Source organism: Stenotrophomonas sp. YJH_SMC_119, assembly GCF_059368315.1.
The window spans coordinates 1-223,665 of the sequence record NZ_JCAFRP010000003.1; the positions used below are offsets into that span (position 1 = coordinate 1).

216 protein-coding genes and 1 pseudogene (1 of these 217 only partly in view) are annotated in these 223,665 nt (G+C 66.4%); 113 read left to right on the top strand and 104 right to left on the bottom strand.

Annotated elements, in window-relative coordinates; translation table 11 throughout:
• Positions 1-204: 204 nt before the first annotated feature.
• The 3 genes from AC5P6S_RS05960 to gspH are packed head-to-tail and all read right to left on the bottom strand — an operon-like array spanning position 205 to position 1,621.
• Entirely contained in the window at positions 205-819 is a 615-nt protein-coding gene (locus AC5P6S_RS05960) for a prepilin-type N-terminal cleavage/methylation domain-containing protein (protein ID WP_012480441.1), read from the bottom strand.
• Positions 816-1,166, bottom strand: a complete 351-nt coding sequence (gene gspI / locus AC5P6S_RS05965; RefSeq protein ID WP_171956704.1) for a type II secretion system minor pseudopilin GspI — start codon at positions 1,164-1,166, stop codon at positions 816-818. Before gspI ends, AC5P6S_RS05960 begins: the two co-directional genes overlap by 4 nt.
• A gap of 8 nt (positions 1,167-1,174) precedes the next feature.
• A complete protein-coding gene (gene gspH / locus AC5P6S_RS05970) occupies positions 1,175-1,621 on the bottom strand; it encodes a type II secretion system minor pseudopilin GspH (protein ID WP_049396082.1) in 447 nt (148 codons plus the stop codon).
• A gap of 103 nt (positions 1,622-1,724) precedes the next feature.
• Between gspH and AC5P6S_RS05975 the strand changes: the two genes are divergently transcribed.
• A complete protein-coding gene (locus AC5P6S_RS05975; RefSeq protein ID WP_183153471.1) occupies positions 1,725-2,186 on the top strand; it encodes a general secretion pathway protein in 462 nt (153 codons plus the stop codon).
• Positions 2,187-2,316: 130 nt separating this feature from the next.
• Here AC5P6S_RS05975 and AC5P6S_RS05980 read toward each other — a convergent pair whose 3' ends face one another.
• Positions 2,317-2,652 carry a hypothetical protein gene (locus AC5P6S_RS05980; protein ID WP_049396083.1) on the bottom strand — a complete coding sequence of 112 codons (336 nt, stop codon included), beginning with the start codon at positions 2,650-2,652 and terminating at the stop codon, positions 2,317-2,319.
• Between the two features lie 201 nt (positions 2,653-2,853).
• Here AC5P6S_RS05980 and AC5P6S_RS05985 point away from each other — a divergent pair, with 201 nt between their 5' ends.
• The 6 genes from AC5P6S_RS05985 (at position 2,854) to AC5P6S_RS06010 (ending at position 9,637) form a co-directional block, all read left to right on the top strand.
• A complete protein-coding gene (locus tag AC5P6S_RS05985) occupies positions 2,854-4,470 on the top strand; it encodes a ShlB/FhaC/HecB family hemolysin secretion/activation protein (protein ID WP_049470199.1) in 1,617 nt (538 codons plus the stop codon).
• 38 nt (positions 4,471-4,508) lie between these two features.
• A complete protein-coding gene (locus AC5P6S_RS05990; RefSeq protein WP_065183965.1) occupies positions 4,509-6,293 on the top strand; it encodes a DUF2341 domain-containing protein in 1,785 nt (594 codons plus the stop codon).
• A 10-nt stretch (positions 6,294-6,303) separates the two neighbouring features.
• On the top strand, positions 6,304-6,717 hold the full coding sequence (locus tag AC5P6S_RS05995) for an ExbD/TolR family protein (protein WP_005409874.1): 414 nt from the start codon (positions 6,304-6,306) through the stop codon (positions 6,715-6,717).
• 39 nt (positions 6,718-6,756) lie between these two features.
• Complete coding sequence (locus AC5P6S_RS06000; RefSeq protein WP_065183964.1) at positions 6,757-7,422, top strand: TonB family protein; 666 nt, start codon at positions 6,757-6,759, stop codon at positions 7,420-7,422.
• A gap of 42 nt (positions 7,423-7,464) precedes the next feature.
• Entirely contained in the window at positions 7,465-9,210 is a 1,746-nt protein-coding gene (locus AC5P6S_RS06005) for a putative porin (RefSeq protein WP_099561438.1), read from the top strand.
• A 97-nt stretch (positions 9,211-9,307) separates the two neighbouring features.
• Positions 9,308-9,637 carry a hypothetical protein gene (locus AC5P6S_RS06010; RefSeq protein ID WP_005409871.1) on the top strand — a complete coding sequence of 110 codons (330 nt, stop codon included), beginning with the start codon at positions 9,308-9,310 and terminating at the stop codon, positions 9,635-9,637.
• Between the two features lie 42 nt (positions 9,638-9,679).
• Here the strand turns inward: AC5P6S_RS06010 and AC5P6S_RS06015 are convergent, their stop codons facing one another.
• The 4 genes from AC5P6S_RS06015 to AC5P6S_RS06030 form a co-directional block, all read right to left on the bottom strand.
• On the bottom strand, positions 9,680-10,078 hold the full coding sequence (locus AC5P6S_RS06015; protein WP_005413631.1) for an OsmC family protein: 399 nt from the start codon (positions 10,076-10,078) through the stop codon (positions 9,680-9,682).
• Positions 10,079-10,162: 84 nt separating this feature from the next.
• Entirely contained in the window at positions 10,163-10,804 is a 642-nt protein-coding gene (locus AC5P6S_RS06020; RefSeq protein ID WP_005409869.1) for a hydrolase, read from the bottom strand.
• A 53-nt stretch (positions 10,805-10,857) separates the two neighbouring features.
• Entirely contained in the window at positions 10,858-11,538 is a 681-nt protein-coding gene (locus AC5P6S_RS06025) for a hydrolase (RefSeq protein WP_005409868.1), read from the bottom strand.
• A 72-nt stretch (positions 11,539-11,610) separates the two neighbouring features.
• Positions 11,611-12,477, bottom strand: a complete 867-nt coding sequence (locus tag AC5P6S_RS06030) for a pirin family protein (RefSeq protein WP_495204518.1) — start codon at positions 12,475-12,477, stop codon at positions 11,611-11,613.
• 151 nt (positions 12,478-12,628) lie between these two features.
• Between AC5P6S_RS06030 and AC5P6S_RS06035 the strand changes: the two genes are divergently transcribed.
• The 11 genes from AC5P6S_RS06035 (at position 12,629) to AC5P6S_RS06085 (ending at position 24,859) form a co-directional block, all read left to right on the top strand.
• Complete coding sequence (locus AC5P6S_RS06035; protein ID WP_044570309.1) at positions 12,629-13,555, top strand: LysR family transcriptional regulator; 927 nt, start codon at positions 12,629-12,631, stop codon at positions 13,553-13,555.
• 185 nt (positions 13,556-13,740) lie between these two features.
• The gene (locus AC5P6S_RS06040; protein ID WP_044570308.1) at positions 13,741-14,244 is read left to right on the top strand and encodes an RNA polymerase sigma factor; all 504 of its coding nucleotides are present in this window, start codon (positions 13,741-13,743) and stop codon (positions 14,242-14,244) included.
• Positions 14,245-14,326: 82 nt separating this feature from the next.
• Entirely contained in the window at positions 14,327-15,283 is a 957-nt protein-coding gene (locus tag AC5P6S_RS06045) for a FecR family protein (RefSeq protein ID WP_044570307.1), read from the top strand.
• A gap of 182 nt (positions 15,284-15,465) precedes the next feature.
• The gene (locus AC5P6S_RS06050) at positions 15,466-18,588 is read left to right on the top strand and encodes a TonB-dependent receptor (protein ID WP_495204519.1); all 3,123 of its coding nucleotides are present in this window, start codon (positions 15,466-15,468) and stop codon (positions 18,586-18,588) included.
• 53 nt (positions 18,589-18,641) lie between these two features.
• Positions 18,642-19,406 carry a Slam-dependent surface lipoprotein gene (locus tag AC5P6S_RS06055; protein ID WP_024956511.1) on the top strand — a complete coding sequence of 255 codons (765 nt, stop codon included), beginning with the start codon at positions 18,642-18,644 and terminating at the stop codon, positions 19,404-19,406.
• A 90-nt stretch (positions 19,407-19,496) separates the two neighbouring features.
• Positions 19,497-20,951: a surface lipoprotein assembly modifier gene (locus AC5P6S_RS06060; RefSeq protein ID WP_495204520.1), complete on the top strand. Its 1,455-nt coding sequence runs from the start codon at positions 19,497-19,499 to the stop codon at positions 20,949-20,951.
• A gap of 136 nt (positions 20,952-21,087) precedes the next feature.
• A complete protein-coding gene (locus AC5P6S_RS06065) occupies positions 21,088-21,492 on the top strand; it encodes a response regulator (RefSeq protein ID WP_005413624.1) in 405 nt (134 codons plus the stop codon).
• A 9-nt stretch (positions 21,493-21,501) separates the two neighbouring features.
• The gene (locus AC5P6S_RS06070; protein WP_005409859.1) at positions 21,502-23,097 is read left to right on the top strand and encodes a sensor histidine kinase; all 1,596 of its coding nucleotides are present in this window, start codon (positions 21,502-21,504) and stop codon (positions 23,095-23,097) included.
• A 70-nt stretch (positions 23,098-23,167) separates the two neighbouring features.
• Complete coding sequence (locus AC5P6S_RS06075; RefSeq protein ID WP_005413623.1) at positions 23,168-23,509, top strand: type II toxin-antitoxin system prevent-host-death family antitoxin; 342 nt, start codon at positions 23,168-23,170, stop codon at positions 23,507-23,509.
• A 3-nt stretch (positions 23,510-23,512) separates the two neighbouring features.
• Complete coding sequence (locus AC5P6S_RS06080) at positions 23,513-24,139, top strand: ATPase (protein ID WP_033835046.1); 627 nt, start codon at positions 23,513-23,515, stop codon at positions 24,137-24,139.
• A 105-nt stretch (positions 24,140-24,244) separates the two neighbouring features.
• The gene (locus tag AC5P6S_RS06085) at positions 24,245-24,859 is read left to right on the top strand and encodes a hypothetical protein (RefSeq protein ID WP_495204521.1); all 615 of its coding nucleotides are present in this window, start codon (positions 24,245-24,247) and stop codon (positions 24,857-24,859) included.
• A gap of 84 nt (positions 24,860-24,943) precedes the next feature.
• Here AC5P6S_RS06085 and proP read toward each other — a convergent pair whose 3' ends face one another.
• Positions 24,944-26,431, bottom strand: coding sequence for a glycine betaine/L-proline transporter ProP (gene proP / locus AC5P6S_RS06090; protein ID WP_044570299.1), 1,488 nt, complete (start codon positions 26,429-26,431; stop codon positions 24,944-24,946).
• Between the two features lie 480 nt (positions 26,432-26,911).
• Between proP and AC5P6S_RS06095 the strand changes: the two genes are divergently transcribed.
• The 3 genes from AC5P6S_RS06095 to AC5P6S_RS06105 all read left to right on the top strand — a co-directional run bounded on the left by AC5P6S_RS06095 (position 26,912) and on the right by AC5P6S_RS06105 (position 30,105).
• Entirely contained in the window at positions 26,912-27,328 is a 417-nt protein-coding gene (locus tag AC5P6S_RS06095; RefSeq protein ID WP_005409854.1) for a host attachment family protein, read from the top strand.
• A gap of 5 nt (positions 27,329-27,333) precedes the next feature.
• Positions 27,334-27,657: a thioredoxin family protein gene (locus AC5P6S_RS06100; RefSeq protein ID WP_012480421.1), complete on the top strand. Its 324-nt coding sequence runs from the start codon at positions 27,334-27,336 to the stop codon at positions 27,655-27,657.
• 96 nt (positions 27,658-27,753) lie between these two features.
• A complete protein-coding gene (locus AC5P6S_RS06105) occupies positions 27,754-30,105 on the top strand; it encodes a GH92 family glycosyl hydrolase (protein ID WP_012480420.1) in 2,352 nt (783 codons plus the stop codon).
• A 75-nt stretch (positions 30,106-30,180) separates the two neighbouring features.
• Here AC5P6S_RS06105 and AC5P6S_RS06110 read toward each other — a convergent pair whose 3' ends face one another.
• A complete protein-coding gene (locus tag AC5P6S_RS06110; RefSeq protein WP_099561434.1) occupies positions 30,181-31,563 on the bottom strand; it encodes a sensor histidine kinase in 1,383 nt (460 codons plus the stop codon).
• Positions 31,556-32,230, bottom strand: a complete 675-nt coding sequence (locus AC5P6S_RS06115; protein WP_005413615.1) for a response regulator — start codon at positions 32,228-32,230, stop codon at positions 31,556-31,558. The genes AC5P6S_RS06110 and AC5P6S_RS06115 overlap by 8 nt, the downstream gene beginning before the upstream one ends.
• 62 nt (positions 32,231-32,292) lie before the next feature.
• On the opposite strand from AC5P6S_RS06115, the gene AC5P6S_RS06120 reads away from it, so the two are divergent.
• Genes AC5P6S_RS06120 through AC5P6S_RS06130 form a run of 3 tightly spaced genes read left to right on the top strand, consistent with a single transcriptional unit; the run spans position 32,293 to position 37,783 of the window.
• On the top strand, positions 32,293-33,540 hold the full coding sequence (locus AC5P6S_RS06120; RefSeq protein ID WP_495204522.1) for a TolC family protein: 1,248 nt from the start codon (positions 32,293-32,295) through the stop codon (positions 33,538-33,540).
• The gene (locus tag AC5P6S_RS06125) at positions 33,537-34,709 is read left to right on the top strand and encodes an efflux RND transporter periplasmic adaptor subunit (RefSeq protein ID WP_060380258.1); all 1,173 of its coding nucleotides are present in this window, start codon (positions 33,537-33,539) and stop codon (positions 34,707-34,709) included. Before AC5P6S_RS06120 ends, AC5P6S_RS06125 begins: the two co-directional genes overlap by 4 nt.
• Positions 34,706-37,783, top strand: coding sequence for an efflux RND transporter permease subunit (locus tag AC5P6S_RS06130; protein ID WP_495204523.1), 3,078 nt, complete (start codon positions 34,706-34,708; stop codon positions 37,781-37,783). Before AC5P6S_RS06125 ends, AC5P6S_RS06130 begins: the two co-directional genes overlap by 4 nt.
• A 100-nt stretch (positions 37,784-37,883) precedes the next feature.
• Here the strand turns inward: AC5P6S_RS06130 and AC5P6S_RS06135 are convergent, their stop codons facing one another.
• The gene (locus AC5P6S_RS06135) at positions 37,884-38,627 is read right to left on the bottom strand and encodes an SDR family oxidoreductase (RefSeq protein WP_076740055.1); all 744 of its coding nucleotides are present in this window, start codon (positions 38,625-38,627) and stop codon (positions 37,884-37,886) included.
• Positions 38,628-38,732: 105 nt separating this feature from the next.
• Here AC5P6S_RS06135 and AC5P6S_RS06140 point away from each other — a divergent pair, with 105 nt between their 5' ends.
• Positions 38,733-39,686 carry a LysR family transcriptional regulator gene (locus AC5P6S_RS06140; protein WP_495204524.1) on the top strand — a complete coding sequence of 318 codons (954 nt, stop codon included), beginning with the start codon at positions 38,733-38,735 and terminating at the stop codon, positions 39,684-39,686.
• Between the two features lie 19 nt (positions 39,687-39,705).
• Here AC5P6S_RS06140 and AC5P6S_RS06145 read toward each other — a convergent pair whose 3' ends face one another.
• The 4 genes from AC5P6S_RS06145 to dkgB are packed head-to-tail and all read right to left on the bottom strand — an operon-like array spanning position 39,706 to position 42,746.
• Positions 39,706-40,029: a MoaF-related domain-containing protein gene (locus AC5P6S_RS06145; RefSeq protein WP_012480409.1), complete on the bottom strand. Its 324-nt coding sequence runs from the start codon at positions 40,027-40,029 to the stop codon at positions 39,706-39,708.
• Positions 40,026-40,964 carry a cyclase family protein gene (locus tag AC5P6S_RS06150; protein WP_005413604.1) on the bottom strand — a complete coding sequence of 313 codons (939 nt, stop codon included), beginning with the start codon at positions 40,962-40,964 and terminating at the stop codon, positions 40,026-40,028. Before AC5P6S_RS06150 ends, AC5P6S_RS06145 begins: the two co-directional genes overlap by 4 nt.
• A gap of 19 nt (positions 40,965-40,983) precedes the next feature.
• Positions 40,984-41,931: a TIGR03571 family LLM class oxidoreductase gene (locus tag AC5P6S_RS06155; RefSeq protein WP_062607185.1), complete on the bottom strand. Its 948-nt coding sequence runs from the start codon at positions 41,929-41,931 to the stop codon at positions 40,984-40,986.
• A gap of 11 nt (positions 41,932-41,942) precedes the next feature.
• The gene (gene dkgB / locus AC5P6S_RS06160; RefSeq protein ID WP_099561431.1) at positions 41,943-42,746 is read right to left on the bottom strand and encodes a 2,5-didehydrogluconate reductase DkgB; all 804 of its coding nucleotides are present in this window, start codon (positions 42,744-42,746) and stop codon (positions 41,943-41,945) included.
• Positions 42,747-42,864: 118 nt separating this feature from the next.
• Here dkgB and AC5P6S_RS06165 point away from each other — a divergent pair, with 118 nt between their 5' ends.
• On the top strand, positions 42,865-43,767 hold the full coding sequence (locus AC5P6S_RS06165; protein WP_005413602.1) for a LysR family transcriptional regulator: 903 nt from the start codon (positions 42,865-42,867) through the stop codon (positions 43,765-43,767).
• Positions 43,768-44,046: 279 nt separating this feature from the next.
• On the opposite strand, the gene AC5P6S_RS06170 is transcribed toward AC5P6S_RS06165, so the two are convergent.
• A complete protein-coding gene (locus tag AC5P6S_RS06170; protein ID WP_044570295.1) occupies positions 44,047-44,520 on the bottom strand; it encodes a MerC domain-containing protein in 474 nt (157 codons plus the stop codon).
• Positions 44,521-44,552: 32 nt separating this feature from the next.
• Between AC5P6S_RS06170 and AC5P6S_RS06175 the strand changes: the two genes are divergently transcribed.
• The 8 genes and pseudogenes from AC5P6S_RS06175 to AC5P6S_RS06210 all read left to right on the top strand — a co-directional run bounded on the left by AC5P6S_RS06175 (position 44,553) and on the right by AC5P6S_RS06210 (position 51,183).
• Positions 44,553-45,086: a ZrgA family zinc uptake protein gene (locus AC5P6S_RS06175; protein WP_049396100.1), complete on the top strand. Its 534-nt coding sequence runs from the start codon at positions 44,553-44,555 to the stop codon at positions 45,084-45,086.
• A complete protein-coding gene (locus tag AC5P6S_RS06180; RefSeq protein ID WP_012480404.1) occupies positions 45,083-45,778 on the top strand; it encodes an ATP-binding cassette domain-containing protein in 696 nt (231 codons plus the stop codon). The genes AC5P6S_RS06175 and AC5P6S_RS06180 overlap by 4 nt, the downstream gene beginning before the upstream one ends.
• Positions 45,771-47,024 carry an ABC transporter permease gene (locus tag AC5P6S_RS06185; protein ID WP_049396101.1) on the top strand — a complete coding sequence of 418 codons (1,254 nt, stop codon included), beginning with the start codon at positions 45,771-45,773 and terminating at the stop codon, positions 47,022-47,024. The genes AC5P6S_RS06180 and AC5P6S_RS06185 overlap by 8 nt, the downstream gene beginning before the upstream one ends.
• A gap of 2 nt (positions 47,025-47,026) precedes the next feature.
• Positions 47,027-47,578, top strand: coding sequence for a DUF3299 domain-containing protein (locus tag AC5P6S_RS06190; RefSeq protein WP_044570292.1), 552 nt, complete (start codon positions 47,027-47,029; stop codon positions 47,576-47,578).
• Entirely contained in the window at positions 47,568-48,188 is a 621-nt protein-coding gene (locus AC5P6S_RS06195) for a DUF3299 domain-containing protein (protein ID WP_065183953.1), read from the top strand. Before AC5P6S_RS06190 ends, AC5P6S_RS06195 begins: the two co-directional genes overlap by 11 nt.
• Positions 48,188-48,934 carry a hypothetical protein gene (locus AC5P6S_RS06200; protein ID WP_414498347.1) on the top strand — a complete coding sequence of 249 codons (747 nt, stop codon included), beginning with the start codon at positions 48,188-48,190 and terminating at the stop codon, positions 48,932-48,934. Before AC5P6S_RS06195 ends, AC5P6S_RS06200 begins: the two co-directional genes overlap by 1 nt.
• Positions 48,935-49,086: 152 nt before the next feature.
• Positions 49,087-50,618: pseudogene (locus AC5P6S_RS06205) on the top strand (MFS transporter).
• A 4-nt stretch (positions 50,619-50,622) separates the two neighbouring features.
• A complete protein-coding gene (locus AC5P6S_RS06210; RefSeq protein ID WP_099523638.1) occupies positions 50,623-51,183 on the top strand; it encodes a TetR/AcrR family transcriptional regulator in 561 nt (186 codons plus the stop codon).
• A 158-nt stretch (positions 51,184-51,341) separates the two neighbouring features.
• Here AC5P6S_RS06210 and AC5P6S_RS06215 read toward each other — a convergent pair whose 3' ends face one another.
• Entirely contained in the window at positions 51,342-52,238 is an 897-nt protein-coding gene (locus tag AC5P6S_RS06215; RefSeq protein ID WP_138969964.1) for an AraC family transcriptional regulator, read from the bottom strand.
• Positions 52,239-52,344: 106 nt separating this feature from the next.
• On the opposite strand from AC5P6S_RS06215, the gene AC5P6S_RS06220 reads away from it, so the two are divergent.
• Positions 52,345-52,881, top strand: a complete 537-nt coding sequence (locus tag AC5P6S_RS06220; RefSeq protein WP_088429952.1) for a carboxymuconolactone decarboxylase family protein — start codon at positions 52,345-52,347, stop codon at positions 52,879-52,881.
• A gap of 172 nt (positions 52,882-53,053) precedes the next feature.
• On the opposite strand, the gene fdhD is transcribed toward AC5P6S_RS06220, so the two are convergent.
• Positions 53,054-53,893 (bottom strand): formate dehydrogenase accessory sulfurtransferase FdhD, encoded by an 840-nt coding sequence (fdhD, locus tag AC5P6S_RS06225; protein WP_099530389.1) that lies wholly within the window; start codon positions 53,891-53,893, stop codon positions 53,054-53,056.
• A gap of 244 nt (positions 53,894-54,137) precedes the next feature.
• Between fdhD and AC5P6S_RS06230 the strand changes: the two genes are divergently transcribed.
• Positions 54,138-56,420, top strand: coding sequence for an FdhF/YdeP family oxidoreductase (locus tag AC5P6S_RS06230; protein WP_483723652.1), 2,283 nt, complete (start codon positions 54,138-54,140; stop codon positions 56,418-56,420).
• Positions 56,421-56,438: 18 nt separating this feature from the next.
• Here the strand turns inward: AC5P6S_RS06230 and AC5P6S_RS06235 are convergent, their stop codons facing one another.
• Positions 56,439-57,440, bottom strand: coding sequence for a DUF4034 domain-containing protein (locus tag AC5P6S_RS06235; protein ID WP_227859986.1), 1,002 nt, complete (start codon positions 57,438-57,440; stop codon positions 56,439-56,441).
• Positions 57,441-58,092: 652 nt separating this feature from the next.
• On the opposite strand from AC5P6S_RS06235, the gene AC5P6S_RS06240 reads away from it, so the two are divergent.
• The gene (locus tag AC5P6S_RS06240) at positions 58,093-58,629 is read left to right on the top strand and encodes a DUF411 domain-containing protein (protein WP_080334748.1); all 537 of its coding nucleotides are present in this window, start codon (positions 58,093-58,095) and stop codon (positions 58,627-58,629) included.
• Between the two features lie 122 nt (positions 58,630-58,751).
• Here the strand turns inward: AC5P6S_RS06240 and blaL1 are convergent, their stop codons facing one another.
• The 4 genes from blaL1 to AC5P6S_RS06260 form a co-directional block, all read right to left on the bottom strand.
• Positions 58,752-59,624, bottom strand: coding sequence for a L1 family subclass B3 metallo-beta-lactamase (blaL1, locus tag AC5P6S_RS06245; RefSeq protein ID WP_043033597.1), 873 nt, complete (start codon positions 59,622-59,624; stop codon positions 58,752-58,754).
• A gap of 95 nt (positions 59,625-59,719) precedes the next feature.
• Positions 59,720-62,149 carry a TonB-dependent receptor gene (locus AC5P6S_RS06250; RefSeq protein WP_049417713.1) on the bottom strand — a complete coding sequence of 810 codons (2,430 nt, stop codon included), beginning with the start codon at positions 62,147-62,149 and terminating at the stop codon, positions 59,720-59,722.
• A 71-nt stretch (positions 62,150-62,220) separates the two neighbouring features.
• Complete coding sequence (locus AC5P6S_RS06255; protein ID WP_049395957.1) at positions 62,221-63,072, bottom strand: FecR family protein; 852 nt, start codon at positions 63,070-63,072, stop codon at positions 62,221-62,223.
• Positions 63,069-63,593, bottom strand: coding sequence for an RNA polymerase sigma factor (locus AC5P6S_RS06260; protein WP_012480387.1), 525 nt, complete (start codon positions 63,591-63,593; stop codon positions 63,069-63,071). Before AC5P6S_RS06260 ends, AC5P6S_RS06255 begins: the two co-directional genes overlap by 4 nt.
• 204 nt (positions 63,594-63,797) lie before the next feature.
• Between AC5P6S_RS06260 and AC5P6S_RS06265 the strand changes: the two genes are divergently transcribed.
• The 4 genes from AC5P6S_RS06265 to AC5P6S_RS06280 all read left to right on the top strand — a co-directional run bounded on the left by AC5P6S_RS06265 (position 63,798) and on the right by AC5P6S_RS06280 (position 66,194).
• Positions 63,798-64,064, top strand: coding sequence for a hypothetical protein (locus tag AC5P6S_RS06265; RefSeq protein WP_005409816.1), 267 nt, complete (start codon positions 63,798-63,800; stop codon positions 64,062-64,064).
• Positions 64,065-64,073: 9 nt separating this feature from the next.
• The gene (locus AC5P6S_RS06270; protein WP_005409815.1) at positions 64,074-65,246 is read left to right on the top strand and encodes a low temperature requirement protein A; all 1,173 of its coding nucleotides are present in this window, start codon (positions 64,074-64,076) and stop codon (positions 65,244-65,246) included.
• Positions 65,247-65,333: 87 nt separating this feature from the next.
• The gene (locus AC5P6S_RS06275) at positions 65,334-65,768 is read left to right on the top strand and encodes an EamA family transporter (protein ID WP_012480385.1); all 435 of its coding nucleotides are present in this window, start codon (positions 65,334-65,336) and stop codon (positions 65,766-65,768) included.
• Between the two features lie 33 nt (positions 65,769-65,801).
• A complete protein-coding gene (locus tag AC5P6S_RS06280) occupies positions 65,802-66,194 on the top strand; it encodes a DUF3224 domain-containing protein (protein WP_005409813.1) in 393 nt (130 codons plus the stop codon).
• Here AC5P6S_RS06280 and AC5P6S_RS06285 read toward each other — a convergent pair.
• The 7 genes from AC5P6S_RS06285 to pip form a co-directional block, all read right to left on the bottom strand.
• Entirely contained in the window at positions 66,191-66,706 is a 516-nt protein-coding gene (locus AC5P6S_RS06285; protein WP_012480383.1) for a DUF1697 domain-containing protein, read from the bottom strand. The genes AC5P6S_RS06280 and AC5P6S_RS06285 overlap by 4 nt on opposite strands.
• The gene (locus AC5P6S_RS06290) at positions 66,703-67,344 is read right to left on the bottom strand and encodes a response regulator transcription factor (protein WP_495204525.1); all 642 of its coding nucleotides are present in this window, start codon (positions 67,342-67,344) and stop codon (positions 66,703-66,705) included. The genes AC5P6S_RS06285 and AC5P6S_RS06290 overlap by 4 nt, the downstream gene beginning before the upstream one ends.
• On the bottom strand, positions 67,337-68,392 hold the full coding sequence (locus AC5P6S_RS06295) for a sensor histidine kinase (protein WP_100438718.1): 1,056 nt from the start codon (positions 68,390-68,392) through the stop codon (positions 67,337-67,339). The genes AC5P6S_RS06290 and AC5P6S_RS06295 overlap by 8 nt, the downstream gene beginning before the upstream one ends.
• 311 nt (positions 68,393-68,703) lie before the next feature.
• A complete protein-coding gene (locus AC5P6S_RS06300) occupies positions 68,704-69,441 on the bottom strand; it encodes an MgtC/SapB family protein (protein ID WP_012480380.1) in 738 nt (245 codons plus the stop codon).
• A 31-nt stretch (positions 69,442-69,472) separates the two neighbouring features.
• Positions 69,473-72,232, bottom strand: coding sequence for a magnesium-translocating P-type ATPase (gene mgtA / locus AC5P6S_RS06305; protein WP_495204526.1), 2,760 nt, complete (start codon positions 72,230-72,232; stop codon positions 69,473-69,475).
• A 63-nt stretch (positions 72,233-72,295) separates the two neighbouring features.
• Complete coding sequence (locus AC5P6S_RS06310) at positions 72,296-72,595, bottom strand: hypothetical protein (protein ID WP_005409807.1); 300 nt, start codon at positions 72,593-72,595, stop codon at positions 72,296-72,298.
• Between the two features lie 424 nt (positions 72,596-73,019).
• The gene (gene pip, locus AC5P6S_RS06315) at positions 73,020-73,967 is read right to left on the bottom strand and encodes a prolyl aminopeptidase (protein ID WP_495204527.1); all 948 of its coding nucleotides are present in this window, start codon (positions 73,965-73,967) and stop codon (positions 73,020-73,022) included.
• Between the two features lie 113 nt (positions 73,968-74,080).
• On the opposite strand from pip, the gene AC5P6S_RS06320 reads away from it, so the two are divergent.
• Positions 74,081-74,746: a TraX family protein gene (locus AC5P6S_RS06320; RefSeq protein ID WP_005409805.1), complete on the top strand. Its 666-nt coding sequence runs from the start codon at positions 74,081-74,083 to the stop codon at positions 74,744-74,746.
• Positions 74,747-74,903: 157 nt separating this feature from the next.
• On the opposite strand, the gene AC5P6S_RS06325 is transcribed toward AC5P6S_RS06320, so the two are convergent.
• Positions 74,904-77,096 carry a TonB-dependent receptor gene (locus AC5P6S_RS06325; protein WP_100443350.1) on the bottom strand — a complete coding sequence of 731 codons (2,193 nt, stop codon included), beginning with the start codon at positions 77,094-77,096 and terminating at the stop codon, positions 74,904-74,906.
• A gap of 259 nt (positions 77,097-77,355) precedes the next feature.
• On the opposite strand from AC5P6S_RS06325, the gene AC5P6S_RS06330 reads away from it, so the two are divergent.
• Together AC5P6S_RS06330 and AC5P6S_RS06335 are read left to right on the top strand one after the other, a co-directional pair.
• The gene (locus AC5P6S_RS06330; protein ID WP_100443349.1) at positions 77,356-77,940 is read left to right on the top strand and encodes a TetR/AcrR family transcriptional regulator; all 585 of its coding nucleotides are present in this window, start codon (positions 77,356-77,358) and stop codon (positions 77,938-77,940) included.
• A gap of 76 nt (positions 77,941-78,016) precedes the next feature.
• Positions 78,017-79,105 (top strand): DNA glycosylase AlkZ-like family protein, encoded by a 1,089-nt coding sequence (locus AC5P6S_RS06335; protein WP_012480375.1) that lies wholly within the window; start codon positions 78,017-78,019, stop codon positions 79,103-79,105.
• Between the two features lie 96 nt (positions 79,106-79,201).
• On the opposite strand, the gene AC5P6S_RS06340 is transcribed toward AC5P6S_RS06335, so the two are convergent.
• From AC5P6S_RS06340 to AC5P6S_RS06355, 4 genes are all read right to left on the bottom strand, one after another.
• On the bottom strand, positions 79,202-80,128 hold the full coding sequence (locus AC5P6S_RS06340) for an ABC transporter six-transmembrane domain-containing protein (RefSeq protein ID WP_012480374.1): 927 nt from the start codon (positions 80,126-80,128) through the stop codon (positions 79,202-79,204).
• A gap of 155 nt (positions 80,129-80,283) precedes the next feature.
• On the bottom strand, positions 80,284-81,360 hold the full coding sequence (locus AC5P6S_RS06345; protein WP_005413562.1) for an ATP-binding protein: 1,077 nt from the start codon (positions 81,358-81,360) through the stop codon (positions 80,284-80,286).
• A gap of 4 nt (positions 81,361-81,364) precedes the next feature.
• Positions 81,365-82,081 (bottom strand): response regulator, encoded by a 717-nt coding sequence (locus AC5P6S_RS06350; RefSeq protein WP_032963270.1) that lies wholly within the window; start codon positions 82,079-82,081, stop codon positions 81,365-81,367.
• A gap of 47 nt (positions 82,082-82,128) precedes the next feature.
• Positions 82,129-82,593: a hypothetical protein gene (locus AC5P6S_RS06355; RefSeq protein WP_049395962.1), complete on the bottom strand. Its 465-nt coding sequence runs from the start codon at positions 82,591-82,593 to the stop codon at positions 82,129-82,131.
• 329 nt (positions 82,594-82,922) lie between these two features.
• On the opposite strand from AC5P6S_RS06355, the gene AC5P6S_RS06360 reads away from it, so the two are divergent.
• Both AC5P6S_RS06360 and AC5P6S_RS06365 read left to right on the top strand, forming a co-directional pair.
• Positions 82,923-84,104: an efflux RND transporter periplasmic adaptor subunit gene (locus AC5P6S_RS06360; protein WP_043033373.1), complete on the top strand. Its 1,182-nt coding sequence runs from the start codon at positions 82,923-82,925 to the stop codon at positions 84,102-84,104.
• A gap of 2 nt (positions 84,105-84,106) precedes the next feature.
• A complete protein-coding gene (locus AC5P6S_RS06365) occupies positions 84,107-86,050 on the top strand; it encodes a MacB family efflux pump subunit (protein WP_414498192.1) in 1,944 nt (647 codons plus the stop codon).
• Between the two features lie 117 nt (positions 86,051-86,167).
• On the opposite strand, the gene AC5P6S_RS06370 is transcribed toward AC5P6S_RS06365, so the two are convergent.
• From AC5P6S_RS06370 to AC5P6S_RS06380, 3 genes are all read right to left on the bottom strand, one after another.
• Positions 86,168-86,761: a mechanosensitive ion channel domain-containing protein gene (locus tag AC5P6S_RS06370; RefSeq protein ID WP_414498193.1), complete on the bottom strand. Its 594-nt coding sequence runs from the start codon at positions 86,759-86,761 to the stop codon at positions 86,168-86,170.
• 5 nt (positions 86,762-86,766) lie between these two features.
• Positions 86,767-87,633, bottom strand: a complete 867-nt coding sequence (locus tag AC5P6S_RS06375; RefSeq protein WP_012480369.1) for a glucose 1-dehydrogenase — start codon at positions 87,631-87,633, stop codon at positions 86,767-86,769.
• A 100-nt stretch (positions 87,634-87,733) separates the two neighbouring features.
• Positions 87,734-88,117 carry a sensory rhodopsin transducer gene (locus AC5P6S_RS06380; RefSeq protein WP_005409793.1) on the bottom strand — a complete coding sequence of 128 codons (384 nt, stop codon included), beginning with the start codon at positions 88,115-88,117 and terminating at the stop codon, positions 87,734-87,736.
• Positions 88,118-88,176: 59 nt separating this feature from the next.
• Here AC5P6S_RS06380 and AC5P6S_RS06385 point away from each other — a divergent pair, with 59 nt between their 5' ends.
• The gene (locus AC5P6S_RS06385) at positions 88,177-89,163 is read left to right on the top strand and encodes a TIGR03885 family FMN-dependent LLM class oxidoreductase (RefSeq protein ID WP_414489432.1); all 987 of its coding nucleotides are present in this window, start codon (positions 88,177-88,179) and stop codon (positions 89,161-89,163) included.
• On the opposite strand, the gene AC5P6S_RS06390 is transcribed toward AC5P6S_RS06385, so the two are convergent.
• Entirely contained in the window at positions 89,133-90,719 is a 1,587-nt protein-coding gene (locus tag AC5P6S_RS06390; protein ID WP_099561386.1) for an alpha-amylase family glycosyl hydrolase, read from the bottom strand. The genes AC5P6S_RS06385 and AC5P6S_RS06390 overlap by 31 nt on opposite strands.
• 161 nt (positions 90,720-90,880) lie before the next feature.
• Between AC5P6S_RS06390 and xth the strand changes: the two genes are divergently transcribed.
• Positions 90,881-91,672, top strand: a complete 792-nt coding sequence (gene xth, locus AC5P6S_RS06395; protein ID WP_012480366.1) for an exodeoxyribonuclease III — start codon at positions 90,881-90,883, stop codon at positions 91,670-91,672.
• Here xth and AC5P6S_RS06400 read toward each other — a convergent pair whose 3' ends face one another.
• The 8 genes from AC5P6S_RS06400 to AC5P6S_RS06435 form a co-directional block, all read right to left on the bottom strand.
• Entirely contained in the window at positions 91,673-93,391 is a 1,719-nt protein-coding gene (locus AC5P6S_RS06400; RefSeq protein ID WP_235643751.1) for a sensor domain-containing diguanylate cyclase, read from the bottom strand.
• Between the two features lie 120 nt (positions 93,392-93,511).
• On the bottom strand, positions 93,512-93,706 hold the full coding sequence (locus AC5P6S_RS06405) for a hypothetical protein (RefSeq protein ID WP_005413550.1): 195 nt from the start codon (positions 93,704-93,706) through the stop codon (positions 93,512-93,514).
• Positions 93,706-94,341 carry a DNA-3-methyladenine glycosylase gene (locus tag AC5P6S_RS06410; protein ID WP_049395966.1) on the bottom strand — a complete coding sequence of 212 codons (636 nt, stop codon included), beginning with the start codon at positions 94,339-94,341 and terminating at the stop codon, positions 93,706-93,708. Before AC5P6S_RS06410 ends, AC5P6S_RS06405 begins: the two co-directional genes overlap by 1 nt.
• Positions 94,342-94,413: 72 nt before the next feature.
• Positions 94,414-95,373, bottom strand: coding sequence for a cation diffusion facilitator family transporter (locus tag AC5P6S_RS06415; RefSeq protein WP_005409786.1), 960 nt, complete (start codon positions 95,371-95,373; stop codon positions 94,414-94,416).
• Positions 95,374-95,442: 69 nt separating this feature from the next.
• On the bottom strand, positions 95,443-96,027 hold the full coding sequence (locus AC5P6S_RS06420; RefSeq protein WP_049395967.1) for an AprI/Inh family metalloprotease inhibitor: 585 nt from the start codon (positions 96,025-96,027) through the stop codon (positions 95,443-95,445).
• Between the two features lie 190 nt (positions 96,028-96,217).
• On the bottom strand, positions 96,218-96,475 hold the full coding sequence (locus tag AC5P6S_RS06425; protein ID WP_005409784.1) for a hypothetical protein: 258 nt from the start codon (positions 96,473-96,475) through the stop codon (positions 96,218-96,220).
• Complete coding sequence (locus AC5P6S_RS06430) at positions 96,472-97,824, bottom strand: hypothetical protein (RefSeq protein WP_099470551.1); 1,353 nt, start codon at positions 97,822-97,824, stop codon at positions 96,472-96,474. The genes AC5P6S_RS06425 and AC5P6S_RS06430 overlap by 4 nt, the downstream gene beginning before the upstream one ends.
• 20 nt (positions 97,825-97,844) lie before the next feature.
• Positions 97,845-98,984 carry an SPFH domain-containing protein gene (locus AC5P6S_RS06435; protein WP_049395969.1) on the bottom strand — a complete coding sequence of 380 codons (1,140 nt, stop codon included), beginning with the start codon at positions 98,982-98,984 and terminating at the stop codon, positions 97,845-97,847.
• 222 nt (positions 98,985-99,206) lie between these two features.
• On the opposite strand from AC5P6S_RS06435, the gene AC5P6S_RS06440 reads away from it, so the two are divergent.
• The gene (locus AC5P6S_RS06440; RefSeq protein ID WP_143597381.1) at positions 99,207-100,619 is read left to right on the top strand and encodes a ComEC/Rec2 family competence protein; all 1,413 of its coding nucleotides are present in this window, start codon (positions 99,207-99,209) and stop codon (positions 100,617-100,619) included.
• Between the two features lie 16 nt (positions 100,620-100,635).
• Here the strand turns inward: AC5P6S_RS06440 and AC5P6S_RS06445 are convergent, their stop codons facing one another.
• From AC5P6S_RS06445 to AC5P6S_RS06470, 6 genes are all read right to left on the bottom strand, one after another.
• Positions 100,636-101,928, bottom strand: a complete 1,293-nt coding sequence (locus AC5P6S_RS06445) for a transporter (RefSeq protein WP_495204528.1) — start codon at positions 101,926-101,928, stop codon at positions 100,636-100,638.
• A 46-nt stretch (positions 101,929-101,974) separates the two neighbouring features.
• On the bottom strand, positions 101,975-102,724 hold the full coding sequence (locus AC5P6S_RS06450; protein WP_111118073.1) for a hypothetical protein: 750 nt from the start codon (positions 102,722-102,724) through the stop codon (positions 101,975-101,977).
• A gap of 12 nt (positions 102,725-102,736) precedes the next feature.
• Entirely contained in the window at positions 102,737-103,441 is a 705-nt protein-coding gene (locus AC5P6S_RS06455) for a C39 family peptidase (protein WP_012480358.1), read from the bottom strand.
• 99 nt (positions 103,442-103,540) lie between these two features.
• The gene (locus tag AC5P6S_RS06460) at positions 103,541-104,857 is read right to left on the bottom strand and encodes a FapB/FapC family functional amyloid domain-containing protein (RefSeq protein ID WP_005409778.1); all 1,317 of its coding nucleotides are present in this window, start codon (positions 104,855-104,857) and stop codon (positions 103,541-103,543) included.
• 43 nt (positions 104,858-104,900) lie between these two features.
• On the bottom strand, positions 104,901-105,518 hold the full coding sequence (locus tag AC5P6S_RS06465) for a FapB/FapC family functional amyloid domain-containing protein (RefSeq protein ID WP_111118066.1): 618 nt from the start codon (positions 105,516-105,518) through the stop codon (positions 104,901-104,903).
• Positions 105,515-106,045, bottom strand: a complete 531-nt coding sequence (locus tag AC5P6S_RS06470) for a FapA family amyloid fibril periplasmic chaperone (RefSeq protein ID WP_065183551.1) — start codon at positions 106,043-106,045, stop codon at positions 105,515-105,517. Before AC5P6S_RS06470 ends, AC5P6S_RS06465 begins: the two co-directional genes overlap by 4 nt.
• Before the next feature lie 396 nt (positions 106,046-106,441).
• On the opposite strand from AC5P6S_RS06470, the gene AC5P6S_RS06475 reads away from it, so the two are divergent.
• Entirely contained in the window at positions 106,442-107,797 is a 1,356-nt protein-coding gene (locus AC5P6S_RS06475) for a sigma-54 dependent transcriptional regulator (RefSeq protein ID WP_060380358.1), read from the top strand.
• Here AC5P6S_RS06475 and AC5P6S_RS06480 read toward each other — a convergent pair whose 3' ends face one another.
• The 4 genes from AC5P6S_RS06480 to AC5P6S_RS06495 all read right to left on the bottom strand — a co-directional run bounded on the left by AC5P6S_RS06480 (position 107,798) and on the right by AC5P6S_RS06495 (position 110,621).
• On the bottom strand, positions 107,798-108,106 hold the full coding sequence (locus AC5P6S_RS06480) for a DUF6958 family protein (RefSeq protein WP_005413537.1): 309 nt from the start codon (positions 108,104-108,106) through the stop codon (positions 107,798-107,800). It lies immediately after the preceding gene.
• Entirely contained in the window at positions 108,099-108,635 is a 537-nt protein-coding gene (locus AC5P6S_RS06485; protein ID WP_111118065.1) for a GFA family protein, read from the bottom strand. The genes AC5P6S_RS06480 and AC5P6S_RS06485 overlap by 8 nt, the downstream gene beginning before the upstream one ends.
• Before the next feature lie 67 nt (positions 108,636-108,702).
• Entirely contained in the window at positions 108,703-109,584 is an 882-nt protein-coding gene (locus AC5P6S_RS06490; protein WP_241875994.1) for a TolB family protein, read from the bottom strand.
• Entirely contained in the window at positions 109,581-110,621 is a 1,041-nt protein-coding gene (locus AC5P6S_RS06495) for a twin-arginine translocation signal domain-containing protein (RefSeq protein ID WP_197596064.1), read from the bottom strand. Before AC5P6S_RS06495 ends, AC5P6S_RS06490 begins: the two co-directional genes overlap by 4 nt.
• Positions 110,622-110,712: 91 nt before the next feature.
• On the opposite strand from AC5P6S_RS06495, the gene AC5P6S_RS06500 reads away from it, so the two are divergent.
• Genes AC5P6S_RS06500 through AC5P6S_RS06515 form a run of 4 tightly spaced genes read left to right on the top strand, consistent with a single transcriptional unit; the run spans position 110,713 to position 112,760 of the window.
• Entirely contained in the window at positions 110,713-111,639 is a 927-nt protein-coding gene (locus tag AC5P6S_RS06500; RefSeq protein ID WP_099561379.1) for a LysR substrate-binding domain-containing protein, read from the top strand.
• Complete coding sequence (locus AC5P6S_RS06505; protein ID WP_099474460.1) at positions 111,636-112,097, top strand: helix-turn-helix domain-containing protein; 462 nt, start codon at positions 111,636-111,638, stop codon at positions 112,095-112,097. The genes AC5P6S_RS06500 and AC5P6S_RS06505 overlap by 4 nt, the downstream gene beginning before the upstream one ends.
• Before the next feature lie 10 nt (positions 112,098-112,107).
• Positions 112,108-112,533, top strand: coding sequence for a VOC family protein (locus AC5P6S_RS06510; RefSeq protein WP_049450762.1), 426 nt, complete (start codon positions 112,108-112,110; stop codon positions 112,531-112,533).
• Entirely contained in the window at positions 112,530-112,760 is a 231-nt protein-coding gene (locus AC5P6S_RS06515) for a hypothetical protein (protein WP_088429731.1), read from the top strand. The genes AC5P6S_RS06510 and AC5P6S_RS06515 overlap by 4 nt, the downstream gene beginning before the upstream one ends.
• Before the next feature lie 6 nt (positions 112,761-112,766).
• Here the strand turns inward: AC5P6S_RS06515 and AC5P6S_RS06520 are convergent, their stop codons facing one another.
• Positions 112,767-113,462 (bottom strand): HAD family hydrolase, encoded by a 696-nt coding sequence (locus tag AC5P6S_RS06520; protein WP_088429733.1) that lies wholly within the window; start codon positions 113,460-113,462, stop codon positions 112,767-112,769.
• A 104-nt stretch (positions 113,463-113,566) separates the two neighbouring features.
• Positions 113,567-114,307, bottom strand: a complete 741-nt coding sequence (locus AC5P6S_RS06525) for a DNA/RNA non-specific endonuclease (protein WP_024957199.1) — start codon at positions 114,305-114,307, stop codon at positions 113,567-113,569.
• A gap of 800 nt (positions 114,308-115,107) precedes the next feature.
• Here AC5P6S_RS06525 and AC5P6S_RS06530 point away from each other — a divergent pair.
• Together AC5P6S_RS06530 and AC5P6S_RS06535 are read left to right on the top strand one after the other, a co-directional pair.
• Complete coding sequence (locus tag AC5P6S_RS06530; RefSeq protein WP_235643729.1) at positions 115,108-116,682, top strand: S15 peptidase family protein; 1,575 nt, start codon at positions 115,108-115,110, stop codon at positions 116,680-116,682.
• Between the two features lie 87 nt (positions 116,683-116,769).
• Positions 116,770-118,221, top strand: coding sequence for a S41 family peptidase (locus AC5P6S_RS06535; protein WP_099561376.1), 1,452 nt, complete (start codon positions 116,770-116,772; stop codon positions 118,219-118,221).
• Between the two features lie 58 nt (positions 118,222-118,279).
• Here the strand turns inward: AC5P6S_RS06535 and AC5P6S_RS06540 are convergent, their stop codons facing one another.
• The 7 genes from AC5P6S_RS06540 to AC5P6S_RS06570 form a co-directional block, all read right to left on the bottom strand.
• A complete protein-coding gene (locus AC5P6S_RS06540; RefSeq protein ID WP_076740031.1) occupies positions 118,280-119,209 on the bottom strand; it encodes a DUF6708 domain-containing protein in 930 nt (309 codons plus the stop codon).
• 61 nt (positions 119,210-119,270) lie between these two features.
• On the bottom strand, positions 119,271-120,290 hold the full coding sequence (locus AC5P6S_RS06545; RefSeq protein WP_099561375.1) for a sugar kinase: 1,020 nt from the start codon (positions 120,288-120,290) through the stop codon (positions 119,271-119,273).
• 10 nt (positions 120,291-120,300) lie between these two features.
• Positions 120,301-121,488 (bottom strand): GDSL-type esterase/lipase family protein, encoded by a 1,188-nt coding sequence (locus tag AC5P6S_RS06550; RefSeq protein WP_099561374.1) that lies wholly within the window; start codon positions 121,486-121,488, stop codon positions 120,301-120,303.
• A gap of 21 nt (positions 121,489-121,509) precedes the next feature.
• On the bottom strand, positions 121,510-122,262 hold the full coding sequence (locus AC5P6S_RS06555; RefSeq protein ID WP_005413520.1) for an SDR family NAD(P)-dependent oxidoreductase: 753 nt from the start codon (positions 122,260-122,262) through the stop codon (positions 121,510-121,512).
• Positions 122,263-122,304: 42 nt separating this feature from the next.
• Positions 122,305-123,609: an MFS transporter gene (locus tag AC5P6S_RS06560; protein ID WP_495204529.1), complete on the bottom strand. Its 1,305-nt coding sequence runs from the start codon at positions 123,607-123,609 to the stop codon at positions 122,305-122,307.
• Positions 123,606-125,834 (bottom strand): oligoalginate lyase, encoded by a 2,229-nt coding sequence (locus AC5P6S_RS06565; protein WP_099561373.1) that lies wholly within the window; start codon positions 125,832-125,834, stop codon positions 123,606-123,608. Before AC5P6S_RS06565 ends, AC5P6S_RS06560 begins: the two co-directional genes overlap by 4 nt.
• Positions 125,831-127,270: a polysaccharide lyase 6 family protein gene (locus AC5P6S_RS06570; RefSeq protein WP_044570250.1), complete on the bottom strand. Its 1,440-nt coding sequence runs from the start codon at positions 127,268-127,270 to the stop codon at positions 125,831-125,833. Before AC5P6S_RS06570 ends, AC5P6S_RS06565 begins: the two co-directional genes overlap by 4 nt.
• A gap of 241 nt (positions 127,271-127,511) precedes the next feature.
• Here AC5P6S_RS06570 and AC5P6S_RS06575 point away from each other — a divergent pair, with 241 nt between their 5' ends.
• From AC5P6S_RS06575 to AC5P6S_RS06590, 4 genes are all read left to right on the top strand, one after another.
• Positions 127,512-130,403 (top strand): TonB-dependent receptor, encoded by a 2,892-nt coding sequence (locus tag AC5P6S_RS06575; protein ID WP_099561372.1) that lies wholly within the window; start codon positions 127,512-127,514, stop codon positions 130,401-130,403.
• A 102-nt stretch (positions 130,404-130,505) separates the two neighbouring features.
• Positions 130,506-131,249, top strand: coding sequence for a FadR/GntR family transcriptional regulator (locus tag AC5P6S_RS06580; protein WP_005409753.1), 744 nt, complete (start codon positions 130,506-130,508; stop codon positions 131,247-131,249).
• Positions 131,250-131,366: 117 nt separating this feature from the next.
• Positions 131,367-133,133 (top strand): wall associated protein, encoded by a 1,767-nt coding sequence (locus AC5P6S_RS06585; protein ID WP_099561371.1) that lies wholly within the window; start codon positions 131,367-131,369, stop codon positions 133,131-133,133.
• Positions 133,134-133,348: 215 nt separating this feature from the next.
• On the top strand, positions 133,349-133,948 hold the full coding sequence (locus AC5P6S_RS06590; protein WP_049395990.1) for an NADPH-dependent FMN reductase: 600 nt from the start codon (positions 133,349-133,351) through the stop codon (positions 133,946-133,948).
• Positions 133,949-133,967: 19 nt separating this feature from the next.
• On the opposite strand, the gene AC5P6S_RS06595 is transcribed toward AC5P6S_RS06590, so the two are convergent.
• On the bottom strand, positions 133,968-135,614 hold the full coding sequence (locus tag AC5P6S_RS06595; protein ID WP_495204530.1) for a fatty acid--CoA ligase: 1,647 nt from the start codon (positions 135,612-135,614) through the stop codon (positions 133,968-133,970).
• 129 nt (positions 135,615-135,743) lie between these two features.
• On the opposite strand from AC5P6S_RS06595, the gene AC5P6S_RS06600 reads away from it, so the two are divergent.
• Positions 135,744-136,418, top strand: a complete 675-nt coding sequence (locus tag AC5P6S_RS06600; protein ID WP_062607091.1) for a response regulator transcription factor — start codon at positions 135,744-135,746, stop codon at positions 136,416-136,418.
• A gap of 4 nt (positions 136,419-136,422) precedes the next feature.
• Here AC5P6S_RS06600 and AC5P6S_RS06605 read toward each other — a convergent pair whose 3' ends face one another.
• The 4 genes from AC5P6S_RS06605 to AC5P6S_RS06620 are packed head-to-tail and all read right to left on the bottom strand — an operon-like array spanning position 136,423 to position 143,371.
• Positions 136,423-139,752: a hybrid sensor histidine kinase/response regulator gene (locus AC5P6S_RS06605; RefSeq protein ID WP_495204531.1), complete on the bottom strand. Its 3,330-nt coding sequence runs from the start codon at positions 139,750-139,752 to the stop codon at positions 136,423-136,425.
• Between the two features lie 36 nt (positions 139,753-139,788).
• Positions 139,789-140,265 (bottom strand): MaoC family dehydratase, encoded by a 477-nt coding sequence (locus AC5P6S_RS06610; protein WP_099561368.1) that lies wholly within the window; start codon positions 140,263-140,265, stop codon positions 139,789-139,791.
• Entirely contained in the window at positions 140,262-141,140 is an 879-nt protein-coding gene (locus AC5P6S_RS06615) for an alpha/beta fold hydrolase (protein ID WP_062607085.1), read from the bottom strand. Before AC5P6S_RS06615 ends, AC5P6S_RS06610 begins: the two co-directional genes overlap by 4 nt.
• A 32-nt stretch (positions 141,141-141,172) precedes the next feature.
• A complete protein-coding gene (locus AC5P6S_RS06620; protein ID WP_235650032.1) occupies positions 141,173-143,371 on the bottom strand; it encodes a TonB-dependent receptor in 2,199 nt (732 codons plus the stop codon).
• A gap of 196 nt (positions 143,372-143,567) precedes the next feature.
• On the opposite strand from AC5P6S_RS06620, the gene AC5P6S_RS06625 reads away from it, so the two are divergent.
• From AC5P6S_RS06625 to AC5P6S_RS06640, 4 genes are all read left to right on the top strand, one after another.
• Entirely contained in the window at positions 143,568-144,572 is a 1,005-nt protein-coding gene (locus AC5P6S_RS06625; RefSeq protein WP_099561366.1) for an extracellular catalytic domain type 1 short-chain-length polyhydroxyalkanoate depolymerase, read from the top strand.
• A gap of 127 nt (positions 144,573-144,699) precedes the next feature.
• Positions 144,700-145,848 carry a serine hydrolase domain-containing protein gene (locus tag AC5P6S_RS06630; protein ID WP_043033420.1) on the top strand — a complete coding sequence of 383 codons (1,149 nt, stop codon included), beginning with the start codon at positions 144,700-144,702 and terminating at the stop codon, positions 145,846-145,848.
• 245 nt (positions 145,849-146,093) lie between these two features.
• Positions 146,094-146,906: a S1 family peptidase gene (locus AC5P6S_RS06635; protein WP_012480325.1), complete on the top strand. Its 813-nt coding sequence runs from the start codon at positions 146,094-146,096 to the stop codon at positions 146,904-146,906.
• A 71-nt stretch (positions 146,907-146,977) separates the two neighbouring features.
• Positions 146,978-147,559, top strand: coding sequence for a hypothetical protein (locus AC5P6S_RS06640; RefSeq protein WP_087802665.1), 582 nt, complete (start codon positions 146,978-146,980; stop codon positions 147,557-147,559).
• Here AC5P6S_RS06640 and AC5P6S_RS06645 read toward each other — a convergent pair.
• Genes AC5P6S_RS06645 through msuE form a run of 3 tightly spaced genes read right to left on the bottom strand, consistent with a single transcriptional unit; the run spans position 147,516 to position 150,211 of the window.
• The gene (locus AC5P6S_RS06645) at positions 147,516-148,550 is read right to left on the bottom strand and encodes a methionine synthase (protein ID WP_012480323.1); all 1,035 of its coding nucleotides are present in this window, start codon (positions 148,548-148,550) and stop codon (positions 147,516-147,518) included. The genes AC5P6S_RS06640 and AC5P6S_RS06645 overlap by 44 nt on opposite strands.
• A gap of 39 nt (positions 148,551-148,589) precedes the next feature.
• A complete protein-coding gene (locus tag AC5P6S_RS06650) occupies positions 148,590-149,567 on the bottom strand; it encodes a DUF1852 domain-containing protein (RefSeq protein ID WP_012480322.1) in 978 nt (325 codons plus the stop codon).
• Between the two features lie 56 nt (positions 149,568-149,623).
• On the bottom strand, positions 149,624-150,211 hold the full coding sequence (gene msuE, locus AC5P6S_RS06655) for an FMN reductase (protein WP_012480321.1): 588 nt from the start codon (positions 150,209-150,211) through the stop codon (positions 149,624-149,626).
• A 75-nt stretch (positions 150,212-150,286) separates the two neighbouring features.
• Between msuE and AC5P6S_RS06660 the strand changes: the two genes are divergently transcribed.
• Positions 150,287-151,201, top strand: a complete 915-nt coding sequence (locus AC5P6S_RS06660) for a LysR family transcriptional regulator (protein WP_012480320.1) — start codon at positions 150,287-150,289, stop codon at positions 151,199-151,201.
• Positions 151,201-152,070 (top strand): methylenetetrahydrofolate reductase, encoded by an 870-nt coding sequence (locus tag AC5P6S_RS06665; RefSeq protein ID WP_012480319.1) that lies wholly within the window; start codon positions 151,201-151,203, stop codon positions 152,068-152,070. The genes AC5P6S_RS06660 and AC5P6S_RS06665 overlap by 1 nt, the downstream gene beginning before the upstream one ends.
• Positions 152,071-152,462: 392 nt before the next feature.
• Here AC5P6S_RS06665 and AC5P6S_RS06670 read toward each other — a convergent pair whose 3' ends face one another.
• Positions 152,463-152,708, bottom strand: a complete 246-nt coding sequence (locus AC5P6S_RS06670; RefSeq protein WP_012480318.1) for a hypothetical protein — start codon at positions 152,706-152,708, stop codon at positions 152,463-152,465.
• A gap of 170 nt (positions 152,709-152,878) precedes the next feature.
• Here AC5P6S_RS06670 and AC5P6S_RS06675 point away from each other — a divergent pair, with 170 nt between their 5' ends.
• The 3 genes from AC5P6S_RS06675 (at position 152,879) to AC5P6S_RS06685 (ending at position 156,461) form a co-directional block, all read left to right on the top strand.
• The gene (locus AC5P6S_RS06675; protein WP_043033421.1) at positions 152,879-153,310 is read left to right on the top strand and encodes a BLUF domain-containing protein; all 432 of its coding nucleotides are present in this window, start codon (positions 152,879-152,881) and stop codon (positions 153,308-153,310) included.
• 40 nt (positions 153,311-153,350) lie between these two features.
• Complete coding sequence (locus tag AC5P6S_RS06680) at positions 153,351-153,719, top strand: hypothetical protein (RefSeq protein WP_134946164.1); 369 nt, start codon at positions 153,351-153,353, stop codon at positions 153,717-153,719.
• 93 nt (positions 153,720-153,812) lie between these two features.
• The gene (locus AC5P6S_RS06685) at positions 153,813-156,461 is read left to right on the top strand and encodes an excinuclease ABC subunit UvrA (RefSeq protein ID WP_495204532.1); all 2,649 of its coding nucleotides are present in this window, start codon (positions 153,813-153,815) and stop codon (positions 156,459-156,461) included.
• Positions 156,462-156,526: 65 nt separating this feature from the next.
• On the opposite strand, the gene AC5P6S_RS06690 is transcribed toward AC5P6S_RS06685, so the two are convergent.
• On the bottom strand, positions 156,527-157,429 hold the full coding sequence (locus AC5P6S_RS06690) for a LysR family transcriptional regulator (protein WP_005409730.1): 903 nt from the start codon (positions 157,427-157,429) through the stop codon (positions 156,527-156,529).
• A 109-nt stretch (positions 157,430-157,538) separates the two neighbouring features.
• On the opposite strand from AC5P6S_RS06690, the gene AC5P6S_RS06695 reads away from it, so the two are divergent.
• The 5 genes from AC5P6S_RS06695 to AC5P6S_RS06715 all read left to right on the top strand — a co-directional run bounded on the left by AC5P6S_RS06695 (position 157,539) and on the right by AC5P6S_RS06715 (position 162,970).
• On the top strand, positions 157,539-158,660 hold the full coding sequence (locus AC5P6S_RS06695) for a 4-oxalomesaconate tautomerase (RefSeq protein ID WP_043033423.1): 1,122 nt from the start codon (positions 157,539-157,541) through the stop codon (positions 158,658-158,660).
• Between the two features lie 75 nt (positions 158,661-158,735).
• Complete coding sequence (locus AC5P6S_RS06700) at positions 158,736-159,794, top strand: ABC transporter substrate-binding protein (protein ID WP_005409728.1); 1,059 nt, start codon at positions 158,736-158,738, stop codon at positions 159,792-159,794.
• Positions 159,795-159,808: 14 nt separating this feature from the next.
• Positions 159,809-160,642 (top strand): ABC transporter ATP-binding protein, encoded by an 834-nt coding sequence (locus AC5P6S_RS06705; protein ID WP_005413494.1) that lies wholly within the window; start codon positions 159,809-159,811, stop codon positions 160,640-160,642.
• On the top strand, positions 160,626-161,402 hold the full coding sequence (locus tag AC5P6S_RS06710; RefSeq protein ID WP_005409726.1) for an ABC transporter permease: 777 nt from the start codon (positions 160,626-160,628) through the stop codon (positions 161,400-161,402). The genes AC5P6S_RS06705 and AC5P6S_RS06710 overlap by 17 nt, the downstream gene beginning before the upstream one ends.
• 134 nt (positions 161,403-161,536) lie before the next feature.
• Positions 161,537-162,970: an OprO/OprP family phosphate-selective porin gene (locus AC5P6S_RS06715; protein WP_495204533.1), complete on the top strand. Its 1,434-nt coding sequence runs from the start codon at positions 161,537-161,539 to the stop codon at positions 162,968-162,970.
• Positions 162,971-162,995: 25 nt separating this feature from the next.
• Here the strand turns inward: AC5P6S_RS06715 and AC5P6S_RS06720 are convergent, their stop codons facing one another.
• Both AC5P6S_RS06720 and AC5P6S_RS06725 read right to left on the bottom strand, forming a co-directional pair.
• Positions 162,996-164,273: an arsenic transporter gene (locus AC5P6S_RS06720; protein ID WP_081284555.1), complete on the bottom strand. Its 1,278-nt coding sequence runs from the start codon at positions 164,271-164,273 to the stop codon at positions 162,996-162,998.
• Positions 164,274-164,435: 162 nt separating this feature from the next.
• Complete coding sequence (locus AC5P6S_RS06725; RefSeq protein ID WP_099561262.1) at positions 164,436-167,012, bottom strand: glycoside hydrolase family 3 protein; 2,577 nt, start codon at positions 167,010-167,012, stop codon at positions 164,436-164,438.
• A 195-nt stretch (positions 167,013-167,207) separates the two neighbouring features.
• Here AC5P6S_RS06725 and AC5P6S_RS06730 point away from each other — a divergent pair, with 195 nt between their 5' ends.
• Positions 167,208-168,275, top strand: a complete 1,068-nt coding sequence (locus AC5P6S_RS06730; RefSeq protein WP_232092412.1) for a LacI family DNA-binding transcriptional regulator — start codon at positions 167,208-167,210, stop codon at positions 168,273-168,275.
• Positions 168,276-168,341: 66 nt separating this feature from the next.
• Here the strand turns inward: AC5P6S_RS06730 and AC5P6S_RS06735 are convergent, their stop codons facing one another.
• The 3 genes from AC5P6S_RS06735 to AC5P6S_RS06745 all read right to left on the bottom strand — a co-directional run bounded on the left by AC5P6S_RS06735 (position 168,342) and on the right by AC5P6S_RS06745 (position 172,854).
• Positions 168,342-169,850 (bottom strand): MFS transporter, encoded by a 1,509-nt coding sequence (locus AC5P6S_RS06735; RefSeq protein WP_099561263.1) that lies wholly within the window; start codon positions 169,848-169,850, stop codon positions 168,342-168,344.
• Positions 169,851-169,915: 65 nt separating this feature from the next.
• Positions 169,916-172,582 carry a TonB-dependent receptor gene (locus AC5P6S_RS06740; RefSeq protein WP_012480307.1) on the bottom strand — a complete coding sequence of 889 codons (2,667 nt, stop codon included), beginning with the start codon at positions 172,580-172,582 and terminating at the stop codon, positions 169,916-169,918.
• A gap of 89 nt (positions 172,583-172,671) precedes the next feature.
• Entirely contained in the window at positions 172,672-172,854 is a 183-nt protein-coding gene (locus AC5P6S_RS06745; protein ID WP_138969981.1) for a hypothetical protein, read from the bottom strand.
• A gap of 145 nt (positions 172,855-172,999) precedes the next feature.
• Between AC5P6S_RS06745 and AC5P6S_RS06750 the strand changes: the two genes are divergently transcribed.
• Entirely contained in the window at positions 173,000-174,199 is a 1,200-nt protein-coding gene (locus AC5P6S_RS06750; protein ID WP_171956706.1) for a serine hydrolase domain-containing protein, read from the top strand.
• A gap of 84 nt (positions 174,200-174,283) precedes the next feature.
• Here AC5P6S_RS06750 and AC5P6S_RS06755 read toward each other — a convergent pair whose 3' ends face one another.
• Both AC5P6S_RS06755 and AC5P6S_RS06760 read right to left on the bottom strand, forming a co-directional pair.
• The gene (locus tag AC5P6S_RS06755; protein WP_012480305.1) at positions 174,284-174,883 is read right to left on the bottom strand and encodes a fasciclin domain-containing protein; all 600 of its coding nucleotides are present in this window, start codon (positions 174,881-174,883) and stop codon (positions 174,284-174,286) included.
• A 49-nt stretch (positions 174,884-174,932) separates the two neighbouring features.
• Positions 174,933-175,346 carry a winged helix-turn-helix transcriptional regulator gene (locus AC5P6S_RS06760; RefSeq protein WP_065183596.1) on the bottom strand — a complete coding sequence of 138 codons (414 nt, stop codon included), beginning with the start codon at positions 175,344-175,346 and terminating at the stop codon, positions 174,933-174,935.
• Between the two features lie 95 nt (positions 175,347-175,441).
• On the opposite strand from AC5P6S_RS06760, the gene AC5P6S_RS06765 reads away from it, so the two are divergent.
• Positions 175,442-176,371 (top strand): aromatic alcohol reductase, encoded by a 930-nt coding sequence (locus AC5P6S_RS06765; RefSeq protein ID WP_005409716.1) that lies wholly within the window; start codon positions 175,442-175,444, stop codon positions 176,369-176,371.
• 42 nt (positions 176,372-176,413) lie between these two features.
• Here AC5P6S_RS06765 and AC5P6S_RS06770 read toward each other — a convergent pair whose 3' ends face one another.
• The 4 genes from AC5P6S_RS06770 to ptsP form a co-directional block, all read right to left on the bottom strand.
• Positions 176,414-177,667 carry a carbohydrate porin gene (locus AC5P6S_RS06770; protein ID WP_005409715.1) on the bottom strand — a complete coding sequence of 418 codons (1,254 nt, stop codon included), beginning with the start codon at positions 177,665-177,667 and terminating at the stop codon, positions 176,414-176,416.
• An 83-nt stretch (positions 177,668-177,750) separates the two neighbouring features.
• Positions 177,751-179,454, bottom strand: coding sequence for a PTS fructose transporter subunit IIC (locus AC5P6S_RS06775; RefSeq protein ID WP_005409714.1), 1,704 nt, complete (start codon positions 179,452-179,454; stop codon positions 177,751-177,753).
• Between the two features lie 85 nt (positions 179,455-179,539).
• Positions 179,540-180,496 carry a 1-phosphofructokinase family hexose kinase gene (locus tag AC5P6S_RS06780; protein ID WP_495204534.1) on the bottom strand — a complete coding sequence of 319 codons (957 nt, stop codon included), beginning with the start codon at positions 180,494-180,496 and terminating at the stop codon, positions 179,540-179,542.
• The gene (ptsP, locus tag AC5P6S_RS06785) at positions 180,493-183,003 is read right to left on the bottom strand and encodes a phosphoenolpyruvate--protein phosphotransferase (protein ID WP_495204535.1); all 2,511 of its coding nucleotides are present in this window, start codon (positions 183,001-183,003) and stop codon (positions 180,493-180,495) included. The genes AC5P6S_RS06780 and ptsP overlap by 4 nt, the downstream gene beginning before the upstream one ends.
• A gap of 155 nt (positions 183,004-183,158) precedes the next feature.
• On the opposite strand from ptsP, the gene AC5P6S_RS06790 reads away from it, so the two are divergent.
• The 3 genes from AC5P6S_RS06790 (at position 183,159) to AC5P6S_RS06800 (ending at position 185,095) form a co-directional block, all read left to right on the top strand.
• Positions 183,159-184,142, top strand: a complete 984-nt coding sequence (locus tag AC5P6S_RS06790) for a LacI family DNA-binding transcriptional regulator (protein ID WP_076740005.1) — start codon at positions 183,159-183,161, stop codon at positions 184,140-184,142.
• Between the two features lie 150 nt (positions 184,143-184,292).
• A complete protein-coding gene (locus AC5P6S_RS06795; RefSeq protein WP_224119208.1) occupies positions 184,293-184,739 on the top strand; it encodes a Rap1a/Tai family immunity protein in 447 nt (148 codons plus the stop codon).
• 122 nt (positions 184,740-184,861) lie between these two features.
• Positions 184,862-185,095: a metallothionein gene (locus tag AC5P6S_RS06800; RefSeq protein ID WP_005409710.1), complete on the top strand. Its 234-nt coding sequence runs from the start codon at positions 184,862-184,864 to the stop codon at positions 185,093-185,095.
• Here the strand turns inward: AC5P6S_RS06800 and AC5P6S_RS06805 are convergent.
• From AC5P6S_RS06805 to AC5P6S_RS06815, 3 genes are all read right to left on the bottom strand, one after another.
• Complete coding sequence (locus tag AC5P6S_RS06805; RefSeq protein WP_100438560.1) at positions 185,078-185,671, bottom strand: cysteine hydrolase family protein; 594 nt, start codon at positions 185,669-185,671, stop codon at positions 185,078-185,080. The genes AC5P6S_RS06800 and AC5P6S_RS06805 overlap by 18 nt on opposite strands.
• 3 nt (positions 185,672-185,674) lie before the next feature.
• On the bottom strand, positions 185,675-186,313 hold the full coding sequence (locus tag AC5P6S_RS06810; protein ID WP_087802649.1) for a DUF6766 family protein: 639 nt from the start codon (positions 186,311-186,313) through the stop codon (positions 185,675-185,677).
• Between the two features lie 100 nt (positions 186,314-186,413).
• Positions 186,414-186,602 (bottom strand): hypothetical protein, encoded by a 189-nt coding sequence (locus tag AC5P6S_RS06815; protein WP_076740001.1) that lies wholly within the window; start codon positions 186,600-186,602, stop codon positions 186,414-186,416.
• Between the two features lie 148 nt (positions 186,603-186,750).
• Here AC5P6S_RS06815 and AC5P6S_RS06820 point away from each other — a divergent pair, with 148 nt between their 5' ends.
• The 6 genes from AC5P6S_RS06820 to AC5P6S_RS06845 all read left to right on the top strand — a co-directional run bounded on the left by AC5P6S_RS06820 (position 186,751) and on the right by AC5P6S_RS06845 (position 191,488).
• Complete coding sequence (locus AC5P6S_RS06820) at positions 186,751-187,914, top strand: zinc-dependent alcohol dehydrogenase (RefSeq protein WP_087802646.1); 1,164 nt, start codon at positions 186,751-186,753, stop codon at positions 187,912-187,914.
• A 10-nt stretch (positions 187,915-187,924) separates the two neighbouring features.
• Positions 187,925-188,428: a hypothetical protein gene (locus tag AC5P6S_RS06825; protein WP_012480293.1), complete on the top strand. Its 504-nt coding sequence runs from the start codon at positions 187,925-187,927 to the stop codon at positions 188,426-188,428.
• 105 nt (positions 188,429-188,533) lie between these two features.
• Positions 188,534-189,475, top strand: coding sequence for a hypothetical protein (locus AC5P6S_RS06830; protein ID WP_005413479.1), 942 nt, complete (start codon positions 188,534-188,536; stop codon positions 189,473-189,475).
• Complete coding sequence (locus tag AC5P6S_RS06835) at positions 189,463-190,221, top strand: PIG-L deacetylase family protein (RefSeq protein WP_032966809.1); 759 nt, start codon at positions 189,463-189,465, stop codon at positions 190,219-190,221. Before AC5P6S_RS06830 ends, AC5P6S_RS06835 begins: the two co-directional genes overlap by 13 nt.
• Positions 190,218-190,805, top strand: a complete 588-nt coding sequence (locus AC5P6S_RS06840) for a class I SAM-dependent DNA methyltransferase (RefSeq protein ID WP_043033433.1) — start codon at positions 190,218-190,220, stop codon at positions 190,803-190,805. The genes AC5P6S_RS06835 and AC5P6S_RS06840 overlap by 4 nt, the downstream gene beginning before the upstream one ends.
• On the top strand, positions 190,802-191,488 hold the full coding sequence (locus tag AC5P6S_RS06845; RefSeq protein WP_495204536.1) for a glycosyltransferase family 2 protein: 687 nt from the start codon (positions 190,802-190,804) through the stop codon (positions 191,486-191,488). Before AC5P6S_RS06840 ends, AC5P6S_RS06845 begins: the two co-directional genes overlap by 4 nt.
• A 214-nt stretch (positions 191,489-191,702) precedes the next feature.
• On the opposite strand, the gene AC5P6S_RS06850 is transcribed toward AC5P6S_RS06845, so the two are convergent.
• On the bottom strand, positions 191,703-192,095 hold the full coding sequence (locus tag AC5P6S_RS06850) for a response regulator (RefSeq protein WP_495204550.1): 393 nt from the start codon (positions 192,093-192,095) through the stop codon (positions 191,703-191,705).
• Between the two features lie 239 nt (positions 192,096-192,334).
• On the opposite strand from AC5P6S_RS06850, the gene AC5P6S_RS06855 reads away from it, so the two are divergent.
• The 3 genes from AC5P6S_RS06855 (at position 192,335) to AC5P6S_RS06865 (ending at position 194,270) form a co-directional block, all read left to right on the top strand.
• Positions 192,335-192,643 (top strand): hypothetical protein, encoded by a 309-nt coding sequence (locus AC5P6S_RS06855; protein WP_239682781.1) that lies wholly within the window; start codon positions 192,335-192,337, stop codon positions 192,641-192,643.
• Between the two features lie 159 nt (positions 192,644-192,802).
• Complete coding sequence (locus AC5P6S_RS06860; protein ID WP_495204537.1) at positions 192,803-193,324, top strand: ferritin-like domain-containing protein; 522 nt, start codon at positions 192,803-192,805, stop codon at positions 193,322-193,324.
• Positions 193,325-193,361: 37 nt separating this feature from the next.
• A complete protein-coding gene (locus AC5P6S_RS06865; protein WP_060381043.1) occupies positions 193,362-194,270 on the top strand; it encodes a manganese catalase family protein in 909 nt (302 codons plus the stop codon).
• Between the two features lie 121 nt (positions 194,271-194,391).
• On the opposite strand, the gene AC5P6S_RS06870 is transcribed toward AC5P6S_RS06865, so the two are convergent.
• On the bottom strand, positions 194,392-194,715 hold the full coding sequence (locus tag AC5P6S_RS06870) for a KGG domain-containing protein (protein ID WP_005409695.1): 324 nt from the start codon (positions 194,713-194,715) through the stop codon (positions 194,392-194,394).
• Between the two features lie 302 nt (positions 194,716-195,017).
• Between AC5P6S_RS06870 and AC5P6S_RS06875 the strand changes: the two genes are divergently transcribed.
• From AC5P6S_RS06875 to AC5P6S_RS06885, 3 genes are read left to right on the top strand one after another with little or no spacing between them, the layout of a single operon-like run.
• Positions 195,018-195,485, top strand: a complete 468-nt coding sequence (locus AC5P6S_RS06875; protein ID WP_060381042.1) for a BLUF domain-containing protein — start codon at positions 195,018-195,020, stop codon at positions 195,483-195,485.
• Complete coding sequence (locus AC5P6S_RS06880; RefSeq protein WP_012480285.1) at positions 195,482-196,249, top strand: DUF72 domain-containing protein; 768 nt, start codon at positions 195,482-195,484, stop codon at positions 196,247-196,249. The genes AC5P6S_RS06875 and AC5P6S_RS06880 overlap by 4 nt, the downstream gene beginning before the upstream one ends.
• Complete coding sequence (locus AC5P6S_RS06885) at positions 196,242-196,976, top strand: DNA-formamidopyrimidine glycosylase family protein (RefSeq protein WP_012480284.1); 735 nt, start codon at positions 196,242-196,244, stop codon at positions 196,974-196,976. The genes AC5P6S_RS06880 and AC5P6S_RS06885 overlap by 8 nt, the downstream gene beginning before the upstream one ends.
• Positions 196,977-197,014: 38 nt before the next feature.
• Here the strand turns inward: AC5P6S_RS06885 and AC5P6S_RS06890 are convergent, their stop codons facing one another.
• Complete coding sequence (locus AC5P6S_RS06890; RefSeq protein WP_065183582.1) at positions 197,015-197,512, bottom strand: YciE/YciF ferroxidase family protein; 498 nt, start codon at positions 197,510-197,512, stop codon at positions 197,015-197,017.
• Between the two features lie 251 nt (positions 197,513-197,763).
• Between AC5P6S_RS06890 and AC5P6S_RS06895 the strand changes: the two genes are divergently transcribed.
• Both AC5P6S_RS06895 and ligD read left to right on the top strand, forming a co-directional pair.
• A complete protein-coding gene (locus AC5P6S_RS06895; RefSeq protein ID WP_005409690.1) occupies positions 197,764-197,940 on the top strand; it encodes a DUF3606 domain-containing protein in 177 nt (58 codons plus the stop codon).
• 12 nt (positions 197,941-197,952) lie between these two features.
• Complete coding sequence (gene ligD, locus AC5P6S_RS06900; protein ID WP_235650036.1) at positions 197,953-200,502, top strand: DNA ligase D; 2,550 nt, start codon at positions 197,953-197,955, stop codon at positions 200,500-200,502.
• A 7-nt stretch (positions 200,503-200,509) separates the two neighbouring features.
• Here the strand turns inward: ligD and AC5P6S_RS06905 are convergent, their stop codons facing one another.
• Entirely contained in the window at positions 200,510-200,770 is a 261-nt protein-coding gene (locus AC5P6S_RS06905) for a hypothetical protein (RefSeq protein ID WP_224482002.1), read from the bottom strand.
• 189 nt (positions 200,771-200,959) lie between these two features.
• On the opposite strand from AC5P6S_RS06905, the gene AC5P6S_RS06910 reads away from it, so the two are divergent.
• Positions 200,960-201,409 carry a BLUF domain-containing protein gene (locus tag AC5P6S_RS06910; RefSeq protein ID WP_099561585.1) on the top strand — a complete coding sequence of 150 codons (450 nt, stop codon included), beginning with the start codon at positions 200,960-200,962 and terminating at the stop codon, positions 201,407-201,409.
• Between the two features lie 9 nt (positions 201,410-201,418).
• On the opposite strand, the gene AC5P6S_RS06915 is transcribed toward AC5P6S_RS06910, so the two are convergent.
• Positions 201,419-201,649: a hypothetical protein gene (locus AC5P6S_RS06915; protein ID WP_111196914.1), complete on the bottom strand. Its 231-nt coding sequence runs from the start codon at positions 201,647-201,649 to the stop codon at positions 201,419-201,421.
• Between the two features lie 224 nt (positions 201,650-201,873).
• Between AC5P6S_RS06915 and AC5P6S_RS06920 the strand changes: the two genes are divergently transcribed.
• Positions 201,874-203,391 carry an FAD-dependent oxidoreductase gene (locus AC5P6S_RS06920; protein WP_099561586.1) on the top strand — a complete coding sequence of 506 codons (1,518 nt, stop codon included), beginning with the start codon at positions 201,874-201,876 and terminating at the stop codon, positions 203,389-203,391.
• A 3-nt stretch (positions 203,392-203,394) separates the two neighbouring features.
• On the opposite strand, the gene AC5P6S_RS06925 is transcribed toward AC5P6S_RS06920, so the two are convergent.
• From AC5P6S_RS06925 to AC5P6S_RS06935, 3 genes are all read right to left on the bottom strand, one after another.
• Positions 203,395-203,817 carry a low affinity iron permease family protein gene (locus tag AC5P6S_RS06925; protein ID WP_005409684.1) on the bottom strand — a complete coding sequence of 141 codons (423 nt, stop codon included), beginning with the start codon at positions 203,815-203,817 and terminating at the stop codon, positions 203,395-203,397.
• A complete protein-coding gene (locus AC5P6S_RS06930; protein WP_099561587.1) occupies positions 203,814-204,068 on the bottom strand; it encodes a hypothetical protein in 255 nt (84 codons plus the stop codon). Before AC5P6S_RS06930 ends, AC5P6S_RS06925 begins: the two co-directional genes overlap by 4 nt.
• A gap of 123 nt (positions 204,069-204,191) precedes the next feature.
• Entirely contained in the window at positions 204,192-204,470 is a 279-nt protein-coding gene (locus AC5P6S_RS06935; protein WP_049396017.1) for a hypothetical protein, read from the bottom strand.
• 177 nt (positions 204,471-204,647) lie between these two features.
• On the opposite strand from AC5P6S_RS06935, the gene AC5P6S_RS06940 reads away from it, so the two are divergent.
• Both AC5P6S_RS06940 and AC5P6S_RS06945 read left to right on the top strand, forming a co-directional pair.
• Positions 204,648-207,299, top strand: coding sequence for an excinuclease ABC subunit UvrA (locus AC5P6S_RS06940; RefSeq protein WP_076739993.1), 2,652 nt, complete (start codon positions 204,648-204,650; stop codon positions 207,297-207,299).
• Positions 207,300-207,378: 79 nt separating this feature from the next.
• On the top strand, positions 207,379-207,699 hold the full coding sequence (locus AC5P6S_RS06945) for a hypothetical protein (protein WP_019336574.1): 321 nt from the start codon (positions 207,379-207,381) through the stop codon (positions 207,697-207,699).
• Here AC5P6S_RS06945 and AC5P6S_RS06950 read toward each other — a convergent pair.
• Complete coding sequence (locus tag AC5P6S_RS06950; protein ID WP_010485730.1) at positions 207,696-207,977, bottom strand: hypothetical protein; 282 nt, start codon at positions 207,975-207,977, stop codon at positions 207,696-207,698. The genes AC5P6S_RS06945 and AC5P6S_RS06950 overlap by 4 nt on opposite strands.
• Positions 207,978-208,130: 153 nt before the next feature.
• On the opposite strand from AC5P6S_RS06950, the gene AC5P6S_RS06955 reads away from it, so the two are divergent.
• The 3 genes from AC5P6S_RS06955 to AC5P6S_RS06965 all read left to right on the top strand — a co-directional run bounded on the left by AC5P6S_RS06955 (position 208,131) and on the right by AC5P6S_RS06965 (position 209,235).
• The gene (locus AC5P6S_RS06955; RefSeq protein ID WP_044570206.1) at positions 208,131-208,346 is read left to right on the top strand and encodes a hypothetical protein; all 216 of its coding nucleotides are present in this window, start codon (positions 208,131-208,133) and stop codon (positions 208,344-208,346) included.
• A 56-nt stretch (positions 208,347-208,402) separates the two neighbouring features.
• A complete protein-coding gene (locus AC5P6S_RS06960; protein WP_012480276.1) occupies positions 208,403-208,672 on the top strand; it encodes a hypothetical protein in 270 nt (89 codons plus the stop codon).
• Between the two features lie 263 nt (positions 208,673-208,935).
• Positions 208,936-209,235 carry a hypothetical protein gene (locus tag AC5P6S_RS06965; protein ID WP_012480275.1) on the top strand — a complete coding sequence of 100 codons (300 nt, stop codon included), beginning with the start codon at positions 208,936-208,938 and terminating at the stop codon, positions 209,233-209,235.
• Positions 209,236-209,829: 594 nt separating this feature from the next.
• Here AC5P6S_RS06965 and AC5P6S_RS06970 read toward each other — a convergent pair.
• Entirely contained in the window at positions 209,830-210,783 is a 954-nt protein-coding gene (locus AC5P6S_RS06970) for an alpha/beta fold hydrolase (protein ID WP_495204538.1), read from the bottom strand.
• 483 nt (positions 210,784-211,266) lie between these two features.
• On the opposite strand from AC5P6S_RS06970, the gene AC5P6S_RS06975 reads away from it, so the two are divergent.
• Positions 211,267-212,187 carry an MBL fold metallo-hydrolase gene (locus AC5P6S_RS06975; protein ID WP_109336856.1) on the top strand — a complete coding sequence of 307 codons (921 nt, stop codon included), beginning with the start codon at positions 211,267-211,269 and terminating at the stop codon, positions 212,185-212,187.
• A 112-nt stretch (positions 212,188-212,299) separates the two neighbouring features.
• Here the strand turns inward: AC5P6S_RS06975 and AC5P6S_RS06980 are convergent, their stop codons facing one another.
• The 3 genes from AC5P6S_RS06980 to AC5P6S_RS06990 all read right to left on the bottom strand — a co-directional run bounded on the left by AC5P6S_RS06980 (position 212,300) and on the right by AC5P6S_RS06990 (position 214,196).
• A complete protein-coding gene (locus tag AC5P6S_RS06980) occupies positions 212,300-213,181 on the bottom strand; it encodes an RNA polymerase sigma-70 factor (protein ID WP_109336855.1) in 882 nt (293 codons plus the stop codon).
• A gap of 75 nt (positions 213,182-213,256) precedes the next feature.
• Positions 213,257-213,661, bottom strand: coding sequence for a cupin domain-containing protein (locus AC5P6S_RS06985; RefSeq protein ID WP_109336854.1), 405 nt, complete (start codon positions 213,659-213,661; stop codon positions 213,257-213,259).
• A gap of 55 nt (positions 213,662-213,716) precedes the next feature.
• A complete protein-coding gene (locus AC5P6S_RS06990; protein WP_495204539.1) occupies positions 213,717-214,196 on the bottom strand; it encodes a carboxymuconolactone decarboxylase family protein in 480 nt (159 codons plus the stop codon).
• A gap of 89 nt (positions 214,197-214,285) precedes the next feature.
• Between AC5P6S_RS06990 and AC5P6S_RS06995 the strand changes: the two genes are divergently transcribed.
• The 10 genes from AC5P6S_RS06995 to AC5P6S_RS07040 all read left to right on the top strand — a co-directional run.
• Positions 214,286-214,594, top strand: coding sequence for a sigma factor-like helix-turn-helix DNA-binding protein (locus tag AC5P6S_RS06995; protein ID WP_109336853.1), 309 nt, complete (start codon positions 214,286-214,288; stop codon positions 214,592-214,594).
• Positions 214,591-215,622 (top strand): LysR family transcriptional regulator, encoded by a 1,032-nt coding sequence (locus AC5P6S_RS07000; protein WP_495204540.1) that lies wholly within the window; start codon positions 214,591-214,593, stop codon positions 215,620-215,622. Before AC5P6S_RS06995 ends, AC5P6S_RS07000 begins: the two co-directional genes overlap by 4 nt.
• A 126-nt stretch (positions 215,623-215,748) precedes the next feature.
• The gene (locus AC5P6S_RS07005) at positions 215,749-216,516 is read left to right on the top strand and encodes an SDR family oxidoreductase (protein WP_012480267.1); all 768 of its coding nucleotides are present in this window, start codon (positions 215,749-215,751) and stop codon (positions 216,514-216,516) included.
• 47 nt (positions 216,517-216,563) lie between these two features.
• Positions 216,564-217,079: an OsmC family protein gene (locus AC5P6S_RS07010; protein ID WP_012480266.1), complete on the top strand. Its 516-nt coding sequence runs from the start codon at positions 216,564-216,566 to the stop codon at positions 217,077-217,079.
• 128 nt (positions 217,080-217,207) lie between these two features.
• Positions 217,208-217,939: a hypothetical protein gene (locus AC5P6S_RS07015; RefSeq protein ID WP_049396019.1), complete on the top strand. Its 732-nt coding sequence runs from the start codon at positions 217,208-217,210 to the stop codon at positions 217,937-217,939.
• A 268-nt stretch (positions 217,940-218,207) separates the two neighbouring features.
• Entirely contained in the window at positions 218,208-218,855 is a 648-nt protein-coding gene (gene paoA, locus AC5P6S_RS07020) for an aldehyde dehydrogenase iron-sulfur subunit PaoA (protein ID WP_044570199.1), read from the top strand.
• Positions 218,852-219,802: an FAD binding domain-containing protein gene (locus tag AC5P6S_RS07025; protein ID WP_021202434.1), complete on the top strand. Its 951-nt coding sequence runs from the start codon at positions 218,852-218,854 to the stop codon at positions 219,800-219,802. The genes paoA and AC5P6S_RS07025 overlap by 4 nt, the downstream gene beginning before the upstream one ends.
• A complete protein-coding gene (gene paoC / locus AC5P6S_RS07030; protein WP_065183589.1) occupies positions 219,802-222,006 on the top strand; it encodes an aldehyde oxidoreductase molybdenum-binding subunit PaoC in 2,205 nt (734 codons plus the stop codon). The genes AC5P6S_RS07025 and paoC overlap by 1 nt, the downstream gene beginning before the upstream one ends.
• A gap of 8 nt (positions 222,007-222,014) precedes the next feature.
• On the top strand, positions 222,015-223,076 hold the full coding sequence (locus AC5P6S_RS07035; RefSeq protein WP_065183590.1) for an XdhC family protein: 1,062 nt from the start codon (positions 222,015-222,017) through the stop codon (positions 223,074-223,076).
• Positions 223,052-223,665: the 5' portion of a nucleotidyltransferase family protein gene (locus tag AC5P6S_RS07040; RefSeq protein ID WP_065183591.1), read on the top strand. It continues 13 nt past the right edge of the window; the window shows 614 of its 627 coding nt (coding positions 1-614); its start codon is at positions 223,052-223,054; its stop codon lies off the right edge, out of view. The genes AC5P6S_RS07035 and AC5P6S_RS07040 overlap by 25 nt, the downstream gene beginning before the upstream one ends.

The following is a 223,665-nucleotide window of genomic DNA, read 5'->3' on the forward strand; positions in this document are numbered from 1 at the left end:
AGCCTCAGTGCCGACCAACGGTCGGCACCCACCAGGGCAGGCCGGGCAGTAGAAGCCGCTCGGCAGTAGATCCACGCCATGCGTGGATGGCTGGGCCAGCCTCAGTGCCGACCAACGGTCGGCACCCACCAGGGCAGGCCCGGCAGTAGAAGCCGCTCGGCAGTAGATCCACGCCATGCGTGGATGCTTTGCCTGGAAGAAATCCTAAAGCTCCAGCACGCGCCGGTAACTCAACGGCCCACGCCCATCGCGCAGGCCCAACCGCAGTTCCAGCCCGGTGGCCGGCAGCACCTCGCCTTTGCTCGGTAGCAGCGCCCACCCGGCGCCCGGCTGCCAGGCGCGTACCTCGAATCGCTGCACATCCTGCGCCACCGCGATCCCCTTTGACGGATCCGGTGCGGGCAAAGGGTAGCGATCCGTCGCAGCGCCACTGGCCCGCCACAGCGTGCTTCCCTGTCGCCACCAGCGAACACGTTGCCAGCGCAACCCGTCGCTGCCCAAGCTGCGGGTGATCTCCAGCGCGAAGCTTCCATCCGGATGCCGTTCGCTCACCAGTGAAGGGGGTAGCAGGCGCTGAGGCTGATCCGCCGGGCGCACTGCGCCGTTCATCAGCGCGTCGTCGGCACGCATCTCGATGTCGCGCTGGAACTGCTGCAGCACGCGCAGCGCCGTCGTGGTCTCGGCATCGGCCCGGCGCAGGCGTTGGTCGCTGCTGGCCACGCTGTCCAGCGCACGCCAGCAGATCAGTGCCAGCACGCCCATGATGGTGATCGCGATCATCACCTCGATCAGTGTGAAACCTGCTGCGGTACGCTTCATTGCGCCGCCGTCCACGGCAGCTGCATCCGCGCCAGCGATTGCCGCGGTGCATCTTCGGCCACCACGCTGAGTTCCAGTTGCGGCTGTCCGTCACTCCCTGTGCCGATATGCTGCAGCACCAGGAAACTGCTGCGCCCCTGCACGCAGCGCTGCCGTGCATTCTGCGGCGGCTGCCCGGCCAGGCGCAGCTCCTGCCAGCGGTCCTGCGCACACATCAGTGCCAGCCGACGGTCGCGCAGGCGCGATTGATCATCGGTCGCCACCGCCACCGAACGCATCACCGCCGCCAGCGCAATCGAAACGATCGCCAATGCGATCAGCACTTCGATCAGGGTGAACCCGCGCATGTTCCGCTTCACTGCACGACCTGCAACTGTCCGCTGCCATCATCACGAAGACGCAGCTGGCGACCCTGCAACGACAGCCTCAGCTCCCACGCCACGCCGATCCACTCCGGGCTCAGTTCAATCGGCGTGGTCGGTTGCACCGCGATACCCGCCGGTTGCCATTGCTGCGGACGCAGAAGGTCATCGCGCTGCACGTCAACCCAGCGGGTGCCCTCGCGGCGGCTGAAGCGGTAGCCGGCGGCGTCGGCCTGCCAGCGCAGGGGGCGGCCATCGATGCGCGCCTCGTCGCGCGCCACCTGCAGGCGCTGCGCCAGCCGTTCAGCTTCCTGTCGCAGCTGCCGGCCCGGGTCGAGCAGGCTGCCCAGGCCCAGGCCGATGCCCGCCGTGCAGATGCCGATGATCACCAGCACCACCATCAGTTCCAGCAGGGTGAAACCACGCGGCACGTGCTGCATCGACGTTGCCTCCTGTCCAGGTCGATGCCTGCCAGCGTAGGCCTGCATGATGAAACAAAAGCGTCAGCGGCAGCTGCTAGCGTGGGCAGACACGAACGTGGCGATGGTGCGGAACATGGATGGCAGGTGCTGGGATCGCAATCGCATACTGACCCTGCTGGCGGCGACGCTGCTGCTGGCGGTGGTGGCCTATTGGGGCGTGACCCTGTCTGCGGTGACACCGACGGCGGCGGCCAGCGAAACGCACGCAGAGGCCCCTGCACGCCCCCTGTTCGATGCAGTGGCCAGCCTGCCGCTGGTGCGGTTGCTGTCCCCCGGTGCGGTGCAGACCGAGGTGGTCGTGCTGGGCGTGATGGCCGGCGACCACGCGCCACTGGCGCTGCTTTCGGTGGATGGCCGTCCTGCCGAAGCCTACGTGCCGGGCCAGCGGTTGGGGCCCTGCACGGTTCTCGCCAGCATCAGCGCCAACGCGGTGGAGCTGAACCAGGCGGGGCAGTTGCGCAGCCTGCCGGTGCCTGGGCTGCCGCCCGTGCCGAGCGATGGCATCGTGCCCGCGGCACCGTAGTGCCGAGCCTACGCTCGGCTGCGTCTGGAAGAACAGTCGAGCCTGGCTCGACTCTACAGAATCCTGCCGAGCGATAGCTCGACCCTTCAAATCCTGCCAGGCGTGGGCTCGGCCCTACGGCCGCGCAGGCTCATCGCGCCGGACGCTGCGGTACCACCGAACGACCAAAGGCATCGCCCATGCGCTGTCGCGTGCCTTCGAGGTTGTACTGCATCAGCTGGTTGCCCGGCTGCCGCATCAGCCGTTCGGCCTCCGGCAATGCCGGTGACTTCGCTGCTTTCGATGCCGGCGCCAACTTGCGCTGCAGGCAGTCCCAGGCCGGAATGCGCTCGCCATTGACCTGTACTTCGATGCAGGGCGCGGCGTCTTCCTGCTTCTTCGCCTCGTCGGCGCGCACCGGGGCCAACACCAGCAGCAAGGCAAGGGCGAGGGCAGCGCGCAGTTCCACCATCAGTGATTCACGCATCTCGAATCTTCCGCAGCAATCGACGTTCTGCAATGAAGACGTGTGGAGAAGGCAGGGTCCGCCTGCGTACGTTGCGGTGCCGTCAAAAGATGACAGTGCTGTCACAAAACTGTTGGCGGTTTTGACGCGACGTACACGTCCTGTTGGTAGACCCACGCGCCGCTCCATGGCCCTTTCCTTCGATACGACGCGATGCCTTCGATGACTCCTGTTCCGTGCCGAGCCGTCCGCCTCCCGCTGCGCCTGCATCCGCTGGTGCTGGCCCTGGCGGCGCTGCCGCTGCCGCTGTTCGCGCAGGAGGCGGCACCCGCGCCCAGCGTGAACATCAATGAGTACATCGTGCGCGGCAACACCGTGCTCGATCCGCGCCAGATCGAACGCGCGGTCGAGCCCTTCCTCGGTCCGGGAAAGACCCTGGCCGATGTCGAGAAGGCACGCGATGCCGTCAATGCGCTGTACCAGCAGGCGGGGTACCAGTCGGTCTACGTGGAGTTGCCCGAGCAGCAGGTCAGTGGCGGCGTGGTGCTGCTGAAGGTACAGCAGACACCGATTGGCCAGCTGCGGGTCGTGGGGACGAAGCACGAATCGCCCGAACGCATCCGCGAACGCGTACCGGCACTTGCCGAGGGCAAGGTGCCGGACTTCGACCAGGCGCAGAAGGAACTGACCGCACTGAATGAGGGCGGGCGTCGCCAGGTGATGCCGCTGGTGCGCGAAGGCCAGGTGCCGGGCACGATGGATGTGGACCTGCAGGTCGAAGAGAAGTCGCCGTGGCGTGCCAGCGCGTCACTCAACAACGACCACAGCGCCGACACCGAGAAGCTGCGCCTGAGTGCGTCGCTGGCCTACGACAACCTGTGGAAGCGGGGGCACAGCGCCAACATCGGCGTGTACCTGGCGCCGGAAGATACAAAGCAGGCCAAGGTGTTCTCGGCCTCGTACACGATGCCGTTCGAAGGCACGCCGTGGAGCCTGGAAGGTTCCGGCTACAAGTCCGACAGCCGCGTGCTGAACGCGGGCGGACAGGTCGGTACCGGCACCGGAACCAATGTGATCGGCAACGGCCATTCGATCGGTCTCAAACTCAACTATCGACTGGCCGGCAGCAGCCAGTGGTGGCGCCAGCTCAGCCTCGGCGTGGACTTCAAGGACACCGAGGAAGACACGCAGATGGGCAAGGAGAGCCTGAAGACGCCGCTGAAGTACGCGCCGATCACCCTGGGGTTTGTCGGTGTGCGCCAGGGCGAGCAGGATCAGTTGAGTATCAATACGCAGCTGGTGGCCGGTACCCGTCGGCTGTTCGGCTATGGCAGTGATGCCATCGGGTTCGGGCAGAAGCGCTACTGGGCAGACCCCAGTTTTGTCGCGTTCAAGGCGGAAGTCGCCAACACGCACACGTTCAGCAGCGACTGGCAGTGGTATGCACGCGGCTCGTTGCAGGTGACCGATGCGCCGCTGGTGTCGGCAGAGCAGTTCGCCGCTGGTGGCATGTACACCGTGCGCGGCTATCTGTCGGCCGAGGCGATCGGCGATTACGGCGGCCTGGCCAGCCTGGAATGGCGCACGCCTGCGTGGTCGCTGTGGAGCGGCACCGACCTGCGTGTCTACAGCTTTGCCGACGCGGCCTACCTGCGCCTGCGCCAGCCGCTGCCCGAACAGCGCGACAAGTACAACCTGGCCTCGGTCGGTCTGGGCGCGCAGCTGCGCCTGGGTGAACACCTCCAACTGCGCCTGGACTACGCCTGGCCGTATGCCGATGGCCCGGTCACGCGCAAGGACGACCCACGCCTGCATTTCAACATCAGCACCAGTTACTGACCCTTCCCTTGAACATGCGTTCTCCGGAGACCCTTCGCATGGACCGTTTGCTTTCCCGAGTGTTGTTGCTGCTGGCCGCGCTGGTTGCGCTGCCGGCCGCTGCGGCCGATGCCAATTGGTGGCAGGCCGAATGGAAGTACCGCAAGCCGATCACTGTCGACGCCGGCCCGCAGGGCGCGGGCCTGGCCGGTGATCCGGGTCGCACGCCGCTGCTGCTGCGCCTGCACACCGGCAACTTCGGCTTCGACGGCACCCAGGATGCGGGCAACGACCTGCGCTTTGTCTCGGGTGATGGCCGCACCGTGCTGGCCCACCAGATCGAACAGTTCGATCCCAAGCTGGGCCTGGCGCTGGTCTGGGTGGACGTGCCGGCGGTCAGCGCTGCGGCACCGCAGACGATCTGGATGTACTACGGCAATGAAAAGGCCCCCGCCAGCGGCAACGGCCAGCAGGTGTTCGATCCGGACTATACGCTGGTCTACCACTTCGCCGAGGCCAATGCGCCGGCACGCGACACCACCGCTTATGGCAACAATGCCGGTGCCGTGGTGCCGCCATCGGAAGGCTCGGTGATCGGCCGCGGCGTTCAGTTGGGTGCAGCCCCGCTGCCGCTGCCGGCCAGCGCATCGCTTGCGCAGGAGGCGGGCGCGCCGCTCACTGTTTCGGCCTGGATCAAGCCAGGCAGCAACAACGCTGCACAGGCGATCTACGCGCGTCGCGACGGTGCGTCCGAACTGGTGCTGGGCATCGAAAACCGGGTGCCGTTCGTGCAGCTCAATGGCCAGCGCAGCACGCTGGCGCAGCCGATTCCGGAAGGGCAGTGGGCGCATGTCGCGCTGACCGCAGAGAAGGGTGCACTGCAGTTGTACCTCAATGGCCGCGTGGTCGCCCAGCTGAGCGGCGAGCTGCCGGCGCTGACCACCGCGCCGGTGGTGGGCGCCGATGCGCCGGGCGCGGTGCAGCCGCTGGCCAGCTTCGAAGGCGCGCTGGATGAGCTGCGTATTTCGCGCGTGGCACGACCGGCCGCGCTGCTGCTGGCCGATGCCACTGCGCAGGGCGCCGACTCGCGCCTGATCAGCTACGGCGCCGACGAACAGTCCGCCGGGCAGAGCCACTTCGCCTTCATCCTCAAGGCGATGCCGTTCGACGCGTGGGTGGTGGTCGCCATCCTCGGCCTGATGATGCTGCTGTCGTGGGCGATCATGATCGCCAAGGGGCGGCACTTCGGCCGTACCAGCAAGGCCAATGCAGTGTTCACCGAGAGCTTCGGCAAGCTGTCGGGTGTGCCGCTGCGCACCCTGTCCGACATGGACCGCCAGGGAAAGGCACCCACCGCGATGCACGACGGTTCGCTGTGGCGCATCTACCAGGTGGCCATCGATGAAATGCAGCAGCGCCACCAGCGCGACGGCAATAGTGGTTATCTCAGTGGCGCCACCATTGCGGCGATCCGCGCCTCGATGGATGCGGTGATGGTGCGCGAGCAGGAAGCGATGGCGCGGCGGATGAACTGGCTGTCGACCACCATCGAAGGCGCGCCGTACGTGGGCCTGTTCGGTACCGTGATCGGCATCATGCTGGTGTTCGTGGTGGCGGCGATGGCTGGCGCGGTGGACATCAATTCGGTGGCGCCCGGCATGGCGGCGGCGCTGCTGTGTACCGCTGCCGGCCTCGGCGTCGCGATCCCGGCGCTGTTCGGCTACAACTACCTGGGCGCGCGTGCCGAAGCGATCGGCGCGGACATGGCGGTGTTCATCGACGAGTTCGCCGCACGCCTGGCCGAAGAGCAGGACGGGCGCGGCCCGGCCGCGGTCCAGGGCTGAGGGGCACGCCATGGGCCAGAAGGCGAAGTTCGGCATCAAGAAGCGCGAGAAGGGCATCAACGTGACGCCCTTCGTCGACGTGCTGCTGGTGGTGCTGGTGATCTTCATCCTGACCAGCAACGCCTCCATCCCCGGCATCGAGGTCAACCTGCCGAAGGCCAGCAACAGCGTCGCGCTGGAGAAGCCGAAGACCAAGGCGATCACCATCGACCCCAGTGGACAGGTGTTCCTGGATGCCTACCCGGTGACGATGGCCGAACTGGAAGACCGGCTGCGCACCGAGCGCGCGACCACGCCGGATTTCCCGGTGATCGTGCGCGGTGATGCGCAGGTTCAGTACGCCCGCGTGGTCGAGGTGCTGGACCTGCTGCGGCGGCTGGAGCTGGCCCAGGTCGGCCTGGTCACCGGCAAGGCGCAGGGCTGAGGCATGACGGCCCATCAACCCCCTCGGCCGGAGCCCGGCATGCGCGGCCGCCAGTTGCTGGTGACCGTCGCGCTGGTGCTGGCCGCGTTGCTGGTGCTCGGCATCGCCGTGTGGTGGATGCTGTTCAGGGACACTGCCAGTACCCGTCGGCCGGTGGTGCAGCCGCCGATGCTGGCGCTGCCGCCGCCCCCTCCGCCGCCGCCGCCACCGCCGGAAAAGCCGCCGGAACCCGAAACGCCGCCGGATGAGACCATTCCCGAGCCGGAGCCGCTGGATCAGCCGACGCCGGCCGAAGAGCCGACCCCGACTCCGGACAATGCCGACCCGGTAACGATGAATGCCGATGCGCAGGCCGGTGGTGACAACTTCGGTATCCAGTCCGGCAGTGGCGGCGGTTCGTCCGGCGTTGGCCGTGGTGGCGCCGGCAACGCTACCTACGGCCGCTACCTGGGCTACCTGATGCAGCAGGCGATCTCGCGCGATGACAAGGTCAAGCGCCTGGCGTTCCAGCTGCAGGTGAATGTGTGGCTGGCCAACGATGGCCGCCTGGAAAAGGTCGAGCTGGTGCGCGGCAGTGGCAACGAGGAGGCCGACGCGGCCGTGCTCGATGCGCTGCGACGCATCGGCAAGGTCGACCAGGCACCGCCGCCGTCGCTCGATTTCCCCGCCCGCGTGCTGATCCAGGGCCGCCGGCCCGGGGCCTGATTCCCGACCTCCGTGATTTCCCTTCTTTCGATGAGAACCATGATGAACGACCACGTCCGCGCACGAACCGACTCCCGCCGCCCGCGGCCGGCCCGACGGGCGCTGCTGTGCTGCGCCGTGCTGCTCAGCCTGGCCGCCCCGGCCGGTGCGATGGCCGCCGAAACCACCATGGTCAAGCTGATCAAGGGCCTGATCGCCAGCGGTGCGCTGAAGCCCGAAGACGGCCAGGCATTGCTGGTGCAGGCGGAGGCTGAAGCAGCGGCCGCACAGCGCACTGCAGCCACGGGCAGCACCGCGGCGAGCGGTGGCGTGGCCCTGGAGGCTGGCGACGTGCGCGTGCCCTACGTCCCGCAGAGCGTGCGCGACGGCATTCGTGACGAAGTGCGCCAGGATGTGATGGCGCAGGCCAGGTCGGAAGGCTGGGCGGCACCGAACGAAGTGGCCGAATGGACCAAGCGCATCAAGGTCACCGGTGACATGCGTGTGCGCAGCGAGTCGCGCTTCTACTCCGAGCGCAACAGCGACATCGTGAGCAACTGGTCGTCGATCAATTCCGGCAACGGCTTCGACACCAACACCAACACCAACCTGCAGCTGCCGCCGCTGCTGAACACCCGCCAGGACCGCCGTAACCTGTGGCGCATCCGTGCCCGCCTGGGCATCGAGGCCACCATTGGCCAGCACACCACGGCCGGCGTGCGCCTGGCCAGCGGGAGCAGCAATGGCCCGGTGTCGACCACCGAGCAGCTGGGTGGCGGCCTGAGCAAGAAGGACGTGTGGCTGGACCAGGCCTGGCTGGCCTACAGCCCGGCGGACTGGGTGACGGTGCGCGGTGGCCGCTTCGGCAATCCGTTCTGGACCAGTGACACGCTGTTCTCCAACGACCTCAACTTCGATGGCCTGGCCGCCAACCTGAAGTACGACTTCAACGGCGGGGATCTCGATCTGTTCGGCAACCTCGCGGTGGTGCCGCTGGAATACACCTCCGACAGCTCGCCCAGCCAGAGCCGGGTCAAGACCCCGAATGAGAACAAGTGGCTGTCCGGTGCGCAGGTAGGTGTGAACTGGCGCTTCAATGACGAGAATACGTTGCGCGCTGCATTGGGCTACTACGACTTCAAGAACATCAGCGGCCGCCTGTCCTCACCGTGCGCCCTGTACGCGGGTGCGGTGGGCTGTGACACCGACTGGTCGCGCCCGGCGTTCATGCAGAAGGGCAACACCCTGATGCTGATCCGCGACATCGCGCGCAATCCGCTGGACCCGGCCAACACGCCGACCCCGCAGTATGTCGGCCTGGCCTCGGCCTTCCGCCTGGCTACCTTGAACCTGCGTTGGGACACGCAGCTGGCACAGGGCGTCGGTCTGCGCCTGGACGGCGATTACATCCGCAACCTGGCCTACGACAAGCGGGCCATGTTCAGCCGCGCCCAGAACGGCATCGTCAACAACTACGGCGCCGGCGGTACCGCCAGCATCGACACCTTCCGCAGCGGCGACACCGCCTGGATGGTGCAGGCCACCTTCGGAGCCACCGAGCTGAAGGAGAAGGGTCAGTGGCAGGCGCTGCTGGGCTACAAGCACATCGAGGCCGATGCGCTGCCGGACGCCTACAACGATCCGAACTTCCACCTGGGCGGTACCAACGCCCGCGGCTACTACGTGGGCGGTGCCTACGCGCTGGACGCGCGCAGCTGGATCAGCGGCAAGTGGATGGCGGCCAAGGAAGTGTCCGGTGCGCCGCTGTCGATCGACGTATTCCAGCTGGAGTTCAACACCGGCTTCTGAGTGGCGGCGTGATGCGGATCACGTAGTGCGTGGCGGGGGCGCAGCGATGCGCCCGTCTAAGGAAAGGAGACCACGCGTTGTTCAAAAGGAGGAGTGGATGAGCCGTCGCAAGCTGTTCGAGAGTCCCGAACCGTCCAGCCAGATGCTGGGTGTTGGGCCGGCCTATGTTTCCGTCGAGGGCCTGCGCCAGCACCTGGCCGAGTTCCTGCTGTATGCAGGCCGGCCGGTGGTGATCATGCGCGGGCGCAGCGAGGTGGGCTATTTCCTGCCGGCACGCTGCTGGCGCCAGCGTGACGATGATCCGCTGGCCGCCGCTGCCGCCGACCAGCTGCTGGATGCGGCCGGTTTCCAGGCCGAAGACATCCAGCAGGTGGAGCAGGAATTCAACGCCATGCGCCAGCGCACCGTGCTGCATTCACGGCGCTGAGCTTTCGCCTCTACAGTAGATCCACGCCATGCGTGGATGGGGTTACGCTGCAGCCCCACGCTCACTGGTGATGCGCGCACCCTCGCGCATCACCAGGGTCACCGGGGTCTTTTCCACCACCTCCAGCAACCGCTGCCACTGCGCATCGCTCAGCTCGGCGCTGGCATGCAGCACGCGGTGCACATGGAAGCGACCATCCGCGTCACGTTCCGAGCGCAGCTCGGCATGGAACTCGCCCAGTTCCCAGCCCTTGCGCTGCGCGTACATGCGCAGGGTGATGGCGGTGCACGCCGCCAGCGAGGCCAGGTACAGGTCGAACGGTGCGAAGCCCTTGCCCTGGCCGCCCAACGAGGCGGGCTCGTCCGCATCCACGGCGAATGTGCCATTGCTGATGTGGTGCAGGTAGTTGTCGGCGGTTGAAACAATGCGTGCGTAGGCCATCACGTTCTCCATCTGTCTGTGGCGTCGAGCCATGTTCCACTGCTCCAAAAGGCGGCGCCAGCCGGGACCGGCGCCGCCACCCAATCACTCGGTACGATCGTACGAGAACTGGATGCCTGCCGTACCACCGGTTTCAATGAAAAGGTTCATGAAGGCCGGCACCGTTTCCGAACGGGCCCAGTCGCGCTGCAGCTCGCAGAACAGCTGTGGCACGCTGATCAGCTGGCCACCGGCCTGTTCGATGCGGCGCAGCGCCGCATCGTGCGCGGCCAGCGAGGTGCCGCCGACGGCGTCGACCACCACATACACCTCATAGCCTTCCTTCAACGCATCCAGGGCCGGGAAAGTCAGGCACGCCTCGGTCCACAGCGCGGTCATGATCAGCTTGCGGCGGCCGGTGGCTTCCACCGCCTTGCGGAACTCGACGTCCTCCCAGGAGTTGATGGTGGTGCGGTCGTAGGTGGGGTAGTCACCCAGCACCTTGCGCAGCTGCGGAATCGGCGGCTTGTTCAGGCCGGTCTTGACGTTCACCGTCGAATGCACGATCGGCAAACCATAGGCGACGGCGGCTTTGGCGGTGCCGACGATGTTGTTGACCAGCAGCTGGCGGTCCATCGAGGCGATGGAGTTCACCTGCACCGGCTGGTAGTCGATGATGATGAAGGCGGAATTCTGCGGGGTCAGCAGATGATCGCTGGCCGGGTCGCGGATCGGTTCACTGGACATGGTGGGTCTCCTGTTCAGGGGGGGAGCCGGCGACTGGCCGGCACGAAGGCCACTCAGCTGCGCTGCGAATCCAGCTGTTCGTGGTTCTTCTGCACGTCCTGCGCCTTCAGGTAGCTTTCGATCAGCAGCTGGTAGTTCGGGAAGATCTTCGTGTAGACCTCGGCCCACTGCTGGGCATCGTCGCGGTTCCAGGTGCGCTGGATCTCCGAGGCCACCGCGGCGGTGTCCATCGGCACCACGCCTGCCTGCACCACGCGGGCCAGGGTGATCTCTTCGGCCATCTTCGAGTAGGTGCCGGACGCGTCGATGACTGCGAACACCTGGTAGCCATCGGCAACGGCGGCGATCGACGGGAAGGCCATGCACACGCTGGTGATGGTGCCGGCAATGATCAGCTGCTTGCGGCCGGTGGCCTTCACCGCGGCAACGAATTCCGGGTTGTCCCAGGCGTTGATCTCACCCTTGCGTGCCACGTACTGGGCATGCGGGGCGGCGTCGTGGATCTCCGGGATCAGCGGGCCGTTCGGGCCCTGCGGAACAGAGGCGGTGGTGATCACTGGCATCTTTGCCAGCGTGGCCATCTTCGCCAGCGCGGTGGCGTGGGCGCGCACGCTGGTGAACGGCATGTCACCGATGGTCTGGAACAGGCCGCTCTGATGGTCGATCAGCAGCATCGCGGCGTTGTCCGGATCGATCACCGGGCGGGCACCGTTGAAATTGGCGGGGGTACTCATGGTCAGTCTCCTGGAGAAGGTGGGCGATGGCCCGGAAGGTGCGGCGGACCAATGCCCGCCGCATTGAAACGATCAGTGCGCGATCTGGCCGAAGCGGCCGCTGTTGAAGTCGTTGACCGCCTGCGCGATCTCGGCCTGGCTGTTCATCACGAACGGGCCATAGCCCACCACCGGCTCGTCGATCGGTTCACCGCTGAGCAGCAGCACGGTGGCGTCGCTGTCGGCGTCGACGAACACGTCCTCGCCGCTGCGGTCGAAGGTGACCAGCTGTGCCTCGCCGACCGGCTGGCCGCCGTTGATCCGCACCGTGCCCTTCAGCACCACCAGCGCCAGCGTGCGGCCATCGGCCACCGGCAGTTCGGCGTGGTGGCCCTGCCGCAGGCGGATGTCCCAGACATCCATCGGCGTGTGGGTGCGGGCCGGGCCGGCATGACCGTCGAAGCGACCGGCGATGACACGCACCCGGCCGGCGCCTTCAGGCAGTTCAACCGAGGGGATCTGTGCGTCGAGCAGGGTCTGGTAGCCCGGTGCACCCATCTTGCCCTGCGCCGGCAGGTTCACCCACAGCTGGACCATGTCCAGCGTGCCGCCGCGCTTGCTGAACTCCGGTGTGTGGAACTCCTCGTGGAGGATGCCGGAGGCCGCGGTCATCCACTGCACGTCACCCGGGCCGATGGTGCCGCCGGCGCCGGTTGAATCGCGGTGGGCGACCTCGCCCTCATAGACGATGGTGACGGTCTCGAAACCGCGATGCGGATGCTGGCCGACCCCGCGCGGGGTATCGCTGGGGGCGAAGGTATAAGGGCCGGCGTAGTCCAGCAGCAGGAACGGGCTCAGGTGCTGGCCGTGGGTGTTGTAGGAAAACATCGAGCGGGCGGGGAATCCGTCGCCCACCCAGTGCGGGCGCGGGGCGCTGTAGGTACCGGTGACACGCTTCATGGCGATCTCCTGGCCGGGGCTGCCGGCCGCTGTTCTTCGTTGCAGGAGACGATATCGCCGCGACAATTGGGCCGGTAGACGCTAATATTTGCCGTCATAGTCCTATCTGGTGAACAATGGGTGCGCGCCTTGCGCCACAGGAGATCGCCCCGTGTTCATCGCTGATATCCGCCGTTGCGACCTCAACGACCTGTTCTACTTCGCCATGGTGGTCGAGCACGGCGGCTTCTCGCAGGCCGGCCGGGCGCTGGCCATGCCGAAGTCGAAACTGAGCCGGCGCATCGCGCTGCTGGAGGAACGGTTGGGCGTGCGCCTGATCCAGCGCTCGACCCGGCGTTTCTCGGTCACCGAGGTTGGCCAGGACTACTACCGCCACTGCAAGGCGATGCTGGTCGAAGCCGAAGCGGCCGAAGAAGCGATTGCGATGTCGCGCGCCGAGCCGCGCGGCACGATCCGTCTGGCGTGCCCGATCGCGATCCTGCATGCGCGCATCGGCACGATGCTGGCCGACTTCCTGGCCCAGCACCCGCAGGTGACGGTGCAGCTGGACGCCACCAACCGGCGCGTCGACGTGGTGGGCGAGGGTGTGGACGTGGCGATCCGCGTGCGGCCGCCGCCACTGGAGGACAGCGACCTGGTGGTACGCGTGCTGGCGCGTCGGGTCTGGTGTACCAGTGCCAGTCCGGCGCTGCTGCAGCGGCTGGGCACGCCGCAGGTGCCGGCCGACCTGGCGATGATGCCGACCGTCGATCTGGCATCGCCCAGCCAGCAGCATGTATGGGAATACACCGGGCCGGGCGACGTGCTGGCCAGCGTGCATCATCGCCCGCGGCTGGTCAGCGATGACATGATCGCGTTGCGCACCGCTGCGGTGGCCGGGGTGGGGTTGCTGATGCTGCCGCGGATGATGATCAGTGACGAACTGGCCAGTGGCGCGCTGGTGCCGGTGCTGCCGGAGTGGGTGCCCAAGCACGGCATCGTGCACGCGGTGTTCCCGTCGCGACGCGGCCTGTTGCCGGCGGTGCGTGCACTGATCGATTACCTCGCCGAACGCTTCGAGGCGCTGGAGGAACCCTAGCTCTTCCATCCACGCATGGCGTGGATCTACTGGATCCGCCACCGCCTGGTAGATCCACGCCATGCGTGGATGATCCTGGTGCCGCGCGACGGGCCTTCGCTTGCCGCCTGCGGCCGTGCAGCCCACAATCCACGTCCGGACCGTCGCCATCACGCCCATCATTCCCCGGTCCGGCCTTGGCACCTATGTCTCCCAATGCCCTGGCGCTGGTCGAGCTGCTGATCCGCGAGCGCCGTGCGTTGTCTCGCTTCATCGCGCGCTATCTCGACCCGGCCAGTACCGAGGACACCCTGCAGAACCTGTACCTGAAGGCCAGCAGCGTGCCCGGCGATCCGCCCATCCTGGAGCCGCGCGGCTATCTGTACCGGATGGCCTACCATCACGCGCTCAACCGCAGCCAGTCCGACGCCCGCGAGCGGCGTGCCATGGCCGAGTACGCCCTCGACATGGCCGAGGCGGGCCACGACGGCGAGGCGCAGGCGCTGGACCAGGCACAACTGCGCGAGATCACCCGGACCATCCTCGCGCTGCCGGCGCAGGTGCGTGAGTGCTTCGTGCTCAACCGCTACCTGGGCCTGAGCGAGCGCGAAATCGCCGCCCGGCTGGGTATCTCCAAGAGCCTGGTCGGCAAGCACGTGCTGCGCGCGGCGCTGTTGATCCAGCAGCACCAGCAGGGACTGCATCGATGAGCGGCGATTGCCGTGGGCAGATCGCGCCCGCCGTTGTCACAACAGGAAGGCGCACCCGTTCGTGGTGCGGCAGGCCACAACCATGACCACGTCCGAACCCTCGCCGCGTCAGGCCAGGCAGGCGTTGCGCTGGGTGATCCAGTGCAGTGCAGGCCCGCTGCCGGAACGCCAGCAACGAGCCCTGCAGCGCTGGCTGCAGGCCGATCCGCGCCATGCGCTGGCCTGGCGCCAGCAGCAGGCCTTCTGGCAAGGGTTGGATGCCGCCGGGCCCGACGTGCTGGCCGCGCTGCCCGGGCTGACCGCAGATCGGCAGGGGTTGCGCCCGATCGCACCGCGCCGCCGCCTGCCCTGGCTGCTGGCCAGTGCCGCGGGGGTGGTGCTGATGGTTGCCGCTGCGCCACACGCGCTGCTGCTGGCACGCAGTGACCTGCGCAGCAGCGATGCACCGCGCGTGGTGCAATTGGAGGACGGCAGCACCGCCGTGCTCGATGCGGGCACCGCACTGGCGGTTGCGTTCGATGGCCAGCAGCGGCACCTGCGCCTGCTGCGCGGCCAAGCCTGGTTCCAGGTGGCCCATGAGGCGCGACCGTTCCAGGTCGAGGCGGCGGGCGGCCTGGTCCGTGACATCGGTACCGCCTTCAGTGTGTCGATGCTGGATACCACGGTCACCACCGAGGTCAGCGAGGGTGTGATCGACGTGCGTCCGGGCGATGGCAGCGTACAGCGCCTGCATGCGGGGCAGTCACGCGTGTTCCGTGACGGTCGCTGGCTGCAGCCAATGCAGCTGGAAGATGCCGAGACCATGGCGCCGTGGCGGCGTGGCGAGGTAGTGATCGACGATCAGCCCGCCGCGCAGGCCATCGCCGATCTGGCGCGCTACCGCCGTGCCCCGGTCTGGGTACTGGGCGGGCAGGGCGCAAGCGTACGGGTCAGTGGCCTGTTCCACCTGCAGCAACCGGAGACGGCCATCGACGCGGTGGCCTCGCAGGCAGGACTGCGCGTGCAGCGCTTGCCCGGCGGCGCGCTGGTGCTGTGGTGAGGCCCGCGCAGCACCCGGATGAACGGGTCGCATGAAAAAAACATGAAAGAACCGTGGGCAACTGCAGTGCCCCGCTGTCTATAGAGGTATAGCCAGAGCGAAACACCGTTTCTCCTCAAGCCAGACATGCCACCGGCACCGGATGTGCCCGTGGTTCCGCCACGCTTGAGGAGTTCCCGTCCATGCCGTCCACGGCAGCCGCCTGTCATCGTCGCGCCACCGCTCTGGCCCTGGCTGTTTCCACCGCATTGCTGCCGCTGGCCTGGGTGCCGGCCGTGCAGGCGCAGCCGGCGATCGTCGCGCCGGTGCGGCAGTACACCATTCCGGAGCAGCCGCTGGCTGATGCCGTACGCGCCTTTGGCCGCCAGGCCGATGTGCAGGTGGTGTTCCGCAGCGACCTGGTGGAAGGCCGCCGCTCCAGCGCAGTGAAGGGTGAGTACAGCCAGATGCAGGCGCTGCAGCAGCTGTTGCGCGGCAGCGGCGTGCGTGCACAGCGCGGCATGGACGGTACCTGGAGCCTGCGGGCCGCAGCGGAGGCGGGTGAGGGCGAAGGGGTGCGGGTGACCGAAACACTGGACGTGGCCGGTCGCCTTCAGTCGGAAGGGGGGGAGGCCCGCGATCGGCGTGGCTACGACGATGTGTTCGCGCTGGACCTGACCACGGCGTATTCGGGGCGCGACCGGGTTGAGCGTTACCGAGGCTCCAATCCGGCCGACGTGGTCAAGGATCTGGTCGGCGTGTTCAGTGGCGATGCGCGCAACAGCGGCGCGCTGGACGTCAACATCCGTGGCATCCAGGGGCCCGGGCGGGTGCCGGTCAGCATCGACGGCGGCGAACAGGCGCTCACGGTCTGGCGTGGCTACAACGGCGTCAGCAATCGCAACTACATCGATCCCAACCTGATTGGTGGCATCCAGGTCATCAAGGGGCCAGGGCTGGTGCGCGATGTGCACAGCGGGATCGGTGGCGCGCTGGTGATCAAGACCATCGACGTCGATGACGTCGTCGCTGCCGGCGAGCGCTTCGGCGGGGAGCTGAAGATCGAAGGCAGCAGCAATGCGGTGGCACCGCGCCTGCCGCGGCTGCACACCGGCGAGGACTACCGCACCGTGCCGGGTTTCCCGCAGGGCTCGCCGAACTCACCCTACGACGACCGCACCCTGGTGGTGCCGGTGAAGTCGCGCAGTGGCAACAATCCCTTCGATGGCGAGGACCAGGCCTGGCGCCTGGCGCTGGGCGTGCGTGGCGACAACGTCGACCTGATGGCCGCCTACGCCTGGCGCAAGCGCGGCAACTACTTCTCCGGGACCCAGGGCAGCGCCTACTACGAACAGGACCAGCGCGAGCAGTTCGAGTACCAGGGCATCGACTACATCACCACGCTGGCGCGCTACTTCAAGCCCGGCGATGAAGTGCCCAATACCTCCAGCGAACAGGAGTCCTGGCTGGTCAAAGGCAGCTGGCAGATCAACGATGACCAGCAGTTGAAGGCGACCTGGCGGCGCACGCTGTCGCACTACGGCGAGATCATGCCGTCTCGCATCCTGTCGGCCCCCGACTACGGCCGCATCCAGTGGCCGCTCAGCCGGGTCGATTCGGATGCGTGGAACCTGGAATACCGTTTCCAGCCCGCCGGCAGTCGTTGGCTGGACCTGTACGCCAACCTGTGGCGCACGGAAACGGAAAGCGATACCTACAGCGCTGGCGGCTTCCCGAACTTCGCAGTGGGTAATCCGGCATGGAATCCGGACGCCAGCCCGATCCTGCGCAATACCGCGCTGGCCAACGCGCGCAATGACCGCACCGGCCTGATCCTGAGCAACCGCTTCGCGCTGCATTCGACCTTGGACCTGACCGTGGGCGGCAACTGGCAGTACGAGAAGCTGGGGTCCCGCGATCCGTACTTCGGCACCACCGATGGCTGGCGCATGTTCCCGCGTGCCGGGCGCCGCCAGGAGGGTGAAGGCTACCTGACCCTGGAGTGGCGGCCGGTCGAATTCCTCACCCTCAATGCAGGCGTGCGCTACAGCCGCTACTGGGCCTTCGACGATTTCCTCGAGGCGCACCCCGAGCTGCTCACCAAGGGCGTAGGTGGCAAGGAAGCGCAGTACACCGTGAACGAATTGCCGCCCCGTCCCGCCAATCTGCAGGCCCGCATCGACGCGTTGGAAGCACGCCGCGCAGTATGGGAAAAGCGCGGCATGGGCTGGTTCATCGACGACAGCATCCGTGCGTTGCTGGCACCGTACGAGACGCCGCGTCCGGTCCGGTACACGCGGCCCTGGCTGCCCGATGCCGATGGCAACTACACCCGCGCCGGCAATCCCTGCCTCAATGGCGAAGTGGCGGCCATTCCCGGCGTGCAGCCGGTGTTCGCCGGCAGCGACCAGGTCTGCAACATCGGCAACAGCGTACAGTCGCAGCCGGTCGATGGACGCAACAGCCGCCGCCGCGACCATGCCTGGCTGCCGTCCTTCTCGGCCACTGCACACCTGTCCCCGGCCGCCCGTGCCTACGTGCGTTACAGCGAAGCGGTGCGCTTCCCGAGCATGTTCGAAAGCACCATCGCCTTCTCCGGCAGCCTCAATCCGCTGCATGCGCTCAAGCCCGAGCACGCCTACAACTACGAGGTGGGCTACGTGCACAACCTGTCGGCCCTGTTCGGCAACACCGCCGATGCCGACGTCAAGCTGGCGTACTACGTGCACAAGACCCGTGACGTGATCGAACGCGATGGCAACTTCCTGTTCGACAACATCGACAAGCAGACCATCCGTGGTATCGAACTGCAGGCCCGCTTCGACAATCGGCGCTTCTTCACCGATCTGGGCATCACCCGCACGCTGGAAAACGAGGTGTGTGACGAGAGCACGGCGGTGCTCCTGGACGCGAACCGCGGCCTGGTTCCGAACTGCGTGCAGGATGGTTTCGTCGGTGGCTACCTGCTGACCCAGGCAATTCCCAGGCTGTCGATCAACGGGTCGCTGGGCACGCGCCTGTTCGATGAGCGCCTGGAGCTGGGCAGCCGCATCGTGCACTACCAGCGGCACGAGAACCCTGACCTGCAGGCCTACCGTGACCGCCTGCTGAGCGGGGGCAGCGGCCTGCTCTGGCAGAACGTGCCGTTCACCTGGGGAAACATCACCACCGTCGATGCCTATGCGCGCTGGCGCTTCAACGAGCATGCCAGCGTCGAACTGGTCGGCAGCAACCTAGGCAACCGCTACTACGTCGATCCAGCCACGCGGTCCACGCTGCCAGCCCCGGGTCGCACCCTGAAGCTCGGCGTCACCGCGCGCTTCTGATCTCCCATCTTCAAGCGTTGTACCCGTAGTTCCCTCAACCAAGGAGCAATACCATGAAAATGATCTCCCGTTCGGTGCTCGCCGTTGCCGCCTCGCTGGCTCTGGTCGGTGCCGCGCATGCTGCCGATATCGTCGGTGCCGCCAGTGCCAGGACCGATGCCGAGCTGTACGTGGCGGTTGGCGAATCGCAGGTCAATGGCGGCCCGCACCGCGCTGGCAAGGCCGGCATCGGTGTCGGTACCGTGTCCCAGGCCAAGCCGGTGGACTTCCAGGGCCTGAGCGCCTACTCGGCACCCACCACCGTCAATGGCGTGACGGTACGTACTCTGGCCATGCCGATCACCGGCGCACCGGGCAGCCACGCCGGCATGGGCCACTTCAACTTCGTCAAGGTCGGCAGTGGTGATGTCTGGTTTGGCGAATGGTCCAAGGATGGCGCCGCCGGTGGCTTCAACAACCGCCAGGTCTACTTCGTTGGCGACCGCGCCGGCACCACGCTGCCCGCCGGCGTGGCGTCCTACACCGTGGCCGGCCTGAACAAGTTCAACGGCAGCAACCTGCTGAGCGGCACCTTCGACGCCGACTTCGGCGCCGGCACCCTGGATGGTGCGCTGTCCGGCAATGGCCTGACCCTGGCCATCGTTGCCAACATCAACAGTGCCGATGCATCGTTCGCCGGTTCGGCCAACGTCAATGGCAGCGTCAACGGCACCACCCAGGGCCAGTTCTTCGGCGCCAACGCCGCCACCCTGGCCGGCATCGCCACCTTCGCCGGCAACAGCCAGTACGACACCGCCTTCGGCGGCAGCAAGAACTGATTGCCACGCCCCTGACGGGGCAGGGCAGGGACAAGCCGCGATCCGCCAGTCCCTGCTTCGGCCCGCTGCATGCATCACCACGGATCGACCATGCGCCATCCCATCTTCCTTGTGATCCTGTTGCTGGCGGCTGCCGATGTGTGCGCCCAGCAGGATGATCTTCGTCGTGTGCTGGAGCAGGGCAGCGAACTGCGCCACCAGCAGCAGGACCAGCAGCGCCTGCAGCAGGCCGAGTCGGCGCGACCGACCATCACCATCGACGGCCAGACCCTACGCGTGGAGCGCACGGTCGACGATCTGGGCCAGGCGCTGTACCTGTCGCTGCAGCATCAGCAATGGGGTGCAGCGCAGCGCTTCCTGGACGAATACATCGAACTGCCCGGCCACGACCCGTTGCTGCGCCACTACGCGCAGGGCGGCCTGGCGCGGGTGGCCGGCAATCACCACCGCGCGGCCAACGAGTACGAAGCACTGCTGGCGGCGCAGCCGTATTTCCTGCCGGCCCGCCTTGAGCTTGCACGTGTCCATGCCGAGGACCAGCGCGACCGCGATGCGGAGGCGTTGTTCACGGCCATCGCCGGTGGCATCAATGCCGACGACCCCACTACCGCAGGTGTACGCGGACGGGTGGACGCCTACCTGGCCGCACTGCAGGCGCGCAGGCGCTGGAAAGGAGCGCTGGCAGCCGGCCCGGCATGGAGCGACAACATCAACCGCAGCTCGGCCAGCCGCACCTGCCTGTTCGGGGTGGGCGACACCTGCATCATCCAGCGCAATCTTCCCGATGCCCAGCGCGCCATGGGCCTGGACTACGACGGCAACCTGGAGCGTCGCTGGGCATTGGCCGGTCATCACGGCGTCTATGTGCGCGCGCTTGCGTTCGGCCAGGCATGGCGCGGGCACAGCGCCTACAACGAGCTCAATGCGAGCGTGCAGGCGGGCTATAGCTGGCGCAGCGCACGGCATTCCCTGCAGATCGCGCCGAGCTATGACTACCAGGGCCTGGGCAACCGGGCTCTGCAGGGCGGCAGCGGGCTGCATGGCGAATGGCAATATGCATTGGATGCGCGCAACCTGCTCAGGCTGGAGGCCGACTGGAAGCGCCAGCGCTATCGCCAGCGCGGCCTGGCCAGCAATTACGAGGGTGAGCTGGCCGCGGTGTATGCCACCTGGTTCCGTGCGCTCAACCCGCGCTGGACCCTCTTTGCCGGGCTGGACCTGAGTGACAGCCGCGCCGCCAATCCGGCCAACGGTTACCGCCAGCGTGGACTGCGCCTGGGGGCGGCGCGCCAGTGGACGGGCACCACCGCCACCGTGTTCGTGTCGTTGCGCGAGCGCGACTACGATGCGTGGAGCCCGCTGCTGGAGGCGCGGCGTGAGGACGGCGAACAGAACCTGATCGCCGTCGTCCGCAGCGAGCGCCTGGCGGTGGCCGGGCTGGTGCCCAGCCTGAGCCTGCGCTATGCGCGCATCGACAGCAACGTCGGCTGGCTGTACAGCCACGACCGCAGCCTGCTCAGCCTGAAATGGGAACGGGCCTTCTGAACGCGCCGCTGCGCTGCCACGGTGAACGCGCCGTGGCCGCGATCTTCATTCATCATCACGCGCTCTTGTAGCCCGTTTCGCGCATCCTTCGGGTGTTGCGGCAGAGCTGGGCCGCGTGTATCGAGGAGCGCCGGTCGTGCTGGAAGCGGGCAACAAACCAGAGGGCCTGAAAGGGCTGCGTGTACTGGTGGCGGAGGATGAATTCGCCATCGCGATGTTTCTGGTCGACTATCTGGAGCTGAAAGGCGCAGAGGTGGTGGGGCCTGCCGGTGACCTGCAGGCGCTGGGGCGGCTGGTCGATACCCATCCCATCGATGTGGCATTGCTGGACATCAACCTGGGCGGTGAGCAGGTCTATCCGCTGGCCGATCGGCTGGCCGAGACGGGTATCCCCTTCCTGCTGACCTCCGGTTACGACGACAACCTGCCCAGCCGCTTTGCCAGCGCGCCGCGCTGTACCAAGCCTTATCACATCGAAGCGCTGGTGCAGCAGCTGGCCGCGCTGGTGGCGGCGCCGCAGGTCTCTGCGGGCATTGCCTGATTGCGCGGCATGTCGCGCCGTCCTGAAGACATCCACGCCGCCAAGCTGCGTGGCCAGATGCCACCTGCACCGCAGCTGCATGTGCGCCACGATGGCATGGCCGCGCGCATCGCCCGCCACGACTGGTCATCCACGCCGTTGGGTGCCTGCGAGCAGTGGCCGCCCCACCTGCGCGCCACCGTCGACCTGATGCTGGCCCATGGTTTCCCGATGATCGTGCTGTGGGGTGAGCAGCTGGTGCAGCTCTACAACGATGGCTATGCCGAGATTCTGGCCGACAAGCATCCCGGCGGGCTCGGCCAGCCGACCCGCGAGTGCTGGCCCGAGGTCTGGCATATCAATGGGCCCATCTACCAGCGCGTCTGGCAGGGCGAAACCATCACCTACGAGGACAAACTCTATCCCCTGGCGCGCCGCGGGCGGTTGGAGGATGTCTGGTTCACCATTACCTACAGCCCGATCCGTGGCGAGGAAGGGCGCATCAACGGCGTGCTCGTGACCATGTTCGAGACCACAGCGGCGCATGTGGCCCAATCGGCACGCGAGCGCGAAGAGCAGAAGCGGCGGGAGGCGGACCGGCGCCTGGCATTGGCCTTCAAGGTGCTGCCGGTGGGCGTCTGCATTGTCGACACCGAGGGGCGCCTGCAGCTGTCCAACGACCAGATGCGTGCCTACCTGCCCAGCGGCAAGGTGCCCTCCACGGATGAGGTGAACCTGCATCGCTGGCGTGGCTGGCATGCGGACGGCAGCGCCATCGGGCCGGAGGATTTCGCCATCGCCCGTGCGATGCGCGGCGAGACCGTGGTGCCGGGGCTGGAGTTCCAGTATCTGCATGACGATGGGCGCGCGCGCTGGACCCGGGTCGCGGCCGCGCCCCTGCGCGATGGCGACGGTGAGGTCAGCGGCGTATTTGCCATCGCCGTGGACATCGACGATCTCAAGCGTGCCACCGAGCGCCAGTCTGTATTGCTGGCCGAACTGCAGCACCGGGTGCGCAACATCATGTCGACAATCCATGCCATTGCCTGGCGGACCCGCGAGTCGGTCAGCAGCGTGGATGAATACGCTGAACGGTTGTGCGGGCGACTGATGTCGCTGGCGCGCACGCAGAGCCTGCTGACCCGCGGCGCCAATGCCGGGGTCTGCCTGCGTGGCATGCTCGATGAGGAGATCGCGGCGCAGACGCCGGCAGCGGCGGCCTACCGCCTGCAGGGCGAGGATGTGCTGCTGCCGCCGAAGGCGGCCGAAGTACTGTCCCTGGCGATCCACGAGCTGGCGAGCAATGCCCTGCGGCATGGCGCACTGACCCATGAGGATGGCCGGATCGAGGTGACCTGGGATCTGCAGGTTCAGGCCGGCCAGCCATGGCTGGGTCTGCACTGGTGCGAGCGCCATGCCGAAGTGGAGGACTGGGAGCAGCCCCGGCAGCGTGGCCTTGGCCGGGCGCTGATCGAGCAGCGCGTGCCCTACGAACTCGCCGGCAGCGGCGAGCTGCGCTTTGGCCCGCAGGGCCTGGACGCCTGGATCCGCTTTCCGCTGCGCGAGCGAGACAGCCTGCTGCAGACCGATGCTCCCGGCGCGGCGGCGGGCGGTTCCGGCAGGTAAAAGTCCATTTATCCCCAATTGGGCCAAATTGGGCATAATGGCCTCAACTGTCCCCGTCTGGAGCCGTGCCATGACCCTGCCGCTGGATCTGCCTGGCCTCGAAAAGGCCCCCGCGTCGTCGGTGAAGACCCGTGGCTGGCCGAGCCTGATGCGCACCGTGCGCGAGAAGCAGGCGCTGGTCATCACCAACCACAACCACCCCGAAGCGGTGATCGTGGACATCCGCACCTACCAGGAACTGCTGGCCAAGGCCGCTGGCGGCGATGCCGGTGAGCGCAGCGAAGAACTGCTGCGCCTGCGCGGTGAGTTTGACCAGACCCTGGCCAGCCTGCAGCGCGGGGAGGGGCTGGGCAAGGTGCTGGGCCAGCCGATCCGCCGCGGTCGCAAGGTCACCCTCGGCCGCCCGCTCTGACCGATGGGGCGGATCCTGGTGCTTGCCGGCGTCAATGGCGCCGGCAAGAGTTCGCTGCTGGGTACCTGGCTGGAAGCCGAAGGGCTGGGCTGGTTCAACCCCGATTCGTTCACCCGGCGCCTGGTGGAGGCCGGCTGGCCGCTGCCCGATGCCAATGCGGAGGCCTGGCAGGAAGGCACCCGCCGCCTGCGCCAGGCCATGGCTGATGGCACGGACTTCGCCTTCGAGACCACGCTGGGCGGCAACACCATTCCAGGCCTGCTGCGCGAGGCCTGTGAGCAGCATCATGTGGCGGTATGGTTCTGCGGCCTGTCCAGCGTCGAGCTGCACATCGCCCGCGTCGCTGCGCGGGTAGCGGCCGGTGGCCACGATATTCCGGTGGAGAAGATCCACGCCCGCTTCGATTCGGCGCGCGAGAACCTGCTGGACCTGCTGCCACACCTGGCCGAGCTGCATGTCTACGACAACAGCGCTCCCGCCGACGCCGACGGCTGCGTCGAGCCGCTGCCGGTGCTGGCGATGGCGCATGGCCAGCTGCAGTACCCGGTCTCGGTGGCCGAGCTGCTGCATACGCCGGATTGGGCCAAGCCCATCGTGATGCGTGCGATGGAATTGAACACCTCGGATTAGATCCACGCCATACGTGGATACCTTTCACACATCGCGCGAAACCGCGCCGTGCACGACTGCCACCGGAGCTGCGGTTAGACTGACCGCACACTCAAGGAGGATGACATGCACGGACCTGCGACGTTCCGCTCCAGTTCTATCTGCCTGGTGCTTGCCGCGCTGGCGCTGTCCTTCATGCCGACGATGGCCGCGTCGCCTGCCGCCAAGCGACCATCGCCGCCCAGCCTGGTGCAGGCCTTCCACGCCGCCGAAGCCAACCTGCGGCTGATTCCCGGCGGCGACATTGAATCCGACTTCCGCCCGGTTTGGACTGCTGTTGCCGATCTCGATGGCGATGGCCGTGCCGAGGTCGTGTATTTCTACACGTCCGACTATTCCGGCGGCAGCTTCGCCCAAAGCAACGTTGTTGCGGTGATGACGGCGCTGACGGCAAACGATCCGCGCGGCCAGGAGAACCCGAACAGCCTGTCGCCGGTGGAAGCAGAGGACTATGCCGCCATCCGCAGGTATGGCTATGCTGACGACGCGGCTGAACAGATTCCAGGCGCCATCCGTGCCATCCGCATCCAGGGTGATCGCATCGTTGTCGATTTCACTGTCAGTGCCGGCGCGACGGTCTGCGAATGGAAGAGCCCGAACCGCCACGTCTGTCCGCCGGACGGAAACTACACATGGACGCTGCGTTGGACGCCGGGGAAGCTGACTCACATCAGGAAATAGCGCCAGGGAGTGCCGGGCGTATTCGCCCGGCGCCACTGGCCCCGTAGGTCCACGCCAAGCGGGGACCGCGTTCTGCGGCCGGCCTCAGGCCGGCTTCACCTGCTCAGGCTCCGCAGCCTCCGGCAGTGGTGGCAAGGTCGGGTCCACCGTTACCGGTACATCGCTCTTCAACAACGCAGCGGCTTCCCTGTCGCTGCCCACTGCCGGCGGTGAGCCACGCAGCGGCAGGCCGGCGGTCTCCTTCACGAACAGCATGGTCACCAGCCCGATCACCGCCGCGCCCATCAGGTAATAGGCCGGCACCAGCGGGTCGCCGGTACGTTCCACCAGCCACGCGGTCACCAGTGGCGTGGTGCCACCGAACAGCGACACCGACACGTTGAATGCGATCGACAGCGCGCTGTAGCGCACCGGCGTATAGAACAGCGCCGGCAGCGTGGACGGCATCGAACTGGTGAAGCACACCAGTGCCAGGCCCAGCAGCATCAGGCCAAGGAAGATCAGCCCGTCGTTGCCGCTGCCGACCAGCAGCAGGCACGGAATCGCCAGCACCAGCAGCGCGATGCAGGCACCAATGATCATCGGTCGGCGGCCCAGCCTGTCACTGAACAACCCGCCGACGATGTTCAGCGGCATCATCACCAGCATCACGATGATGATCAGCAGCAGGCCCTTGCTCTCGGCATAGCCCATGGTGACGCTGAGGTAGCTGGGCATGTAGGTCAGCAGCATGTAGTCGGTGACGTTGAACACCAGCACCAGGCCCATGCACACCAGCAGTTGGCGACCATGCACCTGGAACAGTGCGCCCAGCCCCGGCCGGTCGTGCTCGCGCTTCTCGGCTTCTTCGGCGAACGCGCGGAACGCCGGGGTTTCCTCCAGCTTCATGCGCATGTACAGGCCGAGCAGGCCCAACGGGCCGGCCACCAGGAATGGAATGCGCCAGCCCCAGTCCAGCATCTGCTCGCTGCTCAGCAGCATGTGCAGCGCAGTGACGGTACCGGCGCCTGCGATGTAGCCGCCCAGCGTGCCGAACTCCAGCCAGCTGCCCATCAACCCACGGTTGCGGTCGGTGGAATACTCGGCGATGAAGGTGGCCGCACCGCCGTACTCGCCACCGGTGGAGAAGCCCTGCACCACGCGCGCCAGCAGCAACAGCACCGGCGCCCAGATGCCGATGCGCTCGTAGGACGGAATCAGGCCGATGGCAAACGTGCCCAGCGCCATCAGGATCATGGTGAACGCCAGCACTTTCTGGCGGCCGTAGCGATCCCCCAGCGGGCCGAACACAAGGCCGCCGAGCGGACGCACCAGGAACGCCACGGTAAAGGTGGCGAAGGCGGCGATCACCTGTGCGGTGGGGTTGCTGGACGGGAAGAACACCTGGCCGATGGTGACGGCCAGATAGCCGTAGACACCGAAGTCGAACCACTCCATGGCATTGCCGAGTGCGGCGGCACCGACGGCGCGCTTGAGCATGGGCGTATCGACGACGGTGATCTCATCGACCTTCAGATGGCGGCGGCGTTTGAACCAGCCGAAATGGGCATGTGCATCGGGGGTGTCCTGCATGGGGGCTCCCTGGGAGGTTTGAAATGGAGAAAACGGCGGCATGCGTGGATGCACGCGCACGGCGAGGCACCGCCGTGTCGGCGGAAGCACGGCAACGGGACCACGACGGCCGCGCGGTCAGCGGCGGGGAATCACAGCGATGCGGGGGATGCAGGCGAAGTGCCTGCGGGCGTCATCCGCCAGGATCCAGCGCGAGGCGATGGATGGGCGGAGCAGGAACATGCGTGGCAAGCGGAGCGCCGGTCGGCAGTGCTTTCCACGTAACAGGTGCGCCCGTCACGTAGTGGGTCGTGTCGATCATCCGTTCATCATAACGGCACGCGCGTGAGCGTGCAGCGAAGCGCAGTTGTCTGCACGCTGTGTTCCATCATGCCTGTTCATCTGCAAAGCAATGATGACGTGCGTTGAACGGAATCTGGTCGTGCTGCTCACATGCCGCCCTCTACGTTGTGGGCGAACGCAACAGAGAAGGAGCATCGCATGACCCGTCGCATTCCCGAAGGTACGCTTGTGGTTGTCGCCGATGGCGGTTCGGCCCGTGTATTCACCAATGTCGGCAGCGATCACCAGCTGGCCTTGAAGCAGGAAGGCGAACTGCGCCTGCAGGACATCAGCGAGCAGGGTGTATCCGGGCAGGGGCCTGCGGGTGCAGTGCCGAAGGACATGTCGGTATCCCAGCTCAACGAGGCGACGTTCGCCAAGCAGGTGGCGGAACAGCTCAATGAGGATGCGTTGAAGAACCGCTATGCACACCTGGTGTTGATCGCTGATCCGACCACGCTGGGACGCATCCGTCCGCTGCTGCACAAGGAAACCCAGGCCCGCCTGCTGGGCGACATCGCCAAGGACCTGACCAACGCGCCGTTGGCGGATATCCAGAAGGCGCTGGCGGCGTAGCGCGGATGCCATTCATGCGCGATCACCTGTCGGCGGAGCCCGACCGCTTGGATGTGGAGGCGCAGGTCGGCTGGCTGCTTCTCGAGTTTGGCGCGCCCTGGTGTGGCCACTGCCAGGCCGCGCAGCCCGCGTTGCAGGCCTTTGTCGAAGCGAACGATCTGCCGCACTGGAAGATCGAGGATGGCAAGGGCAGGCCCCTGGGCCGAGCGTTCAAAGTGAAGCTGTGGCCGACGGTGGTGCTGCTGCACGATGGAGACGAGGTCGCGCGGGTAGTGAGGCCGCTGGACAGCGCGGACCTCATGTCATTGCAGGGCGCGCTTCCCGATTGAGGAGTGAACCGGGCGCAGCACGCGGGGCAGTCGCACTGCAGCATGCGGCGTGACAGGCCCGGTGCTAGCATCCGGCTATCACCTGAATCGATCCAAATGCCGATGCCCACGCTGGACCGTCGTCTCCTGATCGCTGTCGCCGCCACGGCGATGCTCGCTTCCGGCCTGGCTTCGGCCGCGCCTGCCAGAACCGCCGCCGACAAGGCCTACGCATCGGTGGACCCGTTCATCGGCACCGGTGGCGAAGGTCACACCTATCCGGGTGCGACGGTACCGTTCGGCATGGTCCAGCTCAGCCCGGATACGCGTATCCAGCCGCGCGAGAAGGCCTACGGCTGGGCGGCCGGCTACCGCTACGACGACAGCAGCATCGTCGGCTTCTCGCACACCCATTTTTCCGGCACTGGCCATTCCGATCTGGGCGACATCCTGCTGATGCCGTTCACCGGCAGTCCCGGCCTGGAGCGTGGCGATCCCGAGAAGCCGCGCAGCGGCTATGCCTCCCGCTTCCGCCATGATGACGAGAAAGCGGAGCCGGGCTACTACGCGGTCACGTTGGACGATTACAAGGTGCGTGCCGAGCTGACCACCAGTACCCGCGTGGGCGTGCATCGCTATGCGTTCCCCAAGGGCACCGACGCCAAGGTGCTGCTGGACATGCGCACCAGCATGTACGACTACCCGGGCAAGGTGCTGTGGTCGCGGGTGCGGGTGCGTGCCGACGGCACGGTGACCGGCTTCCGCGAGACGCGCGGCTGGGCGCCGGGCCGCCAGCTGTATTTCGCGATGCGCTTCTCGCGCCCGCTGGCCGGGCATGAGCTGCACAACACCGAGCAGGACATCGTCTACAAGGGCTTCCCGCCGCCGGGCGAGAAGGATCCGTCCCAGCGCGCACAGATCGAGGGCCGTCAGCTGGTCGGTACCTTCGCATTCGGCAAGCTGGACGCACCGCTGGTGGTCAAGGTTGCCATCTCGCCGGTCAGCGAGGCCGGCGCCATTGCCAACCTCGACGCGGAAGTGGCCGACTTCGATTTCGACCGCGTGCGTGCGCAGGCGAAACAGGAATGGACGCAGGCGCTGTCGGTGCTCGACATCGATGCACCCGAGCACGCTCGCCGCAGCGCCTATACCGCGCTGTACCACACACTGTTGGGGCCGACGCTGTTCATGGATGCCGATGGCCAGTATCGCGGTTCGGACAATGCCGTGCACAAGGCCGATGGTTTCACGAATTATTCGACTTTCTCGCTGTGGGATACCTACCGTGCGTTGCACCCGTTGCTGACCCTGGTGCAGCCGGAGAAGCGCAACAGCGACTTCGTCAATTCGATGCTGGCCCACCATGAGCACAGCCCCTACGGCATGCTGCCGGTGTGGTCGTTCCATGGCCTGGAAGACTGGTGCATGATCGGCTACCACGCCGTGCCGGTGATCGCCGACGCCTACGTGAAGGGCATTCGTGGCTTCGACGCCGACAAGGCGCTGAAGGCGATGGTCGAGACCGCCAATTACGGCCCCTATGACGGTATCGCACAGTACCGCGAGCTGGGCTACGTACCGATCGACGAGGAAGGTGAAGCGGCCAGCAAGACGCTGGAATACGCCTTCGATGACTGGACCATCGCACGCATGGCGCAGGCGATGGGCAAGGGCGATATCGCGGCGACCTTCGACAAGCGCGCGGCCAACTGGCGCAATGCGTTCGACAAGGACACCGGCTTCATGCGCGCACGCAAGCGCGACGGCAGTTTCCGCACCCCGTTCGACCCCAGCGCCAGCGGCTACGGAACCGACTACACCGAGGGCAACGCTTGGCAGTATTCCTGGTATGTGCCGCAGGACGTGGCCGGGCTGGCGGCAGCGCACGGTGGCAGCGACAAGCTGCTCGCGCGCTTGGACGAGGTGTTCAACGCCAAGGTGGATCCGTCCATCTTCGAGCACATGGAAGACATCACCGGGCTGATCGGCTGGTACGCACATGGCAACGAACCCAGCCACCATGTGGCCTACCTGTACTCGTACGCTGGCCAGCCGTGGCGCACCCAGGCGCGCCTGAAGCAGATCATGGACACCCAGTACGCCGACCGTCCGGATGGCCTGGCCGGCAACGATGACGTCGGCCAGATGTCGGCGTGGTATGTGTTCACCGCGCTGGGCTTCTACCCGGTGGCACCGGGCTCGGGCGAGTACATCCTGGGTCGCCCGTTCCTGCCGAAGACCGCGATGCGCCTGCCCAACGGCAAGACGTTCACCATCGTGGCCGATGGCCTGGATGACAGGCACACCTATGTGGGCAGCGTGAGCCTCAACGGCAAGCCGCTGCAGCGCACCTTCCTGCGCCACGACGAGATCCTGGCCGGTGGCGAGCTGCGCTTCAGCATGCAGGCCGAGCCGAACAAGGACTGGCCGGGGCAGGGCGCGCAGGCGCCGTACTCGATGAGCCGGTGATGCGGGGCGGCGCCGTCCTGCCGCCGCCATTGCCCCGCACCTGGTAGGTGCCAACCTTGGTTGGCACGCGGGAGGTCAGCGGAAACGGAACCGCAACCCCACCCGCGCGCCACCGATCGGGGCGGTATCAATCATCAGGATCGCGCCATGTCGCTGCGCGATCTCGGCCACAATCGCCAACCCCAGCCCGCAGCCATCGCCTTCGCTGCTGGCCCGGTAGAAGCGTTCCGTGACGCGCGTGCGTTCGGCTTCGGCAATGCCGGCGCCGTCATCGTCAACCCATGCCTGCACGCCTTCGGCCTCCTGCCGAACGCCGAGGGTGATTACGCCGGGCACGGCACCGTAGCGCAGCGCGTTGTCCAGCAGGTTGCCCAACGCTTCGCGCAGCAGCTGCGGATCGCCCTGCACCTGCACGCCGTCGTCTGGCCCCTCGTAGCCCAGGTCAACGCCCGCCGCCAACGCACGGTCGGCGTAGCGCTCCACCACCCCGCGTGCCAACGCAGCCAGGTCCATCGGTTGCAGTGGCAGTGCGCTGCCATGCGGATCTTCCGAGCGGCTGAGCATCAGCAGCTGGTTGACCAGATGCTGCAAGCGGGCCAGCCCGGCCAGCGTGCCGGACAGCGCCAGCTGCTGGGCCTGCGGGTCGTGCTGGCGCAATGAACTCTCCAGCTCCACCTGCATCGCTGCCAGCGGTGTGCGCAGCTGGTGCGCGGCATTGCTGACAAAGCGCCGCTGCGCATCCTGCATCGCATCCAGACGCTGCAGCAGCGCGTTGTAGGCCTCTACCGCCGGCCACAGTTCGCGCGGCGCCTCCTGCGCGGGGTCCAACGGTGCCAACGGATCCGGCCGCGGGCTGGCCAGCTTCCGCGCAACCAGGTTGGCATGGCGAGCGGCAGCGCCTGTACCGGACCAGGCCAGCCACGCCGCCAGTGCCAGGATCGCGGCCTGGAAGGGAACGCTGGTCAGCAGCAGCTTGCGCTCCAGCCGGTGGCGTTTGCGAAGCGTCTCAGCCACGCGCAGCCGGATGTCATGGCCCGGTCCGGCGCTGACCACCACCTCGACCATGCGCACGGCCTGACCACGCACACGTGCATCGTAGTAGATGGCGTCGTCATCATTTCCCGCTGCGATTGCGGGGCGGGGCAGGGCTTCGGGCAGGTCGCCATACAGACGCCCACCCTCGGCATCGACCACCTCGCCATGCACTTCGTCGGCGGTGTCCCAGCTGAACATGCGCGAGACGGCTGGGGTGATCTCGATCGAAGCGCGACCATCCTGCACCGTCACCAGTTCGGACAACGACATCGCTGAATCCAGCAGCCAGCGGTCGTAGACCTGGCCGGCATAGAACCGGGCCAGCGCAAATGAACCCACTGCGCTGCACAGCAGCAGCACCAGCAGCGGCAGCCACAGGCGCCTGAGCAGCAGGCCACGCAGGCTGTGCACGCGCTCAGTCACCCACGGCCTCCAGCCGGTATCCAAGCCCACGCAGCATGCGGATGCCGACGCCGGCGCGCGCCTGTTCCAGTTTGCGGCGCAGGCGGCTGACATGCACCTCGATCACCGACAGGTTGGCCTCGTGGTCCCAGCTGTACAGCGCATCGAACAAGCGCTGCTTGGTAACCGTGCGGCCGGGATGCTGCATCAGTGCCTCGACCAGCGACAGCTCGCGCGCGGTCAACTCGATGCGCTGGCCTTCAACCTGCACTTCATTGCGGATGCTGTCGAAGCACAACCGGCCCAATCGCTTCTGCGCCGGTGCATCGCTGCGGCGGCGCGACAGTGCACGCAGGCGGGCTTCCAGCTCACCGAGTGCGAACGGCTTGGCCAGGTAATCGTCGCCACCGCGGTCGAGGCCGAGGATGCGGTCCTCCACACCATCGCGTGCGGTCAGGATCAGCACCGGCAGGGTGGCGCCGTCGTTGCGCAGGCGCGAGAGCAGGTCCAGGCCATCGACGTCGGGCAATGAAAGGTCCAGCACCATCACGTCATACGGTGCGCTGGCCAATGCCGCCGGCGCGTGCAGTCCACGCGAGAGGTGGTCGCACAGATGACCGGCACCCTGCAGGGCGCGGATCAGTCCATCGGCCAGAGCGGCGTCGTCTTCGATCAGCAGGATTCGCATTGCAAGCTTCGTGCAAGGTTGGGGCAAGTTTGGCGCAAGTGCATCACCTTACCGTGACGTGCATGAATTTCTCCTCTCGTCTTGCGGCTGTGCTGGCCACGCTTCTGTGCGCGCCTGCGGCTTCGGCGCTGTCCCTGCAGGAAGCGCAGCGCGCAATGGAAGCACACAACCCGGACCTGCGCGCGGCCGCACTGGAGCTGCGCGGTGTGCAGGGCGATGCGCAGACGGCGGCATTGCGCCCGGCCACCGAGCTGTCGATCGGCACCAGCAAGATCAGCCCCAAGCATGGTATCGGCCCTGGGCGCTGGCAGGACAAGCGGGTGGACAGCACCGTGGGCCTGGGCTTGACCTGGGAACGTGGTGGCAAGCGCGCACTGCGCATCCGCCAGGCCGACGCGCTGCTGGAAGTGGCCGGGCTGGAGATGCTCGATACCCGGCGCCGCCAGCAAGTGGCGCTGCATGAAACCTATTTCGGCCTGAAGGGCGCGCAGGAGCGGGCGCAGATTGCCGAGGCCAACCGCCAGAGTTCGGCCGAGCAGATGGCGGCGGCGGACAGGCAGGTCGCGACAGGGGCGATGGCACCGGTGGATCGCGCGCGGCTGGCGGTGGACGATCTCGCCGTAGCCGACGCGGCGCGCGAGGCGGCCCTGGATCTGCGCGATGCACGGCATGCGCTGGGGCTGCTGCTCGGCCGCGACGACAGCCACGACCTCAGCGCCGATGATCCGTGGCCAGACCCCGCGGGCAGGGTCGATACGCGTGCGTTCGACCCGCAGCAGCGTGCCGATCTGCGCGCGGCACGTTCGCGCCTGGCCGCGGCCGACGCCGGTGTGGCACTGGCGCGCAGTGAGCGCCATCGCGACATCCAGCTGGGTGTGGAGGCCGAGCGCGAGCCGACCGACATCAGCGGCGTCACCTGGGGTGTGTCATTGACCATTCCGCTCGGCGGCCCGTCACGTGCACGCGGCGCGATCCAGCGTGCCGAGGCCGACCGTGACAGCGCCGCGCTGGAGCTGCAGGTACTGCAGCGCGAAGCACGCGCCGAGCTGGACCAGCTGCAGGCCAGCGCGCAGTCCGCCGCACAGCGCCGCAGCGACTATGAGGGACTGCAGTCCGACGCCGCACGCAAGGCGGTGCAGGGCATCGAACTGGCGTACCGGCGCGGCGCCGCCAGCCTGACCGATCTGCTGGATGCGCGCCGCAGTTGGCGCGACTTCGAGGCCGCGCTGATCGAGGCGCGCGCCGACCATGCCATTGCCCTGGCGCGCTGGGAAGCGGCCACATCCGTTGCTGAAGGAGAGTCCCGATGAAGTCCCCCGTCGCCCATCGCCCGCGGGCGCGACACGGCGTGCTGCCGGCCTTGCTGGCGCTGGCCCTGCTGGGCGGCTGCGGCCGTGAGCCGGCGTCCTACACCGAGGATGCGCCGCAGATCAGTGCCGGCCAGATCCAGTTTCCTGCCGGCAGTCGCCAGCTGGACGTGCTGCGCAGCGAGGCGGTGACCGCCGGCGCCAGCGCCAGCCTGCAGCTGCCGGGCCGGGTGGTCTGGGACGAGACCCGTTCCAGTGCACTGCGCACGCCGTTGCCGGGGCAGGTGGCGCGCATCGAGGTGCAGCCGGGCCAGAAAGTGAAGGCCGGCCAAGTGATTGCCTGGATCACCTCGCCCGAGTTCGGCCAGGCCCAGGCGGAGGGCGTGCGTGGCCGCGCCGTGCTGCAGCAGGCGCGCAAGGAGCTGGAGCGCATCCGCGAGCTGCATGCGGTGGGTGTGGCGTCGGGCCGCGAACTGGACGAGGCCGAGGCCAACTTCGCCGGCAGCCAGGCCGATCATGCGCGTGCAACCGCCTTCGCCAAGGCATATGGCAACGGCCAGCGCGTCGACCAGCGCCTGCCGCTGCGCGCGCCCATTGATGGCGTGCTGGTGGAGCGGCGGATGAGCCCGGGCATGTCGGTCAGCCCGGACAGCGAACAGCCATTGGCGGTGATTGGCGATCCGGACCGCCTGTGGTTGCTGCTGGATGTTCCCGAGAGCCTGGCCGGACGCATGAAGGCGGGCATGCAGGCGAGCGTACCTGGTGCCGATGGCCAACTGCTGCAGGCGACCCTGCAGCACGTGGATGACTTCGTCGACAGCGAACGGCGCGTGGTGCAGGCGCGCGCGGAGCTGGACAACCGCGCACGCGGCTTCAAGGCGGGGCAGTACGTGCGCGCCCAGGTGGCGTTGCCGGCCGAGGGCGGTGTCTCGCTGCCCGATGCGGCCGTGCTGCTGATCGACGGCAAGCAGGTGGTGTTCGTGGAGGAGGACAAGGGACGCTACGTGCGCCATGCCGTGCATGCCGAGGAACTGGGCGATGGCCGCCTGTGGGTGCGTGAAGGGCTGGCTGCGGGCAGCAGGGTGGTGGTCGAGGGCGGCCTGCTGTTGCAGCAGCTGGTCGACAGCGCGCCAGCCGCCGCCAGCACCGGCACGGGGCACGCGGCCCCATGATCGATCGCCTGATTGCCTATTGCCTGCGCCAGCCGCTGATGGTGATGCTGGCGCTGCTGTTGTTCATCGGCGCTGGCATTGCCGCGTTCCGCGTGCTGCCGGTGGAGGCCTTTCCGGATGTGTCCGATACCCAGGTGACGGTGGTGTCGCTGCACCCCGGCCGGGCCGCCGAAGAGGTGGAACGCGAAGTTACGATGCCGCTGGAAGTGGCCTTGTCCGGCATTCCGCATTCGGTGCGGGTGTTCTCGCATACCCAGTTCGGCCTGTCGATGATCATCCTGACCTTCGACGACAAGGCCGACGACTATTTCGCGCGCCAGCAGGTGCTGGAGCGCCTGCAGGGGGTGGAGCTGCCGGAAGGGGTGACCCCGGAACTGGAGGCGATGAGCTCGGCGGTAGGTGAGATCTACCGCTATGTGCTGAAAGGCCCGCACATGACGCCAACCCAGCTGCGCACCGTGCAGGAATGGACGATGGAGCGCAGTCTGCGCACCGTACCCGGGGTGGCCGATGTGATCAGCTTCGGCGGCTTCGCGCGTACTTTCCAGGTCAAGCCGGACCTGGACAAGCTGCGTGACCGCGGCATCAGCCTCGGTGAATTCGCCGAAGCGCTGGAGAAGGGCAGCTCCAATGCAGGCGGCGGCTATGTGGAGCGCGGCCAGCAGCAGTTCCTGATCCGCGGCGTGGGCCTGATGCGTTCGCCCGCCGACATCGGCAACGTGGTCGTGGAGCAGCGCGGGGGCACGCCGATCCTGGTGCGCGACCTGGCCGGCATCGCCGACACCGGCCTGCCCCGGCAGGGCCTGGTCGGCCAGGACGGCAATGACGATGCGGTGTTCGGCATGGTGCTGATGCGCAAGGGCGAGAATCCGTCCGACGTGCTCGACGCCCTGCATGCGCGCATCGCCGAGATCGAGGCCAACCAGCTGCCGCACGGGGTCAGCATCGAGCCGTTCTACGACCGCTCGTGGCTGGTCTCGACCACGCTGAAAACCGTCTTCAGCAACCTGCTGGAAGGCGCGGTGCTGGTGTTCCTGGTGCTGTGGCTGTTCCTGTACAACGCCCGCGCCGCACTGATCGTGGCGGCGATGATGCCGCTTGCGCTGCTGTCGACCTTCCTCGGCCTGCACCTGTGGGGCGTGCCGGCCAACCTGCTGTCGTTGGGTGCGATGGACTTCGGCATCATCATCGATGGCGCGGTGATCGTGACCGAGCACATCGTCTCGCGATTGTCGAAGCTGCCCCCTGCGGCCGACCGGAAGACACGGTTCTCGACCATTCTTTCAGCCGCATCGGAAGTGGGGCGGCCGACGTTTTTCTCGATGCTGATCATCATCGCCGCACACATTCCGATCTTCACCCTGCAGCGCCAGGAGGGCCGCATGTTCGCGCCGATGGCTTATTCGGTGACCTCGGCGTTGATCGGTGCCTTGATCCTGGCGCTGACCGTGGTGCCGTTGTTCTGCTACTGGTGGCTGCGGCGCGACCGCATGCGCGACGGCAATCCGCTGATGGACCGCCTGACCGGCTGGTACCGGCCGATCCTGGAGCGCGCTCTGGCCCGCCCGCGTGCGGTGGTACTGACCGCGGTTGCGCTACTGGTCGGTACGCTGGCGCTGGGCACGCGGCTGGGTTCGGAGTTCCTGCCCGAGCTGGACGAGGGCTCGATCTGGCTGACCGCCACGCTTGACCCCAGCACCAGCCTGGCCGAGGCGCAGCAGCAGTCGCGGCGCATCCGTGAGCTGGTCGGCACGTTCCCGCAGGTATCGACGGTGGTGGCCAAACTGGGGCGCCCGGAAGACGGCTCCGATGCCAAGGGCGCGAACCAGATCGAGGCGCTGGTGGCGTTGAAGCCGGAGAAGGAATGGCCGAAGGGCGTGGACAAGCGGCAGCTGGTCAGCGACCTGCAGCGCACGCTGGAGCAGCGCATTCCAGGGCCGGAGTTCTCGATCTCGCAGCCGGTGCGCGACAACATCCTGGAGAGCATCTCGCAGATCAAGGGCCAGGTGGTGATCAAGGTCAGTGGCTCGGATCTGGACGTGTTGAACCAGCAGGCGCAGGCGATCCTGGGCCAGGTGCGTAGCGTGGAGGGCGTAGAGAGTGCCTTCATCGACCGTGACGGCTCATTGCCGCAGCTGCAGATAGAGATTGACCGCGAGCGTGCTGCACGCTATGGCCTGAACGTGCGCGACATCGACGAGGTGATCGAGACCGCACTGGGCGGGCGCCAGGTCGGCGAGCTGTGGGAGGGTGACCGCAGGTTTCCGATCACGCTGCGCCTGGACGATGCCGACCGTGACCTGCAGCGGCTGCGCACGGTGCCGGTCGGCATCGGCGATGGCCACACGGTGACGTTGTCCGAGGTGGCCGACTTCCGCATGGCCAGCGGCGCGATCAACATCTCGCGCGAGAACGCACAGCGGGTCAAGGCGGTGAGCATCTTCATCGCCGGGCGTGACATGGGCAGCGTGGTGGCCGACATGCGCAAGCGCGTGGACGCCAGCGTGCAGTTGCCGGAAGGCTACCGGCTGGAATGGTCCGGGGAGTTCGAGAACCAGCAGCGTGCGATGAAGCGGCTGGGCTGGGTGATCCCGCTGTCGGTGCTGATCATCTTCGTGCTGCTGTTCGATGCCTTCAAGGACATCAGCAGTGCGGCGCTGATCCTGGCCAACGTGCCACTGGCGATGATTGGCGGCATCCTCGCCCTGTGGTTGACCGGCATCCCCCTGTCGGTGTCTGCGGCGATCGGTTTCATTGCATTGTTCGGGCAGGCGGTCCTGAACGGGGTGGTGATGCTCAGTCGATTTGCCCAGCTGCGCGAGCAGGGCATGGACTTGCTGCAGTCGGTGGTGCAGGGCTCGCTGCAACGCCTGCGCACGGTGCTGATGACCGCACTGCTGGCGATGTTCGGCCTGCTGCCGATGGCGACCTCGCATGCCATTGGCGCCGAGACCCAGAAGCCGCTGGCGGTGGTGGTGATCGGTGGCCTGCTGTCGGCGATGCTGCTGACCCTGCTTGTACTGCCCACGCTGTACTACTGGGTGCATCGCCGCCGCGAGGCACGCACGGGCTGACGGCGATATCTGGTTCTCCGCCCGGTAGAGGCCAACCTTGGTTGGCACACGGCGAAGCGCCCACCAAGGTGGGCGACTACCGGTGTGCGACGGCCGCGAACTACACCATCCCGCCATTGGCGCGCAGCACCTGGCCGTTGATCCATCCGCCATCGGCACCGGCCAGGAACCCCACCGCACCGGCGATGTCCTCTGGCGTACCCAGCCGCTCCAGAGGGTTCATCTTCGCCAGCCGCTCGATCAGTTCCGGCGACTTTCCGTCCAGGAACAGGTCGGTGGCGGTCGGGCCGGGCGCCACTGCATTCACGCTGATGTTGCGCCCGCGCAGCTCCTTGCTGAGGATCGCGCCCATCGTCTCCACCGCCGCCTTGCTGGCGGCATACACGCTGTAGTTCTCCAGTCTGATGCCGACCACGCTGGTGGACAGGGTGATCAGCCGGCCACCGTCGCGCACCCGTCGCGCGCTCTCGCGCAGCACGTTGAAGGCGCCCTTGAGGTTGATGCCGATCACCCGCTCGAACAGGGCGTCGTCGGTATCGGCCAGCGGCGCCAACTGCAGCACGCCGGCACTGTTCACCACTACGTCGATACCGCCGAAGCGCGCCTCGATGGCATCGAACAGCTGCCGCACCGCCTGAGGATCGGCGACATCGGCCTGCAGCGCGATGGCCTGCGTGCCGGCTGCGCTGAGCTCGGCCGCCAAAGCTTCGGCGTCGTCGCGGCGCCCCGCATAGTTGATCGCGAGCGCGTGGCCATCGGCGGCCAGGCGGCGGGAGATGGCGGCGCCGATGCCACGGGAGCCGCCGGTGACCAGGGCGACAGAGCGGGCGGGGGAGAGGGTCATGGTCGGTTCCAGCGGGCGCGCCGGAGTGGCGCAGGGCCATCTTCGCGATATTGCCTTTTCGGATAATCCTGCATAATCCGTCAACATCATCCGGACAGCCGAACAATGGATCGTTTCACGGCCATGCGCGCCTTCGTCCGCATCGTTGAGCGCCGCAGCTTCACCCGGGCCTCCGAGGACCTGGGCCTGCCGCGGGCCACGGTGACCGACGCGATCAAGTCGCTGGAACAGCGTCTGGGCGTGCGCCTGCTGCACCGGACCACCCGGCTGGTGGTGCCGACGCTGGAAGGCGAGGCCTTCTATGGCCGTTGCCTGCGTCTGATCGCCGACATGGACGATGCCGAGGCCGCGTTCCGTGACGCGCCGCCACGCGGTCCGTTGCGCATTGAAGTGCATGGCACGCTGGGCCGGCACCTGCTGTTTCCGCATTTGCCGGAATTCCTGCAGCGCTACCCGGAGATCGAACTGGACGTCAGTGAAGGCGACCGCTATGTCGACCTGCTGCGCGAAGGCGTGGATGCGGCGTTGCGGGTGGGGACGCTGGCCGACAGCGATCTGGCGGCGCGCCGGTTGACGATGCTGCGCGAGGTCACGGTGGCCGCTCCGGGTTATGTGCAGGCGCACGGCCTGCCCGATACCATTGACTCGCTGGAGCAAGGTCATCAGATGGTCGGCTATCGCTCCAGCGCCACCGGCCAGCTGATCCCTCTGGAGTTCCAGCAGGCGGGACAGGTGCGTTACGTGCCGCTGCCGGCGCGGGTGCGTGTTTCCGGCGCGGATGCATTCCTTGGGGCCGCGTTGGCGGGCCTGGGCATCATCCAGGCACCGCGCTACCGGATGGACCCGTATATCGCGCGCGGGCAGCTGGTCGAGCTGTTGCCTGAGACGCCGCCGACGGCAAGCCCGTTGAGCCTGGTCTGCCCGCGCAACCGCACGCCGTCGCCACGCTTGCGGGTGTTCATCGACTGGGTGGCCGGGGTGTTCGAGCAGACCGGGGTTGCCGGCCAGCGGCCGGCACTACCGGAGCGGCACGCGAAGCTGTCCGGCCGCAGGGGGTAGCGCCGGCCGCTGGCCGGCATCACAGTGCTGCCAACGGCCCCTGCATGCGATGGAAACTGCCATCGGTGGCGGTGAACCAGGCCAGCGAACGCCCGCCGACGAAGTCATCGACATGCACGACCGTTGCGCCATCGGCTTCCTGCCACGAAAGGGCATAGACCCCTTCGCTGATCTGTTGCCACTCGCAGGCGGCTTCGCCCTGCGCACCGGCATAGGCGCCGGAGAGGATGGCGTACTGCACGTGGCGGCCATCGGCGCTGTAGACATTGTCGGCGGCCAGGCCGTCATAGCTGACGCGGAAGCGGCGGCCGGCGAACAACGGCAAGGCGGGAGCTGTGTTCATCGGATCGCCACCGGATTGATGTTGACCTGGGTCGAGCCGACGTAGAGGGGCTGGCCGAGCACGAACAGGAATTCCCAGGCCTTGTCGCGCACCAGGGCACGGCTGTCGATCAGCTCCAGGTTGTAGATGCCGCGCTTGGCCAGCATGTACTGGTTGATCGGGAACTCCTCGGCACCGTTCGGGTTCGGGTAAACCTCCGAGGCCCAGGTGTCGCCACCGAAGGCGACGATGCCCTGGTCGGCCAGCCACTTCGCGGCCTCCATGCCGATACCCGGCTCCACTTCCAGGAACTGCGTGTTGTCCTTGCCGATCAGTTCCAGCCAACCGGTGTTGAACAGCACCACGTCGCCCTTGCGCAGGCTCAGTCCCTGCTTCTTCAGCACGGCCTGGATGTCGGCCACGGTGAACTCGGTGCCGCCGGGCACGATCGCCTTGCCGTAGTACGCGGTCATGTCCAGCACGACGCCGCGGGTGACCATCGGCGGTACCTTCTCGACGCCGAGCTTGCGCACACCGTCCACGGTGACGAAGTCGGCGGCCTTGTTGCCGTTGTAGTAGACGTTGTCGATGCCGATATGGCCGATGCCGTTGAGCTGGGTGCCAACGCCGGTCCAGGCGTTCACCAGTTCATCGTTGAAGGTGAACTTGTTGGGGCCCAGCGACTTGCCGGCCTGCTGGCCGACCTGCACGTTGTACAGGCGGAAGCTGCGGTGGCGGAACGCGGGCAGGTTCTTGTCCACCGGCACCGCCAGCGGATAGGTCTTGCCGGTCCTGACCAGCGAGACCGCGTGCTTGACCACGTCAGCGGTGAGCAGGTTGGCCGCGCCGATCTCGTCGTTGGCGCCGTAGGCAGAGGGATACCACTCCTCGGCGGTGGCCTGGAAGGACAGCGGCAGGGTGGCCAGCGCAAGCGCGGCCAGGGTCTTCATCTTCATGGCAAAGCTCCGGTAACTGTCAGGCCGTCGCGGTGGCGCCGGCATGGGCCGGGAAGTGCGGCAGCACGTACTCGGCGATTTCGTGGAAGGTTTCGGCCAACGGCCGTTCGTTGCGGCGGAACTGCAGGCCGATGTGGTCGACACCGGCCGCCTGCATGGCGTGCAGCTCGGCCAGCAGGGCGATGCGGCCGCCACGCAGGCCGAAGCGCCAGCGCTGCAGGGGGGCGTCGGCATCGTCCACCAGGTCCAGGTGGATGAAGCTGGCATACGGCTTGTTGCCGGCCACGGCGCGCCACGCCGCCACGCGTTGCGCATGGTCCTGCGGCGCGCCCGGGTAGGCCAGGCAGCCATCCATGTGCTGGCCGATCCATGCTGGTTGCTGTTGGGCCAGGCCGGCCACGAACAACGGCAGGGCCGGGCCATCGGCGGGCAGCACGACCAGGCCCTGCGGCAGGTGCGCGGCGGCGCCTTCGCGCAGCAATGCGATCTGCTCGCGGAAACGGCTGCCACGGCTGTCGAAGTCGCGACCGAACAGCGGGTACTCCACCGGGCGGTCGCCACTGGCCACGCCCAGCAACAGGCGGTCGCCGCTCAGCCGCTGCACGCTGCGCGCCGACTTCAGGGTCAGCAACGGCTCACGGATCGGCAGCACCACCGCACCGGTGCCCAGCAGGATGTCATTGGTGATGCCGGCCAGGTAGCCGAGGTAACTGAATACCTCGAACACCTGCGCCGCATCGCCGAAGGCCGGGTCGTACACCGGCACGTCGCGTACCCACAGCGCACGGAAGCCGAGGCGGTCGGCCAACCGTGCCAGTTCCGCATGGCGCTGTAGGTCCGGTTCACCGGGCAGGCGTCGCGCGGCGCGTCGTGCCTGTTCGCCCAGCGGCGTCCAGTCATTGTCCAGCGGTGCTTCGATGCCGATGCTGAAACCACCGGCCTGCAGCCGCGCCAACGCACTGCCCATGGCCAGGCTCCTCAGTCCCAGGCCGGGGCCAGGCCCGGCGGATCGACTTCGCGGCCGTTGCGGTCAAGTGCAGCGATCGCGGCCATGTCATCGGCATCCAGGTGCAGGTCCTGGGCGAGCAGGTTGCTGGCCAGATTCTCGCGCTTGGTCGAGGACGGAATGACCGAGTAACCCCGCTGCAGCGCCCACGCCAGCGCGACCTGGGCCACGGTGGCCTGGTGCTTGTCGGCGATGGCGGCCAGCACCGGATCCTTCAGTACCTTGCCGTAGGCCAGGGTCATGTAGGAGGTCACGGTGATGCCCTGGTCCTGCAGGAAGGCGGTCAGTGCCGGGTTCTGCAGGTACGGGCTCAGTTCGATCTGGTTGGTGGCGATCTCGGCGGCACCGACCACCTCGATGGCCTGCCGGGTCAGCTCGATGTTGAAGTTGGACACACCGATCTGGCGGGTCAGGCCCAGCGTCTTGGCTTCGGCCAGCGCGGTCATGTACTCGCGCAGTTCAACGCCATTGCCCGGCGCCGGCCAGTGGATCAGCAGCAGGTCGACGTAGTCGGTGCGCAGCTTCGCCAGGCTGTCGCGCAGGCTCGGGATCAGCTTGTCGGCGGCGTAGTTGTCCACCCAGATCTTGGTGGTCAGGAACAGCTGGTCGCGCGGGACGCCGGATTCGGCGATGGCCTGGCCGACTTCGGCTTCGTTGCCATAGATCTGCGCGGTATCGACTGCACGGTAGCCAACGTCGAGGGCGTTGCGCACCGAGTCGATGACGGTCTGGCCGGTCAGGCGGAAGGTGCCGACGCCAAAGGAAGGAACGCTCATGATGGACTCCAGGGACTTCGTTGAGAGCCGGTGGGCTCGGGACAGGGCGAAGTGTGGGCGCTTTACATTTGTTGATTAAGCCGTGTATACGGGAAACGCTTTTGCGCCGAGGTAAAAAATGAAAACCACCCTGGATGAGCTGAAGGCCTTCGTGGCCGTGGTCGACAGTGGTTCGATCACGGCGGCGGCCGAGGCGCTGGAACTGACCATCTCGGCCACCAGCCGCACCCTGGCGCGGCTGGAGGACAAGCTGCAGACCACGCTGCTGCGACGGACCACGCGGCGGCTGGAACTGACCGAGGAAGGCGCGGCGTTCCTGGAGTACGCGCGTACGATCCTGGCCACGGTGGACGAGGCCGAGGAACAGATGGCCGCGCGGCGGCTGCAGCCGGTCGGGCGCCTGCGCGTGGACGCCGCCACGCCGTTCATGCTGCACGTGATCGTGCCGCTGCTTGAGGGGTTCCGTGAGCGCTACCCGCAGGTGGAGCTGGAGCTGAATTCCAATGAAGGCATCACCGACCTGATCGAGAAGCGCACCGACGTAGCATTCCGCATTGGCGTGCTGCGCGACTCGACCCTGCATGCGCGGCCGATCGGCCACAGCCGCATCCGGGTGGTGGCCAGCCCCGAATACCTGCGCCGCCAGGGAACGCCCACGCGCGTGGAGCAGCTGCGTGAGCACGACCTGCTGGGCTTCACCCAGCCCAGTTCGTTGAACGAATGGCCGCTGCAGGATGCCGATGGCGGGCCTTTCGTGATCGAGCCGGCCATCGCTTCATCCAGTGGCGAGACACTGCGGCAGATGGCGGTAGCCGGGCTGGGCATCGCCTGCCTGTCTGATTTCCTGACCCGCCAGGACCGGCGTGATGGCCGCCTGGTGCAACTGTTCGCCAGGCAGACGCAGGAAGTGCGGCAGCCGATCAACGCGGTGTACTACCGCAACACCGCGCTGGCCGCCCGCATCACCTGTTTCGTCGACCACGTGACGCAGACGCTCGGTCAGCGTCCGTTTGACGAATAGAGATCGGTAGAGCCGGCCGCTGGCCGGCTTTTCCCCTCCTGCCGGATCACAGCAGCTGCCGGCCAGCGGCAGGTACTACCAACTGTGTATCACCTGTTGCGTGGCCCATGCATGGATGGGTAGAGCCGGCCGCTGGCCGGCTGCCGGGTCCTTGGGGCTGCCGGCCAGCGGCCGGCACTACCAAATGCGTATCACCTGATGCGTGGCCCATGCATGGATGGGTAGAGCCGGCCGCTGGCCGGCTGCCGGGTCCCCAGGGCTGCCGACCCGCGGCCGGTGTCAGCGGGTGCGCAGCGCGCGCCGGTTGCCGATGTGCGCGCATGCCAGCAGCACGCCACCGCTGGCTGTCGCCACGCCATGCCAGAGCAGCGATTCCTTCAGCGGCAGATACAGCGAGGCCGACAGCAGCAGGATGGCGCCGGCGCAGGCCAGCCGCACCGGCCGCCAGCGCCCGTGCCGGTGCACCCCGGCCGAGGTACTCGCCAAGGCCAGCGACGAGGCCAGCAGCGCGAACAGCCATTCCCAGCGCGACATCATCAACAGCAATGTCATCGCGCCATGGCCGGGATGCTGGAACGAGCGCAGCGCCATCATCGCGGCCGGCACGAAGGCCAGCAGCAGGGGCAGGGCGATGCAATGGGCGGCGCAGGCCATGGACAGCCAAGCACCGGCAAGATCGAAGCGGGGGTGCCAGCGTGCCGAAGTTGGCGGCTGGGCCAGGGCCCTTGCGGGCGTCGTGGGGATGTGGTCCATAATGTTACATAGTAACAATTGGAGCCTCCCCCATGAAGCGTTCTGCTGCTCTTTTCCTGCTGCTGGCTGCCAGCGCCGCGCAGGCCCATGACATCCGCCAGCACGCACCGCACGTGCACGGCCAGGCCACCGTCGATCTTGCGCTTGACCGGCAGACGCTGGAATTCGCCCTGCAGGCACCCGGCATCGGCATCCTTGATTACGAGCGACCGCCGGCCAATGCAGTCGAGCAGGCCGCGCTGACACGGGCTACGACAGTGCTGAAGGGCGGCAGCTGGGTCACCTTGCCCACCGCCGCAGGCTGCCGCCTTTCAGGCAACGATGCCAAGGCCGAGGGATTCGACGCGACGGCCGCCGCGCCGCCGCCGGGACAGCACCGTCACGCAGGTTTCAGCGCAACGCTGCAGTACCACTGTGCCAAACCTGCCGCGCTGCGCGCCATCGTCGTGCGCCTGCCCGTACTGTTCCCGGGTCTGCACGAAGTCATCGTCAACAGCGCAACCGCCAACGGCCAGAATCGCAGCGTGCTGACGCCCGACAGCCTGCGCGTGGTGCTGGCACCGTGAGCGCGGCACCGGTGATCTCGCTGGAAGACGTGCAGTTCGGCTACGGCATGCAGCGGGTGCTGGACATCCCGCGATTATGGGTCGAGCAGGGCAGCAGCGTATTGCTGCGGGGAATCAGCGGTGGCGGCAAAAGCACCCTGCTGGGCCTGCTGGCAGGCGTGCTGCTGCCTGGCAAGGGCCGTGTCGAGGTGGCCGGCCAGGCGCTGCAGGACATGGGAGGCGCGGCGCGGGATCGCTTCCGCGCCGACCAGCTGGGCGTGATCTTCCAGCAGTTCAACCTGCTGCCGTTCCTCAGCGTGCGCGACAACATTGCGCTGGGCCTGCGCTTTTCGCGCCTGCGCAGCGCGCGCATCAGTGGGCCGTTGGATGCCGAGATCGCCCGCCTGCTGCAGGCCCTGCAGCTCAACCCTGAGCTTATGCAGCGGCGCGCAGGTACGCTCAGTGTTGGCCAGCAACAACGCGTGGCGGCAGCACGTGCCCTGATCGGTCGTCCGGCATTGCTGCTGGCCGATGAGCCCACCTCGGCGCTTGACCGTGAAGCGGCAACCGCGTTCCTGAAGCTGATGTCCGCGCAGTGCCAGGCGGCCGGCACCACGGTGCTGGTGGTCAGCCATGACGACAGCCTGCAGCCGTTGTTCGACCGCACGATTGCCCTGTCTCAGATCAACCAGGCAGGTGCCGGCCATGCTTGAGCTTGCCTGGGCCAGCCTGCGCAGCCGTGCGTTGAGCGTGGGCCTGACCGTGCTGGTCATCACCCTCAGCGTGGTGCTGTTGCTGGGCGTCGAGCGCGTGCGCACGCAGGCACACGAAGGCTTCGCCAGCACGGTGTCGGGCACCGACCTGATCGTCGGTGCGCGTTCGGGGCCGGTGAACCTGCTGCTGTACTCGGTGTTCCATATCGGTGACCCGACCAACAACGTGTCCTGGCAGTCCTACCAGGAGCTGTCCGCGTTGCCGCAGGTGAAGTGGGCGGTGCCACTTTCGCTGGGCGATTCGTGGCGCGGCTACCGCGTGGTCGGTACCAGCGATGGCTATTTCGAGCACTACCGCTATGGCGCCGGGCACGCGCTTGCGTTCGCGGACGGACGGCCGTTCGATGATCTGTATGACGTGGTGATCGGTGCCGAGGTGGCGCGCGCGCAGAAGGTCGGCCTCGGTGACCAGATCGTGCTGGCACACGGCACCGGCGCGGTCACGCTGGCCACGCATGCCGACAAGCCATTCCGTGTTGCCGGCATCCTGCAGCGCACCGGCACGCCGGTGGATTCGTCGCTGCTGGTTTCGCTGCCGGCGATCGAAGCGATCCATGTCGACTGGCGATCCGGCGTGCAGCTGCGCAGCCAGCGCGTCAGCGCCGAGCAGGCGCGCCACCTGGACCTGACTCCGACCAGCATCACCGCCTTCATGCTCGGACTGAATTCGCGCATCGCCACGTTCTCGGTACAGCGCAGGATCAACGAGTATCCGGACGAGGCGATGCTGGCGATCCTGCCCGGCGTGACCCTGCAGCAGCTGTGGCAGTCACTGGGCACCGCCGAGCGGGCGTTGCAGCTGATCAGTGCGATGGTGGTACTGCTGGGCATGGTCTCGCTGGTGGCGCTGCTGGTCTCGACCCTGCAGGAGCGGCGGCGTGAGATGGCCATCCTGCGTGCCACCGGCGCGCGACCGGGTTACATCGCTGGCCTGCTGGTGGTGGAGGCGGTGGCGACCAGTGCGGTGGCCTGCGTGCTGGCCCTGTCGCTGCTGGTGGTCGCCAGCATTGCCGGGCGCGGCTGGGTACTGGCCACCTTCGGCCTGTCGATCACCCATGTCTGGCCGGATGGCCGCGAGCTGGCGTGGGTGGCAGGCGTGCTGGCGATCAGTGCGGCGGCTGGGCTGGTCCCGGCGTTGCTCGCTTACCGGAGCACCTTGGCCGATGGCCTTTCACCGGGAGGCTGAGCATGCGCTGGATGCTGTCGCTGCCGATGGTACTGGCCCTGGTTGCCTGCGAGCGGCCGGTGGATACCGGTGTGCAGGCCCTGCCACCCGCGCCGGTTGTCGACCGCGCTGACGCTGCGGATGCGGCAGAGCAGGAGCTGGACTGGCTGCAGATGATGCCCAAGGACGAGCTGGCCGCGCTGGAACGCGGCGAGGGCCCGGAAGTCGAACACAACGGCAACCGGCGCATGCCGCAGTTCGGCACCTTCCGCACCGTGGACACGGTACTGCAGCGGCCGGTGCGCCTGCCGGGCTACGTGGTACCACTGGCCAACGCGCAGGACGGGCGGCTGACCGAATTCCTGTTCGTGCCGTACTACGGCGCCTGCATCCACGTGCCACCACCGCCGCCGAACCAGATCGTGCACGTGGTGCTGCCGCGGCCGATCGACATGCCTGACATGTATTCGCCGTTCTTCCTGGCCGGCACCTTGCATGCCGAACGCTTGGACGACGATCTGGCCGGTTCGGCCTACACCATGCGTGACGCACAGCTGAGGCCGTATGAACCGTAGTCACCTGTTGCTGGCGTTGGGATGCCTGTGGTTGGCGGGCTGCACGGCGCCTGGCGGCGATGCGGTGGGGGTCACGCCGCAGGACAAACCGGCGCCCTCCGCCACGGCCGAAGCCCCCATCGACCGTTGGGATGCGTTGCGGCCCGACGAGGTCACCTATCAGCGCCCGCCGCCGCAGATCGGCCTGTCACGCGGTGGCATGGATGATGTGGGCAGGCTGATCGACGACACCGGCTCAGGCACGCCGCCGGGGCAGGAGATCGACCATTCCAGCCCGGATCGCGCCAAGCAGTTCGGCTCTTCGCGCGTGGTCGATGCTGTCGATGGTCGCACGGTGGATCTGGATGGCTACGTGGTACCGCTCGGCACCAACGATGCAGGATTGGTGGATGAACTGCTGTTCGTGCCGTTCTACGGCGCGTGCATCCACGTGCCGCCACCACCACCGAACCAGATCATCCACGTGACCCTGGCGACACCGATCGCGCTGGGCGATCTGTGGGATCCGTACCGGCTTGCCGGCCGCCTGCGGGTGAAGCGTTTCGACGCGGACATCGCCAGCGCGTCCTACGATGCCGCGGCAGCCACGCTGACGGTAATCCGCAACTGATGCGCAGGCGATGGATCATGGCTGCCGGGGTGCTGCTGGGCGGGGTGGTGCTGCTGCTGTGGTGGCAGCGGCAGCGCGCACCCGTCGCGCCGCCTGCGGTCGCGTTTCCGGCACCTGCGTCCGGCGCCAGCCAGCGCATCGAACAGCGCCTGGGTGACGACCACGCGTTTCGCAACGACGTGCTGTTCCTGCTCGCGGCAACATTGCGTGACCGCTGCCAGCCGGCGCAGGCGGGAGTGCTGGCGCGCATGGCCAATCGTGCATCGCTGCCGGTGCTGGCGGCAGTCAGCGCGGTGACCCAGCAGGATCCAACGCTGGACCGGCCGATCTACCAGTACATCCAGCATCGCGCCGATGCGACGCCGTGCGGGCAGACGCTGCAGATGCCGTTGGCCGGTGGGCGCCGCATGGCCGTGGACATCGAACAGTACGCACGCACGTTTCCGGACAGCTACTTCGACCCGCAACGCAGCAGCGAACCGCGGGATTTCGGCGGACTGTCGTTGCAGCAGCGCGCCGGCAACGCCTGCAACAGCGTGGTGTATTCGGTGCTGCCGCTGGGTGGCACCGACTGGCGGTGCAGCAGCCTGCGCGCGAACGCCCGTGCGCGCGTGCGCGGGCTGTGCGAGGACGAACTGCGGCGCCAGCATGGGGGCATCGGCGGCGAACTGGACGCCGCCGTGGGGCAGGGCATGCAGGCGGCCGTGGTATCGGCCATCGCCGCGCTGCCGGAAGACTGCCGGTGAGCGTCTGCCAGTAGAGCCAGGCCATGCCTGGCTGGCGGCCCCGTCGAGCATGCCTGCCTCTACAAAAACTGAATCGGCTGGCTCCGACGACCATAACTGTACAGGACATCCTGTATAGTTATGGTCGTAATCCACCCCCACCAGGTTCTCCCATGGCTTTGTCCCAGCCCTTGGCCGGTGCTCCGGCCTTGTCGCGTGCCCGCCGCTGGGCACTGTTGTTTACCGTCGCCGCTGGCCTGCTGCTGGTTACGCTCGACAACTCCGTGCTCTACACCGCACTGCCGACGCTGACCGAGGAACTCTCGGCCAGTGCCGGACAGGCGCTGTGGATCATCAACGCCTATCCGCTGGTGATGGCCGGCCTGCTGCTGGGTGCGGGCACGCTGGGCGACCGCATCGGCCATCGCCGTATGTTCCTGATCGGCCTGGTGGTGTTCGGCGTCGCGTCGCTGGCAGCGGCATTCGCCGACACCGCAGCGCAGCTGATTGCCGCACGCGCGTTCCTGGCGGTCGGTGCCGCAGCGATGATGCCGGCCACGTTGGCGCTGATCGGCCTGAGCTTCCACGAAGAGCGCGAACGCAACATCGCCATCGCGATCTGGGGTTCGGTGGCCATCGTCGGCGCGGCGCTCGGACCGATCATTGGCGGCTGGCTGCTGCAGCACTTCTGGTGGGGCTCGGTGTTCCTGATCAACGTGCCGGTGGTGGTGGTCGCGTTCGTGGCCACGCTGCTGTTGGCGCCGGAAGGCCAGCGCGACACCTCGCGGCCATGGGACCTTGTGTCCTCGGTGCTGGCATTGGCGGCGCTGTCCGGCCTGGTGCTGGCGATCAAGTCGCTGATCGCTACGCCGCCGTCGTATGCGCTGGGCGCGGGCGCTCTGCTGTTGGCCGTCATCAGCGGTGCGGCGTTCGCGCGCCGCCAGCAGCAGCTGCCGTACCCGCTGCTGGACTTTGCGATCTTCCGCAATCCTGCGTTCCTGGCCGGCACGCTGTCGGCGGTGTTCACCCTGTTCGCGATGGCCGGCCTGCAGCTGGTCACCACCCAGCGCTTCCAGCTGGTTGCAGGCTTCACGCCGCTGCAGGCGGGCCTGCTGGTCTCGGTGGCGGCACTGGGCAGCCTTCCGAGCGCGCTGCTGGGCGGCAGCATCCTGCACCGGGTGGGCCTGCGCCCGCTGACTGTGGTGGCCTGGCCGCAGGTGCGCTGGGCGTCGGCGTGGTGGCGTTCGGCTTTCCGCACGGCCTTGGCTGGGTGGTGGCTGGCATGGCCATCACCGGCTTCGGCATGGGTTCGGCCATCTCGGTGGCATCCACCGCCATCCTCAACAATGTGCCGGCACACCGCGCAGGCATGGCCTCGTCGGTCGAAGAGGTGTCCTACGAATTCGGCGGCCTGCTGGCGGTGGCGATGCTGGGCAGCCTGAGCGCAGCGATGTACAGCGCGTTCCTGCCGGTCTCGGCAGACATGCCCGCGCTTGCCCGCGAGGGTTTCACCCAGGCGCTGCATGTCGCGCGCGAGAGCGGGCAGGGTGAGTGGTTCGCACTGGCTGCGGCCGCGTATGACCGTGGCTACCAGATCGTGCTGCTGGTGATCACGGCGGTGTTGGCGCTGGGCGCGACGATCCTGGCGCGCCTGCTGCGCAGCCGCGTTGGCAGCCGCGAGGGTGCGGCCGATCGCGTAAAATGAAGCGATGAGAACCAGCAAGCGCGACCGCATCCTCGACGCCGCCGTCAACGTGATCAATCGTGACGGCGTGCGTGCGGTGACCTTCGAGTCGGTGGCGGCCGAGGCCAAGCTGACCCGCGGCGGCCTGCTGTACCACTTCCCGTCGCGCGAGGCGCTGCTGCGCGGCATCGACGAGCACCTGGTGCAGGCCTGGGAAACGTCGATGGAAACGCTGCTGGGCAAGCGCGCGGATGAAGCGACGGCACTGGAGCGTTACCAGACCTTCGTGCGTGTCTCGGCGCAGAGTGCCACCCGTGCCGAACTGATGTTCATGCTCGAATCGGCGGACCCGGACGCCGATGAGCGTCCGTGGGGACCGGCGGTGCGGCGTTGGGCGCCGCTGCCGCCGGAGGCGGGTGCAGCGGAAGACAGCGCCGCGCTCGACAATTTCGTGGCGCGACTGGCCGCCGATGGCCTGTGGATCTACGAGGCGATGTACGAAGGCCAGCTGGACGAAGGCGTGCGCGCCCGTGTTGCCGAGCGCATCGCCGGGTTGTTGGCGAAGTCTGACGGAACCTCCAGTTGAGCGGCCCGCCGGCGCGCAGACATCACCCGTGGTAGAGCCGACCGCTGGTCGGCTGCCCTTCGGTCAGGCCGCGAAAATGCGCTTCGGTAGAGTCGACTTTCAGTCGACTGCTCTTCGGTCAGACAACGAAAACCCCGCGCTTCGCGCGACAATCGACTCTACCCCTCGCGCGTCTGCCCAGCCTGCGCGGCGCTCGCGGCCAGCCACGCCCTCGGCGATGCTCCCAGCCGCTTGCGGAACGCCTTCGACAGGGAGGCGGTATCGGCAAACCCCAGCTCGATCGCCACTTGCTTGACCGCCACGCCTGCCCGCAGCTGCGCGCAGGCCAGGCTCAGCCGCCAGTCCAGCAGATAAGCGGCCGGCGTCGCCTGCATCACCTCCTTGAACACCGCCGCGAACGCGCTGCGTGACATGCCGGCAGTCGCAGCCATGCGCGGCAGCGTCCAATCGTCTTGCGGCGCCTGGTGCATCGCCACCAGCGTACGGGCCAGCCGCGCATCGGACAGCCCGCGCATCAGCCCATGGCTGACGCCCGCCGCATCCGGGTGGTCCACCACCCAGCGCAGGATCTGGATCAGCGCCACCTCGAACAGGCGGTTGGTCAGCAGCCGTGAACCGCAGCGCTGGCGATCGGCCTCGGCGAACAGCAGGTGCAGGGTGTCATCCAGTTCGCCGATCGCCGCCAGCGGCACCACCATCACCGGTGGCAGCGACTGCACGATCGGATTGCGCGCGCCGCCATCGAAGTCCAGCGTGGCGCAGATGAAATCCGGGCCATCCAGCGGTGCATTGAAGAACACATGGTGCAGCGGCTGCGGATACAGCAGCAGGCTGGGTGTGTCGATCTTCAACCGGGGCAGCGCGATATCGCCCCCGGGATGGCGGACCTCCATTTCACCCTGGCGCAGGATGTGCAGGAAGGCACGACCAGGCTGCGGCTCGAAGACGTGGCGTCCGCACAGCGGACCACTGTGGAACAGCGCGGCCTGCACCCGGAAGCGTTCCAACAGGGAGGAGAGGCGGTCGGGTGCGGAAGCGTCGGCGGACACGTTCATGGATGAATGGACAACATGTGTGGTCTATTGCGCCTGATTCGTCCGGGGAGTCTACCTAGGATGAGCGGGTCGTCCAATTCCGGGCGCTTTCCCAAGGAGATCCACCATGTCCCGTGTCCCCCTGATCGATGCCGCCAAAACCACCGCCGACCGTCAGGCCCTGCTGGGCCAGGTCCACGCCGCCTTCGGCGCCACCCCGGCCATGTTCCGCGCCGTGGCCAATTCGCCGGCCGCGCTGCAGAGCATGTGGGGTGCGTTCGGCGCGCTGGGCGGCGGTCGCCTGTCGCCGCTGTTGGGCGAGCAGATCGCCGTGGCCATCGCCAACCGCAATGCCTGCGAGTACTGCCTCGCCGCGCACACCGCGCTGGGCCGCAAGGCCGGCGCCAGCGGCGAGCAGATGGCCGCCGCGCAGATCGGCCAGTCCAACGACCCGGCTACCGCCGCTGCACTGGACTTCGCGCTGAAGGTGGTCGAGCAACGAGCGCAGATTGCCGATGGCGATGTGCAGGCGTTGCGTGCGGCTGGCTTCGATGATGAGCAGATCGTTGAGATCCTCGCCCACGTCGCGCTCAACCTGTTCACCAACTACGTCAACGTAGCATTCGACGTCCCGGTGGACTTCCCGAAGGTCGCGCTGCGCTGAGATCTGGCCTGGCCCGGGTGGCAGCGGTCGCCCGGGCCGGTCTGAATGGAGCCGACCGGGTAGAGTCGACTGTCAGTCGACTATCGCGCGCAGCGCGGGGTTTTCGGGGGGCTGAACGAAGAGCAGTCGACTGACAGTCGACTCTACCCAGTCGACGACTACCCAGTCGATGCTAAATGTCGTCTGCCTGCAGCCGCTCGGGATGGGTATACACATTGAACCCGCTCTCCCGTGCGAACCCGACCAGGCACAGGCCGGCGCTGCGGGCCAGGTCGATCGCCAGCGCGGTCGGCGCCGAAACCGCCGCCAGCACGCTGGCTCCCGCACGCGCTGCCTTGCTCACCATTTCGTAGCTGGCGCGGCTGGAAATCACCAGCAACCCACCGTCGATGGCGTGCTCGTTGTGATGCAGGGCGCCGATCAGCTTGTCCAGTGCATTGTGGCGACCCACGTCCTCGCGTACCCAACCGATGCGCCCACTGGCGTCGGCCCAGGCCGCGGCGTGGATCGAACCGCTTGCCGCATTCATCGGCTGGTGCTGCGCCAAGGTCGCCACCGCCCGCTGCAGGGCGGTGGCGGAATAGCTGCGGCGTTCGCGGATCTGCGGCAGCGGTCGCAGCACTTCTTCCAGCTGGCGCGTGCCGCACAGGCCGCAGCCACCACGGCCGGGCAGCAGGCGCCCATTGGCGGGGTCCAGGTCGGCACCGGGTGCCTCCTCGGCCACGGTCATCTGCAGTTCGATGCCTTCCAGCTGTGGGCGGATGTCGATCGACAGCAGCTGCGAGGGCGTAGCAATCAGTCCCTCGCTGAGCGAGAACCCAAGCGCAAAGTCCTCCAGGTCGCAGGGCGTGGCCATCATCACCGCGAAGGCGGCGTCGTTGTAACGCAGCGCCACCGGCACTTCCTCGGCCACCACGTCGACCAGGGGCTGTCGCCCCTCGCTGCGCCAGCGCTGCAACGGGCGCTGGGCCGTGCCGGCAGGCGGGGTGTGCGGTGGGGTCGAATCAGGCATGCAGCGCGTCCGGACAAGGGAGATACGCAGGTGGTGGACCACCCACGCCATCGAGAATAGCGCAGTGGCCATGCGCTGACGCAGGTGTAACCGTTGTCATGGCACGCTGCGCTGAAAACAGCGCGCACCCACTGGCGAAGCCGTGCAGGCCGTGTTTGACTGTGGGGCTGGCTGTGCGTTCGAAAGCGCCGCCGGACCGCGTTGTGCCCATTGTTGCCGCGTTCCTCCCGTCAGGTTCCCGAACATGTCCGAGCAGAAGCCGCCGCGTTACAAGCCCTACAACCAGCCCGCCGGTGGCTGGGGTGCCGCCGGAGCCACCGCCAAGGTGCTGCTGCAGCAGAGTGTGATCGGCAAGGGGTCGAAGGCGTTGCTGGCGATGAACCAGCCCGGTGGCTTCAAGTGCCCCAGCTGCGCGTTCCCCGATGCCGACGAACGCAAGAAGCTGGAGTTCTGCGAGAACGGCGCGAAGGCACTGGCCTGGGAAGCCACCCAGTTCCGTGCCGGTCGTGAGCTGTTCGCCCGGCATACCGTTACCGAGCTGATGGCGCAGACCGACTACTGGCTGGAGATGCAGGGCCGGTTGACCGAGCCGATGCGCTACGACGCGGCCACCGATCACTACGTGCCGTGCAGCTGGGACGATGCCTTCGCACTGATCGGCCGCCATCTGCGGGCGCTGGACAGCCCGCACCAGGCCGAGTTCTATACCTCCGGACGCACGCCCAACGAAGCGGCGTTCCTGTATTCGATCTTCGTGCGCGAGTTCGGTACCAATAATTTTCCGGACTGCTCGAACATGTGCCACGAGCCGACCAGCCGCGGCCTGCCGCCGGCCATTGGGGTAGGCAAGGGCACCATCGTGCTGCAGGATTTCGAGCACGCCGAGGCGATCTTCGTGATCGGCCAGAACACCGGCACCAATTCACCGCGGATGATGAGCAACCTGGTCGAGGCGCGCAAACGCGGCATTCCGATCGTGGCGGTCAACCCGATGCCCGAGCGCGCGCTGATCCGCTTCGCCGAGCCGCAGGACATGGTGCAGATGGCCACGTTCGGTTCGACCGAGATCACCAGCGAGTTCGTGCACATCCGCATCGGCGGCGACCTGGCCCTGATCAAGGGCATGATGAAGGTGATGTTCGAGCGCGAGGCGCAGGGTGAGCGTGTGCTCGACCATGCCTTCCTCGCCGAACACACGGTGGGCCTGGAGCCGCTGCGCGAAGACGTGATGGCGCAGGACTGGGACCAGATCGTGCAGGTTTCCGGCATTTCGCAGGCGCAGATCCGTCGCTGTGCGGAGATCTACATCCGCTCCAATGCCACCGTGATCTGCTACGGCATGGGGCTGACTCAGCACCAGTACGGCTCGCGCCTGCTGCAGCAGGTCGCCAACCTGCTGTTGCTGCGTGGCAACTTCGGCAAGCCCGGTGCTGGCATCGGGCCGATCCGGGGCCATTCCAATGTGCAGGGCGACCGCACCGTCGGCATCGACGAGAAGCCCAAGCCGGCCTATCTCGACCGCGTGCAGCAGGTGTTCGGCTTCGACCCGCCGCGTGAGCATGGCCACCATGTGGTCGAATCCATCGAGGCGATGCTGGACGGCAGCGCCAGGGTGTTCATCGGCCTGGGTGGCAACTTCATTCATGCCGTGCCCGATACGCCGCGCGCGTACGAGGCAATGCGTGGGCTGGACCTGACCGTGGGCATCGCCACCAAGCTCAACCGTGGGCACCTGGTTCATGGCCGCGATGCGCTGATCCTGCCGGTGGTGGCGCGCTCGGAGCGCATCGTCACGCCGGCCGGCGAGCAGTTCGTCACCATCGAAGACGCGATGTCCAATGTGACCGCCTCGCGCGGCGTGCTCGAACCGGTCAGCGCCGATGTGTTGCCCGAGGTCGAAATCGTCTGCCGCATGGCGCTGGCCACACTGCCCGACAGCAGGGTTGACTGGGCCGGCTGCATGCACGACTACGCACCCATCCGCGAGCTGATTGCTGCGGTGTATCCGGAGATCTACACCGGCTTCAACGAGCGCATCCGGCAGCCACACGGTTTCCATCTGGACATTCCGCCGCGCCGCCGGGTGTGGCCCACGCCGAATGGCAAGGCCAACATCCTGGTAATGCCCGGCCTGGACGTGGACGACCCCGTACATGACCCGGACATGCTGCGGTTGGCCACGGTGCGCTCGCACGATCAGTACAACACCACCATCTACAGCTACAACGACCGCTACCGCGGCGTGTACAACGATCGCATGGTGCTGTTCATGAACATCGAGGACCGGCTGGCGCGCGGGCTGGACAAGGAAGCGCGGGTCAGCCTGGAGACGATCAGCGCTGATGGCGTGCAGCGGCGCGTCGAGGGCCTGACCGTGCTGGACTACCCGATGCCGCGCGGCGCGCTGGCCGGCTACTACCCCGAACTGAACCCGTTGTTGCCGCTGGACTACTACGACCGCCTCAGCGGCACGCCGGCGGCCAAGTCGATCCCGGTGCGGATGCGGGCGATGGCGGCGGTCGCCTAGCAGTGGATGAATCCAGTCCTATGGGCCTTCGGCATGTGGGTTGGGTTCATCCAGAGCAAAGGAGCAACGGAAATAGTTGGCCGTATCCCGCCAAGCGCCAACGATCGGTTCCTGGATCTGCGCCAGCAGTTCACGGGCCTTGACGGGATCATTGGCCTGGCAGGCGAAGTACGCGAATGATTGCAGGTTCCATGGCGAGGGATAACGTGACAGCACGTCTTCGAAGCCGCGTTTCATGGTCGGCCAGTTCACTTTCGAATCGGTGAACAAACGGTCCTCGTACTCCCGCTGCGAGGCGACCCAGTAGATGCGGGCGTACAGCATGTATTGGTCCTGCGGTGGGGCCGCGGCCATGACCCTGCGAGCATAGGCTTCCAGGCCAGCCGGATCGCCGCCCCACTTCGGAGCGAAATAGCGCACGGCAGCAAAGTAGAGCGGGAAGTAGCCCGGATAGCGCGCGATGCCTTCGTCATGCAATGCGAAGAAGCGGTCTGCATCCCAACTCTGTTCGATCGCCCGGTGTTCCATCGACTCGTACCAGTACGGGTCCGTGCTGGCGATGTCCTTGTATTTCAGCAGGTAGTCAACGGCCTGCTGCTGCAGCGCCTTGAACGGTGCCCAGTCCTCTTCCTTCACCGTATTTGCATAGCCGGGGCCGCGGATGCTCCAGCCTTGGCGGCTGAGCATCTCAGCCATGGCCAGGCGCGCCGACGGCGACCTGGGGTAGCGCGAGATCCACGCCTGCACGAGCTTCTCGCGACCCTGCCAGTAGGCCGGGTCACGGTTGCTCATGCTGAAGGCATAGCCGATGCCTACGTAGTACGCCGAAAGCTTCCAGACACCACTGCTGAAGTAGCGATCCGTATCCCGGTAACGACTGGCGAGTTGCTCCAGTCTGGCGAAATCCTGCTTCTCCAGCAGTTGCTGTGCCTGCCGGGAGACTTCAGCGCGTTCGCTTGCTTCATCTTCGCTTGGTTCTTCGGCGTGGGTGATGGTCGCGCACGACAACAGCAGCACCACAAGCAGTGTTCGCATGAATCCATTCATGAGGGAAACTCCGTGTCGGGGACAGGGGCAGGGGCGTGGCAATGCAGGGTGGCACGATTGCCATCTCGCCATAGCAAGGGGCGTCGCGCAAGTCGACCGCGTGGTTGTCAAGCTGTCAGGGTCGTTGCCAGCCCACTGAGGGCGCCTGCATCGGCTATCATCGGCGGGTGAACCTGCCTGGCCTGCTGCTGCGTTGGATGCTGCTTGTCGCCCTGGTGCTGAATGCACCGGCGCTGGCGCTTGCCTCGTCTTCGTACGGCGGATCGGCCAATCAGGATCACTGCGCTGCACCGCACGCGGCCGCGATGGCGGCAGCCGGCTGCTGCGATGATACGGCCCCGGCGGCCTGCCAGAGCGGTGAGTGTGAATGCCCGCCGGCCTGTCTTGGCATGCTGGCCACGTTGAGCGGAACGCTAGCCTCGCCGTGGCGCGAGGCGCCTGTAGCCGCCCGTTCCCAGCAACGCGCATCGCCGCCGATGCCGGACCCGTTGCGTCCCCCCATCGTGTGATTTCCTGCAGGCGCTCAAGCGCCTGCCATGGCTGCTCGACTTTTTCTCGACTCTGCCCGCGCCTTCGATGCGCGGGCGGCGGGCTACGTTGCCCGCCTCTGCAAAGGAATCACTCAATGAACCGTACTCTCTCCCTCGGCCTGCTGCTGGGCACCGTGCTGGCCACGACCGCCTGCGCTCGTGCCGCCGAAGAATCCTCCGCGGCACCGGTCGCCAGCGAAGCACCGGCACCGGCCCAGGCCAGCCCGTCCAAGATCGATCCAGCCTTGCCGGTCGCCATCGTGCACAAGACCGCCAGCTGCGGTTGCTGCGGCATCTGGGTCGACCACCTGAAGGCCGCCGGCTTCCAGGTCGATGTGCGCGACGCCGACGACATGAACCCGATCAAGGTCCGCCTGGGTGTGCCGGTCGGCAAGGCGTCCTGCCATACCGCCGAGATCGGCGGTTACGTGGTCGAGGGTCACATCCCGGCCGAGGACATCAAGCGCCTGCTGGCCGAACGCCCGGCCGCGCGCGGGCTGGTGCTGCCCGGGATGCCGGCCGGTTCGCCGGGCATGGAAATGCCGGACGGCTACGTGCAGCCGTACACCGTCGAGCTGGTGCGCAACGATGGCATCACCGAACCGTTTGCCCAGCACCGGCAAGGTGGCTGACAGCCAGTGGTGGTGCCGGTCGGTCTGACCGGCACCTTTCCTCGCGGCCGACTTGCTCTTTGCAGAGTCGAGCCGTGCTCGACTGCTCTGCGGCTCCGTCGAGCAAGCTCGACGCTTCGGAATCAGCGGGTCCCGGCCGTTTCCCTGGCCAACTGCGCGTCGAACTTCTTCTCGGCCGCATCCGCGTAGGCGTTGCAGGTCAGTGCCTCGGCGCTGGCCTTGCTGCCGGCGGCATAGTTCCAGTTGCTGGCGCCCGGATGCGGGGTGAGCAGCAGATCGCAGGGCAGCGCCCGTACCGTTGCGAAGCTGCGCTTGTAGTCCTCGATCAAGCGCGGATAACGGGGATTGCCCTTCAGCTGGTAACCCGGTGCACTCAGGCTGTCGGCGTAGGCGATGCGCACCGGCTTCCCATCGCGGGTGTCGGTCCAAGTCCAGGCGGTGCTGCCCGGGGTGTGCCCCGGCATGAAGTGCGCGGTGAATGCGATGCCGCCCACCGTGACCACTTCGCCATCCATGATGATGCGGTCGGCGCTGGCCGGCGGATAGGTGATGCCGTCGCCAAAGTGCAGGTCGTTGCTGCCGCCGCGCGCCAGCAGCACCGCCGTTTCTGCATTGGCCGCCACATGCGCGCCGGTGCGACGCTTGAGCTCGGCGACCGGGCCGGCGTGGTCGGCATGCGCATGGCTGAGCAGGATCAATCGCAGGTCCTGCGGGGCCACGCCGCGCAGCTTCATGTTGTCCAGCAGGTGACCGGCCATCTGTGGCATGCCGCCATCCAGCAGTACTGCGCCCTCGGCGGTCTGCACCAGCAGCGCGGTCAGGTCCTCGGTGCCGATCTGCCAGGTGTGGTCGGCAACCTGCAGCGGCGCCATCGGCTGCAGCCAGGACGCATCCACGGTATAGGCCCGCAGTTGTGGCAGCGGTGCCTCGGCGGCGCTGGCGTGGACGGCCGGAAGAGCGACGGCCAGGGCGAAGGCGAGCAGGGTAAAACGCATGATCCACGTCCGCTTGAAGGAGGCCCAGAAACTAGCATGGGCCTCCTTCATCGCGTCTCGCATAGATTTCATGGCTCCCATAAGGACGCCATGGATCAGTACCGGTACTGCCATCCCAGCGTCAGCACCCGGCCGCGGCCGGAGAAATAGCTCGGGTTCGACGGCGTGGTCTGCGAGTAGTAGCTGATGTACTGCCTGTCCGCCAGGTTCTGCACGCCCAGCGTGAAGGCATGCTTGTCCAGCGTATAGCGCGCGACCAGATCCACGGTGGTGTAACCCTTGAACTCGGCCACCTGCGCGCCACGCAGGTCGAAGTCGCGGTCGAAGGCGTGACTGGCCTGCAGGCGGGTGCTCAGCTGCGGCGTCCAGCTCTGTTCCCAGAACGCAGTCAGCCGGTTCGGCGCGATGTTCACACCAGCCAGGTCGCTGTCGAGGCGACCGTCAACGTCGGCGTCGTAGCGGCCGTTGGCGCGTGCATAGCCCAGTCCGAGGCGGCTATTGCCCAACCGCAGGCGAAGGTTGCTTTCAAAGCCTTCCACGCGGGTGGCCTGGCGCTGCACCGCATAGGCATCGATGCCCGGATCGTAGATCAGCACCGAGCCCAGCTTGGATTCGGAGGTGTAGTAGGCAATGTCACCGCTGAAGCGGCCATCGTCGTACTCCAGGCCGATCTCGCGGTTGTCCGACACCACCGGTGACAGGTCGACGAGGCTGTCCACGCGTTGTCCGTCGCGGTTGATCGCGCGCAGCACGCGGCCGACGTCGGCCACGGTGTAGCCTTCCGAATACGAGGCGTAGGCGTTGAGGCGATCGTTGATGTACCAGACCGCGCCGAAGTTGGGCAGGGTCTCGCTCATGGTCGGCTTGCCGCCGGCCACCTTGCGTGCGCCGTAGCGGGGCAGGGTGGTGTAGTCACCCACTTCCAGCTCGCCCTTTTCGTAACGCAGGCCGCCGGACAGCATCAGGTGATCGGTCGGCCACCAGTGCAGCTGCAGCAGCGGTGACAGGCTCTGGTAGGTGGTCTGCGGCACCCAGTTCATGCCACTGGCCAGCAGCACCTGGTGGGTGCGGTCGCGCAGGCCGTCCAGGCCCAGGGTCACGTCCAGCGTGGTGTCGGCGATGCGGCTCCAGCTCTGGGTCAGCTTGAAGCCGCGCTTGTCCGATTCGTTCTGGGTCTGGTCCCAGGCGGCATTGGCGCCGGTGTTGCCCCAAGGATCCCATTGGCTGGCACCGTAGCGGCCTTCGAAATCGACCGCGAAGGCCTGCGCCTGGAAACGGCCGCCGAGCAGGTCGGCGGCGCTGTAGTCCACCGTCAGCGAACGCGAGCGGTTCATCGGCGGATCGAGCGGCGTATCGCCGGGAACCGAAATGGTCGGGCGACCGGTCCGGTAGTCACCGTTGATGGCCAGGTAGTTGTCCAGCCCGCGCAGTTCATAGCGGTTGGCCATGACCTGCAGGCGGTGGCCGTCGGCAATGTTCCAGCCCAGCTTGGCGAATACGTTCGATGAGGTCGAGTCCATCAGCTCGCCCTGCGCGTTGGTGCCGATCGATCGGCCCTCGCCGTCGTGGTACAGGCCCTGCTTCTCATAGGCCAGGCCGGCGACCAGGTCGAACTGCTCGCCGCGCACGCCCACCAGGGCCGAGCCGCGCTGGCCATTGTCGTCGTGGCGGCTGGGCAGGGCAGCGCTGTAGCTGACATTGGTGTCGAGCAGGAACGCACCCGGCTCACTGGGCGCACTGCGGGTGATGATGTTGACGATGCCGCCGGTACCGCCGATGCCCTGCAGCGCGTTGGCACCGTGGATGACCTCGATGCGTTCGATCATCGCCGGGTCGATGGTGTGCGAATCACGCGAGCCATCGCGCAGCGGCGTGGACTGCGGCACGCCGTCGACCATGTACAGGATGCCGCGGCCGCGCATGGTTTCGCCGTAGTTGGACATCTTCTCGCGCGCCGGGGCAAACGCCGGGATCTGCGACGACAGCACCCGCGACACATCCGAGCCCAATGCCAGCTGCTGGGCGATGTCCTCGCGGGTCAGCACCGTGATGGTATTGGGCATGGCGGTCTCGCCCTGCGGCATGCGCGCGGTCGAGGCCGAGACCGTGACGCGGGCCAGCGACGTCGTCGAGGCGGATGACGGCGCCGATGATGCGGCCCGGGCCGGGATGCGCGGCTTCGCCGGCGCTGGCGCGGCACTCACCACGAACACCCCTGGCGAACGTTCCTGCATCGCCAGGCCTTGGCCTGCCAGCAGCCGCTGCAGGGCCTCACGCGGGGTGTAGCGGCCATCAACAGCCGGGGCGCTGCGGCCGCTCACGCTGTCGGCGGCGAACAACAGCTGGATGCCACTCTGCCGCGCCAACGCAGTGAGCGAGGCCTGCAACGGGCCGGCCGGCAGGTGCAGCTCGACGGGCGCGGATGCAGCGGTCTGCGCCGTGGCGGGCAGGGCCGCACAGAGGCAGGCAGCGAGCAGGGTAGGGGCCAGCCGGCGCAGGGCGGCAGGCGGAACAGGGCGGGTCATGCGGGGGTCCTTCGGAAGGGTTCAAGCACTTGCCGGATGGGACGACGCGCAACCCACCCTCGGTGTGGCATTCAATCGCGGGCGCGCAGATGCAGGCTGCCATCGGAAGCGGTGTGCACCTGTACCGGCAGGATCTCGGGCAGCAGCGCGAGTACGGTTTCGGCGCGGTCGGCATCGAAGACGCCTGACACCTGCAGCGGCCCCAGTACCGGGTCGTCCAGCACGATGGGACGGTCGTGATAGCGCTGCAGGATGCGCAGCACCTCGGCCAACGGCATGCGGTCGAACTGCAACCGCCCACGGGTCCAGTCGGCTCGATCCGGGTCCACCGCTTCCGGCGGAGACAACGATCCTGGCTGGGCCAGCACACGCTGCCCCGGCTTCAGGCGCTGCTCGGCGCCCCCGCCGTCCACACGCACGCCCACCTCGCCGCGCCACAGGGTTACCTCGCTGAGGCTACCCTGCCGGTCAACGTCGAACACCGTGCCGTAGTTGCGCACATGCACCGCCCCGGCCTCGACCTCGAACGGGCGCCAGGTCGAGTGCCGCACCTGGAAACGGGCCTGGCCCTGCACCAGCACCACCTGCCGCGAGCGGATGTGCCTGCGAACCTGCAGATGGGTACCGGCGTCGAGCAGCAGATGGCTGCCATCGGGCAGGCGGATGCCGCGGCGTTCGCCCACCGCGCTCCGATAGTCGTGCACCTGCCATGCCGGGTCGGCAATGAACACGCCCGTGGCCGTGATCAGCAGCAGCGGCAGGACGATCTTCGCCGCACGTCCACCGCGACGACGCTGCAGCGCATCCGCGCTGGGCATGGGGAAGCGTTCCTTCAGGGCATCGCGATGCTGGTCCAGCACCTGGTCGGTGGTTGCGGGTTGGACCGGCGGTTGCGGTGTGGACGGCGGCGGTTGTGGGCTCATCGCAGGCCAGCCGACCGTTGGCAATCGACCATGGCCAGGCGCAGGTGGCGCTCCACCGCCTTCTGGCCGATACCCATGCGGCGGGCAACCTCAGCCTGTGGCAGTTCGTGGATCTTGTGCAGGATGAAGACCTGCTGGCGGCGGCAGGGCATGCGTTCGATGGTGGCGCCCAATCGTTGCAGTGCCTGTTGTCCCTGCGCCTGCTGCTCAGGCCCGGGGCGCGGGCAGGCGTCATCGGGCAGCTCGGCACGCGCCTCCACCCAGTGCCGGCGCAGATCCTCGGCGCGGCAGCGATCCACCGCCGTATCGTGCGCGATCCGCCGCAGCAGCGCGATGGGTTGCCGTGCATCGTAGGCGGCCGGGCGTTCCAGCAGGCGCACGCAGACATCGTGCACCACCTCACGAGCCAAACCCGGCGAGCGGAAACGGCGGCGCAGGTACTCCACCAGTTCCTCGTAATGGCGCACCAGCGAGGACACCAGCGGCAGCGCGGGAGGGGGTAGGGAAGGCAGCTGGGACATCCGGACCGGAAGCAAGGGCAAGGGGCGCGCGCGGGGGAGGGCATCCCTGCGCGATGACGCAATACTAATGGGAACCGTTCGCGTTTGTCATGTGGGGCGCGGGTCGGGGATTGTTCGTCGGAACTGGAAAGTGAAACCACGATCATCGTCTGGAGCGCAGAATCGGCCGCGGCTAGCCTGCAAGCAGGCTCAAGGAGATGGACCATGCACGTGCTTCTGGTGATGGTGGGTGGGGTGTTGTTGTTGGGGGTATTCCTGCTCTTCGGGCGGCTGTGGAGCGTAGGCCAGTCACAGTTGCCCACGGCCCTGCTCGCGTTCATCGCCACCTGGCTGCTGGTGACGCTGGCCAACATGTGGGTGGGCGTGAGCAAGGCGGACTACGCCGTGCGGGAAGAACTGCCGATCCTGCTGCTGGTGTTCGCGGTGCCGGCCCTGCTGGCTGGACTGCTGTACTGGCGACTGGCGCGCTGAAGGACGGCCATGAGCACACGACTGAGACCGCCTGCCCTGCGCCAGCGCGATGGCCACCACGCCCGCGTGACCTACGAAGAGCTGTTCTTTGATCTGGTCTACGTCTTTGCGGTTACCCAGCTCAGCCACCATCTGCTGCATCACCTGGACCTGATCGGGGTGATGCAGACGCTGGTGCTGTGGTTCGCGGTCTGGCTGGGCTGGCAGTACGCCTGCTGGGTCAGCAACTGGTTCGATCCCGAGGCGCCACGCATCCGCAGCCTGCTGTTCGTCACCATGTTGCTGGCGCTGTTGATGTCCTCGTCCATTCCCGAGGCCTTCGCTGAACGCGCCTGGGTCTTCGCGGGGGCGTACGCCACCATGCAGGTCGGGCGCACGGCGTTCGTGCTGCTGGAGGTCGGTCGCAGCCATCCGTTGGCGCCCAATTTCCGACGCATGCTGGCGTGGGTGAGCGTGTCGGCCTGCTTCTGGCTGGCGGGCGCCGCCGCCGAGGGCAATCTGCGTCTGGCGTTGTGGGCGGTGGCGGTGGCCTGCGAATACATCTCGCCGATGTTCGGTTTCGCGTTTCCGGGCCTGGGCCGGTCGCACACCCGCGAGTGGACCATCGAAGGCGGGCACTTGGCCGAGCGTTGCCAGCTGTTCGTCATCGTCGCACTCGGCGAGACGCTGCTGGCTACCGGTGGCGTGCTCAGCGAGGTCGAGCAGTGGAGTGCTGCGGTGGTGTCTGCGGTGCTCGCCACCTTCGCCGGCACCATCGCCATGTGGTGGCTGTATTTCGGCATCTCCAGCCGCGACGCCACCGCGGCGATCACCCATTCCGAGGACCCCGGGCGGATGGGCGCCAATTTCCACTACGTGCATGCGCTGCTGATCGCCGGCATCATCGCCACCGCGGTGGGCAACGACCTGGTGATGGATCACCCGGAAGCGGCGGTGACCCCGGTCTACGCCACGGTGCTGGTAGCGGGGCCGTTGATCTATCTGCTGGGCAGCGCCTTGTACAAGCGCATTGTGTACGGGCGCGCCCCGTATTCGCATCTGATCGGTGCCGTGGCGCTGGTCGTGTTGGGCGTGGTCTTGCCGCACACCCATCTGCTGGCCGCTGGCTGGTTGACCAGTGCGGTGCTGCTGGCCGTGGGGTTGATGGATACGCGGTTGAAGCGTCGCCTGAAGCGGGCGTGATCCGCACGCGTCGCTGCCGTGCTTGCGCGGGCGGGCAATGGGAGTAGCGTGGGCAGTGGGTGCTCTGGGAACCGGGAGTGGCGCAGCATGCAGAACGTTCCGCAGTGGCTGGTCTGGGCCGGCCTGTCAGCCTGTTTCGCCGCGCTGACCGCGCTGTTCGCCAAGGTGGGCGTCAAGGGCGTCGACTCGGATCTGGCCATGGCCATCCGCACCCTGGTGGTGGCGGCGGTGATCCTGCCGCTGGTGGTGGTCACCGGCAAGTGGTCCAATCCGTTGCTGCTGCCCGGGCGCACGCAGCTGTTCCTGGTGCTGTCGGCGCTGGCCACGGGTGCGTCGTGGCTGTTCTACTTCCGCGCGCTGCAGAGTGGTGAGCTGGCCAAGGTGGCAGTGGTCGACAAATTCAGCGTGGGGCTGGTGATCGTGCTCGCCTATCTGTTGCTGGGTGAACGTCCGACCCTGCGGGAATGGAGCGGCATCGGCCTGGTGCTGGCCGGGGTGATCGTACTGGCGACGAAGAAGTAGCAGCGTTCAAACCCATCGACGAGGGAGAGCAGGATGCAGGGCGAAGCGCGCGGTACCTTTGAAGTGAACCTGCTGCCGATCAGTGGCAACGACGGCCCGATCGGGGTGATGTCGATCGACAAGGTCTTCCATGGTGACCTGCAGGGCAGCAGTGTCGGCCAGATGCTGGCCTTCCGCAGCCCGGTGCAGGGCTCGGCCGGCTACGTGGCGATGGAGCGGGTGACGGCCACGCTGGCCGGGCGCCACGGTGGGTTCACCCTGCAGCACAACGGCTTGATGACCCGTGGCACGCCGCAGCTGAGCGTGGTGGTGGTACCCGATTCCGGCAGCGACGGGCTGCTCGGCCTGGCCGGCACGCTGGAGATCACCATCAGCGAGGGCCGCCATGACTACCGGTTGCTCTACAGCCTTCCGGAAGAACCCTAGCGGAGTTCCGCTGCCATCGTCGCGAGCCGGGCGACGGTGTTGAGGTTGCGCGCCGTGCCCTGTGCCGCGCCGGGAATGCGCAGGCGCGAGTCGGCCATGCCGGCGCCGTAGTGGATGAAGATCTCGCGCGTGCCGAGTGCGAGCTGTTCGTCGCGCCGGCCGGTCACGCCGTCCAGCGGGTCGGCGGGCAGGCTGCCGTCGAGGAACAGGGCGACCACACGGTTGCCGGCCGCCTGCGCAAACGGATTGCGTGCCACCACGCCGGCAATCTCGTTGGCCGAGCGCACCAGCACGCCCACCGGCTTGCCGGCATAGGCCTGGAGCCGCTGGCCGAGGGCCTGGCGCACGCCTGTTTCGTCGAGCGAGCTGCGCAACACCACGTTGCCGCTGGCGATGTACGTGCGGACATCGGCGAAGCCTGCGTCCTCACACATCGCCACCAGTTCGCGCATCGGCAGCTTGCCGGTGCCGCCGACGTTGACCGCGCGCAGCAAGGCGACGTGGACGTTCATGGCGTCCCCGCCTGCAGGCGGTCATACATGCGTACCAGGTCAACCAGGGTGCGCGCGCCCATCTTGCGCATCACCTGCGCGCGGCGCACCTTCACCGTGATCTCGCTCACCCCGAGGTCGCCGGCGATCTGCTTGTTGAGCCGGCCGCGTACCACGCCATCGACCACCTCGCGCTCGCCGGCGTTGAGGGTGTCCCAGCGCAGTTGCAGCGCGCCGAGTGCCTCGCCGTCGCGGCGGCGCTGGCGGTCGATCTCGATGCCCTTGTGGATGGCATCGAGCAGCTCCTGGTCACGGAAGGGCTTGGTCAGGAACTCGATGGCACCGTCCTTGATCGCGTTGACGCCCATCGCGATGTCGCCGTGGCCGGTGATGAATACCACCGGCAGCTGCAGGCCGAGGCTGCCCATCGTGCGATGGAACTCCAGCCCACTCTGGCCGGGCATGCGCACGTCCAGCACCAGGCACGCTGGCGCGTCTTCCAGGTCGTGTTCGAGGAAGGCCTGGGTGGAGGCGAAGGCCCGCACCTGCAGGCCCATCGAGGCCAGCAGGTCTTCCAGTGCGGCGCGCACCGACGGGTCGTCGTCGATCACGTAGACGATGGGTGCTGGATCGATGGCAGGGGCAGCGGGCTTACGCATGTTGAACGTCCGAGGCGATGGGCAGGTCGAACACGAAGCAGGCACCGCCGCCTGCCGGTCGTTCGGCGCGGATCTGGCCGTCATTGGCTTCGATCATCGAACGGCTCAGGCTGAGGCCCAGGCCGAGCCCATGTGATTTGGTGGTCCAGAATGCATCGAATACTCGCTCGGGATGATCGGCGGGCAGGCCGACACCACGGTCGCGCACGCTGAGACTGACCCGCTGACCGTCACGCCGGGTCAGCAGCGACAGTCGCCGGTCCGCAGCAGGGACTGGCTCCATCGCGTCCACCGCATTGAGGATCAGGTTGCCGATCACCTGCTGCACCTGCACGCGGTCGGCGTGTACCGGCGGCAGGTCGGCGTCCAGCAGCAGCGCCACCGCCACGCCGTGCTGGTCCAGCTCGCTGCGCGACAGCGCCAGCATTTCCTCCACCGCCTGATTCAGGTCGAAGGCGCGTCGTTCCGGTGCCGCGCCCTGGGTCAGGCCGCGGATGCGGGCGATCACGTCACCGGCGCGGTGCGCGTCGGCCAGGATGCGGGCCACGGTCTGCCGGGCCTTGTCCACGTTCGGAGGGTCCTGTGCCAGCCAGCGCTGGCAGGCTTCGGCGCTGCTGGCGATGGCGGCCAGTGGCTGGTTGACTTCATGGGCGATGGAGGTGGTGAGCTCGCCTACGGTGGAGGCGCGTGCCACCCTGAGCAGGCGGCCCTGCGCTTCCTGCACGGCGGCCTTGGCCGCTTCCATGTTCAGGGCGAGATAGGTGGTGATGCCGATCACCAGCATGCCGATCACCGAGTTGACCAGGCCGATGCGGTAGGTGCCGAAGCGGGTCAGGAAGAAGCTGAGGGCGGTCAGCGCGATGCAGGCGATGGCCAGGGTGATCAGCCCGCGCGCGCTCAGCACGCGCGACGCCGCGAGGATGACCGCTGCGTAGAAGCAGGCCGCAGCGACGGCGTAATCGGTGACGGTGTCGATCAGGAAGATCGCCGCCATCACGACGATCAGGGCCAGCAGCACCAGCGGGCGGCGGGGCGACAGCGATGGCATCGGGGAAGCTCCCGGGCGTGGGCGGAAAGGATAGCAAAGCCGGCATTGGTGGATGCCGACCTGTGCCGGCGTGCTCTCGTGCGGTGGGTGCCGACCGTTGGTCGGCACAAACCAGAGCGATGCCTGGTAGTGCCGGCCGCTGGCCGGCAACTGTACGGTGCTTCGGAGATCACGAGGTTGCCGGCCAGCGGCCGGACTACCGCAGGGATGGACACGGTCTCTGAAGGTTCTGTGCCGACCAACGGTCGGCACCCACCAAAGCGATGCACGGTGCGTCCGGGGATCATGGGGTTGCCGGCCAGCGGCCGGCACTACTCCTCCAGGCTGGCGTTCCAGAACCCCTGCAGCACGCCGGGCGTGGTCGCCAGCGTCGCCAGTACCGCATCCAGCTCACCGGCATCCACCGTGGTGGCATACAGCACCGCTTCGATCTCCACGTCGCGCTCGCCGAACGGGCGCTGGTCCACCGCGCGCACCGGGTAGTGCGCCTGCTCAAGCAGCAGCAACAGCTGGTCCAGCACCTCGGCCTGCTGCTCGCGCTGGCAGACCACGTTGATCGCATAGATCGCCTCGCTGAACGCTTCCGGCAACGGCTGCCGTTGGATGCGGTTCACCACCGGCCGCAGCAGGGTATTGGCGGCCAGCACGAACACCGCTGCCAACACCGCCTCCGGCAGCAGCTTGATACCGGCACAGGCACCCACCGCCGCCGATCCCCACAGGGTGGCGGCGGTGTTCAGGCCGGACACCTGCGCGCCGTCCTTCATGATCGCGCCGGCACCGAGGAAGCCAACGCCGGAGATCACATACGCAACCACATGCAGCGGCGAGGGTGGTCCGCCATACAGATCATGGAAGCGCACGGCCAGATCGACGAACACCGCCGCACCCACCGCCACCAGCGTGTTGGTACGCAGACCGGCGGTGCGTTGGCGCAGCTGCCGCTCCAGGCCAATGACCGTGCCCAGCAAGAACGCCACCGACAGGCTGATCAGCGAGCTGAGCGTGGCGCCGGCGTTGAACGCCGGCAGGTTCGGATTGATGTCCATTGTGTTTCTCCCTGGACAAAGCGGCGGGCGCTTACTGCCAGCCGTAGCGGCGGATGTAGAACCGCTTCAGCGCAGTGGTCAGCACCGCGTAACCGACCAGGATCGCGACCAGGAACGGCCAGTAGCCGGTGGGCAGCGCCTGCAGCCTGAAGTAGCCGGCCAGCGGGCTCAGCGGCAGGAACACACCGATCGCCATGATCAGGCCGGTCATCAGCAGCAGCGGTGGTGCGGCGATGCTCTGCAGGAACGGCACCTTCGGGGTACGGATCATGTGCACGATCAGGGTCTGGGTCAGCAGCCCGACCACGAACCAGCCGGACTGGAACAGGCTCTGGTCGGCAGCGGTGCGCGCGTCGAACACGTACCACATCAGCGCGAAGCAGCTCAGGTCGAAGATCGAGCTGATCGGCCCGAAGAACACCATGAAGCGGCCGATGTCCGCCGGGTTCCACTTCAGTGGCTTGCGCACCAGCTCCTCGTCCACGTTGTCGAACGGGATGGCGATCTGCGAGATGTCGTACAGCAGATTCTGCACCAGCAGCTGCAGCGGCAGCATCGGCAGGAACGGCAGGAAGGCCGAGGCCACCAGCACCGAGAACACATTGCCGAAGTTGGAACTGGCGGTCATGCGGATGTATTTCAGCATGTTGTTGAACGTGCGCCGGCCCTGGATGACGCCTTCTTCCAGCACCATCAGGTTCTTTTCCAGCAGGATGATGTCGGCCGCCTCCTTGGCGATGTCCACCGCGCTGTCCACGCTGATGCCGATGTCGGCTGCGCGCAGCGCCGGTGCATCGTTGATGCCGTCGCCGAGGAAGCCGACCACCTTGCCCTGCGCGCGCAGCTCGCGTACCAGCCGCTCCTTGTGCAGCGGCGTCAGCCGGGCAAACACGCGATGGTGGTGCAGCGCCCGCGACAGCGCGCCGTCGTCCATGCGCTCGATCTGCGGGCCGGTCAGGATGGTGTCCGCGTCCAGCCCCACCTGTGCGCAGACACGGGCGGTCACCAGTTCGTTGTCGCCAGTGAAGACCTTGACCTCGACACCGTGTGCGGTCAGCGCCTGCAGCGCCTGCGCAGCGGACTCCTTCGGCGGGTCCAGGAAGGCCACGTAGCCGACCAGGGTCAGCCCGCACTCGTCCGCTTGCGAGTAGGCGCTCTGACTGGCCGCGGTCTCCTTCATCGCCACCGCCACCACGCGCAGGCCCTGCTCGTTCAGTTCCTCGGTGGTCTGCCGCACGCGGGCCAGGCGGTGCTCGTCCAGTGGCATGTCCTGGCCGTTCTCGCGAACGGTGCTGCACACCGCCAGCATCTCTTCCACCGCGCCCTTGCAGATCAGCTCATGGTGGTCCTCGCGCTCGGACACCACCACCGACATGCGGCGGCGCTCGAAATCGAACGGGATCTCATCCACCTTGTGGTAGTCCTGCGACAGCCGCAGCGAACTCTGCAGCTCCACGTGCTCCAGCACCGCGCGATCCAGGAGGTTGATCAGCCCGGTCTGGAAGTGGCTGTTGAGGTAAGCGAACTTCAGCACGTCTTCCGAATCGTGGCCGAACACATCGGTGTGACGCTCCAGTGCGATCCTGTCCTGGGTGAGGGTGCCGGTCTTGTCGGTGCACAGCACTTCCATGGCGCCGAAGTTCTGGATCGCATCCAGGCGCTTGACGATCACCTTGCGCCGCGACAGCAGCACCGCACCCTTGGCCAGGGTGGAGGTGACGATCATCGGCAGCATCTCCGGCGTCAGGCCCACCGCCACCGACAGCGCGAACAGAAACGCCTCGGTCCAGTCACCCTTGGTCCAGCCGTTGATCAGCAGCACGAACGGCACCATCACCAGCGCGAAGCGGATCAGCAGCCAGCTGACACTGTTGACGCCGGCCTGGAATGCGGTCGGCGCACGGTCGGTGGCGGCGCTGCGCTGGGCCAACGTGCCGAAGTAGGTGCGGTTGCCGGTGGCCAGCACCACGGCGGTGGCCGTTCCGGACACCACATTGGTGCCCATGAACAGCAGGTTGTGCTGTTCCAGCAGGCCGGCCAGGCCGTCGCCCGGGTGCGCGAACTTCTCTACCGGCAGCGATTCGCCGGTCATCGCGGCCTGGGCGACGAACAGGTCCTTGGCGGTCAGCACGCGGCAATCGGCCGGAATCATGTCGCCTGCCGACAGCACGATGTGGTCGCCGGGCACCAGCTCACGGATCGGCAGGTCCAGCAGGCGCGCCGGACGGCGGCTGTGCAGGTGCGCACCGAAGTACTGGTCAGCCACATCGGCGGCTTCGGTACCCGGATTGCGGCGCAGCACGCGTGCGGTATTACCGACCAGTGCCTTCAGTCGTTCGGCGGCACGGTTCGAACGCCCCTCCTGCACGAAGCGGATCAGCGTGGACAGCAGCACCATCGCACCGATCACCACGGTGGCCTTGATGTCCTCGGTCAGCCAGGACACCGCCGCCAGCACGGTCAGCAGCAGATTGAACGGATTGCGGTAGCACTGCCACAGGTGCCGCCACCACGGCAGCGGCTTTTCGTGATCCACCTCGTTGGGGCCAAGCGTGGCCAGCCGTTCCTCGGCCTCATGCGGGCTGAGGCCGTCGGCGTGCGATTCCAGCGTGGCCAGCAGCTCGGCTTCCTCCTGCTGGGCGAGGGTGACCAGGCCGGTGGTAAGCGCGAACGGCGCAGCTTCGGCGCTGCCCGGGCCGAATCCAGCTTCGGGCATCGCACGGCGGCGGAACAGGTTGCCTGCGCGACGGCTGCGCAGGAAGGCATTGAACCAGGCGTTGAGCAGGCTCATGGGACTCTCCTCGAATGTCAGAGCCGGCCGCGGCCGGAACACGAACGGAACGGTTGGAACAGGTCAGGCGTGGCGCATCGCCAGCACCGCCGGCGACCACGGCTGCATGTGCAGGCGCTGGCTGCCGCCGATGCACAGCGGCTTCATGGCATCGCGCAGGGGGTAGGGCAGATGACGCAGCACGGTGATGCGCTCGCTGATCGGCAGCAGCGACAGCGCATCGGCCACCACGCGCGGCGAACCGAGCGACAGCGAACGGGCGAACATCACGGGGCCGTGTTGCAACAGTTGGCTGCGCAGGCCGGCAACATCGCGCTCGCCGATCAGGCGGCGCAGGGTGATGTAGAGGATCTTGTAGGACATGGGGGCGATCTCCAGGCAAGCGGCGCCTGGCGGTCCCCCGTCACTCAGGCAGGCAGGGACCGGCGGGCAGGCGCCAGGAACAGGCGGATTGCGGGCATCGGGGGCGCGGTGCGCCCGGCAGGGTCGGGGTCCATCTGCGTCTCCAGGAGGGGAGGGTGCCGGCCAGGATTGCCCTGGCCAATGGCGCTATTGTCCGCCCCTGAATGGGGCTGGCCTAGAGGCTCGTGGGTTAGCTGGGCTATACCTTGGTATTGCCGGGTGGTGTGACTGGCACCTGATACCCGGCCCCGTAGAGTCGACTGTGAATCGACTATCGCGCGCAGCGCGGGCCTCGAAGCAGTGTCGCCAACTGCAGTCGACTCACAGTCGACGCTACTACCTCGCACGGTGGGATGCCGGCCAGCGGCCGGCACTACCCACCTGTTCAGAAGCGGTCGGCAAAGGCATCTGTCGCGCGCACGAGCGCATCGACCGTGGCCGGCTCGTTGGCGCTGTGGCCGGAGGTCACCATCTCCAGGCGCGCTTCCGGCCACGCCTTGGCCAGGTCCCACGCGCTGCGCGGCGGACAGATGATGTCGTAGCGTCCCTGCACGATCACGCCGGGCAGGTGGCGGATGCGATCAATGTTGCGCAGCAGCTGGTCCGGTTCCAGGAAGATGCCGTTGCGGAAGTAGTGCGCTTCGATGCGGGCCTTGGCCAGCGTATCCAGCGGATCATCGGTGGATTGCGCATCCACGTCGTGCTGCAGGGTGGCGGCGTTGTCTTCCCAGCCCAGCCAGGCCTGCGCGGCTTCGACGCGGGTTGCCTCATCCGGGCCATCCATGCGCGTCCAGTAGGTCGCAATCATGTCGCCACGTTCGGCGTGCGGAATATAGGCCTGATAGCGGTCCCAGCGCTCCGGGAAGATCCAGCGCGCACCCCCATCGGCCTCGGCGAACCAGCGGTTCTCCATTTCGCGGCCGAGGAACACGCCACGCACGATCAGGCCGGTGGCGCGCTCGGGATGCGCCTGCGCGTAGGCCAGTGACAGGGTCGAACCCCAGGAGCCGCCATAGACCAGCCAGCGTTCGATGCCCAGATGCTCACGCACCTTCTCGATATCGGCCACCAGGTCCTGCGTAGTGTTGTCGCGCAGCTCGCCGAACGGCGTGGAACGGCCGCTGCCGCGCTGGTCGATCAACACGATGCGGTAGCGCGTCGGGTCGAAGAAGCGGCGATGGGTCGGCGAGATACCGGCGCCCGGGCCGCCGTGCAGGTACACCACCGGAATGCCCTCGGGCGTGCCGCACTCTTCTACATGTAGCGTGTGCAGATCGCTCACCTTCAGGGTGAACTCGCGGTAGGGTTCGATGGCGGGGTACAGGGTGCGCATGGCGGGCATCTCACAAGCAGGGTGGCCAGCATAGCGCCGCCACCTGCGGCTTGCAGCGGTGGCCTCCTGCGCGGCGCTGGAAATGCGCTGGCCGATGCGCATAAGCTTCCGCGATGCAAGCGACCACGACCGGGACGTCCACGTTCAACCTCACCCTCGGCAGCGGCGCGCGCGAGCTGCTGAAGTGGATCGCGCTGCTGGCCATGACCGGCGACCACGTGGCCAAGGTGGTCTTCGGGGGCTACGTGCCGGTGGTCAGCGAACTGGGGCGTATCGCCTTCCCGCTGTTCGCGCTGGTGATGGCCTGCAACCTGGCCCAGCCGGGCGCCGACCTGCGCAAATCGATCCGCCGGCTGGCGCTATGGGGGCTGATTGCGCAGCCATTGCACGCACTGGCGTTCGGTTCCTGGCTGCCGCTCAACATCCTGCTCACCTTCACCTTGGCAGTGGTGGCCGTGCATGCGTTTGCGAACAATCGGCCTGTGCTGCTGTTGCTGGCTGCCGGCGTGCTGCCGATGTTCGTGGACTACCAGTGGGCCGGTGTTGGCGCTGTGCTGCTGGCCTGGATCGCGTTCCGGCATCGGGCGTGGTGGCTGTTGCTGGTTGGGCTTGCAGCGGTGTGCGGGGTCAACCACAACGGCTGGGCACTGCTGGCTGTTCCGGTGGTCGTGCTGGCGACGCGGGTGCCGTGGCGACTGCCGCGCTGGCGCTGGGTGTTCTATGGGTACTACGTGGGGCATCTGGCGGTGCTGGCGGTGGTGGCGCGCGTGCTTTCGTGATCAGTGCGTGCGTGGTCGTGCCTTGTGTCGGTAGATCCACGCCAGGCGTGGATGCGTTTGGCGGATCACCATGGAACCCAGCCAGGCATGGCCTGGCTCTACAGTTTCCGGCAGATCCACGCCATGCGTGGATCCCGTTGACAGTTTGTCGCCCGGCTCAGAAGTCCATCGTCGCAGAGAGCAACACCGTCCTCGGTGCACCCAGCGCCAGGCTTGAAAGCAACGGCATGCCCCAGTACGCCTTGTTGGTCACGTTGTTCACGCTGGCGCGCAGCGCAAGCGGTCGACCCGCCACGGTGGTGCTGTAGCGCGCCCCGACATCGAACAACGTACGCCCCGGCACCGACAGACTATTGTCGGCACTGATGTACTGCTTCGACATCGCCGTGGCATTGCCGGTCAAGGTGAGGCCCTGCAAGGTCGGCACATCCCATTCCATGCCCAGCTTGGCCTGCCGCTGCGCCACGGCGGTGGCTATGCGTCCTTCATTCACGCCGCCGGCCGTGCGGGTCAGCTTCGGCTGCACATAGGCCACGCCACCGAGCAGGCGCACGCCGTCCATCGGTGCGCCGAAGAAGCCCCATTCCACCCCGCGGTTACGTTGTTCGCTACCAAGCGAGAAGATGTTCGTGATCGGATCGGTGTAGCTGCTCGGTCGCTTGATCTCGTACACGCTGAAGGTGTGCGCGAAGCTGCCCAGGTCCAGCTTCAGGCCCAGCTCCTTCTGCTTGGTGCGGAACGGTGCGAACACATCGCCGGCGTTGGCTGCGGTCATCGGCGCGGTAGCACCCTGGCTGAGGCCTTCGACGTAGTTGGTGTAGAGGGAGAGCGTGTCGGTGGCCTTCACCAGCAATGCAGCCGCAGGGGTGGTCGCGCTCTTGTCGTAGCGCGAGGTGCGCGCACTGGTAGCGACGCTGAAGGTCTCGCTGACCACCTGCTGGCGACGCACACCCAGCGTCAACTGCACGCGGTCATCGGAGAAGGACAGGGTGTTGGCGAAGCCGAGGCTGTCCAGCGTCAGCTCGGTATGCGAGATGTGCGGTGCCATGAACGGCGCGGCCGGTCCCCACACCGGGTTGTACAGATTGGTGGTCCAGTCCCAGCCGGGTACGCTGCGCCGGCCGTAGTCGTTCTGGGTGTGCTGGTAGTGGGTCACGTTGGCGGCCCACTGGTGGCCGACGCTGCCGGTGTGGAAGGAACCGCGCAGGCCGGCATCTCCGGACTGCTTCTTGATGTCGAAGGCGAGCTGGCCGATCACCGTGGTGAAGTCGCCAGCCGGATTGAGGATCTGCGCGCTGATCGAACCGTTGTAGCGGTAGTCGGTCTTGCTGGTGCCGTAGGCCAGATAGGCCATCAGGCTATCGTTGATATCCAGTTCGCCGCGCAGCATTGCGCCCTTGTCCTGGCTGTCCACGTAGGCCCAGTCCGGGTTGATCAGCGTATCGCCGCGTGGCGGACGTGGAATGGCGACGCCCGGCGCCAGGCCGACGCCACGTGCCGGGCCGTCCACGCGATCGTCGGCGCTGTACAGATCGGCCGACAGCCGCGCACGTTCGCCGCGCCAGTCCAGTGCCAGCGAACCGAGCTGTACCTTCTTGCGCTGCTTGCCGACGGCGCCGTCACCATCACGGTAGGCACCGTTGAAGCGGATGCCGAACTGCTTGTCGGCACCGAGGCGGCGACCCATATCCACATGGGTGCCGAACTGCGCGTCGGAGGCGAAGTTGGCACTGACCCGCAGCAATGGCAGCTCACCCGCACGCTTGGGCACCAGGTTGACGCTGCCACCGACCGAACCACCCGGCGGCATGCCGTTGAGCAGCGCGGACGGGCCCTTCAGCACTTCGATGCGCTCGAACATTTCCGGCGAGGTGCGATAGTAGGGCGCCATGCCGCTGAGGCCATTGAAGGTGGTGTCGCTGGTGTTGGAGGCGAAGCCGCGGATCGCGTAGTTCTCGCTCCAGGAGCCGGTGACGCCATTGCTGAACACCGTGGGGTCGGTAGCGGCGATGACGTCGGTCAGGTCCTTGGCCTGGCGGTCGCGGATGAACGCCTCGGTGTAGCTCACCGTGCTGAACGGCGTGTCCATGAAGTCCTTGTCGCCGAGCAGGCCGACGCGGCTGCCGGCGGCCACTTGCCCGCCCGCATAGTCCGCAGTGACCCGGCGCTGTTCCTGCACCTGCACCGAGGGCAGGGTGGACGGTGCAGTGTCGGCCAGGGCGGCAAACGAGGCCAGCAGCCCTAACGCCAAGGCGGACACCCGATAACGCAGGTGCATGCCCGGCGGATGCATCAGGCCTGAGAATGCGGCAGCACGATGCTGTGCAGAAGTGAAGTTGTAAACGGTCATGCCAGAGTCCTGTGAATCGCAGGCGCGAGCGCGCCTGGCGCGCTGCCGACGGCAAGCACGGGGAGAGGGCGCAGCGCAGGGTTGTTGGCTGGGTGGGGACCTGGCGGGAGGTGAGCCATGGGCTCGATCACGGGCAGCGTGCTGGACGCCTTCCGAATTAGTTGAGTAAGTTAAACTAAATCAATCGAAGCGGACAAGAGGGTCCCTTTACTGGCACCCTCAGCAGGGTATGGACGCGCACCGTAAGAGCAGGCACCGTATGAGCACGCACCCCGATCCAACGGCGCCGAGCCGTGGCCGCCCGCCCACCATCACCCCGGAGCGCCTGGCCGACATCGGCATCCGTCTGGGCCTGCCCAACCTGACCATGGCCAACGTGGCCGCCGAACTGGCGGTGACCCAGGCAGCGCTGTACAAGCGCGTAGCCAACTTGGAGGCGTTGAAGCGCCTGGTGGCGGAGGCGGTGTTCCAGCGCTGGCAGATTCCTCGCGCGTCGGTCGACGCACCGGGTGGGCTGGAGGCCTACCTGATGGGGTTCGTGGAGTCGCTGTGCGGGGTGGTGAAGGCGCATCCCGGGCTGCCGCCGTACCTGCTGCGGCGCACGGTGGCGACCGCGCCGATGCTGGAGAAGATCGCCTCGCACCAGGCGCACGTGGCCGAGGTGTTCGGCCTGCCGGTGGACAAGGCGCGCTGGTTGCTGGCCACGATCGCGTTCTACTGCATCGCCGGCGCCGACACGATCTACGCGATTGCGGACGATGAAGAAGGGCAGGTGATCACCGAGTTCAAGCAGGGCATGCGGGCGCTGGTGATCGGTTCGCTGGAGGTATCGGCGCTTCGGTAGATCCACGCCATGCGTGGATGCCGTTGCACGGTTCGCCACGGCCCCATCTACGCATGCGTGGATCTACAATGCGGCTATGCCTGCCACGCCCACTCTCGATGATCTTCGCCGCTACGCGGTGGCGCGCACCCTGTTCAAGCCGACCACGCTGCTGACCGCGATCCGGCGGCTGGGCTTCGTGCAGGCCGACCCGATCCGGGCACCCGCTCGCGCGCAGGACCTGACCCTGCGCCACCGGGTGAAGGACTACCGCGCGGGCGATCTTGAGCGCCGCTACACGCGTCTGCCGGTGGAAGAGGATTGCCTGGTGAACTACGGCTTCCTGCCGCGCGAGCATCTGGCGCTGATGCACCCACGGGTTTCCAAGCGCGAGTGGGATGCCGAGACCCATCGCCGTGCGGCCGATGTGCTGGCCTTTGTGCGCGAGCGTGGCAGCGTGCACCCACGCGAGGTCGACCAGGCGTTCGCGCATGGGCGGGTGACCAACTACTGGGGCGGCACCAGCAATGCCAGTACCCATCTGCTGGACGGCATGCACTACCGCGGCCTGCTGCGCGTGCAACGGCGCGACAGCGGTACGCGCATCTACGCGGTGGCCGATCATGCCGAGCCCGATTCCAGCGAACAGGCGCAGATCGAACGTGCTGCCGCCCTGATCGATCTGGTGGTGCGCAAGTACGCACCGCTGCCTTCGGCCGGCCTGACCTATCTGGTGCGCCTGCTGGGCCATGGCGCTCCGCACCTGGCCGAGCAGACCCGCAAGGCATTGGCACTGGCCAAGCAGCAGCTGGCCAGCTGCACGTTGGAGGGCACCACCTGGTACTGGCCGGCGGACGAAAATCCGCGCTCGCGCCGCCATGCGCCGGACGAACAGGTGCGCCTGCTGGCGCCGTTCGATCCGGTGGTGTGGGACCGCCGCCGTTTCGAGTTGCTGTGGGATTGGGTGTACAAGTTCGAGGCGTACACGCCTGCACCGAAGCGCCAGTATGGCTACTACGCACTGCCGGTGTTGTGGCACGACCAGGTGGTGGGCTGGGCCAACCTGAGCATGCGCGAAGGTGAGTTGGTGTCGAACGTGGGCTATGCCGGCAAGTCGCTGGCCCGCGACAAGGTATTTCGTGGCGCGCTGGACGACGAGCTGCAGCGCATGGCGGAGTTCCTGTAGCGCCGAGCGGCGCATGGGTAGCCATCGCGCCCGGTAGTCGCCAACCTTGGTTGGCGCTGGCTTCCATCGGTGCCCACCAAGGTGGGCATCTACCGGTCAAGCGGCGTCCTTGTGGTCCGCATCGTCCATGCCGGGGCTGACTCGCCGGCCGATGTCCTTCAGCCGCGCGAGCTGATCCACCATCGACGGTGCATCGTCCAGGCTGCCGGCGAAAGTCCACAGATAGGTCATCACCGCATAGACGTGACCGGGGGTAACGCCATCGGTGGTGGCAAGGCGGCCGATGGTCAGTGCGAACAGGGCCGCTGCCGTCGCGCCGACGGCCAGCACGGCGCCGGCTTCGCGATCGGAGAGCAGGATGCGCAGGCGTGACAGCGTGGTGTAGTGACGGCGCAAAACCGAGGGACTGACCCGGTCCACCAGTCGGATTTCCTGTTCCAGGCGGTTGTTGAGGCGCCCATGCAACTGCTCGTTGCGACGCGCGAACGACGGCAGCAGCAGGAGAGCACCGAACAGCGCGAGGAGAGCGGCTCCACCGACCAGCGGTTCAATTGCGAGCAGCATGACCGCAGCGCCAAACATGGATACCAGTGCGGTGGCGATGATCGGCACGTGCTTTTCGAAGAAGTCGACGAACTCGCGGGCCAGAACGACGCGGGCCGCCGAAGTGGAGGTGGCCTGGCCCAAACGGCGCTGCGCCTGCACCACGTTCACTGCCAGATCGGCATAGATGCGGGTAAACGTCCGGGTATCGACCGCACGGCGGGCGGCACCGACCAACCAGAACAGCAGCACTACGCCGGCGTAGGAGATGGCATGGCCGATGTTGCCGCGGATGATGGCATCCACCGCGAAGCCGGCGAACAGCGGATAGGCCAGCAGCAGCGCGTTTTCCAGTGCCACCAGCGAGAACGTGCCGGTGAGCTGCCAGGGGTAGGTGCGCAGGATGGCCTTCAGGGTGGCGGCCGCATTCTGCTGGCCGATGCTGCCGGCGGCGGCCGCTGGATCGTGGGGGTGTTTCATGGAATGCCTGGGTGGGTCGGGGGTAGAGTCGACTGTTGGTCGACTGCTCTTTGCGAACTGCTGGAAGAACCCGCGCTTGCGCGCGCAAGTCGCCTGACAGTCGACTCTACCCAGGCAGTTCCGGCATTTCGGGCTTTCCAGCGCAGCGATGGCCCTCAACGACGCGCGTGCACCGGCCAGCGGATCTCGAACGCGCTACCACCGCGTTCGGTCGCCCTGCATCGCGCCGTTCCGTGATGGGCCACGGCAATCGCGCGCACCACCGCCAGGCCAAGCCCGGAGCCACCGCTCTGCCGTGAGCGCGACACATCGGTGCGCTGGAAGGCTTCGAAAATGCTGTCGCGCAGGTCGTCCGGCACACCGGGGCCACCATCCTCAACGGTCACGGTGCAATGGCCTTCGGCCAGCGTGACGCGAACCCGGAGGGGGCAGGGGATGGCATGGCGTCGTGCATTCTCCAGCAGCGCCAGCACCGCCTGGCGGATGCGTGCCGGATCGCAGTCGGCAAGCGACGGCCGTGCATCCAATGTCACCGAGAATCCACTCTCGGTCAGCGCCTCGGACATCGCTTCGACCACCGCCGCCACCTGCACGCTGACATCGCTGCGCTGCAGGCGCAGATCCAGGTGACCGCTTTCGGCAAGGCTCACCACGCGCAGGTCTTCGATGATGCGGGTCAGGCCCTCCAGCTGGGTGAGCATGCTGTTGAACTGCTCCGGCCCGGGCTCGAACACGCCTTCGGCGATGCCCTGCAGGCGGCCGCGCAGGATGGTCATCGGCGTGCGCAGTTCGTGTGCGATCGCTGCATTCCAGAACACGCGGTTCTCGGACATCCGGCTGAGCCGCTCGGCCATGGAGTTGAAGTCGCTGACCAGTGTGGCGGCCTCGGCCATCGAGGTGTCGCCGCCGCGCGCACGCGCCTCAAGATCACCGCTGGCGACGCGACGCAGGCTTTCGGCCACCGAGTTCAGCGGGGTGATGATGCGCCGGGTCAGGCGCGAGGCGATCAACGTGGCCAGTGCCACCACCACGGTGGCGGTCAGGCCGATCCACAGCCACTCCAGCCCTGACGGCATGATGGTTTCCGGCTCGTCATACCAGCGTGGATAGAACACCTCCATGAGGTAATAGAACAGGTAGAAACCGCTGATCGACAGTACGGTCGAGCACAGCGATGCGACCGTGATGGATAGCGTGATCTGGCGCCCGATGCTCTTGCCTTTGCGGTTCATCGGTTCAGTCCAGGAAGCGGTAGCCGACACCGCGGATGGTGGCGGGAATGCCGATGATGCCGACGTCCTCGAGCTTGCGGCGCAGCTTGCTGACGTGGCTGTCCACGGTGCGCTCCTGCGCATCGCCTTCCGGCAGGCAGGTCTGGAGAAGATCCAGCCGGCTGTGCACCATGCGCGGTGCGCGCGCCATGTGCACCAGCAGACGGAACTCGGTGAGTGTGAAATTCAAAGCATGCACGTGGTCATCGGTGCGCACGGTGACCTCATGGCTGCGCAGGTCGATCTCGAATGGCCCCTGCCGGATCAGCCCGTTGGGTTCTTCTGCCATGGGCTTCGCGCTACGGCGCAGCACCGCCTGGATGCGGGCGACGATCTCGGCCGGATTGAACGGCTTGGCCACATAGTCGTCGGCGCCGACGCGCAGGCCAGTGAGCTTGTCCACGTCCTGGTCCAGTGCGGTGAGCATGATCACCGGGGTGTTGCCGCGCCGGCGCAGCTCACTCAGGACCTGCCAGCCATCCAACTTCGGCATCTGCACGTCGAGCAGGACCAGGTCGGGGCGCAGCTGGCGGTGGCTGGCGAGGGCGGCTTCGCCATCGGCGGCGCGGGCGCTGCGCAACCCGGAGCGGGCCAGGTAGGCGCCGAGAATGTCAGCAATTTCGCCTTCATCCTCGGCAATCAGCACCAGGGGCGCCTGGTGCGTGCGTGCATCGGTCTTCATTGAACGCTGCAGTTTCCAGTGCGAGATGGGGAGTGCCGGCGGCGGTGTCATCGTGGCCGTTCCAGGGTCTGTGCTTCTTCGTGGGCGGCCCAGGCGAGGGTGGCCAGCACCAGCGTGTGCTGCAGGGCGGGCGCCAGCGTTGCGGTCCCGCGCAGGTGCTGTGCGAGCAGGGCCGATACGGCCGCAGGCAGCTTGCTCCACCGTGATTGCATGCCCGTTGCGTCCACCCGGTCCTGCAAGCGGCGGGCCATGCGGACCAGGGCCCACAGGCGCAGGGCAAGCAACGTCGCCACCAGGACCGCTGCTATCCCTGCAGGCATGAGACTCAGGCCAGCGCTGGAGGCGGACCAGGCCGCGAAGCCGATCAGCACCAGCGACGCCAGGGTGCCCGTGCGCGCCGAATGGGCGGGGCCTTCGCTGCGGAAGCACACAAGCGCGGCGGCACCGGCGCCCGCGAGCAGGGGCGGCGCCGGGTTCGCGCTGGCAAGCATCCAGGCGCTGGTCGACGCCATTACCAGTGCAAGCAGCCACGGCGAAGGCGCGCACCAGGCGAGGTAGGCGCGGCGAACATCGATGGGAGGCAGGTCAGGAAACGGGAGGGACACGGCGGGAACGCAGTCGGCGAGGCCGACAAGGCTAGGGGCCGTTGATGGAGACTTGGTCGAGATTGTGTCGAGATTTCATGGACGCGATCCGTGCCGTTCAGGAGCGGACGCCGTGCCTGAACGGATGTGCGGCCTCCATGCAATCTCCACAGTGGCTCCAAGAAACATCCACCACCACCTCCCAGACTGCGGCTTCTGCGGTCACATCCGGTGGCTGCGTGCATGCGAGCCTTCCGATGAACAACCGCAGGACCTGGATCATTGCCGCAATCGTTGCGCTTCTTGCAGGCGGCACCGGCTGGTGGCTGTTCGCCGAAAGTGATGATGCCGCGCTGATCACGGCCCCGGCAAGGGTGGCGGACCTGGAAAGGACCGTGCAGGCCGTTGGCCGGGTCAACCCCAAGGAACTGGTGGCGGTGGGTGCGCAGGTATCGGGCCAGGTCAAGCGCCTGCATGTGGTGTTGGGCCAGCGTGTGCACGCTGGTGATCTGATTGCCGAAGTGGATTCGCAGCCGCAGCGCATCGCCCTGCGCAGCGCCGAAGCGGCTGCCAATGCGCTGCGTGCCCAGCATGCCGCCAGCCTGGCGCGCTACGCCCAGGCCATCCGCGTGCATGAGCGCCAGTCGCAGCTGGTGGCGTCTCGGCTGGTCTCGCAGGAAGGTTTCGAGTCCGCGCGGGTGGCGCGCGAAGCGGCGCGCTCTGACGTCGCAGCGCTGCAGGCCCAGATCGAGCAGGCGCTGACCCAGGTGGAAACGGCGCGGATCAACCTGGGCTACACCCGCATCGTCTCACCTTCCGATGGCTACATCGTGGCCATCGTCACCAAGGCCGGGCAGACGCTGAACTCGATGCAGACCACGCCGACCATCGTAATGCTGGCACAGATGGACACGATGACGGTTCGCACCGAGATCGCGGAGGCCGACGTGGAGCTGATCGCGCCTGGCCAACCCCTGTGGTTCTCTACGCTGGGGCCGGGCGGACGCCGCTACGAATCGCATCTGCAGCAGCTTGAACCTGCGCCATCGTCGATTGCCGATGTGGCCACCGGCAACACGGGTGGATCGGCGCAGACGCCGAAGGCGGTGTACTACGCCGGGCTGTTTGACGTACCCAATCCAGGCCTGAAACTGAAGCCGTCGATGACGGTGAAGGTGACGATCCAGCTGGCGCGCGCCGCCAACGCGCTGCAGGTGCCGTTGACAGCAGTGTCCGAGAGCGATGACAAGGCGGGCAACCGCGCGACTGTACAGGTGATCGACGCCAAGGGCCGTGCCCGCGAGCGCGCGGTGACGACCGGCCTGCGCACAGCTACTGCGGTGCAGATCCTGTCCGGCCTCAAGGCAGGCGAGAACGTGGTGGTCGGGCAGGCGCCCAGTGGCGCGGAAGCCGAGCCCACCAGCCTGCTGGGGATGTGAGCATGGCCGACGCGCTGCTGGAACTGCATGGCGTATCGCGCGCCTACCGCTCGGCCGCCGGCGAGGTGGTGGTGTTGAAGGACGTGTCGCTGCGCATCGCGGCGGGCGAGTTCATCGCCATCATCGGCCCGTCCGGTTCGGGAAAATCCACGCTGATGAACATCCTGGGCTGCCTGGACCGGCCAACCGAAGGCAGCTACCGCGTGCACGGCGCCGCAACCGAGCAGATGTCGCCCGATGAACTGGCGCACCTGCGTCGCGATCATTTCGGCTTCATCTTCCAGCGCTACAACCTGATGGAGAACCTGAGCGCCACCGAGAACGTGGCCTTGCCCGCCGTCTATGCCGGGGTGGAGGCCGATGCGCGCACCACGCGTGCCCGCCTGCTGCTGGAAACGCTTGGCCTGGGCGAGCGCACCACGAACCGGCCCAGCCAGCTGTCCGGCGGCCAGCAGCAGCGCGTTTCCATTGCGCGTTCGCTGATGAACGGCGGCGCCATCGTGCTGGCCGACGAGCCGACCGGCGCGCTGGATCATGCCAGCGGCAGTCAGGTGATGGTCGAACTCAAGCGCCTGCATGCGCAGGGCCATACCGTGATCCTGGTGACCCATGATGCGGCGATTGCCGCGCACGCTTCACGCGTGATCGAGATCGCGGACGGCCGGGTCGTATCCGACCGTGGTACGGGTGATCCTGCGGTTGCACGCAAGGCCGTCGCGCCCGAGCGCAGCACGGAACCGGGCGCCGAGCGCCGCGCGCGCCTGGATGCGACCAGGGAAGCGGCACGGATGGCGGTACGTTCGATGCTGGCCCATCGCCTGCGCACCTTGCTGACCATGCTGGGCATCATCATCGGCGTGGCTGCGGTGGTGACCGTGGTCGCGTTGGGCAAGGGCGCACAGGCGCAGGTCGAGTCACAGATCAACGAACTGGGTGCCAGTACGCTGGAGATCTTCCCGGGTGCGGATTTCGGCGACCCGCGCTCGGCCGAGATCGAAACGCTGGTCGTGGACGATGCCGATCACCTGGCCGCATTGAGTTACGTAGACAGCGTAAGCCCCAACCTGAGCAGCTCGGTGGCCGCTCTGCAGGGCAACCGGCGCGCCAACACACAGGTGCTTGGCGTGGGCGCTGATCTACCCCGTGTGCGCGGGCTGCGCCTGAAGGCGGGCCGGTTCTTCACCGATGCCGAGGTGGAGGCGCATCGCGCGGTGGCCGTGCTCGACCAGAAGGCGGCCAAAGCACTGTTCAACGGCAATCCGATCGGCGGCACGGTACTGCTGGGCGGCATGCCGGTGGACGTGATCGGTGTGGTGGGTGCCAGTGCATTCGCAGGCGGCGCGACGCCCACGGTCTACGTGCCTTACACCTCGGCGGCCTCGCGCCTGCTTGGCAGCCAGCGGCTGGAGAGCATCACCGTACGCGTGCGCGATGACGTATCAACCCGTGCAGCTGAGGCCTCGCTGGGTGCGGAACTGCAGCGGCTGCATGGGCGCCGCGATTTCTTCATCTACAACTCGGACCAGATCCGCAAGGCGGTGATGAAATCCAGCCAGACCATGGCGGCGCTGGTCTCGGCGATTGCGGCGGTGGCGCTGGTGGTCGGAGGCGTGGGCGTGATGAACATAATGCTGGTGTCGGTGAAGGAGCGCGTGCGCGAGATCGGTGTGCGGCTGGCAGTGGGGGCCCGGCAGGGCGACATCCTGCGCCAGTTCCTGATCGAGGCCATGCTGATCTGCCTGTTCGGTGGGGTGCTGGGCGTGTTGTCCGCGTTGGGCGTGGGGGCCTTGTCCAGTCTGCTGTCACTGGGCGTGCCGTTCCTGTTCACGCCTGGGCCGGTGCTCGCCGCGCTGGCATGTTCGTCTGCAATCGGGCTGGGTTTCGGCTACTTCCCGGCCCGCAATGCCGCGCAGCTGGACCCGATCCAAGCATTGGCGGCGGAGTAGGCTCGCCTGCTATGGCACGTGTAAAGCCGAACCCACGCTCGGCTGCTCTCCGTTCAGACCGCGATGCGCCCTGCGCCGCGCGCAGCGAGCCGAGCATGGACTCGGCGCTACAGCGACTCAGCGCGCCTTGCCTTTGATCGGCACGCTTCCTGGCAGCTGCGCATAGCCGCTGTCGCCCCAGTGCCGGGTGATGCGCTGGAAGAACAACGAGTTGGGCACGCGCAGCAGGCAACCGCGCGCGCCTTCGCCACGATCACTCAGCGTGGTGTAGATCAGGTTGATGTCCACCACCTGGCCGCACAGGCCCGGCTTGTCCACGCTTTCCATCACTTCGATGGTGTCATTGATGCGGAACGGGCGCGTGGCGACGATCAGGAACGAACAGAACAGGTTGGACAACACGCTCCACGCGGCAAAGAACGCCACCGCGCCGACCGCCATGAACCCGGTCAGCGCGGTCCACAGCACCGAGCGCGAAACGCCCAGCCGCTCCAGTATCAGCAGCGCAGCCGCCAGATACAGCAGCAAGGCACCGCCGCGGCGCAGGCCCACATGAAGCTCTGGAGCCAGCCTGCCGCGCTGCCGGGCCTGCACCAGCAGCCACGCCAGCGCACGCACCATCACCCATGCGACGCCGAGGATGGCCAGCACCTCGGCCACCGGCACAACCACGGTCAGCCAGTCCTCGATCCAGGCAGGCAATCCGGTCATGGAGGCTACAGCGTCGCCGCGCCGCCAGAAATGGTCAGCAGTGCACCAGAGGTATAACTGGCGCTGTCCGAAGCCAGCATCACATAGGCCGATGCCAGTTCGGCTGGCTGGCCGGGGCGGCCGAACGGCGTCTGCGAGCCGAACTGCTCGACCTCCTCGGCGGCCATGCCTGCCGGAATGAACGGCGTCCAGATCGGGCCGGGCAGCACCGCATTGACGCGGATCTGGTGCTCGGCCAGCAGGCCCGCCAGCCCCAGCGTCAGGTTGGCCACCGCGCCCTTGGTTGCGGAGTACGGAAGGATGTTCGGGGTCGGTCGCTTGGAATTGACCGATGCGGTGTTGATGATCGCGCCGCCACCGCGCAGGTGCGGGACGCACAACCGGGTCAGATTGAACACGGCATGGACATTGGTATCGAACGTCCGCTTCCAGTCATCCAGGGTGATGTCGTCGAAGTGCTCGTAGTAGCGCTGGTAGGCCGCGTTGTTGACCAGGATGTCGAGACCGTCCAGCTCGCTGGCCACGCGGTCGACCAGCGAGCGCGCCTGTGCCGGGTCGCTGATGTCACACGGCACCAGTACGGCTTTGCGCCCGGCCTGTTCGATCTGCTGCTGCACATGGCGGGCATCGTCCTGCTCACCATCGAGGAACGCGATGGCAACGTCGGCGCCTTCGCGCGCAAAGGCGATGGCCACGGCTGCGCCGATGCCGCTGTCACCGCCGGTGATCAGTGCCTTTTTGCCCTGCAACAAGCCATGGCCGCGGTAGCTGTCTTCGCCGTGGTCCGGACGCGGTTGCATCTGCGCGGTCTTGCCGGGGAAGGATTGCTGTTGGGCGGGGAAGGGCGGGCGTGGGTAGTCGGGCAGGGCCATCGTCACTCTCCGGAAGGAAACCGGCGCCAGTCTCCCTCCATACGGGTAAACGGCCGGAGGGCGCGGTGTCGTTGCAGCGTGGACGCCTGCGCGGAGGACTTCACAACGGATGGGCGATCGTGGTCATGATGCTGTTGGCCGGTTGCCGTGAATCCAGCCGCGTGTGCTGCACGATGATCGGCTGGTCGGATTCAACGAGGGTGGCAAAGCCGGTGCCGCGCGGCACCGGCGCCGGATCCTGCAGGTCGTTGAAGCGCAGGTGACAGGTGCGTCGCGCCGGCACGGTGACCCTGTAGGGGCCCACCGGATCACGGTCTTCGAAGTAGAGGGTCAGCGTGACATGCGCGGGCTCGTCGCCGGCATTGAGTACGCAGCAGGTTTCGTGACTCTGCATCTCCGGTGACGGGCCGTTGCTCCAGGCTGGAATGTAGCCCTCGGCGATAGCCCAGCGTCGATGCCCGATGCAGGAAGCGTTCGTTTCCATGACGCGGTTTTAGCTGGAGGGGTGTTGCCATCGTGTCCAGTCCCCGCACGGAATCCGTGATGACCATCGGCTACCACGCATCGCATGAGCAGTTCCCGCCCGCCACCTTGCTGGGCCTGGCGCTGCGCGCCGAACAGGCGGGATTCGAGGCCGTGATGTGCTCGGACCATTTCCATCCATGGACGACTGCGCAAGGGCAGTCCGGCCACAGCTGGGTGTGGGCCGGTGCGCTGGCGGTGCAGAGCGCGTTGACCCTGGGCATGGTGACCTGCCCGATGCTGCGCCAGCACCCGGCATTGGTGGCACAGGCAGCGGCGACGCTGGAGCAGCTGGCGCCGGGCCGGATCTGGCTGGCGCTGGGTACCGGCGAGGCCCTGAACGAGCGCATCACCGGCCAGGCGTGGCCAGCCAAGCGCGAGCGGCAGAAGGCACTGCGCGATGCGGCCGAGGTCATGCGGCGGCTGTGGGGTGGCGAGCAGGTCGACCACGACGGTGGCTTCCAGGTGCGCCAGGCACGGCTCTACAGTCGCCCGGCGCTTCCCCTGCCGCTGCTGGGTGCAGCGGTCACGGAGGAGACTGCACGTTGGATGGGGGGCTGGGCCGATGGTCTGATCACCATCAGCCAACCGCTGGCGCAGTTACAGCGTGTGGTGGCAGCGTTCGAGGCAGGCGGTGGCAGGGGCAAGCCGATGTACCTGCAGGCCAAGCTCTCCTACGCGCGCGCCGAACAGGCGGCGCTGGAAGGTGCGATGCAGCAGTGGAGCGCCAACGTGCTGCCGCCGGAACTGGCCGAAGGCCTGGACCAGCCCGAACAGTTCGAAGCACAGGCCCGATCGGTCAGCGCCGAGGTGGTGCGCCAGCACGTGCATGTCTCGGCAGACCTGGGCCAGCATCGGGCCTGGCTGCAGGAGCTGCAGGGACTGGGGTTCGATCGCATCTACCTGCACAACGTGAACCGCGAGCAGGAACGCTTCATCGATGACTTCGCCGAACACGTGCTGCCCGCGCTGCGCACTCAGGCACCTTCGGCAGCCAGCCACGTATAGCCGTGGCCCTGCAGGTAACAGCGGCGACCCTGCAGCTTGGCGCCGTGGCCCACCAGCGTGTTGAGCGGACCGCGCAGGGGTACGTCCACCTCGACCGGCTCGTCGCCGAAGTTGATCAGTGCCAGTGCCTGATGGGGTGCCTCACCGTAGCGGAGCATCAGCAGCGCAGGTGAGGGCGGGTCGAGCGTGTGAGGACCCTGCTGCAGCACGGAATGTGCATTGCGCTGCTGCAGCAGCTCGCGCACCCGCAGCAGCAGTGAACCTGGCGTCGCGCGTTGCGCCTCGACGTTGACCGTGCGGTAACCGTAGGGGCCGTCTGCCGGTGGCGCGCGCCAGGCATGCCGCGGTTCGTCGGTGAACCCAGCCCCTGGGCCGTTATGCCAGTGCATCGGCATGCGCACGGCATTGCGTTCGGGCAGTTCCAGGCAATCACCGAGGCCGATCTCTTCGCCATAGCGGATCACCGGCACCTGGCCCAGCGAGAGCAGCGCCGCCCAGGCCATGGCCTGCCATGCGATGCCGCCCTCCAGCATCGGTGCCAGCCGGCGGCGGATGCCACGGCCATAGATGCGCATGCCACGCTCAGGGGCGAAGCGTTCCATCACCGCTTCGCGCTCATCCGGCTCCAACTGCTCAAGGTCCAGTTCATCATTGTTGCGCAGCCAGGCAATGCGTGTGTCCGGCGGCGCGTGCGGGCCGTACTCGGCCATGACCCGCGCCACTTCGCTGGCATCGCCACGTGCCAGTGCGAGGAAGAAATGATTGTTGAGGTGGAAATCCAGCAGGTGCGAAAGCCGCCGCCCGTGGCACAGGAAGTCACCGTAGTGGGACGCGCGGACATCCGCTTCGCCGATCAGTGGCAGCCCTGGTTGCTGCGCGTCTGCCGTGGCGCGCATCGCCTCCAGCAGCCACAGCCCACCGTCGCGCGGGTCGGCGTGGCGGGCGCGCTCGACCATGTACGGAACGGCGTCCACGCGGAAGCCGGCCACGCCGCGCTGCAGCCAGAACGTCATTACCCGCAGCAGTTCCTCGCGTACCGGCGCATGGGCCAGGTCGAGGTCCGGCTCGTGCCGGTAGAACATGTGCCGGTTGAACGCGCCGGCCTCGGCATCCCATGTCCAGACAGCGGTCTCGATCGGCGGGAACATCGGCTGCAGGCCGTCGTCAGGCATGTGGTCGCTCCACAGGTACCAGCGGCGCCAGGCCGGGTCGCCCTGCTGTGCGGCGACGAACCACTGGTGCGCGCTGGCGGTGTGCTGCATCACCAGTTCGACGATGATGCCGATGCCGCGCAGGTCGGCCGCATCGACCAGGCGCTGGAAGGCGGTCTCGTCGCCCAGGCGTGGATCGATGCGGTAGTGATCGGTGACATCGTAGCCGCCATCACGGCCGGCGTTGCAGTAGAACGGCAGCAGCCACACATGGCTGATGCCGAGCCACTGCAGGTAGTCCAGCTTTTCGGTGATGCCATCCAGGGTGCCCCAGCCGCGGCCTTGGCTGTCGCGGAACAGATACGGGTCGACCTGGTAGATCGCGCGCAGCGGACGCACCGCCATGGGGCTTCTCCGGCACTGTTCACGGGTGACCAGCCTGCTGTGCGCCGTGGCAGCGGTTCGTGAACCGAATGGCACCGCATCATGACGTGGCATCCACGGCCCGTGCATGCCCGGGCGCGCAGAGTGAATGCTCGTCCCGCTGCGCCGAGGAACCTTTATCCATGCCCCGCCGCAAAACGCTTCGTATTGCGACGTTCAACGTCAACGGCATCGGCACGCGCCTGCCGCAGCTGCTGGACTGGCTGCACAGGGAATCGCCGGACGTGGTTGCCCTGCAGGAACTGAAGGCGACCGACGCCGCGTTTCCCGCTGCGGCATTGGAACAGGCCGGCTACGGTGCACTCTGGCAGGGTGAGGCGCGCTGGAACGGCGTGGCGCTGCTGGCCCGGGGCACCATGCCGGTCGAGAGCCGCCGCCGATTGCCGGGCGAACCCAAGGATACGCAGAGTCGCTACCTGGAGGCGGCGGTGCACGGCGTCATCGTGGGTGCCCTCTACCTGCCCAACGGCAACCCGCAGCCCGGACCCAAGTTCGACTACAAGCTGCGCTGGATGGAACGCCTGATCCGGCATGCACGCAGCCTGGTCGAGCTGCCGCACCCGGCGCTGCTGCTGGGTGATTTCAACGTGATTCCCACAGACGCCGATGTCTATGATCCCAAGGCCTGGCGGCGCGATGCGCTGTTCCAGCCCGAGGTTCGCGATGCCTTCGAGCGGCTGCTCGCGCAGGGCTGGACCGATGCGCTGCGGAAGGTGCACGGCGACGCCACGATCTATACCTTCTGGGACTATTTCCGCCAGCATGCCGAGCGCGACCGTGGGCTGCGCATCGATCATCTGCTGTTGAATCCCGTACTGGCGGAACGACTGAAGGATGCGGGCGTCGACCGTTGGGTGCGGCTGCAGGAAAAGGCCAGCGACCACGCACCGGCCTGGGTGACGGTGCGTGCGTGATCAACGCGCGGCAGGGTCTTCGCGTCGCTCCCGACGCACGCGCGCGCGGGTTCGGTACAGGCGGCTGTCCGCCTTCTGGATGGTGTCGGCCACGGGCTCACCGGCCGTGTTGATGGCCGCGCCCATCGAGAACGCGCTGGGCGAAAGCGCGGCGTGGTCCTGGTACCAGTGCTCGAGTTCGCTCAGGCGGCCATTCGCTGGCGCGACCAGCACTACCATGAACTCGTCGCCACCCAGCCGTACCACGGTCTCGTCCTTGCCCAGCGGCGAGCGCAGGAAGGTGGCGAACTCGACCAGCACGGCATCGCCACGGCGGTGGCCCTGGGTGTCGTTGATGTGCTTGAAATGGTCCAGATCGAACATCACGCAGGCCCAGCGCTCGTCAATCAGTTCATCCAGCCGGTGCAGGTAACGCCGGTTGTAGCACTGCGTGAGCGGATCCTTGAAGGACATGTCGCGCAGCTGCTGCTCCTGCATCCTCAGCGCGGTGACGTCCTGTGCATGCCCCAGCACGTAGGGCGGGCTGGCTTCGTTGTCGAGCACGTTGTGGTACGCCCAGTAGTGGCGCGTACCATCGGTGGCAATCAGCTCGATCACGCCAGCGTCGGTGTGGTTTGCCTGGATCCGGGCGAGGTAGGCCCTGAAGCCTTCGCGTTTTTCCGGCGGCATCAGGTCACACAGGCTGCGCCCGATCATCTGGCTTTCCTCGAAGCCCAGCGACTGCACCGCCGCCGGATTCACCGAGGTCAATGTGCCGTCCAGCGTGTGGGTGCAGATCAGGCCCAGGCTGTAGTGGAACAGCCGACGGTAGCGGGTTTCGCTCGCTTCCAGCGCGTCCAGCGCGGCTCGTTCGTCCGTGATGTCCTGGATCGCCCCGACCAGGCGCGGATGGCCGTCGACCTGTTGCCGGCTGCCGACCACCCGGGTCCAGATCGCGCGCCCGTCGGCCGTGGTCATCGGCAGCTGTACTTCCCAGGATGTTCCCTCGTCGATGCAGCGCTGTACCGCCGCCTGGATGATGTTGCGGCTGTCCTCGCGATAGAACGAGAGTGCCGTCTCCAACGTGGGCGTGAAGTTGCTGCGTACGCCATGCAACTGCTTGGTTTCCCGTGTCCAGCGCACTTCGTTGGTCAGCAGGTCCATCTCCCAGCCGCCCACCCGTGCGGCACGGTTGGTACGCTCCAGGAAGTCCTCACTGCGTTTCAGCTCGCGATGCAGCGCCTTGGCCTGGCCAACCTGCGCCATGAGGGTGCTGCGCTGTTCCAGCACCTGGGTGGTGACCCGAGCCAGATGCACCATCAGTTCGCGCTGGGAGGGTGACAGCACGCCGGGCATCGGGTCCAGCAGGCACAGCGTGCCGATGCGTGCGCCGTGCGTCGATCCCAGGGGAATGCCGGCGTAGTGGCGGATGCGCGGCCCACCGGTGACCAGTGGATTGGTGGAAAAGCGTGGGTCCTGGCGCGCATCGGGAATCTCGAACAGCTCGTCCTGGCGTATGGCATGGGTGCAGAAGGAGATCTCGCGGGCGGTCTCGCTGACGCCCTCCAGGCCGATGTTGGCCTTGAACCATTGGCGGTCTTCGGCCACCACGGTGATCAGGCCCATGGTCAGTCCGGTCGCGGCGCGGGCCGCGGCGACGATGGCATCGAACACCGGCTCCGGTGGCGTATCCAACAGGTGCAGTCGTTCGATTTCGAGCAGTCGTTCGGCTTCGTCCATGGCGCTTTTCAGGGCTGGGTGGCGAGGGCGGTTGCGGCGGCTGGCTGGCGCTACGCTAGTGTGCGCGCCGTTATGTATCGCCACGGCGGGGTGATGCCGATGTGAGGTGGGCGCGCCGGCTCAGTGCTGTTGGAGCGATGCCTGCAAGGCGGTGGCCAGTGCAGCGTCTCCGGATACCAGGTCCTGCCAGCGCAGTGTGATGCCCTTGCGTCGCCCCTTCTCAACCAGCTTGAGGCCCTCAGGGGCCACGGTGAGAGTGTAGGGTTGGCCGTCGATGTGCAGTTCGCGGCGCAGTGGCTTGTCGAGCGGGGTCATCATCGTTTCCTCGCTGGGGCGGAAGCGCGACGTGGCTGGATCGATACGTGACGATGATCACGGATGTGCCAACGCCAGGGGAAATCAACAGCGCGGGTGATGCCGATGCGGGGCCCAACCACTGGATCCTCCGGCGGCGGCACGTCGTCGCTGGCGATGACAATGCCGTGGTTGCCGGTCACCAGATCAGCGCCGTCGAAACTGCGGTCCAGCCCGAAGGCCTGCGAAAGCTTGCCGGGGCCGCTGGCCAGATCGTGGTCGCGGCGCGCGGCGGGACGCAGTTCGCGCATGCGCTCCAGGCCCAGCAGCGGCTCGATGGCCCGCAGCAGCACCGCCACGCCTTCACCCACTTCGCCGCAGACAACGTTGCTGCCCCAGTGCATGCCGTAAGTGAAGTAGACATACAGGTGGCCGGCCTCGCCGAACATGCTGGCCGTGCGCGGCGTCTGCCCGCGATAGGAGTGCGCCGCCGGATCGACGCTGCCCGCGTACGCTTCGACTTCAACGATGCGACCCGTTCGGCCATCGTCACGGACCAGAAGTTTGTTGAGCAGCTCGGGCGCAACCTCAACGGGCGGGCGCCGGTAGAAGCTGCGGGGGAGGATCTGAAGAGCGGCGGGCAACCAATCCGGCACGGTAGAGGCAGGCTCGGGAAAACGGTGATGGCACTGTGGCACCGAACAGGTGAAACGGGCGCAGACGCAGTGTCATTCCTGCGCAGGCGGAACGGCCAGTGCCGCGCGGCGGGAGGCATAGACCTCGGGTGTCTGCGGCTTGATGAACAGTGCCACCAGTTCCGGATACTCGCGCTTCACGGCTGATTCGATGCGGGTGATGCACGCCTCGATCTGCGGTGTCTTCCGGTCATCCTCGAACTCGGCGCTGAGCATGGCCACGACCTGCTCGGGGCCCATCTGCATGGTGGTCACGCCATTTGCGCGGCGCAGGTCCGGATCGGTTTCCGCCACGGCCATGATCCGCTCGGCCACCGCCGGATGGGCCGGCTCACCCACCAGCAGTCCCTTGGTTTCGCGTGCGAGAAGAAAGGCGGTGGCGGCAAGCACGCCGGCGATGCACAGCGACGCCACACCATCAAGCACCGGCATGTCCAGGGCCTGGGCGGCCACGAGCCCGACCAGTGCGAAACCCAGGCCCAGCAGGGCCGCGCTATCTTCCAGCAGCACGGTGAAGGTGGACGGGTCCTTGCTGCGACGGAAGGCTTCGAAGTAGCCCAGTTTGCCCTTGGTACGCCGGAACTCCCGTAGCGCGACCCACCACGAAGCCCCCTCGAACAGGATGGAGATGCCCAGCACGCTGTAGCTCAACGCGTGGTTGGTGGCCGGCTCCGGCCGGCGGATGTGCTGGATGCCCTCGTAGGCCGAAACACCGGCGCCGGCGGCGAACACCAGCAGGGCGACGATGAAGCTCCAGAAGTACAGCTCGCGGCCGTAGCCGAACGGATGCACGGGGTCTGGCGCCTTGCCGGCGCGGCGCAGGCCGTACAAGAGCAGGAGTTCATTCAACGTGTCGACCAGCGAATGCACGCCCTCACTGAGCATGGCCGAGCTGCCGGAGATGCCGGCAGCAATGAACTTGGCGATGGCGATGGCCAGGTTGCCCGCGAGGGCGGCGTAGATGACCAGACGGGAACCGGTGGGAGCGGACATTTCGGCGGCGGGGTGAGGCGGATTCCTGATCTTCCTGATCAGCGCGTGCCTACTGTGTGCACGGTGCGATCAGCGCCCCTTGGGATTGAGGTACAAACGCGCCCCATCCGATTCACGGTAGCCCGTCCAGCGCCCACCGCCTGACGCGCGGAAGCGCCCGAACACGGTGTTGCTGGTGTCGGTGAGCAGCAGCTGATTGCCCGACAGTACCCAACGGTTGGCCGAGAAGAAGCCATCCGGGCAGCCGGCGGGCACGTAGGCACTGTAGCCGCCGAACCACTCGATGTTCTTCAGCTCGATGGAGCAGGTGTTGCCGTTCTCCTGGCCCAGCGTCCAGCTGCCGAACAGATCGCTGTCGCGCACATCGCGGCCGCCACGGTGGCGGTCGTGGCCCCAGTCGTCGTTGTCGTCGTGGAAACCGAAGCCCACGTCGATCTCTTTGCTTTCGCTGCGTGACTCGGACTGCGAGCTGCCGCTGGTGATGGTCTGGGTGGTCACCGCGCCACTGCTCTGGGTCTGGGTGCTGCTGGATTGCGTGGTCTGGTCGGTGTGGGTGGTCTGTTCGCCGAAGCCGAACGAGGCGTCCTGGGCAAGGGCGGGGAGGGCCAGGAAGTACAGCGCCGACAGGCAGCTACGGGCAAGCAGGGCAGCCATCGCAGGATCCTCGGAAGGGTGGACCGCGCGAGTATCGAACCGGTGGGGTGGGAGACGGTGTGAGGGTGTGCGCTGGGGCAGCCCAGCGAAGGGTAGTGCCGGCCGCTGGCCGGCTCCCACTTGGCGCCCAGAAACCGAAGGAATGCCGGCCAGCGGCCGGGCACTTCCAGCAGCCAGGCATCGCCTGGCGCTACGGGTCGGGCTTCACCCTCACCACCCGTTTCCGGTACTCGTACACGTTGTCACCGCGGATGCGCTTTTCCTCGGTGCCGGTGACCCGGCCCACCTGCTGGTCCGAACCGGTCACGGGCTGTGCCTCGATTTCGGTCTCGTGCTCGAAGGAATGCGATTTGTCGGTGTTGCGGTAATAGCGGTACAGCGCCCAGTACAGCGCGGTTGCGCCGGCTGGACCTGCCGCCAACAGCCAGAGGCCACTGTCGTCGCTCATGTCGATGCCACCAGGAAGGCAATTGCGAGGGCTTCAATGACGGTGCCGGTGGCCAGTGCCGCCAGCAGCATCTTCCATTGCTGCACGGGCACGCTGCCCATGGTTTCGCCGGTACGGCCGTTGACTGCGATGTAGTGCAGCATGCCGCCGTTCTTTCCGGGCTGGTGGTAGGAGTACAACCACACCGGCAGGTACATCGACACCCAGCGGGTGCCATGCACCTCCAGCTGTTCCTGCTCCCAGCGCACGCCACGGTTGTAGCGCTTCACCGAACCTTCCACCTGCGCGCGGGCAATCGACAGCAGCTGGTCTTCCAGCCGCGGCCGCAGCTTTTCCACATCCAGGTTGCGCTTCTCCGAAGTGAAGCCGGCCAGATAGGACGCGTTCCACTTCACCGCGTTCTTGGTATCGAACGGCAGGATGGTGTTGATGATGTTGTTGGTGTTGGCGCGGGTGTCCAGATTGCCGCGCTCGGCCGAGGATTCCAGCGGCAGGTCATCAACGGTGAAATCGACCTGGCGTTCGACCTGGTAGACATCGGCGTCGTAGAGGGTGCGCTTGTTCTTCTCGCTGCCCACCGTGTACTCGCGCGTCTTGATCTCGCCCTTGCCCGCCACGGCCGCGCTTACATTGCTGTCGACGATCATGTAGGGCAGGAACACGCCCACCACGTTTTCCGGGGTGAACTGGTCCTTGAAGGCCTTCAGCGCGAACATGCGGCGCTTGTCGACGAACTGGCGGATGCGCGCGACCGCGTCGTCCTTCTTGATATGGAAGGGCAGCACCGCATCAGGCACCGCGCCATTGCTGATCTGTTCGTTGACGCCGAACACGTGGCGGCACCAGTGGCAGCGCGCCGTCATCGTGCTTTCGGTATTGACCGTGACTTCGGCGCCGCAGCCGGTGCACTTGAACGTCATCAACGCCGAGGTGTCGGCATCGATGTCGCGTGCGCCGGACGCGATGACGGTGCCGCGCAGCTGGCCGATGGCCTCGCCCAGCCCGAACTCCTCCTCGACCCGCGCGCCATGCCATTCGTGACGGCAGTACAGGCAGACGAGGATGTCGGTGCCGGCCTTGGGCCGGATGTCGGTGGCGCCGCACTTCGGGCAGCGGTTGAGGCCGTCCTTCAGCTCGCTGGCCGAGGTATCGATGGCCACGGGATCGGGCGCTTCCACTTCATCGCGGATGGCCTGCGGCAGCTTCGAAGTGTCCAGCGGGAAGCTGCCGGGCAGGGGAGGGACGTCCTGCGGCGAACCGGGCCCATCCAACGACGCCGCCGGCAGGGGCGGCGGCGTCGCGGGCGCGGATCCGGGCAGCGGCGGTGGGCCGTTTCGGGGATCGGACATGTCGGTTGTGCGTCCTGCTGTTACAGGCCCAGTGCCTTGGCCTTGAGCGCGTCGTAATCGCTCTGGGTGATCAAGCCCAGGTCCAGCATTTCCTTGGCCTTCTTCAGCTTGGCGACCGGATCGTCGGCAGCCGGGGTGGCCGGCTGCTGCATGCCGCCGACACCGAACACGCCCGAGGCCATGCCGACACCGACCAGGCCCGCCGCACCGCCGTTCTCGCCGGCCGACTGGATGCCCTGGGCGACGCTGGCCTGCAGGTTGGAATTGCCGCGCGAACCGGACAGCGCATCGGCGCGCTGCACGGTCTTCAGCAGTTCGCGGGTGTTGGCGTCGTACTCGATCGAGACGATGGCGGTCTTGACGATGGCCAGGCCGCGGTCGGACTTCCACTGGTAACCCTGCTCGACGGCGGCCGACAGGCTCTGCGCGAAGCCCAGCGAGTCCTGCTGCAGCTTGGTGATGCGGTTGCCCTTGCCCGGATCGTTGGTATACAGGCTGAAGGCCGGGGCCAGCGAACCGACCACTTCATTGAACAGCTGGCCGGCAGCGGCGTTGTCCAGATCGGTGAAGTCGAACACCTGGCCCGGCCGCAGGTAGCTGGCCGGTACGAAATTCTTCACGAACAGGATCGGGTCGACGATCTTCAGAGTGTACGAACCGCGGGTGATCGCACCGACCTGGGTATTGAGGAAACCGTCGTCCCAGTAGATTTCCGACTGGGTGCCGAAGCGGTTGTCCGGCAGTTCCTTCAGCGAGACGAAGTAGGCCGCCTGCTGCGAACCCGGCTGGCCGCCGAACTTGAAACGCTCCCAGCTCTGCTTGATGAAGGTGCTGACCAGGCCGTCGCCGGCGAAGATCGACTGCGAGTTCAGATCGTCGGAGCGCCACTCGTAGCCACCCGGTTCGGCGACGAACGCGGTGATCGCGCCGTCCTGGAACAGCAGCAGGCCGTAGCCTTCGGGCACGATGATTTTCGAGCCGTTGGTGATGATGTTGGACGAGCCGCTGGTGTTGGAGCCGCGGCCGGCATTGGTGCCCTGCGGCACCGCCGCGAACAGGGCGGCCGTGGACGGCAGGCCCGCCGGCACGGTGTAGAAGTCCTTCCACTGGTCGGCCAGCACACCGCCAACCGCACCCTTCACCGCCTGTACCAGACCCATGTCCAACTCCCTGTGATTCGAGGGCAGGCACCGTGCCTGCCGAGCTTGGCTGAATATAGCAGTGGCCGGGGGCGGCTGTGGTGCCGGCAGGTGAATGGGCGCCACGGGGCCCCGGTAATAGTCCGGACGTTGATTCCGCCGCCGACTCCGGGCCTAATCGGAGGAGGGGCAATGACGTCCCAGCCGACGCTGTGTCGGGCCTGGCCAAGGAGGGTGCAGAGCATGCCGCGCTACAAATCCGAGGAACGCAGTGCACAGTACTACGCACTCTTCGAGCCGACTGACATTCTGGAAAATGGGCGCTGGAACCTTGACGCTCCGGTTCTGATTGATGCGATGCCCGTCGCATCGGCCGAGTCATTTGCCACGATGGACGAGGCGCCGGATAACGTCGACTTTCTTCTGCTGAGCGTCGACGCGCGTGAGGTTGAAGACTACGAGCTGAGCGATGAAGAGTATGCGCGTGGCGAAGACGCTTGGTGCCTAATCACTCTTTCCAACCGCAACTTCGCCGGCGCCATCTCTGTGCGGACACTTCCAATTGGTGATGACTCTGGTGAGGGAAGTAGGCCTGAAAGACTCTACATGTCCGTGCAGAAGGACGAGACAGGACGCGCGGCGACCTCGAGCAATAACCTGCGCTCCTTTCTGAGTGAGGCTGCCGAGACGTCGCAGGTCGAGGCAGCGCTTCGTAGCGTCGATGTGTCGCTGCATGGCGTTGCGGTCTACGACGTCGGGCAGGCCAACTTCAATGCCCTTGTGGATCAATACGAACATCCTCGTCTTTTCTTTGATTTTGGCCGGCCCATATACATAAAAGGCTTCAGCTCTCCAGCATTGGATAACTTCAATCCTCTGGTCTTCAGCAAGTCGTGGAAATCCAACGAGCCAGTGGTCCTGTCTCATTTGGATCAGGATCATTGGCACTTCGCATTCAAGTCTGGTGTGGCTCGCTGGGACAAGAGCAAGGGTGCCTGGATAGTGAATCCTGTATACCGTCGTACGGCTCGGGAAAGGCCATGGGTTGTCCGCTTGCCGCCATCGACGGTGGCCCTGGGTGCAAGTCACCTCCACCTTCTTTTGTCTCTCAAAAGCAGGAAACTGGCTGGAGGGGCGAGTGCGCTTCACATCTGGAACAGTAATTGGCCGGATATCAGTGTTGGCTCTGTGGTGATCCATCGATGCAATCCGGGCCCGAATACGCCCAACACGCCTGCATATCTGAAGAACAACACTTCCCTGGCGCTAAGAGTGGAATCCGATCATGCGCGCGTTCTGCTGACCGGTGACGCTGACTATCCATCCATTCCGTCATCTGCCAAGCAGGATCTCACCGGAATGGTAGCTCCTCACCACGGCGGTGAGGTTACTGCGAACAGCACGCCAGCAGGGGTCGGCCCAGGTCGAATGGTATTTTCAACATTCAATGGTGCGTATCCCGGCAATCCATCCTCCCAATCATCGTCAGAAGCTCAATTGGCTGGCTGGATCGTGACACAGACCAATTGGCGCTCCTATTGCAGCAGATGCCAGAAGCAGCACGGGCATAAGTACATACCTCTGCTCGCAGCTCCACCTCGATGCGGCTGTACCCACGTGGAACATGCGCAGATATGCCTGCCCACAGGTCCGTGACACTTCAAGTGCGCCCTTACAACATGTACGGAATCTTGAACGCCAACGCGAAGTCCGGCGCATCCGGGGTCAGCCCGATGCCCAGCAGCGTCACCAGCGTGGTGTGCTGGTTCAACGCATAAGTCACGCCCAGGTTCAGGGATGCCGCATTGGCATCACTGCCGATCACCTTCATCCACTTGCCGCCCTGGAAGCGGGTGGAGGCGCGGGCGCTGATGCGGTCACTGAAGGACAGGCTCAGGCTGGTCCGCTCGTTGAACGCAAAGGCCACGCCTGCGCCGAAGTACACCGAGCCACCCAGCTTCACGTCGCCCGGATTGACCGTGTCCGGATTGCTGTCGATGTCGTTGAATCCGCGCGGGATGGAGTGCACATAGCCGATGTTGGCGAACAGGATGGCCGGGTCGGCGGTCTTCACCATCGACAGGCCGAGGTTGGCCTGCCATACGCCGTTGCCGGTGGGCTGCTCGCGCGGCACGGCGAAGCGGATGTAGTCATCGTCATCGCGCTCGATCACCTTCCAGTCCAGTCCGTAGGGCGCGCGCCCGGTGGGGGCGGTGACGCCGGCCGTGAGCACGGTTTCCGGGCGCCAGCCGCGTTCGCCGAACAGCCGGTAGTTCGCGCTCAGGCCAATGTCGCCCAGGCCGTTGCCGTTGGTCTGCTCCTGCGCGATGGCGGCTGCTGCACCGCCGGCGCCGCCTTTCTGGTACACGGTGCGCCGCGCCAGGTAGGGCACATCCAGGTTGAGCGTCAGGTTCGGGCTGACGCCCCAGCGGGCCGCCACGTTGTAGGTCAGTGAGTCGGACTCCACGTTCTCGATGGCGATATTGCCGAGGAAGATCGCGTCCAACGCGAGGAAGCCGTTGAGGGTGAGCTGCTTGCGGTCGTAGCGTGCGTAGGTGAGGCTGTTCTCGATGGTGAAGCGGCGCGAGAACAGGGCCGATTGCTGCTGCTTCACATCGTCCACGCTGCGCCGCGACTCCTGCCTGGCCTGTTGTGCTTCTGCGGCGGTACTGGCGTAACCCTCGCTGCTCGGTGGAACCGCGGCGGCCGCTGCCTGCGCCAATGGCGCGGCCGGTGGGGTCGAGGCTGGGCCAACCCGCCCGCCCAGGCGCGCCTGCATGGCCTGCACCTGCATGTCCAGCTCGCGCAACCGCCGCACTTCCTGTGCGTAGTTGGCCTTCAGCTGTTCCAGCTGGTTGGCCAGGGCCTGCACGTCGGCGCCATCATCCGGCGTCGTCGGTGCGGCAAGGGCGGTGCCCGCCAGCGCCGCCAGCGCCAACGGGGTGATCCTCATCAGGGTGTGCATGATCGTGTCCTGCGTTGTGGAGCGTTTCCCCCAATGCCAGGCCTTGCTACTGGCCCGGCCCCATGCCGCGGTTCAACGCAATCGCCTGGGCCACGTTCTGGCTCAATGGCAGGTTGCCGCCCACGGCGTTGCGCACCAGCTCCAGCTGCAACTGGTTGCTGGCGATCTGGCCGTCACCGGCGAGGGCGATGCCCTGGCCGACGCTGCCATTGCGGATCCACTGCTGCACCAGCCCCTGGCCATCCACCTGCAGCAGCAGGCGTGCCTGGTTGCCTTCCAGCACCGCCGTCGCGCTGGCGCCGCCCTGCTGCGCACTGACATTGCCTGCGCCATCAGAAAGAGCCGCCGGCACGTCACCCTCGCGAACCGTCAGCGTGGTGACGTTGCGCGCGAGATTGCCATCGCCGGCCACCTGCACGCTTTGCACCAGGCCGCTGGCGTTGGCCAGGCCGCTGCTGTCGATGCTGCGTCCGTGGGTATCGGGCAGCGGCGCATCGGCTGCCGTGACATGCACGCTGGGCTGGAAGCTGAGTTTCGGCGCGCCACCGCCACGGAAGTCCATGCCCAGGGTCAGGCCGCCCTGCAGGGTCGTGCCGTTGCTGGCCTGCCACTGCGACACCATGGTGACCCCGAACCAGGCGACGTTGTTGCCGCCCACGGTGTAGCGCCCCCGCATCAGGCTCAGCTCCGGATCGGGGATTTCCGTGAGGCCACGCCCGGTCCTGCCGTCGGCGGCCTGCAGGGGCAGGGCAGGGGCCATCAGCAGCAGAACCATCCATACGTGTTGGCGGAACATGGTCATACCTCCTCAGAACAGGTCGGCGTGGCTGAAGCCGAAGTCGACCAGTTCGGCATCGGTGATCGGCCCTTGCCGCGCGAAGAGCGCGCGGGCACTGGGCCGTTCGCTGGGTTGCAGAAGAGCGGTGTTGCGATCGAAGTCGCTGCCGATCACCACGAAGACCGCGCGCGATGGCCAGGCGGCCAGGAACTCTGGCAGCGCCAGGCTGCGGTTGCCGAGGATCGGGTCAGCCACTTCCACGATGCCGTTGCGCACCTGCTTGAGCACCACGAAATGGCGGAAACCGCGCACGTCCATCAGCACCAGTCCCGGCACGCGAAGGGTGCGCAGTCGTGTTTCATCGATGCGGTAGCCCCGGCCACGCATGCCCAGCGATTCCACGTAGCGCTTGATGTCGAGCAGGGAGAAGCCGCGTTCGGCCACCAGCGCTGGATCGGAAACCCCCATCATCCCTTCAATCACCGTCGCCTCGTCGGTCTGCAGGTGGTAGGCGTGGCGAAGGATGGTCGCCAGCGCCGCAGCCCCGCAGCTGTAGTCGGTGTGCTGGCGTACCACGTTGCGGTAGCGCCGCTCCTGCATGCTCTCCACCTTCTGCTGCAGCAGCGCTCCATTGGGCAGTACGCCACTGAAGCGCACGTCGCCCGCCCACGCAGGAACAGTGGCCAGCAGCAACAGGCAGGCCAGCAGGCACATCGAAAGACGGCAACGGATCATCACGGTCTCCGGCAGCAGGGGGGAGCCCCTGCCCCAAGGGGGAGGAGGGACAGGGGCTCCCGGGAACCCGGCCATTGGCGGACGGCCGGGGTGTTGCGCTTACTCGCCGCTGCCACCACCGCCGCCGGTGCTGGGCTGGGCGACTGCCAGGGCCAGGCTGTTGGCCTGCAGGTTGCCGGTGCCTGCAGCCACGTTCACGCCGATGTTGCCGGAGGCGCCGGAGAAGGCGCTGCCGGACAATGCCGAGGTGTTGGTGGCGTTGACGTTCACCCAGCGCGTGGTGCTGACCGTGCCGCTGAGGCTGGCATACAGGTCGGCCACGCCCAGTTCGACGAACTGGCTGGTGCCACTCTCACGCGTATCGAAGCCCAGGCCGCCCACCCCCGGCCGGTTGGGGTTCATCGTGGCGTTCTGGATCTGGTTGTCCAGGTCGATGTGGCCGGTGCTGTTGCCACCAGGGTGTGGCAGCTCGCCACTCCACGTATCCAGGTAGTAGTTGGCCATCTGGTAGGCGTTGCCGGTACCGCGGTAGGTGCCCGCGCCATAGGCCAGGGTCAGGCCGCTGACGCCGCCATGCATGCCGACCTGCACGGTATCGGTGTAGGACTGCACGAAGCCGGCGTTGCTGACCGTGTTGCCAGTGGAGACCTGGTTGGAGCTGATGCTCGACTGGGCCACCGCGGTGGTCGCGACCGAGGCCGCGAGCGCGTTCTTCTGCTCGTTGTTGTTGCCCGAGGCGATGTTCACGCCGATGTTGCCGGACGCGCCGCCGAAAGCGTTGCCGCCAAGACCTGCGGCGTTGGTGACGCCGGAGTTCATGGTGGCGTTGCCGAAGCCGGCCTGGTTGACGAACACCTCGGCGTCAGCCATGCCGAAGCTGAAGGACGCATCGGCAGCGGACAACGACGCGGCATTGTCCTGGGCATTGTTGTCGCCGGAGACCACATTGAAGCCGAGATTGCCCGATGCGCCGGCACCCACGCTGTCACCGATGGACGCACTGTTGGTGACCAGGCTGTTGCTGGTGGCGTTGTTGCTGATCGACTGGCGGTTGTCGATCACGGCAATGGCCGCCGAGTCGAGGTCGATGTCGCCGGTGATGTTCGGATCGCCGGAGAAATTGATGTCGGTGCTCAGCCGCAGGTCCTTCTCCAGGTTCACGTCGACGCCGTGGTTGTTCTTCTCCTTGCGTTCGTCGGCCTGGATGTTGCTGTGCTTCTGCACATTGACGTTGACGGTGCGGTTGCGCACGTCGTTGTCGGTGTGGTTGTGCGTATCGTTGCGGGTTTCGCTGACGGTGTGGTTGTGGTTGATGTTCGCGTTGGCGTTCTGGTTGTCCCAGCCATTGGCCGCAGCGGCGGTCGAGGCAGTGGCAATCGCCATGGCGAGCATGGTCTGTTTGACGGTCGCTTTCATGGTGCCCTCTCTCTCATCAGGTGGTGCATCGGTTGGGTGGTTGTCACGGGCGGTCCTGCACGACCAGGCCCAGTACGTTGGCCGTATCGTTGCCGTTGCCCGCGATCTGATTGAGTTGCAGGACCCCGTCGAATCCCCGCAGCGCGGTGCTGGCTACACCGGCGCTGCGGGTGCCCGTCGCGACGCCGCGACCGGTGTCGTCCCGCCCCCCTGCCAACGCGGAACCCTCGGCGGCCAAGGCCGTATCGTCGGTTTCGCGTATGCCCTGTCGGGCCAGCGTCGCGCTGACGACGTTGAGCGTCGTGTTGGCGATGCCGCTGGCCTGGTTGATGGATGCGATGCCACTGGCACCGGCCAGTGCATCACCGCCAATGTATGCAGTGGCCTGCAGCGGCCCGGACAGCACGCGGTTGCCCTGCTGCAGTTGCCGCGCATTGATCGCCACGTCGGCGCGATCGCCCTTGGCGATACCCCGCAGGTTGGCCTGCACGTTGAGGTCGCCGGCGGCCTGGTTCACGGCGATGGCGCCATTCGCCCCGGTCAGCGCGCGGCCGTCGATCCGGGCCACGTCGAGATAGGCGAGCATGCCGCTGTAGTCATCGGCCCGGGTCGCCGAGGGCGCGGCAGCGAGCAGCAGAAGCACGCCGTGCAGGGGCTTCATTTTCCACCTGCCGGGGCCGTGCCCTGCAGCGGGAACTGGGCCAGTGCGCCGCGCACGGTATCGGCGATACCGCGGGTGCTGCCGCCGACCGCACCGAGCGGCCCACTCATGGCGCCCCCCAGGCTGCTGCCGACCATGCCGTCGCCACTGCGGCCCAGCGTGCCGCCCAAGGCCTGCTGGGTGACCCGTTCAACGGTGGTTCCGCCCGGCGCCGCGATGGACGCGGCCTGGCCGGCGCCCATGCCGGCATAGTCCTCATCGCTCAACTCGTCCATGCCGGTCGTCGTGCCGCCGACCCCCAATGCGGCGGCGATCTCGCGCTGTGGCTTCGGGTCGGCTATCAGCGCCATGCCCGGTGGTGCCATGCGATAGGCCGGCCGCGCGGAGACGTCCCGCAACAGGACGATTTCGCCCGGTTGTGCCTTCACGCCCTGGCGGGCGCCCGATGCGGACGCGTCGGCGCCAACCGACAGCAGGGCTGTTGCCAGTGCTGCGGCCAGGCCGCGAATCAGGGTGGTGCCGTCCATGCCGATCTCCCGCGATGGGTGCGGCGGAACCACGCATCAACCGTGCCAACTTCGAAGTGTCCACCCGCCAACGCCGTGATCGTGCAGCACCTGACCGGGCTGCTGCCATGCTGTTACAGGCACGTCGCGGAATTGTTGGGATTTCGAAGCCCCAGGCACCGCAGGGCAAGGGCGGCGGGCGACTGTCGCATCGGTGTTACAGGTGGCGTCGCCGTCTGCAACGGTGCAGCTTCAGCCTCGAATTTCTTGACGCACTGCTCATTGCGCCGCCGTTTAGGGAAGCGCTAGGATCCGCCCAACAAAGGCCATCCCGGTGGCCGTAGAGGTCCCGGCGGGGGGCGGCACGCCGGTGATTGCCTGACAGTCCGCCGACGGTGTCCGGATGCTGGGGGAAGCATGGCAGCGGTCCCGGAGGCTTCTACGTCGCGTTGCGTGCTCTGGTTTGGCGAGCCGTTGGCGAACGAGCGCAGTGCGCTGGCGGCAGCGGGCTGGTATGTGCGCAGCATCCATCCCGATCCCGCCATGGCGATTGGCCTGCGTGGGCGCGATCGTTTGCTCGCCGTGCTCGATCTGCGCCATCTCGATGCGGTCGCGCTGCAGCTGCTGGCGCCGTGGATCGAGCAGCACCAGCATCTACCCTGGCTCGCGGTACTGCCACCGGGTGCCGGACCCACATCACCGGCTTGGCTGCCGTTGCTGCAGCGATGCTGCGCGCGCTTCACGCTGCCGTTCGGCCTGCAGGACCTGGTCTGCGCAATGCGCCAGCAGTTCGACGCGGATGATCCGCCTGTCGACGCAACCTGCGGTGGGCACGGACCGCACGCGCTGATTGGCGAAAGCGCCGCGTTGCATGCGGTGCGCACGGTGCTGCACAAGTTTGCGCCGGTGGAGCTGCCGGTGCTGGTCACAGGTGAAACCGGTACAGGCAAGGAACTGGCCGCACACGCGCTGCATGCGCTGTCGGGGCGTGCCGGCAAGCCTTTCATTGCAGTGAACTGCGGTGCGATTCCGGCCAACCTGGTGCAGTCGGAGCTGTTCGGCCACGAACGTGGCTCGTTCACCGGTGCCGACAAGCGGCAGATCGGCGTGTTCGAATCGGCCCACGGCGGAACGGTGTTTCTTGATGAGGTGGGCGATCTGCCGGCAGAGGCACAGACCAGTCTTCTGCGTGTGTTGCAGGAAGGAACCTTCGAGCGCGTGGGCAGCAGCCAGCCGCTGCGCGCAGACGTGCGTGTGCTTGCCGCGACCCACGTCGAACTGGAACACGCGGTGGCGCAGGGGCGGTTCCGCAGCGATCTCTACTACCGCCTGAATGTGCTGCGCCTGCTGATGCCGCCGCTGCGCGAGCGCGGTGCCGACGTGCAGCTGCTGGCCGAGCACTTCCTGCGCTGCTTCCGATTGCGCCACGGCGTGCGTGCACGCGGCTTTGCACCGGCCGCAGTACAGGCCATGCGGCGCTTCGACTGGCCCGGCAACGTACGCGAACTGCTGAACCGTGTGCAGCGTGCAGCGATCATGGCCGAAGGCGAGCTGATCAGTGAGCGTGACCTGGAGCTGGGCGCATCGGCGGCGGTCCTGCCGGCGGCGATGCTGCACGATGCACGGGGGCAGGCCGAGCGCGATGTGCTGCTGCAGACCCTGCGCCAGACCGGCTACAACGTCTCCGAGTGTGCGCGGCAGATGCAGATATCGCGGGTGACGGTGTATCGCCTGTGCCGCAAGCACCGGCTGGAGCTGCCTGCGCAGCGCTGATCAGCCGGCCGCGAGGTGCTTGAACAGGCGCAACGGCTTGCCCGCGACGCGCTCGATCACGCCCTTGGCTTCCAGGTCCAGCTGCACGGCCTTCAACCACCAGCCGGCGGTGGCACCTGCCGGGAACAGGGTGGCGGGCAGATGTGGCAGCAGTGCCTGTTTTGCCTGCGCAACGGTCAGGCCGGGCGGTTGCGCAGGCAGGGCCCGCAGCAAGGCATGGCGCATGGCGAGATACTTGGCGCGATCCACGCGCTGGATGTGCCCGGGCGTGGTGATGCTCTCGATCTCGATCCGCTCGGGCTCAGACATGGGTATCTCCCGCGACTTCGATGCGCGGGCTGCGGAAGCCCATGGCGATCCACGCCTTCATCAGGCGGGCGTAGAACCGCAGCGAGTGGGTCTTCAGGTTCGGCACATCGTCCGGAAGGACAGACGGGTCAGGAAGATCACTGACCATCGTCCGCATCTCCACGGCGGGTCTTGCCGACGCCGGCCACAACAGGCCATACAGGCTCAGCCAATGGCCGCCGCTGAACTCCAGGAAGAGTGGTGTGTTGCAGCATCCCGCCACGACGCGGCGGCTGCCGCCCGTGCTGGACAACCGCAACGCGCGCAGCATGGCATGTCCGGCATCGATGCTGACGCGATCCTTGCGGTGCATTACGAAGAGCGTCTGGCCGTGCGGGCCCAGGACGTCCGGTGCTCGGGGCATCGACTGCAGCATGGCGCCGGCCTTGCGGCAGCTGTCGCAGCAGCATTCGACGGTGGCAATGGGTTGGCCCGTGGCGGTCAGGCGCACCTGGCCGCAGGCGCAGGCAAGGGACTGGTGTGAGGCCATCTGCGTTTTCTCCTGGGGTTTCATCCTCTCGACGAACCGGGGCGCCGAAAATCGACAACATCTGCCTTCAAGGGCGCATCATCCGAAAGCGGATTCGATACAGGTCCAACCCTGCACCGTCCGCGCGCCGCGCCGAATAGGTCAAGGTGTCGGGTTGCGAGCCATCCAGCATCGCGCCGTAGCTGTCGCCGGAGGCCTCGTTCAAGGGGGAGGGCAATGCAAGGCCCGCGTCATAACGGTCTCCACGCGCGTAGGCGATGAACTGGCGTACCGGTGCACTGCCGAAGTCCAGGGCGCGGGCAAACACCAGCGTCCGGCCGTCGCCCAGGAAGGTGGCATCGAACTCCTGCGCTGCGGTATTGAGGTCTCCCGGCAGCGGCCGTGCCGGCTGCGCCATGCCACGGACCATCGCTGCGACGTAGAGGTCATGGCCACCCGCACCGCCTGCGCGATCGCTGGAGAACAGCAGCGTGGCTGCGTCGGGCGAGAGCATCGGCGCGAATTCATCGGCCGCGCTGTTCACTGCCGGGCCAAGATTGACCGGCTCCCCGAATCGACCGTCGCTCCCCATGCTGACCCGGTACAGATCGTCGCCGCCCTGGCCGCCTGCGCGATCCGAACAGAAATACACCACGCGGCCATCGGCGGAAAAGGCGGGATCGAAGTCGCGCCCCGGCGAGTTGAACGGCACCGGCATCGCCGGCCGCCAGCGCTGACCATCGTTGCGGGAGACCCAGATGTCATACCCGCCTGGACCGCCGGGCCGGTTGCGGCTGAACCACAGTGCGGTTCTACCATCCGGGCTCAAGGTCAGTCGAATCTCGTCGTATTGCGTGGATGCAACGCCCGGGGCGAAGCGCTCGGCGGGGCCGACGATCCGCAGCACCCTGGATGGAGACGCGGGAGGCGACGCAGCAACCAGCAGCATCACGGCCAGCAGCACCTTCATGCCTGTCGCTCGAAGTCGCTGACCCAGTTGGTTTCCCAACTGTGTCCACCATCGGTCGAGGCCGCCTGTTCCCAGCGCGCCGAACGCGGGGTGATGCGTGACCAGATCACCCGTGTCCGGATTGTTCGACCGTCGTGCTGGTCTTCGCCGAAAAAGCGGCCGACACCAGCCTGGAAACCACCGCGCAGTGGCGCGCCGATCCGGGTCGGCTCCCGGCCATCCAGCCACCAGCTCAGCCAGTGCCGCTCCGCCGCATTCCAGGCGCGGATGCCCATGCCGCGCAGCGGCGCTCCAGGCATGTCCATCAGGTTGTCACCCACGTTGCCGAATCCTCCCAGGACCGGCCAGTTGTGCAGGGTGCCGTTGAACGCGTCCCATGCATCGCTGCCTGCCAGCCGAGCGCGCAGGCGACGATGGCGCACGTTCCAATGGCCCACCAGGAAATCAAAATCGCCCGGTGCATCCGGCAGCTTCGGAAGCGGAGAGGGGACCGCAGCAGTGCGGCGGAACCAGTTGCGCCAGTTCACTTCCCAGTGCGCACCGGCATCGTCGGAGAACGCCTGTTCCCACCACGGCTCCTCGCCGTGGATGTCATGCCAACGGAACCAGACCTCGATGGGGCGCCCGTCGATCCGGTCGGTGCCGCGGAAGCTGCCGGCATCGCCCTTGAAAGCGCCGCGCACGGGGGCTTCGATATGGGCAGGGTTGCGGCCATCGATCCACCAGATCGACCACGTGGAAGACACCGGATCGAATGCACGCACGCCCAGGCCCCTGTAGGGGCCCGAAGGCAGCGCCATGACGTTGTCATCGATGGTGCCGAGTCCGCCCAGGGTGAGCCAGACCGCGCTGGAACCGGTGAAGGACTCCCAACGGGTATCGCCGACCAGGCGCTCCTTCAGGCGTCGGTGCCGGACCTGCCAGTTGCCCTGCAACCATTGCCAGTCTTCGCTGTGGCTGGGCAGGGCCCACCCGGGGGGCAGCGCCGTAGATGCCGCCGCGGCGGCCAGGGTGGCCAGGAACTGCCGTCGATCCATGTGCGTGATCCCCTGTCGAAGGTGCCTCCATCGTTGCGCGTACCAGGGGGATTGACCACGCAGATATCGGGGCTCAGGCTAAGTCACACTTATGGTCACCCAACGCCAGCTGCCATCGCTTGCCGCCATCCGTGCCTTCGAGGCGGCGGCGCGGCTGGGCAGCTTCGCGCGCGCCGCCGAAGAGCTTGACACCAGTGCGGCGTCGGTGAGCTACCACGTGCGGCGGCTGGAGGCCCAGACCGGGATCTGCCTGTTCCTGCGCCACGCACAGCACGTGGAACTGACGGTGGCGGGTGCCAGCGTCGCCCAGGAGGCGACCCGGGCATTCGATGCACTGCGCGCCAGCTTCATGCGCGCCGCTGACAGGGATGCGGCGCGACTGCGCCTGTCCGTGCTGCCGACGCTGGGCACCAGCTGGCTGACGCCGCGGCTGGGCACGTTCCGCGCCCGCCACCGGCAGTTCGTGCTGGAACTGGACCTGTCGGCAGCGCCGCAGGATCTGGCCGCCGGTCACTTCGATGCCGCCATCCGCAATGGCCAGGGCGAATGGCCGGGTCTTCAGGCAACTCCCTTGTTTCCAAGCGTGTTCACACCGTTGTGTGCGCCGGCGCTGCTGCACGAGGCGCGTGGGCTGGGCAGCAGCGCGCTGGAGGTTCCCCTGCTCGGGCGGCCGGATTGGTGGGCCCTGTGGTTTGCCGCGCACGGGCACATCCCGCCGCCGGCACCGGAGAGTTTCGTCGCGCCCTTTGCCGTCGAACATCTGGATGTCGGCGCCGCGATCGCCGGGCAAGGCATTGCCATTGGTTCGCCGATCCTTTTCCAGGCCGAGCTGGACAGCGGGCGGCTGGTGCAGGCGCATCCGGGTGTCGCCAGCGACGGTCGCAGCTTCTGGTTCGTGGCACCCACGGCGCGAAATGGCAGTGCCAAGGTCATTGCATTGCGTGACTGGCTGGTCGAGCAGGCCGCTGAGGCGCGGCACGCGGCACGCCACTACCTGGCCCAGGCGGTGGGGCCATGAACCAGAGCCCCGAACTGCTGCGGCGCCTGCTGCGTGCCAAGGACCGGATGGACCGCGCCAGCCATGAGGAATGGCCGGTCGCGCGCCTGGCCGAGGTCAGTGCGGTGTCGCCGGCGCACTTCGCCCGCTCGTTCAAGCAGGCCTTCGGGCTGCCACCGCACCGCTATCTCCTCAGCCGGCGCATCGAACGGGCCGTGGCGATGTTGCGTGACACCGAGTTGCCGGTCACCGAAATCGCCGCGCAGACCGGGTGGAACAGTCTGGGTACCTTCGGCCGCATCTTCCGTGACATCACCGGTGACAGCCCGGGCAATGTGCGTGAGCGTGAGCGTGCAACCCGGGCGGCGTCAGCCAGCGTGCCGGAATGCCATGCACGCGCCGCGCAGCGTCCGGACCTGAAGATCGCAGTTTTGGAGAAGCGCCGCCGCGAGGCGGTTGCTAACGTGGACCCCACCTGAGGGAGGTCCCATGACGAACACTGTGAACACGGTCGGCCTGTATGTGCGCGACCAGGATGAGGCGCTGGCGTTCTACGTCGGCAAGCTCGGCTTCGAAGTGCATACCGACGTACGCAATGGCAGCTACCGATGGCTGACGGTACGCAGTCCGGGCCAGGATGGTTTCCAGCTGGGCCTGTTCGTGCCAGGCCCGCCCACCCACGACGCCGCTACCGCGCTTTCGCTGCAGCAGCTGGTGGCCAAGGGCGCAATGCCGCCGCTGGTGCTGGCCGTGGATGACTGCCAGGCGCGCTACACGCAATGGCTGGCACAGGGCGTGGAATTCACCCAGGAGCCGATCGAGCGCTATGGCGCCGTCGACGCCGGATTCCGTGACCCGTCAGGCAATGGCTGGAAGATGATCGAAGCCCGTTCCGAAGCGAGGCGCCGGCAATGAGCTGCGGTGGCTGGGCACGGCCCGTGCATCGTTGGACCTCGATCGTGTTCACCCTGGCGGTGATCGCCAACTTCGCCGTTCGCGGGCTGGGGCAGGGCGAACCTGCAGCGTGGATCACTTATTCGCCGCTGCCGCCGCTGTTCCTGCAACTGTTCACCGGCCTGTACCTGTTCGCGCTGCACTACGCCGGAAAGCGCCGCAGCGCCGCACTGGGCACTGCGGGCTGAGCAGGGTCAGGCGACGGCGTCCACCGCGTAGGCGGCAAGCAGGCCCGGCAGCTGGTCCATGCGCTGGAAAATCACCTTTGCACCGGCTGCGCGCAGGGCTTCGGGCGTACTGTGGTGCGGGCCACCCTCACTGAAGCCGAACACGGTGGCGCCTGCGGCAACGCCGGCAGTGGCGCCGGTGACGGTGTCCTCGATCACTGCACAGCGCGTCGGGTCGACGCCCAGCGCTGCAGCTGCAGCCAGGTACACGTCCGGGTGCGGCTTGGTGCGCGGCATGTCCTGGCCACTGAACACATGGGCACCGAAGGCATCAAGGATGCCGACCTTGCCCAGCTGCAGCTTCACCTTGTGCAGGTCGGCACCGGAAGCGCAGGCGATCCGCCCGCCGGTGGCCGCAGCGATCGCACGCACGGCCTCGGGTGCCCCCTGGATCGCTTCAAGGTCACGTTCCAGTGCCTGGTTGCGCTGCTGGCGGAACTCCTCCAGCCATTCCTCGGTGAACGGCTTGCCGGTGCGCTCTGCGATCAGCCCTGCCAGATGGGCCACGGACTGGCCGAGGAAGACTTCACCCGCCTGCGCCGGGGTCAGCGGCCAGCCGCGTGCGCTCAGCATTTCCGAGAGAACGCGGGCGACCAGCGGCTCGGAATCGACGAGTACGCCGTCGCAGTCGAACAGCACGGCATCAAACGGGAAACGGGACATCTACAGCTCCAGGGGGCAATGCAGTGGCGCAATTGCCCGCCATTTTCCCACAGCCATCCCTGTGTGGCACCCGGACTGGGTGCCACCCATTCCCGGCCAGCCGGTCAGCCCAGGTCACAACCCGCCGGCTGCGGCCAGGTGCTGGCCGGCAGCATGTTCTTCAACGAGGCCGGTGCGTTGATCGCCACGTAGCTCGCACCCAGCAGCTCCTCCAGATCGGCGATGGTCACCAGATAGCTGTCGAGGCTGCCCAGATTGGCTTCGTTGGGAATGATCCAGCTGATCGCCTTGGCGGTGCCGGTGTTCGGGTCTCGGGTGATGATGGTTTTCCAGAAGAACTCCGGCGTCGGGATGCCGTGACTGGAAAGGAAGTAGTCGTTGGAGGCGTCGCCGTAGACCACGCCACCATAGACATCCACCGGCGCGATGTCGCGGTAGCACTCGGCCACGTTCTCGGCCTTCACCCAGATGCCCTGGTTGAAGCTGGACACCTGCGGAACGATGTTGGTCATGTAGTTGGCGCGGCGGATGTAGGTCGCGTTGTAGTCCATGTGGTTGGACGTCACCAGATGGCCGCGGTCATAGCCGGACTTGATGCTGGCGTAGGATGCGGTGCTGGTCTGGCCGAGGCAGCCTGCCGGCAGGTCCGGATCCTTGTAGAAGCTGGACGGCCGCGCGGCCGAACCGGTGTCTGCGGTCAGGGTGTATTCGTAGCGGGTGGCGCTGTGGATGCTGCAGTCGTAGGTGAGCACGAAGCCGCCCTTGTTGAGGGTGACGACCTGGGCCTGGGCAGCGCCGGCGAAGGCACTGAGGACGAACGCGAAGAAGAAGCTTGCAAGGCGCATTGAGGTTCTCCAGCAGAAGTTCAGGGCGCAGCCGTCCGCCACGACCAGGCCGGGGCGAAGTCATGGGAGGGCGTTGCGGAGACGGGTGCTACGGATTGCGGTGGGACCTGACCGCACGGTGGGGCCATGCAGGCCCTGCGGTGTCGCAAGCGTCACAAGCTGTCGCCTTTCGGTCAACGACGAAAAGGCGAAGCTGTGACAGCGCGCAAGCACTGGAGAGGTGTCAGATCATGCGCCGCGTGGGTGACATGCGCGCGTGCTAGGGCGTCGTAGCGCAGGGGGTGTACGACTCGATATCCTGCGCAGCAGGACCGGAAACCGCAGGATCGAGCAAGGCGAATGATCCACAGTGAACTGCTTGCAGGGGGCGCTGCTGCTGCCCTGATCGGGGTTGCAATCGTGGCTGCGCTGCGTCGACAGAGACGCCCGCCCCATCGCAGCTTCAAGTGTGGGCGCTGCGGCAACGCTGCCCTCCATGACGAACGTACCAGTGGCGCCTGGCGCGCCGGGAAGCAGCGCTTCTACTGCAGGGCGTGTCATGCCACCTGGCTGCGATCGCATCCGCAGGCGTCCGCGCCGCACCGCGGGGCGTCTGGATGCCTGGGCGTCGTTGCCGCACTTGCATTGATGCCACTTGCGGGCATGGTGGCGTGGGTGATTCACCGCGCCTGAATGTGATCCTGCATCGATCCAGCCGGCCGCCGGCTTCGAAAGCGCCATGCTGCGTCGCAAGGTGCCACCCACCATTCGCACTGGTACGGTCCGATCCGTTGCACCACCACCGACGGGGAGAGACCACGATGCGCAAGGTAGTGCTGCTGTTGATCCTGCTGACCGGGCTGGCGCCCACCGCCTGGGCGGCCACGGTCAAGACCACCCATCGCACCATTCCCAGCTGGGATGGAACGCCTCTCGGGGCCTTCGTCATCGAACCGCAGGACGCGGGCAGCGGACGGTATCCGCTGCTGGTGATGCCCAGCAGCTGGGCCGTGCCCAGCGTGGAGTACGTGGGCGTGGCGCAGTCGTTGGCCCGGCGCGGCTATGTGGTCATCAGCTACAGCTCGCGTGGCTTCTGGGAGTCCGGCGGCAGCATCGACATCGCCGGGCCGGCCACGGTCGAGGACGTCAGTGCACTGATTGACTGGGCGCTGGACAACACCCGCGCCGACCCGTCACGAATCGGCGTATCGGGCATCTCCTATGGGGCCGGCACCAGCCTGCTGGCGGCCGCACGCGATCCGCGCATCAAGGCAGTGGCTGCACTGAGTGGATGGGCCGACCTGCAGGCCTCGCTGTACAGCAACGACACCCCCAGCGCACAGGGCATCGCGCTGTTGGTTGCCGCAGGCCTGGCCACCGGTCGCCCGGGACCGGAGCTGTCCACCATCAATCGCAATGTGCTGGTCGGCAACTACCAGGGCGCGGTGGACTCGCTGTTGCCGGTGGCGGCGCAGCGCAGCCCCGGGGCCAGCATCGACGAGATCAACGCCAACCAGCCTGCGGTGTTCCTGGCCAACGCCTTCAACGACAGCCTGTTCCCGCCGGGCCAGCTGGTCGATTTCTTCAACCGCCTGAAGGGCCCCAAGCAGCTGCAGTTGCGCCATGGCGATCACGCGCTCAACGAAGCCTTTGGCGCACTGGGTGTTCCCAACGAGGTCTACGATTCGGTGGGCGACTGGTTCGACCATTACCTGAAGGGGGTGGCCAATGGCATCGACCGGCAGCCTGCGGTGCAGCTGAAGTCACAGAAGGGCAGCTGGAGCACGTATGCGAACTGGCAGGCGACCAGCAAGGGTGCGGTCAGCTACGGCCTGACCGCACCCTCTGGCCTGCTGCTGCCGACCGGTGGCCTGGTCGAGAATGGCAGCAATACTGGCTGGAACTATCGCATCGGCAGCGGGCTGCTGACCGCAGCCAATTCCGGCGTGGCGATGGCCTCCGGCGCGCTGCAGATGATCAATCTGCCGCCGGGTGCCTACGTGCCGTTTGTTGGCCGCAGTGCTGCCGGCGTCTGGCAGGGGCCGATCCAGTGGAGCGCCAAACGGCTGGACGGTACGCCGGAAGTGCGGATGACGGTTACGCCAAGCCGCGCCGACACCACGTTGTATGCGTATCTCTATGCCGAGGACGTGCTGGGCAATGGCCAGCTGATCAGCCACAAGCCCTATACGCTGCGGGGTGCCACGCCGGGGCAGGCGAAGACCATCGACCTGCGGCTGGAGGCCAGCAGCTGGGACGTGCCGGCCGGCAGTCGCCTGACCCTGGTGATGGACACCGTGGACCTGCGCTACGCAGGCATCAGCCAGTTGGGTGGCACGGTGACCTTCAGTTCACCGGCGAACGCGCCGTCGATGCTGAAGCTGCCGCTGCATTGATGGAAGGCCGCGCCCGTTGCGGCGGGCGCGGTACGCCAGGCTGGAAAACTGCGAGACTGGCGTTTGTTCCGGCAAAGGGATGAATCCATGGTCATTGCAGGGCTGCTGCTCGGTGCGGTGCTTGCGGCGCCCGCCGCGCAAGGCGCGCCGAGCGGATGGCCGGACACGCTGTTGAAGGATCTGGACGCTGCCGACGCCGCCATGCGCGGCAGCCATCCGGGCGCCGTGGATCTGCGGAATCCGGGTTTCGTTCCGCAGCTGGAGGCCGCCTCGGCGCTTGCCCGCTCGCGCGCGGCCAATGTCGACAGCTTCGCAGGCTACTGGTGGGCGATGAAGGGTTACGCAGCCTCCTTCAATGACGGCCACGTCAGCCTCAACGCGCTTGCCGACGCTCCCGATCTTCCAACGCAGTGGCCGGGGTTCCTGAGCGGTTTCGACGGTGATGCGCAGGTGGTCATGACCGTGGACGGTGGTCCGGGCCATCCGCCGCTGGGGGCTCGATTGCTGTCCTGTGACGGCATCGATGCGCAGACACTGGCTGCGCGCCGGGTGGGTGACTTCAGCGGGCGCTGGAACCTGCAGGCCAGCCGCATCCAGGGTGGTGGTGAAGTGCTGCTGGAGCAGGGCAATCCGTTCGTGCCAATGTTGCGCAGCTGCGTTTTTCGGGTGGATGGACGCGAGAAGCCCTACGCGCTGCAGTGGCAGCCACTGCAGGCGGCACAGCGCAAGGCGCGCCTGGCCGACACCCGGCGCAGCTTCCGACCGGCCAATGGCTGGCACACGATGCCCAATGGCGGCTACTGGATCACCACAAGCAGCTTCAATGCCGACCCTACGGAGCAGAACTTCAAGGAACTGACCGCGCTGCTCGAGCAGCTTGCTCCAAAAGCCGAAGCACTGCAGCAGGCACGGTCGGTCGTGCTGGATGTGCGTGGCAACAGTGGCGGTGCTTCGCAGTGGAGCATCGAACTGGCGCGATTGATCTGGGGCCGTGCCGCCGTGGACGCGCTGTCCGATCCCAGCTGGGTGGAGTGGCGGACCTCCGAGGCCAACATCGCCCAATTGCGCGGCTTCCTGCAGAAGCTGGTGCAGGCGCCCGACGCGTCGCCAGAGCTGCGTCGCATGCTGGAATCGGTGACGGCGGGCATGGCACAGGCGCGCGACCGGGGTGAGGCAGTGTGGCGCGAGCCATCCGAGGCCAGGGCGGATACAGCTGCAACCGCAGGCCCGGCCGCTCCGCTGCGCAGGGGCAGGGTGGTGATCGTGGCCGATGCCTCCTGCGGCTCGGCCTGCCTCGATGCGCTGGATCTGTGGAAACGGCTGGGCGCAATGCAGGTCGGCGTCGAAACTTCGGCCGACAGCCTCTACATGGATGTCAGGCCGGAGCGGCTGCCGAGCGGCCTGGCCAGGATTTCCGTACCGATGAAGGTATTCCGAGGCCGGGTGCGCGGTTCCAATGAACCGCATGTTCCGGATCGTCGCTATGACGGCGACATGCGGGACACACGCGCACTGGAAGCGTGGCTGCTGGCGCTGTGAGGACGCACCTGCCCATGACGCGGGATTCCCACGTGCCGTTGCCGGACGCACCGCTGGGTCAGCGCAGGTCCGGTGGATTCATCGAAGCGTCGCGGACACAGGGATCACCGGCGTCCGGTGTCAGGCGCGCCTCGATGTCCGGTGGAAACTGCGGAATCCTGCTGGTCTGCATCACCACCCAGCGCATGATCGTGTGCAGGTAGTTGAGTGGCAGCATCGTGAGCCACATGAAACCCGGGAGCTGCGCGTCTTCGGCGAAGATGCGCTCCTTGCCGGACGCGAAGCTCTCGCGCTTGCCGTCCAGCGGCATGCAGCAGTGCACCGCGTCCACGACGGCTGCCGGTCCTTCTTCCATGTAGCGCCGCAGGAACTCCCAGTGGGCATGTGCGTTCTCGATGCGAGAGGTCGCGATGCAGAACGCGAACGTCTCCCGTACTGTGACGCCATCCGCGTCCAGGATCAGTCCGCGGACATCCCAGTTGTACCATCCGAAGGTTCCCGTTCCGCGGCCAAGCGTGAAATAGACCTGGTCCCAGGGCACGCTGAGGATGGTGCCATCCAGCCGGAACACGTCTATCTGCCGGTGCTTGCGATCGAGCGCGATCGGATAGTGGGTCCAGCGGAACAGCTCGAGGCACGCCACCCAGATGCTCGCTGCAGTGAAGGCGGCCAGCATCGCCATGCCGATGAATATCGCCTCCCACAGGCCGTTTTCGTTGGGTAGCCTGTTCACGATCAGCAACCAGAGCAGCATCAGCACGCCGCCCAGCCCGAAGGCAATGCCGATCGCGCCCAGCAGGGCTGCAAAGCCACGCGCGGCGAACCAGCGATCCACCGAAACCAGGCCGTTCGAATTCATCTTCACCACGCACAGCTGTGCCAGCGGCACGACATCCAGCCGCTTCTTCTGCAGCAGGCGGTGCTCGCGATCAAACGCATTCAGTGGGCGGTTGTTGGGAAACTTGCGCGTGTATCCGGTGTAATCCATGGGCGATCCCTGCGCGATTCCGGCGCCCGTTGGATTCTAGCGGGATTCTCCCGGGGGGAGATCAGCGACGAACGTCGAACGGATGGCTCTCCATCAGTGCCCGGACTTCAGCTTCGCGGGCAGGGCTGAAGTCGCCGGGAATGGCGTGCTTCAACGCGCCCGCAGCCAGTCCGAAGCGGACGGTGCTTTCTGCGTCCAGACCGGACAGCAATCCGTGCAGGACGCCGGCGGCAAAGGCATCGCCACCGCCGATGCGATCAACGATGCCGGGCAGCGGCCTCGGAGCCGCCTGCGCGCGGGTTCCATCGCGTCCCAGCAGCAGCGCACCGAGCACGTGATGGTCTGCACTCATCACCTCGCGCTGGGTGCAGGACAGCCACCGCAGGTGCGGGAACGCGGCAAAGGCAGCGGCCGCAGCGGCCTCGGTTCGGGCGACCGCATCGTCCTGCGCGAAGTGCAGCCCCAGCACCAGTTCGATGTCCCGATGATCGGCAAAGACAATGTCGGCCTCGGCGAAGACCTCGCGCAGGATCGCCGCTGCGTCGCCATCCCAGCGTCGCCACAGTGAGGGACGATAATTGCCGTCGAAGGACACCTGCACACCGGCCGCGCGAGCCGCACGCACGGCACCCAGCACCGACTCGGCCACGTTGGCGCCCAGCGCCGGGCTCACGCCCGAGACATGCAGCAGGTGCGCGCCGGACAGCAGGGCAGGCCACGCATGGTCACTGGCATTGCTGTTTGCGAATGCAGAACCGGCCCGGTCATACACCACTTCACTGGCGCGCTGCACCGCACCGGTCGCCAGGAAGTACAGGCCCATGCGATCACCCTCCACTTCACGCACGGCGCCCACGCCCACGCCATGCCGCCGCAGCTCGGCCACAGCATGCCGGCCCAGCGCGTTACCGGGTACCGTGCTGACCATCTGCACATCGTGGCCCAGGCTGGCCAGCGAGACCGCCACATTGGCCTCGGCACCTCCCACATGAACCTGCAGCTGCGGCGTCTGCAGCAGCAGTTCACGACCGGGTGCACCCAGGCGCAGCAGCAACTCACCGAAACAAACGACGCGGCTCATCGGTTCTCTCTCACTCGGGGGTGGTGCAGCCCAGCATGCGCAGATCGATGGCATCGGCCATGCGCCGGTAGCCTTCGTCGTTGGGATGCAGATGGTCGCGGGTGATCTCGTTGGGCAACGATTCGGCTGCCTTCGGGTCACGCAGCGCGGCATCGAAATCGATGATGCCATCGAAGCCGCTGTTGCCGCCGCGTGCCCACTGGTTGATCGTGGTGCGGGTGGCGGCGGACACGGGCTCGTAGCGCTCGGAACCGCCGAACGGGGTCAACGTACCCAGCCAGGCGCGGATGCCGTGCGCATGCAGCCGCGCCGCAACCTGCTGATAGCCCAGCAGCATGTCCGCCGCACTGCGTCCAGGCAGCGGCTGCGCGCCACCACCGTGGCGGATGTCATTGATGCCTTCGAACAGGATCACCTGATCGGCGTCGGCCACCGCGATCACATCGCGATCCAATCGTGACAGCGCACTGTGGCTGCGGCCGTGGTCAAGCAGCTTGTTGCCGCTGATGCCCTGGTTGAGCACCACGAACCGGTTCGGGCAGGCCTGCTGCAGGCGCTGCGCCAATCGCTCCGGCCACTGGTTGAAGCTGCCGCGGCGTGCGGTGGCGCCTTCCGTGATGGAATCGCCCAGCGCCACGATTACCTGGGGACGATCATCACGCTGCACCATCACTGCCGAGAACACGTTCTGCTGGTAGCTCAGCCGCACGCTGTCGGCGACGGCTGTCTGCCTGCCATCTGCGACCCGCAGCTCGGTGCGGCGCACCGCGGGGCGGGTGGGCTGCGGGAAATAGGCACTCACGCTGATCTCCTGCAGCGCCGCCACCGGCATCCGCACCGGGTCGCTCAGCAGCGCGGCTCCGACCGGCACCTCGATGACCGCGCGGCCATCCACCGTTACCGGCAGCGGTGCGGCCTTGCCGTCCTTCACTCCCACACGCAGGTCCTCGACCCGCAAGGGCGTCGTGCCGAGCTCGTTGCTGATGCGCAGCCGCAGCGCATCGCCACGGCTGCCGATACGCATGTCCTGGCGCACGGTCTGTGCGGCGAACTGTACGGGTGCCTCGGACGTTCCGTCCTTGCGGTCGGGCGCGGGCGCGGCCGTCCAGGCAGTGACCCACACGGGTGCAGCCCACACGGCGGGCGCCGTCATGGCGGAGCAGAGCGTCAATGAAAACAGAAGTGTCCAGCGCTGCATGGGCAGGAGTCCGGTCAGGTGTCAGGAGAAGTAGGTGCCGCCGTTGACGTCCAGATTCGCGCCGGTGATGAACGCCGCCGCATCCGAGGCCAGGAACACCGCAGCGTCGGCGGCTTCGTCCGGCGCGCCCTGGCGGCGCAACGGGGTGGCGCCGGCAACGGCCGTGCGTACTTCCGGCTTGGTGAATTCATCGTGGAAGCGGGTGGCGATCATGCCGCAGCACAGCGCGTTCACCCGGATACCCTTCGGCCCCAGCTCCTTGGCCATGGCGCGGGTGAAGGTCATCACCGCCGCCTTGGCGGTGGCGTAGATCGATGCGCCCGGGCCGCCGCCATCACGACCTGCCTGCGAGGCGAAGTTGACGATGGCCGCGCCTTCGCGCATGTGCGGCACCACCGCGTGGGTGGTGAGGTAGGTCGAGGTCAGGTTCAGGTCCATCACGGTGTGGAAGAACACCGGGTCGATGTCGGCCAGCGGCCGGCGCTGCACCATGCCACCGGCCACGTTCACCAGCAGGTCGATGCGCTCGCCGAACGCGGCCTGTGCCGCAGCGACCAGGCCGGCGACGGCCGTGGCATCGGTGACGTCGGCGCGATGCACCATGGCCTGGCCACCGGCCGCCTGGATCCGTGCCAGCGTTTCCTGGGCACTGGCCTCGTCATTGGCGTAGTTGATGCAGACGCGTGCACCGGCGGCAGCCAGCTTGATCGAAACGGCGCGACCGATATCGCGGCCACCGCCGGTGACAATGGCCACCTTGTCCTGGAACGACATGCGGAAAACTCCTTGGTTTGCGGGGGGATGAAAAACGTGGGCTCAACCGCCGCGGCGGTCGAGCTTCCGGATAGGGCCGGTCCACCACCACAGCGCGGCCAGCGACAGCGGCACCAGGGCGGCAACGAGGATGAAGATCGGGGCATAGGAGTGGCGGGTCAGCACCGGCACCAGCCAGGTGGTGATCAAGGTGCCGGCCACGGCGGCCAGGCCACCCAGGCCTGCCAGCGTGCCCACCGAGCGGCCGTCGAACAGGTCGCCCGGCAGGGTCTGGATGTTGCCGATGGCCACCTGGAAGCCGAACAGCACCGCAGCGATTGCCAGCACCGCCAGCAGCGGCTGGGTGGCCAGCACGGCACCCAGCAGGGCAGGAGCCATGACCACGCAGCCCAGCGTGATGGACAGCTTGCGGGCGCGGTCCACGCTGTGCCCGGCGCGTATTAGGCGCCCGGACAACCAGCCACCACTCAGGCTGCCCAGCATCGCGCCGACAAACGGAACCCAGGCGAACAGGCCGATCTGCTTGATGTCGAAGCCGAAGGTTTCAGCCAGGTAGATCGGCAGCCAGGACACGAACAGCCACCAGATCGGGTCCAGCAGGAAGCGGCAGGCGAGCATGCCCCAGCTCTGCCGGTGGGCCAGCAGCTCACGAACGCTGGCCTTCGGCGCCACCACCGCCTGTTGCCCGGCCTGGTCTTCCTGGATCAGCCGGCGCTCGGCATCGCTCACCCACGGGTGCTTGTCCGGGCCGGCGCGGTAGACAAACAGCCATGGCAGCAGCCACAGGAAACCGATTGCACCGACCAGCACGAAGGTGCCGCGCCAGCCCAGCCACAGGTACAAGCCGGCGATGGCCGGTGCGGACACGATCGCGCCGATCGACGCACCCGCGTTGAACACGCCTTGCGCCAATGCGCGCTCGCGCGCCGGGAACCACTCGGCATTGGCCTTCACCGCGCCCGGCCACGCGCCTGCTTCGCTGATGCCGAGCATCGCCCGCACCAGGCTGAAGGACAGCATCGAATGGGTGATCGAGTGCAGGGCGATGGAGATCGACCACACGCTGATCGACAGGGCGAAACCCAGGCGCGTGCCGATCATGTCGAACAGGCGGCCGAACAGGAACTGGCCGGCGGCGTAGAACAGCATGAACACCGTCACCAGCAGGGCGTAGTCATCCTTGGTCGCGCCCACTTCCCTGGCGATTTCCGGCCACATCACCGCCAGTGCGTTGCGGTCGATGTAGTTGATGACCGTGGCCACGGCAATCAGGCCCACGATCAGCCAGCGCACGGCTGAACGCACCGGCACCTTGCGCAGCTTGGCCACCACCGCAGGGCCGTTCATTTGCCGTCACCCTTGCTGCGGTCCAGGCGCGCATGGCTGCCGTTCCAGCGGTAGACGTGGCCGTCGACGGTCACGCTGTGCTCGCTCGTGGTGGCGCTGTTATCGGCGACACCCAAGGCGATGCGTGCACCGCTGGCCAGGCGCAGCTCGATCACCTCGGCATCGCTGCCGCGGGTACGCACGATCTCCCTGATGCGGCTGTCGGCGCCATGCACGTACTCGGCGGTGCCGTTGTACTCGCCATGCGGCTCCAGCACGCTGAAGAAGGTGACGTCCTTCTGGCCGTCCACGCGCTGCAGCAGGGCAGGCTCGCGGCGCAGGTTGAATTCCGGATCGTTCGCGCCGCTTTCCACCAGCAGCGCCTGCGCCGGCGCACTGCTGCCGAAGCGGTAGGTGTAGAAGCGCCCGTCCAGCAGCCACGCCAGCGACCGCGGCTCGCTGCCGGGTTTGCTGCGTGCATCCAGCCACAGGTGCTGGTAGCCGTTGTCCTTGCCCAGAACCGGGCGCTGGCTGGGGAAGTGCTCGGCCTCGAAGCCGGTGGTGACGATGTGGCCGTTGAAGTGCAGCGGCAGGTCGTAGCGCGCGGCCTTGTCGCCGTGCACCTGCAGCAGGTCCAGCACCACCGGCAAGCCCAGGTCGGGGTGGCGCAGCAGCGCCTGGGTGCGGGTGAACGCCACGCCGGGATAGGCATCGCGCATCGTTGCCGAGGCAATCTGGGTATCGGCATCGGCCTGGAAGAAGCGCACCTGCGGGGCATGCGCCTCGCCACGCTTCCAGTTGCCGTTGAAGTGGCTCTGCTCGTCCACCACCAGGGTGTTGTGGGCCACGGTCTGCTTGGCCCAGCTGCGGTTCTCGGCCAGGTAGATGCCACCGCGCTTGGCTTCCACGTTGAGGAAGCGGGCGGCGCCGTAATCGGTCACCACCGGGTTGCCGTTGTCGTAGAACAGCCAGTTGAGCTTGTCGAAGTGGCCGTGTCCCATGCCCTGCATCGTGTCCTTCTGCACCAGTGCCTGGCCGCGTTCGCCGTTCATGCGCAGGATCGCCAGGCCGCCGCGGTCGCCGTCGGGGCCATCGCGCAGCAGCATCGGGCGGTAGTCGAAGGGCTTGGCCTTGTTGGCGGCCAGTGCCTGCGCCACCTGCAGGCCTTCGGGTGACAACAGCAGGCGCTTCTGCTGCTCGGCCACCGACAGCAGGCGGTCATCACCGGTGCGCGCATAGGCGATGCCGATGCCGGCCACCAGCTCTTCGGTGTCGATGCCCTTGTCCAGGATCGCATCGTTGATCGGGAAGAACAGGCCGCCATAGCTGGACTGCACCAGCACATCCACCGCCTTCAGCAGCACGCCATCGCGACGCGCGAAGATCTTCCGCTGCGGCTCATTGCGTTCGATGGCGTTGGCGAACAGCAGGAACGGCGCCAGTGCATAGCGCTGGTAGTAGGGGCCTTCCTCGTAGTAGCCATCGGGCGAGAACAGCAGGTCGATCTGCCGCAGGAAGCCGAACTTGTCGTCCTTCTGGCTGCCGCGCAGGGACTTCTCCACCAGTTCCTGGTCGCGCAGCACGTAGCCGGTCATGCCGGTGGCGGCCACCGCCCACGTGGCGTGGTTATGAATCTGGTCGTAGTTCTTCGGTTCGCTGACGAGGAACTCGGCCATCGGCCGGAACACCTTCGATTCGATGGTGTCGCGGTCCTCGGCGGACAGCGCGTCACGGATCGCGTCATAGCCCTGGATGGCGTTGACCAGCCACACCGAATCGTTGAGCACCTGCCAGAACACGCGGCCGGGAATCTGGCCGCGACCCTCCGGGTGCGGGCCCAGCGTGGGGTAAAGCTGGGCGTACTGCAGCAGCATGTCGCGCGCGTAGTCCACGTAGGCCCTGTCGCCGGTCAACCGGTACAGCGTGCCCGCCGCCAACAGTGCCTGGTAGTTGCGCTTGTGCTGTTCATGGGTGCGCCCGCCGCCCTTGTCCCTGGGCACCGGCACGTCGATGCCGGCCTTCATCATCTTCTTCAGTGTTGCCTCGGTGCGCGCCTGCTCCTTGGCGAACCACGGGTAGCGGCGGCCTTCGCTGGCCATCTGCTGCCACTGCGCAGCGGTGACCAGCACCGGCGCGGTGTCGGCCTGCCGCGCGGCGGCAGCGGGCGCTGCGGACAGCGACGCGGTCGGCAGCAGGGCGCAGGGGGCGGCCAGGGCCAGGGAAACGAACAGCGGCTGCAACCTCATCGATCAACTCCATTGCGGGTGCGTGACAGGGCAACTTCGCCCACCTTGGGATACCAGTCGACGCCGGTCGCCTCGCGCGCGGTCATCGCCAGGGCAGGATCGGCGCCCACGGCGGGCAGGGCAGGCGTGGCCACCCACAATCCGCTGGCAGCCTGCTGCAGGCTGACGCCACGGCCCTCTACGCCACCCGGGAACACGGTGCTGGCTGCCGGCGACTGCACGTTGCCGCTGAAGTCGATGCCGGCCAGCGAACTGGCGGCATTCGGCGGGTTCCTGCTGCTGCGGTTGACGATCAGGTTGCCGGTGAAGCGGCTGCTGCTGGCGGCGACCAGGATGCCTTTGGCTTCATCGTGGCCGACGCCGAAACTGATCTTCGCCACGTCCACGAAGGTGTTGCGATTGATCGTGGCATTCACCACCGGCGCATAGCCGGACAGCGGAGGACTGGCCTGCGCATCCATCACCGCCAGTGCCGAGCGGTTGCTGGACCCGGCCAGCCGCTCGAAGTAGTTGTTGCTGACGGTCTGGTCGGCGTTGATGATGCGTACGCCGCCGGTGCCGGCCTTGTCATCGCCGAGGAAGACGTTGTCGATCACCCGGTTGCCGTTGCCATGGCGCAGGGTCAACGCGCCGGCCGAACGGTAGAACACGTTGCCGCGGTAGGTGTTGCCGCCGGACTTGTTGCTGATGATCTCGGTCTCGCCGTCGCAGCCTTCGAACCAGTTGTTCTCCACCGTGCTGTTGGAATCGCTCAGTGAGCTGTCGCTGGTGCCGACGCGGATCGTTTCGCCCCCGTTGACGCCCAGCGCCGGGCGCGGCCCGAACCAGTTGTGGTCGATACGGTGCTGGTTGTCCAGGCCCTGGGTGGCATCGCGCACCACCACCACGGTCGGCCCGGCGTTGGTCTTGCCGCGCAACTGGCTGTGATCCAACCGGTTGTTGCTGCCATACAGCGATACCCAGTAGTCCTGGTCGCTGGCATCCGGGTTGGTGTAGTCATCGATCACCAGGCCGGTGACGCGGCTGTTGCTGGCGACTGCCTTGCTCGACTCGCGGAACGCCACCACCGCATCACCCGGCGCATAGCCGTTGCGGAACACCAGGTTGGACACCTGCAGGTAGTTCCCGGCCAGGCGCAGGTCCGAGCGTCCGCTGAGGACGACCTTGCCGGCGGTCTGCGCGCGCAGCACGATCGGTGCGGCTGCCGTGCCCTGACCCTTAAGCAGCAGCCGGGCATCGGTCCAGGTGCCGTCAGCCAGCACGATCTCATCGCCAGGCTGCAGCGCCGAGGCGGCGGTAGTGAACTCCGCGACATCGTGGACGAGCCAGCTGGCTGCACTTGCTGCTGAAGTGGTCAGGCACATTGCCAGACCAGTGGTCAGGCAAAACAGCCATGAATCATTGGATCGGTGACGCGCCAGCGAGTGAATGCGCATGAAATCCTTCCAGGGACGGCCGGGCCGTCGTTTCAGGGTGGGCCTGCATACCACTTTCGGGTCTGTTGTAAGCCAGCTTTCGCGCAAAGTCATGCTGCATGAGCACATTAAATTGCGATCAAGTGGTATGGATCAAAGGCATTTGAACAATCGCATACCAATTGGTTGACATTTTCATGTCGCCGTGCCGAAGCTGCGTCCCACGCCTGGCATGCAGGCGATCCTTTGGGAGGAGGAAACCATGCGGCGACCCGCCGGAGCAGTGCACAGCATCTCGTTGTCCCCCACACCCCTGATCGTGGCGCTGCTCGCCGTGCTGGCGGGGCTGCCCACGGCCCAGGCGCAATCCGGCAAGGACGCGGCAGGGCAGGATCCCACCACGCTGGACCAGGTGCAGGTCACCGGCATCCGCGAATCGATGCAGAGTTCGATCAACAAGAAGCGCGATGACACGGTCATTGCCGACGTGCTCTCGGCCGATGACATCGGCGACCTGCCGGCGCCTTCGCTGGCCGATGCGATCGAGACCCTGACCGGCGCCGCTTCGACCCGCGACAAGACCGGCGCCTCGGAAATCTCCATCCGTGGCCTGGGCGCCTTCCTCAGCAGCACCAACTTCAATGGCCGCGAGATCACCAACGGCAGCGGCGACCGCTCGGTGAACTTCAACATGTTCCCCGCCGAGCTGATCAATACGGTGGCCATCTACAAGACCCAGCGCGCCGACATCATCGAAGGCGGCGTGGCTGGCACCATCGGCCTGGAAACAGTGCGCCCACTGGAGTACGGCAAGCGTGCGGCGCAGCTGGACCTGCGCGGCAGCTGGGCCGAGTATGACAAGAAGTACCGCGACGACGACGGCATCGGCTATCGCGGCACCGCCAGCTACATCGACCAGTTCGAGTTCGGCAACGGGCAGAAGCTGGGCATCTCGCTGGGCTTCCAGCGCCTGGATGGCACCGACCCGGAAGAGAGCATCACCAGCGGTTCCACCTGGTATGCCTGCGATGGCACGCAGAACGTGGGCAATGCCAACTGCAATGAAGTGTCCGCGCAGGCCATCGCCAACGGCGCGCCGTACTACCTGGTGCCAAGCAGCCGCATCTACCGGCTCAAGCAGGAGCGCAACGACCGGCAGAGCGAGTTCGCCGCATTGCAGTGGCGGCCCAATGACGTAGTTGAAGTGAACCTCGACTTCGAACACACCGAGCGCAACTGGTACGAGAACCGCAGCGACCTGAGCCTGTCCAACGCCCGCCGTGGCATCACCCGGCGCGAGGTGGACGAGGACGGCATCGTGCGCCACCTGCATGGGAGCACCTCGATTGATTCCACTTCAAACCGCTACTGGCGTGGCGAGGAGTACACCGGGGGTGGCCTGAACCTGATCCTGCGACCGACCCCGGCCTGGGAACTGTCCACCGATCTTTCGTACTCGCACACCAATCGCCTCGACAGCGAGCGCATGACCCGCCTGCGTGCCAACCAGCGCGACGTCAACAATGCCATCGTGCCGGGCATCAGCAGTGGTGCCACCGGCTACGTGGACTATGACTGGGACTGGCACGGCGAAGTGCCCAGTGTCGCGCTGGCGCCGAACTTCGACCCCAACAACTGGGACGCCTACACCGGCGCGGCGCGCGTCACCTCCAGCGCAACGGAGAACGACCACAGGATCAAGGCCGGCCGCTTCGATGCCAGCTTCATGCCCGAGTCCGGTTTCTTTACCCGCATCAAGGGTGGCGTGCGTGCCAGCCAGGCTGACTACCGTCTGCGCGACAACACCCTGGTAACCGACTACGACCAGCGCGTGGCGGCCGACAAGGCGAAGATCATCGCCGCCAACCGGGCCTGCCGCGCGCCGTTCCCGCAGGATGACTTCATGGATGCCGCCAGCGGCAACACGATCTCCTCGTGGGCGTACTTCGATCCGAACTGCCTGTACCAGTCGTTCCGTGGCAGCCTCGACAGTGGGTTGGATCCGGGTTTCCAGGATCCGAACAATGTCGATATCACCGAGAAGACACGCGCGCTCTATCTGATGGGGGAGTTCAGCAGCAGCCTGTTCGGCTTGCCGGTGACCGGCAACCTCGGCCTGCGCTGGGTCAAGACCGACGTTCGCTCCGAAGGTGTGCGTACCGGGCTGCGTATCGAGGACAATGGTGACGGCACGATACGCCTGCAACCCACCGGCGAGTACAGCACGCAGGTGTTCAAGGCGGGCAACGACAAGCTGCTGCCCAGCCTCAACGCGGCCTTCGAACTGCGCCCGGACGTGTTGCTGCGGGTCGGTGCATACCGCGCGATGTCGCGGCCGGACATCGCCGCGCTGGGTGCCGGGCGCACCATCAACGTGAGCAGTGATGCCACCTACGGCAATCTGGCCGACGCGCTGGATGACATCAGCGCCAGCGGCAACCCCGCCGCGCAGCCGCTGATGTCCTGGAACGGCGACCTGTCACTGGAGTGGTACCCGAACCCGGACACGATGCTGGCCGGCGCGGTGTACTGGAAGCAGTTCAACGGCGGCACCGCCACTGCGCTGGTGCCGGAGACCTACACCATCGACGGCCACAGCGTGACCGTGCCGGTACGCCAGCAGGTAACCACCGACGAGGACAGCACGCTGACCGGCTTCGAGCTGACCGCCACCCATCGACTGTCGTACCTGCCCAAGCCGTTCGACGGACTGGGCTTCAAGGTCAGTTACAACTACGCCGATGCCGACTACCGGACCCAGGACTCGCGACTGGGCGAGCAGCTGGCCAGTGACGGCACGATCATTCCGGCGATCGTGCCGCCGGCGGGCCTCAGCGGCTTCTCGCGGCACGTCCTGTCCGGCTCGATCTACTGGGACGTCGGGCGCTTCAACATCCAGGCCATCGGCAAGTTCCGCTCGCACTACTACCAGGACTTCACCGGCAACACCGCGCAGCAGAACCGCTACTACGATGACAACACCAGCGTGGACCTGCGCCTGCGCTACCGGGTGAACAAGCAGTTGTCGCTGTCGCTGGAGTTGATGAACCTGACCAACGAGCCGCGCGTGGCCTACCAGCCGCTTTATGGGAACTTCCGCGAAGTGGTGACCTACGGGCGGCGTGCGTATTTCGGTGTACGATACAAGTTCTGAACAGGGCGGCGCGGCCAGTGGTCGCGCCGTCGCTCCAACCGGACCCTTGCCGGCCGCGGTGGCAGGGCAGGGACCGGGAAGGAATCGCCAAGGGTCAGCCGCATGTCCGCCAACCGCCTTTACCAGACCATCGCTGCCAAGCTCCGCAAGCTGATCGAGGACGGCGAATTTCCGCCGGGCTCGCGGCTGCCGGGCGAGCGTGAGCTGGCCGAACGGTTCGGTGTCAGCCGGGTCACCATCCGCGAAGCCGAGATCGCACTGGAAGCACAGGGCTGGATCGCCATCCGCATCGGATCGGGCGTGCATGTGAAGCCGCGCCCGACGCAGGCGCCCGGCGGGCTGCCGGATGTCAGCGCCTTCGACCTCACCGCTGCCCGCGCGGTATTCGAGGCCGAGGCCGCCGCTCTGGCGGCAAGCAATCTGGATGATGCCGGCATTGCCGAGCTGCAGGCGCTGGCCGAAGCGCTGTGCCGTCGCGACCTGAGCGACGCGGAAGCCGGCGAGTACGACCGCCGTTTCCACCTGGCCATCGCACGGCTTTCCGGTAACCCGGTGGTGGAGTTCTTCGTGCAGCAGATCTGGCGCATGCGCAGCGAACTGCCGCGGGTAACCGAGGTCTATGCACGGGTCTGCCATGATGATGGCGCCAGCCGTGCCGACGAGCACATGGCGATCTTCGAAGCCCTGCGCGCGCGCGATCCGGTGGCCGCGCGCAATGCGATGCGCCATCACTTCCAGCGTCTGTTCGAGGCCATGCTGCAGGCGACCGAAAGCCAGGCGCTGGAGGAGATCCGCCGCCGCACGCAGCAGGACCGCGAACGGTTCATGGCCACGACGCGTATCTGAGTAACGGCGTTTCCAGGGCCGCCGGGGCGGGTCAGGACGCTGTGACGTGCGGGGAATCATCCTTGCCGGTGCCGACGAGCGCGAAGTAAGCTCTGCTTCGTCGACGAGGGGGACACCATGTACGCAAGGATCGCGGCAGCTGCGCTGCTGTGTATGACGGCCCTGCCTGCGTCGAGCGCCAACCGCGGCTCGACGGTGATGGAGGACTACGCGGCGGCGCTGAATGCCCGCGGGCAGATTCTGCAGTTGGATACCGGTGACATGTTCGGGGAAAGGATCGGGCTGTTTACCGGCTCGGTGGAATTCCTGCAGACCGACGTCGACCTGCCGGGCAACAGTGCGCTGGAGGTGGGCATCAAGCGGCGCTTGGTGGCAGGTGCACAGGGCCGGCAGGGATTGGGCATGTTCGGGGTGTGGGACCTGGCCCTGCCCAGGGTGCATGGAACGTTCAGCACCCAGGGGGGATGGAAGAATTACGTGGTGGCCGAGCCGCTCAACCGCTGTTCGAAGTTCACCCCGCCTCCAACCGAGATCGTCACGGTGAAGGCACAGACGCCGACAGGGCCGGGGACATTCACCGAGTACTTCAACTCCGACGAGTTCTGGCATGGAACGCAGCTCTACCTGCCAGAGACCGGTGACGAGGATCTACTCGCGCAAAGCAACGAATGGCCCGTGCCGAGTACAGGCCATGCCTACCCGATGCGAACCAAGAGCGGCAATGTCATCCGCTGCGTCGCCATGGACGATGGGGCAGGTGAGGGCTTCGAAGTCACGACGCCTGCCGGTATCACCTATACGCTCAATCATATGGCCAGCCTTGGCAGCGGACCGCCATTGATCAAGAAGGGATACTCGCGGGGAAACTTCGGCTCGGTTACGGAGTTCGAGTTCGTTCTTTTCCGGCAGGAGTTCCATATTCTTCCGACCAGTGCCCGAGACCGGTTTGGCAATTCGGTGACCTACACGTGGGATCCGGCAAATCCACGGCAGTTGCTGCGCATCGCAGCCAACGATGGCCGCACCGTCGATCTCGAATGGACGGCTGGATCGCCCAGCACGCTGCCAAGCGAAGTGAGCGCGGTCCGTGCGGGCGGGAGGACGTGGACCTACGGTACCGTGGTGGGTGGCTACAAGGTCACCTTCCCGGACCAGTCCTACTGGCAGACTACGGGGTTCAACGTAGGCACCATGGGTGCCGGTGCCGTTCCCGCAGAGCGGGGTTTCTGCCGGAATCCGGGTGTGGTGACCTACGGCCATTCCGGTTCGATCCGCCATCCCAGTGGTGCAGTGGCGAAGTATCGCTTCGAGCCGACGCTGCATGGCCGCTCGTGGGCGCGTTATGGCTGCAGTATGCCCGACAGCACCGGTAGCGGGTTCCTCGACTCGATCGAATACACGCCCGCCAGGTACTACACGTGGTCGCTGGTTTCCAGGACAGTCACCGGGCCGGGCATCGACCAGCCTTATACGTGGGCCTACAGTTACGGCCCGGCCAACGGGTGCTATGCCGACGGCAGCAAGGAACTGTGCCAGGCGAATTCGCCGGCCACTAAGTGGGTGGACGTCAAGGATGCAGAGGGTGTCACCACCCGGCACACCTTTGGCAATCGATTCAATGTGGACGAAGGCTATCTGCTTTCCTCGGTCCAGCCGGGCCGCGCCACCACCCTCAGCTATCAGCTTGACGCTTCCGGCAGCTATCCGGCATTGGCCGGGCGACCGGCATATCAGCGTGCCAGCGGAATCATCGCAGCCAAGCAGATACCGTTGTTGCAGAAGGTCATCGAGCAGGATGGCGTACGCTACATCTGGAAGGTCAATACGTTCGACAGCATGGCACGACCTGTGTCCATCACTGAAGCCAGCCAGCCCGTGCAGTAGGCGTACGATGTGGCAGGACAGGGGCCGCAACGCGGGCAGTGGCACGTGCTGGATCGCCCCGCCGCGCCCTGTTCGCCCTGGAAAAGGGAGCAGCAAGAACGAAGGCACTACACCGCCGGAACCGAGATCCTCTGCAGATCCAGTCTGGCCCTGGCCCACCCGCGTTGTCGATGCCTGGCCCGTGACCCCGCACCGACTCATTCCAGGAATCCCGCATGTCCGACACCCCTCCACCGCTGAACATCCTGGCGTTTGCCGGCAGCCTGCGCAGCAACAGTTACAACCGGCGCCTGGTCAGGGCTGCAGCAGGCGCCGCGCCTGCGGGCCTGCTGCTGACCGTGCATGACACCATCGCCGATATTCCGCTGTTCGACGAAGACCTGGAAGCCGCCGACCCGGCCGGCCCTGCCGGGGTCAAGCGCCTGCGCACGGCCATTGCGGCCGCTGACGGCGTGCTGATCGCCACGCCGGAGTACAGCCAGTCACTGCCCGGCGTACTCAAGAACACGCTCGATTGGCTGTCCCGCGACGATGCCGAGTACCGCACGGTCCTTTCGGCCAAGCCGGTGGCGATCATCGGCGCTACGCCGGGTCACTGGGGCACCAAACTGGCACAGTCGCAGCTGCGCCATACACTGACCGCCATGGGCGCATTGACCATGGCCTCGCCACAGCTCTATGTGGCCGAAGCAGCGGCCGCCTACGACGCTGACGCGGAAAATTTCGACGCGGCGACGCGCAAGCGCCTGCAGCGCTTCCTGGAGGGATTCCAGAGCTGGGTCCAGCTGCTGCAGGGTGGGGCGTCGCGCGGTTGAGCGATGCCGGCAGAGGCCGTCATCGCCCGCCGGTGCCAAGGGCCGGATCATGCAGGCCGCGCAGCTTCTTCTTGTTGATCTTGCCCACGCTGGTCCGCTCGATTGCATCCACGAAGCTCACGCGCTCCGGGATCGCATAGCGTGAGATGTCTCCGGAACGGCTGCGCGCCGCGACCAGTTCGATGATCTCCGCTTCGGCCACATGGCTTCCCGGCTTCCTGACCACCAGTGGCAATGGCCGCTCGCCCCATTTCGTGTCGGCGATACCGATCACCGCGACCTCGCTGACCGCCGGGTGCAGTGCGATGATGTCTTCCAGCGCGAGCGAGGAGATCCATTCGCCCCCGGTCTTGATCACGTCCTTGATGCGGTCGGTGACACGCAGGTAGCCAGCTTCGTCGATGTTGCCGATGTCGCCGGTGTGCAGGTAGCCGCCCGCCCAGAGCGTTGCCGAAGCCTCGGGATCGTGCAGGTAGCCCTGGGTCAGCCAGGGGGCGCGCGCCACCACCTCACCGGTGGCGACGCCATCGTGGACGACATCGCCCATGTCCGGGTCGACGATGCGCAGGTCCACCAGCGGCACCGGAATGCCGGCCTTGGTGCGCAGTGACAGCACCTCGTCGGCATCGGTCACGCTGTCCACGTCGATCTGGGCGATGGTGAGCAGAGGGCAGGTCTCGGACATGCCATAGCCGCCGAAGATGTCGATGCCCCGCGCCAGTGCGCGCTGCGCCAAGGCACGGGGCAGCGCGGCACCACCGATGATCACCTTCCAGCCCTCCAGGTCGGTCTGCCCCGCGTCCGGGTGCTCCAGCAGCATGTGCAGGATGGTTGGCACGCAGTGCGAGAAGGTCACCTTTTCGCGGGCGATCAACGCCAGCAGTTTCGCAGGCAGGTAGCGCCCCGGATAGACCTGCCTGATGCCCATTGCGGTAGCCACGTAGGGCAGGCCCCACGCGTGCACATGGAACATCGGGGTGATGGGCATGTAGACATCGTCACGATGCAGGCGTCCCTGGCGGGGTGCGCCGCCGAGCGCGGCCATCGCCGCCAGCGAATGCAGCACCAGCTGCCGGTGGCTGAAATAGACCCCCTTGGGCAATCCGGTGGTTCCGGTGGTGTAGAACACCGTGGCACGGGCATTCTCGTCGAAGTCCGGGAAGCGGACGACCGGCGTGGCACCGCGCAACCCCGCTTCGTACTCGGTGGCGAAGCCAGGCGGCAGCGGGCCACCGGCATCGTCCAGCAGGATGCGCGTGCGCAGGTCCGGCAGCTGCTCGTCGATGGCGTCCAGCAGCGGCAGGAACTCGCGGTTGGCCAGGATCACCCGCGCGCCGCTGTGGTTCAGCGTGTACGCGATCTGCTCGGGGGCCAGGCGCACATTCACCATCATCAGCACCGCACCGATCATCGGAACCGCGAAGTAGGCCTCCAGGTAGCGGTTGCTGTCCCAGTCCATCACCGCCACCGTGTCGCCGTGGCCGACGCCCAGCGAGGTCAACAGGCCGGCCAGCTGGCCGATGCGCGCCTGCAGGGTGCGGTAATCGAATCGGACCCTATCGCCATAGACGACTTCCTGTTCAGGACTCACCGCCAGCGGCATCAGCAGCAGCTGCTTGATCAGCAGTGGATAGGCATGGGCATCGGGAGTGGGGGCGGATGACATGGCATTTCCTCGTGGGCGGCGTTGCGGTCGCCGGCCTTCTCCGCACCACACTATCAAGCCCTTCCTGCTGTACCAGCGTACCTAGGTACCTGTTCCCGCGCGCAGCCGATTTGATAATCTCGCCAGGACATGCCAACCCTGCTCATCGCCGATGATCACCCCTTGTTCCGTGCGGCACTGCATCGCGCGGCGGAAGAGGCGGTCGCCGATCTGCAGATCAGCGAGGCGGATTCACTGGACAGCGTGCTGGAGGCGATCGAGAACCAGTCGATCGACCTGATGCTGCTGGACCTGCACATGCCGGGCAACCATGGGCTGGCCGGGCTGGCGACCATCCGTGCGCTGCAGCCGGGCCTGGCGATCATCATCGTCTCCGCCAACGAGGAGCCGCAGGTGATCCGGCGCGCCATCGACCTCGGCGCCGCGGGCTACCTGCCCAAGAGCTCGGGTTTGAACGAGCTGCAGTCCGCGCTGCAGTCCGTGCTGGAGGGCGAACGCTGGATCCCGGCGCTGTTGCGCGAGCCGGTGGCGCGGGTAGCGCCGTTCAGCAGGGATGCCGACCTCGCCGCGCGCCTGGCCAGCCTGTCCGCACATCAATACAAAGTGCTGGGGCTGGTGGCCGAGGGCCTGCTCAACAAGCAGATTGCCGACCGGCTGGGCGTACAGCTGCGCACGGTCAAGGCGCACATGACACGCATCATGGAGCGGCTGGGCGTGCGCAACCGTGCGCAGGCCATCCGCGTGCTGCACGAAATGGGGTTGGCCGATCCGTCGCGGCAGATCGAAGAGCTGCCCGAGCGCTGAACGGTCAGCGCGTGGCAGTGGCCGCCAGCAGGTGGTTGATCGCCCAGCGCAACGCCAACGGCTTGAACGGCTTGTTGAGCAGGGATAGCCCAGCGCCGCGCACCGCCTCGCGTGTATCACTGCTGGTATCCGCACTGAGGATTACCGTCGGCCGCGGTCCATGCATGTCCGCCAGCCGCTGCCACAGCGCAACACCGGTATCGCCGTCATCCAGGTGATAGTCGAACAGCCACAGCGCCGCCTCGTGCGCTGAGGGCCCGATGGCATCGGCGCTGCCTGCCGCGATGACGTCGCAGCCCCAGGAAATCAGCAGTTGCCGCATCGCCTCCAGCGCGTCCGGGTCGTTGTCCACTGCCAGTACGCGGATACCCTTGAGGGCGTTGCTGCCACCCGTCGGTGCCGAACTGCGCGGGGCAACAGGCGGTGCTGCGCGTTGCACGCTGATCGAGAAGGCCGAGCCGTGCCCGGGCACGCTGCGCAGGTGCAAGGGTGCATGCAGCAGATCGGCGATGCGGTGGGCGATGGTCAAGCCCAGTCCCAGTCCCTGGCCGTTGCTGCGATCGACCCGGTGGAACTCCTCGAACACCACCGCCTGCTGCTCCGGAGCAATGCCGGGGCCGGTGTCATGCACGCCGATCATCAGTGCCTGCCCCTGGCGGCGCACACCCAGCAACACACCGCCATGGCGGGTGTAGCGAATGGCATTGGCCAGGAAGTTCTGCAGCACCCGGCGCAGCAGCAGGGGATCGCTATGGACCCAGGCCTGGCTCCGCACATGGCGGAACTGCAGGCCGCGCGCCGCCGCCAGCACCGCGAACTCCTGCGCGAGCGGATCCAGCACCGTCGACAGCGCGAACGGGCGTGGATCGGCCACCAGCCCACCGGCTTCCAGTCGCGAGATATCGAGCAGGCCGGACAGCAGGTCATCGGTGGAATCCAGTGCGCCGCGGATCTGCTGCAGGAAACTGTCGAGGAACTCGGATTCGATGTGCTGCGACATCGCCTCGGTCAGCAGCTGGGCCGCATGCAGGGGCTGGATGAGGTCATGGCCGACCGCCGTCAGGAAGCGGGTTTTCGCCGCGTTCGCGCGCTCGGCCTCCTGGACCGCCTGCTGCAGCCTCGCGGTGCGGTCCTGTACGCGGCGTTCCAGCGTTTCATTGCTGCGCTTGAGCGCATCCTCCGCGCGACGGAACGCCGTGACATCGGTGAAGGTGGCTACATAGCCGCCACCCGGCATCGGGTTGCCGCGGATCTCGACGATGGTGTCATCGGGAAATATCCGTTCCGACAGGTGTGGCGTGCCACGGCGCATATGCGCGACGCGGCGCTGCAACGCCCTGGTGGGCGTGTCGCCGGGGCCATCGCCGATCTTCAGCTGCCCCAGTGCCCACGCCGTGAGGTTGACCACCGGCTGCCCGACCTGCAGCAGCTCCGGCGGGAACTTGAACAGCGCGGCGTAGCGGCTGTTCCAGGCCACCAGCTGCAGCTGCGCATCGACCACGCTGATGCCCTGGCTCATGTTCTCCAGCGCGGCTTCGAGCAGTCGCTGGTTGAAGCGCAGCACCTGGGTAGCTTCGCCGACGGCGCGGGTCACCGCATCCAGCGGCGCGGCGCCGCCCTCGCGTGCGGCTTCGACCAGCAGCCGTGCCATGCCTGCGCCCACCACGGCCGTCAGCTCACGCTCGACGGCGGTGACCCGGTCGTCATCCAGCATCTGCCCGGCGTGGCCCTCGAGCAGCTGGCGCGCACGCTCCTGGCCAAGGAAGCGTCCGGCGGTCCTGCGCAGGGACGCCGCAGCCACCGCATCCCGCCTCCGCGGCAATGACGGACGCACGGCCCGCGACACCAGGGCCACGGTCAGCAGGTTGACCGCCAGGCTGGCCCCCATGCTGATGGCGATATGCCCCGGCTGCACGCGCAGCGAGACCACCGCCAACCAATGCAGCCCGTCGGCGCCGACCGACGGCGTCGCGGCCGGGATCACCATCGGCAGCAGTACCAGCCACAGCCAGGCCAATGAGCCCAGCACGATGCCGGCGATGATGGCCGCGGAGGGCGTACGTGGGCGATACACCGCCAGCAGCACAGCCGGTGCCAGCTGCGAGAGGGCGGTGAAGGACATCAGGCCGAAATCGCTGAGTGCCTCGGTGTCGCTCATCGCGCGGCTGTACAGCCACGACATCAGAAACACGGCGAGGATGCCGGCACGGCGGAACGCCAGCACGCGCGGGCGCAGATCGGCGTTGGCCACGCCACCCTCGATGCCGCCGAGCAGGCGCGAACCGAAGCCATGGTTGCCCAGCATGATCGACAGCGTCAGCCCGGACAGGATCATCATGCCGGTGGCCGCACTCAGGCTGCCCAGATAGGCCAGCAGCGCCAGCAGATGATGGCCAGCGGCCTGCGGCAGCGCCAGCACGTACAGGTCGGGCGATACCGAGGCCGGCAGCTGCGCAGCGCCGGCCAATGCCATCGGCACCGACGGCAGGCCGATCAGCAGCAGGTAGACCGGGAACATCCAGCGTGCCGTCTTCAGGTCCGATGTCTGGCGAAGCTCGACCACGCCAACATGGAACTGGTGCGGCAGGGTGAACGCGGAGATCGCCCCCAGCGCGACCATGGTGAGATAGTCCGGCACGATGGCCGGTGGCGGCAGCTGCGCCATCTTCTCCAGCAGCGGTGTGCCGGCCTTGTGCACGGACAGCGCCGCATACAGGCCAATGGCCAGTAGCGCCACCAGCTTCAATACGGACTCCAGGCCCAGCGCGACCACGATGCCGCGGTTGGGCTCGGTGGCCGAGGCCTCGCGTGCACCGAACAGCAGGGTGAACGCGGCCATCGTCAGCGCGAACCAGAACGACATGTCCAGCTGCGCACCGGCAGGCGCGAACCCATCACCCAGCAGGGTGCCCAGCCCCTGGCTGACGGCTTTCAGCTGCAGTGCGATGTACGGGATGATGCCGAACAGCGCCACCAGGGTGATGGTGAAGCCGAGGCCGCGATCGGCACGCAGTCGTGCAACGACCAGATCGGCGATGGTGGCACTGTTGTGCTGCTTGGCCAGCCGCCCGAGGCGGCGCAGGAACGGCAGGCCGAACGCGAAGATCAGCGCCATGCCGGCCAGGGTTGGGGGAATGGGGAAACCCCATTGCCGCCCCTGCGAGGCCGCACCGTAGTAGGTCCACGCGGTGCAGTGCACGGCCAGCGACAGTGCATAGATGAGCGGCCATGCCTTCGAAAGCCGGTGCCCCCGGCGCTCGCCCCACAGCGCCACGCCAAACAGCAGTGCGGTCCACGCAATGCAGGCGAAGAGGACGATGGAGGGCGTCAACATCGCTCCAGTGTAGGGAGAGAATCGGGCGGGGTGGTGCTAGGGCGTGATCACGATCAGTGACAGCTGCTCAGCGACCAGTGCCAGCTCGCCATCGGCGACCCGCTCGACGGCCTTGCGCTGGATCAGCAGCCACTGGCCGGGCTGGCGCGCATCCAGTGACACCAGCAGCGAGCGTACCCGCACCTCGGACCCGCTCGGCACCGGCGCCAGGAAGCGGACCTTGTTCAAGCCGTAGTTGAGCACATGGGCGATGCCGGGGAAGCCGGCCAGGGCGGCCACATCGTCCTCCACCGTCAGCGAGAGCAGCAGGAAGCCGTGTGCGATGGTATGCCCACCCGGCATCTGCGCCTGCGCCCGCGCTGGATCGACATGGATCCAGTTGTGGTCGCCGGTGGCGTCGGCAAAGGCATCGATGCGCGCCTGGTCCAGGCAGGTCACGCCACTCAGCCGCTCACTGGCGGCCCACTGCTGCACGGCCTGCAGGGCGGGAGGCAGCTCGCTGTCCGCACTCACGCCACGCGCTCCAGCAAGGTCAGGATCGCGTCACGTGCCTCTGGCTCGGACAGCATCGGCGCGTGCCCCACATCGGGCACCTCCACCAGCCGGGCACTTTCCGAGGTGGCCGCCATCTGCCGCGCGACATCGGCCGGCAGGATGTCGGACAACGCACCGCGTACCACCAGCACCGGCACCCGTGTGGTCAGCCCGCGAACCGCACGCCACAGCAGCGGACGCAACAGCCACAGCAGCCATGGCCGGGTGGTGCGGATCACTGCCGGGTCGTAGTCCAGTTCCAGCAGGCCATCGCTGCGCGGGCGGAAGGTGCGCACCGCCATCTGCCGCCAGTCGTCGGTGCTGAAGCGCGGGAACGCGGCCTTGCCGATGGATTCCACGTAGGCCGTGGCCTGCACCAGGTCCATCGGCGGTACCGGCTTGCCGGCATACTTGCCGATCCGTGCCAGCGCCTCATGCGGCACCTTGGGGCCGGCATCGTTGAGCACCGCGCCCGCGATCCGCTCCGGCGCGCGCGAAGCGAGGGTAATGGTCACCAGCACGCCCAGCGAGGTGCCGACGAACACCGCCTTGTCGATGTTCTGCGAGCGCAGCAGCGCGACCATGTCATCCGCATAGGCACGTGGGTTGTAGCTGGACGGGTCATATGCGCGTTCCGACCCTGCGCGACCGCGCAGGTCGACCGCGATCACGCGCCATCCCTCGGCGGTGAGTGTTTCGGCCAGTGCATCGAAATCGGCACCATTGCGGGTCAGGCCGGGAATGCAGACCACGGTGCCGCGGGGCGCCTGCCGGGCATCCGCTGCATGGTCGCGCGCGTGCAGGCGCAGGCCATCGTCGCTGTTCCAGTACAGGTCGTCGTAAGACTGCGTCATGCAGAAGCTTCCTGAAGATCGTAACGGATGCGCTAGAAATCGTAACGGACGCTGAGGCCATATTGGCGCGGCGGACCATAGAAGCCAATCAGCGTGCCGACTGCAGGAATGTTGTAGCCAGTAGTGCGGTATTCCTTGTCGGCCAGGTTGGTGCCCTGCAGCGAGAAGGTCCACGCATCATCCAGGCGCCAGATGACGCCGGCATTGACCAGCCCGTAACCCTGCTGGCGGATCACCGGGCTGAGGTCGGTGGTCGGCCACACTTCGCTCTGGTAGCTGTAGCTCACCCGTGCCGACAGGTTGCTGCCGTTGGCCAGGTCGGTGCGGTATTCCACGTTGAACGCACCGGAGAACTCCGGGGCATTGGTGAACTTCATCTGCCTGGCCACGTTGACGCCGCGGTCGATGTACTCATCGTACTTCGTGTCCAGCCAGGCCAGGTTGCCGGAAATCAGCCAGTGCTGGCTGGGCAGGTACTGATACTCGACTTCCAGGCCTTTGACGGTACCGGCGCCGGCATTGGTGAAATCACCGAAGAAGGAATCATCGATGCCATCGCCATTGGTATCCAGGCCGGTGAACACCGACAGCTGGATGTCCTTGTACTTGTTGTAGAACGCTGACAGGTTCAGGAACAGGCGCTGGTCGAGGAAGGCCATCTTGCTGCCGACCTCATAGCTGTCCACGGTCTCGTCATCGAACGGCTCCGCCGAGCGCGGTACCGCCACCGCGTTGGCGCGGATGTTGTAGCCGCCGGACTTGAAGCCACGCGTCGCCAGCCCGTAAACCATGATGTCCGGAGTGATCTGGTAGTCCAGCGAGACCTTGGGCGAGACGTTCCTGAAATTGGTCTTCTTGTCGAAATCGGCGGTCACCGCCACCGGCCGGCTGAAGCCCGGGTCGGCGTAGAGGCGGTTCAGCACGATCGCGCGCTTGTCCTCGTCGGTGTAGCGGGCGCCGACATCGAGCTTCAGTCTGCTGGTCAGGTCGAAGGTCCAGTCCGCATACAGCGCGATGCTGTCGGTCAGCACCTTGCCCTGGTTGTCGGCGAACTGGGCACTGAAATAGTTGTTCTGGATCTGCCCGCCAGCCTCGCCACTGAACTGGTACAGGCCGACCACACCGCGCACCCGGCCGCCGGCATCGTAGTTCAACTGCACTTCGTTGCTGACCTGGTCGTCGTGGTAGGTGCCACCCACGTCGGCCAGCTTGATCGGCGTGGTGTCGAAGTCGATGTTGGCCTCGCTGTCCGACTCACGCTTGGCCACCACATACTTCACAGCGATGTCTTCGTTCGGTCGCCAGTTCACCGTGGCCGAGGCGCCCTTGCTCTCCACGTTGTTGAGGTTGCGCATGCCCGAGCGGATGTCATAGCGGCTGTCCATCGGCGGGTAGGCGCGCAGGAACGGATTGGGTGCCAGCATCTTCGAGCCGCGCATGCCGGACTGATCGTCGATCCAGTCCAGTGCGAACTGCACGTCGAAGTCGTCGCCCGCATACGCGCCCAGGTTCAGGCGTGCCGCGTTGATCTGCTTGTCGCTGACCGGCTGGCCGTTGAAGGTGTTCTCGCCAAACCCGTCGTGGTTCATGCTGGCCACCGCCACACGGGCGCGCAGGCCACTGTCGGCACCGCCGATCGGGCCGCCGATGGCCGCCTTCGCATCCAGCTGGCTGTCGTTGCCCACGGTGATCTGGGCGAAGCCCTCGGTCTGGGTCGGCAGGCCGCGCGAGATGTACTTGATCGCGCCGCCGATGGTGTTCTTGCCGTAGAGCGTGCCCTGCGGGCCGCGCAGCACCTCGATGCGCGAGACGTCGAAAACGTCCAGCAGCGCGCCCTGCGGACGTGCGATGTAGACGTCATCCAAGTAGATGCCAACACCCGGATCGGCGCCCCAGGTGGGATCGGACTGGCCGATGCCACGGATGTAGGCGGTGACCGTGCTGCTGGCGCCGCGGGCGGCGTAGATGGTCAGGTTGGGCACCTGCGCATCCAGGTCGCTGATGTCCTGGACATTCATCTTGTCCAGCGCTTCGGAGGTAAATGCGGTAACCGCTACCGGGACCTCCTGCAGGGTTTCCTCGCGCTTGCGCGCGGTGACCTTGATGCTGTCCAGGTTGGTGGGTGATGCAGTGCTGGCCGCCGTCGGCGTGGCCTGGGGCGTTTCCTGTGCCAGTACCGGCCCGGAGGCCAGCAATGCGCCGATCATGAGACTCAGGCAATTCCGTTTCATTCGGTCATCCCCCAGGCAGCTGCTTGCAGATGGCCCATTGCCATCCTGCAGCCAAGGCTAGCGGTGTCATCACGCAGCGGCGAGTGGACCTAGGTCCAGTCGGCAGCGGCCACTGGATGCGGATACTGGGCGCGCCCCCAGCCGGAAGCGCGTCCCGGTACCACTTCATCCACGACTCACGCATGAGGATCTGGCCATGAAATCCGGAATCGATTCGATCAAGGTTGTATTGCTGGTGCTGTGCAGTTGGCTGGTGATGGCGGGCAGTGCCCTCGCCGCAGGCCCGGCCGGGCATTGGGACGTTGGCCTGTACGGCAATCTGTTCGGCGCCCGCGAGTACCAGGTGTGGGTGCCGGCGGGCTACGACGACCAGCAGCCGCTACCGTTGCTGCTGGTGCTGCACGGCTGCGTCAACGGGCCCAACCTGATGGGGGAGGCGTCAGGCTTCAATGATGTGGCCGACACCGAAGGGTTCATCGTGGTCTACCCCCGGCAGAACGTCACCTCCAATCCGGCCCGCTGCTGGAACTGGCAGCTGCCGATCAACCAGGCCCGCGACAGCGGCGAAGCGTCGATCCTGGCCGGCATCGTGGACAAAGTGAAAGCGGACTACAGCGTGGATCCGCGCCGGGTCTATGTCACCGGCATTTCGGCAGGTGGTGCGATGACCTCGATCATGCTGGCCTGCTATTCGGATGTGTTCGCTGCCGGTGCCATCCACTCCGGTGGCATGTTCAAGGGCGCGACCACGATTTCCGGCAGCGCCTATGCATTGCTGGCCGGCAGCATCTATTCGCCGGACAGCAATGGCCGTCTGGCGTGGCAGTGCTCGGGTTCGCCGTCGCCGCGACCGCTGCCGGTGCTGGTGTTCCATGGCAGCGCCGATCTCACCGTCAATCCGGTGAACGGCCAGCAGGCCGTGCGCCAGTTCCTGCAGACCAATGACCTGGCCGACGACGGCCTGGACAACGACTCGGTGAAGTACGTGCCGACCAGCACCTATCACGGACAGGTGCCGGCCGGCCGCGCGTATACCGTCGACACCTACGCCTACGGTGGCAGGACGCTGGTCCAGCACTACGTGGTGCAGGACATGGGGCATGCCTGGAGCGGCAGCCAGTCGGGCCTGCCATTCACCGACCCGAAGGGGCCGGACGCCACGCTGATCACCTGGTTGTTCCTGAAGGACTACCAGCGCTGACGGGGGGCAGGGGGCCTCCAGGGAGGGGCGGGACTGAAGGTGCCGGATGGCACCTTCAGCCGCTCATGGCAATCGATTATCGTGAGCGCCCGTTCCCACGACCTTCAAGCGCCGGCGCATGCAATCCATGTCAACGACTGCCCGAAACCGGCAATGGCTCAATGCCGTCGTGCTATCCGCAGTGCTCCTTGCCGTCGGCTGCGAGGGCAGGAAGGCACCGCCGAACGATGTGGGGGCGGCGGTCGACGAGGCGGCCCATGCCCTGATTGAACAGCCTTTGCTGCACTCGGCCTCCATCGGCGTGGTGTACCGGGGCAAGACCTTCATCCGTCACCGCGGCGAGATGGTAGCCGGCAAGCCCGATGTTCCGACCGACGCAACGCTGTATGAGATCGGCTCGCTGAGCAAGACCCTGGCGGGCACGTTGATGGCCCGTGCGGTGCTTGAGGGCAGGGTGGGCCTGGAGGATGACGTTCGCAGCTACCTGCAGGGCGACTATCCGAACCTGCAGTACCAGGGCCAGCCCATACGGGTCCGTCACCTGCTGTCACACACCAGTGGCCTGCCGAACATGCTGCCGGAGCGGGCGAACACCGTGTTGGAGGACTTCACCGATCACCGCGTGCCCGGTGAACTCAGTGCCCTCTATGCGCATTACGGCAAGCCGGATTTCCTGCGGGATCTGCACGCCGTGCGGATCCCACGGATGCCCGGGAAAGAGTACGCCTACTCCAGTGCTGGGACGGAGCTGACGGCCCACATTCTGGAAGGCGTCTACAAGACCGACTACACGTCATTGCTGCGTGGCTTCTTCAGCGATGCCGCAGCAATGACCAGCATCGGGATCAAGCTGGGGAATGCGGAAAAAGACCGTCTTGCCATCGGCTACCACAGCGACAATCCGGTGCCGACCTCGCCGATGCCACAGTTGCCATGGGGCGCTTCCGGCAACGTCAAGGCAACAGTGCCCGACATGGTGAAATACCTTCAGTTCCAGCTGGCCAACGGCCCGGTGGTGCAGGAATCGCATCGCACTCTGGCCAGATTCGACGACGAGTTCAGCATTGGCTATTTCTGGAACATCGTCGCTGGCGATCGCCAGAAGGGTGTCTATTACGCCCACCACGGTGGCGTTCCACGCTCGCAGTGCTACATCTACATCATGCCGGAGCACGATCTGGGCATCTTCGTGATCACCAACCAGAGCGGCGACCGGACCGCGCGTGCCATGGAGGCGGCGATCGATACCCTGGTCGGGAGAATCGCGGCGCGTTGAACCTCCCGCTGAGGCTCGGGCCCACGCGGCCCGGTCCGTGGACCAATGTGGCTTCGCAGGACGACGTGTCGGACAAGCCTGGAACCGATCTGGACAGACTGCTCGGCCCCGGCGGCTGTCGGCCGCAGGGCTTTGCGCTCGCATTCCTGGCGTTCGTCGCTGGATATCATCGTTGGTCGCATGGTCTGCGCCGCGGCAATGCCCTCGGCTAGGCTATAGCGATCGACCGCAGGGATGACGACCCCATGAACCGCTGGCTTTTCCTGGCGCTTGCTGCGCTCCCGTTCACTGCCGGTGCCGTGGTCATCCGTGATGACGTTGACGACGCCCGGTATCAGATCGATGCCTCTGTCTTCCCGGCGCTGGCTGACATGCCGGGTGAAGGACATGGCGTTCTCATCGCCCCGCGCTGGGTACTGACCGCAGCGCATGCGGCACCCATGGAAGGGATGGAAGAATCCATCTCCATCAATGGACGCGCCTATGCGGTCGAGCGCGTCTTTGTGCATCCCGGTTTCAGAAGAATGCCGGAGGCCCTGGGCAAGGAGGCGCTGGCGACAGGAAATCCCTCCAGGATCCACGCGTTCCTGGCAGCATCGGATGACATCGCACTGATCAGGCTTGCGACTGCTGTAAAGGATGTACAGCCCGTAGCGCTCTATCGCGGTGCTGCCGAAGTCGCGCAGATCGCGGCCCTGATAGGAAAGGGGGCTACCGGCAATGGCGTCGTAGGGCTGGTGCCGGGCGGCCCGCATCGCACGACCCTGCGGCGGGCATTCAACGCGATTACCGGCGGCAACGAACGGTATCTCTGGTACCGGTTCGATCCGCCACCGCAGGCCCTGCCGCTGGAGGGGGTTCTCGGCAACGGTGACAGCGGCGGTCCGCTGGTGATTGATGATCACGGAACGCCGCAGCTGGTGGGGCTTGGTTCGTGGATCACTGCGGTTCCAGAGCATGCGCTCGAGGCGGGGTTCTATGGCCAGGTGGTCTACAACGTTCGCGTATCGCGCTACATCGACTGGATCGAAAGCATCAGCCGTGACGCGTCACATTGATTGCTTTTCGTGGAGGCGTAGCAGTGCAGGGGGGCGTTACCCTGATCTCAGCCGGTGCGACGAGCGTTCGTATGCTTCCCATCATGGGCTCATCATTTCACCGTCCAGATTTCATGATCGTCACCCGGCCGTCCGGCTGGGTGCAGAGCGGCGAGCGCTGGGATCTGTGGTGGAACGGCCGTTCGGTGGCCAGTATCGTGCCGCATGCCGTGCTCGGGTTCCGCCTGAAACTGGACGCACGCAGGATGTCACAGAGCAAGGTCGTGTCCGTCGCCAGCGCCCGCCAGGCGAAGCGCTACGCCGAGCGCTGGTGCGCGGCGCGGCTCTGCCCACAACTGCCACTGCGTGACGCCGTCGCCCGACTGGTGCAGAGTGCACCCGAACCGGGCGCCGTGTTCGCGCCGCCACTGACCCGGACGCAGCGGCAGCAGGCCCGGCGCCTGGCCGAGGCCGGCGCAAGCGAGATGGGGCGGATCAAGGAAGCGCTGGCGCCACGGCCGCGCGTGATGGCCGCCAGGCCCGAGGTGCAGGGACGAGGTGGAACCTGGTCTGTGCCCGGCCAGAATCCATCCTCGCCGCACCGAAACGGGAACACCTCCCCAGCCAGGGTTACGCCGAAAGCTCCTCACGCACGATCCTGGCCCCTTCGCTGAGCGCGCGCAGCTTGCCGCGTGCCACTTCCCGTGCAAGCGGCGCCATGCCGCAGTTGGTGCTTGGGTAGAGTTTGTCGGCATCCACGAACTGCAGCGCCCTGCGCAGCGTGTTGGCCACGTCTTCCGGCGTTTCCACCGTATTGGAGGCCACGTCGATGGCGCCCACCATCACCGTCTTGCCGCGCACCAGTTCGATCAGGTCGATCGGCACGTGCGAGTTCTGGCATTCCAGCGAGATGATATCGATGCTGGAGGTCTGCAGCTTGGGGAACGATTCTTCATACTGCCGCCATTCCGAGCCCAGTGTCTGCTTCCAGTCGGTGTTGGCCTTGATGCCATAGCCGTAGCAGATGTGCACCGCCGTCTGGCACTTCAGGCCCTCAACCGCACGCTCCAGCGCGGCCACGCCCCAGTCGTTCACTTCGTCGAAGAACACGTTGAAGGCCGGCTCATCGAACTGGATGATGTCGACGCCAGCGGCTTCCAGCTCCTTCGCTTCCTCGTTGAGGATCTTCGCGAACTCCCAGGCCAGCTTTTCGCGGCTCTTGTAGTGCGCGTCGTACAGCGTATCGATCATGGTCATCGGGCCGGGCAGGGCCCACTTGATCGGCTGCGTGGTCTGGCGGCGCAGGAACTTCGCATCCTCGACGAACACCGGCTTCGGACGGCTCACGGCGCCGACCACGGTCGGCACGCTGGCATCGTAGCGGTTGCGGATGCGGACCGTTTCGCGCTTCTCGAAATCGACGCCGCTGAGGTGCTCGATGAAAGTGGTGACGAAGTGCTGCCGGGTCTGTTCGCCGTCGCTGACGATGTCGATGCCGGCGTGCTGCTGCTCCTGCAGGGACAGGCGCAGTGCATCCTGCTTGCCTTCAGTCAGGCCGTCGTCCTGCAGCTTCCAGGGTGACCAGAGCTTCTCGGGCTCGGCCAGCCAGGAGGGCTTGGGCAGGCTGCCTGCGGTGGAGGTGGGAAGCAGTTTCTTCGTCGACATTGCGTCTGGTTTCCTGGGGGCGAATGGGGAATCAATGGATCAGCGGGCAGCCCACTGCTCAAGCACGGCGCGGTACGGCTTGATGAAGTGTTCTTCGGTAAACCGGCCCTGCTTGACCGCCAGCTGGCTGCGCTCTTCGCGGTCGTAGACGATGCGGGTGGAGGAGTAATCCTGGTGCTTCAGGCTGGGCTGGTAGACCTTGCCGGCCACGGAATTGGCGTTGTAGATCTCCGGGCGGTAGATCTTCTGGAAGGCCTCCATCGTGCTGATGGTGCCGATCAGCTCCAGGTTCGAGTAGTCGCCCAGCAGGTCGCCCTGGAAGTAGAACGCCAGCGGTGCGACGCTGCCCGGCGGCATGAAGTAGCGCACCTGCAGGCCCATCTTGTCGAAGTACTGGTCAGTGGGAGAGAACTCGCCCTGGCGGTATTCCACGCCCAGGATCGGGTGGTGGTTCTCGGTGCGGTGATAGGTCTTGCTGCTGGATACGCTGATGCAGATTACCGGCCCCTTGCTGAAGTTGGCGCGGTAGGCCTCGGACTCCAGGAAATGCTTGAACAACTTGCCATGCAGGTCGCCAAAGCCCTCCGGGATGCCAAAGGTGGCCTTCCCTTCGTTGCTGGCCGGCAGCACCACGCTGAAATCGTAGTCGCGCACGTAGGACGAGAAATTGTTGCCGACGATGCCTTCGATGCGCGCGCCGGTGCGGGTGTCGACGATGGTCGGGCGCAGCACCTCGATCAGCGGGAACGGATCACCGCCACCGCTGCTGCCGATGTGCATCTCCACCGAGATGATGTCCAGCTCGACCGCGTAGCGATCCGCGCTGGGGTTGTCCCAGTGCGCCAGATCGTTGAAGCGGTTGTTGATCATGCTGATCGTGTTGCGCAGGTTTTCCTGGCGGGACGCGCCGCGGGCAAGGTTGGCGAAATTGGTGGTGATGCGCGTCCCGTCGGCAGGCTGGTAATCCTCGTTGAAGGGGATCTGCGTGATGCTGAAGGTGAAGGTGTCGGTCGTCATGGGTGGCGTTCCGTAGTGCGGGGTGACATCCGGATGCGGGCGAGGGCATCCGGCATTCAAAGTGCTGCGGCCGCTTCCAGGTCGGCAAGGCGCTGGCGAGGCAGGTCCAGCAGCGGCATGGCCCGCCGCACCGCCAGCCGTGCGCGCTCGACCAGGGCGTCGTTGTGCACGCGACCGTCGGCGAAATCCCGGTCGGTGGCGTAGACGCCCAGCGGCAGGGTGCGCGCCTGGAAGAAGCTGAAGAGCGGGCGCAGCTGATGGTCGATCACCAGCGAGTGGCGCTCGCTGCCGCCGGTCGCGGCCAGCAGGATGGGGGTGTCGACCAGTGCGTCCTGGTGGACGAAGTCGAAGAAATGCTTGAACAGCCCTGTGTACGAGCCGCGATAGACCGGCGTGCTCACCACCAGCACATCGGCCTGCTCGACGGTGGTCAACTGGCGTTCCACGGTGTCGGGCAACTGCGAACGCCAGAGCGCACCGGCCAGCTGCGGGGCCAGTTCGCCCAGTTCGACCAGGTGCTGCTCGCTGTGGATGTCCTCGCCGATCAGGCCCATCAGATGCTCGGCCAGGGTGGCGGCCTTGGAGGGGCGCTGCAATCCGCCGGACACGGCGACGATTCGAAGGGGGCGGGCAGGTGAAAGCATGACCCGATGCTAGCCATGCCCTTCCATGACGTAAAATGGTATTACTTCACCTATCCATGAGCAGGATTCATCGTCATGCTGGAGCGGATCCACCTCAGCATCGTGCAGCAGGTCGAGCAGCAGGGCTCGCTTACCGCGGCCGCCGGCGTACTGAACCTGACCCAGTCGGCCCTGAGCCACAGCATGAAGAAGCTGGAACAGCAGCTGGGCACTGATGTATGGCTGCGCGAAGGCCGCAGCCTGCGCCTGACCCAGGCCGGGCAATACCTGCTGGCCGTCGCCAACCGCGTGCTGCCGCAGCTGGATCTGGCCGAGGAGCGGTTGGGCCAGTTCGCACAGGGCGAGCGCGGCGCGCTGCGCATCGGCATGGAATGCCATCCCTGCTACCAGTGGCTGCTGAAGATCGTCTCGCCGTACCTGGCCGCGTGGCCGGATGTGGATGTGGACGTCAAGCAGAAGTTCCAGTTCGGCGGCATCGGCGCGCTGTTCGGCTACGAGATCGATCTGCTGGTTACCCCCGATCCACTGCTCAAGCCAGGCCTCAAGTTCATTCCCGTGTTCGACTACGAGCAGGTGCTGGTGGTGGCCAGCAACCACGCCCTGGCCAAGGTGGATTACGTGAAGCCGCGCCAGCTCGGCCAGGAAGTGCTGATCAGCTATCCGGTGCCGTTCGAGCGCCTGGACATCTACAACCAGTTCCTGCTGCCGGCCGGCATTACGCCGCGACGGCACAAGGCCATTGAAACCACCGACATCATGATGCAGATGGTGGCCAGCGGTCGTGGCGTGGCCGCCATGCCGCGCTGGCTGGTGGAAGAGTACGCCACCCGCATGGACGTGGTGCCGGTGCGCCTCGGTGCGAAGGGCATTCCCAAGCAGATCTATCTGGGTGCGCGCGAAGCCGATACCAGCATCGACTACCTGCAGGCCTTCATCGAACTGGCGCGGAACAGTTCGCCCCTGGCCAGCAATGCAGGCGTGGGCGCGTGATGTCCGCGCCTACGTCGCTGCGGGTGCAGGCCTTCCTTGATGCTTTTTCGCTGGAGGTGAGCGCCAGGGCCATGCCGGCGCTGGGTGCCGAAGCCACCCGCATTCCGCGTGGCACCACGATCTCCATTCCCTGGCTGGCCAGCGAGGACGACGACGCACGCCTGGCAGCGGCGCGCAGGGTGCGTGAACTGGGCTTCGAGCCGATGCCGCATCTCTCGGCGCGGCGCATCGGGTCGCGTGCGGTGCTTGAGCGCTTCCTGCAGCGTGCCGCCAACGAGGCAGGTGTCGCCCAGTGCTTGGTGATCGCCGGCGACCTGGCCACGCCCGCCGGACCGTTTGCTGACAGCGCTTCGATCATCGAGAGCGGCCTTCTGGAGAGGGCCGGTATCAAGGTCGTCGCCATCGGCGGTCACCCCGATGGCCATCCGGTCCTGGGCAGTGACGCGTGCTGGCAGGTACTGGAACACAAGTGCCAGTCCATCGAAGCGCGCGGCATGGCGCCAATGATCATCACGCAGTTCGCCTTCGATGCCGACATCGTCCTGGCCTGGTTGCACGCGCTGCGCGCCCGTGGCATCCACGTTCCGGTGCTCGTTGGCGTGCCGGGCCCGGCAAGCATCGCGCGGTTGGTACGCTACGCCGCAATGTGCGGGGTGGGGGCCAGTGCATTGATGCTGTCCCGGTATGGCATCTCGATCGGCCGGTTGCTGGGCAGCGCGGGCCCGGAGGTGTTCGTGGACCGTCTGGCGGGCGGTTTGACTGATGCCCACGGGTTGGTCAGCCCGCACTTCTTTCCGTTCGGTGGAATTGCCCAGTCGTTGGACTGGATCAACCAGCATCGGGCGCTGCCATCGGTTGCCCGCCGCTGACAGGCCATCAATCGTGCCTGCCGGGCAGCGCATGACCCGGTGCCGCCCCGCTCAGCCCCGGCGGTGGCGTATCCCTGACGGGGTACTGATCAGGCCCGCATTGCTGATGGCCTGGCGCGTACCGCACGCCCGGCACGCAAGCACGGTTCCTCCTCGCACATGCTCCATTTCCTGCTCGCCCCAGACGCTGGTTGCGCCGCAGGCCGTGCAGGTGGCTTCGATCTGCAGGGCACGGGCCAGGTCGCCCTCCGCGCCTGGCGTGTAGGTGAGGTCCCTGATCTTGAATAGGCCGGTATGACTCATTGGAACGCCGTTGTGGGTGCACTACGGGAAGATGCGAGGCGAAGGTGTCGACAGGGTTGGCACAGTGTCGAGAAACGGCGCGCTTCAGCTCATGCATCACTACGCAGCACGAACTCCTCCAGCCGCGCCCGGCTGACGGACTGGTGGTTGCCACAGCCTGGGCAACTGAGCGAAGCAGCGCCGTTGAGATCGACGAGGCCATGATCAGGAATGGCGCGGAACTGCCTTGAACACTTCAGGCAGGAACAATCGATCCGGGTGACCTGCAGCAGGGTGCCATCCTCACGCGCCACTCCTTCGACGCTGTTTACATAGAACTGTCCGATGTCGCGCATGAAGATGAATAAAGCCCTGAACGTATGGGGGCCTTCATCATGCCGCCTGTCGCGCTGCTAGGCGCGAACCGTATTCTGAAGAATTAAGAATACGCATCACGGCCCGGACTTGCGCCGGGTGCTAGAGTGTGAATAGGTGCCGACGTGGCCCTGCATTCAAGGCGAAGTCCATGCCCATCCGGGCCGTTGTATACGCAAGCCAGGCCGTTGAAGGCCTTTCGATTGACCGCCTGGAAGCACTCGTCACCGATGCCGCGAGGTTCAACAAGCTTGCAGGGGTGACAGGCGTGCTGCTGCATGACGGCACGCGATTCGTGCAGTACTTCGAAGGGCCGGAAGATGGGGTGGCCAGCGTTTACGAGCGGGTGCTGCAATCGACCAGCCACACGGATGTGGTGGAGCTGGCCCGGGGACGTGTCTCTACCCGGCAGTTCCCCTATTGGTCGATGCACCAGCTTCCTGCCGACCAGCTTCTGGTCGGCAGGCTTGCCAGGGCCGACTGGTCACGCTTCAAGAGAAGCCAGCCCGAGGAGATTGCGGGTTCTGCGTGGGGTATCGATGTGCTGGCCGCCGCGGTTGAGCCCTACGTGCACGCCGCTTAGTTTGCGGTTCGGCGGCCGCTCCCTTGGGATGTGCAGCGACATGAAGGCTTTCATCACGCTCATCGCCGCATTTGCTGCGGGCCCGGCGCTTGCCGATGCCCCGCTGCTGCCGCCGGAGAGGTTCACGGCATGCTCCCCCCGCGCGGAATCTCTGTACCGATTCGGATCCAGCCGTCAATTCAACGCGGGTAATGCCACAGGAATCGGGCCAGGATGCCTCGCTGATACCCGGATGGCATCGCGGGTTGTTCCCGTCGGACGATGGGGCTCGGTCGTGGTCGGCTGCGAAGGCATGAACCTGGTTCCGGCTGACGTGACGTTGAGCGAGCCGGTGCTGCATTTCTACAATCGCGGCCGCCTGGTTCGCACGGCTACGCTCGATCAGTTGTATCGGCGCACCATGGCGTGACCACGCCATCACCCGCATTCACTCCACAACAGCGAAAATGCACTATCGGGCGCGCCCCTACGCGCGCCGCTCACTGCCTGCAGGATCGCGAAGATGTCCAAGCCCCCCTTTGGTGAATCGTCATGTGCCGCCGCTGCCAGCGGTTGCGTCGAGGTGCGCGGCGCGCGCGAGCACAACCTCAGGAATGTCGACGTCTCCATCCCGCGCAACGCATTGGTGGTGTTTTCCGGTGTTTCGGGCTCCGGCAAGTCATCGCTGGCGTTCGGCACGATCTTCGCGGAGGCGCAGCGGCGCTACTTTGAGTCGGTTGCGCCGTATGCACGGCGCCTGATCGACCAGGCCGGCGTGCCTGATGTGGACGCCATCGACGGGTTGCCGCCGGCAGTGGCCCTGCAACAGCAGCGCGGCGCCAGCAACGCGCGCTCATCGGTGGGCAGCGTCACTACGCTGTCCAGCCTGGTGCGCATGATGTATTCGCGTGCAGGTGCGTACCCGGCCAACCAGCCGATGCTTTACGCCGAGGACTTTTCGCCCAATACCCCGCAGGGCGCCTGCAGCACCTGTCACGGGCTGGGGCACGTCTACGAGGTGACGGAAGCCTTGATGGTGCCGGATCCGTCGCTGAGCATCCGCGAGCGCGCCATCGCCTCCTGGCCGCCGGCCTGGCATGGCCAGAACCTGCGCGACATCCTGGTCACGCTCGGCTACGACATCGACGTACCGTGGAAGAAGCTGCCGAAGAAGGATCGGGAGTGGATCCTGTTCACGGAGGAAACGCCCACCGTGCCGGTCTATGCAGGCTTCACGCCTGCCGAGACCCGGGCTGCGCTCAAGCGAAAGCTCGAGCCGAGCTACATGGGTACATACACCGGCGCGCGTCGCTATGTGCTGCATACCTTCGCCAACACCCAGAGCGCGCTGATGCGCAAACGGGTTTCCCGCTACATGGAAGGCAAGCTGTGCCCGGTCTGCCACGGAAAGCGCCTGAAGCCGGAAGCGCTCTCGGTCACCTTCGCGGGCGTGGATATCGGTGAGTTCATGCGGTTGCCCCTGGATCAACTGGCGGATCTGCTGGAGCCCATCGCGGAAGGTGATTTCGGCGCACACAGCAAGGGTGCACCTATCAGCAGGCATGCGACACCCCGCGATCGTGCCCGGCGCGCCGCGAGTGGCCGCGCGACGCACGAGGGCGCCCCCGACGTGCGCCTGACCTCGGCCCTGTCCGAAGAGAAGCGGCTGGCCGCACAGCGGCTGGCGGGCGGGGTCATGGGGCGGGTACGGCAACTGCGCGAGCTTGGCCTGGGCTATCTCTCGCTGGACCGCGCCACGCCCACGCTGTCCGCCGGCGAACTGCAGCGCCTGCGGCTGGCCACGCAGCTCAGCTCGTTGCTGTTTGGTGTGCTGTACGTGCTCGACGAGCCTTCGGCCGGACTGCATCCCGCCGACAGCCAGGCGCTGTACGACGCGTTGGACCGGCTGCGTGATGGTGGCAACTCGGTGTTCGTGGTCGAGCACGATCTGGAGCTGATGCGCCGCGCGCAGTGGCTGGTGGATGTGGGCCCGGAGGCCGGTGAGCGGGGCGGGCGCGTGCTCTACAGCGGCGAGCCCGATGGCCTGCGCCAGGTGCAGGAGTCGCGCACGGCACTGTATCTGTTCGACCAGGTACCCGCGCCCACCCGGCGGCAGCGCACCGCCACCCACTGGCTGGAACTGCAGGGCATCCATCGCCACAACCTGCAGGGAGTGGACGCGCAGGTGCCGCTGGGATTGCTGACGGCAGTGACCGGCATTTCCGGCTCGGGCAAGTCCAGCCTGGTGGCTCAGGCGCTGCCAGAGCTGATGCTGCTGCATCTGGGGCATGAACCTGCGGACGATGGCGCCGAGGCCTCGCCGACCGACGGGCCTACCGTAATCGAAACGACGCGAGGCCAGTTGGCCGGTGATGTGGACGCCATCCAGCGGGTCGTGCAGGTCGACCAGAAGCCGATCGGCCGCACGCCACGCTCCAACCTGGCCACCTATACCGGGCTGTTCGATCACGTGCGCAAACTGTTCGCGGCGACGCCCGCCGCACGTCGTCGTCGCTTCGATGCGGGTCGTTTCTCGTTCAACGTAGCCAAGGGCCGATGCGAAACCTGCGAAGGCGAGGGTTTCGTGAGTGTCGAACTGCTGTTCATGCCCAGCGTCTATGCCCCATGCCCCACCTGCCACGGCGCCCGCTACAACGAGGCCACGCTGAAGGTGCTATGGAATGACCGCAACATCGCCGAGGTCCTGCAGATGACCGTGGACCAGGCGCATGCATTCTTCATGGCGGAAGAGGTGATTGCCCGGCCGTTGCAGCTGCTGCAGGACATCGGCCTGGGTTACCTGAGGCTGGGCCAGCCGGCCACGGAGCTTTCAGGCGGCGAGGCCCAGCGCATCAAGCTGGCCACTGAACTGCAGCGCAGCCAGCGCGGGCGCACGCTTTACGTGCTGGACGAACCCACCACCGGCCTGCACGCGTCGGATGCGGACAGGCTGCTGGTTCAGCTGCAGCGGCTGGTCGACGCAGGAAATACGGTGGTGATGATCGAGCATGACATGCGGGCGGTCGCCCAGGCGGACTGGGTGATTGACGTCGGGCCGGGCGCAGGCAGCGCGGGTGGCACCATCGTGGCGAAGGGAACGCCGCAACAGGTGGCCCGCGCGCGGGGAAGCAGGACAGCGCCTTTCCTTGCGCGCGAGCTGGCTCCTCTGTAGGGCCGAGCCATGCCCGGCCATCACCCTCGGCCAGATCCGGGGGCGGCCTGTCCAGCAAACGATGCTCAGGTCTCCCCGCGCCACTGGCTCATCAACATCTGCAGAAAGCGTTCCGCAGTAGGCGAGAGCAGGGCGCCCCGGCGACGGACGATCCCGATCGTGCGCGACACCACGGGGTTACCAATCGTGCGCGTCACCAGGGTCGGATGATCCCCGTCCGGCGTGGCCATTTTCGGCAGGACCGACACGCCGATGCCGGCCTCGACCATGCCCAGTGACGTCGACAGGTGGGTCACTTCGTAGTGCCAGCTCAGCTTGAGGTTCTCGCGCGCCAGGGCACCATCCAGCAGCGTGCGGTTGCCGCTGGTGCGATGCACGGTGATCAGCTGGTGCTCGGCCAGATCGGCCCATTCAACCTTGCGCTTGCGGGCCAGCGGATGATCGCGTCGGCAGGCCAGCACGAAGGGATCTTCGGCCAGCACGTCGAAATCGAGATTCGGATCGTTGGCGCCCATGAAGTTGATGCCGAACTCGACTTCGCCACGCTCTACCGCCTGCAGGCCTTCGGTGGCCGGGATATCCAGGATCCGGAAGCGCACGTTGGGATGCGCTTCGTGGAAACGCGCCATCACGCTGGGCAGGAAGTAGAACGCCGCCGTGGGCAGGCAGGCGATGGTGACGGTAGCGCCCCGCGTATCGTCCCTGCCCCGCAGTGAGAACAGTGATCCATCGAATTCCTCCAGCATGCGACGCACCAGCGGCAGCAGGTTCTCGCCGACGGCGGTGGTGCTGACGCTGCGCGTGGTGCGCTCCAACAGTGGCGAACCCACAGCCTGCTCCAGCTTCTGTATCCGTCGGCTGAGTGCCGGCTGGGAGACGTGCAGGATCTCCGCGGCGCGGTGGAAGCTGCGCGTCTCCGACACCAGAAGGAATGCGCGTAGATCCAGGATTTCGCAATTGATGCTCATTGGGTATCAATCATCAAAAAATCAGCAATTCACAGATCAATTGGGGCCATGCCAGTATCGAATCACAGAGGGGTTATTCATCCCCTATACGCATCAATCTAGCACACGTATGTCCAACGATCTGCTCAGCATTCCCTGCGTACTCATGCGCGGTGGTACATCCAAGGGCCCGTTCTTCCTGGCCAGCGATCTTCCGGCGGACATTGCTGAACGCGATCGCCTGCTGGTGGAAGTAATGGGGTCGGGCCATCCGCTGCAGATCGATGGCATCGGTGGCGGCAACGCGCTGACCAGCAAGGTGGCCATCATCGACCGATCCAGCCGGGCAGACGCCGACGTGGACTATCTGTTCGCCCAGGTACGGGTGGAGCAGCAGGTGGTGGACACATCCCCCAACTGCGGCAACATGCTGGCGGCGGTGGGCCCGTATGCCATCGAGCGGGGGCTGGTGCAGGCTCAGGATCCGCAGACCGAGGTGCGCATCCACAACGTCAACACCGGCAAGCTGATCATCGCCACGGTGGAAACGCCGGGCGGCCATGTGGTCTACCGCGGTGATACGCGCATTGCCGGCGCACCGGGCTCGGCCGCGCCGGTCAGGCTTTCCTTCCTCGATGCCGCAGGCGCCCGCACCGGCAAGCTGCTGCCCAGCGGCCACGCGCAGGAAAGCATCAACGGCATGCCCGTCAGCCTGGTGGACTGCGCCATGCCGATGATGCTGGTGCGTGCCGAAGACCTGGGCGTGCGTGGTGATGCTTCGCCCGCCGAACTGAACGCGGACGCGGCGTTCATGCGCCGGCTGGAAGCGCTGCGCATCGAGGCAGGTGCCCGCATGGGCATCGCCGACGCCGGCAACAAGGTCATTCCCAAGCCGGTGCTGCTGTCGGCGCCGCAACACGGCGGCGATCTGCAGGTGCGTTACTTCATGCCGCACCAATGCCACACCGCACTGGCGATCACCGGTGCGGTCGGCCTGGCTACCGCCGCCGTCACGCCGGGCACGCTGGCCCACACTTTGGTCGGGTGCCTGTCCGTTCCCGGCAGCATTACCCTCGAACATCCGAGCGGGGACCTGCAGGTGGGCCTCAGTCGCAGCTCGGATGACGCACCGGTGATTGCCAGCGTGGTCCGCACCGCACGCCGACTGTTCGAAGGTCGCGTGTTTGCGACAACGCCAGCGCCTGCCATGGCCAGTTCCACCCAAGCCCGCCAATGGACGTCAGCGGCATGATCTGAACCCGGCAGGGCCGGCGCAGACGCGCATGCCTGCCATTACAACGTAGATGCTTCACTCCTGGGAGGGATGATGTACAAGCAGTTCTTCATGGCCGCGCTGTGCGCGGCCGGCCTGGCCGCGGCCGGTTGCAGCAACAGCGGGCGCGCGGAAGGCGCATCCACCGGCACCGGTGACGATGCACCCGTGCGCATCAGCGTCGGCTCCTACAACCTCAATAACCTTCCGTTCTTCATTGCCGATGCCAAGGGCTACTTCAAGGACGTCGGCCTGGACGTAAAAACCGAGAACTTCGCCCAGGGTGGCTCGAAGGTGCTGCAGGCCCTGGTGGCGAATTCCACCGACGTGGCGGTCGGTTTCTACGACCACACCATCCAGATGCAGGCCAAGGGCAAGGATGTGGTCGCCTTCGTGCTGCTTTCGCGCAATTCGGGCCTGGTGATGGCCGGCCGCGAGGATGCCACCTTCGATCCGGCCCGCCCGGACACCATCAAGGGCCAGAAGGTCGGCATCACGGCCCCGGGCTCCTCGTCCGACTTCTTCGTCCGCCACTTCCTGGCGCAGCACGATATTCCGGCCGACAGCATTTCGCTGATCGGCGTCGGCTCGGGCGCTGCTGCAGTCGCCGCGCTCGAGCAGGGCAAGATCGACCTGCTGGTCAACTACGATCCGGCTGCAACCCTGATCACCGAGCGCAAGGTCGGGAAGATCATCCTTGACGCGCGCAGCGACGAAGGCGCCCGCCAGGTCTATGGCGGGCTGTACCCGACCTCGGTGATGTACGCCAACCAGAGCTTCCTGGACAAGCGCCCCGAAGCGGCCGAGAAGATCGCCCGTGCCGAACAGATGGCGCTGAAGTTCATCGCCGACAACAGTGCCGAGGAGATCGTTGCCGCGCTGCCGGACAGCTACGTCTCCGGCGACCGCGCCACCTATGCCCGCGCGGTGGAGAACGCGCGCGCGATCTTCACCCGCGATGGACGCTTCACCCCGGCCGACCTGGAGACGCCGTTGAAGGTGCTGCGTGAGTTCAATACCGATGTGGCCAAGGCCAACATCGATCTGTCCAGGACCTACACCAATGCCTTCGTCGAGCGTGCCAACGCTGCGGCGCCGGCTGCCCAACCGTAAGCGGAGGTAACCCCATGGCCCTCAATGCCACCGTGCGCCAACTCAACGGCGCGCCGCAGCTGGAGCCTGCACAGACCATGGTCGCCATCAACAAGGTGACCATGTCCTTCGGCGAGTTCACCGCCGTTCGCGATGTCGACATCCAGGTGGGTGACGGCGAGTTCCTCGCCATCGTCGGGCCCACCGGCTGCGGCAAGAGCACCATCCTCAATTCCGTGGCGGGCCTGCTGAAGCCATCCTCGGGCGACGTGGCCATCGATGGCCGCACGGTCAGCGGCGTGCAGGAGTCGGTCGGCTACCTGTTCCAGCAGGACGCCCTGCTGCCGTGGAAGACAGCTTTCCAGAACGTCGAGCTGGGCCTGCGCTTCCGCGGCGTGCCCGAAGCCGAACGCAAGGCCAAAGCCAACGCGTGGCTGGCCAAGGTCGGCCTGGCCGGTTTCGAGCATCGCTATCCGCACCAGTTGTCCGGTGGCCAGCGCAAGCGTGTGCAGATGGCGCAGGCGCTGATCGTCGAGCCGAAGGTGATCCTGATGGACGAGCCGTTCTCGGCGCTGGACATCCACACCCGCCACCTGATGCAGAACGAGCTGCTGCGCCTGTGGCAGGAGGATCGCCGCTCGGTGATCCTGATTACCCATGACCTGGAAGAAGCAATCGCGCTGGGTGACCGCGTGGTGGTGCTGTCCTCCGGCCCGGCGAGCCGCGTGGTGCGCAGTTTCGACGTGGATCTGGAACGGCCGCGCAATGTGGCCGAGATCAAGCTGGATGACCGTTTCACCGACCTGTACCGCGACATCTGGGCCTGCCTGCGCGGCGAAGTGGAGAAGAGCTATGCACGCCAAGACTGACAAGTTCATCCAGCTCGCGCTGGTAGTCGCCGTGTTCGGTGGCTGGGAAGGTGGCATCGCGCTCGGCGTGATCGATCCGTTCTTCTTCCCCTCGCCGACGGCCATCGTGCAGCAGGCCTGGACCTGGTTGTCCGATACCTCGTTCTACCAACATGTGTACATCACGCTGACCGAAACCGCACTGGGCTACATCATCGGCACCGGCCTGGGCGTGGCCGGCGGTGTCTGGCTGGGCCTGAGCCGGCGCTCGGCGCGCATCCTGGATCCCTTCATCAAAGGCTTCAACGCGATTCCGCGCGTAGTGCTGGCGCCGATTTTCGTGTTGTGGCTGGGGCTGGGCCTGTGGTCGAAGGTGGCGCTGGCGGTCACGCTGGTGTTCTTCACCACGTTCTTCAACGCCATGCAGGGCGTGCGCGAGGTGAACCCGGTGGTGCTGGCCAATGCCCGCATCCTGGGCGCAAGCCGCAGCGACCTGCTGCGCCATGTCTACTTCCCGGCAGCGGCCAGCTGGATCCTGTCCTCGCTGCGCACCTCGGTCGGCTTTGCCGTGGTCGGCGCGATCATCGGCGAGTACCTCGGCGCTTCGGCGGGCCTCGGTTACCTGATCGCGCAGGCCGAGGGCAACTTCAATGCCGTGGGTGTGTTCGCCGGCATCATCATCCTGGCCGCCTTCGTGCTGGTCATCGACGCCCTGCTGGACGTGGTCGAGAACAAGCTGATCACCTGGCGTCCCAACGCCCAGGCACAGGCCACCAGCTGACCGGGCCGGGCTGAGCCCGCCTGCCGCGCCGCCGGTCCGATCCGGCGGCGCGAGCTTCCTCCCCCGATCTTCCCCCGCACCACCGCAACAGGCCAGCGCCGGGCCAGGGGGCCGGCTGGCCGGAGAGAGAGTCCATGAACCCTTCCACCGTGCTGCCGCTGGCAGCGCTGCCGGTCGCGCTCGGCCTGCTGTTGGTCAGTGGCCACGCCGACGCCCAGTCTGTTTCATCCCCGCCCACGCCACTGAGCCAGGCCGAGCTGTCACGCCTGGTACAGCAGCAGGCGCTGCAGATCCAGCAATTGGAAGCGCGCCTCCGCGCCGTCGAGGGCGGGCAGGGCACCGCGGCCGCACTATCCGCGCCGCCCGCGCCCGCGCTGGAAACGCGGGTGGCCGCACTGGAATCCGGCCAGTCCAGGCAGCCCAAGGTCTCCTGGGCCAAGGGCGCACCCGAGTTCAGCAGCGCCGACGGCACTACGGTGTTCCGTCCCCGCGGCCGCCTGTTCGTCGATGCCTCCAGTACGGACGGTTCGGCGGTCGGTGATCGCAACGTTTCGGGCACCGAGGTCCGTTCGGTGCGCCTGGGGGCCGAGGGACGCTACGGCACACTGGGCTGGGTGGTTGAGGGTGACTTCGCCGACAACGCGGTGGCCTGGAAGTCGGTCTACGCCACGCTGGACCACACCCTGTTCGGCCTGCCGGCCGATCTCACGATGGGCAACCGCTTGAACGATCGCGGTATCGATGGCTCCAGCAGCACCTCCAACACGCCGTTCCAGGAACGCAACGTGGTCGGCACGTTGATGCTGCCGCAGCGCGGCCTGTTCGGTGTCGGGCTGACCGAGCGGGTGTACGGAAAGGGCTGGCACGCCAGCCTGTCGGTGGCCGGCAACGATCTCAACAACGCCGGCACCGACAACGACAGCCAGACCTGGGCCACGCGCGTGCACTGGAATCCGCTGGACACCGCTGGTGCCACGTTGCATCTGGGCGCATGGGCGTTCCACGAGAAGATTCCCGCCGGGGCCAGCGGCGTGGTGCGCAGTTCGGCTATCGCGGGGCATTTCAACGATCTGGTCAGGATCACACCGGGCACGCTGCTGGGCGCCGAGCGCAGCACCGCCTACGGTGCGGAACTGGCCGGCTTCTTCGGCCCGGCGTGGGCAACGGGCGAGTGGGGTACGCGAAGCCTGCGCGGGGCCGATGCCGGCGGTCGCTACGATCGCGACCACGCGGCGTGGGCGATCTCGGCTGGCTGGTTCCTGGCGGGCGCCCAGCCTTCGTACTCGGGCAAGGCCGGTACCTGGGGGAAGGTGAAGGTCGCCGATCCGGTGACGCGCGGCGGCGGCGGTGCCTGGGAGCTGAAGGGCCGCTATGAAGACGTGGACTATGCCGAGCTGCCCAGTGGTGGTACCGGTAACGCGTGGACCCTGGGCGCGAACTGGTACCTCAACGATTTCAGTCGCGTGATGTTCGAAGCCGTCCGTTGGCAGACCCGTCACCGCAACGGCAGCGCAATGGGCAGGGATGAAGGCACCACCTTCAATACCCGCCTGCAGCTGGTCTTCTAGGGCAGGGGCGCCGCCTGCACTCTGGTCACAGCAGCAACAACGCTGCGATGAGTGCAGGTGGCATCACCAGCGCGCCGACGCGCAGGAAGTCGAGCGCGCTGACATGCTCGCCTTCGCGACGCAACGCCATCAGCCACAGCATCGTGGCCAACGAGCCGGTCACCGACAGGTTCGGGCCCAGATCCACGCCGACCAGCAATGCGGCACGGGTCTGCGCCGGCAGGTCCGCCATCTGCCCCAACGAACCAGCCGCCAGGCCGACCGGCAGATTGTTGGCCACGTTGCTCAGCAGTGCAGCGGCGCCGCCGGCCAGCCAGCTGGCCTGGTGCGGCGACGTTTTCGCCAGCGCCTGCAGCGCGCTGGCCGAACTCTGGATGACACCGGTCTGCGCTACCGCTTCCACCAGCACGAACAGCCCCGCCACCAGCGGCAGCACCCCCCAGGATACGTGGCGTAGCAGCGGCAGCGGGCTGCGTCGCTGGCGGATCGCCAGCGCCACCACGCTCAGCGTGCCCGCGCAGAAGGTGGTCAGGCCCAGCGGCCCGTTCAAGGCGGACGTAACCAGCAGCACCGTGCCGGTGAACAGCACGCCCAGTGCGCTCAGTCGGCCGCCGTCGGTCAACGGGCGATGCGCCGGCGCGGCCACCAGCGGCTGTGCGATTTCGCGACGGTGCACCCAGCGCAGCACAAGATAGGTCGCACCGATCGCCGCCAGCGAGGGCAGCGCGAACTGCGCCAGCCACTGCAGCAGCGGCGGCATGTGCTGGCCGTACACCACGAGATTGGCCGGGTTGGAGATGGGCAACACGAAGCTGGCCGCGTTGGCGATGAAGGCACAGACGAACAGGTACGGCAGGGGATTGGCCCGGGCCGCCTTGCAGGCCGCGTAGACCGCCGGCGTCAGCACCACGGCTGTCGCATCATTGGAAAGAAACACCGTTACCAGCGTGCCGACCAGGAACACCAGGTCGAACAGGCGTCGCCCGGATCCGCCCGCGTGCCGCACCGCGTACAACGCCAGCCAGTCGAACAGCCCTTCGCGGCGTGCGAGCTCGGCCAGCACCATCATGCCGACCAGGAACAGGTAGACATCGCGGCCCTCGGCGACTGCGTGCCAGGTAGTGCCGAACGACACAGTGCCGCTGAGCGGAAGCAGCGCGGCCGCACCGAGCGCCCACACATACTCCGGAATGCGGAACGGACGGAACAGCAGGCCGACAGTGGCAACGGCCACCGCCATCCAGATGATGAGGGAAGAATGGGAAGCGAGCATGGGGTAGGGGGCGTGCGCGGTGCCGTCCATCGACCGCGTCGCCGGTTCTCCGGCGCATGTGATCGGCGTGCAGGCGCCCGCTGCGATCAGTGCAAGTGCCGGGGTTGCGGCATCATACCGTGCCGGCTGCCCAGCAAAGGCCCTGACGCGGCACGTTACGTGACGGCCGCACCAGGGCATTCAACACCGCGCCTACTGCGACGCACACTCCACCTTGCGATCGAACTCGGTGCCCAGTACGACCGAGGTGATCGCAAGCGTTGTGCCCTTTCCGGCGCGCAGCGCAAACGGCACGTTCAAGCGGCTCATGTCCGCCCCGGCGTTGGCCAGGCACTTGAGGGGAACGCCCAGCCTGACCCACTCATTGCGCGGCGCCGCCAACAGCGCGGGGCCCAGCGCAACCTCGGCAGCACACGCCGCCCCGCAGGCGGTACCGAGTGTCACTGCGGATTCCGCCGGGAGCTGTTCGACACGCATGGTCGCTACCAAGGACAGCTCGCCGTTGGTCTCGCGAGACCAGTCCAGCGGAGTATTGGCCTGCAACGCCACCGTGGCCGGCGCCCGGAAACTGAACCGGCGTGCGCCCTCCTGCACATCGGTGTTGATTGCGACCATCGCCAGTGACTGGTCGGCAGTCGTTGCATTGGGATGCACGACATCGGTCGATTCGCCATTGGCGGCAGCCAGGCGAAGCATCAGGCCGGTGCCGGCCACACCACGATCAAACAGGGTACCGCTACCGGCGGCGTCCGGATCAATGCCCGGGTCCTCGGAAAGCGCAGGCAGATTTCCCTTGTCGGCATAGGTCAGGCCGTATCCGAAGGCGAACTGCGGGTCGTAGTCCTTCTGCCCCACGTTGTTCTGGTACTGGTTGGCCCGGCGTGGCCAGGAGTAGCTCAGCTTTCCGCGGAAGTCGTGTTGCACGCGCCCATCGGCCCCACGCAGCAGCACATCGGCCACGCCCCCACCTTCCGATCCCGGCAGCCACGCGGCCAAGAAGGCATCGGCTGCGTTGATTTCGCGGTTCAGCCACAACGGGCGCCCGCTCAGGAACACCCCCACGACCGGAATGCCGTCTGCCTTCAGGCGTCGCATCAGCTCCAGGTCTCCGGACTTGCCGTTCTTGAACATCAGGTTGGGCAAGTCGCCCTGGAACTCGGCATACGGATCTTCGCCGAACACCACGATGGCCACATCGGGCCGGCTGCGATAACGGCCATCGACCGCCAGTTCGGCCTGGCCGCCGCCCGACCTGACCTGTGCCTCCAGGCCTTCCCAGATCGTTTCAGCATTCGGGAAGTCCTCCCGACGCGTGCCATCGCCCTGCCAGCTGAGCGTCCAGCCGCCCGCCTGACGGCTCATGTCGTTCGCGGCATCGCCCGCAACCAGCACCCGTTGTTTCGGCGGGAGTGGCAGCAGCTGGTTCTGGTTCTTGAGCAGCACCAGCGATTCACGCACGGCCTGCCGCGCCACCTGGCGATGCGCCGGCGCCCCGAGCAGCTCGAATCTGCCGCCCAATGCGCGCTCGGACGGCTTGGGTTTGTCGAACAGGCCCATGCGCATCTTCGCCCGCAGAATGCGGCGGACGGCATCGTCCAGCCGCGCCTCCGGCAGGCTGCCGTCCTTCACGTGGGCCAGCGTGCTTTCATACATCCCCTTCCAGCTGTCCGGTGCCATCGCCATGTCCAGGCCCGCCACGTAGGTCCTGGCGCAGTCGGTGTTGCTGCAGCCCTTGATCTGGCCATGGCCGTTCCAGTCACCGACCACGAAGCCGCCGAAGCCCATCCGGCCCTTCAGCACATCGGTCAACAACGGCTTGTGCCCATGCATCTTCTCGCCATGGAAGCTGTTGAAGGACGCCATCACCGACTGCGCGCCCGCATTGATCGCCGGCAGGTATCCGGCGGCATGGATGTCGCGCAGTTCTGCCTCGCTGACCGTGGTGTTGCCCTGGTCCTTGCCGTTGCCCGTGCCGCCATCGCCGAGAAAATGCTTGACCGTGGTCATCACGTGGTGGTCGTCGAGGAAGTCAGCAGCCCCCGCCTTGCCCTGCAGGCCTTCGACGAATGCCCCTGCATAGCTGGCCACCAATGCCGGATCTTCCGAGTAGCCTTCGTACGTGCGCCCCCAGCGGTCGTCCTGCGGAACGGCCACGGTCGGCGCGAAGGTCCATTCCATGCCGGTCACACGGGTTTCGGCAGCGGTGATCCTTGCGATCTCGCGCAGCAGTTCCGGGTTGCGCGCTGCGCCCAGGCCGATGTTGTGCGGGAACAGAGTGGCACCCACCACATTGCTCTGGCCATGCATCGCATCAATGCCCCAGACGATGGGAATGGCCTTGCCACCGTTGCGCGTGTCCATCGAGGCTTCCCAGAACGCGTCGGCCAGTGCAAGCCATTCGGCGGGTTTTGCGTTGTAGCGGCCACCTGGGTCGGATGCGCCGCCCGCCAGTATTGAACCCAATCGATATCTGCGCACGTCGTCGGGCGTGATGCTGGCGATATCGCCCTGTACGATCTGGCCGACCTTTTCTTCCAGCGTCATTGATGCGATCAGCGCGTCGATGCGTCGTTCCATGGCCGGATCGTTGGCCAGCGGCCAGGTTGCCTTGGGCCAGTGCGCGGGAGTGATGGTACCTGCGTCGTTCACCGGGGCAGGGGCCGCACCGGTCGCAGGCACCAGCGCCATGGCAAGCGATGCAGCCAGCATCAGGCGGTGTGGACGTAAAACGGGGTTGCGCTTCGCACGATCGGAATGACGGACGTTCATCGGAACAATCATCTCGGAAGGGTGGCTTGGATGGGCTCGGCGACCAGAAAGCAACCTGACAGCGTTGTCAGTCGAAGTCGAGCATACCCAGCCCGTGGAACGAATGCTTGCTGCACAGCGGCATGGGTTTTGAGGATAAAGTTGCATCTGCATCCACATCCCGTGGTGCAGGATTTCGGTAGAGATGGTGAGGCTATGACGGGCAGAGGGCGGGGGATGCCGGGACCTGAGCAGGTGCTCGCAGGCAGGCCGGGACGCGTGCGGATCGAGGATGTCGCGGCAACGGCCGGGGTCTCGATGAAGACCGTCTCGCGGGTGCTCAACAACGAGCCGAACGTCTCCAAGAGCACCCGGGCCCGGGTGGACGCGGCAGTGGAAAAGCTGCGTTACCGCCCCTTGCCCTCGGCACGGGTCCTCGCCGGCCGGCGTTCCTACCTGATCGCGATGCTCTTCGATAATCCGTCCTCGAACTATCTGATGGAGATCGAGATGGGGGTGCTGGATGCCTGCATGGAACAGCACTACAACCTGATGCTCGCTCCGCTGATCTACGACGCGGCCGATATCGTGGAAAAGGTCGAGTCATTGATCATGCAGTCGCAGCTCGACGGCGTGGTGCTGACGCCGCCCCTGACCGACGACACGGCCCTGCTGGAACGCCTGGTCGACCTGGGCATTCCGTACTCCAGCATTTCGGCGAAGGAACAGAACCGGAACGTGGGCGTCGTCGTGGATGAAATCGGCGCGGTGGTGGCGCTGATCGCACACCTGGCCTCGCTGGGCCATACCCGCATCGCCCATATCAAGGGACACGCCGCGCATGGCGCAAGCATGTGGCGCCTGGCAGGCTATCGCGAAGGCCTGCGCAGGGCAGGCCTGCGCTACGACCCCAGCCTGGTGCTGGAAGGTGAGTTCTCATACGAATCCGGCTACATCGGCGCCAACGCACTGCTTGATCGGCCTGATCGGCCGACTGCCATCTTCGCTGCCAACGACGATATGGCGGCCGGGGTCATCTGCGCGGTGTTCGAGCACGGCCTTTCGGTGCCGGGCGACATCTCGGTCTGTGGTTTCGATGACACGCCGATCGCCCGCCAGATCTATCCGGCGTTGACCACGGTCTGCCAGCCCACCCGAGAGATGGGCCGGCGGGCGGCCATGGAGCTGATCAAGGAAGTGCGCGAGCTCGGCAGCGGTGGCGTGGTCGATATTGACTACGCCCTGCAGGTCCGGCGATCCACAGGGCCGGTCCGTCACGATTGAACGCGGTCCAACGGCCTGCCGGCGCGATCGGGACGCCGCGCTGGCAGGGCAGGGGCGCGGTTCAGCTCAGTGGCCCGCTTCGGTTGCCAATCGCTCCAGATCAACACCCTGGCGACGAAGTGTACGGCCGGCCGCCCAGGCGTAGAACGCCAGATAACAGAAACACAGCACGCCAATGATGAAGCTGTAGTGCACGCCGACCTTGTCGGCAAGCGCACCCTGCGCCCAACTGACGATGCCGCCGCCCATGATCATCATGATCAGCAGGCTGCTTGCCTGGTTGGTATGGCGGCCCAGGCCGCTGATGGCCAGGGTAAAGATGCAGGGCCACATCGTGCTGCAGAACAGCCCGACACTGATGAAGGCGATCACACTGGTCATGCCGGTGGTGAACATGCCGACCAGCTGCGCCGCAATGCCACACACGGCAAAGTACAGCAGCATGCGCGATGGACTGCCCTTGCTGGCCAGGGTGGCGATGATCATCAGGACGATCACCGGCGCGTAGTGCAGGAACTGTGCGGAGTCGTGGCCAGAGATCGCGTTGACGGCAAGGTAGATGGCGAATGCAATGAACGGCAACACCAGCATCAACAGCTTCCGGGTGCCTGCGCGCACATCGAACGCGCCTGCGGCACCACCCCAGCGGCCGATCATCAGGCTGGCCCAGTACAACGACACGAACGGGGCGATCACCGAGGTTTCCAGCCCCAGTCCACCCTTGCTCAAAGGCTGTTCAAGGTAGGCTGGAAGATTGTCGATGGTCGATACCTCCACGCCGACGTAGAGGAAGATCGCGATCATGCCCATGACCAGCTGCGGGTAAGCGAGCGCAGATCTGCGATCTGTCTGGTGATCTGCCCCGGTTGCACCTGCGGGGGCCGTCGCGGACAGCTCGACATGATTGGGCACGCTCGAGAGCCGCAGCAGCACGGCTACCAGTACGAAGGCGGCGCCCAGCACCAGGTATGGGATCTTTACGCTCTCGATGCTCGCCTCTGTGTTGCCCGCTGACACGCTGCCAAAGATGGCAATGCTCACCAGCAGTGGGCCTACCGTCGCGCCCAGGTTGTTGACACCGCCGGCCATGGTCAGGCGCTGCGATCCAGTGGCCGGATCACCCATGATCACCGCCAGCGTATTGGCTGCGATCTGCTGGAGCGAGAAGCCCAGGCCAACGATGAACAGGCCGGACAGCATCAGTGCAAACGAGCCGGTGTTGGCCGCGGGATAGAAGAGCAGGGCACCCAGTGCCGAGACCAGCAGGCCAAGGCAGATGCCGTTGCGGTAGCCCACCCTGTGCAGCAGGTCGCTGCCGATGGCGCGGGAGACGGCGATGTAGATCAGCGAACCGGCGGTGTAGGCAACGTAGAAAGCCATCGCCACGTACATGCTCTGCGCCTGGCTGAGATGGAACGCCTTCTTGAACACCGGAATGAGGATGCCGTTGCTTGCGGCAACGAAGCCCCAGAAGAAGAAGACGGTGATGAGTACACCGAACTGCGACCAGCGGGTTGTGTGTTTCATGATTCTCGTGTCATCGCGGGCAGGGCGACGCCCCGTGCGTTGTCGCACAGGGCGGGAGGTGGTGATTGCGCACGGAGGGCCGGCGAAACCGGCCCTCTTCAAGGCTGCGTTGCTCAGAACTGGTAACGCAGGCGCAGGCCGTAGCTGCGCGGATCGTTCAGGAAGCGGACGTTGATGCCGGAACCCACCAGGGCCTTCTGCGAGACGTCGTTGCCCAGCAGATTGTTGCCCCAGGCTTCCACCCGCCAGTTGCCGCTCAGTGAGGTGAAGCCGATGCCCGCGTTCAAGGTGGTCTCGCCCTTCTGGCGGTCAGGGAAGCCGGCCGCAGCGGCACTTTCGGTACGGTCATGGACCAGTTCACCAGTGGCCGGATCCTGTCGGATGAACTCTACGTCCCGGTTGTTGTACTGGGTGAGATAGAAGGCCGAGCGGTACGAGGCCAGCAACTGCCAGTCGAAGGTGCCAAAGCGCAGCTCGGTCGTATGCTGCAGGCGCACGTTGAAGGTGAGCTTCGAGGCCAGCGGCAGTTCATTGCCGGACAGGTCGATCAACGAAGTGGCGCCACCGGCGTCGTAGTTCTGGCTGCGGACATCGGCGACGGTGCCGCGCTTGATCTCACTGTCCATCCAGAGTGCATTGATGTTGACCATGAAGTTGTGCGGGAGTCGCAAGGTGCTTTCCGCCTCCAGGCCGTACACAGCGGACTTGCCGACGTTGCGGTTGACCAGCGCATAGCCGGTGGCTTCACCGGTGGTCGGGTTGGTGGCGATCACCGCCAGGTCCTGGAACACCTGGTCGCTGTAGTCGTAATAGAACCCGCTGACGTTGAAGGTCGAGGTGCGACCCAGCATCTGGAAGGAGTTCTTGCTGCCGATTTCGTAGGCAATGATCGATTCGGGCTTGAAGGTCTCGGGAATCTCCTTCGGATCAAACGTGTCGTTGAAGCCGCCCGCCTTGTGGCCGGTCGACACCAGGCCGTACAGCAGGCTGTCGTCGCTCACGTCGTACTCGAAACCCGCGCGCCAGTCGGTAAAGCTGAACTTGCTCTTGCCGAACTGCTGGGCCGGAATCGCGCTGACCTGGGCCCAGCTCTGGTACGGGCAATCGACGGTATCGCCACCGATGTCGGGACGGTCCACGCAGCCGAATGGGCCGCCATCGGGCACCGCGCCGATCTGCTGCAGCAAGGTGTCGTTGCGACCGTGTCGCAGCACGCCCTGCAGCAGGAAGCGGGCCATCTCCGCCTGCGAGGTGATGTTGCTGACATCAAAGTTCGGACGGCTCATGAACGCGGGCTCGAAGCCGGGCGTGCCGAGGCGCGTGGCAAAGTCCCCGCCCTGGCCAGGCAGGCCCAGCGACCAGTTGCCGCCGATGCCGTAACGCGACTTCTTCTCCTCGGAGTAGCGCAGGCCGCCCTTCAGGCGCAGGCGATCGTTGACGTCGAACGTGCCATCGGCGAACACGGCGGAAGACTTGCCATTGACCTTGGGCATGGTGAATTCAGTGCCCGAGTACCAGCGCCCTTTGTCCACCAGCGAAAGGTAGCCCACCCGCTGGTCCTCGTTGAAGTGGAACAGGCCGGTGGTCCAGCGCAGCCGCTCGTCCTGGTCGGACGTGAACCGCAGCTCATGTACCTGCGACTCCGACTCGGTCAGCCAGTACTGGGTGGAGTAGTTGTCGTAGTCGATGCCACCCGGGTTGCTGGGCGATACCGGATCGATGTTGCGGTTCGGCCAGAGGATGCCCTCACTCTGCGCGTTGGTCTGGCGGTAGTCCACGTTGCGGTAGCTGCCGTTGTATTCCACCGCTACCTTGCCGAAGTCGTAGGAGATGCTGGTCTGCGCCCCCCAGTTGGTGCTGTCCAGCTTGCCCTGCGCGCCGCGGTAGATGATCTTGCGCAGATCGACATCGTCCGGCAGATAACCGGCCTTCGCGGCAGTGTAGACATTGGCACCGGGATAGCCCGTGCCGCCTTCCTTGCCGATGTCGGCCATGGCGAAGATCGACAGCTTGTCATCCGGCTGGTAGAGGAACGACAGTCGAGCGCCCCGGTCGTCCTGCACGCCAGCCGGTTCCAGGTCCTGCGCGCGCCCCGCATTCTTGAACGGAGAGTCCTTCTCCACCTTGTAGCCAGCCACGCGGAAGGCCGCGCCACCACCGATCGGGAGATTCAGGGCGAACTCGCCACCGCGATGGTCACGATTGCCGGCCTCGGCCTGAACATACCCACCGAACGCTTCCAGGTCGGGGCGCTTGGTGATGATGTTCAGCGTGCCGGCCAGCGCATTGCGGCCGCGCAGCGTGCCCTGCGGGCCCTTGTTGATTTCCACCCGCTCGACATCGTAGAACATGCCGCCCAGACCGCGCGGTCGTGCAATGTAGGCCCCGTTGATGTGAGGCGCGGCGCCCGGATCACCCAGTTCGGTGTTGTTCGAAGAGCCCACGCCGCGGATGAAGATCTCCAGGTTGCCTTCCTGGTTGGCCATGCTCATACCCGGCACCAGGGCCTGGATGTTGCGCAGCTCATTGTTGATGCCCAGCGCACGCGTATCGTCCGCGGAGATTGCCTGGGCGGTACCTGCATATTTCTGCAGGTCCTGTTCCCGGCGTTCGACAGTGACGATGACGGCGTCCAGCGTTGAGGCCTCCCGTGCCTCGCTGGTGGCGGTCGAGCTGCTTTCCTTGACTGATTGCGCTGCGACCGGCAGCGCTGCAGTGGCGGTGACGATGGTGGCAAGTACTGCCTGTGCGAGTGTGCTCTTCCTGAAATGGCCGGTCATAGGGTCCCTCTCTCCCCATAAGTGATGTCTGGACGTTCCCGCGCCACGCGCCGGACGTGGGCTCTTGTAAGCGCGGCCTGACAACGCTGTCAATCAGAATGAACGATGGATGACCAGAAGCTCGGGAAATCAGACAGTTGAGCGATCAGCAGTGCTGCCTGGCACGCCGCATTTGCTGCAATGCGAAACGAAATCGAGCGGCGTTGCGCCCTGCCTGCGACTGCAACGGCTGGATTGGAACCATCAGAAAGCGGATCGGCAGCAAGGGCCATCGGCTTCGCGTATCCGCTGGCGGGCTGCGGGGCCATGCAGGTGGCGTGGTGCTGATGCTGTCATGTGGCCGGGCATGACTTCAGGCACTCAGTCTTGACTACAGTTGTAGTCAATATGGGCAGGCATTCACCGGAAGAGATGCCCATGAAAACTGCACGATGGTTGTCCAGCTTCGCGGCCTTGATGCTGGCCCTCCCTGCACTGGCCAGCACGACCACCACGGCCGACGCCGTCGCGACGATCGAACGCAACGCCCGTGCCGCGCATTCCGACGCGGTGCTTGTCTGGAAGGATGGAAAAGCACTGCTGGAGCCAGAGCCAGAGACTGGCGAGGAGCCGGTTCACCTCATGTCTGCCACCAAGTCGGTGGTGGCGCTGGCCGTCATGCTCCTGCTGGACGACGGAAAGCTGGCCTCGGTCGACGAGCCGGTAAGCAACATCTTCGCGGAGTGGAAGCAGGGGCGGAAAAGGGACATCACGGTACGCATGCTGCTGGACCATACCTCCGGCCTGCAGAACATGGCCAACGCGGGGGAAGAGCTGGAAGCTGCGCCGGACCTGGTCAAGCTCGCACTGGCGGCAGAGCTGAGCAGCGATCCAGGTACCACGTTCTCCTACAACAACAAGGCTACCAATCTGCTGCCCGGCATTGTCGAGCGTCTGGCAGGGGAACCGATGGATGCCTACCTTGAGAAGCGCCTGTTCAAACCGCTGGGCATTGCCCGATATACCTGGTTGAAGGACGGTGCGGGCACCCCCTTGGGCATGGCCGGATTGTCGCTGAGTGCCCGCGATCTGGCGAAGATCGGGCAGCTGCTGCTTGATGGCGGCGTGACCCCGGCGGGTACGCGCGTGCTGAGCGAGCGGTCGGTGGCGCTGCTGACTGGAGCAAGTGCCCGCTCCCCGGATGTTGGTCTTCTTTGGTGGCGCATTCCAGCATGGGAGCGTTATGAGCTGAAAGGCCAGATGGCCGGCTTCCTGGCGCGGCATGGGGTCAGCGCTCCGGTCCAGCAGGCATTGCTGGCCACCGGGGGCAGGGTATTCGACAGCAAAAGTGCATTGATTGCGTACGTGGCCGAGCGACTTGGGGCGGACTGGCCGCAGCACTATGGCAGCGAGATCACCGGTCGTGGACTCAAGCTGTCCGACATGTTCGACATCCAACGCGGCCCCACCGTTGCCTACGCCGCCAACGGTTACCTGGGCCAGCACCTGGTCATCGTTCCGCAACAGCGCGTGGTTGCCGTGCGCCTCATCCACCGACGCGACAGCCATCGCGCGCCACTGGATGACTACGCGACATTCCCGGCGGATGTACTCACGCTGGCCCAGGCGCTTCAGTGAACGGGGGAGCCGGGCCTGCGCCCGGATCCTCGTCCACTGCTTCATGCTGCTGGCCGGAGTGGCAGGGTCTGGCAGGGCGCGCCACTACTTCGGCATCAGCACGGTATCGACAACGTGGATGACGCCGTTGGATTGGTTGACGTCGGCGATGCTGATGCCTGCTTTGCCACCCTTGGCGTCGATCACCCACAGCTTGCCGTCGTGGAGCGCCACGGTAAGCGGCTCGCCTTGCACTGTCTTCAGCGTGGCTTTTCCACCGTGCTTCCTGGCATCGGCCAGGAGCTGGGCGGAACTGAACCGTCCTGGGACCACGTGGTAGGTGAGGATCCGGGTGAGCTGCGCCTTGTTTTCAGGCTTCACCAGTGTATCGACCGTGCCTGCTGGAAGCTTGTTGAAGGCGGCATTGGTGGGCGCAAAGACGGTAAAGGGACCGGCGCCATTGAGGGTCTCGACCAGGCCTGCGGCCTTGACCGCTGCCACCAGCGTGGTGTGATCCCTGGAGTTCACGGCGTTTTCAACGATGGTCCTGGTCGGGTACATCTCGGCCCCGCCAACCATTACCGGATCTGCGGCGAAGCTGGCGGAAGCGGCTGAGACGAGTACGGCGAAGCTGACTGCGGCGGCGATGCGCTGAAGAGCGTTCACGGTGCGTTCCTCGATAGGATGCCCGCACAGCGCGGGCATCCTACATACGGCTGGCGGGAGCGCCTGGATGCACCGGATGCAGGCCGGGTCAGTCAGGGAGAGCGCCGTGATGCGTGTCGAAATTCTCCCTGCAGCGGCGGAATTCCTCGGCGTGTCCCACTACCCAGGTCCACATCGGGATCATAAGAACCAGCAGCTCCCTGCCCAGCGGAGTGATGGTGTACTCCACGCGCGGCGGAACCTCACGGAAATCCTGCCTATGGATCAGTCCGTCCCTTTCAAGCTGACGCAGGGTACGCGTCAGCATACGCTGCGTGACTCCTTTCATCCGCCGCGCCACATCGGCGTGACGCAGTGTTCCGTAGACCCCCAGGGCGTGAATGATGCCCAGCGACCAGCGGCTGCCGGCATGCGCGAGCACCTCGCGGCGCAGACCGTCGTCGTCCGCGCTCATGCCGTCGCATATCGATTGTGAATGTCGCAGAAGCTCATCGGTGCTCATGAACGGTGCGGTCGGTATCATCGGTGTGCCTTCTTACGTGGCAACTAGGGAGGGGCGCAGAATCGCCGCCATCGTACACACAGATGGTGGTTTCAATGTCTCCCCCGATTGTTTCCCGCTCAATCCTGGTCCTGGGTGCCGGCGAACTCGGAATGCCCGTCATCCGCAACCTGGCCCAGCTCGCGGTTGTGCATGACGCAACCATCAGCGTGATGCTGAGGCCTGCGTCGATGGAATCCACGCTACCGGACAAGCGTACGGTCATTGACCAGATCCGCTCGCTGGGAGTGGCCCTCGTTCCTGGCGACCTGGTCACTGCCACGGTCGATGAGCTGGCTGATCTGTTTTCCGGTTATGACACGGTCATCGGCTGCACCGGCTACGCTGCTGGCCGCGACACTCCCATGAAGGTAGCGCGCGCCGCCGTGAAGTCGGGCATTCCCAGGTACTTCCCTTGGCAATTCGGGGTCGACTTTGACGCCATCGGACGCGGCGGGCCGCAGGATCTTTTCGACGCCCAGCTGGATGTACGCGACTTTCTCCGCTCACAGGCCGAAATGGACTGGGTGGTCATTTCCACCGGCATGTTCACCAGCTACCTCTTCGAGCCGGAGTTTGGCGTCATCGATCTTCCCGGCAGAAAGGTCAATGCACTTGGCACAGCCTCCAATGCGGTTACGCTGACCACACCAGAGGACATCGGTGCAATGACTGCACAGATCGTCTTCCACTCGCCCCCCCTTCGAAACGAGATCGTCTATCTTGCGGGAGACACGGTCCGTTATGAGCAGCTGCCCGCCATCCTTGAGGAAAAGTTCGGTGCTCCCTTCAAGCTGATCGTGTGGAGCGTTCCCCAGCTGATGGAGGAGCTTGCCAGTGACCCATCAAACATGATCAGGAAGTACCGTGCTGCCTTCGCCCAGGGCAGGGGCGTCTCCTGGAGCCTGGACGGGACGTTCAATGCCAGCATTGGCGTGAAACTGGAGGGTGTCGACGACTGGCTGAAAGCCCACTTCGAGACTTGATGAGCCGTTGAGCGGCAATCGCGTGGACGAAAACGGATTCTCCTACAGACTCCAATCGACCCGCAGGCCGGCGATCAACGCATTCGGCAGGTCCCGCTGGCGTGCGGGTTCGTTGAACTGGTCCGGATGCACGATGTAGTGCAGGTTCGGCGCGACCCGAAGCTGGGGGGTGACCTGGATGCCATAGCTCAGCTCCATCATCACTTGGCTCCCGTGCGGGGTGCCGCTGCCGCCCGCTGCGGCACGGGCAAGGCGCAGGTTTTCCAGCGCGATGCTGCTGTACTTCTGCTGCGTCACGACGAAGGCGATGCTGTCCTGCGGTCGGCTGGCGAACGTACCTTTCTGCACCAGCCCGGCCTGAAGGAAGTGATCCTCGATCACCTGGCCGGAGGTGCCCTTGAGCGCGGCGCCGAAAAGGGTCAGGCCACGGCCGCTGCCATCGCTGCTGAGCTGCTGCTCGAAGCGGGCGAACGCACCGGAGCGACCATGACGTGTCGCGTACTCCTGGCCACTGAGCAGCGCCGGCATGCCATTGGCATCGCGCAGCGGGTCGCGGTAGGTCGAGTTGTCCTGCCAGCCACCCAGTTCGTAGCGGGCCTTCAAGCGCGCCGACGCGGGGCTGCGCCAGCCGATCGTGTAGGGCACGATCCAGCCAGTGGCCTGGTTCGTGCTCCATTTCAGGCCGTGCTGGCCATCTTCGGCCTGGCTCGGGTCGACCTGGTACGCGCCCATGCGTACGTAGACATCCGGCGTCACCCATGCCGTGGCATCAGCCATCCAGCTCGATACCGGCCACCAGGTGAAGTTGCTGGTACGGAATACGTAGGTCGGGTTGCCGCAGGCCGAGTTGCCCTGGAAGTACTGGCACAACTCCGAACCTAGATGATGGATGTTGGCGACGCTGCGTCCCGCCTCAAGCACCAGCCGGTCGTCCAGCAGTTTCTGCTCCAGCGTCAGGTTGGCCAGGCGCGTGCCCTGGCCACCGAAGATTTCCTGCACCGAGGTGCTGTTGCCCGTGCTGCTGTTGGCGAGGTTGGTGCCATGACGATTGATGCCGTAGGCCTTGATCGTCGCGCCTCGCCAGCCAAACGCAGCGTCCAGGTCCACGTCGGCACCGAACATCAGTTGGCCGGCATAGGCCGTGCCGCTGCGCTTGCCCCCATCGAGCGTGGCGGCGGCTTCGCCGGTGTAGGCGAGCTTGGGAGTGAAGACGTCGCTCGCGTCTGCGGTGGCAGCCAGGGATGGCAGGGCAAGCGCGATCACCATCGGCAACACGTGTCGGGAAGAGCGGGTCATGGGCGAGGGTCCTTGTGCAGGGCGTAGGTCGCTGCGCCCCTGCGTGCGCAGGGGAGGTGGCAGGGTCTTGGCGATGGGGTGGATCAGGCCGGCGTGGTGACCGGCTTCTTGAGGATGCGCAGCGCGACCGCAGTGACAGCCACGCCGGCCAGCAGTGCCAACAGGTAGATGCCGAGGTGAGTGACTGCGTTCGGGATCGGCAGCACGAACACGCCGCCGTGCGGCACCTTCAGCTCGACGCCAGCCGCCATCGAGATTGCACCTGCCACGGCAGAACCAAGGATCAGCGCCGGAATGGTGCGCAGCGGATCACGTGCGGCGTAGGGGATCGCGCCTTCGGTCACGAAACTGAGGCCAAGCACGCCGGCGGCACCGGCCGTGCCGCGCTCCTCGGCGGTGAAGCGGTTGCTGAACAGCCATGTCGCCAGTGCAATACCCAGCGGCGGCGTCATGCCGCCGATCATCGTCGCCGCCATCGGCGTGTAGACCTGGCTGGAAATCAATGCAGTAGAGAACGCGTAGGACGCCTTGTTGACCGGCCCGCCCATGTCCACCGCCATCATTCCGCCCAGCAGCAGGCCAAGCAGGATCGCGCTGCCGCCCTGCATGCCGCGCAGCCAGTCGGTCAGCCACGCCAGAAGCCCGGCGACCGGCGTGCCGATCACGTACATCATCAACAGGCCGACCAGCAGCGTGCCCAGCACCGGCAGGATCAGCACCGGCTTGAGGCCTTCCAGGCTGCGCGGCAGGCGCAGCGCACGGTTGATCCAGTGCACGCCATAACCTGCAATGAAGCCAGCCAGGATGCCGCCGATGAAGCCAGCATCCATGTTCACTGCTACCAGTCCGCCGATCATGCCGGGCGCAATGCCGGGCCGGTCGGCGATGGAGTAGGCGATGTAACCGGCCAGCGCCGGCACCATCAACATGAAGCCGGACTTGGCGCCGATCTGGAACAGCGACCACGCCAGCGTGCCCTTGTGCGCGTCATCGAAGGCATAGATGCCGCCGAGTGCGAACGCCAGTGCGATCAGCAGGCCACCGGCAGTGACGAACGGCAGCATGAACGACACGCCGGTCATCAGGTGCTTGTAGGGGCCGGTGGCCCTGGTTTTTTCGGCCGTGCGGCCCGGAGTCGCGCTACCTGCCTGCACGCCGGCCTCGGCCAGCGCCTTGCGGATCAGGTTCTGGCCATCGTTGATCGCCGGCTTGGTGCCACTCTTGAACAGGCGCTTGCCGGCGAAGCGCGACAGATCGACTTCGCGGTCTGCGGCGATCAGGACGAGGTCGGAGGCGGCGATTTCCTCGTCGCTCAACGCGTCCTGCGCGCCGACCGAGCCCTGGGTTTCGACCCGGATTGCATGGCCCAGCGCCTTGGCGGCCTGTTGCAGGCCCTCCGCCGCCATGAAGGTGTGGGCGATGCCGGTGGGGCAGGAGGTGACGGCGACGATGCGCTTGCCCGCATGCGTGCCGGCGTTGCCCGACACCGCGGCCGCGAGCGGTGCGAGCGCCGCAACCGGGTCGTCCAGTACCTCGCCCAGGCTGGCATGCACGATCCCGGCATTGGCGAAGCGCGCGATGTCCGCCTCACCCTCACCCACCAGCAGCAACTGCGTCGCGGCGGCGGCGTCCGAGGCAGACAGTGCGCCGGTCACGCCCTGGTCGCTGCGGATCTCGATCATCAGCTCGAGCCCGCGCTGGCGGGCGGCACGGCGCAGCGCTTCGGCGGCAAGAACCGCCTCGATGCTGCGTTCGCCAGCGGCGATGACTACGGTGAAAGCGTGCATGGAAACTCCTGGAATTCTTCGGGCTCGTGCTTGCCGAAAGCGCTGCGGTCGGCCCGAAGCCGCCGCCGTGCTCCCGGCAGGGGGGTCAATCCAACCGCTCGATCAGTACATCGCCGGTCCAACCGCGTACCTGCGCCGGGTCCAGCCGTCGTGCGTCACCGCTTTGCAGCCGGCTCATCGAGAACGCGGTCGCCAGCCGCGCGCAGCCGTCCAGATCGAGGGAGGGCTCCAGCATCGCGGCAGCGATGCCGGCGACCATGGCGTCGCCCGCACCGACCGTGCTGCCCTGGGCCAGTCGCGGCGGTCGTGCGACCAGCGCGCCGCTGCGATCAATGAACAGCGCGCCGTCGGTACCCATCGAGATCGCTACGAGCGCGACCCCGTGTTCGACCAGGGCCTGGCCAGCGACGCGGAGGGCGCTGCGGTCAGGCAGCTGCGTGCCGGTCCAGGCCTCCAGTTCGTGGCGATTGGGCTTGACCGCGTAGGGCAGCGCACCGGCGGTGTCACTCAATGCAGCCACAAGTGCGTCGCCGCTGGTGTCCAGCAGCACGCGCGCACCGGCGGCGGCGGCCTGCGCCTGCAGTCGCGCCCATGCATCGGACGGCAGTCCAGACGGCAGGCTGCCGGACAGCACCACCGGAAGGCCCGGCAGCAGCAAGGCGCCAAGCCTGCGCGACACTGCGTCCAGAGCGGTATCGTCGAGGGCCAGGCCGGGCAGGTTGATGTCGGTGGTTTCGCCGTTGTCCTCGTCAACCAGCTTGATGTTGGTGCGGGTGCTGCCGGGGATACGCAGGCAGCCATCCACGATGCCGCGCGTGGAGAAGAGCGCGCTGAACACACCGTCGTTGCCGCCACCGAGCACGCCCAGCGCGGTGGTCGGCACGCCCCAGTCGGCCAGGCAGGCGGCCACGTTGATGCCCTTGCCACCCGCATCGTCGCGGCTGCTGCGGGCGCGGTGCACATGGCCCGGCCGCAGGCTGGCCAGCCGCACGGTCTGGTCGATCGCCGGGTTCAAGGTAACGGTGACGGCGCGGACGTTCATGCGCGGGCTCCGTCGAGGGCGCGCACCTGCTCGGCGGTTTCGCAGTCCAGCGCCGTCGCAGCCAGCGTTTGCAGATCGGCCAGCGCGCTGCCACGCAGGCGTGCCTTCACGGACGGGATGTCGTTCGGGGTCATCGACAGTTCGTCCACGCCCAGCCCTGCCAGCAGCATCGCGCCGAACGGATCGCCGGCCAGGCCGCCGCAGACACCCACCCAGCGCCCCTGCGTGCGTGCGCCGTCCACCGTGGTGCGGATCGCGCGCAGCACGGCCGGATGCAGGCTGTCGGCCTCTGCGGCCAGCTCCGGGTTCTGGCGATCGATCGCCAGCACGTACTGGGTCAGGTCGTTGGTGCCGATCGAGAAGAAGTCGGCGTGGCGCGCCAGCACATCGCTCTGGGCGGCCGCGGCCGGTACTTCGATCATGATGCCGATCGGCACGTCGGGTGCCTCGAGTTCGGTGCGCAGGCGCTCGCAGATGGCACGCAGTGCGACCAGCTCGGGCACCGAGGTGATCATCGGGAACATGATGGACAGGCGTGCACCGTCCTTGGCTGCGCGGTACAGCGCACGCAGCTGCGGCTCAAGCAGATCCGGGCGGCGCAGCAGCAGGCGCGCGCCGCGCACGCCGAGGAACGGGTTCTCCTCGTGCGGCAGCTCCAGGTGGGCGACCTGCTTGTCGCCACCGATATCGAGCGCACGCACGATCAACGCACGGCCTTCCAGCGCTTTGGCCATCGCCATGTAGGTTGCGTACTGCTCCTCCTCGCTGGGCGTGCTGCCGCGTTCGAGGAACAGGAATTCGGTGCGCATCAGGCCGACACCTTCCGCGCCCTGTTCCAGCGCCAATGGCACCTGCTCAGGCAGGTTCACGTTGGCGCCGATGTCGATGCGATGGCCGTCGGTGGTCTGCGCCGGCTGCGCGCGTTGTGCGGCTTCGCGCGCGCGGATCTGCTGCTGCTCGGCGATCCAGGCGCGTGCCGAAGCAAGATCGGCCTCGGAAGGGGACAGGTAGAGTCGCCCGCTGCTGCCATCGATGATCGCTTCGCGGCCGGCCTGGATCGCCAGCAGTTCGGCGCCACCGGCAACCAGCGCCGGCAGGCCGAGCGTGCGCGAGAGGATCGCAGTGTGCGATGTGGGGCCGCCCTGTGCGGTGGCGAGGCCGAGCACGCGGGTGGTGTCAAGGTTGGCGGTATCCGAGGGCGACAGGTCGGCGGCAAGCAGGATGCACGGTTGCGCCGGTAGATCCGCCAGGCCGCCACCGGCCGCAGAGGGGTCAAGCTGCGCCAGTACGCGCCGACCCACATCGCGCAGGTCGGCAGCGCGCCCGGCCAGCACCGGATTGCCCAGCGCCGCCAGCCCGGAGGCGATCTGCTCGATGGCCTGGTGCCAGGACCACGCGACGCCATGACCTTCAACCATCAGCTGGCAGGTACGGGTAATCAGGTCGGTGTCGTCAAGCAGCGCAGCCTGCGCCCTGAAGATCGCCGCATCCGAGGCGCCAAGGCGGCGCTGGGTGTCGTCCTGCAGCGCGGCCAGCTGCTGGCGGGTACGGCTGAGCGCATCCTGCAGGCGCGCGCCGCCCTCGCCAAGCGGGGCAGGGCGATCGGCAACATCGGCCTGCGCGCTGCCCAGTACATGCAGCGGACCGATGGCCAGCCCGGGGCTGGCGCCGATGCCGACGATCGCTGCCTGCGCTTCGGGCGGATTCCAGCCCGCGACCGGCGCCGTCTTTCGCTGCGCTGCACGCTCCGCATCGGCCTTTTCCTGCGCGACCAGCCCGTCCATGGTCTTGCGTAGTGCAGCCAGCAGTGCGGGGGCATCGGCGCCTTCGGCAGAAACACGTACGGCATCGCCCTCGCGAAGCCCGAGCTGCAGCAGCGCCACCAGACTCTTGGCATCGGCCGCCTGATCGCCCGCGCGCACCTGGGCGCGGGCCATGAAACCCCGCGCCGTCTCGGCCCAGCGCGTGGCCGGGCGCGCGTGCAGTCCGCTGGGGTAAGCAATGGTCCAGTCGAAACGCTCGGCCAGGTCCGCCACCGGAACGTGAGTGGCAGAGACTGCGACATCGCTGGCCAGCGCATTGACGATTTCGCTTGCATCGGAGGTAGTGAACAACCGCTGCAGCGTGGCCTCGTCCTGGATCAGGCGGGTCAGCCTGCGCAGCAGGGTGATGTGGGTATCGGACTGGGCGGCAATGCCAACCACCAGGCGGGTGACCTGGCCGGGGTTCCATTCCACGCCTTCCGGCAACTGCAGCACCGCAATGCCGTCGCGGCGCACCAGGTGGCGGTCCTCGCCGAGCCCGTGCGGGATCGCCACGCCATGGCCGAGGAAGGTGTTCGCCAGCGCTTCGCGGCGTCCCATGCTGGCCTCGTAGCCCGGCGCCACGCAGCCGGCAGCGACCAGCATCTGGGCCACCTGGGCGATGGCATCGGTCTTGTCCTGTGCCCGCGCGTCCAGGCGGATCAGTTCCCGGCTGACGGGGGAAGGGGAGGTCAGGGGCGACAAAGCGGGCTCCGGGAGGGATGGCTGGGGCGTATTGGGAACGTTCCCACTGCACATTTCAATGTGCACTGCACAAAAATCCAATAGTCCTTTGGCGTTAGCATTGCCCTGAACAGCCATCCGGCCATGAACAGCGTACGTTTCCGGGAACGTTTCCAATGAGCATCAGCATCAACGACGTCGCACGCGTGGCGGGGGTGTCCAAATCCACGGTGTCACGGGTGCTCGGGGGCGGTCCGGTCAGCGAGGACGTGCGCGGCAGGGTCGAGCTGGCGATCCGCCAGACCGGCTATCGACCCAACCTGCAGGCAAGACGGCTGCGCTCCCGGCACTCCGGCATCATCGGCTTGATCGTGGCGGATATCCGCAACCCGTTCTTCACGGCGCTGATCCGCGCCGTGGAAGAGGTGGCCTATCGCGAAGGTCTTCGGGTCACCCTCTGCAACACCGACGAGGACCCCGAGCGGGAGGCGCTGTATCTGCAATTGATGCACGAAGAGCGCATCAGCGGCCTGATCTTCGCGCCGACCCGGACCACGGTGGGCCGGCTCGAGCGGCTCACGCTGGACTATCCGACGGTGCTGGTGGACCGTGCCGCGCCCGGCGGTCCGATCGACAGCGTGGTACTCGACAATCCGGCAGCGATGGCAGGCCTGGTCGAGCATCTGGTCGAGCGCGGCTATCGGCGTATCGGCGGACTGTTCGGCAGCACCAGTACCACCGCGGCCGAGCGACGTGACGGTTATCTCGCTGCGATGCGCACGCATGGGTTGCAGCCGGACTACCGTGAGGTTGAACCCACGGCCGAAGCCGCCATCGCGACGGTCGATCAGTGGCTCGCCACGCCAGCCCGCCCCGAAGCACTGGTCACCAGCAACAGCCTGCTGTTGATGGGAGCATTGAAAGCCGCCCGCGGCGCCGGGCTGGCGATTCCAGAGGCGTTGGCACTGGCCGGCTTCGACAACGAACGCTGGACCGAGCTGGTCGAGCCGGGCATCACCGTGATCGAGCAACCGGTTGAGGAGATGGGGCGGGCCGCGATGTCGCTGCTGCTTGAGCGCCTGCGCACGCCGGAGCTGCCGGTACGCCGACTCGTAATGACGGGCCGGTGCGTGGTCAGAGGGTCGACGGCAGCGCGATAGCTCGGCGCCCGATCGCGGCGAAGCCTGGGAATGCCGCCCGGGTGTTGGCGGGCCAGCCGCTGTCTGTTACAAGCCATCTGTCCACAACCAGCTAGCTCGACTTTGACCCACGCTGTGTGCATCCCACAGGAACGCGCCAAGGACTCCGACATGAACGGACATCACGAACCCCAGGCGCGCCGCCTCTTGCGTCGGCTCCTCGCACTCGGCCTCTGCGCCCTGGCAGGATCCGCCCTCGCCGGAACAACGCAAGCGGCACGCACCTGGCTTGTCAGCGGAGCCGAACTCATCACCCTGCTGCAGGGCAAAGGCGCTGATGGGTTCTGCGACGGCGAGCAGTGCCGGAACCTGTCCAGCGCTCGCGCCAGCGCCTACATCCAGGGCGTTGCCGATGCCAGCCACGGCCAGTGGTGTGGCCAAGGCAGGATTCTTCCGCATGAGCTGGTCGACCGTGTGTCTTCCCATCTCCGGCAGTTGCCCGGCGAGCGATTGCAGCAGGATGCGTCTTCACTGGTTGCCGAAGCGCTGCGGACCGCATTTCCCTGTGGTGGTGGCGCGTCACGGGGTGGCAGTGCCGAGCCCGGCAAAGACGAATAGGACGGGCCGCGCCCGACGCGTGACGACGCGAACGTCCTACACCCTCGCGACACGGTGCATTCACGGCCACCGACACCCGCGCTGTCCACACTGCATGTTCCTTCCACAGCACGAGGTGCCCCATGGCCACCTGTGATGTCTGCGGCAACAACTACGACAAGAGCTTCACCCTCCAGCAGGGCGGGCGCAGCGGCACGTTCGATTCGTTCGAATGCGCGATCCACGCATTTGCACCGCGCTGCGCACACTGCGATTGCGCTGTTATCGGGCATGGTGTTGAAGGAAACGGCCAGATCTTCTGCTGCGCACACTGCGCCGGTCATTCAGGTGTACAGGGTTTAGCCGACCGGGCCTGAGTCGCCGTCAGCGCCACCCCGCTCCTGCCCAGAGACAAGTGAAGAAACCCGCGCGACCCGCGCTGCGCCCGAACCAGCAAGCAGCGCCAGTGCCCGCCGCTTCTGCGCTGGCATCCCCGCCACGGCCTCCGACGCCAACACCACGTGGAATTCCCTGGCGTTGGCGTCCAACGCTGTAGCCAGGACACACGAATCGGCCGTCATGCCACACAGGCAAAGGTGGCGCACTCCCAGTTTGGCCAGCAGAATCGGCAAAGGGCTGGCCAGAAAGGCTGAGTGCTTGGGCTTGAGCACGAAGTAGTGACCAGGCAAAGGCGAGAGAAGGCTGGCGATTCGCCCCGCCGGGCCACCGTCGCGCCGGCACTGTTCCACCTGCTGGCGGAAGTCGCGCTTCCAATCCGAAAAATTGTCATTGGCGTAGATGACCGGCCAACCGCGTTCGTCGAAGTGATCCCTCAGGCGCCGGATCTGCCGGGCCGCCCGCTCTGCCGCCGGCGCCAGCTTTTGAGCGCCAGGGAAGTCGAATCGGCTGAACATGTCGATGATCAGCAGGGCCGTCGATGGATCATCTCGCATGGCTCAATCACCTGTCTGCGCGTGTGGGGCTTCAACCGGCTTGGATTGCGGCGAGTCTTTCTGGCGCAGGAAAATCGTCAGCACTACCAGGGACAGCACGGCCAGGAATTCGCTCTGCCAGTTCTGCATGGATTCGAACCAGAATGTGCTGCTGGCGAGGTGCTCCACAAAGCCTGGCGGCGGCAATCCCTTCAACTGCTGTTCGGCTTCCTCGGCGCGCCAGCTTCCCACTGCATGCAGCGTAAAGCTGAACAGGAACAACAGCCCGAACGCGATCGCAAGCGAATGACCGTAGAGCGTCTTCCATGGACCACCGCGCCTTACCGGCCACGGCGTGGGCCCCGGCTCGACGCGATTCTGTTCCTGCGCAGGGTCCAGCGGCCGCGATTCGGCCGAGCCGCGCTGGCGCAGGCTGACCGTCAGGAGCACATACATCCCCATCTGCAGGAACTCGCTCTCCCAGTTCTCGAACGTGGCGCTGACGAAGTGCCCCGTCGCGAGGTAGTGCCAGAGATCGATCGGCGCGCGTCCGTACTCGACCAGTTCCTGGTTGTGCACGTGATGCCCGGCAACCGCCTGCCCGACGATGAACACAAGCGTGAGCACAAGCAGCACCAGCGAGAGACCGTTGCGTTTCCACATGCAACACCTCGTTCAGTCTGTTCCAGAGGCCGTGCGCGAAGCTTGCGCGGGTAGCAGGCCATGACCCGTGAATCCGGCGCATCCAGAATGTGAGGCGGACTCAACGCTTTCCGGTCGGGTCAGGATCAGGACGTTCGTAGTCTTCCGGTACGGCCTTGGGGCCATCGCCGTCGTCGGGCATGTCGTGCTCCTTCCACTTGGCTCGATCGTTGCGCCGCTTGTCCGGCGTGTGCGCCTTCGACTGATCGTCCACGTCTGTCGTCGGATTGAGGGGCAGCTTGTCGTTCATGGGCAGCTCCTGCGGCTAGAGACCGAAGACTGCACCGGGCCGGGTTAACACCATGACCCCGTAGAATGAACGCCGTGCACACCGGGATGTCACCGAAGCGGGATGGCGGCCTTGCGATGCTGGCGTCCCGAGCTCCTGGAGAAGCACGATGCAGGCATTGACCTATCACGGCCGCAAGGATGTGCGAGTCGAGACCGTACCGGACCCGGTACTGGCGGCCGAGGATGATCTGATCCTGAGGGTAACTGCCACCGCCATCTGTGGATCGGACCTGCACCTGTATCGCGGCAAGATTCCGGATCTGCACGATGGCGATGTGCTCGGCCACGAGTTCATGGGCGTGGTGGAAGAGGTCGGCAGCGGCGTGACCCAGGTGCAGCCGGGCGATCGTGTGGTGATCCCTTTCGTGATCGCCTGTGGAGAGTGCTTCCATTGCCGCCTGGCCGAGTATGCCGCTTGCGAAACCACCAATACCGGCAAGGGCGCCGCACTGAATCAGAAGGGCATGCTGCCTCCGGCCGCACTGTTCGGCTACAGCCATCTGTATGGTGGCGTGGCCGGGGGCCAGGCCGAATTCGTGCGTGTACCGAAGGCGAATGTAGGCCCGCTGCGCATTCCGGAAGGCATTGCGGATGAGCAGGTGCTGTTCCTGTCCGACATTCTCCCCACCGGCTACCAGGCTGCGCTGAACGCAGGGGTGAAGGCGGGCTCGACGGTGGCCATCTTCGGTGCGGGCCCGGTGGGGCTGATGAGCGCGGCCTGCTGCCGCCTGCTGGGCGCAGAGACCATCTTCATGGTCGACCATCTTCGTTACCGTCTGGATTATGCGCGCCGTACCTACGGTGTGACGCCCATCGACTTCAAGGAGATCGAAGACCCGGCGGACTACATCCTTGCCCAGACCAGCGGGCGGGGCGTGGACGCCTGCATCGAGGCGGTGGGCTTCGAGGCCGAGGGCAGTGCGCTGGAGTCAGCATTGACTGCCGTGAAGCTGGAGGGCAGCAGTGGCGTGGCAATCCGGCAGTGCATCGCGGCAGCACGCCGCGGCGGCGTGGTCAGCATCCCGGGTGTCTACGCTGGCTTCATCCATGGTTTTCTGCTGGGTGATGCGTTCGACAAGGGGCTGACGTTCAAGATGGGGCAGACCCACGTGCAGGGACTGATGCCGGAACTGCTCGACGCAATCATGGAAGGAAAGCTGCACCCGGGTGACATCATCTCGCACCGGATGTGCCTGGCCGATGCAGCTCAGGGCTATGCAATGTTTGATGCCAAGGACGATGACTGCCGCAAGGTCGTATTGACACCCTGAGCGTGCCGCCATGAGCGCGATTGTCATCGCCTGTGTCTACGCCCTGTGGTTGGCTGCCGGATCGCTGGATTTCCATTTTCACCGGCGCACTGATCTTCCGCACACTTCCGCGATGCGCGAAAGCCTGCTGCATGGGGTGCAGCTGCTGCTGATCGGCAGCGGCGTGCTTGCCTGGCTCCTGCTGGAGAACACGTTGTCGCTGGTCGCGCTTCTGGCAGGCCTGGTCATCGCACACGCGGTCGCCGGCTATCTCGATACCGTCAGCGCGGACGGCCGTCGACGCATCAGCCCGGCGGAACAGCATGTGCACAGCGTGCTGGATGCCGCGCCGTGGGTCCTGCTGGCCTGGGTGGGCTGGCAGGTCCACCCGCGGTGGTCGCTCGAAGTGAAGCCTGCAGAACCGGACGTCTGGTGGTTCACCCTGCTGCCGGCGCTGGGCCTGGTGGTGCTGCCATGGCTCTGGGAACTGCGGCAGTGCGTGCGTGCAAGACAGCGCACGCAGACGGGGCCGTGAGGATCATGGTACCGGGCATTCATGTGCCCGCCACGCCATCAAGACAGGCATGTGACCGCCTGCCGCCTACGTTCATGGCGTATCTCCATTGCAGGTCTGCCACCCATGCAGGATGTGACGTCATCCTCTTCGCTGTTCAATCGCGCACGCCAGGTGCTGGTGCAGCAACCGGCATTGCCTTTGCCCGGTGGCGGCCAGACCCTGCAGCGTTGGCAGGCGCTGGCAGCCTGGGGGGCAGAGGATCTTTGCCTGGCCAAGGTACTGGAGGCCCACTATGACGCCCAGGCGATTGCTGCCGAGTTGAGGGCGCCCATCCCTGCTGAAGACACGTTGCTGGCGGTGTGGGCTGCAGAGGGTCCGGCCAACACCGTTCGCATCGATGCCGGCGGTGGGTTGTACGGTGACAAACCCTGGTGTTCCGGCAGCGCATGGGTGGATGCGGCACTGGTAACGGTTCGCAACCCGCAGGGCGTGTGGCTATGCCAGGTAGCGGCGGAACACTGGCACACACTTGCGGGCGAGCCATGGCCTGCCGTGGGCATGGCCGCAATCCCTTCCACCACGGTGCGCTTTGACGGCGCACCGATGGTGATCCTGGGGACGCGCGATGACTACCTGCAGCGCCCGGGCTTCTGGCACGGCGGGGCAGGCATCGCGGCGGTCTGGTTTGGTGCAGCGGCCGCTTTGGCCGAGCGCATGCGACCGGCCTGCACCGAGGGAAATCGCGCGCGGCTGCTGGGTGAAGTGGACCTCGCCCTGGGCCCGGCAGCCGCGCTGCTTCGCGAACTGGCGGCGCACATCGACGCCGCGCCCGAACTGGCCCATCGCGAAGATGTAGTGCGCGTGCGCTGTGTCGTTGAGCGCGCGGCAACGCGTGTGCTGGACCTGGCGGGTCGGGCGCTGGGCCCGGGCCCGATGTGCCTGGAGGACGCCCATGCCCGGCGCTGCGCGGACCTGACCGTGTTCCTTCGCCAGAGCCACGCCGACCGCGATTGGGAATGGCTGGGCGAGCAGCGTGCAGCACAGGAGGCAACATGGGCGCTGTAGCCAGGACACCCCTGCAAGGGGAAGGAACCCAGGAGCAGGCCTGGCTGCACTGCGATTGGCTCTGGCAGCAACCGACCACATCGGCGACCGCACTCTGCAGCGGGCATGACCGCATGGTGGTGGTCGCGCCGCATCCGGACGACGAAATCCTCGGCTGTGGCGGACTGCTGCATCACGCTGCGGGGCAGGGTATCGACGTCAGTGTCGTTGCCGTGACCGACGGCGAAGCATGCTACCCGGGCGAGCCGTGGTGGACGCCCGAACGCCTGCGATCAGCGCGCCGAGCGGAGCTTGCCGCGGCATTGGGCGAACTCGGCATTCCGGTTCGCTCCATCTTCCACCTGGGTATCGCCGACGGCGCGGTCAGCGCGCATGAGCAGGGGCTGGAAGGTTGGCTGCAGCAGTATCTGCAACCGCGCGACCTGGTCCTGGCGCCATGGCGGTTTGATGGTCACCCCGATCACGAAGCGGCAGGACGCGCTGCCTGCCGCGCCGCGCGGGCGGTTGGTTGCCACCGGCTGGAGTACCCGGTGTGGGGCTGGCACTGGCTTGACCCTGCCTGCGCACATATGGCGTGGGAGGTTCCGAAGCTGGTCGACATTTCAGCAGTGGCGTCCGCAAAGCGAAACGCAATCGCGCATTTCCGTACGCAGACCGGCGACGTGGCGGGCCTGAACAGCCCGCCGGTGCTGCCCGCACATGTACTCGCCCGATTCTTCCGAAACTACGAGGTATTCCTTGCATGAGCGCGCAACCGTACTTCGATGACCTGCATGAGCAGGACGACCCGTTCGGCTACCGCAGCCGGTGGTATGAAGAGCGCAAGCGTGCGCTGCTGCTGGCAAGCCTCAGCCAGCGCCAGTTCGCTCGCGGCTGGGAACTGGGGTGTTCCAACGGCGTACTGACCGAGGCGCTGGCCGCACGTTGCGAACGCCTGCTGGCAACCGACATCAGCCCACGTGCGGCGTTCCAGGCGCGCCGCAACCTGGCCCATCTGCCGCACGTGCAGGTTCATTGCGCCAGCCATCCCGAGCAATGGCCGCCAGGACGCTTCGACCTGATCGTCTGCGGCGAAATGGGCTACTACCTGGGGGCAGGCGCACTGCGCGAGCTGCGCGGTGGCATCGATGAAGCACTTCGCGATGACGGCCTGCTGGTTGCCTGCCATTGGTTGCCCTCGTTCGCCGGACGCGCGAGCCGGACCGAGGTGGTGCATCGATGCCTGGGGGAAGGCCTGCAGGAAGCCTTCCACTACCGCGATGCGGACTTCGTGCTTCAGGGATGGACACGGGGCCCCTTGTCATTGGCCCGGAACGAGGGCCTGCGGTGATAGGCGTTCTGATACCCGCCCACAACGAGGCGGACAGTATCGCGCGGTGCCTGCAATCCATCCGGGTGGCGGCCCTTCACCCGGGCCTCGGCGGCGAAGCAGTGGAGGTGATGGTCGCGCTGGATGCGTGTACGGATGCAACGGGCATCATCTGCCGCCAACACCAGGTCGGCAGCGTGCAGCTGGATGCACGCTGCGTCGGTGTCGCCCGGGCCGCAGCCGCTGCTGAACTGCTGGGGCGGGGCGCCAGGTGGCTGGCAAGCACGGACGCTGACAGCGAGGTGCCTCCCGAGTGGCTGGCCGCACAGGTTCAGGGCAGTTGTGACGCTTTCTGCGGACTGGTGGACATAGCGACGACCTGCCAGGGTGAACGGCGCCTGCGCAGGGCATTCCAGGCAAGACAGCAGTGGGGCGACCATCATGGGCGCATCCACGGTGCCAACCTCGGCGTCTCTGCCAGTTCCTATCGGGCCGTTGGCGGCTTTGCTCCCCTGCACTGCAGTGAAGACGTGGCGCTTGTCAGAGCGCTGCAACGCTGCGGTGCGGTGGTGCGATGGGCCGGCGCTCCCGTGGTGATGACAAGTGCGCGTCTGCAGGGGCGCGCTACAGGCGGATTCTCCGCTTATCTGGCGGCGCTGGGTGGCGAGCGCTCTGGCGCGGAAGCACCCGCCCTGATCACCTGAGGGTCAGCCACTCCGTCACGCAAGGGCCCCGTGTTATCGGGGCGTGCGGTTTAGGAAAGCGTCGGGACAGGGCAGGCCACGAAGGCCCTCATCCCTGCCTACTCCGAGATCCGCAGCGTGGCGCGCAGCAACTGGGATGGGCTCTCCCGTGGTGGCGCGCTGCGCCAGCTGAGCCTGGTGGTGGCCCCGTACCTGGGGTGACGGTTGTATGGAGTCAATGCGCGGGCGGCTGCGCGCAGGTATCGCCCAGCACGCGCCGGACCGTGTCCTGCAATTGACTCACATGGAACGGTTTGGCCACGAAGGCTGCGCGCCGGTGGCGCTGCGGCACCACCTGGTCGTAGACCGCAGAGACAAACAGGTAGGGGATGCCGAGTTCTGCCAGGCGATCAGCGACGGGAAAGACCACACCGTCGCGAAGTTCGACATCGAGCACGGCGCCGTCGAACCGCTGGGTGTCCAGCAGCCCGAGAGCGTCGAACACGCTGTAGGCATGCGTCACCTGATCGCCGACGTCCTCAAGGGCGTGCTCCATGAGTGCGGCCAGGTCGAGTTGGTCTTCCACCAGCAGCAGGTTGCATCTGCGCTGGCCGGTTGCGGATTGCATGCGTTCATGCCTGTGTTGTCCTGGGAACACCAGTTTCTGCTGTGCTGCATCAAGATCCTGCGTGTGCATTGTCAGTCCGGCGCGAAGCTCTGCGCGCGTGGCCAACCTCGTGGAGGAGGCGTGGAAGGCGTTATGGATTTCGTTGACGGCTTCTTGGCATGCACTGTGGATACTGCCGCCGACCCCTTATCGGAGTTTCTGTCATGCCTCAATCCGGAACCGAAGCGGCCTCTCCTGGCGTGCTGCGTATCGAGTGCATGCCGCTCGATTGTGGCGGCGCCGCCATTGTCGTGGAACTGGACCGTACGCCTGATCGGACATGGATGAAGTCGCTGAAGCGAGCGCTGCTGGCCGACGACGCCCTGGACGGTGCACAGGCCAAGTTTGATGGGCGCTTTGTCTATGTCGTGGGCGTGGACGGCGGCGCGCATCGTGCTGAACATCGGGTCATGCAGGCCGTGATGGCGGCAGAGGGCGCGGGCGCCTCGAACGCCAGGCGCCAGCGCCCTGCAGTCAACGTAGGCGTATCCAGCGCCTTGGCGAACTGAGAGCGCCCGGGTCCAGCAAGGGGACGCGGATGTTGTTATCGCCGCATCAGCGCTGCGTGCAGCGCCGAGCTTCGGCGGATCACAGCGGCCGACAGGGCGGTGATTGCCGGCGCTCCACCATGGTCTCCGGAGGCATGTCGCCCCGCACCGGAGAACGAAATGGCAGACCAGAACAACGCCCGAAGCGAGCGCCTGTTGAAGTGGCTGCAGGACGCCTACGCCATGGAGCAGGAGGCGGAGACCATGATGAAGGCCATGGCTTCGCGGATCCAGAACTATCCCCACCTCGCTGCACGGATCGCCCAGCACGTCCAGGAGACGCAGGGGCAGGCCGCCTCGCTGCGCCAGTGCATTGAAGCGCGTGGAGGAAGCGTGCCGACCGCCAAGGGACTGTTCGCCAGCATGACTGCGGCTCTCCATGCGGCCGGCACAAGCCTGATGGAAGACGAGGTGGTCAAGAGCGTGGGGCTCTCGTTCGGCTTCGAAAACACCGAGATCGCCACCTACCGGGCGCTGGTGATTGCTGCCGAGCGTGCCGCAGCGCCGGACATCGCCGCAGTCTGTGGCCAGATCCTGCAGGAAGAGATCGCCATGGCGCGCTGGCTGGAAGACCACCAGGACGGCCTGGTCGGTGCGTTCCTCAATCGCGACGAAACGCCGGGCGCGCAAGCCAAGCGCTGACCCCGAAGCCAGCACAGCCAGCCATTGGAGAAACCCCATGTTCTTTCATCACAAGAAGCTGATGTACACCGTGCGCGTGCGCGAATCCAACCCGCAGCTCGCCAGCCTCATGCTTGAACAGTTCGGCGGCCCGCAGGGCGAGCTTGCTGCCGCCATGCGCTACTTCACCCAGGGACTCGGCGAATGCGATCCAGGCCGCAAGGACCTGCTGATGGATATCGCCACCGAAGAGATCAGCCATCTGGAGATCATCGGCACCATCATCGCCATGCTCAACCGCGGGCCGAAGGCCATTCAGTCCGAAGGGCTTGCCGAGGCCGAGGATATGCGGCTGCTGGGGCAGAACAGCACCAGCCATACCGAGCAGATCCTGTACGGTGGCGGGCCGGCGCTGGTCAATTCCAGCGGGGTGCCGTGGACAGCGGCCTACATCGACTCGATCGGGGAACCTACCGCCGATCTGCGCTCGAACATCGCTGCGGAAGCGCGCGCCAAGCTGGTGTATGAGCGCCTGATCAACGTCACCGACGACCCCGGTATCAAGGATGCGCTGCGTTTCCTGATGGCGCGCGAGATCGCGCACATGAAGTCATTCGAGAAGGCGCTGCACAGCATCCAGCCCAACTTCCCGCCGGGCAAGCTGCCGGGGGACCCTGCGTTCACCGATCTGTACATGGACATGTCGCAGGGCGACGGCGCCGACGACCTGCAGGGCAGCTGGAACAGCGGCGAGCTATGGGAGCGGGTCAGCGACCGCGAGGCACAGACCGCTGTGGATGGTGGCGACGGCGGCGGCACGGTGGACCTGGACGCGCGCGAACAAGCGGCGGTGCAGGCCATGGCCCTGCGTACACTCTCCGACCCGGAAGCGCGGCCGACCACCGGGGCCGAGCTGGGGGCCGGCCCGGGCGCGGGAGCACTGGACCTGCCACCACGCGAGCCGTGAAAGAGCTGGGGCGCCCATCTGCGGCGCCCCAGTGGCGAAGCCCTTGATCAGCGTCAAGGCGTACGAAAGTGGGCGGACATCACGTCCGCCCACGAAGAGGTGCATCTGGCTTCAGCCGCGATCAGCGCTGCTGGCCACCGCGGTTGTTACCGCCGCCGCGTTCCTGCTGTTGCTGCCCGCCGCCCTGGTTACCGCCCTGGTTTCCACCCCCGCGGCTGTTCTGGCCGCCTTCGCGGCCGATGTCCGCCATGTGCTGGCGATCCTGGCTCACCGCTTCGCCGCCCTTGCGGCCGGCTTCGCGTGCTTCTTCCGAGCTGAATTCATGGGCGTTGCCTGATTCGTGCGCGGCACGTCCACCCTTGGCGGCGATCTCGCGCTGCTTGTCCTCGTCCATCGAAGCGAAACCGCGGTTGCTGTTGCCCTGGTTCTGGTTCTGGTTGGCCATGGAAAGTCTCCCTGGGTTGAGCCGCCCGACTGGCGGCAGGGACCATCTTCCAGATCCGGCGCTAGACCGCGGTGGCATGACCGCCAACGTGGCGTCATCCGGAAGCCCACGATTCCTCATCCGGTCTCCACGAAACGTGGTGCACGCGCGTGTGCGCCCGCAGGCGCGCCCGCCGCGCTCGAGCACGTGTCAAGGCGATGCGGCGGGCCCGCGCCTCAACTCGACGCAGCCTCTACGCCGGCCTCACTGCACATACGACCCGCGTCGCTAAGGTAGAGCTGTCTGCAACAACCGGTGGTGCCATGCCTTTTCGTGCGATTGCCTATGTGAGTGAAGCGTCCCGAAGCCTGACCGAAGAGCGGCTGCAACGGCTTGTGGCCGAAGCGGTGCAGTTCAACGAATCCGTCGATGTCACCGGCACGTTGCTGTTCGACGGCTCGCGCTTCCTGCAGTATCTGGAGGGCCCGGAGGCCGGGACCAATGCGGCGTACACGCGCATTCTCGCGGCCGGCAGCCACAGTGGGATCGTCGAGCTGAACCGGGGCAGGGTGGGGCGCCGGCAGTTTCCGCACTGGCGGATGCGCAGCGTGCGGGTGGATGAGCTCGCGCTGGGAAAGATCGCCATCTCCGACTGGACCGGCTTCGTGCGCAGCGCGTCGGCGCTGGAGTCGGGCGCCAGTGCACTGGATCGTCTGCTGTCGGTCTCACAGTTGCAGACGGATGCAGGTGCGGGAGAGACCCTGGAACCGTACGGGCAGCTGGTACGATGACGGCGGCGGACGCCCCGCGTGCATCCGCTCCACTGCGTGTCGGCTGTGCGGGCTGGTCGCTGCCGCGCGCGGATCAGGAAGCGTTCGGCGCGGGCGACAGCGCGCTGCAGCGCTACGCCACACGCCTGCCGATGGTGGAGATCAACTCATCCTTCTATCGACCGCACCAGGCCAGGACCTATGCGCGATGGGCGGCGAGCGTGCCGGAGGGCTTCCGGTTCGCGGTGAAACTGCCGCGAGAGATCAGCCATGAGCGTCGGCTGCGCGACGCAATGCAACCGCTCGAGCGGTTCCTTGAAGGCGTGCTGGAGCTGGGTGAAAAGCTCGGGCCGTTACTGCTGCAGTTGCCGCCGAGCCTGGTGTACGACACGGCCACGGCCAGAGCATTCCTGCGGGGCCTGCGCGCGCGTACCCAGGCCGATGTGGCGTGCGAGCCGCGCCACCCGAGTTGGTTCACGCCGGAAGTGGATGCGCTTCTGAGCGCGCATGGCGTGGCACGGGTTGCCGCGGATCCGGCACGTGTGCCGGCGGCAGCGACGCCCGGCGGTGACCGCGCGTGGAGCTACTGGCGCTGGCACGGCCAGCCACAGATCTATCGCAGCGCCTACGACGAACCCACCCTTGCCCACCTTGCGCGGCAGCTGCTGGCCGAGGCCGAGGCGAAACGACCCGCCTGGTTCGTACTGGACAACACCGCACTGGGTCACGCCACCGGCAACGCCCTGCACCTGCAGGCGCTGCTGCAGGAGAAGGAACATGCCTGAAGGCCCTTCGATCGTCCTGCTGCGCGAAGCAGCGAGCCACTTCAAGGGGCACGTGGTCCGCGCCGTCTCCGGGAACAGCCGGGTCGACCTGTCGCCGCTGCAGGGCCGAAGGGTCAAGGCGGTCCGCAGTTGGGGCAAGCACTTCCTGCTGGAATTCAGCCGCCACACACTGCGCATCCATCTGATGATGTTCGGCAGCTGGCGCATCGACGAACGGAAGCCAACCCCGCCGCGTGTATCCCTGCGGTTCGACAATGGCGAGCTGAACTTCTATGCGTGTTCCGTGCGGCTGATCGACGAGCCGTTGGACGAGGTCTACGACTGGCGCGCGGACGTGATGAACGATGCCTGGGATCCGAAGCTGGCCCGGCGCAAGCTGAAGGCAATGCCGGACGTCATGGTCTGTGATGCGCTTCTGGACCAGACGGTCTTTGCCGGCGTGGGCAACATCATCAAGAACGAGGTTCTGTTCCGAATAGGCGTGCACCCCGCCACGCGGCTGGGCGACCTGCCACCGCGCAGGCTCACCGCGCTGATCACGCAGGCCCGCGCCTACAGCTTTGATTTCCTGCAGTGGAAGCGCCGTTTCGAGTTGAAGAAGCACTGGCAGGTACACACGCGCAGGATCTGCCCGGCATGCGGCGGCCCGATCAGCAAGCTTTACATGGGCACCACCCGGCGGCGCACGTTCTTCTGCCCGAACGACCAGGTGCTGTACGAACCCTGAGGCCGCCGTCCATGGCGGCCGGCTTCCGGGCGCGTCAATCAGGCGGCCTGTGCCGCCTTGGCATTGCCGCCGCCCTTGGCCAGCAGGGTGAGCTTCTCGTCGGTGGCCTTCTCTTCCTCAAGCGTCTCCAGCAGCAGCGGAAGGGCGTCCTTGTAGCCCAGCTGCTTGGCCAGCGCGGCGATGGTGCCGTAGGACGCGATCTCGTAATGCTCGACCTTCTGCGCGCCGCCGATCAGGGCGGCATCGCGCACAGGGCCCTTGTCGATGCTGTCGATCACTTCCTTGCCTTCGTCTACCAGACCTTCCATTGCCGCGCACTTGATGCGCTTCAGCCGGATGCCGAGAACCTCCACCACCTGGTCGATGCGCTCGATCTGGCCCTGGGTTTCTTCCAGGTGCGTTTCAAACGCTGTGGCCAGGTCAGGGTTCTCGGCCGCACGGGCCAGGCGCGGGAGGGCCTTGGTCAGCTGCTTTTCGGCGCTGTAGATATCCGAGAGTTCGTGGATGAACAGGTCTTCCGCTGTCTTGATAGCCATGCTGGGCTCCGCTGTGAGTGGAGCGCTCAGAGTAGGTCCCGCCCGGTTGCGATCAGGCGGGGGCCAGGTGAAGGCGGCATGTGAACGCCAACGCGAGCCCTGCGCGTTGTCTTCACGAGGTGGCGTCTGTCGCCCGCCTGCCGAAGTCCCGATACCGGCAGGCCTTCGCCATCGCTTCACGGTGGCGTCGCCTGGCGCCCATGGGCCGGCCTGTACGGTCACTTCACGCCCGATCACGCGTGGAGACTCCCATGAGCGATGACAAGAAGAACACCGGCAGCCCGGACCGGGATCGCATCAACGTCAACGAAGACTATGAACTGCAGTACTGGACCACGACGCTGGGTGTGTCAGCCGAGGAACTTCGGGCCGCGGTCGCCGAGGTCGGGCCCACCGCCGCTGCCGTACGCAAGCACTTGGGAAAGTAGCGCGGAGCTGCCATGTCACTGGTCGAGTACCGCCGCAAGCGTCGTTTTGACCAGACCAGGGAGCCCGAACCGGGCAAGGCGCTGCCAGAAGGCCAACGCGCCATTTTCGTGGTGCAGTTGCATCATGCCAGCCGCAGGCACTACGACTTCCGTCTGCAGGTGGGTGACGCGCTGAAGAGCTGGGCCGTTCCCAAGGGCCCCAGTTACGACCCGAAGGTCAAGCGCATGGCGGTGGAGGTGGAGGATCATCCCGTCGACTACGCAGCATTTGAAGGCGAGATTCCCAAAGGCCAGTATGGCGGCGGACATGTCGCCCAGTTCGACCACGGTGTGTGGGCCACGCAGGGTGACCCGGAAGCCCAGCTCGCCAAGGGCCATCTACGTTTCGAGCTGTTCGGCGCCAAGCTCAAGGGTGGATGGCATCTGGTCCGTTCCGGCAAGCCTGCGCGCCAGCCACAGTGGCTGCTGTTCAAGGACGACGATGAATTTGCCAGCGATATCGAGGCAGACGATCTGCTGGCGGATGTCGCTGTAGCGCCCCCGGAGGACCTGAAGCGTGCCGGGGCAGGAAAGACCGCGAAGAAGAAACTCACGGTCGTACCGCCCAAACGCACCCGACGAAAGAACTGGGCGAAGAAGGCCCTGGCGCTCAGCAAGGCGAAAAAGGCGGCAGCGCCGTCCGGACCGTTTGAGCCGCAGTTGGCCAAGCTGGGCGACGCGCCGCCCCAGGGCGGGCAGTGGGTGCATGAGATCAAATGGGATGGGTACCGCATCCTTGCTACGGTGGCTGAGGGCAACGTGCAGCTGTGGTCGCGGAACGCACTGGAATGGACCGGCAAGCTGCCTGAAATACGTGACGCGATCGCGGCACTGGGGCTCACCTCGGCGGCACTGGACGGTGAGCTCATCGCCGGCGCCGGCACCAAGGAAGACTTCAACCTGCTGCAGGCCACGCTCTCCGGCGAGCGGCAGAGCATCCTGACGTACGCATTGTTCGATCTGCTGCATCTTGATGGCGTGGACATCGCCGATGCGCCCTTGCTGGAACGCAAAGCCCTGCTGCACTCCGTGCTGGAGGGGCAGGGCAGGCCATTGGCGTTCAGTTCGCATGTGCAGGGGGATGGCGACGAGGCCTATCGCCTGGCCGGTGAGCAGCACTTCGAAGGCATCATTTCCAAGCGCGCCGATCGCAGCTACCACAGCGGCCGCAGTGAGGATTGGCGAAAGACCAAACAGCTGGCCAGCGACGAGTTCGCGGTGGTCGGATACACCGCGCCGAAAGGCAGCCGCACCGGGTTCGGCTCGCTGCTGCTGGCGCGGCCAGACCCGAAACATGGCTGGCTCTACGTCGGCCGCGTCGGGTCCGGGTTCTCGGACGAACTGATCGGCGAAGTCAGCAAGCGCATCGAAGGCGGCGGCGGCCGCAAGCCGACGGCGCACGTGCCCACCCAGGACACCGACCTTCGCGCCGCGACCTGGTTCGCACCGCGTTTCGTGGTGGAGGTCTTCTATCGCGGGATTGGCGGGCAGAAGCTGTTGCGCCAGGCATCGCTGAAGGCGGTACGGGCGGACAAGGACATCGCCGATCTCGAAGATTCCGATCGCGCCGGAAAGGCCCCGGCTGCGGGTGGCACGCATGCACCCTCGCGACCCGGGCGCAGGGCGAAAAAATCACCCGCTACCGGCCGCACACCGCCCGCGCTTTCGTCCCCCGGCAAGATCCTGTTTCCTGGCGATGGCTACACCAAGCAGGAGGTATGGGACTACTACGCAGCAGTGATGGAGCACCTCCTGCCCGAGGTGGTTGATCGCCCGCTGTCGATCATCCGATGCCCCAGTGGCACCGCAAAACCCTGCTTCTTCCAGAAACACCACACAGCCGGGCTGGAACTGGTCGATCCGGTAAGGCTGAAGGAGGAAAGCGGCATCAACGCCCATTACCTGGTGGTGCGTGACGCGGCCAGCCTGCTTGAACTGGTGCAGTTCAACGCGTTGGAGTTCCACCCCTGGGGCAGCCACGCCGAAGCGCCCGACAAGGCCGACCGGGTGGTGTTCGATCTGGATCCAGGACCGGACGTACCCTTTGCCGAGGTCAAGAAGGCGGCAATCGACATCCGCAGACTGCTGGCGCAGCTGCAGCTGGAATCGTTCCTGCGTGTCTCCGGCGGCAAGGGCCTGCACGTGGTGGTGCCGCTCAACCCGGGATGCGACTGGGACCTGACCAAGCGCTTTGCGAAGGGCTTCGCCGGTGCGCTGGCGCAATCCGAGCCCCAGCGATTCCTGGCAACGGCCACCAAAAGCCTCCGCAACAAGCGGATCTTCGTCGACTACCTGCGCAACGGGCGCGGTGCCACGGCAGTCGCGTCCTACTCGCTGCGGGCGCGGCCGGGCGCACCGGTCGCGTTGCCGATCGCCTGGGGCGATCTGGCGAAACTCAAGCGCGCAGACGCGTTCACGATCAAGGACGTGCCAGCAAAGCTCAAGCGGCGGCGCAAAGACCCCTGGGCCGGCATCGGGGAAGTGAAACAGAATCTGGCGCGCTGGGCGCAGGCAGACCCGTAGCCCGCGCCTACGCGTCGGATCCCTGGGCGCTGCCGGGCAGGACATGATCGCATTCGACCAGCCGCGCGTTGCTGACCGTCTGGCGCGAAGGACAAGCGCCGCACACCAGCGTCGTTCCACCGGGCACCGCCCCCAACGCGTCCCCCGACAACTGTGTAATCCCGCCGCAGGTGTTGCAGCGCACGCGAATGGACCTGACGCGCTCAATACCCTGCACGCCGGAAACAGCGTCCAGCTCCAGAACATGGAAAAGGCCGGTATTGGGCATGGGGCGCTCCCGAGTCATCTGGCCCAAGCGTAAACGATCCATGGCATGGGGGGTGTAGGCGTCCTGCATGCCGTTTGTCAGCTGGAACCCAACTGATTCACAAAATGCACATGATGGGAACAACTGCGGGGCGCAGGTGGCCTATCCTACGGCCACGGAATCTGGGGGGATTCGCTACAGGAGCAGCCAATGCCGATCAGGGCAGTCGCATACGTCAGCGAAGCGGGCCCAGCCGTTGCTGGTGATCCGTTCGGCCTGGGCAGCGGAAAGCTCGACGATCTGGTCGATGATGCCGCCCGCTTCAACCGCAGTGCCGGCGTTACCGGCGTCCTGCTGTTCGACGGCAGCCGCTTCCTGCAGTACATGGAGGGGCCCGAAGACGGCTTGAGGGTGGCGTATTCGCGGGTGGTGGGCGCCTCCAGCCATACCGGGCTCATCGAGCTGCAGCGCGGCAGGGTGGGCAACCGGCGGCTCCCGTTCTGGCCGATGCGCTGGCTGCCCACCCAACCCGAGCAGTTGAAGCTTCTTGCCCGCGCGGACTGGTCAGGGTTCGCCCAGCACAGCGGTGACGATGGGCCAACCGAGACGGCGATGGATATCCTTGCCAGGTTGGTGGAACCCTACGCGGTTGCGGCGTGATCCACCGGCCTAGCGGCCTCCATAGCGCGCCGCCCATGGAATCTCTCCGCTGCACACGTTGAGGTGCCCGGTGCGCATCACGCAATACAGCCGGGCCTCCGGGTCTGCACTGGTAGCAATGTAGTCCAGTGCCTCGGCAAGCATGCGGACGAACTGCTGCTCGGGGTAGAACGCTGCCCAGGTCGGCAGCAGTTCGTCCAGTTGCGCGATCATCAGATCGATTTCCAGGTGCGTGCTCACTGCCTGATCCTCCTTCCAGGCACGTTAGCGACCACGCTGCAAGCAGAGAGTTGCGGTTCGCAGAGGCGACACAGGCGTGTAGTCCACGCAACGCTCACCTGGTCTTGACCATGGCGTTGATCGTGGCAGCGCGTGAGCATCATCTGCACGGCCACGCCACCCTCGTTTCACCCGGCAAGGCGTATCAGAGAGGCCTCCCAGCTGAAGCTGCAAGGATCCCTTTCATGTCCGAACCGTTCCCGCGCGCCAGCTTATGGTCAACTGACACCGAGTCGCATTGCTTCCGCCCCCTTGCCGGCACGACGCACGCGGACGTGCTGGTGGTGGGCGCCGGCATGACCGGCCTGCTGACAGCGGCCCGCCTGGCGGATAGCGGCCTGGATGTGCTGGTGGTCGATGCAGGGCCCATCGGCGGGCGCAATACGGTGATGTCCACGGGCAATCTTTACGCGCCCGTCTCCCGGCAGGCAGAACTGGTCTCGCGCTGGGGCGGCGACACGGCCAGTCGCATCGTGCAGTGGCGGCAGCAGGCGCTGCGCGCCATCGAGACGCTGGTTCATCGCTACGATCTGCGTTGCGGCTTCGAACGCGTGGCCATGCAGTACGGCATGCAGGAGCGTACGCGCGAGGTCACGACGCGATTCGAGCGTGAGCTGCAGGCCTATGAGCGCGTAGGCCTGCAGTGCGAACACCAGCAGTCCGGGCTGCCATTCGCATTGGGCCACGCGTTCCGTGTTCCCGATCAGGCGCAGTTGGATCCGGCGGCTTTCTGCAGGGAGCTGGCGCGACACCTGGTGGGCCGGGTGCGCATCCACGACTGGACCCAGATCAACAGCATCGAGGCATCAGCAGGCGTTGCCACCGCCCTTGGCGGCCGCATCCATGCCAGGCACTTCGTGCTCGCCACCCACTCGCCAGCAGGGTTCAACCTGGTGCAGGCCGAGATGGAGGTGTACCGCGAGTACGGCGTGGCGGTGGCGGTTGCCAATCCGCCAGCGGCAGGTATTCATTGGATCGCCGATCGGCACCGCTCGATGCGCGGGGTGCGCGGTACTGATGGCCGCGACTGGCTGGTGCTGGTCGGCGAGACACATCGCACCGGCGAAACCCCGGTGATGGATCCGGCACAGCATCTGGTCGCCGACGCGCGTCGCAACTTCACCGTGCAGGGCGAGCCGCTGTGCTGGTCGGCGCAGCAGTTCCGTGCAGCCGACCAGTTGCCCTACATCGGCAGCAGCGCGCACGACAATGTGTGGGTCGCCACCGGCTATGGTCCCGATGGCTTGACCTGGGCGGGCGTGGCCGCTCGTGCGATCACCGAGGGAATCATGGGCACGACCAGCGAGATCGAGAAGCTGCTAAGCCCCATGCGCTTCACGCCAGTGCGTTCGGCGGCCGGCTGGGCCCGTACCAATGGCACGGTTGCACGGCACATGGTGGGAGATCGCCTTGGTGCTGCGCCGTCGCACTCGCCCAGCGAGTTAAGCCGTGGCTGTGGCGCACTGCTGGACGTGGATGGAAAGCGGACCGCCGTCTACCGCGATGAGCACGGTCAACTGCATGCGATGTCGGCGCTGTGCCCGCACCTCAAGTGCGTTGTCCAATGGAATGGCCATGAACGCACATGGGATTGCCCATGCCATGGCAGCCGCTTTTCCGCCACCGGGGCGCTGCTGGAAGGCCCCGCCCGGCAGGGCCTCACGCCAGAACCGCTGCAGGCAGAGCAGCCGCTGCAGCGGTGACCCTCAGGCTTCGGCGGCCGCATCCGCCTCGCAGGGCATGCAGCGTTCCTTCTTGGACTTGATGTCTGCAGCGGTCTTCGCCAGCGCCTCGTAACGCTGGCGAATCTCTTCAAGGTGCGCCGGTTCCATCGACTCCAGGTTCAACAGCTCCTGGTTGGCGTCCTTGCTGACCCGGATCAGTTCATCCAGCTTGATGTGCAGCGCGGCCGTATCGGCATTCTGCGTATGCTGGATCAGGAACACCATCAGGAAGGTCACGATGGTCGTTCCCGTATTCACCACCAGTTGCCACGTATCATTGAAGTGGAAGGCCGGCCCGCTGGCGGCCCAGGTGATGATGACCCCCAGCGCCGCGACGAATGCGCCCAGGCTGCCGGACAATCGTGCCGTCGCGGCCGCGACCCGGGCGAAGCCGCGCCGGATCACTCGTCACCTCCCGCGGCCTCCTCATCCGTTCGACGATCTGGCAGCCTGACCCGCTCACCCAGGCGCTTGGCCTGCTCTTCCGGCGTTGGCGCGGCGACGAAGGGGGAGATCGGATCACTGGCAGGGAAGGTTTCCTGCAGCGCTTCGTCATGATTGCGGTGGTTGTGCAGCTTTGCCTGCAGCGGGCTGACAGGATCGGGGCGCTGCGCCTCCGTGTCCGGATGGGGAAGGTCTTTCTGGTCGCGTTGCATGGTGCATCTCCAGGTTGATCACCACCTCGCAGGTGGCGGGCCCAGCATAGGAATGCACTGTGAGCGGCCTCATCAAGGGCGGGGCAACGTGGCGTCAATCCTTCAGGCAACGCGCGTTAACAATCAGCAGGGTGGGGGAGCCCGGCGTCGGCCACGGCGGCGCCAGGCCATCACCTGGCCGACCACCGCCGTCAACAGCAGCATCGCATTGGTCACCACGAAGACCGTGCTGCCCAGCATCGCGCTGTAGACAGTAAACAGCGCAGACGCGGTCATCTGGCCCGCGAACAGCCATTTGGATACGGCTTCCGGGTGGGACGACTGCCACTGCTTCACCATCTGCCGGATCAGGGTTGCCATCAGCACCGCCGTGGCGGCCCAGCCAAGTACGTCGGGGTGCATGAGGGCCTCCGATGTGTGGGCACCCCACGCTAGCCCCTGGCTGGGCAACGCCGTACGAAGGGAAGGTGAAGACGGCATCCCACCTCCGGCGCCCTCGCGCCATTCACTCCGCAGCAGCGACAATGCCCCCTCGGGCGCACCATGCGCGAGCCGCCCACCGATTGCAGGAATGCTGAGATGTCCAACACCCCCTTTGGCGAGTCGTCATGTGCTACCGCAGCCAGCGGCTGCATCGAAGTCCGTGGTGCGCGCGAGCACAACCTGAAGAATGTCGATGTCTCCATTCCGCGCAATGCACTGGTGGTGTTCTCCGGCGTGTCGGGATCCGGCAAGTCCTCGTTGGCCTTCGGCACGGTTTTCGCCGAGGCGCAGCGGCGCTACTTCGAATCCGTCGCACCCTATGCGCGCCGCCTGATCGACCAGGCGGGCGTGCCCGATGTGGATGCCATCGACGGGCTGCCCCCGGCGGTCGCCCTGCAGCAGCAGCGCGGCGCCAGCAATGCGCGCTCCTCGGTGGGCAGCGTGACCACGCTGTCCAGCCTGGTGCGCATGATGTTTTCGCGGGCGGGAGCCTACCCGGCCCACCAGCCCATGCTGTACGCCGAAGACTTCTCGCCCAACACCCCACAGGGCGCCTGCAGCACCTGCCATGGCCTGGGGTATGTCTACGAAGTGACTGAAGCACTGATGGTTCCGGACCCGTCGCTGAGCATCCGCGAGCGCGCCATCGCGTCCTGGCCACCGGCATGGCATGGCCAGAACCTGCGCGACATCCTGGTCACGCTGGGCTACGACATCGATGTGCCGTGGAAGAAGCTGCCGAAGAAGGACCGTGAGTGGATCCTGTTCACCGAGGAGACGCCCACCGTGCCGGTCTATGCCGGCTTCACGCCGGCCGAGACCCGTACCGCACTCAAGCGCAAGCAGGAGCCCAGCTACATGGGCACGTACACCGGCGCACGCCGCTACGTGCTGCACACCTTTGCCAACACCCAGAGCGCCCTGATGCGCAAGCGTGTGTCGCGCTACATGGAAGGCAAGCTGTGCCCGGCCTGCCACGGAAAGCGCCTGAAACCGGAGGCGCTTTCGGTCACCTTTGCCGGTGTGGATATCGGCGAGTTCATGCGGCTGCCGTTGGACCAGCTGGCGGCGTTGCTCGAGCCCATCGCGCGGGGCGACTTCAGTGCACACAGCCACGGCGCGCGTTCCAGCAGGCGTGCAACGCCCCGCGATCGCGCCAAGCGGGCAGCAAGTGGCCGCGCGACCCACGAAGGCGCACCCGACGTGCGCCTGACCTCAGCCTTGTCTGAGGAAAAGCGCCTGGCGGCACAACGTCTGGCGGGCGGGGTCATGGCGCGTGTACGGCAACTGCGCGAGCTCGGCCTGGGCTATCTATCACTTGATCGCGCCACGCCCACGCTGTCGGCCGGCGAACTGCAGCGCCTGCGGCTGGCCACGCAGCTCAGCTCGTTGCTGTTTGGCGTGCTGTACGTGCTCGACGAACCCTCGGCCGGCCTGCATCCGGCCGACAGCCAGGCGCTGTACGACGCACTGGAACGGCTGCGCGACGGCGGTAACTCGGTGTTCGTTGTTGAACATGATCTGGAGCTGATGCGCCGCGCGCAGTGGCTGGTCGATGTGGGCCCGCAGGCAGGGGAGCATGGCGGACGCGTTCTCTACAGTGGCGAGCCCGATGGCTTGCGCGACGTTCAGGATTCGCGCACGGCGCAGTACCTGTTCGACCAGGTGCCTGCGCCCGCCAGCCGGCAGCGCAGTGTCATCAGCTGGCTGGAGCTGAAGGGTATCCATCGCCATAACCTGCAGGGCGTGGACGCGCAGGTGCCGCTGGGGCTTCTGACCGCAGTGACCGGTATTTCCGGATCGGGCAAGTCCAGCCTGATGGCACAAGCGCTGCCCGAGCTGATACTGCTGCACCTGGGGCATGAGCCGGTGGACGACAGCGCCGACAGCACGCCCGCGGATGGGCCGACCGTGATCGAAGCCACGCGGGGCCAGCTGGCCGGCGACGTGGACGCCATCCAGCGCGTGGTGCAGGTAGACCAGAAGCCCATCGGCCGCACGCCACGATCCAATCTGGCCACCTACACCGGCCTGTTCGATCACGTGCGCAAGCTCTTCGCCGCGACACCCGACGCGCGCCGCCGCCGATTCGACGCGGGCCGCTTTTCGTTCAACGTGGCCAAGGGCCGATGCGAAACCTGCGAAGGCGAGGGCTTCGTCAGCGTCGAACTTCTGTTCATGCCGAGCGTCTATGCGCCGTGCCCCACCTGCCATGGCGCCCGCTACAACGAGGCCACCCTGAAGGTGCTGTGGAATGGTCGCACCATCGCCGAGGTCCTGCAGATGACGGTGGACCAGGCGCAGGCGTTCTTCGCCGAAGAAGACGCCATTGCCCGCCCGCTGCAGTTGCTGCAGGAAATCGGTCTGGGCTACCTGCGGCTGGGCCAGCCGGCCACCGAGCTTTCAGGCGGTGAGGCACAGCGCATCAAGCTGGCGACCGAGCTGCAGCGCAGCCAGCGCGGACGCACGCTGTATGTGCTGGATGAGCCCACCACCGGCCTTCATGCATCGGACGCGGACAGGTTGCTGGCGCAGCTGCAACGGCTGGTGGAGGCTGGCAACACCGTGGTGATGATCGAGCACGATATGCGTTCTGTCGCACAGGCGGACTGGGTGATTGATGTCGGGCCAGGTGCAGGCGGCGCGGGTGGCACCATCGTGGCGAAGGGCACGCCGCAACAGGTGGCCCGCGCCAAGGGAAGCAGGACTGCGCCGTTCCTTGCGCGCGAGCTGGGGCAGGCCAGCTGACGCCATCTCATCTGGGGCTGGACGCATTCTGTTGTACTGTGGGAGTACTCGCAGCGCCCATCAGCGAGAGGATGGTCAGGTGAACGCTTCCATGCTCCCAAGAATCGTCGGCTTCGATGTCCCGTTGTTGCATGAGCGTGTAGACGCATCCACCGACGAAGCCATCACCGCGCTGCTGGATCTGGCGCCGGGCGCTCGCTGGACAGAGATGTTCCTCATCAAGTGCAGGGCACTGGCGTCCCAGCTCCAGCTGGCGGATGTTCGCATTGAAGGCGCCAGGATCTACTTCTACGGATCCATCAGCGATTCTCGTGGACTTGCCGACGCGGTGATGTCCATTGTCCACGTACTGAATGATGAGTTGATGCGCGAGCGGAATCACGCAGCCAGCCGCGCCTAGGCGCAGCCAAGCAGGGACCAGCACCGATCGGCAATCTCCGCTGCGCCAGGATGGCCGCGCAGGCTCGATCGCTTCGCAAGCCTGCCCTGCAGATCGTCGATCCATGCCGACCGGGTGCCATGCGGATCTCTCACATAGATATCGCAGGCAAGCCGGATAACGGGCGCCACTTCATATCGGAAGCTCATCGCGGGCAGGGCGCCCAGGTTGAACGCGATTTTCCAGTGGGCCAGCTCGCGCTCGACGTCGACAACGTGCTTGCTTCTTCCATGGATCATGGCGTTACCCCTTTTCGAAACTCCACTGTACACGCTTGTTGCTGCGGGCCTGTTCATGACCCTTGTTCATATGGGACGCGTCCCCGTACGTTCCCGTAACGGCGACACGCCCACAGTCAATCGGCAGCAGACTTGCTGCGGCGGAGAATCGAAATGAACAGCGTCCCCGAACAGAACAGGAATGACCGCTCCAACGCGTCCGCTGAAGCAGAACAGCCTGCACAGCAGGGGCAGGGCGAGGGGGGCGAACCCGGCGGAGAGGAGCCCGGCAAGCAAGGACAGCAACAGCAGCAGGACAACAAGGATCGCGAGAGCCCGAAGCCAGCGGATGAAAAGAAGGGCGGTCTCGGCGGCGATACCCGCCGCTGAGGAACAGGAGGAGCCGCGCGCCGCGCGGCTGCTTCCGCAGCAGACAGGGAGCGTGCATGTCCGCACAAAGCCAGGCGATCAGCCTGATGACCAAGATCATGTACCAGTGTCGCCCGGAGAAAACCACAACAATGGCGCAATGCCGTTGCTGCCACGCGCCCAGCCCTGGCGGGATGGAGTGCGCACGGTGCCTGACCGGCAGGCTCGGCGATACGATTCACAATCGTGGTGCAGCGTTCGGCTGGCTGGAATCGTTCCGCAGGGTCCAGCAGGACGAAGCACACGTATTCGAATGCGCAAAGCGCGCCGATGTGGCATCTCCCTAGGCGTCGCATCCGGACCTGACATCGCGCAGGCGTATGCTCGAGTCATTCAGGAGCAACGCGATGACTTTTCCGATCTGCATCTACGATAGAACGGGCACAGGGCTCCGGCTGCCTGCGGGATGGTGGATCGACCTTCAGTCCGATCTGCCTGCACTGGTGAAGGGTGCCGCGCGCATTGACCTTCCGCGATCTTCAAAAGACGAGCATCCACGATTGGATCCTGAGGTTCTCACGGATCTCTTCCGGCGCATTGGAGGCTCTCAGTGGCTAGGTTGAATCCAGCCCATTCCCTGGGAGTGCGCTGGCTGTTCTTTCGCCTTCGCAACGGGCAGTCCATCAGTCCGGCCAGGCTGATGTCTGTCTGGTCCGAGGCGGCGGAATCCAACGACTGCGCCGTGCGCCGTGAAATCATCGACGGCGCCGGCTATGTCTACGCCTTGTATGCGCCCAACAGCCTGCTTTCACCCAGGCGCGTGGAGCTGCGCATGAGAGCGCTGCTGGAGGAGGCCGGCTACGCCTTCACGATGGGCAGCCTGGCGGGGCGGCACCCGGGCGACGGCTGAGGCGCGGCGCTGAGGCGCCGGCCGAAGAGTCCATGACAGCCGCTCTCATTCGGGGACACCAGGCTCCAGTGGTTCGTGAGTCGCGGGATCGAAGAGCGCCAGCATCCGCTCACGCCGGCACTGTTCGAGCCAGTGGTGCCATATCTCCACCTCGTCCATCAGCCCCGTGGCACCGCACGCTGGGCACGTGAGCGTCGTACCCGATGGACTCGTCTTGATGCCCTCGTCCTGAGTCATTGATGAGCGCAAGCCGCAGCTCTTGCAGGTGGATCGCAACTGATCGAGGCGAACGATGGCGCCATTGCGCGCAAGAAGGGGCTGGATCGCATGGATCCGGAAGGCATTGGGAGGGTGCATGGCCGTGTCGTCTTGGGCTGGACACGGGAGCAAAGGATTCTGCGCCGGAGAAGAGCCGTGAGGGCGCAGTGTCCTCCGTTGGAGGTTAACCCTTCATCAAAGTGCGGAACACGCTCCATCGTTGGCCTGAAATCCTACGCCCGCACTCGTGCACTGACGCGGCACCCGGCGCTTCTCCGGTGCCAGCCCTGCTTCTGGGAAGGAAGGGCTCTGCCATCACAACAGAGCCCCGGTCACTCACTTTTCCTGCAGGAACGCCAGCAGATCCTGGTTGACCTTGTCCTTGTGGGTGTCGGTCAGGCCGTGCGGCGCACCCGGGTAGACAATCAGCCTGGCGCCCTTGATGAGCCTTGCCGATTGGCGGCCTGAGATATCGATCGGCACGATCTGGTCGTCGTCGCCGTGGATGACCAGGGTGGGCACATCAAACTTCTTCAGGTCCGCGCGGAAGTCGGTGGCCGAGAACGCAGCGATCGAATCGTAGGTGTTCTTGTGGCCGCCCTGCATGCCCTGCGCCCACCACGCATCGATCAGCCCCTGCGACACCTTCGCGCCCGGGCGGTTGAAGCCATAGAACGGGCCCGACGGAATGTCCTTGTACAACTGGGCGCGGTTGTCCATCTGTGCCTTGCGGATGCCATCGAACACTTCGATCGGCAGGCCGTTGGGGTTGTCGGCGGTCTTCAGCATGAACGGCGGCACCGAGCTGATCAGCACGGCCTTCTTCACTCGCCCGGTGCCATGCCGGCCGATGTAGCGCGCCACCTCGCCGCCACCGGTGGAGAAACCCACCAGGGTCACATCGTGCAGGTCCAACGTATTGATCACCGTGGCCAGGTCATCAGCGTAGTGATCCATATCGTTGCCGTCCCACGGCTGGCTGGAACGACCGTGGCCACGACGGTCATGCGCGATCACGCGGTAGCCATGATTGGCCAGGAAGATCATCTGGGATTCCCAGCTGTCCGAGTTCAACGGCCAGCCGTGGCTGAAGGTCACGACCGGGCCGTCCTTCGGGCCCCAGTCCTTGTAGTACAGCTGCACGCCATCGGCGGTGGTGATGTAGCTGGCGGTGCGCGCGATGCTGGTGACTGCCGCCGGCGTGGCCGGTTCGGCGGCCTGCGCGGACAGGCCGGCCTGGACCGAGAGAGCGAGGGCGGCAACGGCCAGGGCACGGGTGAAGGTGTTCATGCGGGGAACTCTCATGGGTGGGTGGTGAGACGTACTTTGCGCCCGCGATCAGGCGCCAGGGATATGACAAGTCCGAATTTCTTGATAGATCGTCCTGATTGCACGGACCCACAGTGGGGTCGACTGGATGATCATCCGAAGCTGCCCGACCTGGGCCTGCGCACTACCGAACGAGCCAGAGGCGCTTGCAATGGTGACATTGCAGCCGGTTCCGCATTGCTTCCCGGAACGCAACATGACGTACCCCTTCACGGAGATACCGCACATACCGCGTACTGCCTAGGCTGATCCCACACGGCACCTGCCGTGTTCCGGGCCCATTGCCCGCGCAGTGGCCCGTCTTCCCCATGAACTCCGCAGCGCTGGCCTGCCAGGCAACCGTGCCCTGGCAATGTCACTGCCTGCGCCATGGGAAAGTGCCCGGATTCGTTCGCGCCAGCCTTGCATTGCTGCCCGCCAAATGGCTCTTCGTGGAGATCCCTCATGTTCAGTATGGAAAACACCGCCGCGCCCATTGCCCCCGCCCTCGATGAACTGGTGCCCTCGCGCTACGCCCTGAAAGTGGGCGACGTCGAAGTGCTGGTGATCAGCGATGGCGTCCTGCCGTTGCCCACCCAGATGCTCGGCCACAACGTACCGGCGGCCGACCGTGCCGAATGGTTCGAAGAGATGTACCTGCCGCAGGATGCCTTCGACTGGGCATTGAACGTGATGGTGGTGCACAGCGGGGATCGCACCATTCTCATCGATGCCGGCCTGGGCATGGACCCGGACCTGCAGCTGCCGCGCGCCGGCCAGCTGATCCGTCGCCTTGGTGCTGCCGGTATCAACCTGGGCGAAATCACCGATGTGGTGATCACCCACATGCACATGGACCACGTCGGCGGGCTGCTGGTTGAAGGTGTGAAGGAACAGCTGCGCCCGGACCTGAAGATCCACGTGGCCGCAGCGGAGGTGGAGTTCTGGAAGTCGCCGGACTTCAGCCGCACCAACATGCCGCAGGGTTTCCCCGATGCGCTACGCGCCACGGCCAAGCACTTCTGGGCCGAGTACAGCAGCTATGTGCATACTTTCCAGGACGAACAGCAGATCGCGCCGGGCGTAACGGCCCGCCGTACCGGTGGGCATACCCCGGGCCACTGCGTAGTGCGCGTAGCGTCCGCGGGGCAGGCCCTGACCTTTGCCGGTGACGCGGTGTTCGCGGTCGGCTTCGACCAGCCGAACTGGCACAACGGCTTCGAGCACGATCCGGAGGAATCCGCACGCGTACGCATCGCTCTGCTGAAGGACCTGGCCGGCACCGGCGAAATGCTGGTGGCCACGCATCTTCCGTTCCCGTCAGTGGGCCGGGTGTCGCTGGAGGGTGAGACGTTCCGCTGGGTGCCGGTGTTCTGGGACTTCTGATCGGATCCTGCGGATACAGCGCAAGCAGGAGTTTTCGACGGGGCGCATCGGCGCCCCGCTCGAATCCCGCAAGGGCGGCCGACAACGGACCCCATCCCTAGCTGGCGTGGAACTACTGGATGGCGGTCGGGCGAGCCAACCGCTGCAGCTTGCGCGGGTTGCGCTGCACCAGAACCTGCGTGATCCGCTCGCCATCGGTCTCGAAGGCCATCGCCGCCTCCAGCACGCCATCGAAATAGCGCAGCAGTCCCAACCGTCCGTTGAGCATGGCCGGCACCATCCGCAATTGCGCGCTGCGCCGCAGGTGCGGGGCATACAGCAGCTGGGCAATGCGTGCGCCGCCGAGCAAAGGCCCAGGGAAGCTGGTGACGATACCGCCGCCGTCTCCCACCAGTTCGGCCGATTCGGCCATCAACGCCTTCATCGTGCGGAAATCGCCGCTGGACGCGGCCTCGGCGAAGCGGCGCAGCAGTTTCTGGTGCACGTCCTGCGGGACGTTGTAGCGCGGGCGCTCCTGCCTGAGCTGCTGGCGCGCGCGATGCACGATCTGCCGGCAGGCGGCCTCTGTCTTGTCCAGGGTGCGCGCGACCACGGCGTAATCCTGATCGAACACATCGTGCAGCAGGAAAGCCGCACGCGCATCCGGGGCCAGCCGTTCCAGCACACTGAGGAAGGCGACCGACAGATCGCTGGCGGTTTCCAGCACGTACTCGGGCGTGGCGGTGTCATCGGTCAGCAGCGGCTCGGGCAACCACATGCCGACATAGTGTTCGCGCGCATGCCGGGCCAGGCGCAGGCCATCAATGGCACGACGGGTGGTGGTCGCCACCAGCCAGGCTTCCGGATTCTCGATCTGTGACCGGTCGGCGCCATGCCAGCGCAGCCAGACATCCTGCACCACGTCTTCGGCTTCGTGCGAAGACCCGAGCATGCGGTAGGCCACGCCGAACAGGCGCGGGCGGAGGCGGGAGAACAGCGCAGTGGAATCGTCCATGCCAGCGTAGACGGGACAGGTCCCCGGATTGTGACACCCGGGAACCTGTCGCTGGTGCCAGCGCCGGACGTGCAATCAGTGCGGCGGCAGCACCGCCGGCTTGCCGATGTCCTTGATCAGGAACACCACGAATTTCGCCGGCTCGGTAGCGCTGGCGTTGCGGCCTACGGTGTGCAGATCGGCCGGGCCTTCATGGAAGGCCTCGCCCGGGCCAAGGGTGACCTCCTTGCCGCCGGCCACACCCATCACGATCCGTCCTTCCAGGACGTAGACGAAGCCATGGGCATCGTGGCGGTGGACAGGATCAGCACCACCGGGCGGGTACTCCACGGTAAGGATCAGCGCTTCCTTGCCGGGCTGCTCGGGCAGGGCGCGGGTCATCACCTCGCGCACCCGGGGCTCGGGCGCTGCAGGGGGCGGGGTGGCGGCAGCGCCGCACAGTGGCAGCAGCGCAAACAGGGCCAGAACAGAACGACGCATGGCAGGTCTCCAAGGCGGTAGAGGAGGGCCGCGGCATGGGGCAGCGGCGGGAGGGTCAGGCCAGACCGGCCTTGTCCAGGCCGAAGGCCGCGTCCAGGGTGCCGGGCGTGGTACGGAAGGCAACGTTGGCGCGGTTCCATGCGTTGATCGCCATCACCGCGTGGGTCAGGTCGACCATTTCCTGATCGGACAGCGGGCCGCGCACGCGCGCGTACAGCTCGTCGGGCACGCCTTGCGCCGGCAGCTGGGTCAGTACTTCGGTCCAGGCCAGGCAGGCGCGCTCGCGCGGGCTGAACAGCGTCGATTCACGCCATGCCGCCAGGTGATGCAGGCGCAGGGGGCGCTCACCACGCAGGGCGGCCTCCTTCACGTGCATGTCCAGGCAGAAACCACAGCCGTTGAGCTGCGATGCACGGATGTTGACCAGATCGATGATGGCCGCTTCGATCGAGGCGGTGTGGGCGGCATGCGAGTACAGGCCGAGCTTCTTGAACAGTTCGGGGGATTGCGCGGCGTAATCCAGGCGTGCGGTCATGGTGTGTTCCTGTAGCGTGTGAAGGGCACAGCGAGGCTAGGCCTGCATTCGCAACGCCGGTAGGCGGGGGCCGGGCCGCACGCTGTTGCATGAAAAGCACCAATGTCCTGTCACAGCGGGCGATGCTCGGCCGTCTGCCGGGCATGGACACCTCATCGCACCTGCGCACCGCATCGCGCCCTGCCAGCGAACAGGTCTGGCAGGCCTTCCTCACCGCATTGCGCGAACTGCCGCCCGATGCACGTGCGGTGCTGTTGCTGCACGACGTGCTGGGCGCCGGATTCGAGGACATCGTGCCCCTGCTGGGGCTCGATCTTGCCGCGTGCAGGCAACGGTTGGCGCTGGCGCGGAGCCACCTGCACGCACAACGTGCCCGCCTGGAGCCAGGCCACCCATGAACGCCGCAACACCCCGCCCGGCCAGCGACGGCCACGATGCGCTCAATGCGTCCTTCTCCACCAGCTACGCCGGCGTGCTGGCCTTCATTGCAGTGGCGTCCGAGGGCAGTTTCGCGCGCGCGGCCGACCGCCTCGGCATCGGCCGCTCGGCCGTCAGCCGCAGCGTGCAGAAGCTGGAAAGCCAGCTGGGCGTGCGGTTGTTCCTGCGCACCACGCGCTCGACCACGCTCACCCGCGAAGGCGAGCTGTTCCTGGAGGGCTGCAACCCGGGCGTGACCTGCATCCTGCAGGCGCTGGAGGAAATGCGCGACCTGCGCGAAGGTCCGCCGCGCGGGCACCTGCGCATCAGTGCCAGCCACGGCTTCGGCCGGCGGGTGATCGCGCCCTTGCTGGCCGCATTCCGCGCCGATTACCCGCAGGTATCCGTGGAACTGCTGCTGGACGAGCAGGCCCCCGACCTGGCCGGTGACCGCATCGACGTGGCGTTTCGCGACGGCCTGCTGGAAGACAGCCAGGTGATCGCCAAGCAGCTGGTGCCGATGCAGCTGGTCGTATGTGCATCACCGGCGTACGTGCAGGTGCACGGCCTACCCGCGTCGGTGGACGCGCTGCCCACGCATGCCTGCATCGGGCGGCGCCTGCCGGGCGGACGCATGCAGCCCTGGGAATTCCGTGTCGACGGTGCCGAAGTGCACCTGCAGCCGCCTTCCGCACTGGTGTTCAACGATGCCGACCTGGCCCTGCAGGCCGTCATCGACGGGCTCGGCATCGCCCAGCTGTCCAGCTATCAGGTGCGTGAAGCGCTGTGGGCGGGCAGGGTGGTGACCTGCCTGGATCGGCATGCGCCGCTCGATCGCGGCCACTACCTGTGCTACCTCAGCCGCCGCCAGCTGCCCAAGCGCGTGCGGGCCTTCATCGACTTCAGCACGCAGCGGGTGCGCGCGCTCGAGCTGGATGTGATCTCGCACTGGGAAGCGCGCCAGCAGGCCCCCCCTCTGAACCCAGGCGCACGGCCTGGCTGGGCCTGAGCGTATTGGTGCGTGCCGGGCAACAGTGCGCGGCCCGCCATGGACCTACTGCCTCGCGCCCGCGCTACCTACGATGCCTGCGCCCGGCCACATCCGGTAGCCCTTCTACATTCCAGGAGATACGCAATGAAGTTCCTCGTCATCGGTGGTACCGGCCGCATCGGCAGCAAGGTGGTGGAACGCCTGCGCGTAGCCGGGCATGAGATCGTGGTGGCAGCACCCTCGACCGGGGTGGATGTGCTGACCGGTGAAGGTCTGGATGCCGCCATGGACGGCGTCGACGTGGTGGTGGACCTGGCCAACTCGCCCTCGTTCGAAGATGCGGCAGTGCTTTCGTTCTTCGTGACCGCTGGCCACAACATACTTGCGGCCGCTATCCGTGCCGGCGTACATCACCACGTTGCGCTTTCCGTCGTAGGCACCGACATGCTGGCAGCCAGTGGCTATTTCCGCGGCAAGATCGCCCAGGAGCGCCTGATCCGCGACTCGGGCCTGCCGTACACCATCATCCATTCCACGCAGTTCTTCGAGTTCCTGCCGGGCATCATCCAGTCCGCCGGCGATGGGGAGACCCTGCGGCTGCCGGCCGCCGACGTGCAGCCGATTGCCGCCGAGGATGTTGCCGAAGCGGTGGCACGCATCGCGCAGCAGCCGCCGGCCAATGGCGTGCTGGAAATCGCCGGGCCGCAGCGTAGCGCGATGGCGGATCTGGCCAGGCAGTATCTGCAACTGACGGGTGATTCCCGGCAGGTCGTTGCGGATGCCCAGGCGCTGTACTTCGGCGCGCCGCTGCAGATCGACACGCTGGTGCCGGTCGGACACGCGTGGCTGGGGCAGGTCGATTTCGACGCCTGGCTGCAGCAGTCCGGCCTGTTGCAGCGGCAGCCTGCCTGAGCGGCGAATCGATCGCCTGCCGCAGCTGCGCCTGATGGAGCCGCGCAATGACCGAGCTGAAGCCTCCTTCGCCCGCCATGCTGGACCGTTACCAGGGCGACGACGTGAAGCCGCTGTACACCGGCCGCGTGCGGGTGAGCGGTGGCCAGGCCCAGCACGGGCGGGCGTCCGGCGTCGTGCGGTCGGACGACGGTGCACTGGCGGTGGACCTGCGCCTGCCGCCGGAACTCGGCGGGCCTGGCGGCGGCGCCAATCCCGAGCAGCTGCTGGCCGCGAGCTACGCTGGCTGCTTCCACGGTGCCATGGTGCTGGTGGCCGCGCGTGCCGGCCTGCTGCTGCACAACCCCAGCATCGAAGTGGCGGTCACCTTCGCCCGTGATCCGGCAGATGGGCTGTACCTGCTGTCGGCCGAGATCGTGGTACATCTTCCCGGCATGGATGAGAACCTGGCCTGCGAACTCGTTCGCAACACCGAACGCGTCTGCCCATACGCCAAGATGTTCCATCGCGGCGTCAGCCATGTGGTGCATGTTCGGGTCGGCCCGCAGGCTCCGCCTCTGTAGAATCGAGCCATGCTCGACTCCGGGAAGGTCCTGGCCCTGACGATTACACGGCTAGGCCGTATTCCGCCACAACCCCGCTCGGCTACGATGGTGGCGCCGGCAACCTGGCCGGTGGGGCAGGGGATGCAATGGACATGCAGGCAGGGGGCGGATTCGATCCGCCGGCAAAGACCGATTCGCAGGAACTGACATTCCACTGGCTCTACCAGCGGGTGCAGGGACTGGTTGAGCACAGCATCTACCCCAAGGCGGGCAGGGTGGAGACGTGGGCGTTTCGCATCGGCGTGGGTGCGGCGATCGTCGGCATTCTCATGGGTCAGCTTCCGGATCGATGGCTGCCTCTTGGCGTAGTGCTCCAGGTGGTTGTTGCCTGCCTGGCAATCGAAGTAGGAGGGTTCATTGTCGGTGGCGTACTGGCCGCCCGCAGGGGCATTCGCCAGTTCAGCCAGCCGCGGCTCTCGCACGCCCGGGAGATGGATGAAGACTTCGCTCACTGGCAAGCGGTGGTGACCGAGCTTCGCGGATTCCCGCGCGTCCAGCGCGAGCGGCGACTCAAGTTCGTCAGCACCTTGCGCACAAACATGATTGAGCGCATGGGCATGATGTATGGCGGCCTGCAGCGGCTGGGACCATTCCCGCTGTTGATTGCCCTCTACCTGCAGTTCCGCGGATGGAAATGGGGCGACTGGGCGGGCGCTTTCGATGTTGGCCCGCTGGGTGCACTACTGATCTTCGCCATGGTGCTGCTGTACCTGCTGGGCTGGATGCTGATCGGCCTTCGCACCAGGCTTGATACCTACGTTGCCTTGTTGGAGGGCTCCATCCACGAACCCGAGCCCTCCCAGCGAACGCCTTTGTAGCGTCGGGCCATCATGTTCCTCATGCTGAGGGACAAACAGGACTGTGAGTCATCCAGTGAGGCATACGCATGGCTCAAGAGTGCCGCGCTGTGGCTGGATGCAGCCGATTTCTTCGGGCTTGCTGCATCATGTTCGCACATTTCGCCGACTTCACAGGTCTGTACCCCGCAGAGGGGCATAGTAGCCCTTCGGTAGTGTGAGCGCGTCCATCCAGCCACGGGGTTTCCCCGAACGCCAGGAGGTCACTGTGCCAAGTTGTGATGAAGGAATGAAGTTGACGCGTCGCCAGGTGATCGCCGGCGGCGTCACGACCGTGGCGATGTCCGCCGCACCGGGGGCGTCATCGCTCGCCGCCGAACTGGCGGCGCCCCCGCCGCCCAGGCCGCCGGTCATCAGCACGGTGGCATTGACCGTCAACGGCAAGCGGCGGGAACTTGAACTGGACACCCGGACCACGCTGCTCGATGCCCTGCGCGAACATCTGAAGCTGACCGGAACGAAAAAAGGCTGCGACCACGGTCAATGCGGTGCCTGTACCGTGTTGGTCAACGGTGAGCGCATCAATGCCTGCCTCAGCCTGGCGGTGCAGCACCAGGGCGATGCCATCACCACCATCGAAGGCCTCGGAACTCCCGATGACCTGCATCCGATGCAGGCCGCTTTCATCAAGCATGATGGCTACCAGTGCGGGTATTGCACGCCGGGGCAGATCTGTTCGGCGGTGGCGGTCCTGGACGAGATCAAGCGGGGTGTGCCCAGCCATGTACAGGCGGACGTCAGCGCACGGCCCCGGGCCACCAACATGGAAATGCGCGAACGCATGAGCGGCAACCTCTGCCGCTGCGGCGCCTATTCCAACATTGCCGAGGCGATGGCAGAGGTCGCTGGCGTGACCTCTGCAGGGAGGCGCGCATGAGGGCCTTCAGTTACGAACGCGCGAAATCCCCGGCCGAGGCCGCCAGGGCCGTCGCCGGTACCGAGGGCGCGAAGTTCCTGGCCGGAGGGACCAACCTGCTCGACCTGATGAAGCTGGAGGTCGAGACGCCAGCGCACCTGGTCGATGTGCAGGACATCGGCCTGGACAGGATCGAACCCACCGACGAGGGTGGCCTGCGCATCGGCACGCTGGTCACCAATACCGCGCTGGCCTCGCATGAGCGCGTGCGCCGCGACTACGCGGTGCTGACCCGCGCGATCGTGGCAGGCGCCTCCGGGCAGTTGCGCAACAAAGCCACCACCGGCGGCAACCTGCTGCAGCGCACGCGCTGCCCGTATTTCTACGACCCCAATCTGCCCTGCAACAAGCGCCTGCCCGGATCCGGCTGCGGCGCACTCGAGGGGTTCTCCCGGCAGATGGGCGTGATCGGCACCTCGGACAGCTGCATCGCGACCTATCCGGGCGACATGGCGGTGGCCCTGCGGGTGCTGGACGCCTCGATCCAGACCGTCAGGGGTGACGGCAGTACGCGAAGCATCCCGATTGCCGATTTCCATCGTTCCCCCGGCGACAGGCCGCAGCAGGACAACGTGCTGCAGCGCGGTGAGCTGATCACCCACGTCACGCTGCCGGAGCCCCTGGGCGGTCGGCACGTGTACCACAAGGTGCGGGACCGCGCGTCCTATGCGTTCGCACTGGTGTCGGTCGCCGCGGTCGTGCAGCGTGACGGCTCGGCGCGGTTCGCCTTCGGTGGGGTCGCGCCGAAGCCGTGGCGCGTCGAGGCAGCCGAACCCCTGCTGCGCGACGGCGTGAAGGCCGCGACCCGGCAGGTGTTCGCCGGTGCCCGTCCGACGCCGGAGAACGCGTTCAAGATCGCGCTCGCCGAGCGCACCCTCGCAGCGGTGCTGGTGGAAGGAGAGCGCTGATGCCCCTTGAATTCAACGCCCCCGCCGGCGACAACCTGTTCGACAAGGCCAAGGTCGTCGGCAAGTCGACGCCGCGCATCGACGGTCCACGCAAGACCACCGGCACCGCCCCCTATGCCTACGAGCGCCATGACGTGGCGCCGAACCAGGCCTACGGCTACATCGTCGGTGCGGGCATCAGCAAGGGGCGCATCATTTCGATGGATGCGTCCCGCGCACGTGCCGCGCCTGGCGTACTGGCGGTCATCACCGCACCGGAAACCAAGCCGGTCGGCACATCGAACTGGAACAATGCACCGTTGTTCGGCGGAGCCGAGGTGGCCCACTACCATCAGGCCATCGCCTGCGTGGTGGCAGAGACCTTCGAGCAGGCCCGCGCCGCCGCGGCGCTGATCCGCACCCGCTACGAGCGCGGCAAGGGCCGCTTCGATTTCCCGGCCCTGGCACCGTCCGCGCCGCTGGCAAAGGGGCGCGGCGGCAAGCCCGACCGGCAGACGCTCGGCGATTTCGACACCGCTTACGCGAGCGCGGCGGTCAAGCTCGACGAGACTTACCACACCTCCGACGAAAGTCATTCGATGATGGAGCCGCACGCCACCATCGCCGCCTGGGAGGGTGACACGCTCACGTTGTGGACGGCGAACCAGATGATCGACTGGGCCAGGCAGGGCATGGCGGCGATCCTCGGCATCGATCCTGCCAAGGTGCGTGTGGACTCGCCCTATATCGGCGGCGGCTTCGGCGGCAAGCTGTTCATCCGTGCCGACGCGGTGCTGGCCGCGTTGGCGGCCAAGCAGGTCGGGCGGCCGGTGAAGATCGCGCTGCAACGCCCATTGATGCCGAACAACACCACGCACCGGCACGCCACCCTCCAGCGCGTGCGGATCGGCTGCGGAAAGGATGGCCGGATCTCCGCCATCGCCCATGAGAACTGGTCGGGCAACATCAACGGCGAGGACGGTGAGAACGGCACCCTGCAGACGCCCAAGCTCTATGCAGGCGCCAACCGCCTGGTGGCGAACTACATCGCCACGCTCGACATGCCCGAAGGCAATGCGATGCGCGCACCGGGCGAAGCACCGGGCCACATGGCGCTGGAAGTAGCGATGGATGAAATGGCCGAGAAGCTGGGCCTCGACCCGATCGCGTTCCGCATCCTCAACGAGCCCGAGGTGGTACCCGGCGATCCGTCCAAGAAGTTCTCCGACCGCAACCTGGTGCGCTGCCTGCGCGAAGGCGCGGAGCGCTTCAACTGGAGCAAGCGCAACCCCAGGCCGGCGCAGGCCAGGGAAGGGGACTGGCTGGTCGGCATGGGCGTGTCTGCGGGCTATCGCGGCGCACCGACGATGAAGTCGGCGGCGCGAGTCCGGCTTGACGGCCAGGGCGGGGTGATTGTCGAGACCGACATGACCGACATCGGCACCGGCTCCTACACGATCATCGCGCAGACGGCAGCCGAGACCATGGGCGTGCCTCTGGACCGGGTCCAGGTGACCCTCGGCGACTCCCGTCATCCCGCCTCCGCCGGTTCCGGCGGCCAGTGGGGCGCGGCGAGCTCCACCGCAGGCGTGTACGCGGCGTGCGTCAGCCTGCGCCGCAAGGTGGGCGAGAAACTGGGCTTCGACGGAGACACCGCAGACTTCGCCAATGGCCGCATCCAGGCGGGTGGGCGGACCATCAAGCTGGCGGAGGCGGGCACACTGTCGGCGGAGGACGGCATTGCCTTCGGCGACTTCAAGCAAGGTTACGACGTCGGCACCTATGCAGGGCATTTCTGCGAGGTCGCCGTGCATGCCTACACGGGAGAGACGCGCATCCGCCGCATGCTTGCCGTATGCGATGGCGGCCGGATCCTCAATCCGCTCTCCGCACGCAGCCAGGTCATCGGCGGGATGGTGATGGGTGCGGGCGCGACCCTCATGGAGGAGCTGGTGGTCGACAAACGGCTTGGCTTGTTCATCAACCACGACCTGGCCGGCTACGAGGTTCCCGTGCATGCCGACATCCCGTACCAGGAAGTGGTCTTCCTCGACACGCTGGATCCGGTGATCTCGCCGATGAAGGCCAAGGGTGTGGGTGAACTGGGCATCTGCGGGGTTGGCGCCGCGATCGCCAATGCGGTCTACAACGCAACCGGCGTGCGCGTGCGCAACTATCCCATTACCCTGGACAAGCTGCTGCCCGGCTTGCCCGACGTGGGCTGACGTTGCGCATGGACCGACCCGCAGCCTCGACCGCTCTGGAGGCCTCCGCCGCGGGCGGAGGGGAGCCCGGCGATCTTGCCGAGGACCTGTCCGCACCGCCGGGCTTCCTCACCGAAGGCAGCCCGCGCGGCGTGCTCGAGACGGCCTTGACGCGCGTGCGCGCGGGGGAGCACGCCGTGCTCGCGCTGGTGCTGGAAACCGATGGCTCCACCTACGCCGGTGCCGGCGACATGGTGCTGTTCTGCAACGGCAGCCAGGTCGGCTGGCTCAGCGGCGGATGCCTGGAGCCGGAGCTCGCGCGACGCGCGGAGCAGGTGAGCGCTGCAGGCCGGGTCGACTGGATCGAGATCGACACCCGCAGTGACGACGACCTGTTGAGTGGGTCCGCGCTCGGCTGCCGCGGCCGGCTGCGGATTGCGCTACTGCCATTGCGTGCCATGTCCGGCATCGACGCCGTCATCGAGGCTTGGCTGCGCGAGGGCGTGTCACTCCGGCGCGACCTTCGCACGTCGGGCCAGGTTGTTTTCCGTGCCGGCCATCGCGAGCAGGCGTGGCAGCTGCATCCGATGGAGGGTGCGCAGCCCTTTGGCGAGGGCGCATGGCATTTGCCGTTGCTCCGGCTTCCGCGGGCCCTGGTGTTGGGGGGCGGTCCCGAAACGCCCTCCCTGGTTCCGTTGCTGCGGGGCCTGGGGTGGCGGGTCAGCGTGGCCGAACGGCGAGCGCGCTGGGCCTCAGCCGGGCAGTGCGCGGATGCGCATCTTCAGACCAGCCCGGCCGAGGCCCTTCATGGCGACCCGTGCGACGCGGCACTGGTGATGCATCACGATTTCGAACTGGACCGGGAGGCGCTGGTGGCCCTGGCTGATACCAAAGTTGCGTTCATTGGACTGCTGGGTCCGCGGCGAAGGCGCGAGGACCTGTTCAAGCTGCTGACACCGGATCAGCGCCACCGCCTGTCCCCGAGACTTCAATCACCGGTCGGCCTGAACATCGGCGGCCGAGGGCCAGAGGCGATTTCGCTCAGCATCGCCGCGCAGCTGCAGCAATGGCGAAGCGCGCACGGCAGGTGACTGACGCGCATGCGGTCGTCGTGCTGGCTGCCGGCGGGAGCACCCGACTTGGCCAGCCCAAGCAGCTTCTGACCCGGCAGGGCGAAACCCTGGTACATCGCGTGGTGCGGTTGGCGCGGGAGCTCGCGCCAGCGCAGGTCCTGGTCGTCGTGGGCGCGAACGCACAGGCCGTGACATCCAGCATTGCCGGGCTGGATGCCACTCCGGTAACCAACCACCACTGGGAACGCGGCCTGGCGAGCAGCCTGCAGGTTGCCGGCGCGCACCTGCTGCCCACGGTGACCGCGGTGATGGTCGTGGCATGCGACCAGCCCGCAATCGAGCGCTCCCATCTGCAGGCGCTGCTTTCGGGCGCCCGCGCCGCGGCGTCAGGGTGTGCTGGCACCCGTCAAGGACACGCGCTTGGCGTTCCCGCGGTAGTGCCGCGCGCCTGGTTCACCCCTGTCGGTGCAGCCGGTGACCGGGGCTTCGGAGCGCGCCTGCGGCAACTTCCTGTCGATATGGTGCATGTCCTACAGGCGCCGGAACTGGGCCTGGATATCGATACGCCAGAAGATCTAGCGCATGCGCGCGATGCGGGCTGGATCGA

Coding starts and splice junctions, on each gene's coding strand:
- AC5P6S_RS05960 (WP_012480441.1), bottom strand. CDS start 819: ATGAAGCGTACCGCAGCAGGTTTCACACTGATCGAGGTGATGATCGCG.
- gspI (WP_171956704.1), bottom strand. CDS start 1,166: ATGCGCGGGTTCACCCTGATCGAAGTGCTGATCGCATTGGCGATCGTT.
- gspH (WP_049396082.1), bottom strand. CDS start 1,621: ATGCAGCACGTGCCGCGTGGTTTCACCCTGCTGGAACTGATGGTGGTG.
- AC5P6S_RS05975 (WP_183153471.1), top strand. CDS start 1,725: ATGGTGCGGAACATGGATGGCAGGTGCTGGGATCGCAATCGCATACTG.
- AC5P6S_RS05980 (WP_049396083.1), bottom strand. CDS start 2,652: ATGCGTGAATCACTGATGGTGGAACTGCGCGCTGCCCTCGCCCTTGCC.
- AC5P6S_RS05985 (WP_049470199.1), top strand. CDS start 2,854: ATGACTCCTGTTCCGTGCCGAGCCGTCCGCCTCCCGCTGCGCCTGCAT.
- AC5P6S_RS05990 (WP_065183965.1), top strand. CDS start 4,509: ATGGACCGTTTGCTTTCCCGAGTGTTGTTGCTGCTGGCCGCGCTGGTT.
- AC5P6S_RS05995 (WP_005409874.1), top strand. CDS start 6,304: ATGGGCCAGAAGGCGAAGTTCGGCATCAAGAAGCGCGAGAAGGGCATC.
- AC5P6S_RS06000 (WP_065183964.1), top strand. CDS start 6,757: ATGCGCGGCCGCCAGTTGCTGGTGACCGTCGCGCTGGTGCTGGCCGCG.
- AC5P6S_RS06005 (WP_099561438.1), top strand. CDS start 7,465: ATGAACGACCACGTCCGCGCACGAACCGACTCCCGCCGCCCGCGGCCG.
- AC5P6S_RS06010 (WP_005409871.1), top strand. CDS start 9,308: ATGAGCCGTCGCAAGCTGTTCGAGAGTCCCGAACCGTCCAGCCAGATG.
- AC5P6S_RS06015 (WP_005413631.1), bottom strand. CDS start 10,078: ATGGCCTACGCACGCATTGTTTCAACCGCCGACAACTACCTGCACCAC.
- AC5P6S_RS06020 (WP_005409869.1), bottom strand. CDS start 10,804: ATGTCCAGTGAACCGATCCGCGACCCGGCCAGCGATCATCTGCTGACC.
- AC5P6S_RS06025 (WP_005409868.1), bottom strand. CDS start 11,538: ATGAGTACCCCCGCCAATTTCAACGGTGCCCGCCCGGTGATCGATCCG.
- AC5P6S_RS06030 (WP_495204518.1), bottom strand. CDS start 12,477: ATGAAGCGTGTCACCGGTACCTACAGCGCCCCGCGCCCGCACTGGGTG.
- AC5P6S_RS06040 (WP_044570308.1), top strand. CDS start 13,741: ATGTCTCCCAATGCCCTGGCGCTGGTCGAGCTGCTGATCCGCGAGCGC.
- AC5P6S_RS06045 (WP_044570307.1), top strand. CDS start 14,327: ATGACCACGTCCGAACCCTCGCCGCGTCAGGCCAGGCAGGCGTTGCGC.
- AC5P6S_RS06050 (WP_495204519.1), top strand. CDS start 15,466: ATGCCGTCCACGGCAGCCGCCTGTCATCGTCGCGCCACCGCTCTGGCC.
- AC5P6S_RS06055 (WP_024956511.1), top strand. CDS start 18,642: ATGAAAATGATCTCCCGTTCGGTGCTCGCCGTTGCCGCCTCGCTGGCT.
- AC5P6S_RS06060 (WP_495204520.1), top strand. CDS start 19,497: ATGCGCCATCCCATCTTCCTTGTGATCCTGTTGCTGGCGGCTGCCGAT.
- AC5P6S_RS06070 (WP_005409859.1), top strand. CDS start 21,502: ATGTCGCGCCGTCCTGAAGACATCCACGCCGCCAAGCTGCGTGGCCAG.
- AC5P6S_RS06075 (WP_005413623.1), top strand. CDS start 23,168: ATGACCCTGCCGCTGGATCTGCCTGGCCTCGAAAAGGCCCCCGCGTCG.
- AC5P6S_RS06080 (WP_033835046.1), top strand. CDS start 23,513: ATGGGGCGGATCCTGGTGCTTGCCGGCGTCAATGGCGCCGGCAAGAGT.
- AC5P6S_RS06085 (WP_495204521.1), top strand. CDS start 24,245: ATGCACGGACCTGCGACGTTCCGCTCCAGTTCTATCTGCCTGGTGCTT.
- proP (WP_044570299.1), bottom strand. CDS start 26,431: ATGCAGGACACCCCCGATGCACATGCCCATTTCGGCTGGTTCAAACGC.
- AC5P6S_RS06095 (WP_005409854.1), top strand. CDS start 26,912: ATGACCCGTCGCATTCCCGAAGGTACGCTTGTGGTTGTCGCCGATGGC.
- AC5P6S_RS06100 (WP_012480421.1), top strand. CDS start 27,334: ATGCCATTCATGCGCGATCACCTGTCGGCGGAGCCCGACCGCTTGGAT.
- AC5P6S_RS06105 (WP_012480420.1), top strand. CDS start 27,754: ATGCCGATGCCCACGCTGGACCGTCGTCTCCTGATCGCTGTCGCCGCC.
- AC5P6S_RS06115 (WP_005413615.1), bottom strand. CDS start 32,230: ATGCGAATCCTGCTGATCGAAGACGACGCCGCTCTGGCCGATGGACTG.
- AC5P6S_RS06120 (WP_495204522.1), top strand. CDS start 32,293: ATGAATTTCTCCTCTCGTCTTGCGGCTGTGCTGGCCACGCTTCTGTGC.
- AC5P6S_RS06125 (WP_060380258.1), top strand. CDS start 33,537: ATGAAGTCCCCCGTCGCCCATCGCCCGCGGGCGCGACACGGCGTGCTG.
- AC5P6S_RS06130 (WP_495204523.1), top strand. CDS start 34,706: ATGATCGATCGCCTGATTGCCTATTGCCTGCGCCAGCCGCTGATGGTG.
- AC5P6S_RS06135 (WP_076740055.1), bottom strand. CDS start 38,627: ATGACCCTCTCCCCCGCCCGCTCTGTCGCCCTGGTCACCGGCGGCTCC.
- AC5P6S_RS06140 (WP_495204524.1), top strand. CDS start 38,733: ATGGATCGTTTCACGGCCATGCGCGCCTTCGTCCGCATCGTTGAGCGC.
- AC5P6S_RS06145 (WP_012480409.1), bottom strand. CDS start 40,029: ATGAACACAGCTCCCGCCTTGCCGTTGTTCGCCGGCCGCCGCTTCCGC.
- AC5P6S_RS06150 (WP_005413604.1), bottom strand. CDS start 40,964: ATGAAGATGAAGACCCTGGCCGCGCTTGCGCTGGCCACCCTGCCGCTG.
- AC5P6S_RS06155 (WP_062607185.1), bottom strand. CDS start 41,931: ATGGGCAGTGCGTTGGCGCGGCTGCAGGCCGGTGGTTTCAGCATCGGC.
- dkgB (WP_099561431.1), bottom strand. CDS start 42,746: ATGAGCGTTCCTTCCTTTGGCGTCGGCACCTTCCGCCTGACCGGCCAG.
- AC5P6S_RS06165 (WP_005413602.1), top strand. CDS start 42,865: ATGAAAACCACCCTGGATGAGCTGAAGGCCTTCGTGGCCGTGGTCGAC.
- AC5P6S_RS06170 (WP_044570295.1), bottom strand. CDS start 44,520: ATGGACCACATCCCCACGACGCCCGCAAGGGCCCTGGCCCAGCCGCCA.
- AC5P6S_RS06175 (WP_049396100.1), top strand. CDS start 44,553: ATGAAGCGTTCTGCTGCTCTTTTCCTGCTGCTGGCTGCCAGCGCCGCG.
- AC5P6S_RS06185 (WP_049396101.1), top strand. CDS start 45,771: ATGCTTGAGCTTGCCTGGGCCAGCCTGCGCAGCCGTGCGTTGAGCGTG.
- AC5P6S_RS06190 (WP_044570292.1), top strand. CDS start 47,027: ATGCGCTGGATGCTGTCGCTGCCGATGGTACTGGCCCTGGTTGCCTGC.
- AC5P6S_RS06195 (WP_065183953.1), top strand. CDS start 47,568: ATGAACCGTAGTCACCTGTTGCTGGCGTTGGGATGCCTGTGGTTGGCG.
- AC5P6S_RS06200 (WP_414498347.1), top strand. CDS start 48,188: ATGCGCAGGCGATGGATCATGGCTGCCGGGGTGCTGCTGGGCGGGGTG.
- AC5P6S_RS06210 (WP_099523638.1), top strand. CDS start 50,623: ATGAGAACCAGCAAGCGCGACCGCATCCTCGACGCCGCCGTCAACGTG.
- AC5P6S_RS06215 (WP_138969964.1), bottom strand. CDS start 52,238: ATGAACGTGTCCGCCGACGCTTCCGCACCCGACCGCCTCTCCTCCCTG.
- AC5P6S_RS06220 (WP_088429952.1), top strand. CDS start 52,345: ATGTCCCGTGTCCCCCTGATCGATGCCGCCAAAACCACCGCCGACCGT.
- fdhD (WP_099530389.1), bottom strand. CDS start 53,893: ATGCCTGATTCGACCCCACCGCACACCCCGCCTGCCGGCACGGCCCAG.
- AC5P6S_RS06230 (WP_483723652.1), top strand. CDS start 54,138: ATGTCCGAGCAGAAGCCGCCGCGTTACAAGCCCTACAACCAGCCCGCC.
- AC5P6S_RS06240 (WP_080334748.1), top strand. CDS start 58,093: ATGAACCGTACTCTCTCCCTCGGCCTGCTGCTGGGCACCGTGCTGGCC.
- blaL1 (WP_043033597.1), bottom strand. CDS start 59,624: ATGCGTTTTACCCTGCTCGCCTTCGCCCTGGCCGTCGCTCTTCCGGCC.
- AC5P6S_RS06250 (WP_049417713.1), bottom strand. CDS start 62,149: ATGACCCGCCCTGTTCCGCCTGCCGCCCTGCGCCGGCTGGCCCCTACC.
- AC5P6S_RS06255 (WP_049395957.1), bottom strand. CDS start 63,072: ATGAGCCCACAACCGCCGCCGTCCACACCGCAACCGCCGGTCCAACCC.
- AC5P6S_RS06260 (WP_012480387.1), bottom strand. CDS start 63,593: ATGTCCCAGCTGCCTTCCCTACCCCCTCCCGCGCTGCCGCTGGTGTCC.
- AC5P6S_RS06265 (WP_005409816.1), top strand. CDS start 63,798: ATGCACGTGCTTCTGGTGATGGTGGGTGGGGTGTTGTTGTTGGGGGTA.
- AC5P6S_RS06270 (WP_005409815.1), top strand. CDS start 64,074: ATGAGCACACGACTGAGACCGCCTGCCCTGCGCCAGCGCGATGGCCAC.
- AC5P6S_RS06275 (WP_012480385.1), top strand. CDS start 65,334: ATGCAGAACGTTCCGCAGTGGCTGGTCTGGGCCGGCCTGTCAGCCTGT.
- AC5P6S_RS06280 (WP_005409813.1), top strand. CDS start 65,802: ATGCAGGGCGAAGCGCGCGGTACCTTTGAAGTGAACCTGCTGCCGATC.
- AC5P6S_RS06285 (WP_012480383.1), bottom strand. CDS start 66,706: ATGAACGTCCACGTCGCCTTGCTGCGCGCGGTCAACGTCGGCGGCACC.
- AC5P6S_RS06290 (WP_495204525.1), bottom strand. CDS start 67,344: ATGCGTAAGCCCGCTGCCCCTGCCATCGATCCAGCACCCATCGTCTAC.
- AC5P6S_RS06295 (WP_100438718.1), bottom strand. CDS start 68,392: ATGCCATCGCTGTCGCCCCGCCGCCCGCTGGTGCTGCTGGCCCTGATC.
- AC5P6S_RS06300 (WP_012480380.1), bottom strand. CDS start 69,441: ATGGACATCAATCCGAACCTGCCGGCGTTCAACGCCGGCGCCACGCTC.
- mgtA (WP_495204526.1), bottom strand. CDS start 72,232: ATGAGCCTGCTCAACGCCTGGTTCAATGCCTTCCTGCGCAGCCGTCGC.
- AC5P6S_RS06310 (WP_005409807.1), bottom strand. CDS start 72,595: ATGTCCTACAAGATCCTCTACATCACCCTGCGCCGCCTGATCGGCGAG.
- pip (WP_495204527.1), bottom strand. CDS start 73,967: ATGCGCACCCTGTACCCCGCCATCGAACCCTACCGCGAGTTCACCCTG.
- AC5P6S_RS06320 (WP_005409805.1), top strand. CDS start 74,081: ATGCAAGCGACCACGACCGGGACGTCCACGTTCAACCTCACCCTCGGC.
- AC5P6S_RS06325 (WP_100443350.1), bottom strand. CDS start 77,096: ATGACCGTTTACAACTTCACTTCTGCACAGCATCGTGCTGCCGCATTC.
- AC5P6S_RS06330 (WP_100443349.1), top strand. CDS start 77,356: ATGAGCACGCACCCCGATCCAACGGCGCCGAGCCGTGGCCGCCCGCCC.
- AC5P6S_RS06335 (WP_012480375.1), top strand. CDS start 78,017: ATGCCTGCCACGCCCACTCTCGATGATCTTCGCCGCTACGCGGTGGCG.
- AC5P6S_RS06340 (WP_012480374.1), bottom strand. CDS start 80,128: ATGAAACACCCCCACGATCCAGCGGCCGCCGCCGGCAGCATCGGCCAG.
- AC5P6S_RS06345 (WP_005413562.1), bottom strand. CDS start 81,360: ATGAACCGCAAAGGCAAGAGCATCGGGCGCCAGATCACGCTATCCATC.
- AC5P6S_RS06350 (WP_032963270.1), bottom strand. CDS start 82,081: ATGAAGACCGATGCACGCACGCACCAGGCGCCCCTGGTGCTGATTGCC.
- AC5P6S_RS06355 (WP_049395962.1), bottom strand. CDS start 82,593: ATGGCGTCGACCAGCGCCTGGATGCTTGCCAGCGCGAACCCGGCGCCG.
- AC5P6S_RS06360 (WP_043033373.1), top strand. CDS start 82,923: ATGAACAACCGCAGGACCTGGATCATTGCCGCAATCGTTGCGCTTCTT.
- AC5P6S_RS06365 (WP_414498192.1), top strand. CDS start 84,107: ATGGCCGACGCGCTGCTGGAACTGCATGGCGTATCGCGCGCCTACCGC.
- AC5P6S_RS06370 (WP_414498193.1), bottom strand. CDS start 86,761: ATGACCGGATTGCCTGCCTGGATCGAGGACTGGCTGACCGTGGTTGTG.
- AC5P6S_RS06375 (WP_012480369.1), bottom strand. CDS start 87,633: ATGGCCCTGCCCGACTACCCACGCCCGCCCTTCCCCGCCCAACAGCAA.
- AC5P6S_RS06380 (WP_005409793.1), bottom strand. CDS start 88,117: ATGGAAACGAACGCTTCCTGCATCGGGCATCGACGCTGGGCTATCGCC.
- AC5P6S_RS06385 (WP_414489432.1), top strand. CDS start 88,177: ATGACCATCGGCTACCACGCATCGCATGAGCAGTTCCCGCCCGCCACC.
- AC5P6S_RS06390 (WP_099561386.1), bottom strand. CDS start 90,719: ATGGCGGTGCGTCCGCTGCGCGCGATCTACCAGGTCGACCCGTATCTG.
- xth (WP_012480366.1), top strand. CDS start 90,881: ATGCCCCGCCGCAAAACGCTTCGTATTGCGACGTTCAACGTCAACGGC.
- AC5P6S_RS06400 (WP_235643751.1), bottom strand. CDS start 93,391: ATGGACGAAGCCGAACGACTGCTCGAAATCGAACGACTGCACCTGTTG.
- AC5P6S_RS06405 (WP_005413550.1), bottom strand. CDS start 93,706: ATGACCCCGCTCGACAAGCCACTGCGCCGCGAACTGCACATCGACGGC.
- AC5P6S_RS06415 (WP_005409786.1), bottom strand. CDS start 95,373: ATGTCCGCTCCCACCGGTTCCCGTCTGGTCATCTACGCCGCCCTCGCG.
- AC5P6S_RS06420 (WP_049395967.1), bottom strand. CDS start 96,027: ATGGCTGCCCTGCTTGCCCGTAGCTGCCTGTCGGCGCTGTACTTCCTG.
- AC5P6S_RS06425 (WP_005409784.1), bottom strand. CDS start 96,475: ATGAGCGACGACAGTGGCCTCTGGCTGTTGGCGGCAGGTCCAGCCGGC.
- AC5P6S_RS06430 (WP_099470551.1), bottom strand. CDS start 97,824: ATGTCCGATCCCCGAAACGGCCCACCGCCGCTGCCCGGATCCGCGCCC.
- AC5P6S_RS06435 (WP_049395969.1), bottom strand. CDS start 98,984: ATGGGTCTGGTACAGGCGGTGAAGGGTGCGGTTGGCGGTGTGCTGGCC.
- AC5P6S_RS06440 (WP_143597381.1), top strand. CDS start 99,207: ATGCCGCGCTACAAATCCGAGGAACGCAGTGCACAGTACTACGCACTC.
- AC5P6S_RS06445 (WP_495204528.1), bottom strand. CDS start 101,928: ATGCACACCCTGATGAGGATCACCCCGTTGGCGCTGGCGGCGCTGGCG.
- AC5P6S_RS06450 (WP_111118073.1), bottom strand. CDS start 102,724: ATGTTCCGCCAACACGTATGGATGGTTCTGCTGCTGATGGCCCCTGCC.
- AC5P6S_RS06455 (WP_012480358.1), bottom strand. CDS start 103,441: ATGATCCGTTGCCGTCTTTCGATGTGCCTGCTGGCCTGCCTGTTGCTG.
- AC5P6S_RS06460 (WP_005409778.1), bottom strand. CDS start 104,857: ATGAAAGCGACCGTCAAACAGACCATGCTCGCCATGGCGATTGCCACT.
- AC5P6S_RS06465 (WP_111118066.1), bottom strand. CDS start 105,518: ATGAAGCCCCTGCACGGCGTGCTTCTGCTGCTCGCTGCCGCGCCCTCG.
- AC5P6S_RS06470 (WP_065183551.1), bottom strand. CDS start 106,045: ATGGACGGCACCACCCTGATTCGCGGCCTGGCCGCAGCACTGGCAACA.
- AC5P6S_RS06475 (WP_060380358.1), top strand. CDS start 106,442: ATGGCAGCGGTCCCGGAGGCTTCTACGTCGCGTTGCGTGCTCTGGTTT.
- AC5P6S_RS06480 (WP_005413537.1), bottom strand. CDS start 108,106: ATGTCTGAGCCCGAGCGGATCGAGATCGAGAGCATCACCACGCCCGGG.
- AC5P6S_RS06485 (WP_111118065.1), bottom strand. CDS start 108,635: ATGGCCTCACACCAGTCCCTTGCCTGCGCCTGCGGCCAGGTGCGCCTG.
- AC5P6S_RS06490 (WP_241875994.1), bottom strand. CDS start 109,584: ATGAAGGTGCTGCTGGCCGTGATGCTGCTGGTTGCTGCGTCGCCTCCC.
- AC5P6S_RS06495 (WP_197596064.1), bottom strand. CDS start 110,621: ATGGATCGACGGCAGTTCCTGGCCACCCTGGCCGCCGCGGCGGCATCT.
- AC5P6S_RS06500 (WP_099561379.1), top strand. CDS start 110,713: ATGGTCACCCAACGCCAGCTGCCATCGCTTGCCGCCATCCGTGCCTTC.
- AC5P6S_RS06505 (WP_099474460.1), top strand. CDS start 111,636: ATGAACCAGAGCCCCGAACTGCTGCGGCGCCTGCTGCGTGCCAAGGAC.
- AC5P6S_RS06510 (WP_049450762.1), top strand. CDS start 112,108: ATGACGAACACTGTGAACACGGTCGGCCTGTATGTGCGCGACCAGGAT.
- AC5P6S_RS06515 (WP_088429731.1), top strand. CDS start 112,530: ATGAGCTGCGGTGGCTGGGCACGGCCCGTGCATCGTTGGACCTCGATC.
- AC5P6S_RS06520 (WP_088429733.1), bottom strand. CDS start 113,462: ATGTCCCGTTTCCCGTTTGATGCCGTGCTGTTCGACTGCGACGGCGTA.
- AC5P6S_RS06525 (WP_024957199.1), bottom strand. CDS start 114,307: ATGCGCCTTGCAAGCTTCTTCTTCGCGTTCGTCCTCAGTGCCTTCGCC.
- AC5P6S_RS06530 (WP_235643729.1), top strand. CDS start 115,108: ATGCGCAAGGTAGTGCTGCTGTTGATCCTGCTGACCGGGCTGGCGCCC.
- AC5P6S_RS06535 (WP_099561376.1), top strand. CDS start 116,770: ATGGTCATTGCAGGGCTGCTGCTCGGTGCGGTGCTTGCGGCGCCCGCC.
- AC5P6S_RS06540 (WP_076740031.1), bottom strand. CDS start 119,209: ATGGATTACACCGGATACACGCGCAAGTTTCCCAACAACCGCCCACTG.
- AC5P6S_RS06545 (WP_099561375.1), bottom strand. CDS start 120,290: ATGAGCCGCGTCGTTTGTTTCGGTGAGTTGCTGCTGCGCCTGGGTGCA.
- AC5P6S_RS06550 (WP_099561374.1), bottom strand. CDS start 121,488: ATGCAGCGCTGGACACTTCTGTTTTCATTGACGCTCTGCTCCGCCATG.
- AC5P6S_RS06555 (WP_005413520.1), bottom strand. CDS start 122,262: ATGTCGTTCCAGGACAAGGTGGCCATTGTCACCGGCGGTGGCCGCGAT.
- AC5P6S_RS06560 (WP_495204529.1), bottom strand. CDS start 123,609: ATGAACGGCCCTGCGGTGGTGGCCAAGCTGCGCAAGGTGCCGGTGCGT.
- AC5P6S_RS06565 (WP_099561373.1), bottom strand. CDS start 125,834: ATGAGGTTGCAGCCGCTGTTCGTTTCCCTGGCCCTGGCCGCCCCCTGC.
- AC5P6S_RS06570 (WP_044570250.1), bottom strand. CDS start 127,270: ATGCGCATTCACTCGCTGGCGCGTCACCGATCCAATGATTCATGGCTG.
- AC5P6S_RS06575 (WP_099561372.1), top strand. CDS start 127,512: ATGCGGCGACCCGCCGGAGCAGTGCACAGCATCTCGTTGTCCCCCACA.
- AC5P6S_RS06580 (WP_005409753.1), top strand. CDS start 130,506: ATGTCCGCCAACCGCCTTTACCAGACCATCGCTGCCAAGCTCCGCAAG.
- AC5P6S_RS06585 (WP_099561371.1), top strand. CDS start 131,367: ATGTACGCAAGGATCGCGGCAGCTGCGCTGCTGTGTATGACGGCCCTG.
- AC5P6S_RS06590 (WP_049395990.1), top strand. CDS start 133,349: ATGTCCGACACCCCTCCACCGCTGAACATCCTGGCGTTTGCCGGCAGC.
- AC5P6S_RS06595 (WP_495204530.1), bottom strand. CDS start 135,614: ATGTCATCCGCCCCCACTCCCGATGCCCATGCCTATCCACTGCTGATC.
- AC5P6S_RS06600 (WP_062607091.1), top strand. CDS start 135,744: ATGCCAACCCTGCTCATCGCCGATGATCACCCCTTGTTCCGTGCGGCA.
- AC5P6S_RS06605 (WP_495204531.1), bottom strand. CDS start 139,752: ATGTTGACGCCCTCCATCGTCCTCTTCGCCTGCATTGCGTGGACCGCA.
- AC5P6S_RS06615 (WP_062607085.1), bottom strand. CDS start 141,140: ATGACGCAGTCTTACGACGACCTGTACTGGAACAGCGACGATGGCCTG.
- AC5P6S_RS06620 (WP_235650032.1), bottom strand. CDS start 143,371: ATGAAACGGAATTGCCTGAGTCTCATGATCGGCGCATTGCTGGCCTCC.
- AC5P6S_RS06625 (WP_099561366.1), top strand. CDS start 143,568: ATGAAATCCGGAATCGATTCGATCAAGGTTGTATTGCTGGTGCTGTGC.
- AC5P6S_RS06630 (WP_043033420.1), top strand. CDS start 144,700: ATGTCAACGACTGCCCGAAACCGGCAATGGCTCAATGCCGTCGTGCTA.
- AC5P6S_RS06635 (WP_012480325.1), top strand. CDS start 146,094: ATGAACCGCTGGCTTTTCCTGGCGCTTGCTGCGCTCCCGTTCACTGCC.
- AC5P6S_RS06640 (WP_087802665.1), top strand. CDS start 146,978: ATGCTTCCCATCATGGGCTCATCATTTCACCGTCCAGATTTCATGATC.
- AC5P6S_RS06645 (WP_012480323.1), bottom strand. CDS start 148,550: ATGTCGACGAAGAAACTGCTTCCCACCTCCACCGCAGGCAGCCTGCCC.
- AC5P6S_RS06650 (WP_012480322.1), bottom strand. CDS start 149,567: ATGACGACCGACACCTTCACCTTCAGCATCACGCAGATCCCCTTCAAC.
- msuE (WP_012480321.1), bottom strand. CDS start 150,211: ATGCTTTCACCTGCCCGCCCCCTTCGAATCGTCGCCGTGTCCGGCGGA.
- AC5P6S_RS06660 (WP_012480320.1), top strand. CDS start 150,287: ATGCTGGAGCGGATCCACCTCAGCATCGTGCAGCAGGTCGAGCAGCAG.
- AC5P6S_RS06665 (WP_012480319.1), top strand. CDS start 151,201: ATGTCCGCGCCTACGTCGCTGCGGGTGCAGGCCTTCCTTGATGCTTTT.
- AC5P6S_RS06670 (WP_012480318.1), bottom strand. CDS start 152,708: ATGCGCGACATCGGACAGTTCTATGTAAACAGCGTCGAAGGAGTGGCG.
- AC5P6S_RS06675 (WP_043033421.1), top strand. CDS start 152,879: ATGCCCATCCGGGCCGTTGTATACGCAAGCCAGGCCGTTGAAGGCCTT.
- AC5P6S_RS06680 (WP_134946164.1), top strand. CDS start 153,351: ATGAAGGCTTTCATCACGCTCATCGCCGCATTTGCTGCGGGCCCGGCG.
- AC5P6S_RS06685 (WP_495204532.1), top strand. CDS start 153,813: ATGTCCAAGCCCCCCTTTGGTGAATCGTCATGTGCCGCCGCTGCCAGC.
- AC5P6S_RS06690 (WP_005409730.1), bottom strand. CDS start 157,429: ATGAGCATCAATTGCGAAATCCTGGATCTACGCGCATTCCTTCTGGTG.
- AC5P6S_RS06695 (WP_043033423.1), top strand. CDS start 157,539: ATGTCCAACGATCTGCTCAGCATTCCCTGCGTACTCATGCGCGGTGGT.
- AC5P6S_RS06700 (WP_005409728.1), top strand. CDS start 158,736: ATGTACAAGCAGTTCTTCATGGCCGCGCTGTGCGCGGCCGGCCTGGCC.
- AC5P6S_RS06705 (WP_005413494.1), top strand. CDS start 159,809: ATGGCCCTCAATGCCACCGTGCGCCAACTCAACGGCGCGCCGCAGCTG.
- AC5P6S_RS06710 (WP_005409726.1), top strand. CDS start 160,626: ATGCACGCCAAGACTGACAAGTTCATCCAGCTCGCGCTGGTAGTCGCC.
- AC5P6S_RS06715 (WP_495204533.1), top strand. CDS start 161,537: ATGAACCCTTCCACCGTGCTGCCGCTGGCAGCGCTGCCGGTCGCGCTC.
- AC5P6S_RS06720 (WP_081284555.1), bottom strand. CDS start 164,273: ATGGACGGCACCGCGCACGCCCCCTACCCCATGCTCGCTTCCCATTCT.
- AC5P6S_RS06725 (WP_099561262.1), bottom strand. CDS start 167,012: ATGAACGTCCGTCATTCCGATCGTGCGAAGCGCAACCCCGTTTTACGT.
- AC5P6S_RS06730 (WP_232092412.1), top strand. CDS start 167,208: ATGACGGGCAGAGGGCGGGGGATGCCGGGACCTGAGCAGGTGCTCGCA.
- AC5P6S_RS06740 (WP_012480307.1), bottom strand. CDS start 172,582: ATGACCGGCCATTTCAGGAAGAGCACACTCGCACAGGCAGTACTTGCC.
- AC5P6S_RS06745 (WP_138969981.1), bottom strand. CDS start 172,854: ATGGCCCTTGCTGCCGATCCGCTTTCTGATGGTTCCAATCCAGCCGTT.
- AC5P6S_RS06750 (WP_171956706.1), top strand. CDS start 173,000: ATGAAAACTGCACGATGGTTGTCCAGCTTCGCGGCCTTGATGCTGGCC.
- AC5P6S_RS06755 (WP_012480305.1), bottom strand. CDS start 174,883: ATGCCCGCGCTGTGCGGGCATCCTATCGAGGAACGCACCGTGAACGCT.
- AC5P6S_RS06760 (WP_065183596.1), bottom strand. CDS start 175,346: ATGAGCACCGATGAGCTTCTGCGACATTCACAATCGATATGCGACGGC.
- AC5P6S_RS06765 (WP_005409716.1), top strand. CDS start 175,442: ATGTCTCCCCCGATTGTTTCCCGCTCAATCCTGGTCCTGGGTGCCGGC.
- AC5P6S_RS06770 (WP_005409715.1), bottom strand. CDS start 177,667: ATGACCCGCTCTTCCCGACACGTGTTGCCGATGGTGATCGCGCTTGCC.
- AC5P6S_RS06775 (WP_005409714.1), bottom strand. CDS start 179,454: ATGCACGCTTTCACCGTAGTCATCGCCGCTGGCGAACGCAGCATCGAG.
- AC5P6S_RS06780 (WP_495204534.1), bottom strand. CDS start 180,496: ATGAACGTCCGCGCCGTCACCGTTACCTTGAACCCGGCGATCGACCAG.
- AC5P6S_RS06790 (WP_076740005.1), top strand. CDS start 183,159: ATGAGCATCAGCATCAACGACGTCGCACGCGTGGCGGGGGTGTCCAAA.
- AC5P6S_RS06795 (WP_224119208.1), top strand. CDS start 184,293: ATGAACGGACATCACGAACCCCAGGCGCGCCGCCTCTTGCGTCGGCTC.
- AC5P6S_RS06800 (WP_005409710.1), top strand. CDS start 184,862: ATGGCCACCTGTGATGTCTGCGGCAACAACTACGACAAGAGCTTCACC.
- AC5P6S_RS06805 (WP_100438560.1), bottom strand. CDS start 185,671: ATGCGAGATGATCCATCGACGGCCCTGCTGATCATCGACATGTTCAGC.
- AC5P6S_RS06810 (WP_087802649.1), bottom strand. CDS start 186,313: ATGTGGAAACGCAACGGTCTCTCGCTGGTGCTGCTTGTGCTCACGCTT.
- AC5P6S_RS06815 (WP_076740001.1), bottom strand. CDS start 186,602: ATGAACGACAAGCTGCCCCTCAATCCGACGACAGACGTGGACGATCAG.
- AC5P6S_RS06820 (WP_087802646.1), top strand. CDS start 186,751: ATGCAGGCATTGACCTATCACGGCCGCAAGGATGTGCGAGTCGAGACC.
- AC5P6S_RS06825 (WP_012480293.1), top strand. CDS start 187,925: ATGAGCGCGATTGTCATCGCCTGTGTCTACGCCCTGTGGTTGGCTGCC.
- AC5P6S_RS06830 (WP_005413479.1), top strand. CDS start 188,534: ATGCAGGATGTGACGTCATCCTCTTCGCTGTTCAATCGCGCACGCCAG.
- AC5P6S_RS06835 (WP_032966809.1), top strand. CDS start 189,463: ATGGGCGCTGTAGCCAGGACACCCCTGCAAGGGGAAGGAACCCAGGAG.
- AC5P6S_RS06840 (WP_043033433.1), top strand. CDS start 190,218: ATGAGCGCGCAACCGTACTTCGATGACCTGCATGAGCAGGACGACCCG.
- AC5P6S_RS06850 (WP_495204550.1), bottom strand. CDS start 192,095: ATGCAATCCGCAACCGGCCAGCGCAGATGCAACCTGCTGCTGGTGGAA.
- AC5P6S_RS06860 (WP_495204537.1), top strand. CDS start 192,803: ATGGCAGACCAGAACAACGCCCGAAGCGAGCGCCTGTTGAAGTGGCTG.
- AC5P6S_RS06865 (WP_060381043.1), top strand. CDS start 193,362: ATGTTCTTTCATCACAAGAAGCTGATGTACACCGTGCGCGTGCGCGAA.
- AC5P6S_RS06870 (WP_005409695.1), bottom strand. CDS start 194,715: ATGGCCAACCAGAACCAGAACCAGGGCAACAGCAACCGCGGTTTCGCT.
- AC5P6S_RS06875 (WP_060381042.1), top strand. CDS start 195,018: ATGCCTTTTCGTGCGATTGCCTATGTGAGTGAAGCGTCCCGAAGCCTG.
- AC5P6S_RS06880 (WP_012480285.1), top strand. CDS start 195,482: ATGACGGCGGCGGACGCCCCGCGTGCATCCGCTCCACTGCGTGTCGGC.
- AC5P6S_RS06885 (WP_012480284.1), top strand. CDS start 196,242: ATGCCTGAAGGCCCTTCGATCGTCCTGCTGCGCGAAGCAGCGAGCCAC.
- AC5P6S_RS06890 (WP_065183582.1), bottom strand. CDS start 197,512: ATGGCTATCAAGACAGCGGAAGACCTGTTCATCCACGAACTCTCGGAT.
- AC5P6S_RS06895 (WP_005409690.1), top strand. CDS start 197,764: ATGAGCGATGACAAGAAGAACACCGGCAGCCCGGACCGGGATCGCATC.
- ligD (WP_235650036.1), top strand. CDS start 197,953: ATGTCACTGGTCGAGTACCGCCGCAAGCGTCGTTTTGACCAGACCAGG.
- AC5P6S_RS06905 (WP_224482002.1), bottom strand. CDS start 200,770: ATGCCCAATACCGGCCTTTTCCATGTTCTGGAGCTGGACGCTGTTTCC.
- AC5P6S_RS06910 (WP_099561585.1), top strand. CDS start 200,960: ATGCCGATCAGGGCAGTCGCATACGTCAGCGAAGCGGGCCCAGCCGTT.
- AC5P6S_RS06920 (WP_099561586.1), top strand. CDS start 201,874: ATGTCCGAACCGTTCCCGCGCGCCAGCTTATGGTCAACTGACACCGAG.
- AC5P6S_RS06930 (WP_099561587.1), bottom strand. CDS start 204,068: ATGCAACGCGACCAGAAAGACCTTCCCCATCCGGACACGGAGGCGCAG.
- AC5P6S_RS06935 (WP_049396017.1), bottom strand. CDS start 204,470: ATGCACCCCGACGTACTTGGCTGGGCCGCCACGGCGGTGCTGATGGCA.
- AC5P6S_RS06940 (WP_076739993.1), top strand. CDS start 204,648: ATGTCCAACACCCCCTTTGGCGAGTCGTCATGTGCTACCGCAGCCAGC.
- AC5P6S_RS06950 (WP_010485730.1), bottom strand. CDS start 207,977: ATGATCCATGGAAGAAGCAAGCACGTTGTCGACGTCGAGCGCGAGCTG.
- AC5P6S_RS06955 (WP_044570206.1), top strand. CDS start 208,131: ATGAACAGCGTCCCCGAACAGAACAGGAATGACCGCTCCAACGCGTCC.
- AC5P6S_RS06960 (WP_012480276.1), top strand. CDS start 208,403: ATGTCCGCACAAAGCCAGGCGATCAGCCTGATGACCAAGATCATGTAC.
- AC5P6S_RS06970 (WP_495204538.1), bottom strand. CDS start 210,783: ATGAACACCTTCACCCGTGCCCTGGCCGTTGCCGCCCTCGCTCTCTCG.
- AC5P6S_RS06975 (WP_109336856.1), top strand. CDS start 211,267: ATGTTCAGTATGGAAAACACCGCCGCGCCCATTGCCCCCGCCCTCGAT.
- AC5P6S_RS06980 (WP_109336855.1), bottom strand. CDS start 213,181: ATGGACGATTCCACTGCGCTGTTCTCCCGCCTCCGCCCGCGCCTGTTC.
- AC5P6S_RS06985 (WP_109336854.1), bottom strand. CDS start 213,661: ATGCGTCGTTCTGTTCTGGCCCTGTTTGCGCTGCTGCCACTGTGCGGC.
- AC5P6S_RS06990 (WP_495204539.1), bottom strand. CDS start 214,196: ATGACCGCACGCCTGGATTACGCCGCGCAATCCCCCGAACTGTTCAAG.
- AC5P6S_RS06995 (WP_109336853.1), top strand. CDS start 214,286: ATGAAAAGCACCAATGTCCTGTCACAGCGGGCGATGCTCGGCCGTCTG.
- AC5P6S_RS07000 (WP_495204540.1), top strand. CDS start 214,591: ATGAACGCCGCAACACCCCGCCCGGCCAGCGACGGCCACGATGCGCTC.
- AC5P6S_RS07005 (WP_012480267.1), top strand. CDS start 215,749: ATGAAGTTCCTCGTCATCGGTGGTACCGGCCGCATCGGCAGCAAGGTG.
- AC5P6S_RS07010 (WP_012480266.1), top strand. CDS start 216,564: ATGACCGAGCTGAAGCCTCCTTCGCCCGCCATGCTGGACCGTTACCAG.
- AC5P6S_RS07015 (WP_049396019.1), top strand. CDS start 217,208: ATGGACATGCAGGCAGGGGGCGGATTCGATCCGCCGGCAAAGACCGAT.
- paoA (WP_044570199.1), top strand. CDS start 218,208: ATGAAGTTGACGCGTCGCCAGGTGATCGCCGGCGGCGTCACGACCGTG.
- AC5P6S_RS07025 (WP_021202434.1), top strand. CDS start 218,852: ATGAGGGCCTTCAGTTACGAACGCGCGAAATCCCCGGCCGAGGCCGCC.
- paoC (WP_065183589.1), top strand. CDS start 219,802: ATGCCCCTTGAATTCAACGCCCCCGCCGGCGACAACCTGTTCGACAAG.
- AC5P6S_RS07035 (WP_065183590.1), top strand. CDS start 222,015: ATGGACCGACCCGCAGCCTCGACCGCTCTGGAGGCCTCCGCCGCGGGC.